The sequence below is a fragment of the Variovorax sp. W1I1 genome (assembly GCF_030815625.1).
GTDB lineage: Bacteria > Pseudomonadota > Gammaproteobacteria > Burkholderiales > Burkholderiaceae_C > Variovorax > Variovorax paradoxus_C.
Map to the genome: position 1 here is coordinate 3,317,645 of NZ_JAUSWZ010000001.1, position 228,135 is coordinate 3,545,779.

Annotated in this window: 195 protein-coding genes, 1 tRNA gene and 1 pseudogene (2 of these 197 only partly in view); 88 read left to right on the top strand and 109 right to left on the bottom strand. The window is 66.9% G+C overall.

The genetic code is table 11. The features are described from left to right. The 6 genes from tolQ to QFZ83_RS15565 form a co-directional block, all read left to right on the top strand. On the top strand, window positions 1–223 hold the end of the coding sequence (gene tolQ / locus QFZ83_RS15540; RefSeq protein WP_013541940.1) for a protein TolQ. It extends 500 nt beyond the left edge of the window; only the last 223 of its 723 coding nucleotides appear in the window; its start codon lies beyond the left edge, outside the window; the stop codon is at window positions 221–223. A gap of 15 nt (window positions 224–238) precedes the next feature. Then, window positions 239–679 carry a biopolymer transporter ExbD gene (locus QFZ83_RS15545; protein ID WP_306876924.1) on the top strand — a complete coding sequence of 147 codons (441 nt, stop codon included), beginning with the start codon at window positions 239–241 and terminating at the stop codon, window positions 677–679. A 3-nt stretch (window positions 680–682) separates the two neighbouring features. Continuing rightward, the gene (locus QFZ83_RS15550; protein ID WP_306876925.1) at window positions 683–1,603 is read left to right on the top strand and encodes a cell envelope integrity protein TolA; all 921 of its coding nucleotides are present in this window, start codon (window positions 683–685) and stop codon (window positions 1,601–1,603) included. 112 nt (window positions 1,604–1,715) lie between these two features. Continuing rightward, window positions 1,716–3,446 (top strand): penicillin-binding protein 2, encoded by a 1,731-nt coding sequence (locus QFZ83_RS15555; RefSeq protein WP_306876926.1) that lies wholly within the window; start codon window positions 1,716–1,718, stop codon window positions 3,444–3,446. Between the two features lie 73 nt (window positions 3,447–3,519). After that, complete coding sequence (locus QFZ83_RS15560; protein WP_306876927.1) at window positions 3,520–4,740, top strand: SprT-like domain-containing protein; 1,221 nt, start codon at window positions 3,520–3,522, stop codon at window positions 4,738–4,740. Further along, a complete protein-coding gene (locus QFZ83_RS15565) occupies window positions 4,737–9,968 on the top strand; it encodes an AAA domain-containing protein (protein WP_307507912.1) in 5,232 nt (1,743 codons plus the stop codon). Before QFZ83_RS15560 ends, QFZ83_RS15565 begins: the two co-directional genes overlap by 4 nt. Here QFZ83_RS15565 and QFZ83_RS15570 read toward each other — a convergent pair. Next, window positions 9,943–10,323, bottom strand: coding sequence for a YgiW/YdeI family stress tolerance OB fold protein (locus tag QFZ83_RS15570; protein ID WP_307507915.1), 381 nt, complete (start codon window positions 10,321–10,323; stop codon window positions 9,943–9,945). The genes QFZ83_RS15565 and QFZ83_RS15570 overlap by 26 nt on opposite strands. A gap of 95 nt (window positions 10,324–10,418) precedes the next feature. Next, window positions 10,419–13,937, bottom strand: a complete 3,519-nt coding sequence (gene dnaE / locus QFZ83_RS15575; protein WP_307507917.1) for a DNA polymerase III subunit alpha — start codon at window positions 13,935–13,937, stop codon at window positions 10,419–10,421. A gap of 124 nt (window positions 13,938–14,061) precedes the next feature. Between dnaE and QFZ83_RS15580 the strand changes: the two genes are divergently transcribed. The 5 genes from QFZ83_RS15580 to QFZ83_RS15600 all read left to right on the top strand — a co-directional run bounded on the left by QFZ83_RS15580 (window position 14,062) and on the right by QFZ83_RS15600 (window position 19,314). Beyond that, window positions 14,062–14,853, top strand: coding sequence for a sulfurtransferase (locus QFZ83_RS15580; RefSeq protein WP_307507919.1), 792 nt, complete (start codon window positions 14,062–14,064; stop codon window positions 14,851–14,853). A 33-nt stretch (window positions 14,854–14,886) separates the two neighbouring features. Beyond that, complete coding sequence (locus tag QFZ83_RS15585; protein ID WP_013541949.1) at window positions 14,887–15,591, top strand: response regulator; 705 nt, start codon at window positions 14,887–14,889, stop codon at window positions 15,589–15,591. Continuing rightward, the gene (locus QFZ83_RS15590; protein WP_307507921.1) at window positions 15,554–17,089 is read left to right on the top strand and encodes a sensor histidine kinase; all 1,536 of its coding nucleotides are present in this window, start codon (window positions 15,554–15,556) and stop codon (window positions 17,087–17,089) included. Before QFZ83_RS15585 ends, QFZ83_RS15590 begins: the two co-directional genes overlap by 38 nt. A gap of 130 nt (window positions 17,090–17,219) precedes the next feature. After that, window positions 17,220–17,741: a tripartite tricarboxylate transporter TctB family protein gene (locus QFZ83_RS15595; RefSeq protein ID WP_307507924.1), complete on the top strand. Its 522-nt coding sequence runs from the start codon at window positions 17,220–17,222 to the stop codon at window positions 17,739–17,741. A 4-nt stretch (window positions 17,742–17,745) separates the two neighbouring features. Beyond that, window positions 17,746–19,314: a tripartite tricarboxylate transporter permease gene (locus tag QFZ83_RS15600; RefSeq protein ID WP_013541952.1), complete on the top strand. Its 1,569-nt coding sequence runs from the start codon at window positions 17,746–17,748 to the stop codon at window positions 19,312–19,314. A 73-nt stretch (window positions 19,315–19,387) separates the two neighbouring features. On the opposite strand, the gene QFZ83_RS15605 is transcribed toward QFZ83_RS15600, so the two are convergent. From QFZ83_RS15605 to QFZ83_RS15625, 5 genes are all read right to left on the bottom strand, one after another. After that, on the bottom strand, window positions 19,388–19,804 hold the full coding sequence (locus QFZ83_RS15605) for a hypothetical protein (RefSeq protein ID WP_307507927.1): 417 nt from the start codon (window positions 19,802–19,804) through the stop codon (window positions 19,388–19,390). 133 nt (window positions 19,805–19,937) lie between these two features. Further along, window positions 19,938–20,870 carry a pirin family protein gene (locus tag QFZ83_RS15610; protein ID WP_307507929.1) on the bottom strand — a complete coding sequence of 311 codons (933 nt, stop codon included), beginning with the start codon at window positions 20,868–20,870 and terminating at the stop codon, window positions 19,938–19,940. Window positions 20,871–20,895: 25 nt separating this feature from the next. Then, a complete protein-coding gene (locus QFZ83_RS15615; protein WP_307507932.1) occupies window positions 20,896–21,447 on the bottom strand; it encodes a flavodoxin family protein in 552 nt (183 codons plus the stop codon). A gap of 36 nt (window positions 21,448–21,483) precedes the next feature. Beyond that, the gene (locus tag QFZ83_RS15620; RefSeq protein WP_307507933.1) at window positions 21,484–21,894 is read right to left on the bottom strand and encodes a DoxX family protein; all 411 of its coding nucleotides are present in this window, start codon (window positions 21,892–21,894) and stop codon (window positions 21,484–21,486) included. An 81-nt stretch (window positions 21,895–21,975) separates the two neighbouring features. Then, entirely contained in the window at window positions 21,976–22,677 is a 702-nt protein-coding gene (locus tag QFZ83_RS15625; RefSeq protein ID WP_013541957.1) for a pirin family protein, read from the bottom strand. 165 nt (window positions 22,678–22,842) lie between these two features. Here QFZ83_RS15625 and QFZ83_RS15630 point away from each other — a divergent pair, with 165 nt between their 5' ends. From QFZ83_RS15630 to trmB, 4 genes are all read left to right on the top strand, one after another. Continuing rightward, complete coding sequence (locus QFZ83_RS15630) at window positions 22,843–23,796, top strand: LysR family transcriptional regulator (protein WP_013541958.1); 954 nt, start codon at window positions 22,843–22,845, stop codon at window positions 23,794–23,796. A gap of 96 nt (window positions 23,797–23,892) precedes the next feature. After that, entirely contained in the window at window positions 23,893–24,975 is a 1,083-nt protein-coding gene (locus tag QFZ83_RS15635; RefSeq protein WP_307507934.1) for an NAD(P)/FAD-dependent oxidoreductase, read from the top strand. 12 nt (window positions 24,976–24,987) lie between these two features. Continuing rightward, window positions 24,988–25,899 (top strand): tRNA glutamyl-Q(34) synthetase GluQRS, encoded by a 912-nt coding sequence (gluQRS, locus tag QFZ83_RS15640; protein ID WP_307507935.1) that lies wholly within the window; start codon window positions 24,988–24,990, stop codon window positions 25,897–25,899. Continuing rightward, window positions 25,899–26,663: a tRNA (guanosine(46)-N7)-methyltransferase TrmB gene (gene trmB / locus QFZ83_RS15645; RefSeq protein WP_307507936.1), complete on the top strand. Its 765-nt coding sequence runs from the start codon at window positions 25,899–25,901 to the stop codon at window positions 26,661–26,663. The genes gluQRS and trmB overlap by 1 nt, the downstream gene beginning before the upstream one ends. Before the next feature lie 9 nt (window positions 26,664–26,672). Here trmB and QFZ83_RS15650 read toward each other — a convergent pair whose 3' ends face one another. Further along, window positions 26,673–27,134, bottom strand: a complete 462-nt coding sequence (locus tag QFZ83_RS15650) for an energy transducer TonB (RefSeq protein WP_306876944.1) — start codon at window positions 27,132–27,134, stop codon at window positions 26,673–26,675. Window positions 27,135–27,218: 84 nt separating this feature from the next. Here QFZ83_RS15650 and QFZ83_RS15655 point away from each other — a divergent pair, with 84 nt between their 5' ends. Further along, complete coding sequence (locus tag QFZ83_RS15655) at window positions 27,219–28,382, top strand: ABC transporter substrate-binding protein (protein ID WP_307507937.1); 1,164 nt, start codon at window positions 27,219–27,221, stop codon at window positions 28,380–28,382. Between the two features lie 6 nt (window positions 28,383–28,388). Here QFZ83_RS15655 and QFZ83_RS15660 read toward each other — a convergent pair whose 3' ends face one another. Then, window positions 28,389–29,111 (bottom strand): Crp/Fnr family transcriptional regulator, encoded by a 723-nt coding sequence (locus tag QFZ83_RS15660; RefSeq protein WP_306876946.1) that lies wholly within the window; start codon window positions 29,109–29,111, stop codon window positions 28,389–28,391. 138 nt (window positions 29,112–29,249) lie between these two features. Here QFZ83_RS15660 and QFZ83_RS15665 point away from each other — a divergent pair, with 138 nt between their 5' ends. The 13 genes from QFZ83_RS15665 to QFZ83_RS15725 all read left to right on the top strand — a co-directional run bounded on the left by QFZ83_RS15665 (window position 29,250) and on the right by QFZ83_RS15725 (window position 43,396). Beyond that, window positions 29,250–29,840 carry an HD domain-containing protein gene (locus QFZ83_RS15665; protein ID WP_013541965.1) on the top strand — a complete coding sequence of 197 codons (591 nt, stop codon included), beginning with the start codon at window positions 29,250–29,252 and terminating at the stop codon, window positions 29,838–29,840. A 24-nt stretch (window positions 29,841–29,864) separates the two neighbouring features. Next, the gene (locus tag QFZ83_RS15670) at window positions 29,865–30,632 is read left to right on the top strand and encodes a class II aldolase/adducin family protein (protein WP_042580147.1); all 768 of its coding nucleotides are present in this window, start codon (window positions 29,865–29,867) and stop codon (window positions 30,630–30,632) included. A gap of 105 nt (window positions 30,633–30,737) precedes the next feature. Then, entirely contained in the window at window positions 30,738–31,616 is an 879-nt protein-coding gene (locus tag QFZ83_RS15675) for a bile acid:sodium symporter family protein (protein WP_307507938.1), read from the top strand. A gap of 7 nt (window positions 31,617–31,623) precedes the next feature. Next, window positions 31,624–32,550 carry a LysR substrate-binding domain-containing protein gene (locus QFZ83_RS15680; RefSeq protein ID WP_307507939.1) on the top strand — a complete coding sequence of 309 codons (927 nt, stop codon included), beginning with the start codon at window positions 31,624–31,626 and terminating at the stop codon, window positions 32,548–32,550. A gap of 76 nt (window positions 32,551–32,626) precedes the next feature. Then, a complete protein-coding gene (tcuA, locus tag QFZ83_RS15685) occupies window positions 32,627–34,063 on the top strand; it encodes an FAD-dependent tricarballylate dehydrogenase TcuA (RefSeq protein WP_307507940.1) in 1,437 nt (478 codons plus the stop codon). Next, window positions 34,047–35,276 carry a tricarballylate utilization 4Fe-4S protein TcuB gene (gene tcuB, locus QFZ83_RS15690; RefSeq protein WP_307507941.1) on the top strand — a complete coding sequence of 410 codons (1,230 nt, stop codon included), beginning with the start codon at window positions 34,047–34,049 and terminating at the stop codon, window positions 35,274–35,276. Before tcuA ends, tcuB begins: the two co-directional genes overlap by 17 nt. A 29-nt stretch (window positions 35,277–35,305) precedes the next feature. Continuing rightward, a complete protein-coding gene (locus QFZ83_RS15695; RefSeq protein WP_307507942.1) occupies window positions 35,306–36,094 on the top strand; it encodes a class II aldolase/adducin family protein in 789 nt (262 codons plus the stop codon). Window positions 36,095–36,130: 36 nt separating this feature from the next. Next, window positions 36,131–37,096, top strand: coding sequence for a tripartite tricarboxylate transporter substrate binding protein (locus QFZ83_RS15700; RefSeq protein ID WP_307507943.1), 966 nt, complete (start codon window positions 36,131–36,133; stop codon window positions 37,094–37,096). 13 nt (window positions 37,097–37,109) lie between these two features. Further along, the gene (locus QFZ83_RS15705) at window positions 37,110–38,009 is read left to right on the top strand and encodes an amidohydrolase (protein WP_307507944.1); all 900 of its coding nucleotides are present in this window, start codon (window positions 37,110–37,112) and stop codon (window positions 38,007–38,009) included. An 86-nt stretch (window positions 38,010–38,095) separates the two neighbouring features. Beyond that, entirely contained in the window at window positions 38,096–39,055 is a 960-nt protein-coding gene (locus QFZ83_RS15710; protein WP_307512723.1) for a tripartite tricarboxylate transporter substrate binding protein, read from the top strand. After that, window positions 39,052–40,011: a D-2-hydroxyacid dehydrogenase gene (locus QFZ83_RS15715; RefSeq protein WP_307507945.1), complete on the top strand. Its 960-nt coding sequence runs from the start codon at window positions 39,052–39,054 to the stop codon at window positions 40,009–40,011. The genes QFZ83_RS15710 and QFZ83_RS15715 overlap by 4 nt, the downstream gene beginning before the upstream one ends. A gap of 42 nt (window positions 40,012–40,053) precedes the next feature. Further along, the gene (locus QFZ83_RS15720) at window positions 40,054–41,028 is read left to right on the top strand and encodes a tripartite tricarboxylate transporter substrate binding protein (protein ID WP_307507946.1); all 975 of its coding nucleotides are present in this window, start codon (window positions 40,054–40,056) and stop codon (window positions 41,026–41,028) included. 85 nt (window positions 41,029–41,113) lie between these two features. Next, window positions 41,114–43,396, top strand: a complete 2,283-nt coding sequence (locus QFZ83_RS15725; protein WP_307507947.1) for a glycoside hydrolase family 3 N-terminal domain-containing protein — start codon at window positions 41,114–41,116, stop codon at window positions 43,394–43,396. Between the two features lie 21 nt (window positions 43,397–43,417). On the opposite strand, the gene QFZ83_RS15730 is transcribed toward QFZ83_RS15725, so the two are convergent. The 7 genes from QFZ83_RS15730 to QFZ83_RS15760 all read right to left on the bottom strand — a co-directional run bounded on the left by QFZ83_RS15730 (window position 43,418) and on the right by QFZ83_RS15760 (window position 51,236). Next, complete coding sequence (locus tag QFZ83_RS15730) at window positions 43,418–43,768, bottom strand: hypothetical protein (RefSeq protein ID WP_307507948.1); 351 nt, start codon at window positions 43,766–43,768, stop codon at window positions 43,418–43,420. 127 nt (window positions 43,769–43,895) lie between these two features. After that, the gene (locus tag QFZ83_RS15735) at window positions 43,896–45,785 is read right to left on the bottom strand and encodes a hypothetical protein (protein WP_307507949.1); all 1,890 of its coding nucleotides are present in this window, start codon (window positions 45,783–45,785) and stop codon (window positions 43,896–43,898) included. A gap of 34 nt (window positions 45,786–45,819) precedes the next feature. After that, window positions 45,820–48,075, bottom strand: coding sequence for a phosphocholine-specific phospholipase C (locus tag QFZ83_RS15740; protein WP_307507950.1), 2,256 nt, complete (start codon window positions 48,073–48,075; stop codon window positions 45,820–45,822). 56 nt (window positions 48,076–48,131) lie between these two features. Then, on the bottom strand, window positions 48,132–48,335 hold the full coding sequence (locus QFZ83_RS15745; protein ID WP_307507951.1) for a hypothetical protein: 204 nt from the start codon (window positions 48,333–48,335) through the stop codon (window positions 48,132–48,134). A gap of 137 nt (window positions 48,336–48,472) precedes the next feature. Further along, window positions 48,473–49,471 (bottom strand): phosphonate ABC transporter, permease protein PhnE, encoded by a 999-nt coding sequence (phnE, locus tag QFZ83_RS15750; protein WP_307507952.1) that lies wholly within the window; start codon window positions 49,469–49,471, stop codon window positions 48,473–48,475. After that, on the bottom strand, window positions 49,468–50,292 hold the full coding sequence (gene phnC / locus QFZ83_RS15755; protein ID WP_307507953.1) for a phosphonate ABC transporter ATP-binding protein: 825 nt from the start codon (window positions 50,290–50,292) through the stop codon (window positions 49,468–49,470). The genes phnE and phnC overlap by 4 nt, the downstream gene beginning before the upstream one ends. Before the next feature lie 8 nt (window positions 50,293–50,300). Continuing rightward, window positions 50,301–51,236: a phosphate/phosphite/phosphonate ABC transporter substrate-binding protein gene (locus tag QFZ83_RS15760; protein ID WP_307507954.1), complete on the bottom strand. Its 936-nt coding sequence runs from the start codon at window positions 51,234–51,236 to the stop codon at window positions 50,301–50,303. Between the two features lie 184 nt (window positions 51,237–51,420). Here QFZ83_RS15760 and QFZ83_RS15765 point away from each other — a divergent pair, with 184 nt between their 5' ends. Next, window positions 51,421–52,293: an HAD-IIA family hydrolase gene (locus QFZ83_RS15765; protein WP_307507955.1), complete on the top strand. Its 873-nt coding sequence runs from the start codon at window positions 51,421–51,423 to the stop codon at window positions 52,291–52,293. On the opposite strand, the gene QFZ83_RS15770 is transcribed toward QFZ83_RS15765, so the two are convergent. From QFZ83_RS15770 to urtA, 9 genes are all read right to left on the bottom strand, one after another. Continuing rightward, window positions 52,230–53,159 (bottom strand): MurR/RpiR family transcriptional regulator, encoded by a 930-nt coding sequence (locus QFZ83_RS15770; protein WP_307507956.1) that lies wholly within the window; start codon window positions 53,157–53,159, stop codon window positions 52,230–52,232. The genes QFZ83_RS15765 and QFZ83_RS15770 overlap by 64 nt on opposite strands. Window positions 53,160–53,292: 133 nt before the next feature. After that, window positions 53,293–53,643 (bottom strand): alpha/beta hydrolase, encoded by a 351-nt coding sequence (locus tag QFZ83_RS15775; RefSeq protein ID WP_307507957.1) that lies wholly within the window; start codon window positions 53,641–53,643, stop codon window positions 53,293–53,295. A gap of 151 nt (window positions 53,644–53,794) precedes the next feature. Beyond that, entirely contained in the window at window positions 53,795–54,139 is a 345-nt protein-coding gene (locus QFZ83_RS15780) for a zinc ribbon domain-containing protein (protein ID WP_307507958.1), read from the bottom strand. Between the two features lie 13 nt (window positions 54,140–54,152). After that, entirely contained in the window at window positions 54,153–55,385 is a 1,233-nt protein-coding gene (fmdA, locus tag QFZ83_RS15785; protein WP_307507960.1) for a formamidase, read from the bottom strand. A 24-nt stretch (window positions 55,386–55,409) separates the two neighbouring features. Beyond that, window positions 55,410–56,099, bottom strand: a complete 690-nt coding sequence (urtE, locus tag QFZ83_RS15790) for an urea ABC transporter ATP-binding subunit UrtE (RefSeq protein WP_257860511.1) — start codon at window positions 56,097–56,099, stop codon at window positions 55,410–55,412. A gap of 15 nt (window positions 56,100–56,114) precedes the next feature. Next, on the bottom strand, window positions 56,115–56,858 hold the full coding sequence (urtD, locus tag QFZ83_RS15795; protein ID WP_013541974.1) for an urea ABC transporter ATP-binding protein UrtD: 744 nt from the start codon (window positions 56,856–56,858) through the stop codon (window positions 56,115–56,117). Between the two features lie 15 nt (window positions 56,859–56,873). Beyond that, window positions 56,874–58,067: an urea ABC transporter permease subunit UrtC gene (urtC, locus tag QFZ83_RS15800; protein WP_307507962.1), complete on the bottom strand. Its 1,194-nt coding sequence runs from the start codon at window positions 58,065–58,067 to the stop codon at window positions 56,874–56,876. A 31-nt stretch (window positions 58,068–58,098) separates the two neighbouring features. Further along, the gene (urtB, locus tag QFZ83_RS15805; RefSeq protein WP_306876953.1) at window positions 58,099–59,013 is read right to left on the bottom strand and encodes an urea ABC transporter permease subunit UrtB; all 915 of its coding nucleotides are present in this window, start codon (window positions 59,011–59,013) and stop codon (window positions 58,099–58,101) included. An 86-nt stretch (window positions 59,014–59,099) separates the two neighbouring features. Beyond that, window positions 59,100–60,374: an urea ABC transporter substrate-binding protein gene (urtA, locus tag QFZ83_RS15810; protein WP_013541977.1), complete on the bottom strand. Its 1,275-nt coding sequence runs from the start codon at window positions 60,372–60,374 to the stop codon at window positions 59,100–59,102. A 251-nt stretch (window positions 60,375–60,625) separates the two neighbouring features. On the opposite strand from urtA, the gene QFZ83_RS15815 reads away from it, so the two are divergent. From QFZ83_RS15815 to QFZ83_RS15825, 3 genes are all read left to right on the top strand, one after another. Then, window positions 60,626–64,024, top strand: a complete 3,399-nt coding sequence (locus tag QFZ83_RS15815; protein WP_307507964.1) for an ATP-binding protein — start codon at window positions 60,626–60,628, stop codon at window positions 64,022–64,024. Beyond that, the gene (locus QFZ83_RS15820; protein ID WP_307507966.1) at window positions 63,996–64,907 is read left to right on the top strand and encodes a response regulator transcription factor; all 912 of its coding nucleotides are present in this window, start codon (window positions 63,996–63,998) and stop codon (window positions 64,905–64,907) included. The genes QFZ83_RS15815 and QFZ83_RS15820 overlap by 29 nt, the downstream gene beginning before the upstream one ends. Before the next feature lie 86 nt (window positions 64,908–64,993). Continuing rightward, window positions 64,994–65,773 carry a TIGR04325 family methyltransferase gene (locus QFZ83_RS15825; RefSeq protein ID WP_307507968.1) on the top strand — a complete coding sequence of 260 codons (780 nt, stop codon included), beginning with the start codon at window positions 64,994–64,996 and terminating at the stop codon, window positions 65,771–65,773. A gap of 33 nt (window positions 65,774–65,806) precedes the next feature. Here QFZ83_RS15825 and QFZ83_RS15830 read toward each other — a convergent pair whose 3' ends face one another. Beyond that, entirely contained in the window at window positions 65,807–66,238 is a 432-nt protein-coding gene (locus QFZ83_RS15830; RefSeq protein WP_257859331.1) for a VOC family protein, read from the bottom strand. 121 nt (window positions 66,239–66,359) lie between these two features. Here QFZ83_RS15830 and QFZ83_RS15835 point away from each other — a divergent pair, with 121 nt between their 5' ends. Continuing rightward, window positions 66,360–67,271: a LysR family transcriptional regulator gene (locus QFZ83_RS15835; protein WP_307507970.1), complete on the top strand. Its 912-nt coding sequence runs from the start codon at window positions 66,360–66,362 to the stop codon at window positions 67,269–67,271. A 100-nt stretch (window positions 67,272–67,371) separates the two neighbouring features. After that, on the top strand, window positions 67,372–68,190 hold the full coding sequence (locus QFZ83_RS15840) for a substrate-binding domain-containing protein (protein ID WP_307507972.1): 819 nt from the start codon (window positions 67,372–67,374) through the stop codon (window positions 68,188–68,190). A 41-nt stretch (window positions 68,191–68,231) separates the two neighbouring features. Here QFZ83_RS15840 and QFZ83_RS15845 read toward each other — a convergent pair whose 3' ends face one another. The 4 genes from QFZ83_RS15845 to QFZ83_RS15860 all read right to left on the bottom strand — a co-directional run bounded on the left by QFZ83_RS15845 (window position 68,232) and on the right by QFZ83_RS15860 (window position 73,919). Continuing rightward, a complete protein-coding gene (locus QFZ83_RS15845) occupies window positions 68,232–70,490 on the bottom strand; it encodes a response regulator (RefSeq protein WP_307507974.1) in 2,259 nt (752 codons plus the stop codon). Further along, on the bottom strand, window positions 70,483–70,941 hold the full coding sequence (locus tag QFZ83_RS15850; protein ID WP_013541985.1) for a response regulator: 459 nt from the start codon (window positions 70,939–70,941) through the stop codon (window positions 70,483–70,485). Before QFZ83_RS15850 ends, QFZ83_RS15845 begins: the two co-directional genes overlap by 8 nt. After that, complete coding sequence (locus QFZ83_RS15855) at window positions 70,934–73,198, bottom strand: ATP-binding protein (protein WP_307507975.1); 2,265 nt, start codon at window positions 73,196–73,198, stop codon at window positions 70,934–70,936. The genes QFZ83_RS15850 and QFZ83_RS15855 overlap by 8 nt, the downstream gene beginning before the upstream one ends. A gap of 106 nt (window positions 73,199–73,304) precedes the next feature. Continuing rightward, window positions 73,305–73,919, bottom strand: a complete 615-nt coding sequence (locus tag QFZ83_RS15860; protein WP_307507977.1) for a biliverdin-producing heme oxygenase — start codon at window positions 73,917–73,919, stop codon at window positions 73,305–73,307. A gap of 204 nt (window positions 73,920–74,123) precedes the next feature. On the opposite strand from QFZ83_RS15860, the gene QFZ83_RS15865 reads away from it, so the two are divergent. Beyond that, a complete protein-coding gene (locus QFZ83_RS15865) occupies window positions 74,124–74,861 on the top strand; it encodes a transporter substrate-binding domain-containing protein (RefSeq protein WP_307507979.1) in 738 nt (245 codons plus the stop codon). 319 nt (window positions 74,862–75,180) lie between these two features. On the opposite strand, the gene QFZ83_RS15870 is transcribed toward QFZ83_RS15865, so the two are convergent. The 22 genes from QFZ83_RS15870 to alaS form a co-directional block, all read right to left on the bottom strand. Continuing rightward, window positions 75,181–75,597 carry a hypothetical protein gene (locus tag QFZ83_RS15870; RefSeq protein ID WP_307507981.1) on the bottom strand — a complete coding sequence of 139 codons (417 nt, stop codon included), beginning with the start codon at window positions 75,595–75,597 and terminating at the stop codon, window positions 75,181–75,183. Between the two features lie 87 nt (window positions 75,598–75,684). Continuing rightward, window positions 75,685–77,904 (bottom strand): M1 family metallopeptidase, encoded by a 2,220-nt coding sequence (locus QFZ83_RS15875; RefSeq protein WP_307507983.1) that lies wholly within the window; start codon window positions 77,902–77,904, stop codon window positions 75,685–75,687. A 686-nt stretch (window positions 77,905–78,590) separates the two neighbouring features. Next, window positions 78,591–79,907: an MFS transporter gene (locus tag QFZ83_RS15880; protein WP_307507984.1), complete on the bottom strand. Its 1,317-nt coding sequence runs from the start codon at window positions 79,905–79,907 to the stop codon at window positions 78,591–78,593. Window positions 79,908–79,943: 36 nt separating this feature from the next. Beyond that, the gene (locus tag QFZ83_RS15885; RefSeq protein WP_307507986.1) at window positions 79,944–81,050 is read right to left on the bottom strand and encodes a porin; all 1,107 of its coding nucleotides are present in this window, start codon (window positions 81,048–81,050) and stop codon (window positions 79,944–79,946) included. Between the two features lie 22 nt (window positions 81,051–81,072). Then, window positions 81,073–82,041: a PDR/VanB family oxidoreductase gene (locus QFZ83_RS15890; protein ID WP_307507987.1), complete on the bottom strand. Its 969-nt coding sequence runs from the start codon at window positions 82,039–82,041 to the stop codon at window positions 81,073–81,075. A 19-nt stretch (window positions 82,042–82,060) separates the two neighbouring features. Continuing rightward, on the bottom strand, window positions 82,061–83,107 hold the full coding sequence (locus tag QFZ83_RS15895) for an aromatic ring-hydroxylating dioxygenase subunit alpha (RefSeq protein WP_307507988.1): 1,047 nt from the start codon (window positions 83,105–83,107) through the stop codon (window positions 82,061–82,063). Between the two features lie 11 nt (window positions 83,108–83,118). Continuing rightward, window positions 83,119–83,340: a recombinase-like helix-turn-helix domain-containing protein gene (locus tag QFZ83_RS15900; RefSeq protein WP_013541995.1), complete on the bottom strand. Its 222-nt coding sequence runs from the start codon at window positions 83,338–83,340 to the stop codon at window positions 83,119–83,121. Window positions 83,341–83,371: 31 nt separating this feature from the next. After that, complete coding sequence (locus QFZ83_RS15905; protein WP_307507989.1) at window positions 83,372–84,541, bottom strand: FAD-dependent monooxygenase; 1,170 nt, start codon at window positions 84,539–84,541, stop codon at window positions 83,372–83,374. Between the two features lie 29 nt (window positions 84,542–84,570). Beyond that, window positions 84,571–85,578: a tripartite tricarboxylate transporter substrate binding protein gene (locus tag QFZ83_RS15910; RefSeq protein ID WP_307507990.1), complete on the bottom strand. Its 1,008-nt coding sequence runs from the start codon at window positions 85,576–85,578 to the stop codon at window positions 84,571–84,573. Further along, window positions 85,575–86,546 (bottom strand): VOC family protein, encoded by a 972-nt coding sequence (locus QFZ83_RS15915; RefSeq protein ID WP_307507991.1) that lies wholly within the window; start codon window positions 86,544–86,546, stop codon window positions 85,575–85,577. The genes QFZ83_RS15910 and QFZ83_RS15915 overlap by 4 nt, the downstream gene beginning before the upstream one ends. A 13-nt stretch (window positions 86,547–86,559) precedes the next feature. Continuing rightward, complete coding sequence (locus QFZ83_RS15920) at window positions 86,560–88,035, bottom strand: aldehyde dehydrogenase (protein ID WP_307507992.1); 1,476 nt, start codon at window positions 88,033–88,035, stop codon at window positions 86,560–86,562. Window positions 88,036–88,045: 10 nt separating this feature from the next. After that, entirely contained in the window at window positions 88,046–88,834 is a 789-nt protein-coding gene (locus QFZ83_RS15925; protein WP_307512725.1) for an aspartate dehydrogenase, read from the bottom strand. Between the two features lie 29 nt (window positions 88,835–88,863). Next, window positions 88,864–90,564, bottom strand: a complete 1,701-nt coding sequence (locus QFZ83_RS15930) for a thiamine pyrophosphate-binding protein (RefSeq protein ID WP_307507994.1) — start codon at window positions 90,562–90,564, stop codon at window positions 88,864–88,866. Then, window positions 90,557–91,393 carry an SDR family oxidoreductase gene (locus QFZ83_RS15935; RefSeq protein ID WP_307512728.1) on the bottom strand — a complete coding sequence of 279 codons (837 nt, stop codon included), beginning with the start codon at window positions 91,391–91,393 and terminating at the stop codon, window positions 90,557–90,559. Before QFZ83_RS15935 ends, QFZ83_RS15930 begins: the two co-directional genes overlap by 8 nt. A gap of 22 nt (window positions 91,394–91,415) precedes the next feature. Then, the gene (locus QFZ83_RS15940; protein ID WP_013542003.1) at window positions 91,416–92,255 is read right to left on the bottom strand and encodes an IclR family transcriptional regulator; all 840 of its coding nucleotides are present in this window, start codon (window positions 92,253–92,255) and stop codon (window positions 91,416–91,418) included. Window positions 92,256–92,295: 40 nt separating this feature from the next. Further along, the gene (locus QFZ83_RS15945; protein WP_307507996.1) at window positions 92,296–93,168 is read right to left on the bottom strand and encodes an alpha/beta fold hydrolase; all 873 of its coding nucleotides are present in this window, start codon (window positions 93,166–93,168) and stop codon (window positions 92,296–92,298) included. Window positions 93,169–93,175: 7 nt separating this feature from the next. Then, on the bottom strand, window positions 93,176–93,724 hold the full coding sequence (locus tag QFZ83_RS15950; RefSeq protein WP_307507998.1) for a cupin domain-containing protein: 549 nt from the start codon (window positions 93,722–93,724) through the stop codon (window positions 93,176–93,178). 33 nt (window positions 93,725–93,757) lie between these two features. Further along, complete coding sequence (locus tag QFZ83_RS15955) at window positions 93,758–94,573, bottom strand: SDR family oxidoreductase (RefSeq protein WP_307508000.1); 816 nt, start codon at window positions 94,571–94,573, stop codon at window positions 93,758–93,760. A 7-nt stretch (window positions 94,574–94,580) separates the two neighbouring features. Then, a complete protein-coding gene (locus QFZ83_RS15960; protein ID WP_307508002.1) occupies window positions 94,581–95,567 on the bottom strand; it encodes a tripartite tricarboxylate transporter substrate binding protein in 987 nt (328 codons plus the stop codon). A 176-nt stretch (window positions 95,568–95,743) separates the two neighbouring features. Continuing rightward, window positions 95,744–97,003 carry a D-amino acid dehydrogenase gene (locus tag QFZ83_RS15965; RefSeq protein WP_306876999.1) on the bottom strand — a complete coding sequence of 420 codons (1,260 nt, stop codon included), beginning with the start codon at window positions 97,001–97,003 and terminating at the stop codon, window positions 95,744–95,746. A 60-nt stretch (window positions 97,004–97,063) separates the two neighbouring features. Next, window positions 97,064–98,104 (bottom strand): 2-dehydropantoate 2-reductase, encoded by a 1,041-nt coding sequence (locus tag QFZ83_RS15970; RefSeq protein ID WP_307508003.1) that lies wholly within the window; start codon window positions 98,102–98,104, stop codon window positions 97,064–97,066. Next, complete coding sequence (gene alaS / locus QFZ83_RS15975; RefSeq protein ID WP_307508005.1) at window positions 98,104–100,728, bottom strand: alanine--tRNA ligase; 2,625 nt, start codon at window positions 100,726–100,728, stop codon at window positions 98,104–98,106. Before alaS ends, QFZ83_RS15970 begins: the two co-directional genes overlap by 1 nt. A gap of 254 nt (window positions 100,729–100,982) precedes the next feature. On the opposite strand from alaS, the gene QFZ83_RS15980 reads away from it, so the two are divergent. The 3 genes from QFZ83_RS15980 to QFZ83_RS15990 all read left to right on the top strand — a co-directional run bounded on the left by QFZ83_RS15980 (window position 100,983) and on the right by QFZ83_RS15990 (window position 105,035). Beyond that, entirely contained in the window at window positions 100,983–101,804 is an 822-nt protein-coding gene (locus QFZ83_RS15980) for a ferritin-like domain-containing protein (protein ID WP_307508006.1), read from the top strand. 160 nt (window positions 101,805–101,964) lie between these two features. Continuing rightward, window positions 101,965–103,467 (top strand): ATPase domain-containing protein, encoded by a 1,503-nt coding sequence (locus tag QFZ83_RS15985; protein WP_307508008.1) that lies wholly within the window; start codon window positions 101,965–101,967, stop codon window positions 103,465–103,467. Further along, entirely contained in the window at window positions 103,464–105,035 is a 1,572-nt protein-coding gene (locus QFZ83_RS15990) for an ATP-binding protein (RefSeq protein WP_307508010.1), read from the top strand. Before QFZ83_RS15985 ends, QFZ83_RS15990 begins: the two co-directional genes overlap by 4 nt. 13 nt (window positions 105,036–105,048) lie before the next feature. Here QFZ83_RS15990 and QFZ83_RS15995 read toward each other — a convergent pair whose 3' ends face one another. Beyond that, a complete protein-coding gene (locus QFZ83_RS15995) occupies window positions 105,049–105,267 on the bottom strand; it encodes a hypothetical protein (protein ID WP_307508012.1) in 219 nt (72 codons plus the stop codon). Window positions 105,268–105,320: 53 nt separating this feature from the next. Here QFZ83_RS15995 and QFZ83_RS16000 point away from each other — a divergent pair, with 53 nt between their 5' ends. Further along, on the top strand, window positions 105,321–105,446 hold the full coding sequence (locus QFZ83_RS16000) for a hypothetical protein (protein ID WP_307508014.1): 126 nt from the start codon (window positions 105,321–105,323) through the stop codon (window positions 105,444–105,446). A gap of 284 nt (window positions 105,447–105,730) precedes the next feature. Here the strand turns inward: QFZ83_RS16000 and QFZ83_RS16005 are convergent, their stop codons facing one another. The 5 genes from QFZ83_RS16005 to QFZ83_RS16025 form a co-directional block, all read right to left on the bottom strand. Then, window positions 105,731–106,015 carry a hypothetical protein gene (locus tag QFZ83_RS16005; RefSeq protein WP_013542019.1) on the bottom strand — a complete coding sequence of 95 codons (285 nt, stop codon included), beginning with the start codon at window positions 106,013–106,015 and terminating at the stop codon, window positions 105,731–105,733. Window positions 106,016–106,524: 509 nt separating this feature from the next. Beyond that, a complete protein-coding gene (locus tag QFZ83_RS16010) occupies window positions 106,525–106,866 on the bottom strand; it encodes a hypothetical protein (protein WP_307508017.1) in 342 nt (113 codons plus the stop codon). Window positions 106,867–107,441: 575 nt separating this feature from the next. Beyond that, complete coding sequence (locus QFZ83_RS16015) at window positions 107,442–108,353, bottom strand: formate dehydrogenase accessory sulfurtransferase FdhD (RefSeq protein ID WP_307508019.1); 912 nt, start codon at window positions 108,351–108,353, stop codon at window positions 107,442–107,444. Window positions 108,354–108,361: 8 nt separating this feature from the next. Beyond that, complete coding sequence (fdhF, locus tag QFZ83_RS16020) at window positions 108,362–111,235, bottom strand: formate dehydrogenase subunit alpha (protein WP_307508020.1); 2,874 nt, start codon at window positions 111,233–111,235, stop codon at window positions 108,362–108,364. Beyond that, window positions 111,236–113,023 (bottom strand): NADH-ubiquinone oxidoreductase-F iron-sulfur binding region domain-containing protein, encoded by a 1,788-nt coding sequence (locus QFZ83_RS16025; protein ID WP_307508021.1) that lies wholly within the window; start codon window positions 113,021–113,023, stop codon window positions 111,236–111,238. A gap of 383 nt (window positions 113,024–113,406) precedes the next feature. Here QFZ83_RS16025 and QFZ83_RS16030 point away from each other — a divergent pair, with 383 nt between their 5' ends. The 14 genes from QFZ83_RS16030 to QFZ83_RS16095 all read left to right on the top strand — a co-directional run bounded on the left by QFZ83_RS16030 (window position 113,407) and on the right by QFZ83_RS16095 (window position 128,972). Further along, window positions 113,407–113,997: a DUF3305 domain-containing protein gene (locus tag QFZ83_RS16030; RefSeq protein WP_307508022.1), complete on the top strand. Its 591-nt coding sequence runs from the start codon at window positions 113,407–113,409 to the stop codon at window positions 113,995–113,997. Next, window positions 113,990–114,634 carry a DUF3306 domain-containing protein gene (locus tag QFZ83_RS16035; RefSeq protein ID WP_307508024.1) on the top strand — a complete coding sequence of 215 codons (645 nt, stop codon included), beginning with the start codon at window positions 113,990–113,992 and terminating at the stop codon, window positions 114,632–114,634. Before QFZ83_RS16030 ends, QFZ83_RS16035 begins: the two co-directional genes overlap by 8 nt. Continuing rightward, window positions 114,594–116,672, top strand: coding sequence for a 4Fe-4S dicluster domain-containing protein (locus QFZ83_RS16040; protein ID WP_306878055.1), 2,079 nt, complete (start codon window positions 114,594–114,596; stop codon window positions 116,670–116,672). The genes QFZ83_RS16035 and QFZ83_RS16040 overlap by 41 nt, the downstream gene beginning before the upstream one ends. Further along, on the top strand, window positions 116,669–117,286 hold the full coding sequence (locus QFZ83_RS16045; RefSeq protein WP_306877018.1) for a molecular chaperone: 618 nt from the start codon (window positions 116,669–116,671) through the stop codon (window positions 117,284–117,286). Before QFZ83_RS16040 ends, QFZ83_RS16045 begins: the two co-directional genes overlap by 4 nt. A gap of 110 nt (window positions 117,287–117,396) precedes the next feature. Continuing rightward, window positions 117,397–117,624 carry a hypothetical protein gene (locus QFZ83_RS16050; protein ID WP_013542028.1) on the top strand — a complete coding sequence of 76 codons (228 nt, stop codon included), beginning with the start codon at window positions 117,397–117,399 and terminating at the stop codon, window positions 117,622–117,624. Between the two features lie 9 nt (window positions 117,625–117,633). Next, the gene (locus tag QFZ83_RS16055) at window positions 117,634–120,621 is read left to right on the top strand and encodes a formate dehydrogenase subunit alpha (RefSeq protein WP_306877020.1); all 2,988 of its coding nucleotides are present in this window, start codon (window positions 117,634–117,636) and stop codon (window positions 120,619–120,621) included. Between the two features lie 9 nt (window positions 120,622–120,630). After that, window positions 120,631–121,251, top strand: a complete 621-nt coding sequence (gene fdh3B, locus QFZ83_RS16060) for a formate dehydrogenase FDH3 subunit beta (protein ID WP_013542030.1) — start codon at window positions 120,631–120,633, stop codon at window positions 121,249–121,251. Then, complete coding sequence (locus QFZ83_RS16065; protein WP_013542031.1) at window positions 121,248–121,499, top strand: hypothetical protein; 252 nt, start codon at window positions 121,248–121,250, stop codon at window positions 121,497–121,499. The genes fdh3B and QFZ83_RS16065 overlap by 4 nt, the downstream gene beginning before the upstream one ends. Window positions 121,500–121,511: 12 nt before the next feature. After that, window positions 121,512–122,792 carry a formate dehydrogenase subunit gamma gene (locus QFZ83_RS16070; protein ID WP_306877023.1) on the top strand — a complete coding sequence of 427 codons (1,281 nt, stop codon included), beginning with the start codon at window positions 121,512–121,514 and terminating at the stop codon, window positions 122,790–122,792. Further along, complete coding sequence (locus tag QFZ83_RS16075) at window positions 122,789–123,184, top strand: hypothetical protein (protein WP_306877024.1); 396 nt, start codon at window positions 122,789–122,791, stop codon at window positions 123,182–123,184. The genes QFZ83_RS16070 and QFZ83_RS16075 overlap by 4 nt, the downstream gene beginning before the upstream one ends. Before the next feature lie 115 nt (window positions 123,185–123,299). Next, window positions 123,300–124,553, top strand: coding sequence for a gephyrin-like molybdotransferase Glp (glp, locus tag QFZ83_RS16080; protein ID WP_306877026.1), 1,254 nt, complete (start codon window positions 123,300–123,302; stop codon window positions 124,551–124,553). Further along, a complete protein-coding gene (locus QFZ83_RS16085; protein WP_306877027.1) occupies window positions 124,544–126,478 on the top strand; it encodes a molybdopterin biosynthesis protein in 1,935 nt (644 codons plus the stop codon). Before glp ends, QFZ83_RS16085 begins: the two co-directional genes overlap by 10 nt. A 38-nt stretch (window positions 126,479–126,516) precedes the next feature. Continuing rightward, window positions 126,517–127,347: a substrate-binding domain-containing protein gene (locus tag QFZ83_RS16090; RefSeq protein WP_306877028.1), complete on the top strand. Its 831-nt coding sequence runs from the start codon at window positions 126,517–126,519 to the stop codon at window positions 127,345–127,347. A 116-nt stretch (window positions 127,348–127,463) separates the two neighbouring features. Continuing rightward, window positions 127,464–128,972, top strand: coding sequence for an ABC transporter permease (locus QFZ83_RS16095; RefSeq protein ID WP_306877029.1), 1,509 nt, complete (start codon window positions 127,464–127,466; stop codon window positions 128,970–128,972). Between the two features lie 283 nt (window positions 128,973–129,255). Here QFZ83_RS16095 and QFZ83_RS16100 read toward each other — a convergent pair whose 3' ends face one another. The 3 genes from QFZ83_RS16100 to QFZ83_RS16110 all read right to left on the bottom strand — a co-directional run bounded on the left by QFZ83_RS16100 (window position 129,256) and on the right by QFZ83_RS16110 (window position 132,388). Beyond that, window positions 129,256–129,708: a helix-turn-helix domain-containing protein gene (locus QFZ83_RS16100; protein ID WP_307508025.1), complete on the bottom strand. Its 453-nt coding sequence runs from the start codon at window positions 129,706–129,708 to the stop codon at window positions 129,256–129,258. A gap of 401 nt (window positions 129,709–130,109) precedes the next feature. Beyond that, window positions 130,110–130,805 (bottom strand): Crp/Fnr family transcriptional regulator, encoded by a 696-nt coding sequence (locus QFZ83_RS16105; RefSeq protein ID WP_306877032.1) that lies wholly within the window; start codon window positions 130,803–130,805, stop codon window positions 130,110–130,112. Between the two features lie 212 nt (window positions 130,806–131,017). Further along, window positions 131,018–132,388: an EAL domain-containing protein gene (locus QFZ83_RS16110; protein WP_306877034.1), complete on the bottom strand. Its 1,371-nt coding sequence runs from the start codon at window positions 132,386–132,388 to the stop codon at window positions 131,018–131,020. 904 nt (window positions 132,389–133,292) lie between these two features. Between QFZ83_RS16110 and QFZ83_RS16115 the strand changes: the two genes are divergently transcribed. Continuing rightward, window positions 133,293–133,952: a Crp/Fnr family transcriptional regulator gene (locus QFZ83_RS16115; protein WP_307508027.1), complete on the top strand. Its 660-nt coding sequence runs from the start codon at window positions 133,293–133,295 to the stop codon at window positions 133,950–133,952. Between the two features lie 220 nt (window positions 133,953–134,172). After that, window positions 134,173–134,544: a hypothetical protein gene (locus tag QFZ83_RS16120; RefSeq protein ID WP_307508029.1), complete on the top strand. Its 372-nt coding sequence runs from the start codon at window positions 134,173–134,175 to the stop codon at window positions 134,542–134,544. 137 nt (window positions 134,545–134,681) lie between these two features. On the opposite strand, the gene QFZ83_RS16125 is transcribed toward QFZ83_RS16120, so the two are convergent. Further along, window positions 134,682–135,806 carry a sensor histidine kinase gene (locus QFZ83_RS16125; RefSeq protein WP_307508031.1) on the bottom strand — a complete coding sequence of 375 codons (1,125 nt, stop codon included), beginning with the start codon at window positions 135,804–135,806 and terminating at the stop codon, window positions 134,682–134,684. Window positions 135,807–136,146: 340 nt separating this feature from the next. Here QFZ83_RS16125 and QFZ83_RS16130 point away from each other — a divergent pair, with 340 nt between their 5' ends. Beyond that, window positions 136,147–136,449 carry a hypothetical protein gene (locus QFZ83_RS16130; protein ID WP_307508033.1) on the top strand — a complete coding sequence of 101 codons (303 nt, stop codon included), beginning with the start codon at window positions 136,147–136,149 and terminating at the stop codon, window positions 136,447–136,449. A gap of 261 nt (window positions 136,450–136,710) precedes the next feature. Here the strand turns inward: QFZ83_RS16130 and QFZ83_RS16135 are convergent, their stop codons facing one another. After that, window positions 136,711–137,112, bottom strand: a complete 402-nt coding sequence (locus tag QFZ83_RS16135) for an HU family DNA-binding protein (protein WP_307508035.1) — start codon at window positions 137,110–137,112, stop codon at window positions 136,711–136,713. Window positions 137,113–137,410: 298 nt separating this feature from the next. Here QFZ83_RS16135 and QFZ83_RS16140 point away from each other — a divergent pair, with 298 nt between their 5' ends. Both QFZ83_RS16140 and QFZ83_RS16145 read left to right on the top strand, forming a co-directional pair. Next, the gene (locus tag QFZ83_RS16140; RefSeq protein WP_013542039.1) at window positions 137,411–137,626 is read left to right on the top strand and encodes a hypothetical protein; all 216 of its coding nucleotides are present in this window, start codon (window positions 137,411–137,413) and stop codon (window positions 137,624–137,626) included. Window positions 137,627–137,891: 265 nt separating this feature from the next. Continuing rightward, complete coding sequence (locus QFZ83_RS16145) at window positions 137,892–139,691, top strand: tannase/feruloyl esterase family alpha/beta hydrolase (protein ID WP_307508037.1); 1,800 nt, start codon at window positions 137,892–137,894, stop codon at window positions 139,689–139,691. On the opposite strand, the gene QFZ83_RS16150 is transcribed toward QFZ83_RS16145, so the two are convergent. Next, window positions 139,692–139,910: a hypothetical protein gene (locus QFZ83_RS16150; protein ID WP_307508039.1), complete on the bottom strand. Its 219-nt coding sequence runs from the start codon at window positions 139,908–139,910 to the stop codon at window positions 139,692–139,694. A 119-nt stretch (window positions 139,911–140,029) separates the two neighbouring features. Between QFZ83_RS16150 and QFZ83_RS16155 the strand changes: the two genes are divergently transcribed. After that, entirely contained in the window at window positions 140,030–140,209 is a 180-nt protein-coding gene (locus tag QFZ83_RS16155) for a hypothetical protein (RefSeq protein ID WP_307508041.1), read from the top strand. Between the two features lie 268 nt (window positions 140,210–140,477). Here QFZ83_RS16155 and QFZ83_RS16160 read toward each other — a convergent pair whose 3' ends face one another. Then, a complete protein-coding gene (locus QFZ83_RS16160) occupies window positions 140,478–141,062 on the bottom strand; it encodes a DUF4142 domain-containing protein (RefSeq protein WP_307508043.1) in 585 nt (194 codons plus the stop codon). Between the two features lie 209 nt (window positions 141,063–141,271). After that, window positions 141,272–141,694, bottom strand: a complete 423-nt coding sequence (locus tag QFZ83_RS16165; protein ID WP_307508044.1) for a BLUF domain-containing protein — start codon at window positions 141,692–141,694, stop codon at window positions 141,272–141,274. A 260-nt stretch (window positions 141,695–141,954) separates the two neighbouring features. Here QFZ83_RS16165 and QFZ83_RS16170 point away from each other — a divergent pair, with 260 nt between their 5' ends. Next, on the top strand, window positions 141,955–142,395 hold the full coding sequence (locus tag QFZ83_RS16170) for a hypothetical protein (protein WP_013542046.1): 441 nt from the start codon (window positions 141,955–141,957) through the stop codon (window positions 142,393–142,395). A gap of 76 nt (window positions 142,396–142,471) precedes the next feature. On the opposite strand, the gene QFZ83_RS16175 is transcribed toward QFZ83_RS16170, so the two are convergent. After that, complete coding sequence (locus tag QFZ83_RS16175; RefSeq protein ID WP_307508046.1) at window positions 142,472–143,470, bottom strand: hypothetical protein; 999 nt, start codon at window positions 143,468–143,470, stop codon at window positions 142,472–142,474. Between the two features lie 382 nt (window positions 143,471–143,852). Here QFZ83_RS16175 and QFZ83_RS16180 point away from each other — a divergent pair, with 382 nt between their 5' ends. Then, window positions 143,853–145,985, top strand: a complete 2,133-nt coding sequence (locus tag QFZ83_RS16180; RefSeq protein WP_307508048.1) for a tetratricopeptide repeat protein — start codon at window positions 143,853–143,855, stop codon at window positions 145,983–145,985. Window positions 145,986–146,085: 100 nt separating this feature from the next. Here the strand turns inward: QFZ83_RS16180 and arr are convergent, their stop codons facing one another. Further along, entirely contained in the window at window positions 146,086–146,481 is a 396-nt protein-coding gene (gene arr, locus QFZ83_RS16185; RefSeq protein WP_307508050.1) for an NAD(+)--rifampin ADP-ribosyltransferase, read from the bottom strand. Between the two features lie 56 nt (window positions 146,482–146,537). Then, window positions 146,538–146,611, bottom strand: a tRNA-Gly gene (locus tag QFZ83_RS16190). A 242-nt stretch (window positions 146,612–146,853) separates the two neighbouring features. On the opposite strand from QFZ83_RS16190, the gene QFZ83_RS16195 reads away from it, so the two are divergent. Genes QFZ83_RS16195 through QFZ83_RS16230 form a run of 8 tightly spaced genes read left to right on the top strand, consistent with a single transcriptional unit; the run spans window position 146,854 to window position 154,052 of the window. Beyond that, window positions 146,854–147,624 carry a GntR family transcriptional regulator gene (locus QFZ83_RS16195; protein WP_307508052.1) on the top strand — a complete coding sequence of 257 codons (771 nt, stop codon included), beginning with the start codon at window positions 146,854–146,856 and terminating at the stop codon, window positions 147,622–147,624. After that, window positions 147,621–149,357 carry a fumarate reductase/succinate dehydrogenase flavoprotein subunit gene (locus tag QFZ83_RS16200; protein WP_307508054.1) on the top strand — a complete coding sequence of 579 codons (1,737 nt, stop codon included), beginning with the start codon at window positions 147,621–147,623 and terminating at the stop codon, window positions 149,355–149,357. Before QFZ83_RS16195 ends, QFZ83_RS16200 begins: the two co-directional genes overlap by 4 nt. Before the next feature lie 25 nt (window positions 149,358–149,382). Next, complete coding sequence (locus tag QFZ83_RS16205) at window positions 149,383–149,616, top strand: ferredoxin family protein (RefSeq protein ID WP_306877062.1); 234 nt, start codon at window positions 149,383–149,385, stop codon at window positions 149,614–149,616. A 36-nt stretch (window positions 149,617–149,652) separates the two neighbouring features. After that, complete coding sequence (locus QFZ83_RS16210; RefSeq protein WP_307508056.1) at window positions 149,653–151,065, top strand: ABC transporter substrate-binding protein; 1,413 nt, start codon at window positions 149,653–149,655, stop codon at window positions 151,063–151,065. A gap of 18 nt (window positions 151,066–151,083) precedes the next feature. Beyond that, a complete protein-coding gene (locus QFZ83_RS16215; protein ID WP_307508058.1) occupies window positions 151,084–151,881 on the top strand; it encodes an ABC transporter permease in 798 nt (265 codons plus the stop codon). Then, a complete protein-coding gene (locus QFZ83_RS16220) occupies window positions 151,878–152,729 on the top strand; it encodes an ABC transporter ATP-binding protein (protein WP_307508060.1) in 852 nt (283 codons plus the stop codon). The genes QFZ83_RS16215 and QFZ83_RS16220 overlap by 4 nt, the downstream gene beginning before the upstream one ends. A 23-nt stretch (window positions 152,730–152,752) precedes the next feature. After that, window positions 152,753–153,754, top strand: a complete 1,002-nt coding sequence (locus QFZ83_RS16225; protein WP_307508061.1) for a HEAT repeat domain-containing protein — start codon at window positions 152,753–152,755, stop codon at window positions 153,752–153,754. Continuing rightward, complete coding sequence (locus QFZ83_RS16230; RefSeq protein WP_307508063.1) at window positions 153,744–154,052, top strand: gamma-butyrobetaine hydroxylase-like domain-containing protein; 309 nt, start codon at window positions 153,744–153,746, stop codon at window positions 154,050–154,052. The genes QFZ83_RS16225 and QFZ83_RS16230 overlap by 11 nt, the downstream gene beginning before the upstream one ends. A gap of 165 nt (window positions 154,053–154,217) precedes the next feature. Here QFZ83_RS16230 and QFZ83_RS16235 read toward each other — a convergent pair whose 3' ends face one another. Further along, entirely contained in the window at window positions 154,218–156,644 is a 2,427-nt protein-coding gene (locus tag QFZ83_RS16235) for a hypothetical protein (RefSeq protein ID WP_307508065.1), read from the bottom strand. Window positions 156,645–157,277: 633 nt separating this feature from the next. Between QFZ83_RS16235 and QFZ83_RS16240 the strand changes: the two genes are divergently transcribed. After that, window positions 157,278–157,577, top strand: coding sequence for a hypothetical protein (locus tag QFZ83_RS16240; RefSeq protein WP_307508067.1), 300 nt, complete (start codon window positions 157,278–157,280; stop codon window positions 157,575–157,577). 55 nt (window positions 157,578–157,632) lie between these two features. Here the strand turns inward: QFZ83_RS16240 and QFZ83_RS16245 are convergent, their stop codons facing one another. The 7 genes from QFZ83_RS16245 to QFZ83_RS16275 form a co-directional block, all read right to left on the bottom strand. Beyond that, complete coding sequence (locus QFZ83_RS16245) at window positions 157,633–159,381, bottom strand: bifunctional protein-serine/threonine kinase/phosphatase (protein ID WP_307508069.1); 1,749 nt, start codon at window positions 159,379–159,381, stop codon at window positions 157,633–157,635. A gap of 25 nt (window positions 159,382–159,406) precedes the next feature. Beyond that, the gene (locus QFZ83_RS16250) at window positions 159,407–160,219 is read right to left on the bottom strand and encodes a formate/nitrite transporter family protein (RefSeq protein WP_306877079.1); all 813 of its coding nucleotides are present in this window, start codon (window positions 160,217–160,219) and stop codon (window positions 159,407–159,409) included. Window positions 160,220–160,279: 60 nt separating this feature from the next. After that, window positions 160,280–160,621 (bottom strand): nitrite reductase small subunit NirD, encoded by a 342-nt coding sequence (gene nirD / locus QFZ83_RS16255; RefSeq protein ID WP_280808060.1) that lies wholly within the window; start codon window positions 160,619–160,621, stop codon window positions 160,280–160,282. Between the two features lie 21 nt (window positions 160,622–160,642). Then, a complete protein-coding gene (nirB, locus tag QFZ83_RS16260; protein ID WP_307508070.1) occupies window positions 160,643–163,171 on the bottom strand; it encodes a nitrite reductase large subunit NirB in 2,529 nt (842 codons plus the stop codon). Window positions 163,172–163,547: 376 nt separating this feature from the next. Further along, window positions 163,548–164,741 (bottom strand): ABC transporter substrate-binding protein, encoded by a 1,194-nt coding sequence (locus QFZ83_RS16265; protein ID WP_307508072.1) that lies wholly within the window; start codon window positions 164,739–164,741, stop codon window positions 163,548–163,550. Window positions 164,742–164,933: 192 nt separating this feature from the next. Further along, the gene (locus QFZ83_RS16270) at window positions 164,934–166,451 is read right to left on the bottom strand and encodes a tripartite tricarboxylate transporter permease (RefSeq protein ID WP_307508073.1); all 1,518 of its coding nucleotides are present in this window, start codon (window positions 166,449–166,451) and stop codon (window positions 164,934–164,936) included. Window positions 166,452–166,470: 19 nt separating this feature from the next. Beyond that, window positions 166,471–166,959: a tripartite tricarboxylate transporter TctB family protein gene (locus QFZ83_RS16275; RefSeq protein WP_307508075.1), complete on the bottom strand. Its 489-nt coding sequence runs from the start codon at window positions 166,957–166,959 to the stop codon at window positions 166,471–166,473. Between the two features lie 288 nt (window positions 166,960–167,247). On the opposite strand from QFZ83_RS16275, the gene QFZ83_RS16280 reads away from it, so the two are divergent. Next, on the top strand, window positions 167,248–167,664 hold the full coding sequence (locus tag QFZ83_RS16280) for a MarR family winged helix-turn-helix transcriptional regulator (protein ID WP_307508077.1): 417 nt from the start codon (window positions 167,248–167,250) through the stop codon (window positions 167,662–167,664). A 62-nt stretch (window positions 167,665–167,726) separates the two neighbouring features. On the opposite strand, the gene QFZ83_RS16285 is transcribed toward QFZ83_RS16280, so the two are convergent. The 10 genes from QFZ83_RS16285 to QFZ83_RS16330 form a co-directional block, all read right to left on the bottom strand. Next, window positions 167,727–168,623 carry an OmpA family protein gene (locus QFZ83_RS16285; RefSeq protein WP_307508079.1) on the bottom strand — a complete coding sequence of 299 codons (897 nt, stop codon included), beginning with the start codon at window positions 168,621–168,623 and terminating at the stop codon, window positions 167,727–167,729. 31 nt (window positions 168,624–168,654) lie between these two features. Further along, window positions 168,655–176,211, bottom strand: a complete 7,557-nt coding sequence (locus tag QFZ83_RS16290; protein ID WP_307508081.1) for an ESPR-type extended signal peptide-containing protein — start codon at window positions 176,209–176,211, stop codon at window positions 168,655–168,657. Window positions 176,212–176,620: 409 nt separating this feature from the next. Next, window positions 176,621–177,472 (bottom strand): alpha/beta fold hydrolase, encoded by an 852-nt coding sequence (locus QFZ83_RS16295; RefSeq protein WP_307508083.1) that lies wholly within the window; start codon window positions 177,470–177,472, stop codon window positions 176,621–176,623. Next, window positions 177,469–178,146 (bottom strand): SDR family oxidoreductase, encoded by a 678-nt coding sequence (locus tag QFZ83_RS16300; protein ID WP_307508085.1) that lies wholly within the window; start codon window positions 178,144–178,146, stop codon window positions 177,469–177,471. Before QFZ83_RS16300 ends, QFZ83_RS16295 begins: the two co-directional genes overlap by 4 nt. Window positions 178,147–178,183: 37 nt before the next feature. Further along, window positions 178,184–179,185: an NADP-dependent oxidoreductase gene (locus QFZ83_RS16305; RefSeq protein WP_307508087.1), complete on the bottom strand. Its 1,002-nt coding sequence runs from the start codon at window positions 179,183–179,185 to the stop codon at window positions 178,184–178,186. Between the two features lie 101 nt (window positions 179,186–179,286). After that, window positions 179,287–179,892: a TetR/AcrR family transcriptional regulator gene (locus tag QFZ83_RS16310; protein WP_373457505.1), complete on the bottom strand. Its 606-nt coding sequence runs from the start codon at window positions 179,890–179,892 to the stop codon at window positions 179,287–179,289. 66 nt (window positions 179,893–179,958) lie between these two features. Continuing rightward, window positions 179,959–180,396: a CBS domain-containing protein gene (locus tag QFZ83_RS16315; protein WP_307508090.1), complete on the bottom strand. Its 438-nt coding sequence runs from the start codon at window positions 180,394–180,396 to the stop codon at window positions 179,959–179,961. A 46-nt stretch (window positions 180,397–180,442) separates the two neighbouring features. Continuing rightward, window positions 180,443–181,498: a 2-oxoacid:ferredoxin oxidoreductase subunit beta gene (locus QFZ83_RS16320; protein WP_013540891.1), complete on the bottom strand. Its 1,056-nt coding sequence runs from the start codon at window positions 181,496–181,498 to the stop codon at window positions 180,443–180,445. Further along, window positions 181,495–183,345 carry a 2-oxoacid:acceptor oxidoreductase subunit alpha gene (locus tag QFZ83_RS16325; protein ID WP_307512730.1) on the bottom strand — a complete coding sequence of 617 codons (1,851 nt, stop codon included), beginning with the start codon at window positions 183,343–183,345 and terminating at the stop codon, window positions 181,495–181,497. The genes QFZ83_RS16320 and QFZ83_RS16325 overlap by 4 nt, the downstream gene beginning before the upstream one ends. Before the next feature lie 160 nt (window positions 183,346–183,505). Further along, window positions 183,506–185,317, bottom strand: coding sequence for an FAD-dependent oxidoreductase (locus QFZ83_RS16330; RefSeq protein ID WP_307508092.1), 1,812 nt, complete (start codon window positions 185,315–185,317; stop codon window positions 183,506–183,508). Window positions 185,318–185,591: 274 nt separating this feature from the next. Here QFZ83_RS16330 and QFZ83_RS16335 point away from each other — a divergent pair, with 274 nt between their 5' ends. Further along, window positions 185,592–187,373 carry a carboxylesterase/lipase family protein gene (locus tag QFZ83_RS16335; RefSeq protein ID WP_307508094.1) on the top strand — a complete coding sequence of 594 codons (1,782 nt, stop codon included), beginning with the start codon at window positions 185,592–185,594 and terminating at the stop codon, window positions 187,371–187,373. Between the two features lie 62 nt (window positions 187,374–187,435). Here the strand turns inward: QFZ83_RS16335 and QFZ83_RS16340 are convergent, their stop codons facing one another. The 4 genes from QFZ83_RS16340 to QFZ83_RS16355 all read right to left on the bottom strand — a co-directional run bounded on the left by QFZ83_RS16340 (window position 187,436) and on the right by QFZ83_RS16355 (window position 191,694). Further along, window positions 187,436–188,431: a tripartite tricarboxylate transporter substrate binding protein gene (locus QFZ83_RS16340; RefSeq protein WP_307508096.1), complete on the bottom strand. Its 996-nt coding sequence runs from the start codon at window positions 188,429–188,431 to the stop codon at window positions 187,436–187,438. A 42-nt stretch (window positions 188,432–188,473) separates the two neighbouring features. Next, a complete protein-coding gene (locus QFZ83_RS16345) occupies window positions 188,474–189,466 on the bottom strand; it encodes a hydroxymethylglutaryl-CoA lyase (protein WP_307508098.1) in 993 nt (330 codons plus the stop codon). Beyond that, window positions 189,463–190,671: a CaiB/BaiF CoA-transferase family protein gene (locus QFZ83_RS16350; protein ID WP_307508100.1), complete on the bottom strand. Its 1,209-nt coding sequence runs from the start codon at window positions 190,669–190,671 to the stop codon at window positions 189,463–189,465. The genes QFZ83_RS16345 and QFZ83_RS16350 overlap by 4 nt, the downstream gene beginning before the upstream one ends. 129 nt (window positions 190,672–190,800) lie before the next feature. After that, a complete protein-coding gene (locus tag QFZ83_RS16355; protein WP_306877104.1) occupies window positions 190,801–191,694 on the bottom strand; it encodes a LysR substrate-binding domain-containing protein in 894 nt (297 codons plus the stop codon). A gap of 86 nt (window positions 191,695–191,780) precedes the next feature. Between QFZ83_RS16355 and QFZ83_RS16360 the strand changes: the two genes are divergently transcribed. Continuing rightward, a complete protein-coding gene (locus QFZ83_RS16360) occupies window positions 191,781–192,065 on the top strand; it encodes a hypothetical protein (RefSeq protein WP_307508102.1) in 285 nt (94 codons plus the stop codon). A gap of 18 nt (window positions 192,066–192,083) precedes the next feature. Here QFZ83_RS16360 and QFZ83_RS16365 read toward each other — a convergent pair whose 3' ends face one another. Further along, window positions 192,084–192,773: a Crp/Fnr family transcriptional regulator gene (locus tag QFZ83_RS16365; protein ID WP_306877107.1), complete on the bottom strand. Its 690-nt coding sequence runs from the start codon at window positions 192,771–192,773 to the stop codon at window positions 192,084–192,086. 220 nt (window positions 192,774–192,993) lie between these two features. Here QFZ83_RS16365 and QFZ83_RS16370 point away from each other — a divergent pair. Continuing rightward, a pseudogene (locus tag QFZ83_RS16370) lies at window positions 192,994–195,159 on the top strand (DUF6351 family protein). On the opposite strand, the gene QFZ83_RS16375 reads toward QFZ83_RS16370, so the two are convergent. Further along, entirely contained in the window at window positions 195,135–196,061 is a 927-nt protein-coding gene (locus tag QFZ83_RS16375; RefSeq protein WP_307508103.1) for a LysR family transcriptional regulator, read from the bottom strand. The pseudogene QFZ83_RS16370 and the gene QFZ83_RS16375 overlap by 25 nt on opposite strands. 104 nt (window positions 196,062–196,165) lie before the next feature. On the opposite strand from QFZ83_RS16375, the gene QFZ83_RS16380 reads away from it, so the two are divergent. From QFZ83_RS16380 to QFZ83_RS16395, 4 genes are all read left to right on the top strand, one after another. Next, the gene (locus QFZ83_RS16380) at window positions 196,166–197,449 is read left to right on the top strand and encodes an SGNH/GDSL hydrolase family protein (protein ID WP_307508105.1); all 1,284 of its coding nucleotides are present in this window, start codon (window positions 196,166–196,168) and stop codon (window positions 197,447–197,449) included. A 78-nt stretch (window positions 197,450–197,527) separates the two neighbouring features. Continuing rightward, complete coding sequence (locus QFZ83_RS16385; protein ID WP_306877111.1) at window positions 197,528–197,764, top strand: hypothetical protein; 237 nt, start codon at window positions 197,528–197,530, stop codon at window positions 197,762–197,764. A 33-nt stretch (window positions 197,765–197,797) separates the two neighbouring features. Beyond that, window positions 197,798–198,403 (top strand): RNA 2',3'-cyclic phosphodiesterase, encoded by a 606-nt coding sequence (gene thpR / locus QFZ83_RS16390; protein WP_307508107.1) that lies wholly within the window; start codon window positions 197,798–197,800, stop codon window positions 198,401–198,403. An 81-nt stretch (window positions 198,404–198,484) separates the two neighbouring features. After that, entirely contained in the window at window positions 198,485–199,498 is a 1,014-nt protein-coding gene (locus tag QFZ83_RS16395) for an aminoglycoside phosphotransferase family protein (protein WP_307508109.1), read from the top strand. A 21-nt stretch (window positions 199,499–199,519) separates the two neighbouring features. Here QFZ83_RS16395 and QFZ83_RS16400 read toward each other — a convergent pair whose 3' ends face one another. From QFZ83_RS16400 to imuA, 4 genes are all read right to left on the bottom strand, one after another. After that, a complete protein-coding gene (locus QFZ83_RS16400; RefSeq protein WP_307508111.1) occupies window positions 199,520–200,482 on the bottom strand; it encodes a hypothetical protein in 963 nt (320 codons plus the stop codon). A 74-nt stretch (window positions 200,483–200,556) separates the two neighbouring features. Next, the gene (locus QFZ83_RS16405) at window positions 200,557–203,913 is read right to left on the bottom strand and encodes an error-prone DNA polymerase (protein ID WP_307508113.1); all 3,357 of its coding nucleotides are present in this window, start codon (window positions 203,911–203,913) and stop codon (window positions 200,557–200,559) included. Then, on the bottom strand, window positions 203,906–205,255 hold the full coding sequence (locus QFZ83_RS16410; RefSeq protein ID WP_307508115.1) for a DNA polymerase Y family protein: 1,350 nt from the start codon (window positions 205,253–205,255) through the stop codon (window positions 203,906–203,908). Before QFZ83_RS16410 ends, QFZ83_RS16405 begins: the two co-directional genes overlap by 8 nt. Further along, entirely contained in the window at window positions 205,224–206,030 is an 807-nt protein-coding gene (imuA, locus tag QFZ83_RS16415; RefSeq protein ID WP_306877119.1) for a translesion DNA synthesis-associated protein ImuA, read from the bottom strand. The genes QFZ83_RS16410 and imuA overlap by 32 nt, the downstream gene beginning before the upstream one ends. Window positions 206,031–206,203: 173 nt before the next feature. Between imuA and QFZ83_RS16420 the strand changes: the two genes are divergently transcribed. Together QFZ83_RS16420 and QFZ83_RS16425 are read left to right on the top strand one after the other, a co-directional pair. Then, window positions 206,204–207,037: a CmcJ/NvfI family oxidoreductase gene (locus QFZ83_RS16420; protein WP_306877121.1), complete on the top strand. Its 834-nt coding sequence runs from the start codon at window positions 206,204–206,206 to the stop codon at window positions 207,035–207,037. After that, window positions 207,034–207,666, top strand: a complete 633-nt coding sequence (locus QFZ83_RS16425) for a 2-hydroxychromene-2-carboxylate isomerase (RefSeq protein ID WP_306877122.1) — start codon at window positions 207,034–207,036, stop codon at window positions 207,664–207,666. The genes QFZ83_RS16420 and QFZ83_RS16425 overlap by 4 nt, the downstream gene beginning before the upstream one ends. Here QFZ83_RS16425 and QFZ83_RS16430 read toward each other — a convergent pair. Further along, on the bottom strand, window positions 207,631–208,566 hold the full coding sequence (locus tag QFZ83_RS16430) for a LysR substrate-binding domain-containing protein (protein ID WP_307512732.1): 936 nt from the start codon (window positions 208,564–208,566) through the stop codon (window positions 207,631–207,633). The two genes, QFZ83_RS16425 and QFZ83_RS16430, sit on opposite strands and share 36 nt — an antisense overlap. Before the next feature lie 117 nt (window positions 208,567–208,683). Between QFZ83_RS16430 and QFZ83_RS16435 the strand changes: the two genes are divergently transcribed. After that, window positions 208,684–209,814: an ABC transporter substrate-binding protein gene (locus QFZ83_RS16435; RefSeq protein WP_307508117.1), complete on the top strand. Its 1,131-nt coding sequence runs from the start codon at window positions 208,684–208,686 to the stop codon at window positions 209,812–209,814. 170 nt (window positions 209,815–209,984) lie between these two features. Further along, the gene (locus QFZ83_RS16440) at window positions 209,985–210,812 is read left to right on the top strand and encodes an aldo/keto reductase (RefSeq protein WP_307508119.1); all 828 of its coding nucleotides are present in this window, start codon (window positions 209,985–209,987) and stop codon (window positions 210,810–210,812) included. Here QFZ83_RS16440 and QFZ83_RS16445 read toward each other — a convergent pair. From QFZ83_RS16445 to QFZ83_RS16475, 7 genes are all read right to left on the bottom strand, one after another. Next, the gene (locus QFZ83_RS16445; RefSeq protein WP_307508121.1) at window positions 210,799–211,770 is read right to left on the bottom strand and encodes a tripartite tricarboxylate transporter substrate binding protein; all 972 of its coding nucleotides are present in this window, start codon (window positions 211,768–211,770) and stop codon (window positions 210,799–210,801) included. The two genes, QFZ83_RS16440 and QFZ83_RS16445, sit on opposite strands and share 14 nt — an antisense overlap. 22 nt (window positions 211,771–211,792) lie before the next feature. After that, window positions 211,793–212,920 carry a porin gene (locus QFZ83_RS16450; RefSeq protein ID WP_307508123.1) on the bottom strand — a complete coding sequence of 376 codons (1,128 nt, stop codon included), beginning with the start codon at window positions 212,918–212,920 and terminating at the stop codon, window positions 211,793–211,795. A 114-nt stretch (window positions 212,921–213,034) separates the two neighbouring features. Beyond that, on the bottom strand, window positions 213,035–214,735 hold the full coding sequence (locus tag QFZ83_RS16455) for a dihydroxy-acid dehydratase (protein ID WP_307508125.1): 1,701 nt from the start codon (window positions 214,733–214,735) through the stop codon (window positions 213,035–213,037). Beyond that, window positions 214,732–215,193, bottom strand: coding sequence for an aconitase X swivel domain-containing protein (locus tag QFZ83_RS16460; protein ID WP_307508127.1), 462 nt, complete (start codon window positions 215,191–215,193; stop codon window positions 214,732–214,734). The genes QFZ83_RS16455 and QFZ83_RS16460 overlap by 4 nt, the downstream gene beginning before the upstream one ends. Beyond that, window positions 215,190–216,485 carry an aconitase X catalytic domain-containing protein gene (locus tag QFZ83_RS16465; protein WP_307508128.1) on the bottom strand — a complete coding sequence of 432 codons (1,296 nt, stop codon included), beginning with the start codon at window positions 216,483–216,485 and terminating at the stop codon, window positions 215,190–215,192. The genes QFZ83_RS16460 and QFZ83_RS16465 overlap by 4 nt, the downstream gene beginning before the upstream one ends. 53 nt (window positions 216,486–216,538) lie before the next feature. Then, window positions 216,539–217,384 carry an IclR family transcriptional regulator gene (locus QFZ83_RS16470; RefSeq protein WP_307508130.1) on the bottom strand — a complete coding sequence of 282 codons (846 nt, stop codon included), beginning with the start codon at window positions 217,382–217,384 and terminating at the stop codon, window positions 216,539–216,541. 82 nt (window positions 217,385–217,466) lie between these two features. Next, entirely contained in the window at window positions 217,467–218,924 is a 1,458-nt protein-coding gene (locus QFZ83_RS16475; protein ID WP_306877133.1) for an FAD-dependent oxidoreductase, read from the bottom strand. A gap of 165 nt (window positions 218,925–219,089) precedes the next feature. On the opposite strand from QFZ83_RS16475, the gene QFZ83_RS16480 reads away from it, so the two are divergent. Both QFZ83_RS16480 and QFZ83_RS16485 read left to right on the top strand, forming a co-directional pair. Continuing rightward, window positions 219,090–220,085: a tripartite tricarboxylate transporter substrate binding protein gene (locus QFZ83_RS16480; RefSeq protein ID WP_307508132.1), complete on the top strand. Its 996-nt coding sequence runs from the start codon at window positions 219,090–219,092 to the stop codon at window positions 220,083–220,085. Beyond that, window positions 220,082–221,086 carry a tripartite tricarboxylate transporter substrate binding protein gene (locus QFZ83_RS16485; protein ID WP_307508134.1) on the top strand — a complete coding sequence of 335 codons (1,005 nt, stop codon included), beginning with the start codon at window positions 220,082–220,084 and terminating at the stop codon, window positions 221,084–221,086. The genes QFZ83_RS16480 and QFZ83_RS16485 overlap by 4 nt, the downstream gene beginning before the upstream one ends. Here QFZ83_RS16485 and QFZ83_RS16490 read toward each other — a convergent pair. Both QFZ83_RS16490 and QFZ83_RS16495 read right to left on the bottom strand, forming a co-directional pair. After that, entirely contained in the window at window positions 221,073–221,957 is an 885-nt protein-coding gene (locus QFZ83_RS16490; protein ID WP_307508136.1) for an alpha/beta fold hydrolase, read from the bottom strand. The genes QFZ83_RS16485 and QFZ83_RS16490 overlap by 14 nt on opposite strands. Then, a complete protein-coding gene (locus tag QFZ83_RS16495) occupies window positions 221,954–222,517 on the bottom strand; it encodes a cytochrome b (protein WP_306877139.1) in 564 nt (187 codons plus the stop codon). Before QFZ83_RS16495 ends, QFZ83_RS16490 begins: the two co-directional genes overlap by 4 nt. Before the next feature lie 160 nt (window positions 222,518–222,677). Between QFZ83_RS16495 and QFZ83_RS16500 the strand changes: the two genes are divergently transcribed. Continuing rightward, complete coding sequence (locus QFZ83_RS16500) at window positions 222,678–224,159, top strand: glycosyltransferase (RefSeq protein ID WP_307508138.1); 1,482 nt, start codon at window positions 222,678–222,680, stop codon at window positions 224,157–224,159. A 49-nt stretch (window positions 224,160–224,208) separates the two neighbouring features. Here QFZ83_RS16500 and QFZ83_RS16505 read toward each other — a convergent pair whose 3' ends face one another. Next, complete coding sequence (locus QFZ83_RS16505; RefSeq protein ID WP_307508140.1) at window positions 224,209–225,042, bottom strand: class III extradiol ring-cleavage dioxygenase; 834 nt, start codon at window positions 225,040–225,042, stop codon at window positions 224,209–224,211. Between the two features lie 100 nt (window positions 225,043–225,142). Here QFZ83_RS16505 and QFZ83_RS16510 point away from each other — a divergent pair, with 100 nt between their 5' ends. Both QFZ83_RS16510 and QFZ83_RS16515 read left to right on the top strand, forming a co-directional pair. Next, the gene (locus tag QFZ83_RS16510; protein WP_307508141.1) at window positions 225,143–226,078 is read left to right on the top strand and encodes a LysR family transcriptional regulator; all 936 of its coding nucleotides are present in this window, start codon (window positions 225,143–225,145) and stop codon (window positions 226,076–226,078) included. A 71-nt stretch (window positions 226,079–226,149) separates the two neighbouring features. After that, window positions 226,150–228,006, top strand: coding sequence for an ABC transporter ATP-binding protein (locus QFZ83_RS16515; protein ID WP_307508143.1), 1,857 nt, complete (start codon window positions 226,150–226,152; stop codon window positions 228,004–228,006). Between the two features lie 13 nt (window positions 228,007–228,019). Here the strand turns inward: QFZ83_RS16515 and QFZ83_RS16520 are convergent, their stop codons facing one another. Further along, a protein-coding gene (locus QFZ83_RS16520; RefSeq protein WP_307512734.1) for a VOC family protein crosses the window boundary here: on the bottom strand, window positions 228,020–228,135 show its end. It continues 313 nt past the right edge of the window; the window shows 116 of its 429 coding nt (coding positions 314–429); its start codon lies off the right edge, out of view; it ends in the stop codon at window positions 228,020–228,022.

The window sequence follows — 228,135 nt, forward strand, 5'->3', positions numbered from 1 at the left end:
CGTGGCGCCCGGCATTGCCGAAGCGCTGGTGGCCACCGCCATCGGCCTCTTCGCCGCGATTCCCGCGGTGGTCGGCTACAACCGCTTCGCCCGCGAGATCGACAAGATCGCCATCGCCCTGGAGACCTACATCGAGGAGTTCTCCAACATCCTGCAGCGCAACCTCTCGGCCAACCCGGGTGCGGCCGCCGCGGCAACCACGGTGGCTCCGGCCAACCGCTGAGCGGAGTCCGAGCGCATGCCCGCCGTTTCATCCCGGGGCCGTGGCCGCCGGACGATCAACGAGATCAACATGGTCCCGTTCATCGACGTGATGCTGGTGCTGCTGATCATCTTCATGGTCACAGCGCCGCTCATCACGCCGAGCGTGATCAACCTGCCCTCGGTCGACCGCGCCAACAAGCAGCCCGACAAGCCCATCGAGATCGTCATCAAGAGCGACGACGAAGTGCAGATCAAGAAGGACCCGTCCACCGGCAACACGGGCAGCACGTCCATCCCCATGACCCAGATCGGCGCTGCCGCTAAGCAGGCGCAGGGCGGCGATGCCCAGCGCCCCGTGGTCATCAGCGCCGACAAGTCGGTGAAGTACGAAACCGTCGTGAAGGCGATGAACCAGCTCAAGCGCAGCGGCATCGATCGCGTGGGCCTGTCGGTCACGACCACGGGCGGCAAATAAGGCATGTCGCTCGCACTGGATCGCCCCGAGTTCGCGCCGCCACCGCAGCGCGGCACGCCGCGCGCCGTCGTGCTCGCCCTCATCGCGCATGCGCTGCTGATCGCGGCGCTGACCTGGGGGGTGCGCTGGCGCAGCGACGCCGACGAAGGCGCCGTCGATGCGGAGCTGTGGTCCTCCACCGTGCAACAGGCCGCGCCGCGCCTGTCCGCACCGGAGGCGCCGACACCCGCTCCCGCGCCGCCGCCGCCCGCTCCCACGCCGCCACCGCCTCCGGCAGCCAAGGCGCCCGAGCCCGCACCCGCGCCGAAGGCCCCTGACATTGCCCTGGAGCGCGAGAAGAAGCTCAAGGAGCAGAAGGAACAGAAAGAGCGCGAGCTCGAGCAGCAGCAACAACAGCAAAAGAAGAAAGAGCTCGAAGCCAAGCAGCGCGCCGAAGACGACGCCCAGCGCAAGAAAGAGCAGCAACAGAAGCTCGCCGAGCAGAAGAAGCAGCAGGAAGCCGAGGCCAAGCAAGCCGAAGCCAAGAAGGCCGAGGCCGCCGCGAAGCAGGCCGCTGCCGATCGCGCCGCCACGCTCAAGCGCATGCAGGGTCTGGCGGGTGCCAGCGGTGCCGACGATTCGAAGGGCACGGCCCTGCGGTCTTCAGGCCCGTCCAGCGGTTATGCCGGACGCATCGCCGCCGCGGTGCGCCCGAACATCACCTTCCCCGATGCCGACACGGTGAACGGCAACCCGGCGGCCGAGTTCGAGGTGAACCTCGCGCCCGACGGCACCATCGTCGGCGTCAAGCTCACGCGCTCCAGCGGACTGCCCGCCTGGGATGAAGCGGCCGAGCGCGGCCTGCGCAAGACCGACAAGCTGCCGCGCGACACCGACGGGCGCATCTTCCCGTCGCTGATCGTCTCGCTCAGGCCCAAGCGCTGATTCGCGCCGGTTCCGGGCGGCCTTTCGCAAGGCCGCCCGGAACTCCGTTGTTGCCGCGCTGTCTACCCGCGCACAACAACAGCCGGGTTCCGTGCCCGCACAAGAGCGCAAGATGAAATCCACCGGTCGCATCCGCTACGGGAGCAGTCCGCTGCTCGCCAGTCCCACCCCCGTCTGGCGCAGCAAGTTCATCGTGGCCAGCATCGCCTTCGGTTTCGTGCTGCTGGCCGGCCGGGCCGCCTACATCCAGGTCTTCAACCACGACTTCTTCCAGCACCAGGGCGAGGTGCGCTACCAGCGCACGCTGGAGCTGCCCGCGAACCGCGGGCGCATCCTCGACCGCAACGGTCTCATCCTCGCCTCCGACATCCCGGCGCCCAGCATCTGGGCCATTCCCGAGGACATCGAGCGCGACGATCCCGCCGTGCAGGCCAAATTGAAGCAGGCGGCCAAGCTGCTCGGCATGCCGCAGAAGGAGTTCGACAAGAAGCTGGAGGACGAGGACAAGAGCTTCGTCTGGATCAAGCGCCAGGTCGACACCGCCGTCGGCAAGCAGATCGCCGAACTCGGCATCAAGGGCATCTACCTGCGCCGCGACTACCGGCGCCAGTACCCCGAGGGCGAGGCGGCCGCGCACCTGGCGGGCTTCACCAATGTCGAGGACACGGGGCAGGAAGGCGTCGAGCTGGCCTTCAACAGCGAGCTGGCCGGCAAGGCGGGCTCGCGCCACGTCATCAAGGACCGCCTGGGCCACATCGTCGAGGACACCGAGGACCAGGTGCCGCCGACCGACGGCCACGACATCCAGTTGAGCATCGACGACCGCGTGCAGTTCGTCGCCTACGAGAAGATCCGCGATGCAGTGGTTGCCAACAAGGCCCGGGCCGGCAGCGTGGTGGTGGTCGATGCGGAAACGGGCGAACTGCTCGCCATGGCCAACTATCCGAGCTACGACCCGAACGACCGCCGCAACCTCACCGGCGAGCAGTTGCGCAACCGCGCGATGACCGACGTGTTCGAGCCGGGCTCGACGATGAAGCCGATCACCATCGCCACCGCGCTGCAGCTCGGGCGCGTGACGCCGCAGACCATCATCGACACCAACCCCGGTCGCATCACCGTCACGGGCGCGACGATCCACGACGACGAGAACTTCGGCGTGCTCACGGTGCAGGGCGTGATTCAGAAATCCAGCAATGTGGGCGCCACCAAGATCTCGCAGCGCATGACGGCGCAGGAGATGTGGAACTCGTTCACCTCGCTGGGCCTCGGCCAGAAGCCGCAGACGCCCTTCCCCGGCGCGGTGACCGGGCGGCTTCGGCCCTGGAAGTCGTGGCGGCCGATCGAGCAGGCCACCATGTCGTACGGCTACGGCCTCTCGGCGTCGCTGTTCCAGATCGCGCACGCGTACACGGCCTTCGCGCACAACGGCGAAGTCATCCCGGTGGGCCTTTTGAAAAGCACGAACACCGAGCCGCCCGGCGTGCAGGTGTTCTCGCCGCAGGTCGCGAGCGAGGTGCGCAAGATGATGCACATGGCCGCCGCGCCCGGCGGCACCGCGCCGCTCGCGCAGACCGATGGCTACTCGGTCGGCGGCAAGACCGGCACCGCGCACAAGCAGGTCGGCAAGGGCTATGCGAGCAACAAGTACCGCGCCTGGTACACCGGCATGTCGCCGATCGACAAGCCCCGCATCATCGTCGCGGTGATGATCGACGAGCCCGGCGCGGGCAAGTACTTCGGCGGGCTGGTCGCGGCGCCGGTGTTCAGCCAGGTGGTGCAGCAGACGCTGCGCATCCTGAACGTGCTGCCCGACCTGCCGGTGGCCTCCATGGCGCACTGATGGCGCATTGATGGCGCGCTGGTTCACCTCGCTCGTTTAGGATCGTCGGCACCTCATTGCCGGCGCTCCTGACATGGTCGATTTCCCTCCTGCCGTTCGCCTCGAAGACCTGACCCCGCTCCCCTACCAGCAGGCCCTGGCCGCCCACTTGCAGGCGAACGAGCCCGAAGTCTGGCGCTGGGCCGCCTCCGCCGAGGCGCGCGAGGAGCACGCCGCGGCGGTGCGCGCCGACCTGCTGCGCAATTCGTACCGGCTCGATGCCGATGCCCACCCCGAGCTGCATGCGCATTGCAACGCGGCGGTGCAGCGCCTGGGCATCACGGCGCGCGTCGCGCTCTACCAGGCGGGCGACGGCACGATGAATGCCACGCTCTACTTCCTGCCCGGCGAGGCGCACATCGTGCTCTCGGGTCCGCTCATGGAGCGACTGCAGGGCGCCGAGCTGCAGGCCGTGCTCGGTCATGAACTGGCGCACTACCTGCTGTGGGAGCGCGACGGCGGCAAGTACCACGTGGTCGACCGCATCCTGCAGGCCGCGGCCGCCGATTCGCGCGCCGACGCGAGCCACCTGCACGCGGCGCGCCGCTACGGCCTCTACACCGAGGCCTTTGCCGACCGCGGCGCCTGCATCGCCTGCGAAGCGCTCGAACCCGCGGTGACTGCGCTGGTCAAGGTGCAGACGGGCCTGAACCAAGTGAACGCCGCGAGCTACCTGCGGCAGGCCGACGAAATCTGCGCCGCGCCCGAGATCCAGACGCGCGGCACCAGCCACCCCGAGGTCTTCGTGCGGGCGCGGGCGCTGCGCCTGTGGACCGAGCGCCAGCCCGAGGCCGACGAATGGCTGGCCGGCGCGCTCGAAGGCCCGCTGGACATCGCCACGCTCGACCTGCTCGGGCAGCAGCGCGCCGATGCGCTGACGCGGGAAACCATCGCTCAGTTGCTGCAGCGGCCCTTCCTTCAGTCCGATTCGCTGCTGGCCCATGCGCGCCGCTTCTTTCCAAACTTCGCACCGCCCTCGGCGCCCTTGCCGCCACCCGCGCCAGTGCCGGCCGGCGTGCACGACTACCTCGCCAGCGTGCTGGTCGATTTCGTCGCGGCAGATCCTGACCTGGACGACATCACGCTTGCCGCAGCGCTCGGCCTCGCCGAAGCGATGGGTTGCGCCACGCAGCTCGAAGAGCGCGTGGTGAAGGACATGCGCTTTCCCAAGCGCAGCCTCACCCGAGTGAAGCGCGATGCGGCCACGCTGCTTGAAAAGGCAGCCGCACAACACAAGCAAGGCGCCTCCGCATGAACGCCACCGTCGCCCCTTTGCTGCAACTGCTGGACACCGCCGACGCCCACGGCGGCCTGCAGACCGACGACGTGCTGAGCCTCGTGCTCCCGCTGCTGCGCGAGGTGTCCGTATTGCACGAGCAAGGCAAGGTCGCCGCGCTCGGCAGCGCCTTCGCCTACCGCGTCGACGACACGCCCGCCCTCGTGCTGGTGCAGCCCGAAGGCGCCGAGCCGCGCCAGAACCGCGACGCCATCGCGCCGCTCGAAGCGCCCGCCGCCTCCGTGCTGCGCGTGGTCGGCGAGCACCGCGTGACGCTCGATGCCGACGAAGGTGTCTCGGTCGAGAACCTCGCGCTCATGGCCGATGCCGCGCCCGACGCCCTGCCGACGCGCCCCGTCTACCTGCCCGGCTACACCGCGTGGGAATTGCGATTCGCACATCACGACGCGCTGACCGACATCCTCTGCCTCGGCCAGGTGCTCGCCAGCCTTTCGTGCGGCCTGGACTTAACCGACAGCGAGGAACTCGGCCGCTTCGTCGCGAATCGCGCCAACCTCTTCGCCCTCAACCGCCGCCTGCACCCGGTGGTGGGCGCGGTGATCGGCGAGATGACCGCGCTCGACCGCCACGAACGCGCGCGCGACCTGCCCTCGGTGATTCGCCGCCTCGAAACCTACCGCGACCAGCCGATGGACCTCGGCCTCGACCGCATCGCGCCCGCAAAAGACGGCGCGGGTCAGCGCCGCCAGGCGATCCGCGTGCACCTGCGCGATCGCCTCTTCGACCTCTCGCGCCGCAACCGCCTGCTGCACTTCAAGCCGAGCCAGACGCATGTGAACCTCACGGTGGCGAGCGTGCCGCTGGTGGTGGACATCAAGAACATTCGCGTCGACCAGCTCTGCGTGTGGGACGGCCGCTTCGCGAGCGACATCGCCACCTGCGACCCGGTGCCGCTCGCACGCTGGCTGCGCTTCGAAGACCAGCCCTACCTGCCCGGCGCGCTCGACCGCATCCTGCAGGAGGCGCGGCGCGACCGCTCCGAATACGGCTTCTCGCAGCTCTCGCTGGTGATCGCGTTCCTGCGCTGGCACAACCTGAAGGAAGGGGAAGCCGAGCGGGCCGAGCGCATCGCCTCGCCGCTCCTCATGCTGTCGGTCGAGCTCACCCGCAAGAAGGGCGTGAAGGACCAGTACCTGCTCGAAGCCGCAGCTAGCGAGGCGCAGGTGAACCCGACGCTCAGGCACCACCTGCGCCAGCTCTACGGCATCGTGCTGCCCGAGAGCATCGACCTGCGCGAAACCACCATCGAGCAGTTCCACGCCCAGCTCGCCGCACAGATCGCGGCGACCGAGCCCGGCGTGCAGCTGCGGCTGGTGAAGCAACCCGAGATCGAGCTGATCCACCAGCGCGCCCGCCAGCGGCTCGAACAGTTCAAGCGGCGCACCCGCGTGCGCAACCCCGGCGCGCAGCCAGTGGCGACGCAGGACTTCAGCTATGCGAAGGACGACTTCCGCCCGCTCGGCCTGCAGCTCTTCCACGCCAAGGTGCGGCCGGTTCCGTTGTCGCTGCGCGATGCGGTCGGCGCACGGCCCTTGCCGCGCGCGCCGCAGATGGCATCGACCACCGCGCAGACCGAGCAGCAGACCTATTCGCTGCACGAGAGCACCGGCAATCCGTATCAGTGGGATGTCGACCTCACCTCGGTGACGCTCGGCAACTTCAACCACCGCAAGATGTCGCTGGTGCGCGACTACTCGGCGCTGAGCGAATCGGAAATCGCGAGCGACGCCTTCGACCGCGTGTTCTCGCTGCAGCCGCGCCAGGTCGATGCCGAGACGCCCGCCGCCCTGCCGCTGGCCGACCAGTGGCCCGTGGTGCAGGCCGATGCCACGCAGACCGCCGCCGTGGCGCTAGCGCGCACCGGCACCAGCTACATCATCCAGGGGCCGCCCGGCACGGGGAAGTCGCAGACCATCACCAACCTCATCGCCGACTACGTGGGGCGCGGGCAGCGCGTGCTGTTCGTCTGCGAGAAGCGCGCCGCCATCGACGTGGTGTTCCATCGCCTCCGGCAGCAGGGACTGGACGAGCTGTGCTGCATGATCCACGACTCGCAGGGCGACAAGAAGGCCTTCGTGCAGAACCTCAAGAAGACCTACGAGCACTGGCTCGCGGCGCCCGAGGAACTGGACGCCGAGACCCGCGAGCGCACGCAGCTCGTCGACACGATGGATGCCGACCTGAAGGCGCTCGAACGCTTCGACGCCGCGATGCGCGAAGTGCCCGAGCACCTGGCCGTGGCGGTACGCACGCTGATGGCGCGGCTGATCGTGCTCAAGCCGCACGATCCCGCTTTGACGCCGTTGCAGGCCGAGGCCCTGCCCGCTTTCGCTGCCTGGCGCAAACATGAGGACCTGGTCGCGCGCCTTCACCTCGCGGTCACGGAAAGCCTGGGCGTGCCGTATCTGTCGGCGCATGCGTTCGCGCAACTCGCGCCCGTGCTGCTGCGCCAGGAGCGGCCCCTCGCACGACTGGTCGAACTCAGTGATCGCGCGGCCGAACAGACCGGTCCGCACCGCGATGCGTTGGCCGACGCCTGGCCGCCGCTGGGCGATGCGCCCACGCTCTGGGGCGATGCGCTGGCCGTGGTGGCCGACGCGCGCCGCGTGGCTGCGCTCGCGGCGCGCGGGCATCTCTCGCTGCTCGACACTGCGCACCCTACGAGCCTCGCGTTCGGCGAGGCGATGGCGCAGCGCCGTGCGCTGCAGCAGGTGCTCAAGGAAGCCCTCGAACGCACCAGCCACTGGCGCGACAAGTTCTCGCAGAGCGACACCGAAGCCGGCCTCGCCCAAGCCAAGGCGCAGCAAAGCTCCTTGCTGCGCTGGCTCCAGCCCTCGTGGTGGCGGCTGTCGGGCGAACTCAAGCGCCGCTACGACTTCGCCAAGCACGCCGTCCGCCCGCAGCCGAGCCAGGTGCTCGAAGAACTGCTGGCCGAGCACACAGCCCGCGCGGCCGTCGGCAAGCAGGCGTCGCAGATCGAGGCGACCTACGGCTGCACCGACCCCGACGACTTCGTGCAGCAGCTTGATGCCCTGCGCCGTGGCGATGCCACCGGCAACGGCGTGCGCGCGGCCTTCCACGCGCACCTGCGCACCGAACCCGGCGCAAGCCGCAACGTCGAACGGCTGGCCGCCCTCGGCGAACGCACCGACGCGCTCGATGCCCTGTGGCGCGACCTGCTCGACGACCCGGCCGCGCAACCGCTGGCTTCCCTCGAAGCACTCGCCCGCACGCTGCGCGAACAGGCCGACACCCTGCCGACCGTGCTGCCGCACCTGCAGGAACTGGCCGATGCCGACCCGGCCCTGGCCAAGGCCCTGCGCACCCTGCCGCTCGCACCCGAGGCCATCGAATACGCCGTCGCGCGCGAAGGCCTGGAGCGCGTCTACCGCACCGAGCGCTGGCTGCCGCGCTTCGACAGCGCCGCGCTCGCGCGCCATGCGCAGCGCCTGGCCGAGGGAGAGCGCAAGCTGCTCGACCGCAACGCCCGCACGCTCGCCGCCGCGGTGCGCCAGCGCTTTCGGGAGCACGTGCGCACCAGCGCCCTCCCCGCGAGCCAGCTCGACGCTGGCGGCAAGCTCTTCAAGAAGAGCTACAACGCGGGCCGGCGCGAACTCGAACACGAGTTCGGCAAGACCATGCGCTACAAGGCGATCCGCGAACTCGCCTCGGGCGAGACCGGGCAGGTGGTGCGCGACATGAAGCCGATCTGGCTCATGAGCCCGCTCTCGGTGTCCGACACGCTGCCGCTCGCGGCCGACCTCTTCGACGTGGTGATCTTCGACGAGGCGAGCCAGATCCCGGTGGAAGAAGCCGTGCCTGCGCTCTACCGTGCGCCGCAGATCATCGTGGTGGGCGACGAGATGCAGCTGCCGCCGACGAGCTTCTTCTCGTCAGGCCGCGACCCCGAGGACGATACCGTCTCGGTCGAGGACGAAGGTGATCGCATCGCCGTGGTGCTCGACGCCGACAGCCTGCTGAACCAGGGCGCGCGCAACCTGCCGGCCACGCTGCTCGCCTGGCACTACCGCAGCCGCTACGAGTCGCTCATCGGCTTTTCGAACGCGGCCTTCTACGCGGGCAACCTCTTCACCATTCCGGACCGGAGCCTGCCTTCGGATGCGCGCGACGAAATCCTCGTGCAGTCGCGCACTCCGACAGAAGCTTCAGTGGCCGCGAATGTCGACGCCCTGCTCTCGCGCGCCATCAGCTTCCACCGCGTGACCGATGCGGTGTACGAGAACCGCATCAACGACGGCGAGGCGCGCCACATCGCACAGTTGGTGCGCAAGCTGCTGAAACGCGAGACCGGGCGCAGCCTGGGCATCGTCGCGTTCTCCGAGGCGCAGCAGACCGAGATCGAGGCCGAGCTCGATGCGCTGGGCGCCATCGACAGCGACTTCGCCGCGCGGCTGGAAGCCGAGTACGTGCGCGAAGAAGACGACCAGTTCTGCGGCCTCTTCATCAAGAACCTGGAGAACGTGCAGGGCGACGAGCGCGACATCATCATCCTGAGCATCTGCTACGGCCCGAACCCCGAGGGCCGCATGCTGATGAACTTCGGCCCGATCAACCAGCGCGGCGGCGAGAAGCGGCTCAACGTGATCTTCAGCCGCGCGCGGCACCATATGGCTGTCGTCTCGACCATTCGCCACGAGGCGATCACCAATGACCACAACGAAGGCGCCGCGGCGCTCAAGCAGTTCCTGCGCTATGCGGAGTGCCTGTCGCGCGGCGATTCGGCGACCGCGCGGCGCGTGCTCGAAAGCATGAACCCGCTCACGCGGTCCAGCGGCGCGCAGCACACGCGTGCGGACGAGGTGACGGCGCAGCTTGCGGCGGCACTGCGTGCGCGCGGCCATGCGGTCGACGAACAGGTGGGTCAATCGCGCTTTCGCTGCGACCTCGCGCTGCGTGCGCCGGAGGCCGGGCACTATGCGCTGGGCATCCTCGTGGACACCGCGACGCACTACGAAAACCGCAACGTGCTGGAGCGCTATGTCTCGCGGCCGCGTGTGCTCGATGCGTTCGGCTGGCAGGTGGTGCAGGTGCTCGCCAAGGACTGGCTGCATGCGCCGGAGGCCGTGCTCGAACAGATCGAGTCGGCGCTCCGGAAAAAAGGCAAGAAGTCAGCGGCGGAAGAACCCGCCGCCGAGGTCATCAGCGCACCAGGCTCAGCCGCTTGACGTCCAGCTCGGCCTTGTTGCCGACGAGATCCTTGTCGAACTCGCCCGTGATCTCGACGCGCACCTTGTCGTCGATCTTCACGCCGGCCGGGAAGTGCTTGGCATCGATCTCGACCTTCATGCGGCCGCTGTCGTCGGCGAAGGTGTAGTGCTCGCCGCCATCGTGCGAGACGATGAAGCCGCGCAGCGTGGCGTGCTGGTCGTCCTTGCCGGTGTCCAGCAGTTGCTTGACCGTCATCGTCGGCACGGTGCTCGGGCCGGCGTATTGGGCGAAGGCAGTGGACATCGCCAGCGACATGCCGAGCGCGAGCGCGGCGGTCTTCAGGGTTTTGGTCTTGGTATGGGTATTGGTCATGGCAATCGTTCCTCCTTGAACGGCTTGGTTGTGAAGAAACAGATGGACGCCAGAGGCGCCCAAATGTTCCACGACCCTCGAAACCCAGGGGCCATTCACTCGTAGACGATCAGCGCCTTGCCCGCCTCCGCCTGCGCCGTCCAGCTCGCGAGCGCGGCATCGGTCGGGAAGAACTTGGCGCGCTCGCCCAACTGCAATTCGACCTGTGCGCCGCCGCGCGCCATCGACAGGCGCACCGGCAGGCCCTGCACCAGGTCACCGACTTCCGTCTGCTCGGTGCGCGGCGGAAAGTCCTTCACCAGCCGCGCGATGTCCGGCGCCTTGCCGTTCACCGCCACGCGCAGGAACTTGCCGAAGCGGCAGCGCGCCGTGGCGAGGTCCCACACCTGCTGCACCTGGAAGCGCGCCTCGAAACCGCCGCGCGCGGGCTGCAGCCGGCCGCTCACGATGACGAGCTCGTCGTCCTTCAGCGTGTTGCGGTTGGCGTTGATGAGCGCCTCGTCGGCCGTGGCGTCGATGGACTCCGACTTGTCGTCGAGCTTGAAGATCGCCAGCCGCCCGCGCTGGCCGTTGATCACGCGGAAATCGCTCACGATGCCCGCGATGACCTGCTGGTCGCGGCTGTCGAGCAGGTCGCCGATCTCGCGCTTGCAGAAGCGCCGCACCTCGTGCGAGACCTCGTCGAACAGATGGCCCGACAGGTAGAAGCCGATGGCGGTTTTTTCGAGCGTCAGCCGCTCCTTCACGCCCCACGGTGTGGCATCGACCAGATCAGGTTCGGCCGTGGCCGAGCCGTGCTCCGCGTCTCCGAAGATGTCGACCTGCGCGGCGTTGGCGGCCGTCGCGCTGGCGAATTCGAAGGCGCGGTCCACCGAGGCGATCAGCGCTGCGCGGTTCTGCTGAATCGCATCGAACGCGCCAGCCTTGATGAGCGCCTCGACCGTGCGCTTGTTGATGCGCTGGCGGTCGATGCGCACGCAGAAATCGAACAGGCTCTTGAACGGCCCGCCCTCTTCGCGCGCCCGCACCACCGCCTCGACCGCGAGCTGGCCCGTGCCCTTGACGGCGCCGAGGCCGTAGCGGATCACCTTGTCGGTGACCGGCTCGAAGCGGTAGTTGCCGCGGTTCACGTCCGGCGGCTCGAAGGTGATGCCGAAGTTCTTCTGGGCGTCTTCGAACAGGAGCTTGAGCTTGTCCGTGTCGTCCATTTCCACGGTCATGTTGGCGCAGAAGAATTCGGCCGTGTAGTGGACCTTGAGCCAGCCCGTGTGATACGCGAGCAGCGAGTACGCAGCTGCGTGCGACTTGTTGAAGCCGTAGCCCGCGAACTTCTCCATCAAGTCGAAGATTTCGTCGGCCTTGTCCTGCGGGATGCCGTGCGTGGCGAGCGCGCCCGCGCGGAATTTCTCGCGGTGCTCGGCCATCTCCTCGAGCTTCTTCTTGCCCATCGCGCGGCGCAGCAAGTCGGCGCCGCCGAGCGAGTAGCCGCCCAGGATCTGCGCGGTCTGCATCACCTGCTCCTGGTAGACCATGATCCCGTAGGTCTCCGAGAGCATCTCGGCCACGGCCGGGTGCGGGTACTCGACCTCTTCGCGGCCGTGCTTGCGCGCCACGAAGCTGGGGATCAGGTCCATCGGGCCCGGACGGTACAGCGCGTTGAGCGCGATCAGGTCTTCCAGGCGCGTGGGGCGCGCGTCTTTCAGCATGCCCTGCATGCCGCGCGATTCGAACTGGAACACCGCTTCCGTCTTGCCTTCGGAGAAGAGCCGGTAAGTGGCCGCGTCCTTGAGCGGAATGTTCTCGAACGCGAAGTTTTCCTGGCCCTTGTGGCGCGCGACGATGAAGTCCTTGGCGATCTCCAGGATGGTGAGCGTGGCCAGACCCAAGAAGTCGAACTTCACGAGGCCGATGGCTTCGACGTCGTCCTTGTCGTACTGGCTCACCGCCGAGTCGCTGCCCGGCTGCTGGTAGAGCGGGCAGAAGTCGGTGAGCTTGCCCGGCGCAATGAGCACGCCGCCCGCGTGCATGCCGATGTTGCGGGTCATGCCTTCGAGCTTCTGCGCGAGCTCGACCAGCATGCGCACTTCTTCTTCCTTCTCGATGCGCTGCGCGAGCTGCGGCTCCATCTCGATGGCGTAGTTGTTCTTGTCGCCCTCGATCTTTTTCTCGGGCGGGTACTGCAGCGTGACCGACATGCCCGGCTTGTTCGGAATCAGCTTGCTGATGCCGTCGCAGAACATGTAGCTCATGTCCAGCACGCGGCCCACGTCGCGGATGGCGGCGCGCGCGGCCATCGTGCCGAAGGTGGCGATCTGGCTCACGGCATTGCGGCCGTACTTGTCCTTCACGTAGTCGATCACGCGGTCCCGGTTGCCCTGGCAGAAGTCGATATCGAAGTCGGGCATCGAGACGCGCTCGGGGTTCAGGAAACGTTCGAACAGCAGCTTGTATTCGAGCGGGTCGAGGTCGGTGATCTTCAGCGCATAGGCCACCAGCGAGCCCGCACCCGAGCCCCGGCCCGGGCCCACGGGACAGCCGTTTTCCTTGGCCCACTTGATGAAGTCGCCCACGATCAGGAAGTAGCCGGGGAAGCCCATGTTCAGGATCGTGTTGATCTCGAACTCCAGGCGCTCCACATAGCGCGGCCGCTCGGCATCGCGCTTGGCCACGTCGGGGTAGAGGTGGGCAAGGCGCACCTCCAGCCCTTCGAACGATTCCTGCCGGAAGAAGTCGTCGATCGGCATGCGCACGCCTTCGCTGACGAAGGGCGTGGGGAAGTCGGGCAGCTGCGGCTTGCCGAGCACCAGCGTCAGGTTGCAGCGCTTGGCGATCTCGACCGTGTTGGCCAGCGCGCTCGGCACATCGGCGAACAGCGCCTGCATCTCGGCGGTCGACTTGAAGTACTGCTCTTCGGTGAACTTGCGCACGCGGCGCGGGTTGCCGAGGATCTCGCCTTCGGAGATGCACACGCGCGCCTCGTGCGCTTCGTAGTCCTGCCGCTCGGCGAACTGCACCGGGTGCGTGGCAACCACCGGCAGCTTCAGCCGGGCCGCGAGCTTCACGGCGGCGATGACATGCGGCTCGTCTTCGGGACGGCCCGCGCGCTGCAGCTCGATGTAGAAGCGATGCGGGAACATGCCGGCCAGCTTCAGCGCCAGCTCGGCCGCGCGCTCGCCCTGGCCTTGCAGCAGCGGCACGCCCAGCGGCCCCGCCTGCGCGCCCGAGAGCGCGATCAGCCCACCCGAAAGCTCTTCGAGCCATTCGAGCTTGCAGGCCGCCTGCGACTGGCCGCGGCCCACGTTCTGCGTCCAGGCCCGTGCCAGCAGTTCGGACAGGCTCAGGTAGCCCTCCATGTTCTGCACCAGCAGCACGAGGCGGGTGAGCACGCCGGGCTCCTTGCCCAGCCCCTCGATGAAGATTTCAGCGCCGATGACGGGCTTGACGCCCTTGCCCCGCCCCTGCTTGTAGAACTTGACCGCCCCGAACAGGTTGTTCAGGTCGGTGATGGCCAGTGCGGGCTGCTTGTCGGCAGCAGCGGCCTTGATGACTTCGTCGATCCGGTTGGTGCCGTCGACGACGGAAAATTCGGTGTGCAGGCGCAGGTGAACAAACATCCCGCCATTGTAGAAACCGGCACCTTCACGATGTGGGTTGGCAATCCCTAAATCGCCCCGCCTGCAAGGGAAAGACCGCGGCGGCCCGCATCCGGCCCGGCGGCGCCACCTAGAATCGCGCCCCGTGCAAGAGATCCTGAACATTGCGGCCTACAAATTCGTGGCCATCCACGACAGCCCCGAGCTGCGTGAAGACCTGCGTGCCCGCACCCAGGCGCTGGGCCTCATGGGCACCATCCTGCTGGCGCCCGAAGGTATCAACCTGTTTCTGGCGGGCGCCGCCGACGCCATCCACACTTTCCTGGCCGACCTGCGCACCGATGCGCGCTTCGCCGACCTCGAAACCAAGGAAAGCTGGTCCGAAACGCAGCCGTTCCGGCGCATGCTGGTGAAGCTCAAGCGCGAGATCATCCGCATGGACCATCCGGCCATTCAGCCGGCCGCCGGCCGCGCACCCGGTGTCGACGCCCTCACCCTCAAGCGCTGGCTCGACCAGGGCCACGACGACGAAGGCCGCGAGATCGCATTGCTCGACACGCGCAACGACTTCGAAGTCGATGAAGGCACCTTCGACGGCGCGATCGACTGGCGCATCACCAAGTTCACCGAATTCCCGCCCGCACTCAAAGCGCACCGCGCCGATTTCGAAGGCAAGACCGTGGTGAGCTTCTGCACCGGAGGCATCCGCTGCGAGAAGGCCGCGATCCTGATGCGCGAAGAAGGCGTGGAGCATGTGCTGCAGCTCGAAGGCGGCATCCTCAAATACTTCGAGGAAGTCGGCGGCGCGCACTACCACGGCGACTGCTTCGTGTTCGACGGCCGGCGCGCCCTGGCGCCCGACCTGAGCGCACGCGCGGCCGATGCCAGCGCGCGTGCGTCGGAAGACATCGACCTGGGCCGCGGCCTGAAGAAATAACCGGCACCAAGCGGCACTCACCGGCAATCCCTCATGCGCATCCTCCTGGTGGAAGACGAACTGGACATGGCCTCGTGGCTCATCCGGGCGTTGACCCAGAGCGGCTTCGTCGCCGACCACGCGCCCGATGCGCGCACCGCCGAAGCTTTCATGGCCGGCACCGAATACGACGCCATCGTCCTGGACCTGCGCCTGCCCGACAAGCACGGCCTGAGTGTGCTGGCCGACATGCGCGATGCCGACGACCGCACGCCGGTGCTCATCCTCACCGCGCAGGGCGCGCTGCAGGACCGGGTGCGTGGCCTCAACCTGGGCGCGGACGATTTCCTCACCAAACCCTTCGAGCTGGTCGAGCTCGAGGCGCGCCTGGCCGCGCTGGTGCGGCGCAGCCGCGGCAAGCAGCATCCACGGCTGCAGTGCGCCTCGCTCTCGTACGACAGCGAGAGCCATGCCTTCACGCTGCGCGGCACGCTGCTGTCGCTCACGCCGCGGGAGCAGGCCGCGCTCACCGCGCTCCTGATGCGCAGCGGCGCGCCGGTCGGCAAGTCGCAGCTCTTCGCGAAGGTGTTCACCAACGACAGCACCGCCGGTCCCGACGCCATCGAGGTGGTGCTGCACCGCCTGCGCCGCAAGCTCGCGGACAGCGACGTGCGCATCGTCACCGTGCGCGGGCTGGGCTACATGCTCGAGGGCATTGCCGATGGACCCGCAGGCTCCGCCCCGCCCACCGCGGTCTGAACCGCAGCGCTTCGGCATCCGCGCGCGCCTGCTCGCGCTGCTGCTGCCAGGCATCGTCGCGTTGCTGGCGCTCGACAGCTGGAACGACTACCGCACGCTCACCGATTCGCTGGTCGTCGCCTACGACCAGAGCCTGCTGGAGCCCGTGCAGGCGCTGGCCAACGGCATCGTGGTCGCGAGCGACGGCAGCGTGCGGGTGCAGGAGGCCTTCTCGGTGCAGGCGATGTTCGAGTCCACGCACCTGCGCTACAAGTACCTGCACGTCGGCGTGCAGCGCATTCCCAAGGGCGGGACGCTCGATCCCAACGCGCCCGAAGAAACGCTCATGGGCGTGCCCGGCCTGCCCCGCCCCGCACAACCGCCGGCCGACGGCACACCGGTGTTCTACGACGCGGTGCACGAGCAGCACCCGGTGCGCGTGGCCGCGCTGCGCCAGACGGTCTACGACAACACCCGATCGGGTGCCGCCGCGTACAGCGTGCTGATCCAGGCCGCCGAGGGCACCGGCCCACGCCTGCAGGCGCAGAACGAATCGCTCAGGCAGGAGCTGCTGCGCGACGCGCGCATGGTGCTGGTGATGGCCGTGCTGGTGTGGCTCGGCGTGGCCTGGACGCTGCGGCCGCTGGAGCGCCTTCGCCGGTCCCTGCGCGAACGCCCGCGCGACGACCTGAACCCGCTCGACGCGAGCGGTGTGCCGCAGGAGGTGGTGCCGCTTGTGGACGCGGTCAACCACCACATCGCGGACCACCGGCGCATGGTGGCGGAGCAGTCGCAGTTTCTGGCCGATGCCTCGCACCAGCTGCGCACGCCGCTGAGCATCCTGTCGATCCAGGCCGGCTACGCGGTGCGCGAGACCGATCCGGCGCGCATGCGCGAATCGCTGCACGCGATCGTCGCGCAGCTCGCGCGCACGCGGCGCCTGAGCGAGCAACTGCTGGCGCTCGCGCATGCCACGACCGAAGAGGAGATCGCTGGCGGCGCCGAGCCCGCCGTGGTCGACCTCAGCGACATCGCGCGCGCCGTGGTGCTGCAGTACCTGCCGCTCGCACGCGAGCACGACCAGGACCTGGGCTGGGTCGATGCGCGCGGCGAACCCGAAGGCGAAGACGAGCCGCCGCCCCTGCCGGTGAAGGCCAACGGCGCCGAACTGCACGAGGTGCTCGCGAACCTCGTGCACAACGCCATCAAGTACACGCCGCGCGGCGGCAACATCACGGTGACCGTGCGGCGCGAGGCCTCGCACGCGCTGGCCGAGGTGTGCGACAGCGGCCCGGGCATCGCGCCCGAGCGGCGCGACAGCGTGTTCGAGCGCTTCCATCGCGACCCGTCCACCGACGCTGCCACAAAGGGCGCGGGCCTCGGTCTCACCATCGCGCGCAGCTATGCGCGGCGCAACGGCGGCGAGATCGAACTCGACAGCGCCGACATGCCGGAGAGCGCCAACGGCGGCGGCCTCCGCGCGATCCTGAAGCTGCCGCTCGCGGCCGGTTCCTCCTAGGGTTTTCGCGGGTAGCGCTGTAAGCAATTACACGTATTTTGAGCTTCGCGAGCCCTCCGAAGCCCTCGTCGAAAGGCGATTGAAAGCCTCGATTCCTAGACTGCGCTCCTTCCAAATCGAAGGAGACTCAATGCACCCGCACGGTGAAGATCCGGCCTCGCACGCGGTTCGGCCCGCCCCCAAATTCAAGAAGGATTACTACGGCGGCGCGTTGCTCGTGGTCATCGGCCTCGCGGCCGTCTATGCCGGTGTCGGTTACCGCGTCGGCGAGCTGGCGCACATGGGACCGGGCTTCTTCCCGGTGGCGCTCGGCGGCCTGCTCGCGCTGACCGGCCTGCTCATTGCCCTGTCCGCGCGCGGCGACAAGCCCTCGAGCGGCGAAGAGGCCGCTTCGCACGGCCATCCGGGCGGCATGCCCGACCTGCGCGGCGGCATCTGCATCATCGTGGGCATCCTGTCGTTCCTGCTGCTGGGCGAATACGGCGGCCTGCTGCCGGCGACCTTCGCCATCGTGTTCATCTCCGCGCTCGGCGACCGCGACAACACGCTGACCGAGGCGCTGCTGTTGGCGCTTGCGATGTGCTTCATCGCGGTGGTGGTGTTCTGGTGGGCGCTGAAGCTGCAGTTGCCGTTGTTCCAGTGGGGAGGCTGAAATCATGATCGGTCAATCGCTCCACGACCTCTGGTTCGGCTTCGGCGTCGCGTTCCAGGGCTCCAATCTCCTGTGGTCGTTCTTCGGCGTGCTGGTGGGCAACCTGATCGGCGTGCTGCCGGGCATGGGCGCGCTGCAGGCCATCTCGATCCTGTTGCCGCTCACCTACGCGATGCACCCGGTGCCCGCGATCCTGATGCTGGCGGGCATCTTCTACGGCTCGCAGTACGGCGGCGCCATCGGCGCCATCCTGATGAACATGCCCTCGCACCCGCCGCACGCGGTGACCTGTCTCGACGGGTATCCGATGACCAAGCAGGGCAAGGGCGGCGTCGCGCTCGGGGTGACGATGATCGCCTCGTTCTTCGCGGCATCGGTCGGCATCATCGTGATGATCTTCGCCTCGCCGCTCCTGGTGCAGATCGCGTTCAAGTTCGGCCCGACCGAGATCTTCTCGATCATGCTGCTGGGCTTGCTCGCAGGATCGACCATGTCGCGCGGTTCGCCGCTCAAGGGCGTGGCGATGACGATCTTCGGCCTGCTGTGCGGCGTGGTCGGCACCGACGTGAACAGCGGCAGCTTCCGATTCGCATTCGGCCTGCCCGAGCTGAGCGACGGCCTGGAACTGGTGGCGATCTCGATGGGCCTCTTCGGCGTGGCCGACTTCCTGCTCAACGTGAACCGCATGAAGGCCATCGGCGACACCGGCACGCTCAAGCTGAGCGACATGCGCCCGAGCAAGGAAGAATTGAAGCGCGCCTTCCCCGCGATGATCCGCGGCACCATCGTCGGCACCGTGTTCGGCGCGATGCCCGGCACCGGCCCGACCATCACCACCTTCATCGCCTACGCGCTGGAGCGCAAGGTGTCGAAGACACCCGACAAGTTCGGCACCGGCATGATCGAAGGCGTGGCCGGCCCCGAGGCCTCGGCGCACTCGAAGACGCAGGTCGACTTCATCCCGACGATGAGCCTGGGCATTCCAGGCGACGCGGTGATGGCGTTGATCCTCGGTGCGCTGCTGATCCAGGGCATCCAGCCCGGCCCGCAGCTCATCACCGAGCATCCGGACATCTTCTGGGGCCTGATCGCCTCGTTCTGGATCGGCAACGTGATCCTGGTGATCCTGAACGTGCCGATGATCGGCGTGTGGGTGAAGCTCCTGAAGGTGCCCTACAAGTACCTGTTCCCTGCCGCGATGTTCTTCATTGCGACGGGCGTGTACAGCACGCAGAACAGCCTGTTCCAGATCTGGGAAGTGCTGGTGTTCGGCATCGTCGGCGCCGTGCTGATGACGCTGGAGTTCTCGGTCGCACCGATCCTGCTGGGCTTCGTGCTCGGACCGATGGTGGAAGAGAACTTCCGCCGCGCGCTGCTGCTCTCGCGCGGCGACATGTCGGTGTTCGTGACGCGGCCGATCAGCGGCACCTTCATCGGACTGTGCGTGCTGCTGCTGGCCGGTGTGGGCTTCTCGGCGTGGCGCGGTCGCGCGGGGCGCAAGGCAGTGATCGAACTGCCGAAGGCGCCCGATGGCGCGCCGCCTGCGGAGGCCATCTCGCTCGGCGGCAAGTAAGCCGCGCGAGGCAATCACCCAAAGCAAAAGGGCCCGATCAGTCGGGCCCTTTTTTCGTTCGAACTTCCGGCTTTTATTTGAGCTTCTGCGCGAACGGCAGCATGCGTTCGCCGTCGGCGTCGGTGAACACCACAGCCGGCGTGAGGCCCACATAGCGCCCACCTTCGTGCGGCCGGGCTTCCACGAGCTGCAGGCCGACGAGCCTGCCGCTCTTCACGTAACGGGTCTCGATGTAGATGCCCGTCTGGCCCTTCTTGTTGATCGGCAGCGCTGCGACGGCAGCGTAGTCGTCGGTCTTGAGCAGGTGGGTGAGCCGGTCCTTCAGGTGGTAGTCGTACCAGGCTTCCTCGAAGACCATCGACTCGCCGGTCTGCACATGCTTGAGCATGACCACCAACTGCCGCTTGAAGAGCTTGAGCTCCTTCATGAGGAACTCGAAAAGATCGCCGTATTCGCCCGGTGCAACCTCGGGGGTTCGGAAAACTGCCATGTGCCTTGCTCCCTTTCTGGGATGTCGTTGGGACGGCGATCCCCTCGATCGCCGTTTGCGGGGCGCAGCTTACTACCCGCGTGTGAAGGTGAGTTCGGGGCGGCGATCACGCCCTGGACAAAGAAAGACCAGATCAAACAGGCGTAGTGCCCGTATCCGGCTCGCGCACGCCAAAGGGCTTGCCCGGCAGCGGAATGAATTCGGTCTCGCCGGGCACATGACCCATGCGTTGTGCGGCCCAATCGGCACCGGCCTCGAGAATGCGTTCGCGCCGGCTCGAAACGAAATTCCAGGTGATGTAGCGCGGACCGTCGAGCGGCGCGCCGCCGATCACCATCAGGCGCACGGCAACATCGGACGTCAGCACCGCGCCTTGCCCGTCGGGCAGCACCGCCATCGTGTGCGCAGGGATCGCTTCGCCGTTGACGCTCGCATCGGCATCGACGGCGTAGATGGCCAGCTCGGGTGCCAGCGCAGGCAACTCGAAGCGGCCACCCGCAGGCAAAGCGATGTCTAGGTAGACCGTCTGCACCAATGTCTTCACCGGCGAGCGTTGGCCGAAGGCCTCGCCCACCAGCACGCGCACTTGGGCGCCCTGCTCCACCACTTCGGGGATGGCGCTGGCCGCCGTGTGCTCGAAGCTCGGCTCGACCTCTTCATGCGCCTGGGGCAAGGCGGCCCAGAGCTGCAGCCCGTGGTTCACGTAGGTGTCGGCCTTCAGGCGCTCGGGCTTGCGTTCGGAGTGCACGATGCCGCGCCCCGAGGTCATCCAGTTGATTGCGCCGGGCAGGATCTCCTGCACGCTGCCGAGGCTGTCGCGATGCATCATCGCGCCCTCGAAAAGATAGGTGACCGTCGCGAGGCCGATGTGCGGATGCGGCCGCACGTCGTGCTCGGTGCCGGGCTTCTCGGTGGCCGGTCCGAAATGGTCGAAGAACACGAAGGGCCCGACCGAGCGGCGCTGCGCGGCGGGCAGGAGGCGCCTCACGTTGAAGCCGCCGCCCAGGTCCTTGTCGTGCGGTTGAAGCAGTTGGGGCAACTGAGTCTGGGCGGTGGTATCGGTCATCGTGGGCTCCGTGGGTGGCTGGGTTTTATCCGCGCGATCTTGCCACTGCGGCAATGCGCTCGCCGAATGCGCGGGCGGTGTCGAAGTCGCCCTTGAACATCTCGGCCGGGCTCGCGTCCGATGGCGACTGCGTCAAAAGGCCGCCGTAGCCGCCCACGTAGTTCATCGACTCGCGCGTGGCGGCCTTGTTGTTGGTCGGAAGGATTCCCATGCTGACCCAGATGCCGCTGTGCTGCATCGCGAGCGTCCACAGGTACGACATGGTCGTGACCTTGTCGCCGTTCATGGTGGCGCTGTTGGTGAAGCCGGCGAAGAGCTTGTCCTTCCAGCCCTGCGTGTACCAGACCTTCGACGACGCATCGGCGAATTTCTTGAACTGCCAGCTCACGCCGCCCATGTAGGTCGGCGAGCCGAAGACGATGGCGTCGGCCGCGGCCAGCGTCTCCCAGCCGCCTTCGGGCAGGTTGCCGTCGGCGTCGATGGCGAGCAATTGCGCGCCGGCGGATTCGGCCACGGCTTGCGCGATGCGTTGGGTGTGGCCGTAACCGGAATGGAAGACGACAACGATGTTTGCCATGTTCGGGTGCTCCTTGTGTTGCGGTTCAGGGGTGGATCAGCGCTTGTCGATGCTGAAACGGCCGGGGCCGAAGGCTGCGAAAGCGAGCAGGCCGCCAGCGATGGCCATGTTCTTGAAGAACTGGATATTTTGGGTCGCGTCAGCCCAGAACTTGTGGAAGAACAGAGCCGTGGCGACCGTGAAGATCGCCATGATCAGCGCCGTCCAGCGCGTCTTGAAGCCCACCAGCAACGCAATGCCCAAGCCTAGTTCAACGATGATCGCGATCGCGGCCCCCACCTCGGGTAGCGGCAGACCCGCTACCTTGGTGATGTAGCCAACCGTGCCCGCGAAGCCCATCAGCTTGCCGAAACCGGCCGGAATGAACAGCGTAGCGATCAGGATTCGGCCAATCAGCGCCAGAGCATCCTGGGCTGCGTTGAAGGGGTGGGTGGTGGTGGTTGCCATGATTGAAAAACTCCTCGGTTGTTGAAATAGAAACGGGACAGGGGAAAACAAAAAGCCGGGCGACAGGCGCCCGGCGGTGGATCAAGCAGTCAGGTCGAACACCAGCACTTCAGCGTCCTTGCCGGCGCCCAGTGTCAATTGCGATTCGCCTTCGAGCATCGCGGCGTCGCCGCCCACGAGTTTCTGGCCGTTCACTTCGAGTTCGCCGCGCACCAGGTGCACGTAGCTCTTGCGCGCCGGGTCGAGCGCCAGGCTGGCCTTCTCTTCACCGTCGAGCAGTCCGGCGAAGAGACGCGCATCGGCATTCACCTTCACCGAACCCTCGCTGCCGTCGGGCGAAGCCACCAGGCGCAGCTTGCCGCGCTTCTCGGCGTCGCTGAACTGCTTCTGCTCGTAGCCGGGTGCGATGCCGCGCACATTGGGCTCGATCCAGATCTGCAGGAAGTGCGTGGTCTCGTCCTTCTTGTGGTTGAACTCGCTGTGCATCACGCCGCGGCCGGCGCTCATGCGCTGGACGTCGCCCGGCGGAATGGATTCGATGTTCCCCATGCTGTCCTTGTGCGCCAGTTCGCCCGAGAGCACGTAGCTGATGATTTCCATGTCCTTGTGGCCGTGGGTGCCGAAGCCGGCGCCCGCCGCCACGCGGTCTTCGTTGATCACCCGCAGGTTGCCGAAGCCCATGTGGGCCGGGTCGTAGTAACCGGCGAAGGAAAAGCTGTGGAACGAGCGCAGCCAGCCATGGTCGGCATAACCGCGTTCCTGTGATTTACGGACTTGCAACATCGTCAAACTCCTTTTGGCCGTTCCCCGTGGGGATGTTCTGGCCTTCTTCGTATGCCGCGCCGGATGCGCAGCGGATGTGAAGAACTTTAGGCCCGTGCCCCCGAGAGAAAAGCGTCGGGTTTTGATGGCATCATTCAAATTTTTTGATCAATCGATGGAGCCGCCATGCCCAGCGCCAGAGACGTACTGACCCCCGACGCGCTTGCCATGCTGCAGACCGTGGCCAACACCGGCAGCTTCGCCGGCGCGGCACGCGCGCTCAACCTCGTGCCGAGCGCGCTGAGCTACCGGGTGCGCCAGATCGAGGACGCGCTCGACGTGCTGCTGTTCGACCGCAGCGCGCGCCAGGCCCGCATCACGGAGGCCGGCGCGGAGTTGCTGCGCGAATCGGCGCGCCTCCTGAACGAGATCGACGCGGTGGCCAATCGCGTGAAGCGCGTGGCCACGGGCTGGGAACCGATGCTGACCATCGCGGTCGACAGCGTCATCGCGCGCGATCCGCTGCTCGACCTGGCCACCGCCTTCTTCGCGCTAGAGCCGCCCACGCGGCTCAAGCTGCGCGACGAAACGCTGCTTGGCACCATCGAGGCGCTGACCAGCGGCGAGGCCGATCTCGCCATCGGCGCGGTGCTCGATGCCGCGAGCCTCGCCTTCACGGCCACCGGCATCCGCAGCCGGCCCATCGGCGAACTGTGCTTCGTGTACGCCGTGGCGCCGCACCATCCGCTCGCGCGCCTGCCCGAGCCGCTGACCGATGAAGTGCTGCGCCAATATCGCGCGGTCGCGGCAGCCGACTCGGTGCGCAGCGGGCCGAGCATGACGGTGAATCTCGTCGGCGGGCAGGACGTGCTCACCGTGCCGAGCATGCAGTTCAAGCTGGCCGCGCAACTGCACGGGCTGGGCGGCGGCTTCCTGCCCGAGCCGATGGCGCGGCCTTACATCGAGGCGGGCCACCTCATCGAGCGCAAGACCGAGCGCACGCCGCCGCTGGGCACCATGCATTGCGCATGGCGCGTGCGCAGCGCGGGCGGGCCGGGGCGTGCGCTCGAATGGTGGCTCGCGCAGTTCGAGCACGAGGCCACGCGGCGCGCGCTGCTCGAGCGGCATCGGGGACGCTGAGGAAACACCTAAGGGTCAGTCCTCCTGCCGCCCTCGCAGACCGAGGTAGAGTGCGGACACATTCATCGTCTCCCTGTCAAAAGAAAAGAGTCCGCCATGACCACTCGTGCAACTGCAAAGCAAGCCGACCGCCACCGAACACCTTCCACCCCCCGCCACTACGCCGTCGTCGGCGCCGGCATCGCCGGGGTAGCCGCTGCACGCACGCTGGTGCAGGCGGGCCACAAGGTCACGCTGTTCGAACGCGAAGCCGCACCCGGTGGCCGCATGGCGAGCATCGACACGACCTTCGGCCGCTTCGACAGCGGCGCGCAGTACTTCACCGTGCGCGATCCGCGCTTTGCGCTGGCACTCGAAGCCACGCCCAGCCTCTGCCGCCCCTGGAGCGCCAACCTCGTGCGCGTGCTCGACGCCCACGGCCGCGTGGCCGAAGCGGCATTGCCGGGCCGCGAGTCGCACTGGGTCGCGCAGCCCGGCATGGACGCGCTGGTCGCCTACTGGGCCGCGCCGCTGGGCGGCAACCTCATCACGAACACGCAGGTCACGCAGATCGAGCCCGATGCGCTCGACCCCAAGCGCTGGCAACTGCGCACCGCGGGCGAAGACGATTCGCAGCATGTGTACTCGGGCTTCGACGCCGTGCTGCTCGCCGTGCCGCCCTCGCGCACCCGCGCGCTGCTGGGCGACGGCAAGCTTTCCGCCGCCATCAGCCAGAAGATCGAGCCGGTGCGCATCGCGCCCTGCTGGACGCTGATGATCGCGTTCCCCCAGGCCAACCAGGCCAACATGTCGCATCTCGGCCCGCAGTGGAATGCGGCGCGCAGCACCCACCACCGCGTGGCATGGCTCGCGCGCGAATCGTCCAAGCCCGGCCGCGAACGCATCGAGCGCTGGACGCTGCAGGCCAGCGCCACCTGGTCGCAGGAACATCTGCGCGACGACGCACCGCGCGTCGAAGCCAAGCTCCTGCGCGCCTTCGCCGAAATCACCGGCATCCACGCCGTGCCCTCGCATGCGCAGACGCGCTGCTGGACCGAAGCGCAGACGCAGGTGCCCGTGGGCAAGACCCACCTCTGGGACGCCAAGGCCCGCATCGGCGTGGCCGGTGACTGGTGCACGGGGCACCGGGTGGAAGACGCGTTCCTCTCGGGCCTGTCGCTGGCGCTCGCAGTCATCTGACACTTCTGCGGGATGCGTGAGACCGGCCGTTTCGCGCCCTCGCCCACCGGCCCACTGCACGCCGGCTCGCTGGTGGCCGCCCTCGCAAGCTGGCTCGACGTGCGTGCGCGCGGCCCGCAGGCGCGCTGGCTGATCCGCATCGAAGACGCCGACACCGAGCGCTGCCTGCCCGGTATGGGCGAGCACATGCTGCGGCAGCTCGCCGATTGCCATCTGCTGCCCGACGAAACGCCCGTGTGGCAGACGCAGCGCACGGCGCTCTACGATGCGGCGCTGCAGCGGTTGCAGGCCCTCGGCCTTGCCTACCCCTGCGGCTGTTCGCGCAAGGACATCGACACCGCGCTCGCCCGGCTCGGCCACCGGCACGAACGGCATGGCGAGCGCGTGTACCCCGGCACCTGCCGCGACGGCCTGCATGGCAAGCCCGCGCGGGCCTGGCGCTTTGCCACTGAAAAGTTCGAATCGGCACAGCCGGGCGAACTGCGCTGGACCGACCGGCGCCTGGGCGCGCAGCACCAGGACGTCAGCCGCGAGGTCGGCGACTTCGTGCTGCGCCGCGCCGATGGCCCCTGGGCCTATCAGCTCGCCGTGGTCGTCGACGACGCCGAACAGGGCGTGACCGACGTGGTGCGCGGCGAGGACCTGGCCGACAACACCGCGCGCCAGATCCTGCTGCAGCGCGCACTCGGCCTGCCGACCCCGAGCTATCTGCACACGCCGCTGGTGCGCGGCGCCGATGGCGACAAGCTCTCCAAACAGAACGGCGCAACGCCCATCGACACCGCGACGCCAGAAGCCGCGCTGGCCGCGCTCGACACGGCCGCGCGCGTGCTCGGCCTCGGCCCCGCCACGGCCGCATCCTGTGCGGCCGCGCTGGCCGGCTGGGTACCCGAATGGCGCGCTCTCTACAATTCGCGGCCGTAATGACCTTTCCCGACACCGTGCCCCACGACCTTCCGCCCAGCGACGACAGCACAGACGACAGTGCCGGCGACAACGACAACAACAAGCCGCACCCGCTGCACCGCCGCCTCAAGAGCTTCGTGAAGCGCGCCGGCCGCACGACCGATGGCCAGGCGCGGGCCTTCTCCGAGCTGGGCCCGCTGTTCCTCATCCCCTACACGCCCGAGCCGCTCGACCTGACGGCGGCTTTCGGCGGCCGCGCTGCGCCCACGGTGCTGGAGATCGGCTTCGGCATGGGCGAGGCCACCGCGCACATCGCCACGGTGCGGCCCGAGACCAATTTCTTCTGCTGCGAGGTGCACGAGCCCGGCGTCGGCGCCCTGCTCAAGCGCATCGGCGAGCAGTCGATCCCGAACATCCGCATCTGCGCGCACGACGCGGTCGACGTGCTCGACCACATGCTGCAGCCCGGCACGCTGGCCGGCGTGCATGTGTTCTTTCCCGACCCGTGGCACAAGAAGCGCCACAACAAGCGCCGGCTGATCCAGCCCGAATTCGTGACCAAGCTCGCGCAGCACCTGCGCCCCGGCGGCTACATCCATTGCGCCACCGACTGGCAGCCCTACGCCGAGCAGATGCTCGAGGTGCTGTCGGCCGAACCGCTCCTGCGCAACACGGCCGAGGCCTATGCGCCGAAGCCGGAATACCGGCCGCTCACCAAGTTCGAGAACCGCGGCATCAAGCTGGGCCACGGCGTGTGGGACCTGGTGTTCGAACGCGCCTGAAGCCCTCGGCTACTCGGCCTGGAAGCGGAACGGCAGCCGCATCCGGGTGCGCACCGGGCGGCCGTCCGCCGATCGTGCCGGATCGAAGCGCCATCCCTTGAGCGCATCGGTCACCGCCTTCGACAGCAGCGGATGCGGCGAGCGTTCGATGCGCACGTCTTCGGGCACGCCTGCTTCACCCACGTAGAAGACGGCGATCACCTGGCCTTCCACGCCCTCGTTCGCCAGCGCGGTCGGATAGTCGGGCAGGCGCCGCTGGCGGATCACCGGATCCTTCTCGATGGCGGGCGCCTGGGGCCGCGTGGCTGCGGTCGGCGGCGCACTGATGACCATGGGCGGCGGCTCCGGCGCGGCGTCCGGCGACGGTGCCGGAACGGGCTGCGCGATTTCCACCACATCGCGCGGCGGCACAGTGCATCCTGCGAGTGCCACGCACAACCCCACACCACCCCAGAGAAAAGCAAGTTTCATAAGGGAATTCTGTAGCAGCCCCGCCTATCGCCTTGGCCTCGATATTGCTACACTTTTTTACTACTGTAAGCAAAGGGTGTCCAGATGAACACGTCACGCAGGGAATGGCTGGGCAAGGCGTATGGCGCGCTGCTGCTGGGAGGCGGTATCGGCATGACCCACGGGGTCTCGGCGCAGACGCGCACGGGCGGCGCAGCGCGCGTCGTGCTGCTCGGGCAATCGGTGCCATTGACGGGCGGCGCCTCCGAGATCGGCAGCGCCTTCGCGGCGGGCAGCCGGCTCGCGGTGAGCGACTTCAACACGCGCAACGCCACCACCGGGCTGCAATTGAAACTCGTGCAACTCGACGACGGCTACGACGCCGCGCGCGCCACCGCCAACGCGCGCACCCTGCTCGGCGCCCAGAAAGCCGACCTGCTCTTCGGCTTCGTCGGCACCGCCAGCAGCGAGGCCGGCGCGAACGTCGCCACGCAACAGGGCAGCCTGCTCTTTGCGCCGTTCGCGGCCTCCGACAACCTGCGCAGCGCCGATCACCCCAATGTGTTCCACGTGCGGCCCGGCATGATCGACGAGGCTCTCAAGATCGTGCGCCAGTGCGCCACCGTGGGGCAGACGCGCGTGGCGCTCGTGGGCGACGACGACGCCATGGGCCGTGCCGGCCTGGCCGCCGTGCAACAGGCCATCGCCGAACTCAAGCTCACGCCGCTGGTCGCGAGCGCGCTGGTGCCTGCGGGCGGCGACAAGCTCGATGCCGCGCTGAAAGACGTGCAGAAGCAGTCGCCCCAGGCGATCGTGCTGGTGTCGCTCTCGGGCACCACCGCCAGCGCCATCCGCAAGCTGCGCAAGAGCGGCTACACGGGCAACTTCATGGCCTTCTCGATCGTGGGCATCGACCCGCTCTACGCGGAGTTGGGCAAGGACATCGGCGGCATCGTCATTTCGCAGGTCGTGCCCTCGCCGCGGCCCTCGGCCATTCCGATCGTCAAGGAGTACCTCGCGGCGGTCGACAACTCCGACCAGACCGCGTCGTACGAAGGCCTCGAGGGCTTCATCGCCGCCAAGGCCGTGGGCGAAGCGGTGCGCCGCGCGGGCCGCGGCTTCAACACCGCGACGCTGCAGCGCACCATGACCGCGATGACCGACTACGACGTCGGCGGCTTTCGCATCAACCTGCGCCCCGGGCTGCGCGACAACGTGCGCAGCATTGACCTGATCAGCATCTCGGCCGACGGGCGGGTCCTGCGCTGAACGGCATCACCCGGTGCTGACCAGCCGCTGCAACGCATCGAGCGACAGCAGCTCGATGCGGCCGTAGCCCAGCGCAATCACGCCCTCGCCCGCCAGCGCGTTGAGCTCTTTCGAAAGCGTCTGGCGCGTCACGCCGAGCATCATGGCCAGCGCCTCTTGCGGCAGTTGCAGGCTGTGCCGCAGGTGCACCGATTGCGTCGCATCGCCGCGCGCGAGCACCAGCAGCCGGTGCGCCACCCGCGCGCGAAGGCTGCGCAAGGTGGCGTCTTCCGCGAGACCGTAGAGCATGCGCACCCGCGCCGCGAGCATCGCGCCGATGGCGTTGGAGAACACCACGTCGCGCATCTGCCGCGCGAAGGCGTCGGGCGGCACCACCAGGAGGTCGAGTGCTTCGAGCGCGGTGGCGTCGTGCGTGCGCGGCGAGCCGTCGATCAGCGTGATCTCGCCGAACCAGTTGCCCGGCTCCAGCACCGCGAGGATGGCCTCGCGCCCGTCCTGGCGCAGCGACGAGATCTTGATCGTGCCCGCCACGAGCCCGTAGAAGCCTCCTCCCGCCGCATGGATCGGATCGCCCTGGCGGAACACCATGGTCCCGCGCCGCACGTGGATGAGCTCGGCCGCGCCCACCAGCGCGTCGCGCTGCGCGCGCGGCATGCTGGTGAACCACGGGTTGCCCTCCAGCGCGGCACGGTGAGGGGCGGAGAGGCGCAGCTTGGTGGAGGGAGGCATCGAAGAAGAAATGACGGACAGGTCCCCCGGGGGACAGGGGTTTACGAGCACCCCGCATTGTCAAATTTTTGACAGTTGAGCGTCAAGTGCAGGTCTACAGTGGCCGCCACCCCACGGACGAACAACGGAGACGACACGATGAATGCAAGGGCACGTTTCACGAGCATGCAAGAGAGCACGCGCGAAGACTGGCAACTGATCGGCGGCGAGTTCATGCAGTTCTCTCGCGGATTGCCGGAGCGCGTGATCAAGCACCTGCAGATCCTCGAAGGCGACTACGGCGGTTTTCCCGTCGACCGCTACACCCACTCGCTGCAGACCGCCACCCGCGCGCTGCGCGACGGACGCGACGAGGAGTACGTGGTGTGCGCGCTGTTGCACGACGTCGGCGACACGCTCGGCAGCTTCAACCACCCCGACATCGCGGCCGCCGTCCTCAAGCCCTTCGTGAGCGAGGCCAACCACTGGATGGTGCAGCACCACGGGATCTTCCAGGGCCACTACTTCTTTCACCACATCGGCCTCGACCGCGACATGCGCGAGAACTTCAGGGACCACCCGCACTACGAGCGCACGGCCGAGTTCTGCGCGCTCTACGACAACCCCGCCTTCGATCCCAAGGCCGAGACCTTGCCGATCAGCGAATTCGAGCCCATGCTGCGCCGGTTGATGGCGCAGCCCAAGCAGAGCATCTACAAGACCGTGCTCAAAGAGCCGGCCACGGCTTGAACCGAACCCAAAGGACACATCCCCATGAACGCAAATTCCCAATCCGAAATCCAGAAGCTCGTCTCCGCCGAAGAGTGGCAACTACGAGTCGACCTCGCCGCCTGCTACCGGCTCGTGGCGCTCTACGGCTGGAGCGACCTCGTGTTCACGCACATCAGCGCGCGCGTGCCCGGCCCGGAACATCACTTCCTCATCAATCCCTACGGCCTGATGTTCGACGAGATCACCGCATCGAGCCTGGTGAAGGTCGACCAGCAGTGCAACAAGATCATCGAGTCGCCCTACCCGGTGAACCCGGCCGGCTTCGTGATCCACAGCGCGGTGCATGCCGCGCGCGAAGACATCCAGTGCGTGCTGCACACCCACACGAAGGCCGGCATCGCGGTGAGCGCGCAGAAGAACGGCGTGCTGCCCATCAGCCAGCAATCGACCTTCGTGCTGGCCTCGCTGGCCTACCACGACTACGAAGGCGTGGCCTTCCGCGACGACGAGAAGCCGCGCCTGCAGGCCGACATGGGCCACGCCAACTTCCTCATGCTGCGCAACCACGGCCTCTTGACCTGCGGCAAGACCATTGCCGATGCGTTTCTTTCGATGTACACCTTCGAGAACACCTGCCAGATCCAGATCGCCGCGCAATCGGGCGGCAGCGAACTCACGCACGTCGACCCGAGGATCATCGATGGCGTGGGTCAGGCGATGAAGGTGCAGAGCGGCGGTCTCGGCGGCATGTTCGTCTGGCCTTCGCTGATCCGCAAACTCGACCGCATCGACGACAGCTACAAACAATAAGACGCGTCGACCCCGGTTTCCACGGCTGCCAGCGCCCGCGCGACGGGTGCGGGCAGCCATTTTTTTAAGCTCGTTCAAGAAAAACGAAAGAGGAGACAACACCCCATGGACACCACGCTCATCGTGACCCGGTTCCTGTTCGGCGCGCTCGCGCTGGTGATGTTCGGGCTGGGGCTGTCGCTCTCGCTGGCCGACTTCCGGCGGCTCTTCAAGCACCCCAAGGCGGTGACCATCGCGCTCCTGCTGCAGGTCATTGGCCTGCCGCTGGCCTGCTACGCGATCATCGTGGGCTTCGGGCTCTCGCCGGTGTTCGCGATCGGCCTCATGCTGCTGGCGGCCTCGCCGGGCGGCATTTCGGCGAACCTCTTCTCGCACCTCTTCGGCGGGAACGTGGCGATGAACATCTCGCTCACTGCGGTGAACACGCTGCTGTCGATCGTCACGCTGCCGCTCATCGCCAACTGGGCGATCGGCCATTTCGCGCAGAGCGGCCAGGTCGTGCCGCTGCAGACGCGCAAGCTGGTGGAGGTGATCGCGATCGTGATGGTGCCGGTGGCCATCGGCATGTTCGTGGCCTCGCGCAAGCCCGGCTTCGCGGCGCGCATGGAGAAGCCCACCAAGATCTTCAGCGCAGTGGTGCTCGCGGTGGTCACGGTGCTCGCGATCGCGAACGAGTGGAAGACCATCACCGCCACCTTCGCGGAGATCGGCATTCCGGTGCTGCTGTTCAACCTGGTGAGCCTGCTCGCGGGCTACTACCTGAGCCGCGCCGCGGGCCTGGACAAGCCGCTCGCCACCGCCATCAGCTACGAGATCGGCATCCACAACTCCACGCTCGCCATCTTCATCGCGGTGAGCGTGCTCGGGAGTTTTCCGCTCGCGCTGCCGGCCGCCATCTACTCGGTGGTGATGTACATCACGGCCCCGCTGTTCGGATGGTTGCTGCTGCGGCGCGGCCAGGCGGCTGTTGTGCCTGCGCGATGATGCGCGCATGGAACTGAGGCAACTGCGCTACTTCGTCAAGGTCTGCGAACTGCGCAGCATGGGCCGCGCGGCCGTGGAGCTGGGCGTGGTCACCTCGGCGCTGAGCCAGCAGATCAGCCGGCTCGAAAGCGAACTCGCCACGCGGCTCCTGCAACGCAGTTCAACGGGCGTCACGCCCACCGATGCGGGACTCGCCTTTCTGCAGCAGGCGCAGCTCACCTTGCGCCATGCCGACGACGCGGTGCGCGCGGCGCAGCAGGCGCGCCTCTCGGGCCACGTGAGCGTGGGCCTCGCGCCCACCACCGCCACCGTGCTGGGCGTGCCGCTGATGCGCGCGATGCAGGAGCGCTACCCCGAGGTGCGGCTGCACATGGTCGAGGCGCTCTCGGGCCACCTCACGACGATGCTGCACGCGCGCCAGCTCGACCTGGCGGTGCTGTTCCAGACCGACACGCCGCGGCGCTGGAGCGTGACCCCGCTGCTCGCCGAAAAGCTCTTCGTGGTCGCCTCGCCCACGCTGGCCGAACGTCCCAAGGGCACCAAGGTGCGCCTCTCGCAATTGGCCGATGTGCCGTTGATCCTGCCGAGCGGCAGCCACGGCCTGCGCGCCACGCTGATGGCGGCCTTCTTGCGGGCACGCGTCACGCCGCGCATCGTGGCCGAGGTCGACGGTCTCGCGCTGCTGATGGACGCGGTGCATGCCGGCTACGGCGCCACCGTGCAGCCCGGCGCGGCCACCGCGCGGCACGACCGCGACGACCTCGAGCTCACGCAGATCAGCGATGCCCACGTCGGCCGCCGCAACCTGCTCGTGAGCCTGTCGGACGACGAGCTCTCGCCCGCCGCGCTGGCCGCGCGCGTCGTGGTCGCCGACACCGCCCGCGCCCTCGTGCGCGAGGGTCGCTGGACAGGCGCGAGTCTTCTCGAAAACTGAACACCCGTTGCCTGTTCAGGCCTTTCGCGTGAAGGCCGCGCTCCCTAAAGTCTCCTGATTCCAAGGAGACCCACGAGTGACAGATGTATTGGTTGTCGGCGGCGGCAATGCCGCGCTATGCGCCGCGCTGATGGCGCGCGAGGCCGGCGCTTCGGTGCTGCTGCTGGAAGCCTCGCCCAAGGAGTGGCGCGGCGGCAATTCGCAGCACACCCGCAACCTGCGCTGCATGCACGACGCGCCGCAGGACGTGCTGATCGATGCCTACCCTGAAGAGGAGTACTGGCAAGACCTCTTGAAGGTGACCGGCGGCCTCACCGACGAGCACCTCGCGCGCCTGGTGATCCGCGCCTCGTCGAGCTGCCGCGACTGGATGCGCAGCCACGGCGTGCACTTCCAGCCGCCGCTGTCGGGTGCGCTGCATGTGGCGCGCACCAACGCCTTCTTCATGGGCGGCGGCAAGGCGCTGGTGAATGCGTATTTCCGCAGCGCCGAGAAGCTGGGCGTGCAGATCCGCTACGACACGCCCGTGGCCTCGGTCGAACTCGACGGCGACCGCTTCGTGGCCGTGCGCACCGAGGCCGGCGAACGCATTGAAGCAAGGAGCTGCGTGCTCGCCTCGGGCGGCTTCGAATCGAACCGCGAATGGCTGCGCGAGGCCTGGGGCCAGAACGAGCGCGGCGAATGGCCGGCCGACAACTTCCTCATCCGCGGCACGCGCTTCAACCAGGGCGTGCTGCTGAAATACATGATCGCCGCGGGCGCCGACAGCATCGGCGATCCGTCGCAGGGCCACATGGTGGCCATCGATGCGCGCGCGCCGCTGTACGACGGCGGCATCTGCACGCGCATCGATTGCGTGTCGCTCGGCGTGGTGGTCAATCGCGAGGCGCAGCGCTTCTACGACGAGGGCGAAGACTTCTGGCCCAAGCGCTATGCGATCTGGGGCCGGCTCGTGGCGCAGCAGCCGGGGCAGATCGCCTGGTCGGTCATCGACCAGAAGGCGGTCGGCCGATTCATGCCGCCGGTGTTCAGCGGCACGCAGGCCAACACGCTGGGCGAACTCGCGCAGAAGATCGGCCTGGACGAAGCGACGTTCGTTCGCACCGTGCAGGACTACAACGCCGCCTGCCGCGTCGGCCGCTTCGACCACACCGCGCTCGACGACTGCCACACCGAAGGCATCGCGCCCGCGAAGACGCACTGGGCGCGCCCGCTGGACACCGCGCCCTTCTACGCCTACCCGGTGCGCCCCGGCATCACCTTCACCTACCTCGGCCTGAAGGTGGACGAGACCGCCGCCGTGCGCTTCGGCGGACGCGCGAGCCCCAACCTGTTCGTGGCCGGCGAAATGATGGCCGGCAACGTGCTGGGCAAGGGCTACACGGCCGGCGTCGGCATGAGCATCGGCACGGCCTTCGGCCGCATCGCCGGCACGCAGGCCGCGAAGGCCGCGCGCGCGGCAAAGAACCTTTCGAAGAACTCCCCGGAGACCGCCCTTGCAGCAGCTCACTGATCTCGTCGCACGCGCCCGTGCGGATGCCGACGGCATCGGCAGCGCTTCGTCGCGCGTGATTCCCATCCGCCCCGCCCTGCCGTTGACCGCCAGCGAGGGCGAGGTCGCGCGCATCCTGCAGATCTGCAACGCCTGCCGCTACTGCGAAGGCTTCTGCGCCGCGTTCCCCGCCATGACGCGCCGGCTCGAATTCGGCAAGGCCGACACGCACTACCTCGCCAACCTCTGCCACAACTGCGGCTCCTGCCTGCACGCCTGCCAGTACGCACCGCCGCACGAGTTCGCGGTGAACGTGCCGCAGGCGATGGCGCAGGTGCGCATGCAGACGTACCACGACTACGCCTGGCCGCCCGCGATGGGGGCGCTCTACAAGAAGGCCGGGCTTACCGTCGCGCTGGCCCTCGCGGGCGGGCTCGCGCTGTTCCTGGTGCTGGCCGTCGCGATGTCGGGCTCGCTGCTGCACGAGCCGCTTGCCGGAAACTTCTACGCGATCTTTCCGCACAACTTCCTCGCGCTGGTGTTCGGCGCGGTGTTCCTCTTCGTGATGTTCGCGCTGGCCATGGGCGTGCGGCGTTTCTGGCGCGAGGTGTCGCCCGCGAACGATCCGGGCAACGCGCCGTCGATGCCCGGCGTGCGTGGCCCGGCCAGCGCCGAAGCCGCGCACGACGCGCTGCGCCTGAAGTACCTGGGCGGCGGCCACGGCGAAGGCTGCAACAACGAGGACGACCGCTTCACGCTCTGGCGCCGGCGCTTCCACCACTTCACCTTCTACGGCTTCATGCTGTGCTTCGCCTCGACCTGCGTGGCGACGCTCTATCACTACCTGTTCAGCCTGCACGCGCCCTATGCGCTCACCAGCCTGCCGGTGCTGCTGGGCACTGCCGGGGGCATCGGCCTCGTGATCGGTCCCATCGGCCTCCTGTGGCTGAACCTTCGGCGCAACGCCGCGCACGGCGACGTCGCGCAGCGGCCGATGGACCGAGGCTTCATCGCGCTGCTGCTGCTCACGAGCATCACCGGCCTCGCGCTCCTCGCATGGCGCGACACGGGCTTCATGGCGCTGCTGCTGGCGGTGCACCTGGGCGTGGTGATGGCGCTCTTCCTCACGCTGCCCTACGGCAAGTTCGCGCACGGCATCTTCCGCTCGGCGGCGCTGCTGAAGTTCGCGATCGAGAAACGCCTGCCCAGCCGCCTGCAGCTCGGCGCCGATTGACTTTCACCGCTATCGAAAGGAAACCAACGATGACGAACCCTGGCGTGCTCCAGATCCCCTCCATGAAAGACAAGTGCTCGCCCGCCGAATGGCAGGCCCGCATCGACCTGGCCGCCTGCTACCGGCTGGTCGACCTGTACGGCATGTCGGACATGATGGCCAACCACATTTCCTCGCACGTGCCGGGCGAGCACGGCGCGTTCCTCATCAACCCCTACGGGATGATGTACGAGGAGATCACCGCGTCCAGCCTCATCAAGGTCGACGCCGATGGCCGCATCCTCTCGTCGCCCGATTTCGGCGAGCTGAACTACGGCATCAACAAGGCCGGCTACGTGATCCACAGCGCGGTGCATGCCGCGCGGCCCGACGTGGCCTGCGTGATCCACACGCACAGCTGGGCGTCGATGGCGGTGTCGTCGCTCGAATGCGGGCTGCTGCCGCTCACCCAGACGGCCATGCGCTTCCTGAAGATCGGCTATCACGACTACCAGGGCGTGGTACTGAACACCGAAGAGCAAGCATCGCTGCTCGCGGACCTCGGCGATGGCGAGGCGGTGATCTTCCGCAACCACGGCGCCCTCGTCGTGGGCCGCAGCGTGGGCGAAGCCTTCAACTGGATGCACCGGCTCGAGCTGGCCTGCCGCGCGCAGATCGGCGCGATGTCGTGCAACACGCCGCTGAAGGCCGTGCCGCAAGAGGTGCTCGAAGAAACCTGGAACAACTACCAGCCCGGCACCCGCCGCCCCTACGGGCTCATGGAATGGCCCGCGCTGCTGCGCAAGCTCGACCGCATGGACCCGAGCTTCCGCGACTGACACGCACACACCGAAGAACAGCAGAGACAACGCCCCATGAAGAGAAGACTCCTCCCCGCCGTGCTCGCGGCGCTCGCGACAGCGTTTGCATTGCCCGCGCTCGCGCAGAAATTTCCGCAAAAGCCGGTCACCCTCGTCGTGCCGTTCGCGCCCGGCGGCAACCTCGATGTCGTCGCGCGCACGCTGGCACCGGCGCTGGGCCAGATCCTCGGCCAGTCGGTGATCGTGGACAACCGCGCGGGGGCCGGCGGTGCCATCGGCGCCTCGTACGTGGCGCGCGCGCAGCCCGACGGCTACACGCTGCTGGTCAGCACGCCGAACGCGCTAGTCGTGCTGCCGCTGATGACGAAGACGAGCTACGCGCTCGACAACTTCGCCCCTATCGGTCTGGCCGCCACCACGCCGCTGGTGATCGCCGTGCGCGGCCAAGGCCCGTACAAGGACATCGACGCCGTGCTCTCGGCCGCGCGCAGCAAGCCGGGCCAGGTCACGGCCGGCCATGCGGGACCGGGCACCACCAACCATGTCGCGCTGCTGCAGCTCGAACAGGCCGGCAAGCTGAGCCTGAACACCGTGCCGTACAAGGGTTCGGCCCCGGCGCTCACCGACCTTCTGGGCGGGCAGATCGACCTTGTGGTGGACCAGCTCACGAGCTCGGCCGCGCACATCCAGTCGGGCATGCTGCGCGTGGTGGCCGTGATGTCGAAGGACCGCGACCCCGCATTGCCGAACGTGCCCACGTTGCGCGAAGCCGGCCTGAAGGATTTCGACGCCACCACCGCGACCGGCCTGCTCGCGCCTGCCGGCACGCCACCGGATGTGATCAACGCGCTCAACGCCGCGCTGCGCAAAGCGCTGGCCGATGAGACGGTCAAGCGCCGCCTGATCTCCGTCGGCAGCCCCGGCCAGGCCTCGTCGCCCGACGAATGGCTCGCGACGCTGAAGAAGGAAGACGCGAACGCGCGGCTTCTCGCCAAGAGCGGCAAGCTCAAGACCGATTGAGGAGGCACGCACCATGACCCGCCCTTGCCTGCCTCCTCACGACGCATTCACGCCCGTGTCCTTCGCGCTGCCGCCCGGCGCGTGCGACAGCCACGCGCATGTCTTCGGCCCCTTCGACCGCTTTCCGCTGGCTGAGGACCGCAGCTACACACCGGGCGAATACCCCGGCGAAGCCTTCATCGCGCACCTCGACCGGCTGGGCCTCTCGCGCGGCGTGCTGGTGACGGGCAGCGCGAGCGGCACCGACAACGGCGCGGTGCTCGCCGCGCTCGCGCAATACCCCGAGCGCCTGCGCGGCATCGCCGTGCCGCAGGCGGACACCAGCGATGCGAAACTCGACCGCTGGCACGCGGCCGGCATCCGCGGCGTTCGCTTCAACCTCTTCAAGCGAGACGGCCATGCCGTGTACCGCAACGGCGTCGGCATCGAGGTGCTGGAAGCGCTGGCGCCGCGCCTCGCCGAGCGCGGCTGGCACGCGCAGATGTGGATCCACGCGCCCGACCTCATCGAACTCGCGCCGCGTTTGCTGCGTCTCGGCCTGCCGCTCGTCATCGACCACATGGGCCGCATGGCGGCGTCGCGCGGCATCGACGACCCGGGCTTTCGCACGCTGTGCCGCCTCGTCGCCGAAGGCAAGGCCTGGACCAAGATTTCGGGCGCCGACCGCAACACCGGCATGGACCTGCCCTACGCCGACATCGATCCCTTCGCCATCGCGCTGCTGCAGGCCAACGCCGAGCGCGTCGTGTGGGGCACCGACTGGCCGCACATCAACTACTTCGAAGCGCAGCAGGTGCCGGACGACGGCGCCCTGGTGAACCTGCTCGCGCGCTGGCTGCCCGACGAGGCGCAGCGCAAGCGCGTGCTGGTCGACAACCCGGCGGCGCTGTACGACTTTCCCCGGCCCAAGTAGAGACAAAGACGACAGACCCAAGGATCAGAAAAATGAAACGAGACAAGCCTTCCTCCTCTTCCTCCGTCCCGCTGCTGCGAAAGCTCATGGGCACGGCCACCGCCGTGCTGCTGGCTGCCGGCCTCGGCTCCGCGCCGCGCGCCGAAGCGCAATCCGCGTATCCCAACAAACCCGTGCGCGTGGTCGTCGCCTTCACCGCGGGCGGCACCACCGACATCCTCGCGCGCGCCGTCACGCAGCAGATGTCCGAGAAGCTGGGCCAGCCCTTCGTCATCGACAACAAGCCCGGCGGCGGCGGCAACATCGGCACCGAGTTCGTGGTGCGCGCACCGGCCGATGGCTACACGCTCATCGTCAACTCGGTCGGCCCGATGGCCGTGAACCAGACGCTCTACAAGAACATGACCTACGACCCGCTCGCCGACCTCGTGCCGGTGGTGCAGATCGCCGACGTGCCCAACGTGCTGGTCGTGAACCCCGAGGTGCCCGCCAAGACGATGGAAGAGTTCATCGCCTACGCGAAGGCCAACCCCAACAAGCTGAACTACGGCTCGACGGGCATCGGCACCTCGTCGCACCTGTCGAGCTACATGCTCAGCAAGCGCATCGGCGCCGAGACGCTGCACGTGCCCTACAAGGGCGCCAACGCGCTGACCGACCTGCTCGCGGGGCGCATCCAGTTCATGTTCGCGACCATTCCTTCCGTCATCTCACACATCCGCGCAGGCAAGCTGCGCGCCATCGCAGTGAGCAGCCTGAAGCGCTCGCGCTCGCTGCCCGACGTGCCGACCGTGGCCGAGAAGGGTTTCGCCGGTTTCTCGGCGGGTTCGTGGTTCGGCTTCTTCGCGCCGAAGGGCACGCCGGCGCCGGTGATCGCGCTGCTCAACAAATCGGTGAACGACGCGCTGCCTTCGCTGGAAGCGCAGATGATCCGCGAGGGCGCCGACCCGGTCGGCGGCACGCCCGAGCAGTTCGGCAAGTTCACGCGGCAGGAGTACGACAAGTGGAAAGTGATCGTGCGCGAGTCGGGCGCGACGGCGGAATGACGGAGCCGCTGCGCATCCTGATGACGCCCTCGGCTGTGCAGCAGGCCGGCACGGGTCTGGCCGATGCGCTCGGCGGGCGCGCGCACATGGTGGTGAACGCCGGAGACGATGCGGACATCGCCTTCGTCTCGCGCGACGTGACCGGCCTCTCGACCAAGCATCAGGTGCTGCCCCACACGCAGCAGTTTCACGACGCCTTGCGCAGCGCACCATCGCTGCGATGGGTGCATGCGCATTCGTCTGGCGCCGACCGGCCCGTGTACGGCGAGCTGCGTGCGCGCGGCGTGGAGGTGACGACTTCGTCGGGCGCCAATGCGGGCGTGGTCGTGCAGACCGCGCTGGCCGGCGTGCTGATGCTGGCGCGGTGCTTTCCTCAGCTGCTCGCGGCGCAACGCGAGAAGACCTGGGCACCGCTCGTGGGCAGCGGCCTGCCGCGCGACCTGGCGGGCCAGACGGCGGTGATCGTCGGCTGGGGCCCGATCGGGCAAGGCCTCGGGGCGTTGCTTTCTGCGCTGGGTCTGCGCGTGGTGGCCGTGCGCACCAGTGCGGGCGCCGACAGCGTGCGCTTCGAAGACATTCACACCGTGCTGCCGCGCGCCGACTGGTTGCTGCTCGCCTGCCCGCTGACCGACCGCACGCGGGGCCTCGTCAATGCTGCGGCGCTCGCATTGCTGCCGCACGGCGCGCGACTCGTGAACGTCTCGCGCGGCGAGGTCGTCGATGAACCTGCGCTCATCGCAGCCCTCCGCAGCGGCGCGCTTTCCGGCGCCTACCTCGACGTGTTCGCTCACGAGCCCCTGCCGGCCGATTCGCCGCTGTGGGACATGCCGAACGTGATCGTCACGCCCCACACCGCCGGCCACTCGGACGGCAACGAGGCGCGGGTCGCCGCGCTCTTCCTGGACAACCTGAAACGCTGGAACGAAGGCCAGCCGCTGCTGAACCGCGTGGCCTGACGCCATCCCCTTCTCAAACAACAACACCAAGACCTCACGACCATGAATCGAAAAAATTTCCTCCACACCGCCGTCGCCGCGCTGATGCTCGCCACGGGCGCGTCTTCGGCACTTGCCGCCGACTGGCCCACGAAACCCATCACCCTCATCGTTCCCTTCGTGGCCGGAGGCACCACCGACATCGTCGCGCGCACCATCGGCCAGAAGCTCTCGGAGGCGCTCAAGCAGCCGGTGATCATCGACAACCGCGGCGGCGCGGGCGGCACAGTGGGCGCGACCATCGCGTCGAAAGCGCCGGCCGATGGCTACACGCTGTTCCTCGCCACCATCGCGCATTCGATCGCGCCGGGCCTCTACAAGAAGCTCGCCTACGACTTCCAGCGCGACTTCGATCCGGTGGCGCTCGCTGCCTCGACGCCCAATGTGCTGATCGTCAACGACAAGGTGCCCGCAAAGACCGTGGCCGAGCTCGTGGCTTACATCAAGGCGAACCCGGGCAAGGTCAACTTCGGCTCGGCCGGCAACGGCAGCACCGAGCACATCTCGGGAGAACTCTTCCGCTCGATGACCAAGACCGACATCGTCCACGTGCCCTACAAGGGCGGCGCGCCGATGATGGCGGACCTCATGGGCGGCCAGATCCAGATGGCCATCGAGACCAGCCCCTCGGCCTCGCCGCACATCAAGGCCGGCAAGGTGCATGCGCTGGCCGTGACGACGAAGACGCGCTCGCCCGCCTACCCCGGCGTGCCGACGCTCGACGAAGCCGGTCTCAAGGGCTACGACATGACAACCTGGTTCGCGTTGATGGCGCCGCACGGCACGCCGCCCGACATCGTGCAGCGCCTGAACACCGAACTCGCCCGCGCGGTGCAGCAGCCCGACGTGGTCAGGCGCTTCGAGGAACAGGGCGTGACGGCCGGGAACATGAAGCCCGCGGAGCTTGCGAAGTTCATCGGCAGCGAGACGACGAAGTGGGTCCAGGTGGCGAAAGAAGCCGGCGCTACCGCCGAGTGATGCCGCAGCGCAAGACATAGCCCTACGGCCTCGACGGAAACCCGCTTGCCGGGGGCGAAGGGCGTTGTCTGCAGAATAGGAGGCCATGCACGTTCGAAAAGCGGCGCTCGCCGCCCTCCTCCTCTCCCTCTCGTCCGGCTTCCTTCCCCCCGCTTCAGCCGCCTCGGTTCCCGATGACCCCGCAGCCTCCGCCGCGGTGGACGCGCGCATCGAATCGCTGATCGCGCGCATGACCGTCGAGGAAAAGTCCGGCCAGCTGAGCCTCTACGGTCCCGCGGACATCGACACCCCCAACAACCCACAGGCGGGCTGGCGCAACGGCCAGCAGGAGACGGCCGACGTGCGCGCCGGCCGCCTCACCGGCCTTTTCAACAACGCGGGCCTCGAAGGCAAGCGGCGGCTGCAGCAGATCGCGGTGCGCGAATCGCGGCTGGGCATTCCACTCATCTTCGGCGCCGACGTGATCCACGGCTTTCGCACGATCTTCCCGATGCCGCTGGCCGAGGCCTCCAGCTGGGAACCCGCGCTGGCCGAACGCACCACGCGTGCGGCGGCGGTCGAGGCCACGGCCGACGGTTTTCGCTGGACCTTCGCACCGATGGTCGACATCGCGCGTGACGCACGCTGGGGCCGCGGCCTCGAAGGCGTCGGCGAAGACCCGTACCTCGCGCGCCAGTTCGCTGCGGCGCGAGTGCGTGGTTTCCAGGGCAGCAGCCTCTCGAACGCCGATTCAATGCTCGCCACACCCAAGCACTTCGCGGCCTACGGCGCGGCGGAAGGCGGGCTGGACTACAACAGCAGCGACATCTCCGAGCGGACGCTGCGCGAGGTCTACCTGCCGCCGTTCCGCGCGGCCATCGATGCGGGCGCGCTCTCGGTCATGAGCGGCTTCAACGAGATCGCAGGCATCCCCTCGACCGCGAACCCCGCGCTGCTCACCGGCGTGCTGCGCGACGAGTGGAAGTTCAAGGGCTTCGTGGTGTCCGACTTCACGGCCGACGAAGAACTCATCGAGCACGGCTACGCCGCCAACGGCCGCGAGGCCGCCAAGATGGCCTTCATGGCCGGCACCGACGTGAGCATGCAGAGCGGGCTCTACATGCGCCACCTGCCCGACCTCGTGGCCTCCGGCGAAGTGCCGATGGCGCGGCTCGACGAGGCGGTGCGCCGCGTGCTGCACGTCAAGCAGAAGCTGGGCCTCTTCGACGACCCGTTCCGCAACCTCGACGGACCGCCAGCCGCGCAGCGCACCGAGAACCCCGAGTTCATCGCGCTCGCCCGCGAGGACGCACGCCGCTCCATCGTCATGCTCAAGAACGAGGCCAAGCTGCTGCCGCTGCCCAAGGCCGGCACGAAGATCGCGCTGATCGGTCCGTTCTCCGAGGGCACGAAGGACCTGATGGGATCGTGGAGCCTGTTCCCGGGCCAGTCGGCGCCGGTGGGCATCGACGAAGGGCTGCGCGCTGCATTGGGACCCGATTCGTCCGTGACGATCGCGCGCGGCTCGAACGTCGAGTCGCCGCTGCCCGGCGGCGTCGAGGCCGCCGTGGCCGCCGCACGCGATGCCGACGTGGTGGTGCTGGCCATCGGCGAAAGCCAGAAGATGTCGGGCGAGTCGCGCTCGCGCAGCGACATCGGCCTGCCACAGCCGCAGCAGGACCTGGCCGAAGCCGTGGCCGCCACCGGCAAGCCGGTGGTCGTGCTCCTGAGCAACGGGCGCGCGATGGCGCTCAAGGGCGCGGTGCGCAATGCGCGCGCCGTCCTCGTGACCTGGTTCCTCGGCGTGCAGACGGGCCACGCCATTGCCGACGTGGTGTTCGGCGACTTCAATCCTTCGGGCCGCCTGCCGGTGAGCTTTCCGCAGACCGCCGGCCAGGTGCCCTACTACTACGCCCACAAGCGCACCGGCCGGCCCTCGCCCGAAGGCGCGCCGGGCACGTCGTTCAAGACGCGCTATGTCGATGCGACGAACGAGGCGCTCTACCCCTTCGGCTTCGGCATCGGCTACGCACCCGTGCGCTACGACAGCGTGGAACTGAGCCAGGACCGCATGACGATGGGCGACACGCTGCGCGTGCGCGCCACCGTCACCAACACCGGCATGCGCGAGGCGGAGGAAGTGGTGCAGCTCTACCTCTCGGAACGCGCCGCGAGCGTGACGCGGCCGGTGCGCGAACTCAAGGGGTTCCAGAAGGTGCGCATCGAGCCGGGCGCGTCCAAAGTGGTCGAGTTCACGCTCACCGCGGCCGACATGGAATTCATCGGCCGCGACATGAAGCCTGTGGTCGAACCGGGTGAGTTCGACCTGTGGGTGGCGCCTTCGGCTGCGAGCGGCATCCGAAAGCGCTTCGTGCTCACCCGCGACTGAGGCGCGAGTGAGCCGGGCGGCTTACTCGCCGCTCGCCGTCGCGGAAGGCAGGTTCGCCGACGCCACCGGCGGCTGCACCTGGGATTCGAGGATCTCGGTCGGGTGCATCGCATTGTTGGCGCGCACCGCCTCGGCCTGGACCTGTGCGCGGTCGGCGCCCGCGACCGGTGCTTGCACCTGCGACTCGAGAACCTCGGTCGCATGGATGCCGGTGTTGGCCTGCATCGCGTCCGTGGCCACCGCATCGCGCGACAGGGTCGAATGGGACATCTGTGGATAGTCCGGATCGGCGAATCCGCTCGCATGCGCGAACGAGGCCAGCAGCACGGCCGGCGCGGCGGCGATGCAGAGGGTTGCGATACGCAATTTCATGGGTGTCTCCTGGAGTGATGGTCTTTTCACTCTAGGACGGCCCACTTACGGGCCGGTGATGACTTGCTTAGACCTGCGTGAGAAGGCGCGCCGGGACGCGCGCGTCTTCTCATCACGCGTTGCGAACTCAGTCGAACACGCCGGTGAACGCGACCCGGCTCACCACGCCCGAACTGGTCACGCCCGCGCCGAACGTGACGCTGTAGCGGCCGTCTTCCGAGGTGCGGCGCAGCGATCCGCCCATCGCGTTCTCGCTGCGGAAGTTGCCCAGGCCCACGGCATAGCTGACCTTGCCGGGCACGACCGGTGCGGACTCCATCGCCGCGACGCCCGCGATGCCCGCATACGCGCGCCGTGCGTTGTCGCCGATCTCGTTCTGCAGGCGCGCGGCCGTCAGATCCGTGTAGGCCTTGCCGAACGGCAGGCCTTGCGCCGCGACGGTGTCGGTGTACGCGTTGGCCGAGGCCACGCCGTTCTGCACCATGCCCTGCACCTGGCCCACGTTGGTCGCGTCGGTCGGTGCGCTGCCGGGCGCCACGCCCGTGAGCTGGCGGTTGCCCAGCGCCACTTCGCCGGCCGACGACTGCAGCCCGGCCATGCCGGGGGCCACATAGTTCGACTGCGCGCCGCGCGTGGTCACGCTGCCCGCGCCGAGCGCCACGCTGTTGGCGTGCTGCACGAGCGCGTTGGCGCCCAGCGCAATGCCCGCATCGGCCCGCGCCTCTGCGCCGCTGCCGACGGCCATCGCGTTGTCGGCGCTGGCGCGCGCCGAGGTGCCGATCGACAGCGTCTGGCTCGCGTTCACGTAGATGCCCGCGTCGTTGCCGATGGCGATGTTGGCGTTGCCGCTCACATGCCGGCCCGCGCCGTTGCCCTGCGCCGTGTTGTCGTTGCCAATCACGCCCTGCCCGGCCGTCGCGCCGAAGGCCTGGTTGCGGTTGCCCTGCACGCCGCCGCCCGCGCCCTGGCCGGTCGCGATGTTGCTGTTGCCCGAGACCTGCGCGCCGGCCATCTGGCCCGTGGCCTGGTTGTTCGAACCCGTGACGCCCGCGCCGGCGCCCGCACCGCTGGAGATGTTGTTGCTGCCGTTCACGTCACGGCCTGCGCTGTTGCCGTAGGCCTGGTTGTTGTTGCCCGTGACGTTGCCGCCGGCGCTGGTGCCGTAGGCCTCGTTGTCGGAGCCGGTCACGTGCTGGCCGGCATTGGAGCCGGTTGCGTCGTTGCGGTTGCCGGTGACGAACTGGCCCGCGGCGTAGCCGTTCGAATTGTTGTAATCGCCGGTGACGTTCTCGCCCGCACTGCGGCCCATGGTCTGGTTCCAGCCGCCGACCACGTTGGTGCCCGCGTAGTAGCCGATGGCCTGGTTGGCGTTCTTGCCCGACACGTTGGTGCCCGCGCCTTCGCCGATGGCCAGGTTCCAGTTGGTGCTGACGTTGTTGCCCGCACCGTTGCCCATCGAGATGTCGTTGCTGCCGGTCACGTTCTTGCCGGCGTTGGTGCCGATGGCCGTGTTCTCGCTGCCCGTGACGTTGCTGCCGGCGCCGTTGCCCATCGCGTTGTTGTTGCTGCCCGCGACGGCCATGCCCGCGTTCGTGCCGGTCGAGTTGTTGTCGGAGCCGGTCACGCCGCTGCCGGCGTGAAAGCCCGTCGCGTTGTTGTGGTTGCCCGTGACGTTGTCGCCGGCACTTCGGCCGAAGGACTGGTTCCAGCCGCCCTTCACGTCGGTACCGGCTTGGAAGCCGATGGCCTGGTTGGCGTTGTCGCCGCTCACGTTGGTGCCCGCGCCGTCGCCGATGGCCAGGTTGTACTTGGTGCTGACGTTGTTGCCGGTGTTGGTGCCGATCGCCTGGTTGTTGGTGCCGGTGACGCCGGTGATGCCGGTGCCGGTGCCGATCCCGAGGTTGGACTTGGCCGGGTCCCAGGTGATGGTCTGGGCATGGCCGAGACCCACACCCGAGCCGAGCGCGACGGCCAGCCCGACCAGGGCTGCGCCGCGCGTTGCGCGCTTGTGTTTCATGCTTCTCCTCTTTGTTATCGTTGAAGGTGCGCGTTCAGGCGGCCGACAGATGCAGTGCCATCGCCGGATCGCTCACGCTCGGCTTGCCCGTTTCGACGCGGCCCGAGAAGCGGCGCTCGAAGTTGTCGGCGGTCACGGTGAAGTCGTACCAGTGGCCGCTGTTCTCCAGGTTCCAGTGCAGGAGGCTGGTGGCGCCCGCGGCCACGTCGAGCGACCAGGGACCGTCGGTGCGGTAGGCATTGGCCTTGACCGACACCGTGCCGGCGCCCGTGCCGGTGTTGTGCACCTTCACGTAGACCTGGCCGGCGGCCGGGTCGTAGCAGACCTGCACTTCGGGCTTGAAGGCCGCGGTGTCGGTGGCCAGCGCGTCGCCCTTGAAGGTGCGCACGAAGCCGTTGCTGCTGTACACCCACAGCTCGTACTTGCCGCTGTCGGTGGCGCCGGCGTTCCAGTAGTCGGTCAGTTGCTTGCCGGCCTCGACCGTGTAGCGGCGCGGGATGCGGTCCAGGTGCAGCTTGTCGTAGACGTGGAACACCGCGCCCTGGTTGCCGGTATTGCTGAAGATCAGTGACACGAGACCGCGCGGCTCGATGCGCGCGCTGGTGTGCAGTTCGTAGGGCAGCGCGCGCGAGAAGCGCGTGCCGGTTTCCTGGTACAGCGGCTGCGGGGTGGCGGGGGCCTTGGTCACGGCGCCCGTGTTGCCCAGCAGCTTCTGCGCCGCATTGACCGCGGGATAGCCGCTCGTGTCGGGCAGCTTGGGAACGACCGGATCGTTCGGGCTCACGAAATCGAAGCACGAGGTGAGATCGCCGCAGACCGCACGATGCCATGGGCTGATCGCGTCGATCGTGATGCCGAAGCGCTGCTCCAGGAAGCGGCCCATCGAGGTGTGGTCGAACACCTGCGAATTGACCCAGCCGCCCTTGCTCCACGGCGAGACCACGTACATCGGCACGCGCGAGCTCAGGCCCCAGGGGCGCGTCTTGCCGCTGGTGGTGTCGGCCGCGTTCAGGTAGCTGCCCACGGAGGCGTCGAAGTATTCGCCGTCCAGCGGCACGGTGGACTTGCCCATCAGTTCGCCGTTGGCGTCGTACGAGGGCACCGCGGGCATTGCCAGGTGGTCGAAGAAGCCGTCGTTCTCGTCGAAGGTGACGAAGAGCGCGGTCTTGCTCCAGACCGCGAGGTTCGAGGTCAGCGCGGTCAGCACATCGGAGATGAAGTCGGCCGCGCCGGCCACGCCTTCGCTGCTGCCCGGATGCTCGGCCAGCGCCTGCGTGGGCAGCACCCACGAGACCTGCGGCAGGGTGTCGTTCATCACGTCCTGCTTGAGCTGGGCGAGGAAGTTCGTGGCGCCGTCGGCCGTCGCGGGTCCGCCCGTGAGGCCGTGCTCATAGACCGGCGAGCCCGGCTGCGCGGTGCGGAAGCTCTCGAAGGCCAGGCAGCCGTTCATGGCGCCCGTCCAGTTGTTGTTCATGTTCTGGTAGATGTGCCAGGTGATGCCGGCCTTCTGCAGCACGTCGGGCAGCGTGTCCCACTTGAACGAGTTGTTGACGTACTTGTAGTTGTAGGCACCCGTCGCATCGGTCTGGCCCGTACCGTCGGTCTTCTGTGCCCGTCCCGCAACCCAGTTGGAAGGGCTGGGCCAGCAGCGCGAGTTCACCGGTTCGGAATCGGTGTCCGTGCTGTTGATGCCCTTCTTGCGCAGTTCCGGGTTGAAGTTGGAACCCGACCAGAACACGATGCGGTTCGGGTCGGTGCCGGTGAGGATGGAGCAGTGGTAGCCGTCGCAGATCGTGAAGGCATCGGCCAGCGCGAACTGGAACGGAATGTCTTCGCGGAGGTAATAGCCCATCGTCGCCTGGTTCTTGAACTGGATCCAGCGGTCCATCTTTCCCTGGTTCCATGCGCCCTGCATGTCGGGGAAGTTGTGCGGCGTGCCCGAGCCGATCAGCGCATTGGCGATCGTGGAGTCACGGCGGAACGGCTGGATGTCAGGGCCGTCGACGACGGTGTTGGGCTGGAAGAAAACCGGCTTGCCGTTGGCCAGCGGAATCGGGAAGCGGTCGCCGAAGCCGCGCACGCCGCGCAGGGTGCCGAAGTAGTGGTCGAAGCTGCGGTTCTCCTGCATCAGGATCACGATGTGCTTGATGTCCTTGATGGTGCCGGTGTCGACGACGGCCTCGACGGCGAGCGCCTTGCGGATCACGGGCGGCAGCATCGTCATGGCCGAGGCGGCGCCGATGGCGCCGGCCGACTTGCGGAAGAAATCGCGACGGTTGGGGGTGTTCATGGGTGGTCTTTCAACGCGAGAAATTTGGGGGGCTGATCGGTTGTCGATGGGTGCTGTCAGGGCGCGCACTTCAGGGCAGGCTGCTGGGGCTGGTCGCCGCCGGGTTGCTGCGGGCCGCTGCCGGCGGGCGGGGTCTGGCCCGGCGGGAGGATGGGCAGGCCGCCACTGCCGCCGCCACCACCACCGCCGCAGGCGGCGAGGCCAAGGCACAAGACGAGACCCGCCGCAGCGAGGCCGTACCGGGAAGAAGCTGATTTCATGAGGTGTCCTTTGGAGTCGGTTGGGCGTGAGGGAGAAAGCAAAAAAGCGAAATCGGAGGCAAAGCCGCTCCCCTGCGGGCCCGCGAAGGGCTCGCACCGGAGTCGGAAGAAAGTCGGGGAGTGGGTGGGGCTAGCGCTCAGGCATAGCGGCTGCGCAGGCGGGCTGCGACCCTGTCGAGCACGAGGACCGTCAGAAAGATCGCGATCAGGATCGTTCCGACGTGCGCATAGTTGTACATGTCGTAGCGGCCCTTCAGTTCCTGGCCGATGCCGCCCGCGCCCACCAGGCCCACCACGGTGGCCATGCGCACGTTGCGGTCGAGCACGTAGAGCGTGTAGGCAATGAACTGCGGCATCACCTGCGGCAGCACCGCGAAGCGCATCACCTTCAACTTGTTCGCACCGATGGCACGCAGGGCCTCCTGCGGCTTGTCGTCGGCGGTCTCGATGTCTTCGGCGTAGAACTTGCCGAGAAATCCCGCCGAGTGCAGCGCGAGGGCCAGCACGCCGGCGATGGGGCCGAAGCCGTAGGCCAGCACCAGGAAGAGCGCGCTCACCAGCTCGGGCACCGCGCGGAACATGCCCACCACGCTGCGCGCCAGCGTGTAGACGGCGCCGTTGGGCGTGTAGTTCTTCGCGCTGCACCAGGCGAGCGGCGCGCTCAGCACGATGGCCAGCAGCGTGGCCCAGATGGCGATCTCGAAGGTCTCGAGCATCTTCACCGCCACATGCCAGAGATAGCCGAAGGGCTCGACCAGCACCTCGCGCCGGTCGACCTCCTCTTCCATCTGCAGCGTCTGCGGATTGAGCTTGGGCTGGCGCGATTCCTCGGTCTCGACGTGCGAGAACCAGGGCAGCTGGTTGCGGTCGAAGCCCTCGATGCGTGCGACCTCGGTGCGCTCCGAGACCTGCGGCGGAAAGAGCGAGCGCGCGATGGTGCCCAGGCCCGAGAGCACCTGCGACTGGTCGCGCAGGCCCACGGCGGCGAGCACGCCTTCGCCGGTGAGCAAGAGCATGCGGCCCATCTCCACACGCTGGCCGGCGAAGAAGCCGGCGACGAGCACGATGAACAGCACGACGAGGCTGCGGGTGCCGAAGGGGCGCGGCAGTTCCCAAGCGGATGCGGGTCTTGTCATTGCGCCATCTCCAGCAGTCCCGCATGGCCGGTGTGCAGCGGGAGCACGGCCTCGGGTTCGGTCAGTGGACCTTGCGGTTGCGAAGCAGTCGCGGGCCGGCCGTAGATCGCATCGAAGACCTTGGGATCGAAAGCTTCGGGCGCGCCGTCGAACACCACCGCGCCGTGGCGCAGCGCCACGATGCGGTCGGCGAACTCGCAGGCCAGCTCGATCTGGTGCAGGCTGCAAAGCACCGTGGTGCCGCGCTCGCGCGCCTCGCGCCGCAAGAGCGAAAGCACGTCGTGGCTGGTCTGCGGATCGAGGCTCGCCACCGGCTCGTCGGCGAGCACCAGCGGCGGATCGAGCATGAAGGCGCGCGCGATGCCCACGCGCTGCTGCTGGCCGCCCGAGAGTTCGCTCACGCGGCGCAGCAGGTGCTGCTCCTGCAGCCCGACCGATTCGATCAGCGCGCAGGCCTTGGCGCGCTGCGCGTCAGTGAACAGGCCCAGCAGCGCGCGCCACGTCGGCATTGCGGGCAGCGCGCCGGCCAGCACGTTCTCGGCGACGGTGGAGCGCAGCACGAGGTTGAACTGCTGGTGGATCATGCCGATGCGCGGCCGGACGCGGGCCAGCGCCGCCGCCACGATCGGCACGCCTTCGACCTGCACCGCGCCCTGCGTGGGCTTGACCAGTCCGTTGGCCATGCGCAGCAGCGTCGACTTGCCCGCGCCCGAGGAGCCCAGCACCACGCAGAACTGGCCGGCCGGCACCTGCAGCGAAACGCCGTCGAGCGCGCGCGTGCCGTCGGCATAGCGCATGGCGACCGAATCGAAGTTCAGCATGGCCGTGCTCAACGCTCCGCGGCCTTGGCGAGGATGCGGCCCTTGAGCTCGTCGGTCAGCAGGCCGAGCTTCTCGGCGGCGACGTTGAACTCGTCTTCCGAGAACTTCGTGTCGTAGCCATCGATCTTGCCGCCGCCGTAGCCGCGGATCATGTCGGGCGTGATGCCGGGGGCCTTGTTCACCGTCTGGAAGGCGTCCTTCAGCTTGGTTTTCAGCGGCTCGGGCAGCTTCGAATTGAGCGCGAGCGGCGGGTACGGAATGGCGATGCTCTTCGCGATGACCTTCACCGTCTTCGGATCGACGGCGCCCTGCTTCACGGCCTTCTCGTACGAGTCGAACGAGAGCGAGGCCACGTCGACCTGGTCCTGCACCAGCGCGGCCAAGCTGCTTGCGTGGCTGCCGGTCATGCGGATGGCCGAGAGGTCCTTGGCGGGGTCCATGCCAGCGTCCATGAGCATTGCAACCTGGAAGGTGAAGCTCGACGCCGAGTTGACGTCGCCGAAAGCCACGCGCTTGCCCTTCACGTCCTTGATGGCGGCGATGGGCGCATTGGCCTTGGCGAACATGCCGGCGTAGTACACCGAGGCGCCCTTCTCCACGCCGACCGCCAGCAATTGCGCGCAGCCGCGCTTGTGGGCCTGTACATAAGACACGGGCCCGAAGAAAGCGATGTCGGCGAGCTGGTTGCACATGCCCTCGACCACGGCGCCGTACGACTGGCCGACCTTCAGGTCGAAGTTCAGGCCCGTGGTGCGGGTGATGGCATTGAAGACGGGCGCGTAGTCGGCCTTGGTGCCCGACTCGGTGCCGCCGTCGGCGGGAATCAGCAGCACGCGCAGCGGATGCTCGCGCGAGCCGTCGGCCACGGATTGCGCATGCGCCGGCAGGGAAAGCGCAGCGGACAGCGAGAAGACTGCGGCCGCGACGGCGAGGAGCTTTTTCATGATCGGTTCCTTGGTTTCGGATCGGGATAGCGAGCGGGTTCATCGCTCGGATGCCGTTGAGCTTAGAAACCAAAGATGACAAGAAAATGAAATTAGCTCAATTCAAAATCTCAAAAACACTGAGCAATGTTCAATAGAATCCGCTGCCATGGCCGAGATACCGGTCGGCCGACACCGGAGATCCATGAGCACGAATTTCAAGACAGCAACGGCAACGGCAACGGCAACAGCGAAAGGCGAATGGCTCACCCAGGCCCGCCACCTGCTCGTCGACCTCGACGGCACGCTGGTGCGCCAGCAGGAAGCGATCGACGGCGCGGCCGAACTGCTTGCGCACTTTCACGACCGCTACGCCATCGTTTCGAACAACTCCACGCACACGGCCCAGGGCCTTGCGCAGCGCCTGCGCCGGCTGGGCCTGCGCGTGCCGCCCGGGCGCATCGTGCTGGCCGGCGAGCTGGCGGTGCGGCAGCTCGCGCAGCAGCACCCGGGCGCGCGCGTGCTGCTGATCGGCAGCATCGCGCTGCAGCGCTTTGCGCGTGCCGAGGGCTGCGACCTCGTGCAGGCGGATGCCGACTTCGTGCTGCTCGCGCTCGACATGCATTTCAGCCACGCACGCCTGGCCGCCGTCGCGAACGAACTGCTGCGCGGCGCCAGGCTGATGGTGACCAATGCCGACGCCACGCACCCCGGCCCGCAAGGCCGCGTGGTGCCCGAGACAGGCTCGCTGCTCGCAGCGGTGATCGCCGCGAGCGGCGTGCAGCCGTGGCGCGTGATCGGCAAGCCCGCGCCGCTGCTGTTCGAGGAAGGCCTTCGCCGCCTGGGCGCCGAACCGGCGTCCACCGTCGTCATCGGCGACAACCCGCTCACCGATGCGGAAGGCGCCGCGCGGCTGAGCATCGGCTGCCTGCTGGTGGGTCAGGCGCCGGGTGCCGTCGCGCCCACCGTGGCCGGGTTGTTCAGGCCCTCGGCACCTGCGCAGGAAGACGCGCCTCAGTACCTCTTGAGCGAGAGCACGTCGAAGGTCTGGCGCAACGTGCGCACCGAGGTGTCGTAGTCCGAGAGCGCGAGGCAGGCGATCAGCACATCGATGATCGCCAGCTGCGCGAGCCGGCTGGTCATCGCCTCGGTGCGAAAGCTGGTTTCGCGCGCCATGGTGAACAGCACCACGTCGGCAAAGGCCTGGAGCGGCGACTTGCCGAAGTTGGTGATGCACACCGTCGAGGCGCCCGCCTCCTTGGCCAGCCGCGTGGCCGTGACCGTCTCGTGCGTGCTGCCCGAGTGCGAAATGGTGAGCACCGCCACCTTCGGATCGGTGAGCGAAGCGCTGATGGCCTGCACGTGCGAGTCGACCACCACCTTCGCGTTCAGGCCGATGCGCAGCATGCGGTAGTGGGCGTCTTCGGCGATGGTGGCGGAGCTGCCGATGCCGTAGATCTCGATGCGCTCGGCCGCGCGAAACAGCTTGACCGCGCGCTCCAGCGCCTTCGCGTCGAGCGTGGCCTGCGTGTCGCGCAGCGTCTGCACATTGCTCTGGAAGATCTTGCGGATCACCGCGTCGGCCTTGTCCTGCGGATCGAGGTCTTCATGGATGAACTGCACCGGCTGCACGACCTCCTGTGCGAGCGCGATCTTGATCTGCTGGAAGCCGGTGGCGCCGAGGTTCTTGCACAGGCCCACGATGCTGCCTTCACTGGAGCCGGTGCGCTCGGCCACCTCGCTCACCGACATGTGGACCACCTCGCGCGGGTTCTTCACGATGAAGTCGGCAATGCGCTGGCCCACGGGGCCGAGCGACGACCACAGCGTCTCGATGCGCGCGAGCACCGCCGAAGGCGGCACGTCCGGCATGGCCGGGGGCGGTGCGGCGGCCTTGATGCCGGGGGATCGGGTCGTGCCGGGGCTGCTGCTGTTGCGCTTCATGGGGGGCGAGCTTAACTGCCCGTGATGGCGGTTCTGCGCACGATGGCGCTGCACGCGCAAAAACGGGAAAACGGGCCGCGGGGCCCGTTCGTCGTCATGGCAGGGACCGCACAGGACGGTCCGCCTTTCGTTCTCAGAGGCCGGCTTGGCGCGTGAACGACACGCTGGGCTTCTTGTAGGCAGAAGGCACTTCGTCGCGGTAGAAGGCGCGGCGGTCGAGGCTCGCGAACGGATCGTGGGCCTTGGCAACGGCTTCGGCCTGGATGGTCGCGCGGTTCGCGGTCGAGGTGAAGGGTTGCGCACCGGCGGTGGCACCTTCGCCGTATTCGTTGCCGGCGCGTGCGGCGGCAACGGCTTGCGAAGCGACTTCCGCACGCGACACCGACGAGTTCACGGTGTGCACGCCGTCATAGGTTTCTGCTTGCGCACCGGCGGCAGCCAGGAGCGAGAGGGCAGCAGCAGCGAGGATCTTCGAGGCATTCATTTCAATCTCCTTCAAACGGTTGGTTGGTGAGGAGAAGTTTGATCCTGAAGCCCTTCAAAAAACCGCGGCAAAAAGAATCGCGGCGTTCACAAGATTGAAACAATCGTGAATTGCTCCAGCTTGCTACACGGCCGCGCCCTTGCGTGCAGCATCAATGCGAAATCATCCAGGGCCGCTTCGATGGCGCCGACTTCGCACCGCTCGGCGCGGTCACCGTCGCGCTGCGGCGGGACGACCCCGAGCAGCAGCCGCAACCCGCGGGATGCTTGAAGCGCGCGTAGTCGCGGGAGCTCCCGGGCTCGTGCCGCGCGCGCTCGTTGGTTTCCATGGCACTGCGTGTGCCCGAAGCCATCAACGCGAGCCGCGGTGCGGCCGAAAGTACACGCGGAGAAGCGCATCCGCAGTCGGGGCACGCGGCCGGTTCGTCGCGCTGGCCCGAAGGCCGCAGCGCATCGAAGCCGCCGCATTGCCCGCAGGCGTAGTCGTAGGTCGGCATGGCTGGTTTCTCTTCAGCGCAGGTCGTGCGACAGCGGCATGTCGATGCTGCCGTCGATCATCTTCACCGGACCCGAGGCGTTCGGGTTGATGTCGAAGTCGAAGATGCCCGTGGGCAGCCACAGCGTGGCGCACGAGTTCGGCACATCGACCACACCGCTGATGTGGCCTTGCACCGGTGCCGTACCGAGAATCGAATAAGCCTGCGCGCCCGAGTAGCCGAACTTCTTCAGGTACTCGATGGCGTTCAGGCACGCCTGGCGATAGGCCACGTTCACGTCGAGGTAATGCTGCTTGCCGCTCTCGTCGACCGAGATGCCTTCGAAGATCAGGTAGTCGTTGTACTGCGGCGTGATCGGGCTGGGCTTGAAGATGGGGTTCTTGATGCCGTACTTGGCCATGCCGCCCTTGATGAGCGTGACCTTCATGTGCACCCAGCCCGCCATTTCGATGGCGCCGCAGAAGGTGATTTCGCCGTCGCCCTGGCTGAAGTGCAGGTCGCCCACGCTCAGGCCCGCGCCATCGACGTACACGGGAAAGAACACCTTCGAGCCGCGCGACAAATCCTTGATGTCGCAGTTGCCGCCGTGCTCGCGCGGCGGCACGGTGCGGGCGCCTTCCGCTGCCGCCTTGTCGCGGGCTTCACCGGTCATCTTTCCCATGTGGGCGGTGCCGGCGAACGGCGGATTGGCGAGGCCGGGCACGCGGTCCGGATCGGTGGCGATGAGCTTGCCTTCGCGCTCGTTCCACATGTCGAGCATCGGCTTGTCGGGCAGGCAGCCGATGAGGCCGGGGTGGATCAGTCCCGCGAAGTTCACGCCCGGAATGTGGCGCGAGCTCGTGAACATGCCCTTGAAGTCCCAGATCGATTTCTGCGCTTCGGGAAAGTGATCGGTAAGGAAGCCGCCGCCGTTCTTCTTCGAGAAGAAACCGTTGAAGCCCCAGAGGCTGTCCTGCTTGGCGCCGATGTCCAAGAGGTCGACCACCAGCAGGTCGCCGGGCTCCGCACCCTTCACGCCCACCGGGCCTGAAAGATAGTGCACTGTGCTCAGGTCGATGTCGCGCACGTCGTCGGCGCTGTCGTTGTTCTTGATGAAACCGCCGGTCCAGTCGAAGGTCTCCAGGATGAAGTCGTCGCCCGGGTTGACCCAGCAGGCCATCGGAATGTCCGGGTGCCAGCGGTTGTGGATGTTCTCGTTCTCCGTGGGCGATTTGGTCAGGTCGACCTTGATCAGCGTGTCCGTCATTTGCAGTGGCTCCTGGGGTTGTGGTTAGACAGAGAGATAGGCTTTGATGTGATCGACATCGGTCTTGTCGCGCGCGGTCTCGTGCACGAGGCGGCCGCCTTCGATGACGAAGAGCCGGTCGGCCACGTCCATCGCGAAACTCAGCACCTGCTCGGACACGACGATGGTGATGCCGCGCAGCTTGCGAATCTCGTTCAGCGCCTTGGCGATGTCCTTGATGATCGAAGGCTGGATGCCTTCGGTGGGCTCGTCGAGCAGCAGCACCTTGGGGTCGGTGACGAGCGCGCGCGCAATCGCAAGCTGCTGTTGCTGACCACCCGAGAGGTTGCCGCCCTTGCGGCGCTTCATGTCCCAAAGCACGGGGAAGAGCGCGTAGATCTCTTCGGGAATGCGTCTGGTCTTGGAGTTCTCCAGGCCGGTCTGGATGTTCTCTTCCACCGTCAGCGTCGGGAAGATCATCCGGCCCTGCGGCACGTAGGCGATGCCCTTGGCCACGCGCCTGAAGCTCTCGTCGCGCGACACGTCCTGGCCCGCCACTTCGATGCGTCCGCTCTTGATGGGCAGCACGCCCATGAGGCTCTTGAACAGCGTGGTCTTGCCCATGCCGTTGCGGCCCATGATCGCGACGGTTTCGTTGGCATGTCCCACGAACGAGATGCCGTGCAGCGCCTCGCTCTGGCCGTAGGCGGTATGCAGGTCGTCGACCTTCAGCATGATGTTGCTCATGGTTCAGTGCCCCAGATAAACGTCGATGACCTTCGGGTCCGCCTGCACCTTCTCCATCGGCCCTTCGGCGAGGATCTTTCCCTGGTGCATCACGGTGACCTTGTGCGCGATCTGCTTGACGAAGGCCATGTCGTGCTCGATGACGATCACCGCGCGGTTCTGGCAGATGCGCTTGAGCAGGTCGGCGGTGAGTTCGCGTTCGCGCGCACTCATGCCGGCGATGGGCTCGTCGAGCATCAGGAGCTCGGGCTCCTGCATCAGCAACATGCCGATCTCCAGCCACTGCTTCTGGCCGTGGCTCAGAAGGCCAGCTTCGGTGCGCAGCTTGTCGGCAAGGCCGATGTCTTCGGCCACGGCCTGCACCTTGGCCTTGACCTCGTCGTCGCACTTGAACGCCAGCGCGCCGAACACCGAGCGGCCTTTCGGAAAGGACACCTCGAGGTTCTGGAACACGCTCAGGTTCTCGTAGATCGACGGCGTCTGGAACTTGCGGCCGATGCCCAGCCGCACGCGCTTGTGCTCGGCCATCTTCGTGAGCTCGGTGTTCTTGAACTTGATGCTGCCGCCGCTCGCGCGCGTCTTGCCGCAGATCAGGTCGAGCAGCGTGGTCTTGCCGGCGCCGTTGGGGCCGATGATCACGCGCAGTTCGTTCTTGTCGATGTAGAGCGTCAGGTCGTCGATGGCCTTGAAGCCGTCGAAGGAGACGGTGAGGTCTTCCACGGCGAGCGCGAAGTCGGTGTTGCTCATGAGGGTGTTCCGGGTTCAGGCGCGTTGGCTGCCGACACCTTCGGGCAGGTGGGGTTCGGGCGATACGACGGGTGCCGCGGGCGTCATCGGCATGGCGGGCGGCGGCTGCACCGCGGCCTCGCGCAGCGCCTGGCGGCGGCCCTTCCACCAGGGCTTGATCTTTTCGTCCCACAGGCCCGCGAGCCCCATCGGGAACGCCATCGTCACGCCGATGAAAAGCCCGGCCATCAGGAAGAGCCACAGGTCCGGAAAACTCTCGGAGAACAGCGTCTTGCCCGCATTCACCAGCAGCGCGCCGTACACCGCGCCCACCAGGCTCATGCGTCCGCCGACCGCGCAGAAGATCACCATCTCGATGGACGGCAAGATGCCAACGAAGCTCGGCGACATGAAGCCCACCTGCAGCGCGAACATCGCGCCGCCGATGCCCGAGAGCCCGGCCGCGAGGCAGAAGATGAAGACCTTGAAGTTCGACACGTCGTAGCCCGAGAAGCGCACGCGGTCTTCCTTGTCCCGCATCGCGAGCAGCAGCGTGCCGAGCTTGCTGGTCTGGATGAAGCGGCACAGGAGGATGCTCGCGACCAGGAGGCCGACGCACACGTAGTAGAGGATGTACTTGGCGCCGTCGGTGCGCGTGTCCCAGCCCAGCATGGTCTTCAGGTCGGTCATGCCATTGACGCCGCCCGTGTAGCCCTGCTGGCCGATGATGAGCACGGTGCAGATCAGCGCCACCGCCTGCGTGATGATCGCGAAGTACACGCCGCCCACGCGACGCTTGAACATCGCGAAGCTCACGAGCCACGCCAGCGCCATCGGTGCGAGCACCACCAGCGCGAGGCTCAGCGGCAGGCTCTTGAACGGCAGCCAGAGCGTGGGGAGTTCGGTGATCTGGTTCCAGTCCATGAAGTCCGGAATGCCGGGAGTCGACTGGATCTTGGTGGTGATCGGGTCGGAGGCTTCGAGCTTCAAAAACATCGCCATCGCATAGCCGCCGATGCCGAAGAACACGCCCTGCCCCAGGCTCAGCACGCCGCCGTAGCCCCACACCATGACGAGCCCCACGGCGACGAAGGCGTAGGTGAGGTACTTGCCCACGAGGTTCAAGCGAAAGATGTCGAGCGAGAGGGGCAGCACGACCGCCAGCAGCAGCACCAGCAGCAGGAGGCTGCCCAGCTGGTAGCGCAGGATCGAGGCCTTGATGAAATTCATCGGAACGTTCTCCAGGAAGAAATCGGGTTCATCAGCGGCGGACCTTGACGGCGAACAAGCCCTGCGGCCGCATCATCAGGATCAGCACGATCAAAGAGAGCGTCAGCACCTTGGCCATCGAGCCGGTCATGAAGAACTCCGAGATCGACTGCGTCTGCGCAATGCCGAAGGCCGAGACCACGGTGCCCAAGAGGCTCGCGGCGCCGCCGAAGGTGACGACCAGGAATGCATCGACGATGTAGAGCGAGCCCGAGGTCGGCCCGGTCGATCCGATGGTGGTGAAGGCCGCGCCCGCCATGCCGGCAATGCCGCAGCCGATGGCGAAGGTCAGGCGGTCGGTCTTCTTCGTGTCGATGCCGGTGGCATTGGCCATCGTGCGGTTGGCCACGGTGGCGCGCACGCGCAGGCCCCAGCGGCTCTTGTGCAGCGCGATGAGCACGCCGCAGGTGACCAGCCCGGTGAGTGCGAGCACGAAGAGGCCGTTGATCGGAATGTCCAGGCCTTCATGCGGCGTCCACGAGCCCATGATCCATTCCGGCAGCGTCGGGCTCACTTCCTTCGGGCCGATGAAGGTGCGGAAAATCTGCTGCAGCCCCAGGCTCACGCCCCAGGTGGCGAGCAGCGTGTCGAGCGGGCGCTTGTAGAGGTGGCGAATCAGCACCCACTCCACGATCCAGCCGACGATGAAGGCGAACACGAACGCCAGGCCGATGGCGATCGGAAAGTAATACGGCATGAACGCGGGCGCCATGCTTTCGGTGACGCGCGCGGCCAGGTAGATCGAGTAGGCGCCGATGGTCATGAACTCGCCATGCGCCATGTTGATGACGCCCATCTGGCCGAAGATGATCGCGAGGCCCAGGCCCATGAGCAGCAGCACCGCGAAGAGGCTCAGCCCCGCGAAGCCCTGCATGAGGCCGATGTTCATCATGTCCGACAGAGTCATGGCGGAAGTTCCGGAGAGTTGGATTTGCTCCCTCTCCCGCACGCGGGAGAGGGTTGGGGTGAGGGCCGACGGCCTTCTTGCGCTGTTTACTGGTAGCCCTTGGGGAACGGATCGGGCTTGATCAGTTCAGCCGATTCGGCAACCACCTTGAACGTCCCGTCGAGCTGCCCCTGACCGATGCGCGCCTTGCTCCACAGGTGGTGGTTCGCATCCAGCTTCACGTAGCCCTCGGGTGCCGTCTTCAGCTCGATGCCCGGCGAACCCGCCACGACCTTGTCGACATCGAAGCTGCCCGCCTTCTCCACCGCGGCCTTCCACAGCCACGGCCCGAGGTAGCCCGCCTGCGTCACGTCACCGATCACCGCGTCCTTGCCGTACTTGGCCTTGAAGGCGGCCACGAACTTCTTGTTGTTCTCGTTGTCGAGCGACTGGAAGTACTTCATCGACGAGTAGAAGCCCGCGAAGTTCTCGCCGCCCACGCCGGTCATTTCGTCTTCGGTCACGGCCAGCGTCAGCAGGAACTGCTTGTCGCCGGTGATGCCCGCGGCCTTCAGCTGCTTGTAGAAGGCCACGTTCGAGCCACCCACCACGGCAGCGAAGATGCAGTCGGGTTTGGCGACCTTGATCTTGTTGATGAGCGAGTTGAAGTTGGTGTGGCCCAGCGGGTAGTACTCCTCGCCCTTGACCGACCCCTTCTGAAAATTCTCGATGTGCTTGCGCGCGATCTTCATCGAGGTGCGCGGCCAGATGTAGTCGGAGCCGACGAGGAAGAAGGTCTTGGCCTTCTTCTCCTTCGCGCCCCAGTCCAGGCCCCAGATGATCTGCTGCGTGGCCTCTTGCCCCGTGTAGATCACGTTCTTGCTCTGCTCCAGGCCTTCGTAGAAGGTCGGGTAGTAAAGGAGGCCGTTTTCCTTCTCGAACACCGGCAGCACGGCCTTGCGCGAGGCGCTGGTCCAGCAGCCGAACACTGCCGCGCAGTGGTCGTTGACCAGCAGCTTCTTCGACTTCTCGGCGAAGGTGGGCCAGTCGGAGGCGCCGTCTTCCTTGATGACCTTGATCTTGCGGCCCAGGATGCCGCCCATGGCGTTGATCTGGTCGATGGCGAGCTGCTCGGCCTGGATGGAACCGGTCTCCGAAATGGCCATGGTGCCGGTGGACGAATGCAGCTGGCCCACCGTGACTTCGGTGTCGGTCACCGCGAGCTTGGTCGTGTTGACCTTGGCGGTGGGGAACTGCGACTGGCCGAAGCTCAGGCCGCTCAGGCCCATCACGGGCAACGCTGCGGCGCCCTGCAGCAGGCGTCGGCGGCGCAGGGCCATGGCGTCGAGGGCATCGAAGGAGGGATCGGAATCACGCGGCATCAGGAACTCCAGGCAGGTTGAGAAGCAGGTTGGGAAGGGTGAGCCGCGCACCATCGCAGTGCATCGGACGGTGCCCCGAGCACCATGGCTGGTACTTTAGAAATCAGTTCCTCTCCGGCGAATACGTCATTCAACGTAGCGGCGGGAACCCGCCCTGCCCGCAGACTCGCAAGCCGGCCACCGGTGGAAGAAGGCACAGGGAGCGCTTCTTGCTGTACCTGCCCATGCCACCGCCGCCGCGAGAACCCGCCATGACATCCGTCTCCGGACAGAAGATCTTTCGCATCCGCCGCGACTACAACGCCTGGGTCGCGAACGAGACGCTGGAGGACTACGCGCTGCGCTACACGCCGCGCAGCTTTCGCAAGTGGTCCGAATTCCGGGTGGCCAACGCGGCGTTCGGCGCCACTTCGTTCCTGGCGCTGGAGGCGATCGGCGGGGCGATCGCGCTGAGCTACGGGTTCTCGAATGCGCTGTGGGCGATCCTGGTGGTGGGGCTCATCACCTTCCTCACCGGCCTGCCGATTTCCTACTACGCGGCCCGGCACGGCGTGGACATGGACCTGCTCACCCGCGGCGCGGGCTTCGGCTACCTGGGCTCCACGCTCACCTCGCTGATCTACGCGAGCTTCACCTTCATCTTCTTCGCGCTGGAGGCGGCCATCCTCGCGCTGGCGCTGCAGATGTACCTCGACTGGCCGCTGTGGCTGCTGTACCTCGTGTCGTCGATCGTGATCATTCCGCTGGTGGCGCGCGGCATCACGCTCATCTCGGGGCTGCAGCTGTGGACGCAGCCGATCTGGATCGTGCTTTTCGTCTGCCCCTTCATCGCGGTGATGGTGAAGAAGCCCGAGCTGTACGCCGACTTCACCGGCCTCGTGGGCCGCACCTCCGACAGCAGCGGTTTCGATCCGCTGATGTTCGGCGCGGCCGCCACCGTGGCCTTCTCGCTCGTGGTGCAGATCGGCGAGCAGGTCGACTACCTGCGCTTCCTGCCCGAGAAGACCGCCGCCAACCGCGTCCGCTGGTGGACCGCGGTGCTGGTCGCGGGGCCGGGCTGGATCGTGCCGGGCATGCTCAAGATGATGGGCGGCGCCTTTCTCGCGTTCCTCGCGCTGCAGCACGAGATACCGGCCGCGCATGCGATCGAGCCGACGCAGATGTACCTCACCGGCTTCTCGTATGTGCTGCGCGATCCGGCGTGGATCCTCGGCGTGACGGTGCTCTTCGTCGTCGTCTCGCAGATGAAGATCAACCTCACGAACGCCTATGCGGGGTCGCTCGCGTGGTCGAACTTCTTCGCGCGGCTCACGCATAGCCACCCGGGTCGCGTGGTGTGGCTGGTGTTCAACGTGGCCATCGCAATCCTGCTGATGGCGCTCGGCGTGTTCGCCGCGCTGGAGCATGTGCTGGGCTTCTACAGCAACATCGCCATCGCATGGGTCGGCGCGCTGGTGGCCGACCTCGTCATCAACAAGCCGCTGGGCTGGAGCCCGAAGACCATCGAGTTCAAGCGCGCGCACCTGTACGACATCAACCCCGTGGGCCTCGTCGCGATGCTGATCGCGGCCGCGCTTGCGATGCTGGCGTACTCGGGCGCGCTGGGCCAATGGGCGAAGGCCTTCTCGCCCTTCATCGCGCTGGCGACGGCGATGGCAGTGTCCCCGCTGCTCGCGTGGAAGACGCGCGGCCGCTACTACCTCGCGCGCACCGACATCGACCGATGGGCGCCCGGCCAGAGCGTGAAGTGCTCGGTGTGCGACAACAGCTTCGAATCGGAAGACATGGCGCACTGCCCGGCCTACAGCGCGCCGATCTGCTCGCTGTGCTGCACGCTCGAATCGCGTTGCCACGACCGCTGCAAGACCGACTCGCGCGCCGCCGAGCAGATGAGCGGCTGGCTGCAGGCGCTGCTGCCGCCGGCGCTCTCAGCGCGGCTCAACTTCCGCGTGGCGCACTACCTGCTGGTCGCCACCTCGCTGATCGCGCTGCTGGCCACGGTGGTCGGCGTGGTCTATGCGCAGGAGGCCATCGCGGGCACGAGCGATCCGACCTTGTCCACGGCTTTTCTGAAAGTGTTCGCGCTGCTCTCGGTCGTGGCCGCGGTGGCCGCATGGTGGGTGGTGCTGGGCAGCGAGAGCCGGCAGATGGCGCAGGAGGAATCGAACCGCCACAACAACCTGCTCGCGCTGGAAATCGAAGCTCACCGCCGCACCGACGCCGCATTGCAGACCGCCAAGGAAGCGGCCGAGGCGGCCAACCAGGCCAAGACGCGCTACGTGGCCGGCATGACGCACGAGCTGCGCACGCCGCTCAACAGCATCCTGGGCTACTCGCAGATCCTGCTCAAGGGCGATGCGGCCGCACCGCCGCGCGAGGCGGTGCAGACCATCCACCGCAGCGGCGAACACATGCTCGGCCTCATCGACGGCCTGCTCGACCTCGCGCGCATCGAGGCCGGCCGCCTGCAGCTCGAACCGGCGCCGCTCGCGCTGCCGGCTTTTCTCGACCAGTTGGAGCACATGGTGCGGCCGCAGGCGGAGAACAAGGGCCTGGCCTTCGTCTTCACGCACGCGGGGCAGTTGCCGGCCTGGGTGCATGCCGATGCCAAGTGGCTGCGGCAGATCCTCATCAACCTGCTGACGAACGCGGTGCGCTTCACCGACAGCGGCACGGTCACGCTGCATGTGGACGCGCGGCGCGAGGTGCTGCGCTTCGATGTGGTCGACACCGGCATCGGCGTCGCGCCGCAGGACCACCTGCGCATCTTCGAGCCCTTCGAGCGCGGGGCCGCCGGGCGCCGGCGCGGCGAGCCGGGCACGGGGCTGGGCCTCACGATCACCGCGCTGCTGACCTCGCTGATGGGCGGCGAGCTGGTGCTGGCGCAGACCTCGCCCGCGGGCAGCACCTTCAGCGTGCGCGTGTACCTGCGCGAGGTGGCCGACCCGGGCCCGCAAGCCAGGGGCGGCGCGCTGCGGCAACCGGTGTCGGGCTACATCGGCGCGCGCCGCACACTGCTGGTGGTGGACGACCAGCCCGTGCAGCGCCAGATGCTCGCCGGCATGCTGATGCCGCTGGGTTTCGAGGTGCGCGAAGCCGCGAGCGGCACCGAGTGCCTGGACAGCCTGCGCGAAGAGCTGCCCTCGGCGATCCTGCTCGACCTCACGATGGACGACATGGACGGCTGGCAGACCGCCACCTCGGTGCGCGCCTCGGGCTTCAAGGACATCCCGATCATCATCGTCTCGGCCAACATGTTCGAGAACCAGACCGAGCGCCTGAACGCCGCGGGCTGCCAGGCCTTCGTCGGCAAGCCGGTGATCGAATCGGAACTCATCGCCACGCTGGAGCGGCACCTGGGCCTTGAATGGCTGACGGCCAGCGACGCGATGCCGCCCGCAAGCGAAGAAGACAGCGCGGCGCGCCCGCCGCAGCTCGTGCTCTCGGAAGACGACCGCGCCGAGCTGATGCGCCTCGTGCAGATGGGCCATGTGCGCGGCCTGCAGACCGTGCTCGACCGGCTCGCCGCCGCATCGCCCGCCGCGGCCGCCACCTGCACCTGGCTGCGCGGCATGGTCACCCGTTTCGAACTCGACAACCTCCGCAACGCACTGGCAGAAGATGCAGACACTCCCCTTGCCCAGCCATGAATCCGAACGCCCCGTGGTGCTGGTGGTGGACGACGCCCCCAGCAGCCTGGGCATGCTGTGCGACACGCTGGAAGCCAGCGGCTACACCGTGCTGGTCGCGGCCGATGGCGAAGCCGCGCTGCAGCGGCTCGAACTCGTGGTGCCCGATGCGATATTGCTCGACGGCCTGATGCCTGGCCTCTCGGGTTTCGAGACCTGCCGGCGCATCAAGGCCAATCCGGCGTGGGCGCACATCCCCGTGCTGTTCATGACGGGCCTTTCGGAAACCTCGCACGTGGTCGAAGGCTTTGAATGCGGCGGCGTCGACTACGTGGTGAAGCCGATCCGCGCGCAAGAGGTGCTGGCGCGCCTGCACACGCACGCGCGCAATGCCCGCATCACCCGCATGGCGCGCGACGCGGTGGACGTGGCCGGCATGGGCGTGGTGTTCGTGGACACGCGCGGGCGCATCGCGTGGCGTTCGCCGCAAGCGGCGCTGTGGCTGCACGCGCTCGAAGATCCGGTGTCGCCGGGGCTGCTGCCGCGGTCGCTCGAAGCGGCGCTCGTGGCGGGCGCGGCGATCGTCATCGGCACCGCGACGGGCATGCGGCTGTCGGTGCGCAACCTGGGCGCGGCGGCGCTCGGCGAAACCATGCTGCTGTTCGCGATGCAGCGCGACGGCACCGCTGGCGCTTCGTCGGCGCGGCTGGCCGAAGCGGCGCTCACACCGCGCGAGACCGAGGTGCTGTCGTGGCTCGCCAAGGGCAAGACCAACCGCGACATCGGCGAGATCCTGGGCACCAGTCCGCGCACGGTGAACAAGCACCTGGAGCACATCTTCGAGAAGCTCGGCGTGGAGACGCGCGCGGCGGCCGCGGCGCTCGCGAGCGGGCAGCTCGCTTAGGAGGGGTGGGTACCTACCCCCGGGTTTTCCGGTCATTGAATGCACCCGTGTTGCTCTGCAGAATGAATGCATCACCGGAGAAAAAAATGCTCTCGAAACTGCGGCCGTTTTCCTCCCCTTCCCTTTCCCCCGAAGATGCCTATCGGCAGAAGTTTCTCGACAACACCGACGAGAACCTCTTCATGGGCTCGTTCGAGAGCTTCGCCGCAGCCGAAGCCAACGCGCCGCCTTCCAAGGCCGTGGGCTACGACCATGCCGAAGCGGCCGGCCTCTACAGCCCGCAGATCTACTTCTACGACTACCCGGGCCTGTTCTGGCTGGGACGCTCGATCGATGCAGGCCTCACGCGCGTGTTCGATCTCGGCGGTCACATCGGCATCAAGTACTACGCGTTCCGCCGCGTGCTGAGCTACCCCGACAGCCTGCGCTGGACCGTGTGCGACGTGCCCAGCGTCATCGAGCAAGGCCGCGCCACGGCCGCGCAGCGCGAGGTGATCGGCCAGCTCGCCTTCACCACCGATTACCGCGACGCCAGCGGCTGCGATGTGCTGTATGCCTCGGGCAGCCTGCAGTACCTGCCGGTGCGCATCGACGGCATCCTTTCGTCGCTGGCCGCGAAGCCGCGACGCATCGTGCTGAACACGACGGCCGTGCACCCCGAACGCACGCTCTACACGCTCAACAGCATCGGCGTGGCCGTATGCCCCTACCGCATCGAGCACCACGAGGGGCTGCTCGCGACGCTGACGCAGGCGGGCTACAAGCGGCGCGACGTGTGGCGCAACGAAGGCAAGCCGATCGAGGTGCCCTTTGTGAGCGGCGGCGATCTGCCCTATTACGCAGGGTGCTGTTTCGACCTGGCCTGAGGCGCATTCGGCAAACGAGGGAGGCGATGCACCTCAGACCGCGAACAGCGAATCCAGGTTCGCGAACGACTTCATCTCGATCGCATTGCCCGAGGGGTCGAGAAAGAACATCGTCGCCTGCTCGCCCGGCTCGCCCTTGAAGCGGATGTAGGGCTCGATCACGAACTTCGTGCCGCGGGCGACGAGCTTGTCGGCCATGGCCTGCCATTTGTCCATCGGCAGGATCGCGCCGAAGTGGCGCACCGGCACGTCGTGGCCGTCCACCGCGCTCAGGGCCTTGTGGCCGCACTCGTCGGGCGCGAGGTGCGCCACGATCTGGTGCCCGTAGAAATCGAAATCCACCCACTGCGGCGCACTGCGCCCTTCCGGACATCCGAGCAGCTCGCCGTAGAACGCGCGGGCCTCGGCGATGTCGCGAACGGGGAAAGCCAGGTGAAAAGGGATGCGTGTGTCGTGGGTGCTCATGGGATTCGCCGCATTGGCGCTCAGTGGAAGAGGTCGAAATACCCGGACTTTAGGGAACGAGCCTCATAGGCGAAAGCGATATATTTCTTCGCTGAGTCCCGATAATTTTGATGAGTCAGACATGATCAACGAACTCCAGACCTTCATCACCGTCTGCCGCCACGGCACCTTTGCGGCAGCGGGCGAACGTATCGGCCTCACGCAATCGGCGGTCAGCAGCCAGATCAAGCGGCTCGAAGAGAGCCTCGGCTTCGCGCTCTTCGACAGGACGGGACGCTCCGCCACCTTGAATGCCGCAGGAGAGACGACGCTGGCGCGCGCCGAGGAAATCTGCGCCCTCTATGCCAAGCTCGGCGACGTGCCTGACGATGCCGCGAACCGCGGGCTGCTGCGCATCGGCGCCATCGCCTCGGCGCAGCCGACGCTGGTGGCGCGAGCGCTCGCCCGGCTGCGGCAGAGCCTGCCGCTGCTGCGGGTGCATGTTTCGCCCGGCGTGTCGATGCGGCTGATGGACGACCTCGATGCGGGCAGCATCGATGCGGCGGTGATCATCCGGCCCCCCTTCGGCCTCCTTCCCGAACTGGCGTGGCAGCCGCTGGTGCAGGAACCTTACGTGCTGATCGTGCCGGCGGGCACGCCCGCAAGGAAGGATTGGCGCACCCTGCTGCAGGAGCAACCGTTCCTGCGCTACGACCGCGCCTCGTTCGGCGGGCGGATGGTCGAGCGCTTCCTTCGGCGCGAAGGACTGCAGGTCAGCGACTCCGTCGAGGTGGACGAGATTCCTGCCCTCATCCACCTCGCGGCAAAAGGGCTGGGCGTCGGCCTCGTTCCGTTGGTCGAGGCGCACCTGCCGCTGCCGCCCGGCGTTCGCGCACTGCCGCTCGGCGAGCACACATTCCATCGCGAAGTCGGCCTGCTCCAGCGCAAGCCGCGAGCCGGGTCGCCGGTGGTCGCGCAGTTGGCGCAGTGCCTGGAAGAAGCGGTGAAAGTGCCCCGGGCGAGAAGATCTGGAAGGCCCGCCACTCGGTATTAACCATTAATGCGATGAAGGCTGGCTGACAGCCCCGGCTTCTACGATGGCAACTGCGGGCAGCACGGCACCGGGCTGCCGCCCTCTTTTTCCAGGAGACATCGTGAAGCCCCTTTCCCCTCTCTTCTCTCTCACCCGCCGCGCCGCGCTTCCACTCGTCGCGGCCCTCGTTCTCGCCGGCTGCGGCACTGTCCGCAACAACAAGCCAGCCACCGACGACATCCACGTCATGACCTCCGGCGGCTTCACCGCTGCCTACAACGACCTGCGCCCCGAGTTCGAGCGCAGCAGCGGACGCTCGGTGAAGACGGCGTACGGCGCCTCGATGGGGAACGCGCAAGACTCGATCCCGAGCCGCCTTGCGCGCAACGAGCCGGTCGACGTGGTGATCCTCGCGCGCCCCGCCCTCGACGACCTCGTCGCCAAGGGCAAGGTGGTGCCGGGCAGCCAGGTCGACCTCGTGCGCTCGGCCATCGGCTTCGCGGTGCGCAAGGGCGCGCCCAGGCCGGACATCAGCACCGTCGATGCGCTCAAGCGCACGCTGATCGCGGCGCCGTCGATCGCCTACTCGGCAAGCGCGAGCGGCACCTATTACGAGACCGAACTGCTCAAGAAGCTCGGCATCGAAGACCAGGTCAAACCCAAGAGCAAGCGCATCCTGAGCGAGCGCGTCGGCACCATCGTCGCGCGCGGCGATGCGGCGCTCGGCCTGCAGCAGGTGAGCGAGCTGCTGCCGATCGCCGGCATCGACTACATCGGCCCGTTGCCCGCCGAGGTGCAGCAGAACACAGTGTTCTCGGCCGGCATCGCCACCGGGTCGAAACAGCCGGATGCGGCGCGGCAGTTGATCCGCTACCTGAACTCGTCGGCCGCCGCGCCCACCATCGCCAAGACCGGCCTGGAGCCGCTCACGGCGCGCTGACCCTGCCGCCGGCGGCGCTCGCTCACTAGCTAGCTAGCTAGCTAGCGCGACTCGATCAGCGCCTTCACCCGCCGCGCGAGCACATCCATCTCGAACGGCTTGGTCATCACATGCATGCCGCGGTCGAGATGGCCGTGGCTCAGCACCGCGTTCTCCGCGTAGCCGGTGATGAACAGCACCTTGAGTCCCGGCCGCGCGGTGCGCGCCGCGTCGGCGACCTGCCGGCCGTTCATGCCGCCGGGCAGACCCACGTCGCTCACCAGCAGGTCGATGCGCTGGCGCGGCGACTGCAGGATGCGCAGCGCGCCCGCGCCGTCGGCGGCCTCCAGCGTGGCGTAGCCGAGGCCCCGCATCACCTCCACGATGATCATGCGCAGCGCGGGCTCGTCGTCCACCACCAGCACCGTGTCACCCTGGTCGGCGCGCGGGGCCAGCGTGGCTTCCACCGGTTCGCTCGCGGCCTCTTCCTGCTCGTCGTGGCGCGGCAGGTAGAGGCTGACCGACGTGCCCTTGCCCAGCTCCGAATAGATGCGCACCTGTCCGCCCGACTGCTTGGCGAAGCCGTAGATCATCGACAGGCCCAGGCCCGTGCCCATGCCGATCGGCTTGGTCGTGAAGAAGGGATCGAAGGCCCGCGCCACCACCTCGGGTGTCATGCCCACGCCGTTGTCGCTGACGGTGAGCGACACGTACTGGCCGGTGGGCATGTCGCGCTCCTGCGCGGTGCGCACATCGACCCAGCGGTTGGCGGTCTCGATCACCAGCTTGCCGCCCTCGGGCATGGCGTCGCGCGCGTTGATGCACAGGTTGAGCAGCGCGTTCTCGAGTTGGCTCGGATCGGCATGCACGTTCCACAGGCCCACCGCCGCGACCACCTCGAGCGAAATCTGCGGGCCGAGCGTGCGGCGCAGCAGCTCTTCCATGTCGGAGACCAGCCGGTTGGCATTGAGCGGCTTGGGCTCCAGCGTCTGGCGCCGCGAGAACGCGAGCAGCCGGTGCGTGAGCGCCGCCGCGCGCTTGACCGCGCCCTGCGCCACGCCGATGTAGCGCTCCATCTCGGCGGGCTTGCCGTCGAGCCCGCGCCGGCGCATGAGCTCCAGGCTGCCGCTGATGGCGGCCAACAGGTTGTTGAAGTCGTGCGCGAGCCCGCCGGTGAGCTGGCCCACGGCCTCCAGCTTCTGGCTCTGGCGCAGTTGCTCGCGCGCGGCCTCCAGTTCGGCGGCGCGCTCCTCGACCTGCCGCTCCAGCGACTCGGCAAAGGCCTGCAGTTCGATCTGCGCCTCGCGCCGCGCGATGGCCGAGCGCACCCGGTCGCCGGTCTCGCGCACGAAGTCGAGTTCGTCGCGCGTCCACTCGCGCGCCTGCCCATGGTTGAGGTACAGCAGCCCCACCAGCCCGCCGCGCTCGGTGAGCGGCATGTTGACCACCGCGCGCGCAGTGATGGCGTCCAGCGCATCGGCGTTGTCGCGGGTGCGCGGGTCGAGCCGCGCATCGGCGAAGGCCACCGTCACGCCGCGCAGCAGGTCCTCGATGTAGGAGCCGTAGTCGCGAAAGTGCAGCAGCCCCGCGAGGCTGGCGACGCCGGGCGCGGTCCAGTCGCGGTCGATCGAGATCGTCTCGGCCGCCTTGTCCACCAGCCCGTAGCCCGCGCGGTCCACGCCCAGCCGCTGGCCCAGCATGGCCGAGGCCACGTAGGCGATCTCGGCGGGGTCGTCGATGTCGCGGATGCGGTCGCCCAGTTCCATGAGCGCAAGCCGCCGCGACTCCGCCTCGCGGAAAGTCTCGTTGGCCACCTGCAACTGGAACTCGGCCACGCGCTTGGCGCGCCGGTCGGCCGCCTCCTGCAGGGCGCGCTCCAGCACCACCGGCAGCCGCGCGAGGCGCCCCTTGCTCACATAGTCGGTCGCGCCGCGCTTGAGCAGTTCGACCGCGTTGTCCTCGCCGATGACGCCCGAGACGAAGACGAAGGGCGTCTCGGGCGCCACGCGCTGCGCGATCGCGAGCGCCTCCGCGCCGGAGAAGCCGGGCAGTTCGTAGTCCGACAGGATCAGCGCATGGCTGCGCTCGCCCAGCGCCGCGACGAAGCCGCGCTCGTCGCGCACCACATGCGTCCGCGCCTGCGGCAGCGCGGCGGAAAGGGCCTCGCCCAGGAGTTCGACGTCGAAACGCGAGTCCTCCAGGATCAGAACGTCGATCGGTACGGGCGCCGCGGCGCCGGCTGCATCCGGGGCGTTCACCGCGTCCGCCATGTTCGCCATGTCCATATCGTCCAGCACGCTCGCGACGCCCGGCTTATTCATGTCGGCGCGTCGCCTTCAAGGAACCGGGCGGCGGCTCGTTGAGCACCGCCCAGAAGACGCCCAGCTCGGCGATGGCCGAGACGAACTGGTCGAACGCCACCGGCTTCACCACGTAGGCGTTCACGCCCAGCTCGTAGCTGCGCAGCACGTCCGACTCTTCCTGTGAGGAGGTGAGCATGACCACCGGAATGCTGCGCAGCGCCGCGTCGGCGCGCACCGCCTGCAGCACCTCCAGCCCGGTCACCTTGGGCAGCTTCAGGTCCAGCAGGATCACGGCCGGGTTGCCCTCGGAGCGCGCGGCGTGCTCGCCCTCGCGCCGCAGGTAGTCGAGCGCTTGCGCGCCGTCGCGCAGCACGATGACATCGTTCGCGAGCTGGCTGCGCTCCAGCGCGATGAGGGTGAGTTCCAGGTCTCGCTTGTCGTCCTCGACGAGCAGGATCGGCTTAAGCATGTTTTCCTCCGTTGTCTGGCGGCGTGCCCACCGCGTGTTCATTGCCCGGTTCCCGGTTCGGCAGGATGAAGCCGAAGGTCGCGCCCTCGCCCATCGCGCCCTTGGCCCAGACCGTCCCGCCATGGCGCTCGACGATCCGCTTCACGTTGGCCAGGCCGATGCCCGTGCCTTCGAATTCCTCGGCCTGGTGCAGCCGCTGGAACACGCCGAACAGCTTGTCGACGTACTTCATCTGGAAGCCCACGCCGTTGTCCTCGACCTCCAGCCCGCTGCCCAGGTCGCTGCGGATCGCGCGCACCGCAATGCGCTGCGGATCGCGGGTGCGCGAGTACTTCACCGCATTGGCCAGCAGGTTGCGAACGGCCACCTGCAGCAGCAGCGGATCGGCGTAGAGCGTCGGCAGTCCGGGGTCGACTTGCCACTCGATGCGGCGCGCCGGCTCCAGCCGCGCCAGTTCGCGCACCAGGCCTTCGACCAGCGATTCGGTGTCGACCATGCGCTGCTTCAGCGCGGCGCGGCCCATGCGCGAAAAATCGAGCAGCGCATCGACCATCTGACCCGCGAAGGCGGCCGCGTCCTTGACGTGGCCGAGATAGCGGTGCGCGCGTTCGCTCAGCTGCTTGCCTTCGGTCTGCGCGACGAGATCGACATACCCGGCGATGTGCCGCATCGGCGCGCGCAGGTCGTGCGAGACGGTGTACGAAAAGGCTTCGAGTTCCTTGTTGACGCGGCCGAGCTCGGTGGCCACGGCCGCCAGTTCTTCCGCGCGGCGCAGCACCACGCCGATGAGCGCCTGGCGCAGTTCCACCGCCGCGCCCACTTCGGCCGGCGTCCAGGCCGCCGACCGGCCGCGCACCTCCTCGACCCAACTGGAGAAGCTGATGCGCGGGTGGATGCGCCCGCTGGCCGCGGCCTTGGGCTTCTTCGGATCGCCAGCCCACTGGATCGTCTGCACGATCTCGGGCCGGAACCACAGGATGAGGTGCCGGTGCACCTGCGAGATCGAGATCGCGAGCACGCCGGCCGCCACCTCGCGGAACTCGTTCGCGGGTGCGAAGTGCGCGGGCAGCTCGCTGCTCTCGTAGACCTCGGTGCCGAGCCCGGCGATCCAGCTCGCCAGCTCCTGCACCTGCGCGCGCGCGGGCACGTCGCCCACGCTCCAGACCTCGTCGTCCAGCACCACGGCCGCGCCGGTGGCGCGTGCCAGCCGCAGCATGAGCGACGACTCCGCCACCAGCCGCTGCAGCGTTGCGTCGCTGTCCGCGAGGTGCGAGACGATCTGCAGCGTGAGCTGGCGCAGCTCCAGCCGCTCGGCCACCGCGACGTTGCTCTCCTTCGACTGGATCTGCAGCGACAGCAGTTGCCCCAGGTGCTCGCACGCCAGGCGGGTGCCGGGGTCCAGAAAGCGCGGCTGGTGGTCGTGGCACGAGATCAGCCCCCACAGCCGCCCGTCGATCACGATCGACACCGACATGGACGCGAGCGTGCCCATGTTGCGCATGTACTCGAGGTGGATGGGCGACACGCTGCGCAACTGCGCCTGCGAGAGGTCGAGGTCGGCCGCGGTGAGCGCCGGGTCGGCGGCACGCAGCGGCACCGGCGTGTAGGTGGCATCGGCGATCAGCCGGAAGTGGTTGACCAGGTACAGCGCACGTGCCTGCTGCGGAATGTCGGAAGCCGGAAAGCGGTGGCCGGTGTAGCTGTCGTAGCCGGGGTCGGCCTCCTCGGCCAGCACCTCGCCATGGCCGGCCGCATCGAAGCGGTAGATCAGGCACCGGCCGAAGCCGGTCAGGCGCTTCATCTCGGCCGCGGTCAGCTGCGTGAGCTGCTCGAGCGTTCCCGCTTCCTGCAGCTTCGGCAGGAAGACGCGCCCGAGCGAGTAGATCGGCGCCTCGTTGCCGGCGGCGGGCAACGCGGCCTCGAACTCGGCGAAGAGATGGCGGTCGCTGCGGTGCGCGGCCACGTCGAGGGTCTCTCCCGCCACGCGCAGCGCGCCGAGCGACACGGGCGTCGCGCCCGGCTCGAGCGCGGGCAGCACCAGCCCGCGAAGGACCTGCTGCGCGGCATCGAGTTGGCCGTCGGGCCAGTTGTCGCTCCAGGCGACGAGGTCGAGGGAATCGGGTTCCAGCACCAGCATCCGGCCGTGCGGCTGGATCGATCCGGGAACGCGGATGGGCTCGAGGTCGCAGGACGACAGGTCGACCTCGGGCGGCCGCAAGGCGTGGGGGGTGGGGGTGGTCGCGTGAGGCTGGGGCACGTTCAATCGGCGCGTGCGGCGGCGCGCTGGGTCCGGGAAAAGAATCTGAAGAAACGGGTGGCGGGGATCATGCCTCGGCGTCCTCTGGGATCTCGTCGGCCGTTTCCTACAAGCCCTGCAATCCGAAGCGGGGCATGAGGCTGCGAAAACCCGCGACCGCACCGCGGCGGGCCGCGTCGATGGCCAACGGGTCCGCCAGCGCGGCACCGAGCTGGGCGACGAATTCCTTCCATTGCGCCGCAAGCCCGCCGGGCGCATCCACCGGCTGGAAGTACCGCAGCGGATGCGGTGCGAGGCGCGCACCGAGCCGCTTGTGCATCGCCATGCCGCCGAGCTGGGAGCCTTCGAGCACATAGGCCAGGCCCCAGGCGAAGGCGGGGTCGCGTACGGCTTCCTCGGCCAGCCGGGGGGTCGTGTCCAAAGCGCTCTCTTGCTCGCTGGTGTTCGATGCCCCGAGATCGTCGAGATCGAGCACCAACGCAGCGAGCCGCCGGTCGGTGCGCCGGGCGATGCGTTCGAGGCCCGGCACGCCGGAGGCTGCGAGCGCATCGCGCACCGCCTGCAACCAGGGCCGAAGGGCGCGCAGGTGCCCCGCATAGTCGGCCAGCGATGCATCGTCCCGCGCGATCGGCAGGCGGCTGTCCAGCGCCTCGTGCAGCGCGTGGGTGGCGGTGCGCAGCGGGCGAAGGACGTCGGCGATATCGGGCGGGTTGGTCGTCATGAAGCAGGCGAAACGGCAAGTCGGAGGGACCGAGGCGGATGCTCGATCCGGGGTAGACCGAGCCTACGCAATTGCCGCGCGGCGCCGGTGGGCGCGCTTCCCTTTCTCCAGTAGGAAATCCGGCCGGGCCCCACGTAAACTGGCCGCCGCCTCTGCCTCGCCCTCCTCCCCTTTCCTCCGACTTTTCCTGGAAGAACGCACGCCATGACCCAGCCCCAGCCTTCCCCCGCCCTTGTCTCCGCCTTCGCGCCCAGCGGCACGCTGCGCGCGTCCATCAACCTCGGCAATCCGATCCTCGCCAACAAAGACGCCGCGAGCGGCGAGCCGGTGGGCGTATCGATCGATCTCGCACGCGAGTTCGCGCGCCGGCTCGGCGTGAGTGTCGAACTCGTGGTGTTCGAGAAGGCTGCGGCCTCGGTCGATGCGGTGAAGAACGAGAAGGCCGACATCGGCTTCTTCGCCGTCGACCCGGCCCGCAGCGAAGGCCTGCGCTTCACCGCGCCCTATGTGCTGATCGAGGGCAGCTACCTCGTGCCCGAATCGTCCGCGCTGACCGACAACGCGCAGGTCGATGCGCCGGGCCACCGCATCTCGGTCGGCTCGGGCAGCGCCTACGACCTGTTCCTCACGCGCGAAATCAAGCAGGCCGAGATCGTGCGGCTGCAAGGCGCCGGGCCCGCACTGGCTGCAGTGCGGTCAGGTGAAGTCGAAGTGGCGGCCGGCATTCGCCAACTGCTCGAAGGCGAAGCGGCACGCGCACCGGGCGTGCGTGTGCTGCCGGGGCGCTTCATGGTGATCCAGCAAGCCATGGGCACCCCGGCGAGCCGCGGCGCCGCGGCGCAGGCGCTGCTTGCGGCGTTTGTCGAGGAGATGAAGGCAAGCGGGTTTGTGGCCGATGCGCTCAAGCGCCACCGGATCGAAGGTGCGATCGTCGCGCCATAGTTTTGCGGGCGACTGTCCGGGTTCAGGGGCGTGTGTTCAGGGCGGGTGCACAGGCCACCGGGTACTCCCCTCCGCGAATGTCCCCCGGGGCTGCGCCCCTCCTCCTTGATTTCGCTGCGGGGAGCACCCGATGCCCTGCGCACTTGGACGCGCTGCTGGTGTACGGCTGATCAACGACTGCTCTGAAAAAGAGCACGCCGATGGGGTGCCTTGCGCAGCGAAATCAAGGAGGAGGCCGCAGGCCGGGGGACATTCGCGGAGCAAGGTACCCCGTCGGCGTGATCGCCGCCCTGAACTGACCGAACCAAAGCGCAAGCCGTCAGAGCTTGAACGCTTCCACCGGCCCCTGCGAATAGAACAGGAAGTACCCGGTCTCCGTCCTGAAGCTGTTCTTCTGCCACCCCGGCGGCACCTTGAAGATCGCGAGTTGGTCGCTCGACACGCCGACGAACTTCGTGTTCTCGCTGTCGGTGGTGATCTTGGTCCAGCGCTCGCGCGTCACCGGCTGCATCTGCATCTTGGGTTCGCTCCACTCGGGCGTGCGCACCTTGTCGCGCATGATGTAGCGGTCGCCCCGGCGCTCGATCTTCACGACTTCCTTGAGCGCGCCGTTCTTCTTGATGGCGTAGACGCCGACCAGCTCGGCCTCGGGTCCGCCGCCCGCGCCGCAGCCGGCCAGCAGCGAGACGCAGGCGCCCGCCACGATGTACTTGAACAGGTTTTTCATGATGGTCATGGTGTGAGGCATGAGCCGCCGGACGCGCCCGAAAAGGTGCGCCCGGCTGGCTTCACGCGTGGGTCAGATGTGAATCACGAGGCTCGGTCAGCGCTTGTCGTTCTCGCGCAGCTTCAGACTGCCCTGGAAGCGCAGTGCATGCGGGTACTCTTCCTTCTCGCCCGCATCCACCGCCGCCATCTTCTGCTGGCTCAGGTCCGTCTTGGCGAGCAGCGGCGCCGGCAGGTTCAGCACGCCCTTGATCTGGTCGTACTGCGCCTGCGTGATGCGGCCCACGCTCAGCAGGCGGAACGCGTCGCGCTCGATGTTCAGCAAGAGCGGCTTGTTGGCCGCGAAGTTCTGCACCTTGGCCAAGAGGTCGCTCCACGACTGCGCGCTGTAGTTGCTCACGTAGTAGTCCTGTCCGGTCGGCCCGGCCAGCACCGCCGTGCAACCCGGCAGCTCGAGCTGCACCGCGTTGTTGGACATCACGAAGGTCTTGCGCTGCTCCATCGAATTGCCATACGCCAGCGTGACGGGGATGGTCCACGTCGAGGCCGGGAACTGGTTCTGGTTGGGGAACGATTCCTGGCTGATGTTCACGTAGGTGCGGTCGCCGGCGCATTGCGCGTCCACCGTCAGGAGCGGAATCCCCGTCTGGCGGATGAGGCTGTCGCCGATGTCGCTCACCTTCTTGTCGGTGACCTTCTCCAGCGAACTCCAGAGGCGCGACGGCGTGACGTTGCCGTACGCGTAGTCCTTCAGGTAGATCTGCAGGCCCTTCTGCATCGCCTCTTCGCCTATGTAGTTCTGGATAGTCTCCAGCACATGGCTGCCCTTGTTGTAGACGAAGATCGACGGGCTGATGAAGCCGAAGGAGCCCGCATCGTTCAGGTTGCGCTGCACCGGAACGGCGGTGTTCTTCAGGTCGGCCACGATCACGTTGTGCTTGTCCAGCACGTAGTCCGAGAAGCTGTAGTACTCGGGGTGGAACTTGATGGTGGTGCGCCTTTCGAACCAGCGCGCGAACGATTCGTTGAGCCACACGTTGTCCCACCAGTCGAGCGTGACCAGGTCACCGAACCACTGGTGCGCCACTTCGTGCGTTACCACAGTCACCGAGTACAGCGTGGGCTTGTCGCCCGGCTTGGTCAGCACCGAATCGGCAAACTCGAAGATGGAGCCCCAGTTCTCCATGCCGCCGAAGCCGGTGTTCGGCTTGTTGTTGTAGCTGTCGTTGGCAGCGACCGTGTCGAACTTCTTGAAGGGCAGCGGGATGCCGGTGTACTTGTAGTAGTAGTCCATCGACACCTTGGTCCACTCCATCGCGAACTTGGCCCAGTCGGAGCGGCCCGGCGGCGTGAACCAGCGAAGCGGCATGTCGCTGCCATCGAGCGGATTCTTGAAGGTGTCGGCCAGGATGTCGAACTTGCCGCCGCCGAAGAAGGTGAGATACATCGGCATCGAAGGCGTCTTCTCGAACGACACCTGCTGGTAGCCGTCGGGCAGCTTCACCGCCGACTTCTGCGCGCCGTTCGAGACCGTCTTCCAGTCGCCTGGCACTTCGGCCGAGATCTCGAAGGTGTGGCGGAAGGCCGGCTCGTCCCAGCCCGGGAACCACTGCCGCGCATAGTTGGTTTCGCCCTGCGTCACGATGGCATCGCTGCTCACCCCTTCGGGCGTGGAGAGGCCCACCTTGAAGATGCCGGTGGCGGCCGAGCAGAACGGGTTGCGCGCCATTTCGGCGGGTGGGCAGTACTCCGCATCGGAGAACTGGATCTTGCCGTCCCATTCCATGTGCAGCAGGTACTTGCCCTTGGCGATCTGGCCGTCGTTCAAACGCAGCTGCACGAAGTCGCCGAGCGTCTGAGGCGTGGGGATCAGCGGGATCGCCTCGCCCGGGTTCGACACCTTGCGCAGCGTGGTGCGGCCCTTGGCGAAGTTGAGGTTGTGTGCAGCGACCACGATCGCATCGACGGGCTTGAGCACTTCGATCTCCACGTCGCCGCGGCCCACGAACGTCTTGAGCGCCGCATCGGGACGGAACCACAGCTTGTAGTTGCTCGGCCAGACGGTGTCGGGCAATTCCATCGGCTTGGCGGACTTGTCGACCGCGGACACGGCGGCCGGTGCCGGCAGGCCGTCGTCCGGTGTCTTGCCTGCGCTGTCGGATGCCGGGCCGGAGGTGATCGGGCCCGACAGGCCGACACCCGAACCGCCACCGAACGAAGGGCCGCTGTCTCCGCCACCGCCGCAAGCCGTGAGAACGGCAAGGGTCACTGCGGTGATGGCAAGATGATTCACGAGGGAGTAGTTGAGTTTTTTCATGATCGCCTTTTGGTAAGGACATTTGCGCTGTCCTTGCATGCATCGGCGGGTAGCCGGTGATGCGCGGAGACGCGCGGTGATGGAAGAACGACTGACGCTGCGAACAGGCAGCACCGCACCCTCCCGGCGAACGACACGTTCGTCAGGACAAAACGGAACCACCGGAATTTTTCTTAAGTCGATGTGCTGCGTACAAGCGAATGCACGTGCGACACCAAGCCACGCTGCAAGCTATGCAGGCGGCCCGAGGATGCGGGGGGTGATGGCTTCCATTCCCGTCGGATCGCGGGTGGATGGGATGCGGGGGGAGCGGGCCTTAAGGCTTCTGTGTGCCTTAGTACCCGTGCATCGACGCTGGCCGTTCATGCGCAGCAGAAACGACACGCGTTGTGCTCGTCAGGATCAGAATTCTTGCGGCTCTTGTCGTTGATATCACGCGCATTCCCTCGTCCATTGAATGCGCTCAGTTGTAGCTGATCGAATGCGACAGCTCAACGACTCGCGGAACTTTTCGCTCTCAAAATGTTCGCGCCCGATAGGACGAATGGAGTCACCGCATTCAATGCGTGTCGTGCAATACGAAGTTGGTTTCGCAGATGCGGCACAAGCGCGGCGCGCGTACGAAAACTCGTAGTCATCGAGTGTGACGATGCAGCCACACTCCCGGCCTCAAGGCGATACAGGCGCTACAAAACCTGTGAATGCGCAGCGCTGGACGCCACGCGCGTGCGTTCGCGCAACCACAGCACGAAGCCGCAGCCGAACACGATGACCTGCGTACCTATCAGCAGCGCGAAACCTGCGAAGAAGCCCGATGCGGATGCAGCCGACGCAGTGGCTGTGCCCGATGCGGAAGAGCCATGCGACACCGCGCTGATCACGCCGCCCATCAACGCCGGCATGAAGCCCGCCACGAGGCTCCCTGCCCCGTTGGTCACGCCGAAGGCGCTCGCGGTGTGCTCGGGGCGCGAGCAGTATTGAATGGTGCTCGGGATCGCCGGGCTCTGCAGTCCCCAGAAGAAGTTGGCCGCAACGAGGCAGCACGCCGCCGCGTACGGATCGTGCGCGTTGATGGCCATCAGCACCGACAGCGCCACGCCCGCGCTCGCCCCCATGAAGATGAAGGGCACGTGTTCGCGTTCGATCTTGTCGATGACAACGCCGCTCACGAGCACGGCGAGCACCGTCGCGTATTGCGGCAACGAAGCGAGCCAGCCCATCTCGCGCAGCGAGAAGCCGCGCGCTTCATGCAGGTAGGTCGGCAACCAGTTGCTGCTGCCCCAGAGGTAAGCCAGCGCCGCCGATGTGAGCAAGGTGATGAGGAACAGGTGCCGCGTGTGGAGCGCGCCTTTCACGATCGCACCTACGCGCGCCATCGCCTCGCGGAGCGACGAAGGCCGCGCCGCGTCTTCCTTGCCGGGCGGCATGCGAACGAAAGCAAGCACCAGCGGAATGCCGAGCGCGATGTTCATGATGCCCAGCACATGGAACGAGGTGTCCCACTGGAACTGCGCGAGCAGGTAGCCCACCAGCGGATAGCCGACAGCCAGCCCGATGCCCGTGCCCATGTTCACCAGCGCGTTGGGCTTGCCGTTTTCGTGGCTCTGGAAGTGCGCCTTGATGTACGACGAAGCAAGCGAGAACAGCGGCCCCTCCGACACGCCCAGCAGCACGCGCGAAGCCAGCAGCAGGCCGTAGCTGTTGAACATCGGCGAGGCCCAGGTCACCACGCCCCACAGGATCAATCCGTAGATCAGGCTGCGCCGCACGCCGAAGAGCGCCGAGCAGAACGGTGTGAGCACGAAGGCCGACACGCCGTAGCCGAGCATGAACGCCGTCGCCAGCAGGCCCTGGCTCACGCGGTCGTTCGCCGCGAGGCCCACGTGGTTCAGGAACGCGGCGTCGGTGATCAGCACCGCGATGTTGATGCGGTCCACGTACGAGATCGCAACGATGGCGAACAGGGTGGCGACGCCGTACCAACGAAGGTGTTTGCTCTGCATGGGTGTTTGTTCGTGTTTGCTGCGACGTGCGTGCGCCTAGAACATGTGGCGCATGCCGAACTCGGTGCCGGTGGACGCTCGGTTCGGCGCGGTGATCGCGCCCGAGAGCGCTTGCGCGGCACCGTTGCTGTTGCTGATGCGTGCGATGGTCGCGTACAGCGCGGTGCGCTTCGAGAGGTTGTGCACGTAGCCGATGGCCAGCTTCGACGAGGTCGGCTTCAGCGCCGCGCCCGCGGGCTCCAGCCGGTAGCGCGCGTACGAAGCCTTGATCTCGCCGACGCCGATGGGCAGCTGGAAGCCGATGAGCGCGCCCTTCGCGTCGGTCGTGCCCTTCGACTCGGTGTACAGCTCGCTCGTGAGCTTCAGGTTCATGAGCGACGGACCGAAGGTGTAGGCCGCGCCGAGGTTGGTCACGCGCAGGTCGCCGCTGGCATAGCGCGTCTTGCCGGTGGCCAGTGCGATGTTGAGGCCGCCGTTCTGGTAGCCGAAGCGCAGGCCCGTGTGGTTGCCATCGCGCTTGTTCGACACCCGCGTGCCCGGCAGCACCGAGTTCGAATCGTTCTCGCCCATCGCGTACATCACCTGCCCGTAGAAGCCGCCGAGCGAGGCCGGCAGCAGGTAGCCGATGCTGTTCGATGCACGCGTGCCCGTCGGCGCGACGAGGCCGCCGAGGCCCGAGAAATAGATCTGGTTGGCACCGATGCCGCCGCCCGTGCCGAAGGGATCGAAGATGGCGGTGTTCCAGAACGCGGGCACGTAGTCGCGGCCCAGGCGCACTTCGCCGAACGAGCCGGCAAGGCTCACGGTCGAGCGGCGGTTGAAGCTCAGCACGCCCGCAGTGCCGTTGCCGCTCGCCTGGTTGTTCGAGTTCGAGGGAAAGCCCAGCGCGCTGTCGTTCTGCAGGCCCATCTCGAGCCAGAAGTTGGCCGAGTAGCCGCCGCCCAGGTCTTCGGTGCCGCGAAAGCCGAGGCGGCTGAACATGTTGCCGCTGTTGGAAAGCTGCGTCTTGTGGGCCGATCCGTCGCCGCTGCCGCGCGTGTAGGTGACGGCTGCATCGACCACGCCGAAGAGCGTGAGGGAAGATTGGGCCAGCGCTCCGCCAGCCGTGCTGGCCGCAGCCAGCGCGATCAAGTAGTTTTTCAAGGGATGTCTCGGTTGGTTTTTCTCAGATGTCCAGCACCAGCCGCTCGCCCTTGCAGCGAGAGACGCAGATCATCATGGTCTTGTTGGACGCACGTTCGATCTTGGTGAGGATGCCGTCGTGGTGCTCGACTTCGCCTTCGAGAACCGCTGTTTCGCAGGCGCCGCAGACGCCTTCCTTGCAACTGTGATCGGGGTTGAGTCCGGCGTCGATGAGGCTGTCGAGGATCGACTTGCCGGCCGGCACCTCCACGCTCTTGCCGCTCTTCGCGCACTGCACCACGCAGCCTTGCGTCGCGCTCGGCGCCTCCACATGCACGGCGGCGAAACGCTCGATGTGCGCGTTGGCATAGCCCAGTTGTTCGCAACTCTTCTCGAACGCATCGAGCATCGGCGTCGGGCCGCAGCAGTAGTAGTGGCTCGCGGCGCCCTTGCCCGCCAGCAGCTTCGCGAGGTCGGGCGGTGCGCCCTTCTCGTCGTCGAAGTGCCAGGTGAGCGGGATCGCCTTCTCTGTCGCGAGCGCCTCGATGGCTTCGCAGAACGCGGACTCCTTGCGGGTGCGTGCGCAGTACAGCAGTTCCACCGGCTGGCCGATGGCCGCGAGCCGCTGCAGCATGCACCAGATGGGCGTCACGCCGATGCCGCCGGCCACAAGCACCGAGCGCTCGGCGTCCTCTTGCAGCTTGAAGTTGTTGCGCGGCGCCGAGATCGGCAGCGTCATGCCCACGCGCAGCTGCTGATGCACATAGCGCGAGCCGCCGCGGCTCTTGCGGTCGTTGAGCACGCCGACCACGTAGCGCTGACGGTCGCTGGCCGGATTGCACAGCGAGTAGCTGCGCACCAGCCCGTTGGGCAGATGCAGGTCGATGTGGGAGCCGGCTTCGAAGGCCGGAAAGTCCACGGCGGGCGTGGGCGGCCGGAACTCGACACTGACGATGCCGTCGGCCTCGTAGCGCATCGTGTGCACGAGGGCGTTCAGCGTGGGAGAAGACATGGGCGTGCTCGCTTCCCGGTCAGGCCGTCGCGGCTTCGGTGGCTTCGGCCAACTGCGCTACGGCGAGGTTGCGCATGTGGCGGCGGAGGCGAACGATGCCCAGGTCGTGCTGGTACAGGTTCTCGTGCTGGTTGGCGTCGGGCTCCATCTCCTCGAGCATCACGCGGTCCTGCTCCAGCACATGCCAGTGGCGCGCCTCCAGGCGGTTCTTGTAGAGGAAGCGCCAGGTGTCGCGCTCCCAGCCCTTCGCGAGCTTGCGCACGCGCCAGAAGAAGGTGGCCGTCATGCCATTGGCCATGGGCGAGAACGCGCCGATGATGATGAAGTTGCCGCCGGGGCCGCCGGTCTTCGGGTACGGGATCTCCAGCCGCATCCAGTGGATGCCGGTGTCGGCCCATTCGGTCCAGTCGAAGTTGACGTTGCGCTGGCCTTCCTTCTCGAACACGAAGCCGATGTCGGTCTGGCGAATGCCGAACTTCGCCGACGAATCGCCCTCGGCCATCGAGTGCGACTGCTTGTGCAGGTAGGTGCCGTGCATCGGGTCCATCACGTTGTCGAGCACGTAACGGTAGTCGCCCTTCCACTCGGTGTAGCAGAGGAAGGACGCGTACTCGGCCTCGTCGGTGAGCTGTTCGGGCAGCACCAGCGGCGGCGGAATGTCGACCGACTCCTTTGAGTTATAGAGGAACACGGCACCGGCGCGCTCCTGCACATGGAAGTGGCGCGTGGCTTGCGAGCCTTCGAGCTTGCAGCCGGGGCTGCCGGGCACGCGCGTGACGACGCCGTCATGGCGCACCTCGACGCCGTGGTACGGGCACGAGAGGCGGTCGCCCAGGATCACGCCCTGCGACAGCGGCGCGCCGCGGTGCGGGCAGCGGTCTTCCAGCGCATGCAGCACACCTTCGCCGTCACGCCACAGGGCAATCTTGCGGCCGAGGCGGCGCAGGGAAATGGGGTTCTCCTTGATGAAGTGCGAGGGACAGATCGGGTACCAGAGGTCTTTCAGGCCGATCTCGAGCAGGTGGTCGACCGGGTCGGCGGGAACGGGAGTGATGGCGATGGTCATGGGGGTTCCTCTCAGGCAGCGAGCGCGGCCATTTCCTTGCGGTACAGCGCTTCGGTCCAGGGCTGGCCACCGGGGGTGGCGAGGCCGCTGTCGTTCAGGCGCTGCACGAGGCCGCCCAGGTCGTGAATGCCATCGGCGAAGGCGCGTTCGATCACGTCGCCCAGCAGGTCTTCGTAAGTGGTGGCGGGGCGCTGACGCGCCTGGTGCGGTTGGAGATAGCGGTCTTGTTGCATCGTGGGCCTCCGGGGGTGAGGTGAAATGAAATCAGGCGGTGGCTGTCGCTGCTGCGACGGCAGGCGCGCCGAGCGGCACTGCCCAGGCGTCGTAGCCGTAGACCCAGTCCGCATTGCCGCCTTCGCGCAGCCAGTTGTTGCCGCGCGAGCCGAGCTGCACCTGGCTGGCGCGCTCGATGCGGGCTTTCTCGTAGCTCTTCAGCGCCTCGGCCGCATCGGACATCGACACGCCTTCGAGGTGGCGCGAGAGCACCACGGCGTCTTCGATCGCCATGCCCGCGCCCTGCGCCATGAACGGCAGCATCGGGTGCGCCGCGTCGCCCAGCAGCGCCATGCGGCCCTCGGCCCATGCGGGCATCGGGTCGCGTTCGTACAGCGCGGTCTTGAGCACCGTGTCGCAGGCATCGAGCAAGGCGCGCGCCTCGGGGTGATAGGCCACGTACTGTTCGCGCAGCTCGTCGACGCTGCCGGGCGCGGTCCACGATTCGAGGTGCCAGGTGTCCTGCGGCGTGGTCGCGAAGATGAAGATGTCCTTGCCGCGGTTCAGCGGGAAGGTGACGATCTGGCTCTGCGGATTCGGGCCCCACCACTTGGTGAATGCGCCGAGGTTCGGCACGCCGGCCACGCGCTCGGCGGGCACGACGGCGCGGTAGGCGACGATGCCGGTGAAGCGCGGGCTCTCCGCGCCGAACATCGCGGTGCGCACGCACGAGTGAATGCCATCTGCGCCGAGCAGCACGCCGACGCGGGCGCTCGTGCCGTCGGTGAACGAGAGGGTGACGCCCTCTTCGTCCGCAGCGATCTTCTCGGCGCGCTTGCCTAGAGCGACACGCTCGGCCGGGAACATGTCGGCCAATGCGGCCAGCAGGTCGGCGCGGTGGATGGTGAGCTGCGGTGCGCCATAACGTTCTTCCGCCGAATCGGCCATCTCCAGCCGCGAGGTTTCTTCGCCGGTGTCGTAGGTGCGGCTGATGCGGTGCGACGGGCGCGCCGCCGTCACGCGGGCTGCTTCACCAACGCCCAGCCCGTCGAGCGCGCGCACCGCGTTGGGCGTGAGGTTGATGTCCGCACCTACGCGGGCGAATTGCTTCGCCTGCTCGAACACGACCACGTCGTGCCCGGCGCGCCGCAGCGCGATGGCAGCCACCAGGCCGCCGATGCCGGCACCGACGATGCCGATGGTGGATTCGCTTGTCTTCATGATGTCTCTGCCTGGTTCTTGCTTGCGGCTCACTCGGCCACGATGTTGCGGGCCTTGATGATTCGGGCCCACACGGCTGTTTCTTCGCGGATGTGCGCAGCGAATTCGGAGGGCTTCATCGCCGCATCCGTCATGCCCTGCACCTTCAGGCGCTCGCGCACATCGGGCTGGGCGAGCATCTGCGCCGCGTCCTTCGCGAGCTGCTCGACCACGGCGGGCGGCGTGCCCTTGGGTGCCAGCAATCCGTACCACGAGGTCACGGTCACGCCCTGGATGCCCTGCTCCGCCAGCGTCGGGATGTCAGGCGCCGCCGCGCTGCGCTTGGCCTCGGTCACGCCCAGCGCGATGAGCTTGCCGTTCTTGATGAAGGGCATGGTCGCGGGCAGGTTGCTGAACATCAGCGGCACCGAGCCGCCGAGCACGTCGTTGAGCGCGGGCGCCGTGCCCTTGTAGGGCACGTGCAGCAGGTCGATGCCGGCCTGCTGCTTGAAGAGTTCGCCCGCCAGGTGCAGGCCGCTGCCCACGCCGGGCGACGCATACGACAGCGTGTTGGGCTTGGCCTTGGCCATCGCGACCAGTTCCTTCGCGCTCTTGATGCCCGACGACGGCGCTGCCACCAGCACGTTGGGCGCCTTGGCGAGCATGGTGACGGGCACGAAGTCTTTCTCGATATCGAACGGGAAGTTCGGCATCAGCGTCGGGTTGATCGTGAGATTGCCCGCCGGCACCACCAGCAGCGTGTGGCCGTCGCCCTTCGCGCGCTTGGCCTTGTCGATGCCGATGTTGCCGGCCGCGCCCACGAGGTTCTCGACCACGGCGGCTTGGCCGTAGCGCTTGGCAAGGTCGTCGGAGAGCACACGCGCCAGCGTGTCGACCGGCCCGCCGGGCGGGAACGGCGAGACGATGGTGAAGCGCTCGCTGGAGAGCTGCTTCTGTGCGTCGCCCTGCGCATGCACCGGCATGACAACAGCGGCCAATGCGGCGAACAGAAGGGAGATGGAAAAACGTCGTTGCATGGTGATGATCGAGTCAGTCATTTCTTCTCGGTGAGGAAAGCGCCCTTCGGGCCTTCCGCGTTCTTCTGGCGGCGCGTGTGGCCGTCGAGGCCGCCATCGACCGCCCATTCGGCGAACACCGTCGGGCCGGGCTCGAACTCGCGCGGCTGCCAATCGGCGGTGAGCTGGTCTTCATCGGCGTAGTACTCGATGAGTCCACCGGCCGGGTTCTTGAAGTACCAGAAGTAGGCCGACGACACCGGATGCCGCCCCGGGCCGAGCTGCGTCTCCCAGCCGCGGCGCGAGAAATGCAGGCCGCCGCCGAACACTTCGTGGATGTCGCGCACGGTGAAGGCCACGTGGTTCAGGCCGCGCTTGCCCGAGGGGATCTGCAGCAGGAACAGGTCGTGGTGGCCGCCCTCGGCCGCGCAGCGCATGAAGGCGCCGCGGTTCGGGTAGCTGTCGGACGAGACGAAGCCGAAGCGATCCGCGTAGAACGCACTGGTGCTCACCACATCGCTCACGAAGAACACGACGTGGCCGACTTCGATGGGCGTCGCGCGCTCGTAGATCGGCGCGGGCTGGTTCACGCGCAGCTTGGCGTTCCAGGTGTTCATCGCGCCGCAGTCGACTTCCACCGCGTGCTTGCGGCTGACCTGCAGGCGCACGGCGAGGCCGTTGGGGTCGATGCAGCCGATGCGGCGCGCGCCATCGACGGTGGCGTCGAAGAACGCCGGGTCTTTCGAGATGGCGGCGGCGTAGCGGTCGAGGTCCGCGTCGCTTTCGACGCCCCACACCACTTCGCGCAGCGTCGGGCCTTCTTCCATCGCGGGCGGCAGATTCGCCTTGTCCAACGCCGCAACGACAACCTTGCAGCCGTTGAGGCACTCGAAGACGAGTTCGTCAGCCGCTTCCGACTTCAGGGTGAGCCCCCAGTCCTCGAAGAACTGGCGGCAGGTGGGGAGGTCGTCCGCCCCGTAGGTGATCTGGTCGATGCCTAGAACGCTCATGGCCGTGTCCTCTTCAGTTCGCCCATGGGAGCGGCTGGTCGTTGGTGCCCCAGTACATGCTCTTCTGCTCCATGTACTGGAAGATGCCTTCGCGGCCCTTCTCGCGGCCGAGGCCGCTGTCGCGCCAGCCGCCGAACGGCGTCGACACGGAGAACTGCTTGTAGGTGTTGACCCAGACCGTGCCGGCCTGCACCGCGCGGCCGAGCTTCCAGGCGCGCTTGAAATCGCGGCTCCACACGCCTGCGGCCAGTGCGTAGACGCTGTCGTTGGCCTGCGCGATCAGCGATTCCTCGTCGTCGAAAGGCATCGCGACGAGCACCGGGCCGAAGATCTCTTCCTGGCTGATGCGCGCGCTGTTGTCCAGCCCTTCGATGATGGTCGGCTTGTAGAAGTAGCCGCTGTCGTAGCCGGCGCCGTGCGGGCGCACGCCGCCCGTGCGGATACGGCCGCCTTCGGACACGCCGAGGTCCACATAGCGTTCGATGCCTTCCCGGTGCTTGGCCGTGATGAGCGGGCCCATCTGCGTCTGCTCCGACGCCGGGTCGCCCACGCGCAGCGCATTGGCGCCTTCGGCCAGCCGCGTGAGGAACTCGTCGTAGATGCTGCGCGCGACGAACAGGCGCGAGCCCGCGATGCACGACTCGCCCGACGAACTGAAGATGCCGTAGAGCACGCCGTTCACCGCGTGGTCGAGGTCCGCGTCGTCGAGCACCATCGTGGGCGACTTGCCACCCAGCTCCAGCGACACCGGCATCATCTTGTCGGCCGCGATGTGGGCGATGTGCTTGCCGGTGGTAGTGCCGCCGGTGAACGACACGCGCTTGACCAATGGATGCTTCGTGATCGCGTCGCCGATGACCGAACCCTTGCCCGGCAGCACGCTCACGATGCCCTTCGGCACGCCGGCCGCTTCGCAGATGCGCGCCAGTTCCAGCGCCATCAGCGGCGTGACTTCGGCGGGCTTCACGACCACCGCGTTGCCGGCGGCGAGCGCCGGCGCGAGCTTCTGCGCTTCGCTCGCGATGGGCGAGTTCCACGGCGTGATGGCGGCGACCACGCCCATCGGCTCGTGCACGCTCATCGTGACGAAGGCACCGCGCGACGGGGTGATGGTTTCTTCGAGCGTCTCCAGCGCCGCCGCGAAGAACTGGAAGGTTCCCGCAGCGCTCGCCACGAGGTTGCGCGTTTCATTGATCGGCTTGCCGTTGTCCAGGCGCTGCTTCTGCGCGAGCGATTCGCTCTCTTCGCGGATCAACTGCGCCACACGGTGCAGCACCGCGGCGCGCTCGTGCGGCAGGCGCTGCGCCCAGCCGCTGGTGCGGAAGGCGTGGTCGGCGCGGGTGATCGCCTCCTCCACGTCGGCGAGGCTCGCGGCCTTCAGGCGCGCGATCGGCTCGCCGGTGGCGGGGTACAGGCTTTCATACACGTCGCCGCCGCCAAGGCGCCATTCGCCGGCAATGCAGATCGGGAGAAGTTCGGAGGAAATCATGGGGAGCAATTCAGATGGCGAGGGGTGCGACGCGGTTGCGCAGCGCGCGCACCGCGCTGTACACGGTCAGCGCCGATGTCTTGGGGTTGGCCGCGAGCGGCTTGTTGCGCATGGTCAGCTCGAAGCTGCCGAAGGCGCCCTCGGCTTCGACGGTGTGCACGTTCTCGGCGGTGGCGGGGTCGGCGATGAGGCGCACCAAGGTCTTGTCGAGGCCTAGGCCCGCGAGCGAGACCGTGGCCGCGACGTTGGCGTTCTTCGGGTAGAGCAAGGCGGCTTCGCGCGCGCTGCCTTCGAAGATCACCGTAGCTTCTGTCAGCGCATCGAGGTCACGGCCCTGCTCGGCCGGCGTGCCCTTCCAGGCCTTCGGGGGCTTCCGGCCGGTGTAGCGCACGCTGTCGAGCCCACCGATGCGGGCCGCGGCGAGCGCATCGATCGCGCCGATGGCGCCGGGAATCAGTTGCACCTGCGTGCGGCCGGCGATGGCGGCGGCTTCGAGCTTTTCAGCGAGGCCAGCAGCCGACAACGCGCCGACCGAGGCGACCACGCAGGGCGTGCCGCGCGCGAGCGCCGGCAGCACATGCTCTTCGATGGCTGCGTGTCCGGCCGTCTCGACCACGAGGTCGATGCCGGCGACCGGCACCATGCTCGCCACCTGTACGTCCGGCACCGCCTTCTGAGCGACGGCCATGCCTTCGGCGGGCACGACGACGACCGTCACCCGCAGGGCCGGATCGTCCCGCAAGAGCTCGAGCACCGCGGTGCCGATGGCGCCGCAGCCGATGAGTGCGATGCGCGTGATGGTGGTCATGGGCGTGGCTCCGTTTGCTCTCACTGGGCCGTGCCGAGCGCGGGAATCTGCGTGACCGTGTTGGTCGGCGGGCCGGCGAAGCTGGTCTTGAAGCCGCCGATCGACAGCATGTCGATCTCCAGCAGGAAGGGGCCGTCGGTGGAAAGCGCTTCGTCAAGGCGCGCCGGCAGGTCGGCCAGGTCCTTCACTCGGGCGTGCGGCAGCGCGATGGACTTGCACAGCAAGTCGTAGTCGGGCGTGTGCAGCTCGGCGTAGCACTGGCGACCGCCGTACTGCGCATCCTGGATGTTCTTGATGACGCCGTAGCTCTTGTCGTTCATGAGCACGATCACCATCGGTGCCTTCTCCTGCACCATGCAGGCCAGTTCGCCCAGGTTCAGGATGAAGCCGCCGTCGCCGGCCAGGCAGAAGGTCTTGCGGCCCGAGCCGGTGACGGCCGCGCCGATGGCCGCGCCGATCGCCATCGGCATGCCCTGCCCGATGCCGCCGCCCGTGGCGTGCACGCCGGCGCTCGGTTCGAAGATGCGCAGCTCGCGGTTGCCCCAGGTGCTGTTGGAGACAGTGACGTCGCGCACCCAGTTGAACTGGCGACCCGCCACCGACTGCAGCCGGCGCACGAGTTCAGCGTACGGACCGAGGCCGTCGCGCAGCGTGGCCACCGCCTGGTCGTGCGCGGCGCGCAGGTCGACCAGCAGTTGCGGATCGGCCTTGTAGCCGGTGGCTTCGAGGCGGTCGGCCAGGCCTTCGAGGGCCAGGGCCGAATCGCCCCAGACGAAAGCTTCCGAGGCATAGCAGCGGCCTTCGGCGGCGGCATCGGCGTCGATGCGGTACAGCGGGCGCGGCAGCTTCAGTTCGTACTTGAGCGTCTCGTTGCCGCGCAGGCGCGAGCCGACCACGAGCATCGCGTCGCAGGTTTGATAGAACGCCTCGACCGGCTTCTGGATGTTGTAGGCGCCGAGAGAGCCAGCGTCGTCTTCAGGCACGGTGCCGCGGCCCTGCGTGGTGGTGACCACGCCGAAGCCCAGCTTCTGCAGGCGCTGGATCGCAGCGCGGGCATGGCGCGCACCGCCGCCGACCCACAGCAACGGGCGCTTCGCTGATTTGAGGCGTGCGGCCAGCGCATCGAGACCGGCTGCCGAGGGCACAGGGCGCTCGATGGGCAGCGGCGAGAGGTCGGCCGGCATGGTGGTGAGGGCCGACTGGATGTCGATCGGAATCTCAACGCTCACCGGGCCGGTCGGTGCCGTCAGCGCGAGCTGCACTGCGCGCTTGAGCGTGCCGAGCACCGTCTCCACGCTGCGCACCCGCAGCGCGGCCTTCGACACCGCCTTGAGCATCGTGAGCTGGTCGGGCGCCTCGTGGATGTACGACATGCCCTTGTCCAGGTACGGCGTCTCGATCTGCCCGGTGATGTGCAAGAGCGGCGCACCGGCGGTCAGCGCCTCGACCAGGCTGCCCGCGATGTTGCCCGCGGCCGGGCCGGTGCTGGTGATGCACACGCCCAGGCTCGCGGTGGAGCGCGCATAGGCGTCGGCCATGTTGCCCGCGCCCGCCTCGCCGCGCGAGGAGACGAAGCGGATGGTGCCGCGCTGCGCGAACGCATCGAGGATCGGCATGTTGTGGATCGAGATCACGCCGAAGGCCGCCTTGACGCCGCACTGTTCGAGAAAGGCCGCGACGACTGCGCCGACCGTGACCATGTTGTTGTTGGGTTTATGCATGGCGCGAATGGCCTCCGGAGATATCGATGTGGCTGCCCGTCGTGTACGACGCGAGGGGCGAAGCGAGGAAAAGGATCGCGCGTGCGGCTTCGGTCGGAAGCCCCAGGCGACCCAGCGGGATGTGTTTGGTCTTCGCGAGCTGGGTGCTCCAGGCGGCCCAGTCCTCGGACTTGTCTTCGCGCGCCTCGAAGCGGCGGCGCCACTGGCCGGACTCGACGAGGCCGATCAGGATGCCGTTGACGCGCACGCCCTGCGGCGCGAACTCGGTGGCCATCGAACGCACGAGGTTCAACAGGCCCGCGCGTGCGGCCGAGGTGGCGACCATGTGCGGCTCGGGCTGGCGTGCCAGCAGCGAGTTGGCGCAGACGATGGCGGCATCGCCCAGCACGGCGCGCTGCGCGGCGAGCTGCGGCAGGAAGGCGCGCGTGGGATGGATGACGGAGAAGAACTTCAGGTGCAGTTCTTCCATCCACGCCGCGTCGGCGGTATCGGCGAAGGTGGAGACCCGCCCCTGCCCCGCGTTGTTGACGAGCATCGAGGCCGGGCCGAGCGCTGCTTCGCTGGCGGCGGCGAAGGCTTTCACCGCGGCGCCATCGAGCACGTCGCAAGATTGGGCGAAGAGCTTTGCGTTGGGGAACTGCGCGCGGAGGCCGGCCACCGCACCATCGAGCCGCTCGGCGTTGCGGCCGCACAGCGCGACGGCGGCGCCGCTCGCAAGCAGCAACTCGACGGTCGCGAGGCCGATGCCCGAGGAACCGCCCGTGACCACCGCCACGCGGCCCGCCAACGCATCGGCGGCGAAGAAATGGGAAGGTGCCTGCATCGTCATGTCCGTCACGTCCGTCATGTCGTCACGCGCTGCGAAGCGGCACCACCTTGTTGCTGCGCGCAGGCGAGTAGTTCAAGAGGCCCGAGATCTCCTCCGCGGTGCTGCGCACGCGCAGCACCATCTCGTCCATGCGGTTCTCCTCGATGTGGCCCGAGGTGATGGTTGCGCCCAGGGCAGCAACGATGTGGCCGCTGTGATCCCGCACCGGCGCGGCGATGCTGGAGATGTTCGATTCGAAGAAACCTTCGCCCAGCACATAGCCGCGCGTGCGGTCGGCCTGCACCATGTCGAAGAGTTCGTTCACCGTCTTGGGCGTGCTCGGCGAGAAGGTCTCCAGCTTGTCCTCGGGGTAGAGCGCGCGAAGTTGCGGCAGCGTGAGGTCTTCGAGCAGCACGCGGCCCAGCACCGTGGCGTGCGCCGGCAGGCGGGTGCCCACGGTGACCGAACTGGCGAAGGGCGTGGGCGGCGCGACCTTGGCGACGTAGACGATCGAACGCCCGTCGCGCACCACCAGGTTGCAGGGCGTGCGCAGTTCGTCGCACAGGCGGTTGAGCAGCGGCGTGCCGAGCTGCGTGAGCTCCAGCGAGGCGAGGTATTCAAAGCCCAGGCGCAGCACCGCAAGCCCGAGGCGGTAATCGCGCCCGCCCTCGGCACGCTCCAGGAAGCCCATGTTCTCCAGCGTGGTGAGCAGGCGGAACACGGTCGAGCGCGGCAGGTCGAAGCGGCGCGCCAGCTCGGGTGCGGAGAGCGTGCGGTTCTCGCGGCTGAATTCGCACAGCACGCGCAGGCCGCGTTCGAGCGCAGGCACGTTGTAGCGGTCTGCGCCCTCTTCCATCGCTTCGCTGTTGTCGTTGGTGGTCATGTGTTCGTTGGTCCATTGGGTTGTTCTGCGGCGGTCCGCATCAGGCGGCGAGTGCCTCGCGCAGCAGCGCGGCGACGGCCTCGGGCCGCTCCACATAGCTGGCGTGCCCGGCACCGTCGATGGCTTCGAGCGTCACCCCGCAGCCGCGCGCAACTTCGGCGCAGGCTTCGGGCGTGGTGACGACATCGAGCGTGCCACAGGCCACGCGCACCGGCATGGCGGGCGGCAGGTCGGCCAGCAGGTCGCCGTTGCACAGCAACTCAACGGCCTGGCGGTAGCCGCCGTCGTTCAGGCGGGCCATATTCCAGCGCACCCACTGGCGAGCGAGTTCGCTCGCGCCGTCGGAAACGAGGCGGCCCGCGCGTTTCGACGCCATGCCGGCGATGCCGAGTTCGTCGAGCGTGGCGAGGCGTTCGGCGCGCACCCTGGCGCGGGCTTCGGCGCGCGACGGTGCGCCGTAGCCGGCGGCCGGGCTGATGAGCACGAGGCGGCGGATGCGCGAAGCAATTGCCGAATCCTTCCGCGCGGCCGACGCCGCGGTGAGCGCGCCGAGCGAGTGGCCGACGAGCACGCACGATTGAATGTCGAGCGCATCGAGCAAGGCATGCAGGCGTTCCGCGTAGTCCGCTGCGGAGGGTGCGGCAGGCGCGAGCGGCGTCGATACACCGTAGCCCGGCGCATCCCATGCAATCACACGGGCCTGCGGAGCCAGCAGCAAAGCGACGTTGAGCCACGAGGCCGCGCCCGAGCCGATGCCGTGCAGGCACACGAGGGCCGGCCCCGTGCCGTGCTCGCGCACCGACACCACCGCGCCACCGCCGACCGGCACGTCGCGTGCGGGAAAGCGGGCGTCGAGCAGCGCCAGCTCGGAAGCGGGCAGCGTCAATGCATCGATGACCATCGCGTCGCTCATCCGGTCCTCAGCGCTTGATCTTCGCCAGCGGGTGATCGGCCGGGTACGTCGGCGTGATCGGCTTCTTCGCGCCGAGCATCACGCACATCAGCGCGTCTTCGTCGCCGATGTTGATCTCCTCGCGGTACACGCCGGGCGGCACCGAGATCAGATCGCGGTCGGTCATGATGGTTTCGAAGCGCTCGCCGTCCTTCTCGATCACGACCTTGAGCTTGCCGCGGATGAGGAAGAACACTTCCTCCACGTCGGTGTGCAGGTGCGGCGGGCCTTCGTGGCCGGCCGGGATCACCATGGTCGAGAAGGTGAAGTGCTCCGAAGGTACGGTGTTCACATCCTTCGCGACACCGGTGCCGCCGGTGCCCACGTAGCGCATCTGCGCGCGGCGGTATTTCGGGTCGAAGTCGGCCTGGAACTTCAGCGCGTCCCAGTCGTACTTGCGGGTTTCGTAGCGCGCGATGCGGGTGTTCATCCACTCGGCGAGGCTCGTGCCTTCGGGCTGCGCCAGCGTCGTGCCAGCGGCCTCGTTGATCTTCTGTTGTTCGGACAAATCGCTCATGGGTTTACTCCTTCGTCGGAAAAATTCGTTCAGTCAGTGCATCGCAAAGCCGCCGTTGACGGCCAGCAACTGGCCCGTCACGAAGCGCGAGAGGCCGGACAACAGGTACAGCGTGGCGCCGCAAACGTCGGCGGCCTGTTGCTCCCGCGGGATCGCGCGGCCTTCGAAGTATTTCTGGTGGCGCGCCATCGGCACGTACTCGGTCGCCTCGACCAGCGTGAGCCCCGGCGCCACCGCGTTGACGGTGATGTTGTCGCCGCCCCATTCGCGCGCCAGCGAGCGCGTCATCGAGATGACGGCGCCCTTGCTCGATGCGTAGGCCAGCAGGTTGGGCGCGCCCCAGAGGGCGGTGTCGGAGGCGAGATTGACGACCGCGCCACGGCCGCTTGCAGCGAGCGCGCTGCGGCAGGCGCGGCCCATGAGCCAGGTGCCGCGCACGTTGACGTTCATCACGCGGTCCCACATGTCGATCTCGAGCTGGTGCGCATCGCGGCCGCCCGAGTTGGTGATGGCGGCGTTGTTGACCAGGCCGTCGAGCCCGCCGAGCAGGCGGATCGCTTCGCCGGCGCAGGCATCGATGGAAGCCGGTTCCGACAGGTCGACGGTGAGCGCATGCGCCTTGTGGCCCGCATCGCGCAGCGCCTTCGCTTCGGTCTCGGCAAGCTCGCCGAGGATGTCGGCCAGCACCACGCTCGCACCCGCCGCGGCGATGCACTGCGCGAACGCGAGGCCCAGGCCGCGCGCGCCGCCGGTCACCAGCACGCGGCGGCCGGCCAGCAGGTTCGCGGGCAGTTCGGCCAAGAGCGACTGCAGGCTCGACGGATCGGGAATGGCTTTGAGTTCGGTCATGGCGTGTTCAGTCGGCCTGGATGCCGAGCTCCTTGATGACCTTGCCGAAGCGCGCGTAGTCGGCCGCATTCGTCTTGCCGAGCACGTCGGCATCGCCGCCCACCGGCGTGGTGCCGAGCACGGCCATGCGCGCGACGATGTCGGGCATCTTGAGGATGTCGTTGAAGTGGCCGTTGAGCGTCTTCACGATCTCGGGCGGCAGGTTGCGCGGGCCCCAGAGGCCGTTCCAGGCGACCACCTCGACGTCCTTGTAGCCCAGCTCGGCGAGCGTCGGCACAGTGGGCGCGAGCGGCGAGCGCTGGCTCGAGGCCACGGCCAGCGGCTTCAACTTGCCGTTGGCGAAGTACGGCGCTACAGGGCCGAGCGTGATGAAGGTGACGGGCACATGGCCGCCCAGCACATCGTTGACCGCGGGCGCCACGCCCTTGTAGGGCACGTGCGCGAGGTTCGCACCCGAGGCGCGGGCGAACATCTCGCCCAGGATGTGCATCGGCGAGCCGCTGCCCGGGCTCGCATACGAGAGCGACTTGCCGGTGCCCTTGGCCGCGGCGACCGCGTCTTTCGCCGTGGCGAAACCGCTGCCGGCGCTCGCCACGAGGAACAGCGGCAGGCTGCCGGTCTGCACGATCGGCGTGAAGCCGTTGAGCACGTCGTAGCCCGCGGCGCCGTTGGTCTTGAGCACCAACTGCGCGATCGAGAAGGTGCTGGGCGCGAGCAGCAGCGTGTAGCCGTCGGCCGGCGCCTTCGACACGTAGCTGCTGCCGATGATGCCGCTGGCACCCGGGCCGTTGTCCACCACCACCGGCTGCCCCACCCGCGCCGAGAGCTTCTCGGCGTAGAGCCGCGCCAGCGCGTCGGTGTCGCCGCCGGCCGGATAGGCGACCACCAGCGTGATCGGCTTTGCCGGGTAGTTCTGTGCCCAGGCAAGACCGGTGGCGCAAACACCGGCCATGGAAATGGCGGCTGCGATGGCAAGTCGGCGAGTGTGTTTCATGGGTCCGTCGTGGTTCGCGTTTGTTTCATTAGAGAAACAGCGATTTATTAATGGAACGCACGAAGGATAAACACGAAGACAACTTCGTGACTAAGTAGAAACCCTAGATGTCGCAACCCAACGTAAACAGGGCGGGCCTTTCGGACCGCCCTGCTCGGAGATGGGGAGCGCGCCTGCTAGCCGCCGTAGCGCGCCACGGTCAGGCCTTCCATGTCGATCTCGGGCGCCTTGCCTGCGACCAGATCAGCCATCACGCGGCCGGTGCCGGCCGCCATGGTCCAGCCGAGCGTGCCGTGGCCGGTGCTCAGCATCAGGTTGGGAATGCGCGTGGCGCCGATGACCGGCGTGCCGTCGGGCGTCATCGGGCGCAGGCCCGTCCAGAAGGAGGCATCGCGCACGTTGCCGCCCTTGGGAAAGAGATCGGTCACGACGTGTTCGAGCGTGTCGCGCCGACGCGGGTTGAGCGCGAGGTCGAAGCCCGAGAGCTGCGCCGTGCCGCCCACGCGGATGCGGTCGCCCAGGCGGGTGACGGCCACCTTGAAGGTCTCGTCCATCACGGTGGATTCGGGTGCGCCGCCCGCATCGGCGATCGGCACGGTGATCGAGAAGCCCTTGACCGGGTACACCGGCAGGTCGATGCCCAGCGGCTTGACCAGCGCGGGCGAGTAGCTGCCTAGCGCGACCACGTAGCGGTCGGCGGTGAAGCTGCCCTGGTCGGTGCGCACCGCGGTCACGCCCTTGGCACGGTCGTGTTCGATCGCTTGGATGTTCACGCCGAAGCGAAAGGTCACGCCTTCAGCTTCCGCCAGCTTCGCGAGCGCCTGCGTGAACTTGAAGCAGTCGCCGGTCTCGTCACCCGGCAGGCGCAGCCCGCCGACGAACTTCTCCTTCACCGCTGCGAGCGCGGGCTCGTAGGGCAGGCAGCCGTCGCGGTCGAGCACCTGGTAGGGGACGCCGGAGGCCTTGAGCACTTCGACATCTTTCGCGGTGCCGTCGAGTTGCTGCTGCGTGCGAAAGAGCTGCAGCGTGCCCTGCATGCGCTCGTCGTACTGGATGCCCGTATCGGCGCGCAGCGCCTTCAGGCAATCGCGGCTGTATTCGGCCAGCCGCACCATGCGGCCCTTGTTGAGTTCGTAGCGCGCCTGCGTGCAGTTGCGCAGCATCGAGAGGCCCCAGCGCCACATCGCCGGATCCAGCATGGGCTTCACGACCAGCGGGCTGTGCTGCATCAGCATCCACTTGATGGCCTTGACCGGAACGCCGGGCCCGGCCCAGGGCGCCGAGTAGCCGGGCGAGACCTCGCCCGCGTTGCCGAAGCTGGTTTCGAGCGCAGGCGCCGGTTGGCGCTCCAGCACCGTCACCTCATGGCCGGCGCGTGCCAGGTAGTACGCCACCGAGGTGCCGATGACACCGCTGCCGAGAATCAGGACCTGCATGAGAACCCCCTCTTTCTTGTAGGCCTAGCGCCGCAAGAGCCCGAGGGTACAGGCTAAGCGCTACAGGCCGAGAGCGTCTTGCAATCGCCGTGCCGGCCAGCGTTCTGGCTGCTTCGGCCAGGCTTCGAGCAGCGCGACCATGCGCGCATTGCGCGGGGCGCTCAGGCCGTGTTCCTGCGCGAGGCGCACGACCTCGCCGCTGAGCGCATCGATCTCGGTGCGGCGGCCGAGCGCCAGGTCGTCGGCCATGCTGGAACGCGCCTTGGCATCGATGCGCAGCATGCGCGCCGCGACGATGCGAAACAGCCAGTCGGGCAGGCGCAGCAGGCTCGAAAGCCGTTGCGCCGGTACGGCTGCCACCTGCGCGGGCGTGATGCCGCTTACGCCGAGCACACCCAAGGTTTCGTCGATGAGCGCGGCGAAGCACCGGCGGTAGCCTCGGTGCATCAGCTCCTCGCGCAGCGGCAGGCCCGAGAGCGCGTTGACCGGGTTGTTGAGATTCAGCAGCAGCTTGCCCCACTGCACCGGCAGCAAGTCTTGGTGCAGGTCGAGCGGCACACCGGCGCGTTCAAACACCGGCAGCCAGGGGCGCAGCGCCACGTCGTCCTTCGCGGCGAGCTGCCCGGGTGTGCCGCGATGGAAGGCGCCCTCGCCGATCTCGGCCACGTTGTACGGCACCATGCCCGGCAGCACGTTGAGCGACGGGCCGGCGTGCGATGCCGCCGCACTGTTGGAGATTCCGTTCTGCAGCGAGACGACCGTGGTGCCCGCAGGCAGCGCGAAGGCCAGTTCGCCCGCCGCCTCGGCGGTGGCGCCGCTCTTCACGCAGAGCAGCACCAGCGCGGGCTTTGCGCCGACAGGCACCTGCTCGCACAGGCGCAGCGCCGAAGGCTGGATGTGGTGCTTCGCGCCGTCGAGGTCGCTGAGCGAGAGGCCGTGGTCCGCGAGCTTCTTGAGCACGCGGGGCCGTCCGACGAAAGTGACGGGCACGCCCGCCGCGGCGAGCCGGCCGCCGATGTAGCAGCCGATGGTGCCCGCGCCCATCACAAGCACCTCGCCGGGTGGCGCGCCAGACTCCTTGCCGGGCAGCGCCTCTGTCATCAGACGCGTTCCGAGACCCAGCCCTGAACCGACTTCAGCGCGGCAGGCACGCCCGCCGCATCGGTGCCGCCGGCCATGGCCATGTCGGCCTTGCCGCCGCCCTTGCCGCCGACCTGTTGCGCCACGAAGTTGACCAGCTCGCCGGCCTTGGCCTTGCCCACGGTGTCGGCGGTGACGCCGGCCGCGATCTGCACCTTGTCGCCGTCGACGGCGGCCAGCACGATGATGGCGGTCTTGAGCTTGTCTTTCAGCTTGTCCATGGTGTCGCGCAGCGTCTTGGCGTCGGCGCCGTCGAGCTTGGCCGCGAGCACCTTGATGCCGTTGATGTCGACCGCTTGCGCGATGAGTTCGTCGCCCTTGGACGACGCGAGCTTGCCCTTGAGCGAACCCACTTCGCGCTCCAGCGCCCTCACCTGCTCCAGCACCTGCGAAAGGCGCCCCTGCAGCTCGGCAGCCGGCGACTTGAGCGTGGCGGCCACGCTCTGCACGGTCGATTCGAGGTCCTGGAGGTAGGTGAGCGCGTTGGCGCCCGTGACCGCCTCGATGCGGCGCACGCCGGCAGCCACGCCGCCTTCGCTCACGATCTTGAAGAGGCCGATGTCGCCGGTGCGGCCGACGTGCGTGCCGCCGCAGAGTTCGCGACTCGTGCCGATGTCCAGCACGCGCACGGTCTCGCCGTACTTCTCGCCGAACAGCATCATCGCGCCGGTCTTCTGGGCCGATTCCATGTCCATCACGCGCGCCTCTGTGGCGACGTTGGAAAGGATCTCGGCATTCACGCGCTTCTCGATCTCCAGGATCTGGTCGCGCGTGACGGGTGCGTTGTGTGCGAAGTCGAAGCGCGTCTTGTCGGCATCGACCAGCGAACCCTTCTGCTGCACGTGGTCGCCGAGCACTTCGCGCAGGGCCTTGTGCATCAGGTGAGTGACCGAGTGGTTGCGCATGGTCGCGTTGCGGCGCGCGCCGTCGACCGCGGCCTTCACCGCGTCACCGACCTTGAGCGTGCCCTGGGTCTGCGTGCCGTGGTGGCCGAACACGTCGGCCTTGATCTTCTGCGTGTCTTCCACGCCGAACTGCACGCCTTCGGCGCTGAGCACGCCCTGGTCGCCGACCTGGCCGCCGCTCTCCGAATAGAAGGGCGTGGTGTCGAGCACGACGATGCCGGGTTGGCCTTCCTTCAGTTCGTTGACGGCAGCGCCTTCGAAGTACAGCGCGACGACCTTGGCGCTTTCCTCGAGATGTTCGTAGCCGGTGAAGGTGTTGCCCGCGCCGGTGTATTCGACTTTGCGCTTCTGCTGGAAAGTACTTCCACCCCGGCCCTTCTCCTTCTGCGCTTCCATTTCCGCCCAGAAGCCGGCCTCGTCGACCGCAACTTCCCGTTCACGACAAACGTCTTGCGTCAGATCGAGCGGAAAACCGAAGGTGTCATGCAGTGTGAAAGCCACCTTTCCCGGCAACGTTTTCACGCCTTCTTGCAATTCGCCTTCGAGGATGGCCATGCCGTTGGCAATGGTCCGGAAGAAGCCTTCTTCTTCGACCTTCAACGTCTCGGTGATTTTTTTCTCGTCGGCCACGAGCTTGGGATACGCATCGCCCATGAGCTTCACGAGGTCGGGCACGAGCTTGTGGAAGAACGGCTTCTTCTGGCCCAGCTTGTAGCCGTGGCGAATCGCGCGGCGCACGATGCGGCGCTGCACGTAGCCGCGGCCTTCGTTCGAAGGGATCACGCCGTCGGACACCAGGAACGAGGTGGCGCGGATGTGGTCGGCGATCACGCGCAGGGAGTTGTTGCCCAGGTCCTTCTCGCCCGTTTCGCGAGCGGCGGCCTTGATGAGCGCGTCGAAGATGTCGATCTCGTAGTTGCTGTGCACGTGCTGCAGGATCGCGGCCAGGCGCTCCAGGCCCATGCCGGTGTCGACGCAAGGCGCGGGCAGCTTCTTGACCGAGCCGTCGGGCTGCATGTCGAACTGCATGAACACGTTGTTCCAGATCTCGATGTAGCGGTCGCCGTCTTCATCGGGGCTGCCGGGCGGGCCGCCGGGGATCTCGGGGCCGTGGTCGAAGAAGATTTCGGAGCACGGACCGCAGGGGCCCGTGTCGGCCATCATCCAGAAGTTGTCGGACATGTAGCGGCCGCCCTTGTTGTCGCCGATGCGCACGACGCGCTCGGGCGGCAGGCCGATTTCCTTGGTCCAGATGTCGTAGGCCTCGTCGTCCTCGATGTAGACGGTGGCCCAGAGTTTTTCGGCCGGGAGCTTGTAGACCTTGGTCAGCAGCTCGAAGGCCCAGGTGAGCGATTCGCGCTTGAAGTAGTCGCCGAAGCTCCAGTTGCCCAGCATCTCGAAGAAGGTGTGGTGGCGCGCGGTGTAGCCCACGTTCTCGAGATCGTTGTGCTTGCCGCCGGCGCGAAGGCACGCCTGGACCGAGGCGGCGCGCACGTAGTTGCGCTTGTCTTCGCCGAGGAACACGTCCTTGAACTGGACCATGCCCGAGTTGGTGAACATGAGGGTCGGGTCGTTGCCCGGCACCAGCGAGCTCGAAGGCACCACGGTGTGGCCCTTGGAGGCGAAGAAATCGAGAAAGGTCTTGCGGATGTCCGCGACCGTGAATGTGGGCTGGCTCATCTTTGGATTTCGTCTTCTGTCGAGGGCGGCCTGGCGATGGCGACCTCTCGTCGAAACCACTGCGTTGAACCGACCTAACTGCTTGATTTGCTTGAACAAACGATTATAGGTTTGCCCATGGCGCCCGGGCGTGGCCGGGGCCAAGGGCGCGATCGGGACGCCGCGGCTAATATGCGCCCTGGCGCCCGCGCGACCGAACCAAACGCAGCGAGCCCCGTCCTATTCATATGCACAACATGAATCAAGGAGTCCGCATGCCAGGTCTTGAGGCCGAACACTGGAAGATCGAGGACCTCGATTTCTCTCGCATCGCACTCGACAAGGTGCGCCTGGACGAGAACCTTTTCTACCTCGTGACCTCCGCCTCGTTCATCGAAAGCGGCTCGGACCTGTACACGCACAACCTGGTCGATTTTTTCCGCGGCGACGACGAAGTCACCGACTGGCTCTCCAACTACTGGGAACCCGAGGAGCTGCAGCACGGCCAGGCCCTGCGCGCCTATGTGCGCCACGTGTGGCCCGAATTCGAGTGGGACACGGCCTACCGCGGCTTTCTGGAGGAATACGCGACCTACTGCAAGGTCGAGCTCCTGGCCCCGACCCGCGCTCTCGAGATGACTGCGCGCTGCGTGGTCGAGACCGGCACCGCCACCTATTACCGCGCCATGGCCCGGGCCACCGACGAGCCGGTGCTGAGCGACCTGGCCACCCGCATCGCGACCGACGAAGTCAACCACTACAAGCACTTCTACCGGTTCTTCCGCCGCTACCGGGAGCAGGAAAAGCTCAGCCGTTTCCGCGTGATCGGCACCATCGGCCGGCGCACGCTGGAGCTCAAGAGCGAAGACGCCGACTGCGCCATCCGCCACGTCGTGAAGGCCCGGGCGCCCCATCGCGCCGACGACACGGCCTATGTGCAGCAGCTGAGCGCGCGCATGAACAGCACCATCCGCACCAACCTGAGCGCAGGCAGCACGCTCAAGATGCTGATGCGGCCCCTGGAGTTGCCCGCCGGGGTGCAGACGGTGATCCAGTACCCGATCAAGCAGTTCATGCAGCACGTGTTCCTGCGCTAGCCGCCTCGGAACCCTTCACCCCCCATCTTCCCCTGGGCATCACGGGAAAAATCGGTCCCCGCCGACAAGGGATGGGCCGTTTTCCCGGCCTTGTCCTGCATGGGTTTTTCGTGCTCGCATGATTGAATTTGGTATCCGAATCATTCATGGAGCAACCACGATGGAGGCCAAGGCATCACGCCTCGGGGGACGGAAAAGCGGCCTGCTGGGCATCGGCGTGCCAGGTTTGGACGACGTGCTGGGCGGGGGCATCGAGCCCAACCGCCTCTACCTGGTGGAGGGAACGCCGGGCGCCGGCAAGACGACCATCGCCCTGCAGTTCCTGCTCGAGGGTGCCAGGGCGGGCGAGTCGGTCCTGTACGTCACGCTCTCGGAAACCGCGAGCGAACTGGGCGGCGTGGCCAGCTCCCACGGCTGGGATCTGTCCGGCATTCATGTGCGCGAGATGCTTCCCGCGCAGGACAGCCTCCATCCCGAAGAGCAGTACACGATGTTCCATCCCTCGGAGGTGGAACTGAGCGAAACGACGCTGCGCATCCTCAGCGACGTCGACACGCTCAAGCCCTCGCGCATCGTGTTCGACTCGCTGTCGGAGTTGCGGCTGCTGTCGGGCACGTCGCTGCGGTACCGCCGGCAGATCCTCGCGCTCAAGCAGTTCTTCGCGGGCCGGCAATGCACCGTGCTGCTGCTGGACGACATGACCGCCACCGAGCACGACCTGCAGGTCCAGAGCATCGCGCATGCCGTGCTGCGGCTCGAGCAGCTCAACTCCGACTACGGCTCGGCGCGACGCCGCCTGCTGGTGGTCAAGTACCGTGGGCAGGCCTATCGCGGCGGCTTCCACGACTACAAGATCCATCGCGGGGGCCTGCAGGTGTTTCCACGGCTCGTGGCGTCCGAACACGCGACCAACGGACCGCTGGTCAAGATGCCCAGCGGCATCGCGGAACTGGACGATCTGCTGGGAGGCGGCCTCGAGAAGGGAACGAGCACCCTGTTCGTCGGGGCGCCGGGCACGGGCAAATCGTCGGTGGCCGTGCAGTTTGCCGTTGCCGCCGCCCGGCGCGGCGAATGCGCCGCGCTCTTCATCTTCGACGAGAGCGTCAATACGCTGCGCACGCGCTGCGCCGGCCTGGGAATGGACCTGGAGCCGTACATCGCGTCGGGCCACCTGCGCATCAAGCAGGTCGACCCCGCCGAGCTTTCGCCAGGCGAGCTGGTCCACGAGATCCGCCTGGCCGTGACCGAGCATGCCGCGACGGTCATCGTCATCGACAGCCTGAACGGCTATCTCAACGCCATGCCCGACGAGCGCTTTCTGATCGTCCAGTTGCATGAACTGCTCACCTACCTCGGGCAGGCCGGCGTGGCCACGCTGCTGGTCGGCGCGCAGCACGGGCTGATCGGCATGCAGATGCAGACACCGGTCGATGCCAGCTACCTGGCGGATGCGGTCGTCCTGCTGCGCTACTTCGAGTTCGAGGGCGAGGTCCGGCAGGCCATCTCGGTGCTGAAGAAACGCGGCGGCGCGCACGAGCGGACCATTCGCGACTTCTCGATGACCAGCAGCGGGTTGCATGTGGGCGAGCCCCTGCGCCACTTCCGGGGCATCCTGAGCGGCATTCCGGTGCCTATCGATGGCGTCACCGCCACCCCGCCGTGACGACGAACGCGACGGCCTCCACCATCACGCAAGAAGACACGCAACTGCGCGTCCTGCTCAGGACGGCAACTTCGAGGGACGCCGTGATGGCGACGGCCGTGCTCGAACGCGCCGGCATCGCCACCCGGGTCTGCGCCACGCTGCTGGAGCTGGTGCTGGAAATCGGCCGGGGTGCGGGCGCCATCCTGGTGTCCGAGGAAATGCTGTCGGGCGACGACGCCGCCGCCCTGTCGGACGCGGTGTCGATGCAGCCGCCCTGGTCGGACCTGCCGGTGCTGGTGCTTGCCCGCCAGGGCGCCGATTCGCGCGCCATCGCCGTGGCCATGGAAGGCATGGCCAACGTCACGGTGCTGGAGCGGCCGATACGTGTGGCGGCGCTGGTCAGCGCACTGCGAAGCGCCCTGCGGGCCCGGCGGCGCCAGTACGAGCTGCGCCGCATCCTCGATGACCTGAGCGAAGCCGACAAGCGCAAGACCGAGTTCCTCGCCACGCTGGCGCACGAGCTTCGCAACCCGATGGCGCCGCTGAGCACGGCGCTGGCCATCCTCACGCGCAAGCCGCTTACGCCCGAGGCCGCACTGCCCTACTACCAGCTCATGGGCCGCCAGATCGACCACATGGTGCGCCTGGTGAACGACCTGATGGAGGTTTCGCGCATCACCCGCGGGAAGATCGAACTCCAGCTCGGCGAGTTGAAGATCGACCAGGTGATCCGCGATGCGGTGGAACTCAGCCGCCCGCTGATGGACGCCGGCCGCCATCGGCTGGAGGTGCATGCAGCGGATGCTCCGCTGGCCGTCCAAGGCGACGGCGTGCGACTCACGCAGGTGTTCTCGAACCTCCTGAACAACGCGGCCAAGTACACACCCGAAGGCGGACGGATCGACGTGTTCGTCGAGCGCGACGGCACGAATGCGGTGGTTCGCATCCGCGACAACGGTGCCGGCCTCCCGCGGGACATGCTGGCGTCGATCTTCGACATGTTCGTGCAAGTGAGCGGCACGGCCAGGGCCGCCCAGGGCGGCCTGGGCATCGGGCTCACGCTGGTGAAGAGCCTGGTGGAACTGCATGGCGGTACGGTCAGCGCAAAGAGCGAGGGCCTCGGCCAGGGCAGCGAGTTCGTGGTGACGCTGCCATTGGCGATCGCGCACGACGCGGGCGCCGGGAAGCGCGCGGCACCCTCGACCGAGGCGGCCATCGCGCGGCACGACATCCTGGTGGTCGACGACAACCGGGACGCGGCGGAGTCGCTGGCGGCGCTGCTGGGCCTCCTCGGGGCGCGCACGGCGGTGGCGTTCAGTGGCGCCGAAGCACTGAAGATCGCAGAAAGTTTTCGTCCTTCGCTGGCGATCCTGGACATCGGCATGCCCGGAATGGACGGCTGCGAACTGGCCCGCAGGCTTCGGGCCGACCCGGCGCGCAGCGGGCTGACGCTGATCGCCCTCACGGGCTGGGGCCAGCCGGACGACAGGGTGCGCATTGCCCAGGCCGGCTTCGACCATCACCTGCTGAAACCCGTCGACATGGAAGAGCTGTCGATGGCGCTGCGACGGCTGGCGCAGCGCTAGCTGAAGGGTCGCTTCAAGCGCCGCTGAACCGGCGCAGCGCGCGGTGGCCGAGCCGGGTGAGTTCGGTCACCGTTGCCACCGGCACGCCGGCCTCGGCGGACCGCTTCGATGGAAGCACCGCCTTGACGCAGCCCTCCATCAGCAGGGCCTGTACGGCGGCAATACCTTGCGCGCCCGCGACGGTGGCGGGCAATCGCTGCGTGGAGAGGTAGTGCAACAACGTGTGGCGCATCTTCTTGAATCCCTGGACGCTTGATGGAGATGCGGAGCGCGGAGAAAGAAATCTTGACGACCTTCAGCCTCGAGGAACCGCTCGATGAGCGGGTGCAAAAGCAGATGCAGAAGCGACCTCTACCAACGCCGGAAGACCGTCAAGATTCAGTATCGTTCTCCAACCTTAAGCCGGGCTGAAGACCGGCTGTGCGTCATCGCAATCAAGGTAACTAGGTTAGTGATGCGACCGGTCTCCCGCCAGTGCCGAAAGTCATCTGCATCTGCATCCGGCAGCCTTCCTGATCGAGCCTCTTACAGATGCTGCGCGACGATCACCACTGCCCCGGCCAGCGAGATGGCTCCACCAATGACTTTTCTCAACGTCTTCATGCGACTCTCCAACAGCGAAGTGAGTCGTCATGGTGCCGCGTCTGCACCTGCCGCGGGTTTGACAATATTCATCCCCGGGATAGGGACGGCCCTCAGGTCGCGGAGGTCAAGCCCGGCTTGCGGTTGCCATCCAGCGAATACAGCTGGGGCCGGTCCTCCGCGAGGACGTCGGCGGGTCCCTGCTCCGCGCCGCGCGGCTGCCTATAGAGCTCGCTCTCGAGCCGCCTCACACGCTCTGCGTACATTCGCGCCAATGCGCTGTGATGCTCCGCCGCAGCCTGGTGTTCGATGCGGGCCATCTGTGCTTCCTCGAGCAATGCCGACGCCCTTTTGAGGTATGCGGTGTGGCTCGGACGAAACAAGAAGTCGAAGGTCATTTCATGCTCCTTGCCGCAAAAAGTGCGGTGAAGAGATGTTCCTCCCGCGAGCACCATGACGTCTGTCAGAGCGCACCTACCCCGGTTTCTGCAACCACTTTTTACCTAGCACATGGCCATGTCAGGTTTTCCATTTCCAATGGGGACAATGTTGTGGAAAACCATGTGTGAAGAGTTCAGGATCGTTGCCTGGCGTGGCCTGCAACACGGTGCCTGCAAAAGCAGCAGCAGGCGAAAAATATTTGGATGCGCCGCAGATTTCGTTCTTTGCCGGGCACAAAAGCGCCATCTGCTACAATCCGCCTCCGCCCGGACTTGCTCTGGGTGTTGCCTGGCCAGGCAAGCCGAGTCTCACACCGGCGCGTCGAAAGTCACTCCGACGAAAAAAATAACAGGTGGCTTCCGCAATTGAACATTTGCCGTAACCGTGGACCGCGTGAGAGTTCACGACCACATTCTCAAAAAAAAGCCCGCCTCGTGCGGGCTTTTTCATGGCCGAACGATTCGGGCTAGCCCGGGATTTCGCTCTCGAGTTCCCGCTCCGTCCCGCGCGGAAGCTCGGCCAGGAACGTCGACACGATGATGGCCGCGGCCCGATCCACCTCGAGCACATCGGTGATCCCGAACTTGAGCGAAGCCGTCTTGCCCGTGGAGCCGAGCGGCCTGCGCAACTCCAGAAGAACCTCGGCCGCCAGTTCACGATCGGTGCGCGCGCGGCCGTCCGGCCGCATCACCCACCGGTCGACCTGGTCGACCGGCATGCCGCGAAAAACTCCCACGACGGGGAAATACTGGAACCGCTCTTCATCGAGCCGGATCGGAATGCTGAAGCGGCACACGAATGTGTCCACCTCAGGTGACAGTTCATTCATAACTCCCATGAGACACCTCTTTTTGTTGCAAAGAGTGTGCTGCAGCGATCCGCACATTGGGAATGTGTCGGCCTGCGACATAAGGCACAAAGACACAATTACACAAACTTGATGGCCAAAAAATGGCATTAATTCACAGCCGTTAGGAAAGCGAAGCCCAAAAAAAACCCAGCACGCGGCTGGGTTGAATCTCTTCAAGTGCTGTCACACACAGAGAACTCGCAGTTCGAAGCGAGTCCGCAAAATCTAGGGCTTCGCACAAGCCGCCTTTGTCAGACGAGACCGACACTTCAGACTCATCTCCCATCCGAGTGGCTTTCGCGCCTGCCAAATACTTCACGTTTTTAGGTGTGTCCTACGCGAACAGCCTATTTTTGGCTTACAGCCGATAACAACTGCGCCACCGACGATCGAGGGGCTGTCACGCAACAGGGCCGCATAGAAGAAGAGCTCTCTGTTTCGTCCTTAGAGCGCCCTCAAAGGGCTCCTCGAACCCGCTTCGGCGGGTATTTTTTTTGCCCGTCAGATCCGTCCGATCTTCGTCCTGCCCGAACCTAGTCGGCGGCAAGGGCCTGCGCCGGCGCGTAGGGCATCGGATCGGCATCGAAGCGCTCGAATCCGCAGTAGCAGAGAAAGTGGCGACCGGCGGCGCGCCCGAACAGCGTCATGCCGAGCTTCCCTGCCAGCTCGTGCCCCATCGCGGTGACGCCGTTGCGCGAGACGATGATCGGCACGCCCATGTGAGCCGACTTCATCACCATCTCGCTCGTCAGGCGCCCCGTTGTGTAGAAGACCTTGTCTCCGCCGTCGATGCCATGGACCGCCATCCACCCGGCGATGGAGTCGATGGCGTTGTGACGCCCGACGTCTTCCACGAACACCAGCATCTCGGTTCCGCTGAAGAGCGCGCAACCGTGCACCGACCCTGCCTGCCGATGCACGCTGTTGCGCGATTTCATCAGTTCGAGAATGCGCAGCAGCGTGTCCTGCGCGATGCGCGCCGACTGCGACGTCGGCAGCTGGACGGCGCCGATCTGGGCCATTGCATCGCCGAAAACGGTGCCCTGCCCGCAGCCGGTGGTCACGACCCGGCGCGCGGTCTTCTCTGCGAGGCCGTCGATGCCGCGATGCGTCTTCACGGCCGCGGCGTCCACGCTCCAGTCGACATCGATGCTCTCGACGTCGCTCGCATGGCGGATCAGGTCCTGGTTGAGCAGATAGCCCAGCACCAGCAAGCCGGGCGCGGCGCCCAGGGTCATCAGCGTCACGAGTTCGCGCTTGTCCACGAAGACCGTCAACGGCCGCTCCGCCGGAATATCGATGTCGCGGCGTTCTCCGTGCTGATCGACGATCTCGATGCGGCGCAAGAGCGTGCCGCGCACCTGATTCAGCCGAGGCGCGTCGGCACGCCGGGGCAACTGGACCGCGTCGAAAGCCAGCGGCTCTTCGTCTTCAAATGTGGGCATGCGAAATCCTACGCCACCGCGGGTTCCGCCTCCGTGCTTTCGCGGCCGTAGCCCGTTGTCGGCGCCGGGGTTCCCCCCGCCGTGATGGCCACCGCGCAGTACTTGAATTCTGGAATCTTGCCGAACGGATCGAGCGCCGCATTCGTCAGCAGATTGGCGGCCGCTTCGTAATAGGCGAACGGAATGAACACCGCTCCCGTCGGTGTGCCGTCGTCGCGTCGCACGCTCAGCGCGACCTCGCCACGACGAGACTTCACGGTGATCACGTCGCCCGCTTCGACACCCAGCTTGCGCAGATCGCCACCGTTCATCGATGCAGTGGCAATCGGTTCGATCGCATCGAGCACGCTGGCCCGCCGCGTCATGCTGCCGGTGTGCCAATGCTCCAGCTGGCGGCCGGTGATCAGGACGAAGGGAAATGCCGCGTCGGGCCGCTCATTGGCAGGAATGATGTCCGCCGGCACCAGCTTGACGCGGCCGTCCTTCGTCGCGAACGTGTCGATGAACACGGTGGGTTGCCCTGGATCGTCCTCGGACAAGCAGGGGTAGGTCACGCTCTGCTCGCGTTCGACGCGTTCCCATGTAACGCCTTCGATGACGGCATGCATCGCCTGGCGCATTTCTTCGTAGACCGCCGCGACGCCGCACTCGGGACCTTCGTAGTTCCACGACAAGCCCAGGCGCTCCGCGATCTGCTGAATGATCCACAGGTCGGGCTTGGCATCGCCAGGCGGATTCAGTGCGCGGCGGCCCATCTGGATCATGCGATCCGTGTTCGTGACGGTCCCGGTCTTTTCCGGCCATGCGCTCGCCGGCAGCACGACATCGGCATACCAGGCGGTCTCGGTCATGAAGATGTCCTGGACTACCAGATGATCGAGCGAGGTCAGCGCATGGCGTGCATGGTTCAAGTCCGGGTCGCTCATCGCGGGGTTCTCGCCCATGATGTACATGCCGCGGACCTTGTGCGGATCGCTGTCCGGCGCAAGCGCCTTGTGCATGATCTCCACGACGGTGTAGCCGGGCTTGTCGTCCAGCGGCGCGTCCCAGAAATTTTCGAACCACGCGTGCACGCCCGGATCGTCCACACGCTGATAGTTCGGCAGCATCATGGGGATCAGGCCCGCGTCGCTCGCGCCCTGCACGTTGTTCTGTCCGCGCAGCGGGTGCAATCCGCTGCCGGGCTTGCCGATCTGCCCCGTGACACTCACGAGCGCGATCAGGCAACGCGCGTTGTCGGTGCCATGCACGTGCTGGCTGATGCCCATGCCCCACAGGATCATCGAGCCCTTGCTCGTCGCGAACTCGCGCGCGACCTCGCGAATCGTCTCGGCCGGAATGCCGCAGATCGGCGCCATCGCTTCCGCGGAATACCCCTGCACATTGGCCTTCAGCGCCTCGTAGTTGCTTGCGCGACGGGTCAGGAAATCGGCATCGACCAGGCCTTCGTCGATCACGGTGTGGATCAGCGCATTGAGCAGCGCCACGTCGGTGTCGGCGCGGAACTGCAGCGTGCGCCAGGCATGCCGGCCGATGTCCGTCACCCGCGGATCGGCAAGCACGATCTTCGTGCCGCGCTTTGCGGCGTTCTTCATCCATGTCGCGGCGACCGGGTGATTGGCCGTCGGGTTCGATCCGATCACCAGGATCAGCCCCGCGTGCTCGACGTCGCTGACCTGGTTGCTCACCGCGCCGGAGCCGACGCCTTCGAGCAGTGCCGCGACGCTGGAGGCGTGGCACAGGCGCGTGCAGTGATCGACGTTGTTGCTGCCGAAGCCGGTGCGCACCAGCTTCTGGAACAGATAGGCCTCTTCGTTGCTTCCCTTGGCCGATCCGAAGCCGGCCAGGGCCTTGAGACCATGCGTGTCGCGCAAGGACTTGAGCTTGCTGCCCGCCAGGTCGAGCGCCTCTTCCCAGGTCGCCTCGCGGAACACCTTGCTCCAGTCGGCCGGGTCACCGATCGCATCGGGGTCCTTGGGCACGCCGGCTCTGCGGATCAGCGGCTTGGTCAGCCGTTGCGGATGGTGTGCGTAGTCGAAGCCGAAGCGCCCCTTGACGCACAGGCGGTTGTGGTTCGCCGGACCATCGCGGCCGTCGACGCTCACGATGACCTCGTCCTTCACGTTGTAGGTCAGCAGGCAGCCGACGCCGCAGAACGGGCACACCGAGTCGACCTTGCGGTCCACCTCCTGGGCACCGATGTGGCTTTTGGGCATGAGTGCACCGGTCGGGCAGGCCTGGACGCATTCGCCGCAGGCCACGCAGGTGCTGTCGCCCATGCCGTCCTGCAGGTCGAACACGATCGCGCTGTCGTGGCCGCGAAAGGCGTAGCCGATCACGTCGTTGACCTGCTCCTCGCGGCACGCGCGCACACAGCGGTTGCATTGGATGCAGGCGTCGAGATTGACGGCCATGGCCGGGTGCGACAGGTCGGGCGCGGGTTGCGTCCGGCTGATGGCCGCCAGCGCGGGGCGGACTTCGACATCCATGCGCGATGCCCACTCGCTCAGCTCGCCATGCTGCAGCGTCTCGTCGTTGCCGATCCACTTGTGGCCCTTCTGCGGCATGTCCGACAGCAGCATTTCGAGCACCATCTTCTGGCTCTTGAGGGCGCGCTCGCTTTTCGCCTGCACCTTCATGCCCGCGACGGGCGCGCGGCAGCAGCTCGGCGCCAGGGTGCGCTCGCCATCGATCTCGACCATGCAGGAGCGGCAATTGCCGTCCGCCCGATAACCCGGCGTGTAGCAAAGCCGCGGAATCTCGACGCCGTGCCGATCCGCCACCTGCAGGATCGTTTCGCCCTCGTAGCCCTGGACCGGCTTACCGTCGAGTTCGAACTCGACGACGGCGGGCGTCAGGAGGGTTCCTTCGCGTGCATTCATTCAAAGCACCTCGTGGGGGAAATATTTCTGGACGCAGCGAACCGGATTCGGTGCCGCCTGACCGAGCCCGCAGATGGACGCGTCGACCATGACCTGGTTCAGGTCCTCCAGCGTGGCATGGTCCCAATTGGGTTCCGCCATCAACTGGGCCGCCTTGCCGGTACCGACACGGCACGGCGTGCACTGGCCGCAACTCTCGTGCTCGAAGAAATGCATCATGTTCAGCGCGGCGTCGCGGGCCCGGTCCTTCTGGCTCAGCACGATGACGGCGGCCGAGCCGATGAAGCAGCCGTGCGGCTGCAGCGTGTCGAAATCGAGCGGAATGTCGCTCATGCTCGCTGGCAGGATGCCGCCCGACGCTCCGCCGGGCAGGTAGGCATACAGGTCGTGCCCCGGGAGCATTCCGCCGCAGAACTCGTCCACCAATTCGCGCAATGTGATGCCTGCCGGCGCCAGCTTGACGCCAGGCTCCCGCACCCGGCCGCTCACGCTGAACGACCGGAGGCCGTGGCGTCCGTTGCGGCCGAAATCGCTGAACCATGCCGCACCACGCTCGACGATGTCGCGCACCCAATAGAGGGTCTCGAAGTTGTGTTCGAGCGTCGGCCGGCCGAACAACCCGATCTGCGCGATGTAGGGCGGCCGCATGCGTGGCTCGCCCCGCTTGCCTTCGATGCTCTCGATCATCGCGGACTCCTCGCCGCAGATGTACGCGCCCGCGCCACGCCGAAGCTCGATGCGCGGCAACGCACAAGGCGGATTTGCCTGCAGCAGTGCGAGTTCGCGTTCGAGGATCGCGCGGCAGCCGTGGTACTCGTCGCGCAAATAGACATAGCAGGCGTCGATGCCGACCACTGTGGCGGCGATCAGCAGTCCTTCGAGGAATCGATGAGGGTCACGCTCCAGATAGGTTCGATCCTTGAACGTCCCGGGCTCGCCTTCATCGATGTTGACGGCCATCAGGCGCGGCGCCAATTGCTGCCGCACGATGCCCCACTTGCGCCCCGCGGGAAAGCCCGCGCCGCCAAGGCCGCGCAGGCCGGAATCGGTCATTGTTTTCAGTACGTCGTCTGCCGGCCAGGCGCCGGAGGCCACCGCGGCCGCGAGCTGATAACCACCGCGCGCTCTGTATGCCTGATAGCCGACATAGGCAGGTGCCGTTTCTTCTGGCGATGAGGTGATCGACACCGGTCCCGCCGCTGCGGCATCGAATGTCCCGTCGTCGGTAGGCAACCCGTGCGCCCTCGCGTCCTGATCGACTGCTGCCTTGACATTGGCCGCCGTGGCCCTGACCACGGGGGCCTGGCCGATCACCGCCACCGGCGCCTGCTCGCAGCGCCCGACACAAGGTGCCGCGATCACCCGCACGTCGGCGCCGAGAATTGCCGGCAGGCGCTGCAAGAGATCGCGGGCACCCGCCAGTTCGCACGAGAGCCCGTCGCAGACGCGCACGGTCAGCGCGGCGGGCTGGTCGTCGCCGCGAAGCACTTCGAAGTGGTGGTAGAAGGTCGCCACTTCGAAGACCTCGGCCATCGGCAGATTCATTTCCCGAGCGAGCGCAACGAGATGCCGGTCGTGCAGGCATTGCCACTCGTCGTTGAGGCGGTGCAGATGCTCGATCAGCAGGTCTCGCCTGTGCGGCCCGGGTCCGAGCAGCGCCTGGACCTCTTCGAGTGCCACGTGGTCGGGTTGGCGTCCCTTGAGCTTGCCCTTGCGGCGTATCTGACCGCGGAGTTCGTCCAATGTGGCTAGTCGCACCGGTTCAGGTGCGCGCATGGCTGTGGTCATGGCATCGGCGAAGCGATCAGGCCTCGCAGCAGTGGGTGGGGTTAAAGGTATGTGGGATCAACATGACGCCAGCGGCGGCACATTCCGTGTGTCGGGCGCGGACAAGTCCTGCTTGGCCACCCGGTTGAGTGACGATGCTGATGGGCGCCCGAGGCCAGGTCATTGATCGTGGTCAACTTATTGCAGCACGGCGATCGGGCGAAACCCGAAGCTCGCCATGCTGCGGAGTTGCCTCGGCGTTTGCCCATGCGACTCCTTATTTGCGCGGCATGCTACCCCATGTATTCTTGTGGCGTATCGACGAGACGGCGGCTGTACTTCCGTCGCGCGGGCACCCCCAACTGTCCCTGAGCATCGCTGAAGCATCGACTATCGTTCGCCCCATGCCCTCCTCGGAAACCCCTGCGATCTCCGCCTCCGGCCGCCCGACGCTCGATGTCGCGGTCGTCATGCGCCGCGAGCGGCTGCACGGCCCGTCCAGCCACTGGCAACCCTGGCGTTGGACGCTCGACAGCGTGATGCCCGACGAGCCCGGTTTCGGCACCGAGCCGCGCTTGCTGCACGACGACGAAGGCGAGCAACGCTGGTTGCATCCGGGCTTGAAGGTCGAACTGTTCCGCGACGAGGCCGAGGGCTACCACCTCAACGCGACCACGCCGACGCCCTGTTGGTTCGTGCTCTGGCGCATGGACGAGGAGGCGACGCTCGGACCCGAGCCGATTCCGCGTCCGGTCGTGGTGACGCTCAGCTACTACGAGGCCGGGCGCTGGCTCGACGCGCAGGAAACCGTCGAGCAGGTGCCGGCGCCTACGGAAGTGATCGATTGGGCACGCGCTTTCGTGGACGAGCACTACGTGATCGAGCCGAAGCGACGTCGTCGGCCCGAGAGTTTCCGGTCGCTGGTCGATCGTTTCGGCAATGCCGCGAGCGTGACGACCGAGAAGAAGCGCGGGCGGGGAGCCGGGGATGTCTGAGGGCTTTCTCGGACGGTGGTCACGGCGCAAGCAGGAGGCGCGCGACGAAGTGCCGGTGGTGCCCGCAGAAGAAAAGATGCCGCCTTCCGTCGCACTCGCTCCGGCGTCGGACGCCGAGCCCGCGCAGCAAGTAACGGAACAGGCCGCTCCTCCCGCCCTCCCCCCGGAGAACGATCCGGAGCAAGCCGCACAGCCGCTGACGCTCGCGGATGTCGACGGACTGGGCATCGAATCGGACTACAAGCCTTTCCTGGCCAAGGAGGTCGCGCCGGAGGTCAAGAACGCGGCCTTCCGCAAGCTCTTCTCCGATCCGCATTTCAATGTGATGGACGGTCTCGACACCTACGTCGACGACTATTCCAAGCCCACGCCGATGCCCGACAGCGTGTTGCGCCAGATGGCGAGCGCCAAATTCCTGAAGCTCTTCGACGAGGAGCCCGAGCGCATTCCCCCTGAAACCCCCAAAGCCATGGGGGCGGAGGACGTGGCACAGTCCAACGATTCCGGAGATCTTCCCAGCCCGCCGGTTGCCGATGCGCAACCAGCCAGCCAAGAAAACGATGACCACCACGCTGATCTGCGACTGCAACCAGACGATGCCGCTCGAGCCGAAGACACTCGGCGCGGCACTGGCTGAATCCCTTCCCCTGCATTCGGCGCTCTGCCGCCGCGAAGCCGCTTCCTTCCAGCGCGCCATCCAGTCCGGAGACGAAGTGGTCGTCGCCTGTACCCAGGAAAAGCGGCTGTTCGGCGAACTCGCCACGCAGACGCCCGCTGCGACCTCCCCGATCCGCTTCGTCAACATCCGCGAGACAGGCGGATGGAGCCGCGACGCGAAAAGCGCGATGCCCAAGATCGCAGCGCTCCTGGCCGCGGCCAGCCTGCCCGAGCCCGAACCGGTCTCGACCGTGAGCTACAACAGCCAGGGCCGGCTGCTGATCATCGGGCCTCTCGACGAGGCCGAGCGCGCTGCGGCCTTGGTCGGCGACACGCTCGACGTGACCCTCATGGCACAGGGTCCGGGCGCACTCGGCGGCACACAGGAGCGCCGCTGGCCGGTGATCGCGGGCCGCATCGATTCGCTCGCAGGCTGGCTGGGCGCCTTCACGCTCCGCTGGACGCGCGACAACGCGATCGACCTCGACCTGTGCACGCGCTGCAATGCCTGCATCGCAGCCTGCCCCGAACAGGCGATCGGCCTGGATTACCAGATCGACAACGCCCGCTGCACGTCGCACCGCGATTGCGAGCGCGCCTGCACCGTGGCCGGTGCGATCAATTTCGCGCGCGAGCCTCAGGTGCTCGACGCCGCGTTCGACCTGGTGCTCGATCTCGGCGCCTCGCCGCGCATCGATTGGCATGCGCCGCCCCAGGGCTACTTCCACCTGCCGGGCGGCGTCGCGCATGCCGACGGCCTCCAGACGCTGCTGCGCGTGCGCGAACTGGTCGGGGAGTTCGAAAAGCCCAAGTTCTTCGACTACAAGCAGAGCCTCTGCGCGCACAGCCGCAACGAGGTGGTCGGCTGCAATGCCTGCGTCGAGGTGTGTTCGGCCCACGCCATTGCCAGCGACAGGCAGCGCCAGCGCATCGTGGTCAATCCGAACCTGTGCGTCGGCTGCGGCGCGTGCACGACGGTCTGCCCGACAGGCGCGCTGGGCTACACGTACCCCCGTGCTCCCGATCAAGGACTCAAGCTGCGCAAGCTGCTCACCACCTATGCCGCCGCGGGCGGCCGCGATGCCGCGCTGCTGCTGCACAGCCAGGAAGGCGGCCAGGCGCTGGTCGAGCAACTCGGACGGCAGGCGCAACTGGGCAAGGCGCAAGGCGTGCCGGCCCGGGTCATTCCGGTGGGACTCTTTCACGCGGCGAGCACCGGCATCGATCTGTGGCTCAGTGCGATCGCCTTCGGTGCTTCGCAGGTGGTGGTGCTTTGTACCCGCGAGGAAGCGCCGCAGTACCTGGCAGCGCTCAAGAAGCAGATGGAGATCGCCCAGGCGCTGTTGCTGGGCCTGGGCTACACCGGAACCCACTTCCGCGTGATCGAGGCCGATTCGGCGGCGGTGCTGGATGCCGCGCTTGCCGGCTTGCGCACGACGACACAGCAAGTGCCTGCAGCCCCGGCCCGTTTCGCAATCGGCGCGGTCAAGCGCGACAGGCTCGAGATGGCGCTCGACCATTTGATGGGTGCGGCCCCTGCCCTTCAGGCGCCTGCCGATGCGCCATTGGCCTTCGACCTGCCTCCAGGCTCACCCTTGGGTGCCATCGCAGTCGACAAGGAAAAGTGCACGCTGTGCCTGGCCTGTGTCAGTGCCTGCCCGTCCGGCGCGCTGCTGGACAGCCAGAGCGCGCCGCAGTTGCGCTTCATCGAGAAGAACTGCGTTCAATGCGGCTTGTGCGAGATCACCTGCCCCGAGGATGCCGTCTCGCTCGTGCCACGCCTGCTGGCTTCGCCCGAACGCAAGCAGCAGGTGCTTCTCAACGAGGCAAAGCCCTGGGCATGCATCCGCTGCAGCAAGCCCTTCGGCACGCAGAAGGCGATCGAGGCCATGCTCGGCAAGCTGGCGGGTCACGCGATGTTCCAGGGGGAAGCGCTGGAGCGCCTCAAGATGTGCAGCGACTGCCGGGTCATCGACCTCTACAGTGCCACCAACGAAGTGAAGATCGCCCCGCTATGAGTGAGACCTTTCCCGCGTCCTCCGCGCTCGACGAGGAAGTGGCACGCGCCGAGCTCTACGGCCTGCTGGCGCGCCTTTGGTACGCAGCACCCGATGCCGGGCTGCTGGAGGCTTTCCAGGTTGCGCCGACCGAGGCTCCGGCCGCGGGCGCCTTTTTAGAGGAGCCGTGGCGCCAACTGGTCGGCATCGCGCGCGACACCAGCGCAGCCGCCACGCACGACGAGTACGACGCGCTCTTCGGCGGCATCGGCAAGCCCGATATCTTCCTTTTCGGCTCGCATTACCTGAGCGGCTTTCTCAACGACAAGCCGCTCGTGCAACTGCGTCACGACCTCGACCGGCTGGGTCTTGCGCGCACCGAGGCCACCTACGAAACCGAGGACCACATCGCCTGCCTGTTCGAGGTGATGCGCTACCTGATCGCCGGCGACGACGTGGCCGTCGCCAACCTTACACAACAACAGGCTATTTTCTCGAAGCACATCCAGCCCTTCTTGCCCGCGTTGTGCGACGCTGTCGCCCAGCATCCCAAGGCCCGGTTCTATGCAGCGCTCGCGGTCTTCACACGCGCGTTCGGCGAGGTCGAGGCACAGGCTTTCGACATGATGGCCTGATGGCCTGATGGAAGGGGAAACCGGGTTGCCCGTGAAGTGTTGCTGGTCTAGTATCCAAAAGCACTCACGTATTTCATGACGTGTCACGCCTAGCCACTCCTGGAGCCAATATGCAGGACAGCCAAAAAGACACCGGCCTCAAGCCGGCCTCCCGTCGGGGATTCTTCCTAGGCGCCGCCACCGCCGGCGTCGCCGCAGCAGCCGTCACGGCGCTGCCGAAAATTGTCGAGGCGCCCGTCGCCACCGCCGCTCCCTCCTTGCCGCCTGCGCCCGAAAACGGCGGTGGCTATTCCCTGAGCGAGCACGTCAAGCGCTACTACAAGACCGCTTCAGCCTGAGGAGTCCCCGTGCTTCTGACAAGAAAATCCCCGGGCAGCGCGAGTCAACGTGACTCCGACCCGTCCACCGCCACTTCACCCTTCGTCCACAGCCTGCGGCGCGGCCTTGCGAATGCACTGCCGACGATGGACCGGCGTGCCTTCCTGCGGCGCTCCGGCCTCGGTGTCGGTGTGGGCCTTGCTGCCAGCCAGCTCACCCTGATCCAGAAGGCTCGGGCGGCCGACGGCAGACCCGTCGCCATCGGCGCCGGCAAGATCGAGGTGAAGCGCACCGTGTGTTCGCACTGCTCGGTGGGCTGCGCCTCCGATGCGGTGGTCGAGAACGGTGTGTGGGTGCGGCAAGAGCCGGTGTTCGACTCGCCCATCAACCTTGGCGCCCACTGCGCCAAGGGCGCCGCGCTGCGCGAACACGGCCATGGCGAATACCGCCTTCGCTATCCGATGAAGCTCGTGAACGGCAAGTACGAGCGAATCAGCTGGGACACTGCGCTCGACGAAATCACCGCCAAGCTCAAGGAGCTCACCAAGGCCAGCGGTCCCGATGCGATCTACTGGATCGGCTCGAGCAAGCACAGCAACGAGCAGTCGTACCTGCTGCGCAAGTTCGTGAGCTTCTTCGGCAGCAACAACTGCGACCACCAGGCGCGCATCTGCCACTCGACCACGGTCGCGGGCGTGGCGAACACATGGGGCTACGGCGCCATGACCAATTCGTACAACGACATGCGCAATGCGAAGGTCGCGATGTACATCGGCTCGAACGCCGCCGAAGCGCACCCGGTGAGCATGCTGCACATGCTGCATGCGAAGGAAAACGGCTGCAAGATGATCGTGGTCGACCCGCGCTTCACCCGCACGGCGGCCAAGGCCCACGAGTACGTGCGCATCCGCTCGGGCTCGGACATCGCGTTCCTGTTCGGCATCCTGCACCACATCTTCAAGAACGGCTGGGAAGACAAGCGCTACATCAACGACCGCGTCTACGGCATGGACGAGGTGCGCGCGGACGTGATGAGCAAGTGGACGCCCGACAAGGTCGAAGAGGCCTGCGGCGTCAGCGAGGCCCAGGTGCTGAAGGTCGCCACGATGCTCAACGAGAACCGGCCGGGCACCGTGGTCTGGTGCATGGGCCAGACGCAGCACACCATCGGCAATGCGATCGTGCGAGCTTCCTGCATCCTGCAACTGGCGCTCGGCAACGTCGGCAAGTCGGGCGGCGGCACCAACATCTTCCGCGGCCACGACAACGTGCAAGGCGCGACCGACGTCGGCCCCAACCCCGATTCGCTGCCCGGCTACTACGGCCTGGTCGAAGGTTCTTGGAAGCACTTCGCCGCGACATGGGGCGTGGACTTCGAATGGATCAAGGGCCGCTTCGCATCGCCCGCGATGATGAGCAAGCCCGGCATCACGGTGTCGCGCTGGATCGACGGCGTGCTCGAGAAGAACGAGCTGATCGACCAGGACTCGAACCTGCGCGGCGTCTTCTATTGGGGCCACGCGCCCAACTCGCAGACGCGCGGTCTCGAGATGAAGCGGGCCATGGACAAGCTGGACCTGCTGGTGGTGGTCGACCCGTATCCCTCTGCGACTGCCGCCATGGCCGCCATGCCGGGGCGACCCGAGGACGTGAACGCGAATCGCGCGGTCTACCTGCTGCCGGCCTGCACGCAGTTCGAGACCAGCGGGTCGGTGACGGCGTCGAACCGGTCGATCCAGTGGCGCGAGAAAGTGATCGAGCCGCTTTGGGAAAGCCGCAGCGACCACATGATCATGCAGCAGTTCGCCGACCGCCTGGGCTTCGGCAAGGAGCTCAGCAAGAACTACAAGATGCAGAAGGTCAAGGGCATGGACGAGCCCGTGCCCGACGACATCCTGCGCGAGATCAACAAGTCGTGCTGGGCCGTCGGCTACACGGGCCAGAGCCCGGAACGGCTGCAGGCGCACATGCGCAACATGGCCGCCTTCGACGTGCGCACGCTCAAGGCCAAGGGCTCGGTGAAGGACAAGGTCAACGGCTACGACATGACGGGCGATTACTTCGGATTGCCCTGGCCCTGCTACGGCACACCCGAGCTCAAGCACCCGGGCTCGCCGAATCTCTACGACCCCTCCAAGCATGTGATGGACGGCGGCGGCAACTTCCGCGCGAACTTCGGTGTCGAGCGCAACGGCAAGAACCTGCTGGCCGAAGACGGCTCGCATTCGCTGGGCGCGGACATCACCACCGGCTACCCCGAGCTCGACCACCTGCTGCTCAAGAAGCTCGGCTGGTGGGACGAACTGACCGACGCCGAGAAGCCCAAGGCCGAAGGCAAGAACTGGAAGACCGACAGCTCGGGCGGCATGATCCGCGTGTTCATGAAGAACCACGGCTGCCATCCGTTCGGCAATGCCAAGGCGCGGGCCGTGGTGTGGAATTTTCCGGATGGCATTCCGCAGCACCGCGAACCGCTCTACGGCACGCGGCCCGACCTGGCGGTGAAGTATCCGACGCACGACGACAAGATGGCCTTCTGGCGCATGCCCACGCTCTACAAGAGCGTCCAGCAGAAGAACATCGCCGACAAGATCGCCGAAAAATTCCCGTACATCATGACCTCGGGCCGCCTCGTGGAGTACGAGGGCGGTGGCGAAGAAACGCGCTCCAATCCCTGGCTCGCCGAGCTGCAGCAGGAGATGTTCGTCGAGATCAATCCGAAGGTGGCGGCCGAGAAGAACATCCGCAACGGCGAGCGCGCCTGGGTCCACACGCCCACCGGCGCCAAGCTCAACGTGCAGGCCCTGGTGACCGAGCGCGTGGGGCCCGACACGGTGTTCATGCCCTTCCACTTCTCGGGCCACTGGCAGGGGGCGGACATGCTCGCCTACTACCCGAAGGGCGCGGCGCCCATCGTGCGCGGCGAGGCCATCAACACCGGCACCACCTACGGCTACGACAGCGTCACCATGATGCAAGAGACCAAGACCACGGTCTGCAACATCGAGAAGGCATAAGGAAATCCCATGGCAAGAATGAAGTTCGTCTGCGATTCCGAACGCTGCATCGAGTGCAACGGCTGTGTCACGGCCTGCAAGAACGAGAACGAGGTGCCATGGGGCGTGAACCGGCGCCGCGTGGTCACGCTCAACGACGGCCTGCCGGGCGAGAAGTCGATCTCGGTGGCCTGCATGCATTGCTCCGACGCGCCCTGCATGGCGGTGTGCCCCGTGCAGTGTTTCTATCGCACCGACGAAGGCGTGGTGCTGCACGACAAGGACGTGTGCATCGGCTGCGGCTACTGCTCGTACGCCTGCCCGTTCGGCGCACCGCAGTTCCCCTCGCAAGGCACCTTCGGCGCGCGCGGCAAGATGGACAAGTGCACCTTCTGCGCCGGCGGCCCCGAGGCCAACGGCTCCGAAGCCGAGTTCGAGAAGTACGGCCGCAACCGCCTGGCCGAAGGCAAGCTGCCGGCTTGCGCCGAGATGTGCTCGACCAAGGCACTGCTGGCCGGCGATGGCGACGTGGTGGCCGACATCTTCCGCACCCGCGTCGTGCATCGCGGCACCGGCGCCGAGGTCTGGGGCTGGGGCACGGCCTACGGTTCGCAGCAGGCCGGCACGCCGCCCACCGGAGACAAGAAGTGAGACGCGCGGCCCTGACCCTCTTGGCACTCGCGTCGGGCGCCTTGCTGCTTGCGGCCTGCACCGAGAAGCCGCAGACGAACGCGGAGGGCGTCAAGCACGATGCGGTGCCCTGGAGCGGCACCGGCACGCAGGCCAACACCGGCACCGTCTTCACCGCGCCCGGCTGGAAGGTGGGCGACAAGACGGCGTGGGAGCAGCAGATCAAGCTCCGCTCCAACGGCCAGAACGAATACACCCGAGAAAACTGAGCCGGAGGCCGCATGAGCGTCGTCACCCTTCGCACCAGGCAAGCCTTCAATGCGCTGTTGGCAACCGCGCTGCTGAGCTGCGCGGCGGGCGCGTTGGCCCAGGCCGGCAACCCGGCAACTGGCGGTGTAGACGCCGCAGCGCCAACCCCCTCTTCTTCGTCCCCCGCGGCTGCGCCTGCTGCCACGACAGCCGCACCGGCAACGCAAGCAGCGGGCGGCATCCGCAGCCAGAACATCTTCGACGTGAAGCCCGAGGCGAGCGCCGACCCGAACTACCTCAACCAGACCAACGGCGAGCGCAACAAGGTCCAGCCCGGCAACAACGCGCCGATGTGGCGCCAGGTGAGCGGCGGCGTCACCGGCTACAGCAGCCTGCCCGTGAGCGAGGCGCCGGAGGCCGGCAACCTGATCCAGGGCTTCGTGCAGTACCCGGGTTCGCGCTTCACCAATGCCGGCGAGGCATGGCGCCAGGTGCGCAACAACTGGATCATTCCGTACGGCGCGGCGCTGCTCTTCATCACCTTGCTGGCGCTGGCGATCTTCTATTTCACGCGCGGACCGATCCGCCTGCACGGCACCGAGACCGGCCGCAAGATCGAACGCTTCACGCCCTTCGAGCGCGCCACGCACTGGTCGAACGCCATCGCCTTCGTCACGCTTGCGCTCTCGGGCATCGTGATGGCCTTCGGCAAGTTCTTCCTGCTGCCGGTGCTGGGCAGCGCGCTCTTCGGCTACCTGGCCTACGTGCTCAAGACCGTGCACAACTTCGTCGGGCCGCTGTTCGTGGTGACCACGCTGTTCATGATCTTCACCTTCATCCGCAGCAACTGGCCGGGCAAGGAAGACTTCACCTGGCTGCGGCACGGCGGCGGCCTCTTCGGCGGCAAGGAGCCGGCGTCGCACCGCTTCAATGCCGGCGAGAAGCTGGTGTTCTGGGGCGGCGTGCTGTTTCTCGGCAGCATCGTCATCGCCTCGGGGCTGTTCCTGGACAAGCTCCTGCCCGGCTTCGTCTACACGCGCGGCGAGATGCAGGTCGCGCACATGGTGCATGCGGTGGCCACGCTCTTCATGATGGCGATGATCATGGGCCACATCTACATCGGCACGCTCGGCATGACGGGCGCCTACAAGGCGATGCGCGAAGGCTACGTCGACGAGACCTGGGCCCGCGAGCATCACCGGCTCTGGTACGACGACATCGAGGCGGGCAAGATCCCGGCGCAGCGCTCGTCGCCGCCCGAGGCACCACCCGAGCCCGCACGGCCGGCGACCGCGCAAGGAACCTCTGCATGAAGCACACGCTGACCCTTCTCTGCGCGCTGGCGCTCCCGCTGGCTGCACCGTCCGCCTTCGCCAAGCTGCCGGCACCCTCGCCCGAAGCGCAGGCCAAGGCCGCCGACACCGCAGCCCGGACCGCGTGGAACACCAAGACCGACGCCTACCTGCTCTGCAAGGCGCAGGACCAGGTCGCGGCCAAGTACCGCGCCAGCGCCCAGGCCGCAGGCAAGCCGGCGCCCGCGGCAATGGCGACGCCGCCTTGCGTGGACCCGGGCCCTTACGCCGCGGCGCCGACCGAGACCAAGCCCATCGAGGCATCGGGCGCGCATTCGCCGGCTCCCACGGCGGCGGCACCGCCCAGCACGAACCAGACCTCGGCACAGACGAATCCCGCACCGAAGAAGTAAGCCGGCGGCAGGTGCCGTTGGCTGCCTCAGTCACCTCGGGCGGGTGGCTGGCAGGCGATGGGCCGGGCGCGATGCGCGTCGAGGCCGGCGACCTCCAACTTTCTATACTGGCCCGATGCCCACACCCGAACGAACCGTCTCGACAGATGTGCGTATGCGCGGCTTCAGCAAGCGCGCCGAGGTGCCCGCCGCCCTCGCGTGGATCGATGCCCATGCGGCGCTGCTGCCCGGCGAATCCGTGGCGGTCGACGAGGCCGCGGGACGCGTGCTCCTGCATGAGGTGATCGCGCCCATCGCGGTGCCCGAGTTCGATCGCGCGGCCATGGACGGCTATGCGCTGCGCGGCGGCGAGACCACCGGTGCCGGCGAATACAACCCGCTGGAATTCCCGGTCGTGGGCCATGCCTGGCCGGGCCGGCCTTTCGAAGGCGAAGTGCCCGCGGGCGCCGCCATTCGCATCATGACCGGGGCGCCGGTGCCATCGGGATTGGACGCGGTGGTGCCCGCCGAATACGCAAGCGAGCAGGATGGCCGGCTTGCCATCACGCGCGCCGTCGCTCCGGGCCAGCATGTGGGCCATGTCGGCGAAGACATCGCGAGCGGCAGCACGCCCCTCGCCGCAGGCCGCCGGCTTCGCCCGCAGGATGCGGGACTGGCGGCTTCGCTCGGCCTCGCGCAACTGCAGGTGTTGCGCCAGCCGCGCGTGCGGCTGCTCGTCACCGGCAACGAAGTGCGGGCGCCCGGCACGCCCAAGGGACCCTTCGAGATCTACGACGCCAACTCCGTGACCTTGCGCGGCCTGGTCGCGCGCGACGGCGGGCTGCTCGAATCGCACCAGCGCCTGGGCGACGATCCCGAGGTCATCTCGGAAGCGCTCGCGGCGCCCGGCGCCGACGTGGTGCTCGTCTCCGGCGGCTCCAGCGTGGGCGCCGAGGACCATGCGCCGCGCCTCTTGGCCGAACGCGGCGAGCTGGCCATCCACGGCATCGCGATGCGGCCTTCCAGCCCGGCCGGCATGGGCCGCATCGGCGACACGCTGGTCTTCCTGTTGCCGGGCAATCCGGTCTCCTGCCTCTGCGCCTACGACTTCTTCGCGGGCCGCGCAATCCGCCTGCTCGGCGGCCGGCCCGCCGACTGGCCCTATCCCCGCACGCGTGCGACCGTCGCGCGCAAGATCGTCTCGCAAGTCGGACGCGTCGACTACGTGCGCGTGAAGATCGGCCCGGAGGGCGTGGAGCCGCTCGCGCTCTCGGGTGCGTCCGTGCTGAGTTCCACCACGCGGGCCGACGGCTTCGTGGTCGCCCCCGCCGAAAGTGAAGGCTTCGGGGCGGGAACCGAAGTCACTGTCCATCTCTACGAATGCCCGTGAAACCCCAATCTCAATTTCTCGATGTCGTGACGCGCGACGAGGCCGAGCGCCGTTTTCGCGAACACCTGAACCTCGCGCCGCTGGGCCGCGAGACCGTGCCGCTGCACGCGGCGCTGGGCCGCGTGCTCGCCGAGGACGTGGCCGCGCCCATCGACGTGCCCGGCTTCGACCGCTCCAACGTCGATGGCTTCGCAGTGCAGGCCGCCGACACCTGGGGCGCGATGGAAGAACAGTCGCGCTCGCTGGCCCTCGTCGGCGAGACGCTCGCGCCCGGCATCGTGCCCCGGCGCGAAGTGGCGCACGGCCAGGCGACCGCCATCGCCACCGGCGGCATGCTGCCGCGCGGCGCCGATGCGGTGGTGATGGTGGAGCACACCGATGCCGAGGACGGCCAGGTGCAGATCCGCCGCGCGGCCGTCGAGGGCGAGAACGTCAGCTACGCCGGCACCGACATCGCACGCGGCGAAACCGTGCTGCGCGCCGGCCAGCCGCTGAGCTCGCGGGAGATCGGCGTGCTCGCGGCCCTCGGCCTGGCCGAGGTCGGCGTGTACCGCAAACCGCGCGTGGCCATCTTCTCCACCGGCAACGAAATCGTCGCGCCCGGTGCGCCGCTGCCCACCGGCGCGGTGTACGACTCCAACGCCGCCATCATCGGCGCCGCGGTCGAGGAACTGGGCGGGCTGCCGGTGCGGCTGGGCGTGATTCCGGACGACGAGGCCCTGCTGTCGGCCGCGCTCGCGCGAGGTTTGGAATGCGATGCCGTGGTCTTCTCGGGCGGCACGTCCAAGGGCGAAGGCGACCTTTCATACCGCGTGGTGGCCGCGCTCGGCGACCCGGGCATCGTGGCGCACGGCGTGGCGCTCAAGCCCGGCAAGCCGGTGTGCCTGGCGGTTACGGGCGGCAAGCCGGTCGTGATCCTGCCGGGCTTTCCGACCTCGGCGGTCTTCACCTTTCACGAGTTCCTCGCGCCCGTGATCCGCGCCTTCGCAGGCCAGCCGCCCGAGCGGCGCGAGCACATCGCGGCCACGCTGCCCATGCGCGTGAACTCCGAGCGCGGCCGCACCGAATATCTGCTGGTGGGCTTGGTGCCCACCGAGCAGGGCGTGGCCGCCTACCCGATGGGCAAGGGCTCGGGCTCTGTCACCACGTTCAGCAGCGCCGATGGCTTCATCACCATCGGCCAGCACACCGAGATCGTCGATGCCGGCGCGCCGGTGCAGGTGCAGCTGCTGGGCCAGGGGCTGGACCCGGCCGACCTGATCTTCATCGGCAGCCATTGCGTCGGCCTCGATTGGCTGACCGGCGAACTGATGCGCCAGGGCATCCGCATCAAGGCCATGAACGTGGGCAGCACCGGCGGGCTGATGGCCGCGCGGCGGGGCGAATGCGATGTGGCGGGCATCCACCTGATGGACCCGGCAACGGGCGTCTACAACCTGCCGCTGCTCACGCCGGGGCTCGATCTGATTCCGGGGTACGGCCGCATGCAGGGCATCGTCTACCGCCCGGGCGATGCGCGCTTCGAGGGACTCGACGCCGCCGCGGCCATCGCGGCCGCGACCACGCAGCCCGGCTGCACCATGGTCAACCGCAATGCCGGCAGCGGCACGCGCATCCTCATCGACCGCCTGCTCGGCAGCACCAAGCCGCCCGGCTACGGCGTGCAGACCAAGTCGCACAACGCGGTGGCGGTGGCCGTGGCGCAAGAGCGCGCCGACTGGGGCCTGGCCATCGACACGGTCGCGCGGCAATACGGCCTCGGCTTCATTCCGGTGCAGGAAGAGCGCTACGACTTCGTGGTGCCCAAGGCGCGGCGCGACCGCGCGCCCGTGCAGGCGTTCGTTGCGTTGCTGCAATCGGCCGCGGCGCGCGAGGCGCTGCGTGGCTTGGGCTTTCGCACTGACGACGCAGCCGCCGCTTCCTGACACCCGATGCATTTCCACCTCTTGAGGACCACCCCCCGATGACCTCCCGCAGACGCTCCACCCTCCTCGCCCTCGCCGGTGTTCTTGCCGGCGCCCTCTTCGCACCGCTCGCGCAGGCACAGGACAAGTTCATCGTCCTGGCGTCCACCACCTCGACGGAGCAGTCCGGGCTCTTCAAGCACCTGCTGCCGCTGTTCACGCAGGCCTCGGGCATCGAGGTGCGCGTGGTGGCCGTGGGCACGGGCCAGGCGCTGGACATGGGGCGCCGCGGCGATGCCGATGCGCTGTTCGTGCACGACCAGCCGGCCGAGGAGAAGTTCGTCGCCGAAGGCTTCGGGCTTCCGCGCCGCGCGGTCATGTACAACGACTTCGTGCTGATCGGGCCGAAAGCCGACCCGGCCGGCGTGCGCGGCAACGACATCGCGGCGGCACTCAAGCGGCTGGGTGCCGCGGGCAGCGGCTTCGTCTCGCGCGGCGACAAGAGCGGCACCCATTCGGCCGAGCTGCGCCAGTGGAAGCTGGCCGGCATCGACCTTGCGGCCGCCAAGCCCGCTGGCTACAAGGAGTGCGGCTGCGGCATGGGCCAGGCGCTCAACATCGCTGCGTCCACCAATGCCTATGTGCTGTCCGACCGCGGCACCTGGCTCAACTTCAAGAACCGCGGCGACCTGCGCATCGTGGTCGAGGGCGACAAGCAACTGTTCAACCAGTACGGCGTGATCGTCGTGAACCCGGCCAAGCATCCGCACGTCAAGAAGGAACTGGCGCAGGCTTTCTCCGACTGGGTGGTGTCACGCGACGGGCAAGCCGCGATCGCCTCGTACAAGATCGGTGGCGAGCAGCTCTTCTTCCCGAACGCGAACCTGTGAACGGCGGCGGTCTGGCCCGGGTGATTCCGGGCGCCGTGCCGGCCGGCTACGGCTCCGGCTTCCCATTGCTCGCCGCGTGACCATCGCGTCGCGCTTCCGGTAACAGCCGTCCTTCGATGAACACCATGACCGAAGGCTGGGCGCTGGCCTGGCAACTCATCCGCCACGCCGACCCCGAACTCGTGCACATCACGGCGCTCTCGCTGCAGGTGAGCGCGACGGCTTGCGCGATCGGTGCGCTGTTCGGCCTGCTGCTGGGCGCGTGGCTGGCGGTCGCGCGATTCCCGGGGCATGTGCTGGCCGTCTGGCTGGTGAACACGCTGCTCGCGCTGCCCGCCGTGGTGGTCGGCCTCCTGGTGTACCTGCTCCTCTCGCGCTCGGGGCCGCTGGGCGAACTGGGAATCCTCTTCACGCCGACGGCGATGGTGGTGGCGCAGAGCGTGCTCGTCACGCCGCTCATCGCCGCCCTGTCGCGCCGGCTCGTGATGGCGGCGCTGGCCGATGGCGGCGACCAGTTGCGCTCGCTGGGCGCCGGGCCGCTCACCACTTCGCTGCTGATGCTGGTGCACGACCGGATGGGCGTGACCACCGTATTGCTCACCGCCTTCGCGCGCGCCATTGCAGAAGTGGGGGCCGTGATGATCGTGGGCGGCAACATCGCCGGCGTCACGCGCGTGATGACCACCACCATCGCGCTGGAGACCAGCAAGGGCGACCTGGCGCTGGCGTTGGCGCTGGGCCTCGTGCTGCTGGCTGTGGTCGGCGCAATCAACGGTGCGATCGGGCTGCTCCAGTGGCTCGCGACCCGCCCGCTGAATGCCGCGCAGGCGAAGCCGCATGCCGCGGCGGCTAAGCCCGGCCTCCGCGCGCCCGTGGTCACCGAAGCGACCGAGCCCGCCGAGGGGACGCCGTTGATCCTGGCCGACAAGGCCACGGTGCGCTTCGGTGCGCTCGTCGCGCTGGACAACGCAACGCTGACCCTGCGCCGCGGCGATCGGCTCGTCCTCGTCGGCGCCAACGGCTCGGGCAAGACCACGCTGCTGCGGCTGCTGCACGGCCTCCTGTCCTGCGAAGGCCGCTGCGAGCGCCTGCCGCTGCAACCCGAAGGCCGCCTACCGCGCGCGGCCATGCTGTTCCAGCGCCCTTTTCTTCTGAGCCTTTCGGTGGAGCGCAATGTGCGGGTCGGCCTCTGGCTGGCCGGCGTGCCGGCGACCGAACGCGGGGTGCGCTGCCGCGAGGCGCTCGCGCGCGTGGGCTTGCTGGAACTTGCGGCGCGGTCCGCCCGTTCGCTCTCGGGCGGACAGCAGCAGCGGCTGGGCCTTGCCCGCGCCTGGGCGCTGCAGCCGGACATCCTGTTCCTTGACGAGCCGACCGCGAGCCTGGACCCCGGCGCCAAGAACGAGATCGAGGCCCTCATCCAAGAAGTCGCCAGCAGCGGAGTGACCATCGTGATGAGCACCCACAACCTCGGACAGGCCAAGCGCCTGGCCACGCGCGTGGCCTGTCTGCACGCGGGGCGGATCGTCGTCGAGCGTCCGGTTGCGCACTTCTTCGATGCAGAGGATTTGCCTGCCGAAGCCGAGCAGTTCCTCCAGGGGGAACTGGGCTGGCACCTGCGGCCGTAGGTTGCGAGCCAGAGATTCCGGCCCGCGTGTGGACGGTGCCGGGGTCGCGCATGAAGCCCATCGGCGAGATGTGCAGTCATAGGGCACAGATTCCATGCCGCGCGCATCGAAGTTCTGCAGCGGTGCCGCCGGCTGGCGCAGCGCCGCGAAGCCGGTGCCCTGGAAAGGATCGTCCACCGGGACCGCGCCCAGCGACTTCAATTTCTCCGCGCCCGTGCGTACCTGTATTTGTCTTCCTAGCGCGGCTGCCAATATGACCAAGCGATGCGCTCAAACAGAAGATTCAAGTGGATCTCGAAGACGAAGCGCAACAGCAGCTTTCACCGGTCAACCACATATAGATTCCGACACGTTCCTCATGCGTTATCTGCCTGCACCGAGAAGCTACTTCCTCGATCTTGGACAGCACCTCACCGATGGGGGGATGTACTTTCCTCTCCATCGGAGGAATGGGCCATTCGGAGCCGGTGCCCACGGCCAGCCAACGGGGATCGACCTCGAAGTAATCAGCGATGGCAAACAGGCATGTCGATTCGACGCCCTTGTTTCGCCCCGAAAGCCAGTGCGTGATCGCAGGTCGGGTGACGCCGCAATGACGTGCCAATTCGGCTTTGCATCCGCGGCCTTTGGCTGCGACGAGCTGGTTCAAGCGTTCCGAGAAGCCGCCGCCCAGCGCCATCGCGTCGGCTTCCGAAGCGCCCCCCATATCAATCCCCTCGAGACGCACTGGCGCCATCCCGGATCACACGTGCGCGATCGACGAAACGCCTGGAAAGAAGCTGTGGTCTCTGGCAATTTGCGCAGAGATACAAGCGCATTCCGGGCAGCAGACGCATCCACATCCTTCGATGTATGCGTGACAGCTTCCTCGCTTGGCACTGGCAACGAAAGAACAGGTGGATCATGAGGAACCGTTGATTGCTCGGGTCGGCCGGGATGGAATGAGTTGATCCGGTACCGGATTTACTGAAGGACAGCGCACGCGCAATCTCCAACCGAATATTTTGCTTTCGCCTGTTCGCGCTCACGCGACCTATTGCGCATCGAAAGTGACCCGCATCACTATTCATCGGAGATCGATTCGTTGGGGTACGCGACCACGCATGAAGCCCTCGCTGCATGGAAGAGGCAGACATCTCAGTTGTCCGATCCAAAAGAATCCGGGAGAGGCGGCGGCACCCGCTGCCGGTAGTCTTCTTTTGACAGCTCGTTCTCTGCGGGCAGCAGGTTGCCGATGTCTGTCGAGCCGAAATCCGAAGGAACATGAATGCCCTCCCCGTCCCGCCTTACCAAGCCGCGGCTTTCCATATCGCGCATGGTTTTGTTGACCACTTCACGTGAGAGACCCGAATAGGAGGCGATCACCGCCTGTGTGATGCGCTTGTCGTACCCGCCTGAACCGACGGGTGCAAGCTGCGTCAACTCATGAAGCACACGGCCCACCAACGCCTCCGCGGACAGCGAGGAGACGCGTCGCAGTTGCCTGCGCAGCAGGCCCGTGCGCCGTAGCGTGAGATCGACCAGGCCGAGCGCCATCTCGGGGTGCTTCGCGCAAAGCTCGCGCACCGCTGCGACCGGGACAAGGTACACCGACGATGGCAGAGCGGCGATGAGGGTGGACGCGGCTTGGTAGCGATCTTCGGTGAGCAAGGGTCCATGAAAAATGTCGCCACGTCGGATGAAGTCGGTCGTGACGTCGGCGTTGCCGGCATTGCCGCGTGCCACGACACGCAGCAACCCGCCGGTGACGCAGTACATGCGATCCGTCCATTCGTCGGACTCGATCACCAGGTCGTTGCGCCGGTAAGACCGAAACTCGCTGCGCTGGATCAAGGCCGTTCGGTCTGCCGTGCTCAAGCTGCTAAGAAGCGGGTGCAGATACATTTTTGGAAGTGCTGCATGCCCCCGGGCGAGTGATCGCAGATGACGAAGCTGCCGCTCGTCCCGCATATTTCCAGGCGTTCATGAAGACACTTGAACGCTGGCCTTCGTCAGATGAAGAGACGTGATTCGATCGAGCGGCGACCAGAGGATGCATCAACCCCTCATCGCGTTTCAGCGCGATACGTCGCCTTGGTTACGTCGAGGCTGCGCTGGATCGAACTCATCGGCGGTGCAAGTCTCGGGGGCTCTTCGGTACCGCGCAGGTGATGGCCCTGAACCCATTGCACACCGGCGTCGAGTGCGACGCCCAGGTCATCTTCGCGCTCAACGCCGTCGGCGACGACGTACACCGCCAAGTGGCCGCAAAGCGTCAGCATGTCGCGAAGACACTCACCGCCGAATTCGCTTTCCCGTGCCCGCCGAAGGAACGATGCCTCGAGTTTGATGATGTCGGGACGGCAGGCCTGGGCTGCCGCAAGATTGCCGCGCCCGGCACCGAAATCCTTGATGGCGATCCGGCAGCCAAACGACCGGAGCCTGGCGCAGAAGTCCCGGACCGCCTGCATGCTCGAGAACGCCATCGAATCGGAAATCTCCACTGTCAGGCGGGACGCCAGTTCGGGTGAAGACTTCAAAGTCGACAGAACGGACGCCCACCAGTGGTCGATTCGCGCGCTTTGTACAAAGAGACTTACCCCGAGCTGCACCAAGGGCTGATCTCTCAATGCGTCGATGACCTGTCGTACCACCAGACTGTCGAATGCGCGAGTCAGACCAAGGCGCTGCAAGCACGGCAGGAACACCTCCGGCGTGAGCGATGTCTGCCGATCTGGGGACACCAACACGTCCGGGCGTGCTTCCCAGTAAAGCATCGACGCCGAAGCGTAGGCGTTGATGATTGGTCGCCATGCAAAAGTGAGACGCCCGGCATGGATCGCTTCACTCAGTCGTACGGCCACGTCCATGTCGGCACGATAGTTCTGTCGCCACCCCTCGGTGGGCTTCTCATGTGCATCGGGAAAGGGCTGGGCGGTCCAAAGCGTGAGCGCGATCTCCGAATCGCCCATTTGGTCCGGTGCTTGCACATCGATCCAGTTCACATGCAATCGCGCCAGTGCCGTGGTCCCTCTGGCGGATATGGGCTCGCCTCCGAGCGCCAAGAGCAGCGATTCGAGTTGCTCACTGGCGGACGGCTCGGAAGCGGAGCCATCGTCTTGCGCGAAGAAATCATTGCTCCACAACAAAAAGCAGTCATCGCGCAGGCATGCAAGGTCGGCTTTGACCGATGTCAGGAAACGAGCGCAAAGCCGCTGCCTGATCTCACGGCTCACGCTCCTCGCGAAATCCGGGTCATAGGCTTCGGCGAGTTGCGGAAGGTTTTCGATAAGAACGAAGGCGCAGGCTCGCCGTATGGGCACACGGGGTTGGGGCTGCGAGACTTTCCGCAAGGAGCAATTCCTTGGCGCCTGAGTCGGCACGGTCGACATGCGCGACCGAAAGGGCATATCGGCGATCTGCGGAAGAGCGGACATTGGATCCTCGATGGACGAATTTTTCAGAGCTGGAAAACGCGTACTTCAATTAATGGTCTCCGCCCGCCAAATCGGGTGAACGAAGGTCGCGGCCTGATCAGACGCGGACGTACGTACCTGCACCCTTGGTCCCCGCGCGACGGTTCGCGGCCTGAATTGCCCAAGGAAGGCACACGCACAACCGACGAAGGGTTCTGTCCGCACGAAATCCGAATCAGAAGGGCGCCATGGGGCTGCCCTTCGAACTGGCAGCACAGCCGATCCACGGAAAAAGTTCTTCAGCGAGGCCCCTGCAGCCTTCGTGGTCGATGAAAGCTGGCTCCAAGGACCTTCACCCGGCGAATTCCGTAAGCAACTGATAACAAATTGATACTACGGATATCAGTGGGCTTTCGCATTCACTTTTGATTCATGAATGTGTCCCAGCTCACAACTCAACGCGATGAGCATGAGCTTTCCCATCGCGTGATGGGCCGCCGCAGCACCTGACGGTCACGCAACTGATCAGGTTGCGCAGGTGTCCGCAAACCGGACGTCCAGCGTCCCGGGATCATCCAGCGGCACGCCATCGGCGCGCGCAAGTCCTTGATTTCAAAGGATTCATGAGTTGGCACGTTGCGTGAGATGTCTTTGGCATCCATCACCAAAGGGGCCACCAATTACATCCGCCCTCACCTTCTTCGCGACCGCGGGCCTGTCGGCGGGAAGCACCGCCTTGGTGCGCCGAGGTGCAGCCGCAGCCGGCCGAGCCGATGCCTCCGCCGCTGTCTGAAGCCCGCGGCGCGGCGGGCTATCGCACCACCTGCGGCTGCCGCATCCCCTTTTCACTCGAGCCGATCGTCGGAAACCACTGCAGTCCCGTGGGCCGCGCAGACCGGGTCGATCCCGATTTTTGCTGACGCCCATGTCTTTGCACAGCCTCCTCAAACGCCTCCCGTTGTCCGAGCGCGAATTCCTGGTCGGTCGCAGCGAGCTCAGGACATATCGGCGCGGCGAGACTCTGTACGCAAAGGGTGAGCGGAGCGGCCAGATCTGCCTGGTGGCGACCGGCCTGCTTCGCGTGGTGGTCGATGACGATGTCACGACCGACTTCGTTCGCGAAGGAGATTTCTGCCTGAACCTCGAGATGAGCGAGGCGGCGCTCCATGCAAGGGCCACTCTCGTCGCAGCCCTGCCCGCTTCCGTCTATTTCATCCCGGCGAAGGACATCTGGGCAATTTGCAGAAGACATCCCTCGGTGGCGTCCGAATTTCTCAGGCTCGTCATGAACCGCATCGCAAAACTGCGCGTCCATTTGCAGCGCATCTCGTCACTTTCGTCGGAGCCGCTGATCACCTGCGTTCTTCATGAACTCACCTCTTTGGCACCGGCTCGCAAAGGAGGCTATGACAAGAGGATCTCGCAGGAAGTGATTGCCTCGTATGCGGCGCTTTCGCGCGAAATCGTCAACAGGACCATGCGAAGCCTGGAGCTGCGCGGATTGCTTTGGAAAGACGATCACGCTGTATATCTGCGAATGGATGCCAGCAATGCGCCGCGCTCATCGCTGCCCGGCGATTCCTGAGATACGGGGGTCAACGTCGGAGCAGTTCAAGGCGAGAGGATCAGGTCGTCCGTCGTCGAGTTTCCGGCAGGCATCGCAGCGACCGCTCGGGATGTGTGTCCTGCATCACAAGTGCATTAAGAAACAGCGCAGTGTTCGACCCAGGCGCCGTGTTCAAAATTTATAGTCGGTTCTTATGCCTTTTGTTCTCATTGCGCCAAAACGCATCTAGATCGCTTCCATGCAGATAAGCAGCTCCGGACGGCAAGGCCGGTCGATGGGTGTATCGACCGAATACGAAGCCGCTTGGTCGTCGCGTTCGTCGGACGACGACACGGTGCCCTGTCGATTCAACCTGCACTTTCAGACTGGCGAGAAATATCGCGCGGCCTTCCCGGTAAGTGCATTGTTCCGCGTTGCATCTCGCTCGGAAGTGAATCACTGGCTATTGGAAAGCAGTCCGTCCTTCAGGACCGACCGAGATCTCGTCCTGCGATACACGATCGATCTTCGCCGGGAAAACGGATCTCGATTGCGCTTGGAGGACATCGTCGACGACGCTCGAGCAGCCGCCATGATCGCGGCGGTGTTCCTTCAGAACTTGAGAGACTAGATAGACGCTCGGCTCCGCTGGTTGCACGGGACGGCGCTGAGCACGGCAAGTCGAACAACCGCTTCGGCCTCGAGAACTACTTTGACGGAAGCGCTCCCAACGCTGTCATCGGCAGCGGCCTCAACCGGTGAGCTGTGTCACCTTCCGGGAAGCGGCGCCACCTCGCGTGGCAACACCAGCTCGAAGGTCGTGCCCGCCGCTGAACTGGCGCATTGGATCTGGCCACCATGCGCCGTGGCAATCTGTTGGACGATGAAAAGCCCAAGGCCAAGACTCGTTCGGCTCTCGGAAAGATGGGCCGCAGTGCCCCGCTGAAGGGCCTGGAACAACTTGGGAATTTCCGAGGAGGGAATCTCCTTCCCCGTATTCGCCACTTTCAGAAGCACCGTGTCGACGGTGTCCGTCAATGTCACGGAGATGGGGCCGTCGTCTCCGTACGTGGCCGCGTTGTTCACCAGGTTTCCCAGCGCCTCGCGCACGGCCGACGCGTCGAACAAGCCTTCCGTATCCCCTTCCACCGAGAAATCGATGCGAGCGTGCGGCAGGGCTGCGCGCAACAGTTCGATCTCTGCGGCGCATTCCTTGCCGAGGTCGGTGAGTCCCCGGTGAATGCTCATGCCACCACCCAACGCGGACCGGTTGTACTGCAGCAAGGTGTCCAACAGCGACGACATCCGCCGCCCACTGCGTATCAGCACTCCCACTTCGGACAGCGGCGAGTCCTTGGTTTTCCGCGAGATGAGCTCGGCGGTGAGCAGGATCGCGTTCAACGGCCCCCGCAGGTCATGTCCGAGTACGCCCAGGAAGACGTTCCTGAGCTGGTCGGTTTCCGCAGAGAAGAATTCGACCGACTCCGCGACGGCCTGGTCGATGGCTTCGTTGAACCTGATGACTTCGCTCACGGAGATCGCAACAGGCTCCTCCTCCGACCACAACCTGAGCACCCCTGCTCGGAGAGCGCGGTATTCGGCAACGAGCTGAGCCATCTGAAGCCCGCTTCTCGCTCTCAGGCGCCCATGCGTTTGAGCGGCCGAATCCGCGGTGCCTGTCGCCGCTGCTCCTTGGCCGAGCGACTTGGCATGCGCTTCGCCCGGAGACTGTCTGTTTTCCAGGTCGAGGACGATCGCCTGGAGGATCTTCGGAATGTGATCCCTGAGGGTCGATTCCGATTCATGCGCAAGGGGGGCCAAGGTGCGCGCGTATTGCGCCGCCTGCGCGACGATCGTGTCGCTATGAACCTTGATGAACTCGGCCAGACGCATGGGTGCCTTCGATTGCAGTGACGAACCAGATGACCGAAAGCCGTTCGACCGGAGGTCTTCGCAGATGCTTCGCATGCCGCGTCAAAGACCGCGTGGTCCGGCCGGACTGCCGCGCGGACAAACGGCGGAGATAGCGGTCAAGCCGAGCGCGTTGCATTTTGCCTGCATCCTTGCGTCGACAACCACTTCCTTTCGCTGTGAGTCGAGTCCTCCGCGAGCCGGCCGCATGGCATTGCGGCCGGAAGTTTCCCGCGCCGCGGCCGAATGCAGCATCATGCGAGCGCGCATTCAAGTCCTTGAGCCCCGATTCGGGACCGCTTGCAATGGACAAGGTGACGTGATGAAAGTCGGAACCGCTTTCGAGGTGGCTGCAATTGGCGCAGTGCCCAGCCGCAATCAATGGCAGATGCGAATGTTTGGTGGACCGATCTACAGCGGTGGCGTGAGCTTTTCCGCGGATGTGCTGTGGGGTTCGGTCCTTTTGTGCAGACTGGTCTACGCAGGGCCGGCACGAACGGTGGCCGAGGCGCATGCCGCGCTGGCCGCGCGCGGGCTCATCTGGATCGCGGGTTACGAGTCGCGGCCTGGCGGTGCCATGCCGACGTGGACCGCGCCCGAACCTGTCTGCCCGTCGCTCGGCTGAGCTTCGCGCAGAAGCCGAACACATCGCGTACTCGACGCGAACTGCGGTCTTCTTTGCAAGGTTGCGTTTCCTTCGAAGCTGTCCGCCGCGGCGACCTGTCGCATGCCTACGCAACGTGGGAGCGTGTTGCCCAAGGCAGGAAATCCCTTGCTGGACGCGGCACGCGCCTCGATAAAGTCGCCGCCGGGCACGAGGAAAGAGCCCGCAAAGCAAAGCGGCCCCGAAGGGCCGCCCGCTCGCTTGCGCATTGCTGCGCGATGCTTACTTCTTCTTTGCAGCAGCCTTCTTTGCCGCGGCCTTCTTGGGAGCAGGCTTGGCCGCCGCTATCTTGTCAGCCTTGCGCTTGGCAGCCTTCGGGTCCACTGCTGCCTTGAACGCAGCGCCGGGCACGAACTTCGGCACCTTCTGCGCCGCGATCTTGATCGCGGTGCCGGCCTGCGGATTGAAGCCGGTGCGGGCCGCACGCGCGACCTGCTTGAAGGTGCCGAAGCCGACGATCTGCACGGGATCGCCCTTTTTCACTGCGGCGACGATCGCGCTGGTGACGGTCTCGAGGATGCGCGCGGCTTCTGCCTTGCTGACGGTGTGGGTGGTGGCGATTTTTTCGACGAGTTCGATGCGGTTCACTGTTGATTTTTTCCTATGACGAGAGATCAGGCTCATGGCCTGTGCACACCGCAGGCGGATGTCCGCGGCAGGCGGGCGGCAGTGTAGCCGCACACGCAGCGTAGGACAGGTACGGGCAGCAGAGGTCGCGTTTGGCGGGTAGCGACAGTCTTCACCGATGTGGAAAGTGCTTGGGCGTTGCGAGAGCTTCGCCGCGTCGGACGGCCACCGGGGGCCACGCGACCGTGAACATGAATTTGGCCGCCGAGCGCTGGCGAAGCGATGATGACGTCCATCTGCGGCGCGTCCGCATGCACTGCAACCACGTCTTACAGGACACCCGGGACCCGAAACCATGAACATGAAGTTGATCCGGACGATTCTGGAGATTGCGGCAATGCCGCTGTTCGCTGTCGCGCTGTTCGCGGCAGGACTCATCGCGGCCTTTGCGCACCTGCTGGCCCTGCCCGGTCTTTATCTCTGGGAGAGATACCAGGAGAACAAGCCCTTGTCGCCAGGACGCCCGAGCGCCGGCGCGTCGAAGTCGCCACGAGGAGAAAAACAACGTTGACTTCTGCAAACGAATTTGCCGGAGCGTGGGCCGCGTAAGAGTTCACGACCATTTTCCGAAGCCCTCCTCGTGAGGGCTTTTTCATGGACTCACGGCTGGTCGACTGACGCCGACCTTCCCTGACGCGCGCCCTTTAGCGAACACCTCCGCGAACACAAACCCGCGCGGCATTCGGGTTTTTCCTCGTTTTTTGGTTATGTTTGAAAACTATATTGGTTATCTTCAATAACCGTAAAACCGGCAATAGCCGTCCCAGGAGACAAGCATGGATCGCATCGTGTCATCGTCATGGCGCACGGCATGGGCCGTCGTGGGTACGGCCGTTTTGCTCGGAGGGTGCGGCGGAGGCGGCAGGGGAAGCTCAGGATTTTTTCCAATCTTTCCTGTCGCACCGAATACCTCGACGCCGCCCGCGGTCACGCCGCCGGTCGTAACGCCGCCCGCAACTTCCTCGGAGGCTCGTCCCGGCACGCTGAAGTCGTGCACCGACCTTGCAAGCCAGGCGGCGTTCAGCGGCACGGTCTACACCAGCGTGACCTCGGTGGCCGCAGGCGCACTCACGGTCGCCGGCGTGAGCACACTGACGCCGGCGCATTGCCTGGTTCAGGGAAAGATGAACGAACGCACCAGCAGCGTCGACGGCCGGGTCTACGCCATCGGCTTTGAAATGCGTCTGCCTGTCGACTGGAACGGACGCTTCTTCTACCAGGCCAACGGCGGGCTCGACGGCAGCGTGGTTCCGGCAACGGGCGGCGTTGGCGGTGGCGCGCCCACCACCACCGCGCTGAACATGGGCTTCGCGGTGATCAGTTCCGACGCGGGGCACTCCGGCTCGCAGATTCCGTTCTTCGGCATCGATCCCCAGGCTCGCCTGGACTACGGCTACAACGCCGTGGCGCAACTGACGCCGATGGCCAAGAACCTGATCGCCAAGGCCTACGGCCGCGGGGCGGACCGCTCCTATTTCGGCGGTTGCTCCAACGGCGGGCGCCACGCGATGGTGGCCGCCGCGCGTTCTGCCAACGAATACGACGGCATCCTGGCCGGCGACCCGGGCTTCAATCTGCCGAAGGCGGCAGTCGCGCAGCTCTACGGCGTTCAGCAATACGTGCAGGTCACCACGGCCAATACGCCTGCCGGCAAACCAGATCTGCAGACCGCCTTCACGCAAGCCGAGATGGACACGGTCGCCAGCGCGGTGCTGTCGAAGTGCGATGCGCTCGATGGCGCCACCGACGGCCTCGTCGCGAACGTGCAGGCCTGCAAGGCCGCCTTCACGCTGGCCACCGATGTGCCCACGTGCGGCGGCGCCCGCACCGGCTCCTGCCTCACGGCCACGCAGAAGACCGTGCTGGACAACGTGTTCACCGGTGCGCGCAACACCGCGGGCACCGCGCTCTACAGCAGCTTCCCCTACGACGCGGGCATCAACCGCGCCGACTGGCGGCAATGGAAGTTTTCCAATTCGCAGAGCCTGGACACCGCCGCGGTCGGCTTCGTGTTCAGTGCGCCGCCGCTGGGCCCGAGCCGCCCGCCGGGCATCGACTTCGCGCTGGGCTTCAGCATGGACGCCGACGCACCGGGCATCTTCGCGACCACCGCGCTCTACACCGAGTCGGCCATGTCCTTCATGACGCCGCCGAACCCGGCCAACCTCGCCACGCTGCGCGATCGCGGCAGCAAGCTCATGGTCTACCACGGCACCAGCGATGCGGTGTTCTCGTCGGACGACACCACGCGCTGGTACGACGCCCTGCGCGCGGCGAACGGCGGCGATGCCTCCGGCTTCGCGCGCTTCTTCCCGGTGCCGGGCATGAACCACTGCGCAGGAGGTGCAGCGACGGACCAGTTCGACATGCTGACGCCGCTGGTGGCGTGGGTAGAAAAGGGCAAGGCGCCCGATTCGGTCGCCGCCGCCGCGCGCGGGGCGGGCGCCAACGTGGTCAACGCGGAGTTGCCCGCCGCCTGGTCGGCGACCCGGACGCGGCCGCTGTGCCCCTACCCCAAGGTGACGACCTACGTGAGCGGCGACGTCGAGCTGGCCTCCAGCTTTGCTTGCAAATAATCAACCACCAGAACCGTCTCCCGCGCCTCTTGAATTCGAAGAGTGCCCCGACTCTTTATCGTCGCGGGCGATCCGCCTTTCCTGCGCTTCGTCTCGGCGGGCAAGTTCGCGCCTTGCCGTTTCTTCGCCCGCACCCTCCTCGTCGACGACATCGCGCCGAGCGTCCGGATCGGCGACCAGGACGGGCCGGTTCTGAGGTGGCTTCACATAGTCGGTCATGTACGTTGCTCCTTCGATTTCGCTCGAAGGATCGGCGCTCGCGGACCGGCGGTGCTGTAGGAGCGGACCGCTGAAGCGCGACGCAAGATTCCGATGCCCCGCATCGATTGCAAGCGGACATGGAGCACCGCCAGATCGATGAATTGCGCAAGCTCGCGGACGCGGCCCGGCAGGCGGTGCAAAAGATTGCGGAGGCGGAAGGCCTCGACTTCGTGGTGCACGACGCCGTGTTCGTCCAACCGCCGCACGACATCACGCAGCGCGTGCTGATGTTGATGCGCCAGCAGGCCCACCGCTGACGGGTTTCAGGCGCCGCCGATGTTGACCGTGACCGTGCCGCGGCCTTCGCACTCCGGGCATTCGCGCGGGCCGTCACGGCCAGTGCCATGGCAGCGCGGGCAGGTGTCCTCGCCGGTGCCCGGTGCCCGGTGCGCCGGGTGGCGCCTCGTCGCCGGGCGCCATGGGTGCCGCGGGCTCGGTCGGGGCACGACCCGCGCGGGGGCCGCCGGCCGGTTGATCGTTCGCACCCGGCGATGTGTTTTTCCGGTTCATGGCGCAGCCCCGGTGTCAACGCGTGGTGGCCGCGAGCGAGCGCGCCGCATCGAGGTGCGAGCGCAGCACCGGCAGCGTCTTCTGTGCGAAGGCGCGCAACTCCGGGTCGGCGACTTCGCGGCTGGCCCGGTCGAACACCACGATGTCGGCCTCGTGGTCCTCGATGCCCACGGTCTGGATGTACATGCGGTCGAACTGCCTGGCGGGGACCGACGACAGCCGGTCGAGCTTCACGCGCTTGTCACGCGGAATCATGTCGGGAGGCCTGATGCCCTTGGCGCGCAGCAAGGCGATCAGTTCGTTGTTGGCGCGCGTGTGGTGGTCCACCAGCATCCGGGCGTAGTCCTGCACCGGGCCGCTGTTGGCGCGGTTCATCGCAAGCCGCGACACCTGCACCTCGTACATGCCGTTGCCGCCGGCGATCGCTGCGAACTGCGCGGGCTGCATGCTGCGCACGCCAGTGCCCATTCTTCCCGCCGCCGTGGCGGCCGATCCGCCGCGCGTGGCGGTGCCGGGTTGCTGCGATGTGCAGCCCGCGGTAACGGCCGCCAGCGCGAGCGAAACCGCCAGGACGCGCCCCAGCCTCTCGAATATCTTCATGACGCCTCCTTCGGATGTTGCGCAGGTACTTTGCGTGCGCCCGGCCGCGCGCCTGTAGGACCGCGGCGCGTCCGCATGCGCGAACTGCAGCGCGCATACAGCGTTGGCGGTGCGGGCAAGCACCTCCCGCTCCAGGATCGCCGGTTCACCGACACGCACCGGCCCAATTGCGGAAGCCGCCTTTCGCCTTTCTTGCGGGGCTTCCGTCCTCAGAGGGACACCCAGTTCGGCGTGGCGGCGAGCGCGCGAAAGAAAGCAGCAGCATGGTCCGGCGCAATGTCACGCGGCGTGGAGCCCGGCGGTCGCAGGCCATGCAAGCCCATGATGGCCTTGATGCGCTCGTCCCACGCCAGAAGCGCCATCGACCACTCCGGAAATTCCCGCACCGCGATGAAGGTCCTGTCGAGCACCACCGGCGCGCGATGCCGTGCATCGACCTCGATCCTCGCGTAGAGCGCTTCCACGGCGCACTCGTCGCCCTCGAGGTATTGCATGTAGACGCCATCGAGAAGGCACAGCGCACCCGTGATGCCGGCCTTGGGGTTGCCGATGCGTGAGGCAGTGAGGATGGCCCGCAGGTTCGTCGAATTCGCATCGACGGCTCTGCTGCCGTAGATGAGCCGCTTGAGCATCCGCAAATGCTAGCGCTGCGCGACCCGTTTCGCAGGGGTTCGGCAGATGTCAACGCGCTCGTGCGGCACGGCGATTGCAGGTTTGCAGAAGAAAGCGAAAGTACTGCGGTACTCAATCGGCCATTGCCCTCCAGCCCCGGCGTTCACCTCATCGGGAGCGCGAACGACCGCCGCTTGCGCCCTGCTCCTACGCAGCAAAAATGTCGGCGCGGTACCTTAGGCCGCTTCGAAACCGCTACCGGCCGATGCGGCCACGACCCATGAATCTTCACCGTTACCTTCTGATCGCCGGCGCCGTTGCGCTCGGTGCCTGCGCCAGCAACGCACCCACTTCCACCGCGAACTCGGGCGTCGACAACCAGCCCGATCCCACCATCCTGCTCGTTCCGCTGCGCGTCGAGGACCCGCGGCTGGCCTCGGGCTGCTGGGCACAGTTCTATTCGAAGCGCGACTTCCAGGGCGACGTGGCCACCCTCGTCGGCCCGGCCCAGGTCCAGAGCATGGACAAGGGCACCGCGCGCCAGCTCAAGCGCGACATCGACAGCGTGAGCATCGGCCCGCGCGCGACGCTGGAGGTGTACGAACACGCCATGTTCAAGGACCGCACCGTGCGCTTCGAACCCAACAGCCGCGAGGGCGGCCTGGTCCGCAAGCTCGGCTTCGGCGGCCGCATCGAGGCGTTGAAGCTGTCCTGCTCCTGACCCTTTGGCGCGGAGCGCCGGCGTGGCACGGCAACGTGCCACGCCGGCGGGACTCAAAAGTCCGACGCGCCCATCCCTACCCGGCGCGCGCTCTCTCTTCCTCGACAAGCGCCTTCGCCTGCAGCCTCATGCCCTCGTAGCGCTGCGATTTCTCCAGGCACTTCGCTTGCGCGGTGGGGCTGCTGCACTTCACTCTTCCGGCCCCCCGCCCCGTGAACTCGAACCATTGCGAAGCCGGGTCGCCGATCAGGCGTTTGCCGGTGTAATGCAATAAAACCTCCGGGTGATTCGAGCGAATGACGTCATCCGAAAGACGCGCGCGCGGATCGTCGGCGGGGAGCGGAATCTCCGAACGCGCCACCGTCTCGCACGGGCCCCAACCCACGCCTTCGACGCCGCCCAGTGCTTCTTCCAGCAACGCGTATTCGTCCGTCGCGAGATAGCTCCTGTGGACGCGCAGCCTCTTGAGCTGGCGCAGGTGAACCGCGGGGAGCATGGCCGGATACGGCGCCCGGCATTTGACCTGCCACAGCGCAAGCACCTCCAATTGCGGCAGCCCACGAAGGAACTCGAAATCGTCGATCGGCTGCTCCCAATCCGTCGTGCCGTAGACCGCAAGGTACTTGAGACTTGTCGAGGCCGCCACGCCGCTGAAGCTCGACACCCTGCGCAGGTTTTCCATGTGCAAAGCGCGAAGGTTCGGCAGCGCACCCACCGGCGACAAATCGCTGAAGCCGGAGACGTACTCCAGCACGAGCTCTTCCAGCGCGTGCATCGGGCGGATGAAAGCGAGGGTCTGCGGCCGCGCATGGGTGATGCGCAGGCGCTGGATCGAAGGGATCGCGCCGATGGCCTCCAGTTGCTCCGTCGTGGGCTCGTGCAGCGTCAACTCGACGAGGTTCGGAAATGCGAGAACGCGCCGCCAGTTCTCGTCGTGCTTGCCCATTGTCAATATCGTGACCTCAGCGCTTTTCTCGGGCACGTCGTCGATGCGGTGCGCGTAGCGTTCCCTGTTCGGAACGATCGTCCAGTAGCTGCCATCGCGATCCAGAAAATCGCCGAAGTGATGTTGCACGTTGCTTCCTCCGGGGGGGTGTCTGCATTCGATTCGCCGCGGCTCGCGATCGCGAGCGATGCCGCTGATACCGCTGCTGGAGACCGGACTGCGCGGCGAAAAAACCGGGTGATTCTGCCAGCGCCAGGTGACGCAGATATCTGTGCGCGGGCGGATGTCGGCAGCTCGCGCCGACAAAGCGCCAATCAATCTCAACCGAGGGGGAGGTCGATGTGGGAGGGGCGGGTTCCGCATGCAGCACGCTTGCCCACTGAGTTTTCGTAGCTTGTGGCGAATCTCGGTGCGGGGCTACGATCCGCGCTTTGGCCCAGGGGGTGGAACGATGAACGATCCGACACGCAGTCGTACGCGGCGAGCGCTTGCCATGTGGTCTCCATCGCGTGTGCCGCGCTTCGCCGCAGTCCTCGCCTTGGGCTGCACGAGCCTGTTGCCGACGGCGCCCGCCACGGCGCAGTCGGGCAACGCCTCCCCGGCTGCCGCGGCCGGCAGCAGTGCCGTGGAGGTGGTTTCGGTGTCCTCGACTTTCGGTGGTGTGGTCGTCGCTCCGGCTCTGGTTGCGACGCCGTGCCACCGCATGGGCGCGTCGGCACCGCCCTTCAGCGTGCGGCAGGGCCAGAACCAATTCCCCGCTGAATTGATCGCCGCCGACGAGGACCGCAATGTCTGCCTGTTGCAGGCGCGCGGCCTGAATGCGCCGGCCGCGCAGATGGGACGAACCCGCGACAGCTCGACATTGGGCAGCGTACATGCGATGTCCTTGCAGGAGGGCCTGCTGCGCCGCATCGACTTGCACGTTCCTTACCTCGGCAAGGTGGTGGATGGCCTGTACCTCGGGGTGGCGCAGCCCCTGGTCGCCCCGCCCGCCCCGTTGCGCGACGGTGTCGGCATCTACAACGAACAGGGGCAGTTGCTCGCGATGGTGGTCATGGAGAGCGCCGATGCCAACGCACTGAGCATGGCGCTCCCGGTCGAATGGATCGGGTCCGTGCTCGAGCGCAAGCCGCGCGCGCCGGCGTCGCTGGGGACGACGGCCTGGATGAATCAGGCCCGGATCTTCGATGCCAAGGGGGACGCCGCCGGACTGCTCGAAAACAACCTGCGTTGGGCCGAGGCGCAACCCCGCAGTGCCTGGGCCTGGAACAACCTTGGCAATGCGCACATGAGCAGCGGCGGGAAAGACCGCACCACCAAGGCCGTCGAGGCCTATCTGAAGGCCGTCGAGCTGGACCCGCAGCTCGCGCCGGCGTGGAACAACCTCGGCAACGTCTACAGCGAAACCCGCCGCTCGCCCTTGGCAATCGAGGCCTACCAGACAGCCACCCGCGTCGACCCCGGCTACGGCATCGCTTGGCGAAACCTTGGCGAGCTGTACCGCAAGAACGGGCAGCAGGATCGCGCGATCGATGCGCTCAAGCAGGCTGCCAAGGCGGGCACGGGCGGCGAACGCGCCATCGCGCTCAATGGCCTGGCGTTCATCTACGGCGAGGGGCCGCAGGCGATCCAGGCGCTGCAAGAAGCGGTGACGGCCGAGCCGCGCTTCGGTCTGGGGTGGAAGAACCTGGGCATCGCTTGGGAAAGAACAGGCGACCGGCAAAGAGCCATCAAGGCCTACGAGATCGCATTGCGGATCGATCCGCGCGACGGCGTCGCCTGGACGCGGCTGGGAGATGCATACACCTGGACCAAGCAGCCGGACGCGGCCTTGCAGGCCTACCGTGCGGCGACCGCGCTCGAGCCGGGCAACGGCGCGGCCTGGAAGTGGCAAGGCGTGCAGTACCTGGAGCGCAAGGACTACAAGCAAGCCATTCCCGCACTCACCGAGGCGCTCAAGAACGGGGAGTCGAACGCGTTCGTCTACGAGGAGCTCGGAAAGGCCTTCCAGGAGAACGGCCAGGCCTCGAAGGCCGAAGAGAGCTTCCTGAAGGCCATCGAACTGGCGCCGCTGAACGCCATGCCGAGCATGCGGCTGAGCGAGCTCTATCGAAAGCTCGGTCGCCCGGACGAAAGTCTCAGGCTCGCGGAAAGCGCAGTGAAGCTGGCCCCCACGGACGCCCGCGCGTGGGACCTGCTTGGCACGGTTCGAAGCGGCAAGGGACAGCTCCAGGAAGCCATCCAGGCCTATCAGCGCGCAGTGGCGCTCGATCCGAAAATGCCCACCGCATGGATCAACCTCGGCCTGCACCTCAACGCCGCGCAACAGATCCCCCAGGCCAAGGAGGCGCTGACGCAGGCGCTTCGCATCGAGCCGGACAACCGCGCGGCGCTCATCAACATGGGGGTCTCGCACATCCGCAGCGGAGAGCCCGCCGCGGCCGTTTCGATCTTCGAGCGGCTTGACGTGGCCAAGCCGTCGGATCCTCTGGTCCTTGCGAACCTGTGCGCTGCCTATAAGCGCGCGGGGCGCATCGACGACGCCATCAAGGCCTATGGACGCCTCCACGCACTGGATCGCAACATGGCCGGCAAGGTGTACGAGCAAGAACTCAAGGGCCTTGCTGCGGCGATCCAGTCGTAGGTTTCCTGCGCCATCGCACGCGCTGCCATGGGCTCGATCGCCCATGCTGTTCGACGAGGTCTTCCAGCAACTCGTTATCCAGCGCGGCGGCAGGCCGGATTCAGTTGATGATCTCTCCCATGCCTGTGCGCACGCGCTCTTTGAGCTGCCGGATGTACTCCGCATCGAAGAGCTCCCAGGTCTCCAGTTCGCCGACGATCCGAAGCGGCTCCCGACTGCGGTACGAACGTGTGGGATTGCCCGGAAACTTCTTGTCGGTGACGTTGGGGTCGTCCTCGAAGGCACCCGTGGGTTCGACGATGTAGACGCGGCCACGGCCGTCGCCCTTGGCCATTTCGGCGGCGAGGCCGGCGCCCTTTGGCAAGGCGGTGAAGTAGATGTGGTTCATCACGACGCGGCCGTCGTAGTTGGAGCGGAAGCCTGCGGTGAGCAGGTCGCCCACCTGGAGGTCCGCTCGCGTGCCGTGGAAGTAAGGACCGGTGTCCAGGACAGTCATCGCACGTCGCTCCTCTGCGGTAAGAAAAGGCCGCGGAGTTTACTAGGGGCGTTTACTGGAGCGGGTGAAGGGAATCGAACCCTCGTATGAAGCTTGGGAAGCTGCCGTTCTGCCATTGAACTACACCCGCATCTGCAACCCGTTGATTCCACGGGTTGTCGGCCAGCGCCGGATTCTACAGATGAACGAACAGCGCCCCGCATCGGGCGCCTGTCAGACGACCTGGGCGCCTCAGCCGGCTCGCACCGCTCTCCCCGCTCCACTTCAACCCAGCAATTTCCAAATATCGAAGCACGTTTTCGTTCTTTAACGAAAGAAGCACCGCTGACTAGCATCCGACCCTGTTTCAACTGGTCATAACAAGTCAGCCTCATGTCTTCTGCCCCGGCGCTCGAGCCCATCGCCTTTTCTCCCGTTCCGCTCTACACCCAGGTGCGCGAAACGCTGCGCGAACGCATCCTCGACGGCACCTACGCGCCGCACGCGCAATTGCCCTCCGAGAGCGAAATGGTCGCGCTCTTCAAGGTCAGCCGCATCACCGTGCGGCAGGCGCTCAGCGACCTGCAGCGCGAGAACCTGATCTTCAAGATCCCGGGCAAGGGCACGTTCGTTGCCAAGCCCAAGGCGTTCCAGCAGCTCGGGCAGCTCGAAGGTTTTGCCGAATCGATGGGCCGCATGGGCTACGAGATTCGCAACCAGGTCACGAGCCACAAGACCGTGCCCGCCTCGCCGCGCGTGGCGCAGCGCCTGGGCCTGGCCGAGGGCACGCCGGTCGCGCAGATCAAGCGTGTGCGGCATCTGAACCGCGCCCCGGTGTCCTATGAAGTGACCTACCTGCCCCACGCCATCGGCGAGCGATTGCGGCAGGCGGACCTCGCGGGGCGCGACATCTTCCTCATCCTGGAAAACGACTACGGCATCGCGCTCGGCCACGCCGACCTGCAGATCGACGCGATGCTCGCCGACGAATTGCTCGCACGTTCGCTGGACGTTCCCGAAGGCACCGCGGTGCTGCGCGTGGAGCGCCTCACCCACACGGCCGACGGCGCGCCGCTCGATTTCGAAGACCTCTATTTCCGCGGCGATGCGTTCCAGCACCGGCTTCGCATCGCCCGCAGCCATCCCACGAAGGACATCCCATGAACATCATCACCCGCACGGTCGACGTGCTGGTCATCGGCGGCGGCACGGCCGGGCCGATGGCGGCCGTCAAGGCGAAGGAAGCCAACCCCAAGCTCGAAGTGCTGCTGCTGGAGAAAGCCAACGTCAAGCGCAGCGGCGCCATCTCGATGGGGATGGACGGGCTGAACAACGCGGTCGTGCCCGGCTTCGCCACGCCCGAGCAGTACGTCAAGGAAATCACCACCGCCAACGACGGCATCGTCAACCAGAAGACGGTGATGGCCTATGCGCGCAACAGCTATTCGATGATCGAGGAGCTCGACCGCTGGGGCGTGAAGTTCGAGAAGGACGAGACCGGCGACTACGCGATGCGCAAGGTCCACCACATGGGCACCTACGTGCTGCCGATGCCCGAGGGCCACAACATCAAGAACGTGCTGTATCGGCGTTTGAAGCGCACGCGTGTGGAGATGTCGCAGCGCCTGGTCGTCACGCGCCTGCTGACTGCCGCCGATGGAAGCGTCGCGGGCGCGATGGCCTTCGACTGCCGCACGGCCGAGTTCCATGTGATCCGCGCGAAGTCGGTGGTGCTCGCCACGGGCGCAGCCGGACGGCTCGGCCTGCCCGCTTCCGGCTACCTCTTCGGCACCTACGAGAACCCGACCAACGCGGGCGATGGCTACAGCATGGCGTACCACGCGGGCGCGGAGCTCTCGGGCATCGAGTGCTTCCAGATCAACCCGCTCATCAAGGACTACAACGGCCCCGCCTGCGCCTACGTGACCGGCCCCTTCGGCGGCCACACCACCAACAACAAGGGCGAGCGCTTCATCGAGTGCGACTACTGGAGCGGCCAGATGATGATGGAGTTCTACAACGAGCTGCAGGGCGGCAACGGCCCGGTGTTCCTCAAACTGAGCCACCTGGCCGAGGAGACCATCGCCACCATCGAGCAGATCCTGCACACCAACGAGCGCCCGAGTCGCGGGCGCTTTCATGCAGGGCGCGGCACCGACTACCGCGAACAGATGGTGGAGATGCACATCTCCGAGATCGGCTTGTGCAGCGGCCACTCGGCTTCGGGCGTGTGGGTGGACGAGCATGCGCGCACGACGGTGCCGGGCCTGCACGCCGCGGGCGATCTGGCCTGCGTGCCGCACAACTACATGCTCGGCGCGTTCGTCTACGGCCGCCTCGCGGGAGAAAGCGCCGCGCGGCATTGCGCGGAAACCGAGCTGCCCGCGCTCGATGAAGAACAGGTCGCACGCGAGCACGCCCGTGTCAGCGCGCCGCTCCTTCGCACCGGCGGCCTGCCGCCCGCGCAGGTCGAATACAAGCTGCGCCGCATGGTCAACGACTACCTGCAGCCGCCCAAGGTCACGCGCAAGATGGAGATCGGCCTCTCGCGCTTCGAGCAGATCCACGAAGACCTCGAACAGCTCGCCGCGCCCGGCCCGCACGAGCTGATGCGCGCGATGGAAGTGCACGCCATCCGCGACTGCGCCGAGATGGCCGCGCGCGCCTCGCTCTACCGCACCGAAAGCCGCTGGGGCCTCTATCACCACCGCGTGGACTTTCCCGAGCGCAACGACCGCGACTGGTTCTGCCACACGCAGTTGCAGAAGCAAGGCGATGCGATGGTGAGCTTCAAGCGCCCGGTCGATCCGTACATCGTGCCGCTCGATGCGCACGAGATGTCGGCCTACCAGCACCTGCGCGTGCCGGCAGCCGTACGCGAGCCCGTCGCGGCCTGACACCCACGAAGAACGAGAACCCCACATGCCCATCGCCCTCACTCCCACCAGCGTGCCCGTGCGCATCGACGACGACAAGTGCATCGCCCACAAGGGCTGCACCGTCTGCGTGGACGTGTGCCCGCTCGACGTGCTCGCCATCGACCTCAGCAAAGGCAAGGCCTACATGAAGTTCGACGAGTGCTGGTACTGCATGCCTTGCGAGAAGGACTGCCCCACGGGCGCAGTCACCGTCGACATCCCCTACCTGCTGCGCTGATCCGCGGCCGTTGAATTTCAAACCGGAGCAACCACGATGAAGACCCAGAGAACCTTGGCGCTGTGGAGCGCGACCTTCGGCCTGATGCTGACCCTTCCCGCTGTGCAGGCCGAGACCATCCGCATCGCCATCGGCACGCAGGACACCACGATCAACTGCGCCACCGGCGGCCTGCTGATCCGCGAACTCAAGCTGCTCGACAAATACCTGCCGCGCACCGGCAAGTACAAGGACGCGCAATACCAGATCGAGTGGAAGAACTTCACCTCCGGCGCGCCGCTCACCAACGAGATGGTCGCGGGCAAGCTCGACCTCGGCTCGATGGCCGACTTTCCGGGCAGCTTCAACGGTGCGGCCTTCCAGAAGGCGGGGCGCAAGAGCATCTTCATCACCGTGCTCTCGGGCAGCACCACCGGCAGCGGCAACGGCATCGTGGTGCCGAAGGACTCGAAAGTGCAGTCGATCGCCGAACTCAAGGGAAAGACCATCTCGGTGCCCTTCGCCTCCACCTCGCACGGCATGCTGCTGCGCGCGATCCAAGCGCAAGGCTGGGACCCGCTGAAGGACGTGAACATCACGACCCAGGCGCCCGAAGTGGCCGGCCCGGCGCTGCAGGCCGGCAAGGTCGAGGCGCATGCGGACTTCGTGCCCTTCGCCGAGCTGTTCCCGTACCGCGGCTTCGCCCGCAAGATCTACGACGGCTCGCAAGCGAATGCGCCCACCTTCCACGGCAGCCTGGTCGACGAGGAGTATGCGAAGAAGTACCCCGAGGTCGTTACCGCGTACCTGCGCGCCGCGCTCGAAGCCGACCGCCTCGTCGCCGCCGAACCCGAGAAATACAGCGAGCTGATCGCCAAGGTCACGAGCATCGAGGCGGAGGTCAACTACCTCTTCCACGGCCCGCTCGGCCTGCAGACGCGCGACCTGAGCTGGAAGCCCGAGTACCGCCAGGCGGTGAAGACATCGCTCGACACGCTGCGCCTCTTGAAGCGCACCGACAACGACATCGACGCCAATGCCTTCGTGCAAGACGGCTACATCCGCACCGCCTTCAAGGAGGCGGGCCTCGACTACGACAAGCAACTGAAGAACTACGCCCGCGCCCCGCTCGTCGCGAAAGATGCAGCGACCGGCAAGCCCATCACCGACGTGAGCCGCGTGGCCCAGGTCTGGGTGACCGGCGAGCCGCTGGTGCGCCACTACGCCTCGCCCGAGAACGCGTTCGCCGACCTGCAGAAGCTGGAGAAGGCCGGCAAGAAGGCGCGCGTGGTCTATGCGCAGGACCGCAACAGCGGCAACAAGCTGCTGGCGGCCGATGCGTGGTTCGTGCTCGGCGCCAAGGGCGAGGTCGATGCCTTCCTGCTCAAGGACCAGGCCGAGGGCTGGGCCGCGAAGAACGGCGGCAAGGTGGCGGACTTCGCCGCCGCGCGCGCCGCGCTGGCCGGCTGACGTTCCTCCAGCTTCACCATGGCCAGCCTCTTCAACGGCAACCTGCCGCGCGCCACATGGCGCATCGGCGCCCTGCTCCTGTGCGTGCTCGCATGGCACCTCGCCACGCGCGAACGCATGAACCTGGGCTTCATCACCTTCCAGAACGTGCCGCCGCCGCGCGAGGTGGCCGAATCGGCGTGGTCGCTGGTTCAGTCGCCGCTGGTGCTGCAGCATCTGTCGGCGAGCTTGCGCCGCGTGTTCATCGGCTTCGGCCTCGCGGCCATTGCGGGCGTGGCATTGGGCCTCGCGATCGGCCGCGCCCGCTGGGCCGAAGACACGCTGCTGCCGCCGCTCGAAGTGCTGCGCCCCATCCCCGCCGTGGCGTGGATTCCGCTCGCCATCCTGATGTTTCCGTCCTCGGAAGCGTCGATGGTCTTCATCACCTTCATCGGCGCGCTCTTTCCCGTGCTGCTCAACACCGTGCACGGCGTGGAGGCGGTGGATGCGCGCCTCGTCGCTTCGGCGCGCAGCCTGGGCGCGGGCCGCCTCGCAGTGTTCCGCGAAGTGATCCTGCCGGGCGCGCTGCCGAGCGTCGTCACCGGTCTTGCCATCGGCATGGGCACCGCGTGGTTCTGCCTCGTCACGGCCGAGATGATCTCGGGCCAGTTCGGCATCGGCTACTACACGTGGATGTCGTACACGATCCAGAACTACGCGGACATCGTGGTCGGCATGCTCTTCATCGGCGTGCTCGGCATGGGCAGCAGCGCGCTCGTGCGCCGGATCGGCCAGTCGCTGATGCCCTGGCGCGCGGTGCAGGAGAAACGCGCATGAAGGCCGACGTGCAAACCGGCCGCATCGCCATCGACGACCTGCGCGTGCGCCTCGGCCAGGGCGCGCAGGCCTTCGATGCGGTGCAGGACATCACGCTGCATGTGGAGCCCGGCGAATTCGTCTGCCTGCTCGGCCCTTCGGGCTGCGGCAAGTCGACGCTGCTGGGCGCGCTCGCCGGCCACCTGACGCCTGCGGGTGGCGTGATCCACGTGGACGGCGAGCCCGTTCGCGGACCGCATCCCGACCGCGGCCTCGTGTTCCAGCACCACACGCTCTTCCCCTGGAAGAAGGTGCTCGACAACGTCGCCTTCGGCCTGAAGATGCAGGGCGTCGGCCGCCGCGAGCGCCATGCGCGGGCGCACGAAATGCTGCGGCTCGTGGGCCTGGACGACTTCGCCGGCTTCTACCCCTCGCAGCTTTCGGGCGGCATGCAGCAGCGCGCCGAAATCGCGCGGGTGCTCATCAACCATCCGCGCGTGATGCTGATGGACGAGCCCTTCGGCGCGCTCGATGCGCAGACGCGGCTGATGATGCAGCGCCAGCTGCTCGACGCCTGGGCGCGCGTGCGCACCACCATCGTCTTCATCACCCACGACATCGACGAGGCGCTGTTCCTCGGCGACCGCGTGCTCGTGATGGGGCCGCGGCCGGGCCGCATCGTCGCCGAGTTCGCGCTCGACTTTCCCCGGCCGCGCGATCCGTCGCTGGTCACTTCTTCCGAATTCACCGCGCTCAAGCGGCGCTGCCTGCAGCTGCTGCATCCGCATGCGGGCGCCAGCAAACCGCTGGAACGCCTCACGCCGCTCGGCGCCGCCCCCACCGCTGCGCAACTGCGCTTTGCCATCTAGAAAAACAAACAAACAAACAAAGAATGACTTCCTCGCTCCTCGACGACCCCGAACTGCAGGCCATTGCCGAACGCCTGGCCTCCCCCGATGCCGAAGTGCGCCGCATCGCCGTGATGGACCTGGGCGACCTGTCCGACGAGGCGCACACGCCGCTGCTGGTCGCGGCCCTGCGCGACGACACGCCCGCCGTGCGCGCCGCCGCGGCGCTGGCGCTCGAAACCATGGAGAACCAGTCCGCCGTCGAAGGGCTGGCGGTGGCGCTCGACGACGCCGATGCACAAGTGCGCGAAGCCGCTGCCCACAGCCTGGCCGAACTGAAGGAACCCGCATCGGCCGCCTGGCTGCTGCCGCATGCGGGCACCGGCCCCGCGCGGGTGCGCGCCGCCGTGCTGCGTGCGCTGCGCGAACTGCGCGTGCCGGCCAGCGCCGGCCCCGCGCTGGCGGTGCTGCAGGAGCCACGCGCCGCGCAAGACTCCGCCGACGCCATCGCCCTGCGCCGCGAAGCCATCGGCGTGCTCGGCTACCTGAAACATGCGCCCGCGCTGCCTGCGCTGGCCGGCCTTGCCGCCTCCGACCCGGTGGACGAAGTGCGCCGCGCGGCTGTGGGCGCGCTGGCCTTTGCGGCGGGCGATGCCGATGCGCGCGTCGCGCTGGAAACCGCGCTGCGCGATGCGAGCTGGCAGGTGCGCGAAGAAGCGGCCACCGCACTCGGCAAGCTGCAGCAACCCGCCGCGACCGCTGCGTTGTTAGTGGCACTGGACGACGACTACTGGCAGGTGCGCCTGCGTGCGGCCCGCAGCCTGGGGCGGCTGCGCAGCGCCGAGAGCGTCACGCCGCTGCTCGTGGCGTTGGGCCACAGCATCAGCAACCTGCGCAAGGAAGCCGCGCTGGCGCTGGGCGACATCGGCGATGCAGGGGCGCTGCCCGCACTCGAACTTGCCGCGGACGACCCTGATCCCGAAGTGCGCAAATCGGCCCGGCTGGCCATCGTTCAGATCGGCAACAAGGCGGCCCATGGCGCCTGAGTCCATCGTCGATCACCGCGCGCGGGCCGCGCTGGAGTTTTGCTGGGGCGATGGGGAGCGGTATCTGGCTACGTACCAGTTGCTGCGGGCCAGTTGTCCTTGTGCGGATTGCAAGGTGCTGCGGGCGGCTGGGGGCGATGGCATTGCGGGTGACGACGTGCAACTCGCGGACATACAGCCGGTTGGGGCCTATGGCGTGCAGTTCGTGTTTAGCGATGGGCACGACCGGGGGATTTTTCCTTGGGTTTTTCTGAAAGAAATTTTAGAAAAACGTGTGAGAGCAGCAATCGCTCCTTGACCAAATCGTAGCTTTCTGGCCCATGGGCGAAGTTTTGAATGCCTGGCGTCGGCCATTCAGCGATTATGAAATGGCTCAATATATTGGGCTATTCCAGGCACTGAAATTAACGCCTGACATGGCGAAAATCGTGGCGAGATAAAAATCGTCGCCCGCATGGAATGCTCATTGATTTTTACTTGCGCTGGCAATGACGCGTACTTTCTGAGATTCCCAGTCGACAAACATTGCAGGCACAAACTCATATTCTGGCGGCAAATCGTAATACGCTATTTCCCTTTGCTCCTCTTGACTTAAATAACTTAAAAAGAGGTCCATTTTATCCAGCCTGAGTTTTACTCGATCAAACCTTCGACCATCTCGAAAAAGCTGCACCTCCCCATTTGCCAGATTAACAAGAGCGTTGCAGTGACTCTCGGATCTCATTCCACTGTCTGTGCAAATCAAATCGATATACGTGAAGGCCTTATATAGCTCGTCTAGAGCAAATTGTCCAAAAGAAGTTATTCGCAATGCATCTATTTCGTCGGCAAAGGAATCGTGACGCGTAGAAGATTCTATTAAATTGGATGCAAGCAACCTGTCTATCCAATAGCGAAAGTCTCCGTCGAAGCCAAATACGTCGGCAAAAAATCCGCGTAGCTCAGGCATCGGTATGAAGGCAGGCGAGAGCGGATCCTGGGCAACGGAAAGACGCTTGAGAATTCGCAATCCGGTGAAATGAGAGCCACCTTCGTTGGTACGGATTTGAAAAAGGTTGGGGATTTTACTGTTTTTTTCGTCGTAAAAAAGACGAGTTGGAGTCATCAGCGGCTTAATGACTTGATGAATCAACAAAGTCCAGCGCCCGCCCGACTGAGCCATTTCCTGCGCATTGGTATAGCCAGAAAGAATCAAATCGCCAAAAAGATCAAGCGCGAGACGAATATTGCCATGCGCAGATGCGGTGATAAATTGATTTAATGGTGAGGGCGGGCTGCGCGAAAAATCATTTCGAAATACACGAAAGAACGAAGCGACGCTTTCAAGCGAGCCCTCCTCTACATTAAGTACGCTATCGCGCAACAACTCCAATACGTAATTAATTCTTTTCCCAAAAACCTCATCAGGTGTAGGCGAGCTAATATGGAAGGCACTATTCTGATACGCATCGAGAAATCCGCGGATTTTTGACGCATAAAATCTTTCTTCCCGCATCGAGATAAGAACTACACAACCCAGAGCTTCGATAATTTCGGCAGCAAGGGAAAAGGTGTAGTCCTGAAGTTCGTTATCCAACTGATCGGTGTTGTCAACCGCGACAATTACGCCCTTGTTGTTATTCCTATGCCATGCGACTAGACGCTGAGCAACATATTTATCGTCGCTTTTCCACTCTTTAAGCAATTGATTCAAGGTCAGATTATATGCTTCTGATTCCTTGTTAAGTCCCGCCAAGGACTGCTTTTCCGCCACATCAAATTTATCGGAAAAAAGTCGTAAAAGCTGCGCTCGATCAGCAATCAACAGACGATCCGAGTCCAATTGATCAATCAAAGACTCCCACAGAGATTTTCTTACTGAAATAGCATCCTTGGGCGCCGAAAGCATGTCTATCACGACTGGGACACAATACTTTTTCAAGTAAGGGGGCGGACGAAAATAAAGAACTTTCTTTATGAATGTGGACTTTCCCGCCCCCTTGCCTCCGAACAATATGACTATGTCTCCTTTGTGACCCTGTCGCATGCCATTAACAAGTCGATTTGCAAATGCTCCTCCCGATTCCGCGTCTTCAGTTTCATTAACGCCGTAGTTTTTCATAAATGGCGAAACTGAATCTCGAATTAGAGTCCGTACGCCCGACACATTCTTATCGTGCGCTCGCTCATGAACGTAGCATTTATCGACGAATTCAGAATTGTCCACGTCAATCGGCCCAAAGTACCGCAAGACGATTCCTCTGATTTGACGAGCTAGCGAGTTTGCGTTGATTGTTTGGTTGAAGGAGACTATCCGCTCTTTCGGGAAAAACACCTCGCCGCTATCAGGTGTGCTTCCTTCAAATGCCCGCTGTAGGCTGTGATTTTCAATAACAGATATATATCCAAGAAGATCTGTTGCCTCAATGAAATTGGAGTCAAACCAGGAAATCTCTGAAATTACTATCGCAGAAAGCTCTTTCCAAGCCTTTCCTTTTTGAAACGCTTTAAAAATTATAAATTGAAGCCCATTTGTAACGACCCCATACTCGCATCCCTCATCAGCACAATATCGCTGCGCCTGAATTATTGCCGCCTTAGCTGTTGCCGAGGTTAAGAGTGTTTTAGTTTTTACTGTTCTGAAAGGTTTTTTGTAATTGAAATTAGGCGGCAGATCGAAGTAGACACCAGTCCTTTTTGCTTCGACAATAATAGCCGGCCGCCCTGATGCGCGATTTAGATGATAGTCAGCGTAACCGTCAATTGAATTTTGCTCCATCCTGAATGACGAAATAGGCCATCCGAGAACTTCGCGAAATATTCTGTCAATGATTTGAAATCGCGTGTCTGCTTCATTCAAATTGACAGATTTTGCGAAAGAAACAATTTCAGCGGCAGCGGCGTGTGACATTAAGAAACCTCCGAATGCGAGCATAACAATATGCGCGGCGTATAGCGGCCTTTGCGAACCGCACCCGTGCATCGCCAAACGCCCATCCGGCGGGGCATCGACATCGTCACCGGAGCCGCTGTGCTAGCGCAAAGAACTTCACTCTGGCGCGAGTTGCCACGAGTCTGGCGCGCTTTTCGCCATGGAAGCGGGGCTTGGTCGCACGGCTCGATGGCCACGCATACCCGCCCGGCGAACAGACGTCGAGCTTGCTCGTGGCCCGCAGCCGCGGGTTGCGAAACGAGACGCTGAAGCTTTTGCGGCGTCCGCTTGATTCGATCGATCTTCCATGCCGAACATCACGCGAGCTGCAAAGCCACAAATATCCGCGTAGCTATACTCCGCCCCGTCACGTCAAAAACAGGCGTGATCGGGATTGGACTCCCGCTGAAATCACTGCGACGAAAGCCGCAGCTACCGCAAGGACTGCGGCTTTCTCATTCGTGCAACCTTTTTAGGCGGCTCGATGGGCGGGCGCAAGCCCGGCCGGTTTCACGCAAGTGGTTTCCCGGTAGTCCAACCCGTCGAGCCGCCGCCCTCGATTGGACTCGGGTGCGTCGGTTTCAGTAAACCGAAACCCCTTGGAGGCCATCAATGGCTCACGTTCCCCCGTCCCCCGAACCCTTCGACACCAACAGCGCCGCATTGCTCGCGCTGCGGGCCTGCGACGACATCGACAGCCTGCATGGCGTGCGGCTCGCCTATGCGTGCATCGAGAAGCTCGTCGATCCGCAGCTTGCGAGCGACTCGGAAGATGTCTACCCCATCCGCACCGAACTGAGCGCGCTGATGCGGCTGGTGAACGAGGAATTGCAGCGCCGCATCGAGACGACAGAGGCCACGATGCAGTCGCTGCGTCTGGCGGTGGACAAAGTCAGCGCGGCGCCGTGCTGAGGTCTTCGATCGCCGGCTTGGCGCCGCTGCGATCCGTGCGCTGAACCCCGCAACCTCAACGCCCCAGGACCAACACCCCGAGCAGCACCGCCGACACGATGGCCAGCAACGCCGTGGTCGCCTGCCAGAAGCGCACGGGGTGCCGCTCGATCAGCGGTGGCATGCGCGCACGCAGAAACTCCTGCCCGGGCGCGCGGAGGTCGTGCGCAAGCTCCGACACGGCCTCCTGGCGCTTCAGCGGATTCGGATTCAGCGCCTTCTGCAGCACCGCATCGACCCACTCGGGCAGGTCGGGCCGCAGGTGGCGCACCGGCACATAACGCAGCCGATTCACATCGGCGGGCGATCGAACCCGCGAGACCTGCAGCCCGTACGGCAACTGGCCCGTGAGCATCTGGTAGACGATCACCGCCATCGAGAACAGGTCGGACCGCGCACTGCCGCCATGGCCGGTGAAGTACTCGGGCGCCGTGTACTGCAGCGTGCCCGTGATCGCGAGCGGCCTGCCCTCGCCTGCGCCATCGGCGAGCCCCGCCACATGCGTCGTCGCGAGGTCGATGATCCGCACGGTGCCGGTGCGGTCGATCATCACGTTCTCGGGGCGCATGTCTTGGTGCAGCATCTCCTTGCCGTGCAGCGCCTGCAGCCCACTCGCCAGTTGCTCGGCGATGCGGCGCACGCTGTCGAGCGACGGCTTGGGGTTGTCGACCATCCATTGCGCGAGCGTCTGGCCATCGACGTATTCCATGGCGACGTACAGGTGGCCGCGCGCGCGCTCGATGGCGCTCGCCTTGAGCACATGCACGTTGTCGATGCGCCGCGCCACCCACTCTTCCAGCACGAAGCGGTCGAGGTACTCCGGGTCGTCGCGCAGATCGACCGAGGGCAGCTTCAGCACCACCTGCTGCCCGCTCGCGTCGTCCACCGCCAGGTGCACGTGGCTGCGCGAGCTCACATGGAGTTCGCGCACGAGGGTGAAGCCTTCGAAGCGGGTGCGGGGCGCGAGCGGCGGCGCGATGGCGAGGCCTTCGCGCTGCAGGGGCAGCGGTGCGGCGTCGGCCGGCGGCAGTTCGTCGATGCGCACGAGCTGCACCGTGCAGTCGTCGTCGCTGCCGCGGGCCTGCGCGGCCTCGGCGAGCAGGCGCGCGGCAGCGTCGTAATCGTCGCCGCATCGCGCGATCGCGTCGTGCACGGCGGCGGCATCGAGGTGCGTGTAAGCGCCGTCTGTGGCCAGCAGGTAGACCTCGCCCACTTCCGCCTCCCAGCAGCGGTAGTCGATCTCCACGTTCGGCCCCGCGCCGAGCGCGCGTCCGAGGTACGACTCGACCGAGGACAGATGTACGCGGTGGTCTTCAGTGAGTTGCTCCAGGCCGTTCGTATGCAGGCGATGGATGCGCGCATCGCCCACGTGCAGCATGTGCACGTCGCGCCCTTTGAACACGAGCGCGCTGAAGGTGCAGACGTAGCCGCTGTCCTTGTCGAAGCGCGCGTCGCTGCGCATCGTCTGCGCGTGCAGCCACGAGTTCGTGGCGCTCAGCACGCGCTGGGCTGCGCGGCGCACCGACCACGCATCGGAGGTCGCGTAGTAGTCGTCCAGAAAGCCCCGCACCGCCGCCGCGCTCGCCACCTGGCTCACGCGGCTGGAGCCGATGCCGTCGGCCAGCGCCACCGCGATGCCCTTAGACATGCGCAGCGTTCCCTCGGGCAGCATCGCGCCGTGAAAGTCCTGGTTGACTGCGCCTGGCTTGGCCAGCGAGTGCTGGCCGAGCGTCACGCGTAGGGCCTTCTGCGTGGGCATCAGCATCGAGACGATGGATGCGTGAGGGGTATCAGCTGGTCTTGCGCTTGGGCGCGGTCTTGTAGTGCGTCGAGTACAGCGTCAGCCCCACGAAGGTCAGGCCGCCCACGAGGTTGCCGATGACGGTGGGAATCTCGTTCCAGATCAGGTAGTCCATCAGCGTGAACTTGCCGCCCAGCAAGAGGCCGGTGGGGAACAGGAACATGTTGACGATCGAGTGTTCGAAGCCCATGTAGAAGAACACCATCACCGGCATCCACATGCCGATGGCCTTGCCCGACACGGTGGTGGACATCATGGCCGCGACCACGCCGGTGGAGACCATCCAGTTGCACATCACGCCGCGGATGAACAGCGTCAGCATGCCGGCGGCGCCGTGCGCGGCATAGCCGACGGTGCGGCCTTCGCCGATGTGGCCGAGCTTCTCGCCGATGGCGTTGGGCGCCTCGCTGAAGCCGAAGGTGAAGATGATCGCCATGAACACCGCCACCGTGAGCGCGCCCGCGAAGTTGCCGACGAACACCAGGCTCCAGTTGCGCATGACGCCGCCCCAGGTGGCGCCGGGGCGCTTGTCGAGCACCGCAAGCGGCGCGAGCGTGAACACGCCGGTCAAGAGGTCGAAGCCCAGCAGGTACAGCATGATGAAACCGACCGGGAACAGCATCGCGCCCACCAGCGCGTTGCCGGTGTTCACGGTGATCGAGACGGCAAAGGCCGCGGCGAGCGCCAGGATGGCGCCGGCCATGTAGGAGCGGATGAGCGTGTCGCGGGTGGACATCAGCAGCTTGGATTCGCCGGCATCGACCATCTTGGTCACGAACTCGGCGGGGGCTAGGTAGGCCATCGGGATTCCTTGAAGAAGCGAAAAAGCAGAGAAAAGATTGAAGCGTCGAAGGTGCGCGGCTCAGCCCAGCGCGACCAGCACGCGGCCTTCATCCACGCGCACCGCATGGGCCCGCACCGAGTACTCGGGCGCCTCCAGGCACTCGCCGCTGCGCAGGTCGAAGTGGTTCTTGTAGAGCGGCGAGGCGACGACGATGCGGTCGCCCAGGCTCCCCACGAGGCCGCGTGAGAGCACGCTGGCACCGGCCTTCGGGTCGACGTTGTCGATGGCGTACAGGGCCTGCTCCCGGCCCACGCTGAAGATCGCGACATGCACGCCGTCGACCAGCGCGCAGACGCCGGTGTCGGGAAGGATGTCGGTGGCCGCGCAGACGGCGGTCCATTGGAGGGTGTCGGTGGTCATCGTGAAAGTCCTCGGTTTTCGTCAGACGGTTTCGGCGTCGGCTTCGGTGCTGCGCTCTTCGGCGCGGGCCGGGCGGATCTGGCCGCGCTCCTTCACGAACACGATGTGCTCGTCGGGCTTCTCGCTGTTGACGAAGGAGCGGAAGCGCTGGCGCACGGCGGGGTCGTTCACCGCGGTCTTCCACTCGCACTGGTAGGTGTCGACCACGTTCTGCATCTGCACTTCGAGTTCGCCGGCGATGCCGAGGGTGTCTTGCAGCAGCACGCCCTTGAGGTAGTCGAGCCCGCCTTCGAGGTTCTCGCGCCAGGTGCTGGTGCGCTGCAGGCGGTCGGCCGTGCGCACGTAGAACATCAGGAAGCGGTCGATCAGCTGGATCAGCTGGGCCTTGCTGAGGTCGGAGGCGAACAGCTCGGCGTGGCGCGGCTTCATGCCGCCGTTGCCGCAAACGTAGAGGTTCCAGCCCTTCTCGGTGGCGATGATGCCGACGTCCTTGCCCTGCGCCTCGGCGCATTCGCGGGTGCAGCCGGACACGCCGAACTTGATCTTGTGCGGCGCACGCAGGCCCTTGTAGCGGTTCTCCAATTCGACGGCCAGGCCCACGCTGTCGTCCACGCCGTAGCGGCACCAGGTCGAGCCCACGCAGCTCTTCACCGTGCGCAGCGACTTGCCGTAGGCATGGCCCGACTCGAAGCCGGCGGCGATGAGTTCTTCCCAGATCGATGGAAGCTGCTCGACGCGCGCGCCGAACATGTCCACGCGGGCACCGCCGGTGACCTTGGTGTAGAGGCCGTACTTCTTGGCGACCTGTCCCACGGCGATGAGCCCGTCGGGCGTGACCTCGCCGCCCGGCATGCGCGGCACGACCGAATAGGTGCCGTCCTTCTGGATGTTGCCGAGGAAGTAGTCGTTGCTGTCCTGCAGGCTCGCGAGGTTCTTCTTGAGCACGAACTCGTTCCAGCACGAGGCGAAGATGCTGGCCGCCGTGGGCTTGCAGATGTCGCAGCCCAGGCCCTTGCCGTGCTTGGCGAGCAGGTCGTCGAAGCTGCGGATCTCGCCCACGCGGATCAGGTGATAGAGCTCCTGGCGCGAGTACGCGAAGTGTTCGCACAGGTGGTTGTTGACGGCCATGCCGCGCTTGGCCATCTCCACCTTCATCACCTGCCCCACCAGTGCCACGCAGCCGCCGCAGGTGGCGCCGGCCTTGGTGCAGGCCTTCATTTCGGCGACGGTGCAGGCGCCCTCGCCCACGGCCGCGCAGATCTGGCCTTTGGTCACGTTGTTGCAGGAGCAGATCTGGGCCGTGTCGGGCAATGCATCCACGCCGAGGCCGGGGCGCGCCTTGCCGTCGCTCGAGGGCAGGATCAGGAACTCGGGGTCCGCCGGCAGCGCGATGCCGTTGAGCGCCATCTGCAGCAGCGTGCCGTACTCGGCCGCATCGCCGACCAACACCGCGCCCAGCAGCTGCTTGCCGTCTTCGCTCACCACGATCTTCTTGTAGATCTGCTTGTGCTCGTTGATGTACTGGTAGGCGCGCGAGTGCGGCGTCTTGCCGTGTGCGTCGCCGATGCTGGCCACGTCCACACCCATGAGCTTGAGCTTGGTGCTCATGTCCGCGCCGATGAAGGCGGCGTCCTGCTGGCCGGCGATGTGTTTCGCGGCGACGCGTGCCATGTCGTAGCCGGGCGCGACGAGGCCGAAGGTCTGCTCGTTCCACGAGGCGCACTCGCCGATGGCGTAGACGTTGTGGTCGCTGGTGCGGCAGTGGCTGTCGATCGCCACGCCGCCGCGCGGGCCGATGGCCAGCACCGACTGGCGGGCCAGCTCATCGCGCGGACGGATGCCGGCGGAGAACACGATCATGTCGGTCTCCAGGTAGGTGCCGTCGGCGAACACCATGCGGTGCCGCGCGGCGGCGCCGTCGGTGATTTCCACCGTGTTGCGGCCCGTGTGCACATGCAGGCCCAGCGCCTCGATGCTGCTGCGCAGCGCGCGGCCGCCGCCTTCGTCGACCTGCACGGCCATGAGGCGCGGGGCGAACTCGACCACGTGCGTCTCCAGGCCCATGTCGCGCAGCGCCTTGGCGCATTCCAGGCCCAGCAGGCCGCCGCCGACGACCACGCCGCTCTTGGAGCGCGCGCCGCATTCCTTCATCGCCTCCAGGTCTTCGATGGTGCGGTAGACGAAGCAGTTGGGGCGGTCTCGCCCGGGCACGGCCGGCACGAAGGGCGAAGAGCCGGTGGCCAGCACGAGCTTGTCGTAGGCAACCACTTCGCCGTCGGCCGTGGTGAGCGTGTTGTTGCGGCGCTCGATGGCCACGGCCTTGGCCGCAAGGCGCAGCGTGAAGCCGCTGCGTTCGAAAAAGCCGGGCTCCACCAGCGAAAGGTCTTCGGCGGTCTTGCCCGCGAAGAACTCGGAGAGATGCACCCGGTCGTAGGCCGCACGGGGCTCTTCGCAGAACACCGTGACCTCTGCGTCGGCAACGCCGAGTTCGTGGAGTTGCTCTAGAAACTTGTGGCCCACCATGCCGTGGCCAATGACTGCGATTTTCATGTCGGATCCTGCGTGCAGCCGGCCATGCGTCAGTCCGCCGCAGACCCCGTCGGAAAGACGGCAGTCAGGGCGAGCCCCCGCAAGGGACGGATGCGAATCGGGTTGGAACGGACGTACTGCCGGCCTTGGTTGAACAAAGGCTTGCAGTGCGCTCGGGTCCGCCGTCGTTAGCGGAGGCACTGTGAGTGCCGCGGCGGCGTTGCCGCGGAACAGTGCAAGACCCTGCGCAACATCCGTGCCAGGCGATTCAGCCTGCGGTCAGGCCCCCAGCCCTTGGGGTCGCACCAAATACGGCGCCCGCGCGGGCATGGCGCGCGGCCGCGTGCGCCGTTGTGGCGCATGCGTCGTCCCGTTTGGTGCAGGGAGGTGCGGGCGCTCAGCGCAGGTAGCGCCCGCCCGGCGCCACCATCACCAGCTCGACGAAGTGCGATCCGTGGTGGTTCTCGGGGCTGTAGTCGACCGTGTAGCCGCCGATGTCGGCCATGCGCATGCCCTCCATCGCCGCGACGAGCTTCTGGGGTGTCACACCCCTGCCCGCGCGCTTGAGGCCCTCCAGCAGCACGGTGAGGTTCAGGTAGCCGAAGAAGTGGTCGTAGTCCACCGGGAGGTCAGCCGCTGCCATGGCCGCGTGGTAGCTGCGCGTGAGCGTGCTCGTGGCGCGGAAGGGGTACGGCACGATCTGCGCGACGGCCAGGCCCCGGGCGTCGTCGCCGAGCGCCTCGATCAGCGGGCGCGAGTTGGCGATGCTCACGCAGTAGATGGGCGCGGCGATCTTCTGCCGCGCCGCCTTGACGAACGGCACCATCGACGGCCCGAAGGACATGAAGATCAGCGCCCGCGGCTTGGCCGCCGCCAGCGTGGCGACGGCGGCGGGCGCATCGCTGCCGCTGACTTCGAGCGGCACCTTGGCCACCAGCGTCGCGCCGAGTTCCTTGCAGGTTTCCTCGACCACCGGCGCCATGAGCTGCCCGAACGGGCTGTTCTGGTAGACAAGGCCGATCTCCGCCTGGTGCAGCGTGACGAGGTTGCGCACCATCTGCACCACCTCGTCGCGGTAGCTCGCCATGGTCGTGAAGAAGTACGGGTTGTGCTTGGCGCGCAGCACCGGCGAGCCGCTGTACACGCCCACGAGCGGCACCTTTTTCTCCACGAGCAGCGGCAGCACCGCGCCCGCGCCGGCGGTGTTGGTGAGGCCGAAGAGCGCGACCACGTCGGGGCGCGCGAGCAGTTCCTTCGCGTTCGACACCGTCTTCTGCGCGTCGTAGGCGTCGTCCAGCGTGACCAGGCTCACGCGCCGGCCCTCGACGCCGCCCTTGCGGTTGAACTCCTCCAGCGCCATCTCCTGGCCGCGCAGCACCGCCCGCAGCGTGGGCGCGAGCGGGCCGCTCAGGTGGGCGCTCTGGCCGATGACGATGTCGCCGCCGGGTTTGGCGGCCGCCGTCGCTGCGGTGGTGGTGGTGGTGGTGGTCGTGGCAGCGAAGGCGGGCCGGGCCGCAACGCCAACCGCGGCGCAGGCCATGGCAACGGCCGCTCGGCGCCGGGTGATCGGACGCACGGGTTCCTGGATCATGAATGTCTCCTCGTTCTTGTTGAAGGCGCCGGATGCTGCGGCCCTTGCGAGGTCTGACGATGTCCTTTGGGTGACAACGCGCCTATAAAAGTCAACTGCGTTGTCATCCTGTTCACTGCCCCGCCAACCGGCGTGCCGCCGATCGTAAAAACTGAGGGTTGCACCTCTTGATCGGCCGGGGCGGCTTATCTATTAGGTCTCCTCCACGAACGCCTCTTCGCGCTTGGACCGGATGGACGGCAGCAGCACGATCAGCATCAGCAGCACCGCCGCGATCAGCAGCCCCGCCGAGATCGGCCGCGAGACGAACACGCTCCAGTCGCCGCGCGACAGCAGGAGCGCGCGGCGCAGGTTCTCTTCCATCATCGGCCCGAGGATCAGGCCCAGCAGCAGCGGCGCGGGCTCGCATCCGAGCTTGATGAAGGTGTAGCCCACGACACCGAAGATCGCCACCAGCCAGATGTCGAACACGTTGTTGTTGGTCGAGTACACGCCGATGGCGCAGAACAGCACGATGGCCGGAAAGAGCCACTTGTAGGGAATGGTCAGCAGCTTGATCCACAGGCCGATGAGCGGCAGGTTCAGGATCACCAGCATCAGGTTGCCGATCCACATCGAGGCGATCAGGCCCCAGAAGAGCTCGGGGTTGCTGGTCATCACCTGCGGGCCGGGCTGGATGTTGTGGATGGTCATGGCGCCGACCATCAGCGCCATCACCGGGTTGGGCGGAATGCCCAGCGTGAGCATCGGGATGAAGGAGGTCTGCGCGCCCGCGTTGTTGGCCGCCTCGGGCCCGGCCACGCCGCGGATGTTGCCCTTGCCGAAGGCCACCTCGCCGGGCTTGAGCTGGATCTTCTTCTCGAGCGTGTAGGCCGCAAAGGCCGACAGCAGCGCGCCGCCGCCCGGCAGGATGCCCAGCGACGAACCGAGCGCCGTGCCGCGCAGCACCGCGGGGAACATGCGCTTGAAATCCTGCTTCGTCGGGAACAGGCCCGAGACCTTGGCGGTGAACACCTCGCGCTCGTCTTCCGGGCGGGCGAGGTTGGCGATGATCTCGCCGTAGCCGAACACGCCCATGGCTATGGCGATGAAGCCCAGGCCGTCGGTGAGTTCCGGAATGTCGAAGCTGTAGCGCGCCACGCCCGAGTTGACGTCGGTGCCCACCAGGCCCAGCAGCAGCCCGACCATGATCATGCAGATCGCCTTGAGCAGCGAGCCCGAGGCCAGCACCACCGCGCCGATGAGGCCGAGGATCATCAGCGAGAAGTATTCGGCCGGGCCGAACTTGAAGGCGATCTCGGTCAGCGGCGGTGCGAAGGCGGCCAGGATGAGCGTGCCCACGCAGCCCGCGAAGAACGAGCCCAGCCCCGCGGCCGCGAGCGCTGGCCCGCCCCGGCCCTGCTTGGCCATCTGGTGCCCGTCGATCACCGTGACCACGGACGACGACTCGCCCGGCAGGTTGACCAGAATGGCCGTCGTCGAGCCGCCGTACTGCGAGCCGTAGTAGATGCCCGCCAGCATGATGAGCGCTGCCACCGGCGGCAGCGCATAGGTGGCCGGCAGCAGCATCGCGATGGTGGCCGTGGGACCGATGCCCGGCAGCACGCCGATGAGCGTGCCCAAGAGGCAGCCGATGAAGGCGTAGAGGATGTTCTGCAGCGACACCGCCGTGGCGAAGCCGAGCGAGAGATGGTCGATGAGTTCGGTCATGCGTGTGGTGCTCCCCGGCTCAACCGCTGATGAAGGTGGGCCACACCTGGAACTGCAGCTTCAGTCCCACGATGAAGGTGAGGTAGCTGCCGATGGCGAGCACCGTCGCGAGGATCAGCGAGAGCTTCATCGAGAAGTTCGCGCCGGCCATGCAGGCGACCACCACGAGCGCGTAGATCGCGGCGATAAGGCCCATGGCGGGCAGCCCGATGCTGCGCAGGCCCGCGAGCAGGACGCCGAACAAGAGGTTGGCGCCGATGATGAAACCCAGCGGCTTCCAAGCGATCTTTCCGATCGGGTCGCCGTCGGCGGTCTTGACCGTGAACGCACTGGAGATCACCACCAGCCCCAGCACCGCGAGCAGCGTGCCGATGATCAACGGGAAGTAGCCAGGGCCCATGCGCGCCGCGCTGCCCACGTTGTAGTTGGTGGCGCCGAGGGCGAAGGCCGCACCGACGCAGGTGAACATGACGCCCGAGAAGAAGGTCTTCTGGCTCTTGATCTGCATAAGCAATCTCTCTCTCGAATGGGAATGGGAAAGGAAGAAAAAAGGCAGGAAAGGAAAAGGCAGGAACAGCAACATCGCGGCCCGCGCGGTGGCTCGAAGAGCGGCACGGCCCCAAGGGAATGCACATGGCAGGCGAAGGCCGGCGCGGTATCGCCGGTTCGCCAGTCAGGCTGCGGACAGGTACGTCATGTTATGAGGTTTATTACGTCACATCGTGAGTAATAACCCTCTGAAACATGGGCCCTCGCTGCTACATTGCCTTCCGTTCGCACATCACTTGGAAATGCAATGGCCAGCCAGCGCAAAAGCATCGGAAAGCAGCACTTCGAGGCGCTCTCCGATTTCAGATTCAGACTTCGCAGCTTCCTGCGCTTCAGCGAAGACGCCGCGCGGGAGGAAGGCATCACGGTGCTGCAGTACCAGCTGATGCTTCACACGCAGGGATTTGCGGGCCGCGAATGGGCCACGGTCAGCGAGATCGCCGAGCGCCTGCAGGCCCAGCCGCACGGCGTGGTCGCGCTCGTGTCGCGCTGCGAGGAAGCAGGCTTGGTCAAGCGCAAGCCCAGCAGCACCGACCGGCGACAGGTCGAGGTGCACCTGCTGCCCGCGGGGCGCAAGAAACTGGAGACGCTGGCGGCCCTGCACAAGGATCAGGTGGCCAAGCTCGCGGAAGTCGTGGCGCTGGTGAACAAGGACGGCGGCTAGCAGGAAAAGAAGAAGGCGACGGACCGGCCCTTCTCAAAGAACGCGGCCCGTCGCGAAGGCAATCAACGCCCGGTCGAGACTTCGATATCGACGCGCCGGTTCGGCGCCAGGCAATCGATCAGTGCCGCGCGGCTGGCCTGCGCGCATTGCACCTTCGGCTCCGATTCGCCCCTGCCCTGCACCTGCACGCTCTGCGCCGGCACGCCGGCCTGCACGAGGTAGTCGCGCACGGTCGTTGCGCGCGCCAGCGAGAGCGCCTGGTTATAGGTTTCGCTGCCGAGCCGGTCGGTATGACCGGTCACCCGGACCGCTTCCACCGGCCTTGGGCTGGCCTTGATGTCGCTCGCCAGCGCATCGAGCCTGCGCCGGCCGTCAGGCAACAGATCGGCCAACGAGCGTCCATCGAAGCGGAAGAGCCCATCGGCACCGAGCGTCGTCGTTCTTGCGGGCGCCGGCGCAGGCTGGATGACCGCGACGGGCCGCGCTGCCGCGGGCGGCGGCTTGAGCAGGTCGGCGCAGCCCGGTCCCTTCCAGTACGTGCCGTTGACCAGCACGTCCGCATTGAAGCGCACCATGTACTGGCAGGTGATGTATTCAGGCCCAGCGCCGGTGCGGAAGTGAAAGATGTAGTTCCACTCGCGCACCCCGGCCAGCCCTTCGCTGAAGTGCGGAAAGCCCAGCAGTTCGCGCACCTGGTCCTTGCCCATGCCGGTGCGCATGGTGCGCAGGGCTTCCAGGTTCGGGAAGGCGCCCTGCTGCCATGTAGCCGAACCGGGTGCGGGAAAGTCCTCGTCTTTCGGCGGCGCCGGGTTCTCCGAAGCGGCGCGGGCCTGCATTTCGGGCGTGATGGTGTAGCTCGTCGCGCAGCCGCCGGCCAGCAGTGCGGCAAGGCAGAGCGCGGCGAGTGGCACGGTGCGCATCGCGACGGAGGTCCTGGCTTGAGAAAGCTTGTTGTTCATGGTGATGTCGTCCAGTTCTTCTCGATGGCGATCAGTTGAAGACCCATTCCGCGCCGACGGTCGCGCCCACCCCGGCACGGCTGGTCGCCACGCCGCCTGTGATGCTCCAGGCGTTGTTCTCGGCGGTGCGCCGGAAGCTGATGCCCACCGCGTTCTCGCCCTTGAACGAACCCGCGCCGATGCGCATCACCGTCTTGCCCGGCACGTAGCTGCCCGGCATCTGCAGCGCCATGGCCGCGGCCACGCCGGCATAGGCGTTCTTCTCGACGCCGTCGATGCGGTCGTTGACCGCGTTGATGCGGTTGTTCAGGCCGCCGCCGAGCGCGTTCAACTGGTTGACGTTGACCGCGTCGGTGCCCGCCACGCCCGGCGCCACGTTGTGCACCGTGACCGGGCCGGTGGCATTGCTGCCGCCCATGCTCACGCTGTTGTAGTTGACAGAGCCATCGGGGTTGCTGTCGTACTTGACCGTCGACTGGTCGATCGCCGCCACCGTGCCCTGCACGCCCCGCAGCTGCGAGACGTTGACTGCGTCGCTGTCGGCCGTGCCCGCGGCCACGCCGGTGATCTGGCGGAACTGGCCGCTCGCCGCATTGCCCACCGAAACGGCCGCCAGCGTGCTGGTGGTCGCGCCGATGGCGATGCGTTGCGCGTCGGTCGCCGTCGGCGGCACGTAGCCCGCCACGCCCGCGGCCGTCGAGGCCACCGAGCCCGCGCCCAATGCCACGCCCCCCGCCTGCGTCACGCTGCTGCCCGCGCCCATCGCCACGCCCTGGACGCCGGCCGCCGAAGCGCCCGTGCCCATCGCGATCGAATCGGCCAGGTGCGACGTTGCGCCCTGCCCGACCGCAATGCCGCCCGGTGCGCTCTGCTGCACCACGGCCCCGTTGCCGATGCCCACGCCGTTGTTGCCGTTGACCACCGTCTGCGGCCCGACCGCCACCGACTCCGCGCCGACCGCGAGCGAATCCGCCGCGCTGGAGTTGGCATGGAAGTACTTGATCGGCGTGACGACGAAGGACTGCAATGCACCGCTGAGCTGCCGCACCGTGACCGCATCCTGCGCCTGCGTGCCGTCCGCCACGTTGGTGATCTGGCGGTAGGTGGTGGCGCTGCCCACCGACACCGCGCCCAGCAGCGTGCGGTCGGCGGTGTTGAACGGGATCAGCGCGCTGCCAGCGGGGATGTTGCCGCTGCTGCTTGCAATCGCCCGGTCGGACACCGCGCCAGAGCCGATGGCCACGGCGCCGTTGACGGTCGCGCTGGCGTCCTTGCCCGATGCGATGGCGTCGGTCCCCGTGGCACCGAGGTTGTCCTCGTTGCCGCCGCCGGTCGAGTTGACGCTGTAGTACCTGATCTTGTTGGCCGTGACCGTGGTGCTCAGGTTCTCGATCGACTGGTTGGTGGCGAAGAGCTGCGAGCCGTTGATCGCGTCGGTCGAGCTGCCGGAGATCCGGCCGGCCGCCACATTGGTGAGCGTGCGTTCGCCACCCACCGTGCCGACGCTGACCGTGCCGATCGGCGAGACGCCCTGGAAGTTGTAGGTCGTGCCGTTGATCGTCGTGCTCGATGTGCCCACCGCGGTCGCCGTGACTGAACCTGCACCGAGCGCCACACTGTTGGCGGTGCCGGCTGTCGCACCCAGGCCCATCGCGACGCTGGAGTTACCTGCGGCGGTCGCGTTCTTGCCGGATGCGATGGCGTCGGTGCCCGTGGCGCCGAGGTTGTCCTCGTTGCCGCCGCCCGTGGAGTTGACGCTGTAGTACTTGGTCTTGTTGGTGGTGACCGTGGTGCTCAGGTCCTCGATCGACTGGTTGGTGGCGAAGAGCTGCGAGCCGTTGATCGCGTCGGTCGAGTTGCCGGCGATCCGGCCCGCCGCGACGTTCGTGATCGTGCGCTCCGCGCCCCCCGAACCGACGCTGACCGTACCCACCGGGGCGACGCCCTGGAAGTTGTAGGTCACGCCGTTGATCGTCGTGCTGGCGGTTCCGACTGCCGTGGCTGTGGACGAGCCCGCACCCAGCGCCACGCTGTTGGCCGTGCCGGCCGTCGCGCCCAGGCCGATGGCCACCGCCGAAGCACCGGCCGCGGTCGCGTTCTTGCCCGATGCGATGGCATCGGCACCGGTCGCACCGTCGTTGGCTTCGTTGCCACCACCTGTCGAATTGACGCTGTAGTACTTGGTCTTGCTGCCGGCCACTGTCGTGTTCAGCTGGTCGATATTCACGCCGTCGGTGCCTGCCACGCCGGGTGCCACGTTGGTGATCACCTTGCTGCCCGCATCGATGCCGGTCACGGTCACGCTCGGACCGCCCACGATGGTCAGGCCACCGTTGTCGATCTTGGTGTTGCCCGTGGTCACGGAGTTGAAGACCGGATCGGCTACCACATCGACCTTGATCTGGTTGCCCGTGCGCGTGACGGTCGTATTGCTGCCGTCAGCGAAGTCCGCAGTCCCGCCCGGGGCGATGTTCTGCGGCGTCGCTTCGCCATTGGCGCTCAGGTTCCAGCCTTTGCCTGCCGTCGTCGCGACGTCGGCGATCGCCTGGTTGGTGGCGTACAGCTGCGAGCCGTTGATCGCGTCGGTCGAACTGCCGGAGATCCGGCCGGCAGCGACGTTCGTGATCGTGCGTTCGCCGCCCACCGAGCCGACGCTGACCGTACCCACCGGCGCCACGCCCTGGAAGTTGTAGACCGTGCCGTTGATCGTCGTGCTCGCGGTTCCCACCGGCGTTGCCGTGACCGAACCCGAACCCAGTGCCACGCTGTTGGCCGTTCCCGCTGTAGCACCCAGGCCCATCGCGACGCTGGATGCGCCCGCGGCCGTAGCGTTCTTGCCGGAAGCGATGGCGTCGGCGCCGGTCGCGCCGTCGTTGGCTTCGTTGCCGCCGCCGGTCGAGTTGACGCTGTAGTACTTGGTCTTGCTGCCGGCCACCGTGGTGTTCAACTGGTCGATGTTCACGCCGTCGGTGCCTGCCACGCCGGGCGCCACGTTGGTGATCTGCGTACCGCCGGCGTTGATGCCGGTGGTCGTCACGCTCGGCCCACCCACGATGGTCAGGCCGCTGTTATCGATCTTGGTGTTGCCCGTGGTCATCGAGTTGAAGGTTGGATCGGCCACCACGTCGACCCGGATCTGGTTGCCCGTGCGCGTGACCGTCGTGTTGCTGCCGTCAGCGAAGTCCGCAGTCCCGCCCGGGGCGATGTTCTGCGGCGTCGCCTCGCCGTTGGCGCTCAGGTTCCACCCCTTGCCCGCCGTCGTTGCCACATCGGTGATGGCCGCGTTGGTGGCGAACAGTTGCGAGCCGTTGATGGCGTCAGTTGAGTTGCCGGCAATCCGACCGGCGGCCACGTTGGTGATCGTGCGCTCGGCGCCTCCTGCGCCAACACTCACCGTGCCCACCGGTGTAGCGCCCTGGAAGTTGTAGACCGTGCCGTTGATCGTTGTACTGGCGGTTCCCACCGGCGTTGCCGTGACCGAACCCGCGCCCAGCGCAACGCTGTTGGCCGTGCCCGCTGTCGCACCCAGACCCATGGCAACACTGGAAGCACCTGCAGCCGTAGCCCCCTTGCCCGATGCGATCGCATCGGCCCCGGTCGCACCGTCGTTGGCTTCGTTGCCGCCGCCGGTCGAGTTGACGCTGTAGTACTTGGTCTTGCTGCCGGCCACTGTCGTGTTCAGTTGGTCGATATTCACGCCGTCGGTGCCTGCCACGCCGGGTGCCACGTTGGTGATCACCTTGCTTCCTGCGTCGATGCCGGTCACGGTCACGCTCGGGCCACCGACGATCGTCAGGCCGCCGTTGTCGATCTTCGTGTTGCCTGTGGTCACGGAGTTGAAGATCGGATCGGCGACGACATCGACCTTGATCTGGTTGCCCGTGCGTGTGACGGTCGTGTTGCTGCCGTCAGCGAAGTCCGCAGTCCCGCCCGGGGCGATGTTCTGCGGTGTCGCTTCGCCATTGGCGCTCAGGTTCCAGCCTTTGCCCGCTGTCGTCGCGACGTCGGCGATCGACTGGTTGGTGGCGAACAACTGCGAACCGTTGATGGCGTCGGTCGAGGTGCCGGAGATCCGGCCGGCCGCGACGTTGGTGATCGTGCGCTCGGCGCCTCCTGCGCCCACGCTGACCGTGCCCACAGGCGCAATGCCCTGGAAGTTGTACGTTGTGCCGTTGATCGTCGTGCTGGCAGTTCCCACCGGCGTTGCTGTGACTGAACCCGCGCCCAGCGCAACGCTGTTGGCCGTGCCCGCTGTCGCACCCAAGCCCATGGCGACGCTGGATGCGCCCGCGGCCGTGGCACCCTTGCCCGATGCGATGGCATCGGTGCCGGTCGCGCCGTCGTTGGCTTCGTTGCCACCGCCTGTGGAGTTGACGCTGTAGTACTTGGTCTTGCTGCCAGCCACCGTGGTGTTCAACTGGTCGATGTTCACGCCGTCGGTGCCTGCAACGCCGGGTGCCACGTTGGTGATCACCTTGCTGCCTGCGTCGATGCCGTTCACAGTCACGCTCGGGCCGCCAACGATGGTGAGCCCGGCGTTGTCGATCTTCGTGTTGCCTGTGGTGACCGAGTTGAAGATCGGATCGGCAGACACGTCGACCCGGATCTGATTGCCCGTGCGCGTGACGGTCGTGTTGCTGCCGTTGGCGAAGTCAGCCGTCCCACCCGGAGCAATGTTCTGCGGCGTCGCCTCGCCGTTGGCGCTCAGGTTCCACCCCTTGCCCGCTGTCGTTGCCACATCGTCGATGGCCGAGTTGGTCGCGAACAACTGCGAGCCATTGATCGCATCCGTCGACGTCCCGGAAATCCGGCCAGCCGCCACATTGGTGATCGTGCGTTCCGCACCTCCTGCGCCAACACTCACCGTGCCCACCGGTGTAGCGCCCTGGAAGTTGTAGACCGTGCCGTTGATCGTCGTGCTCGCGGTTCCCACCGGCGTTGCCGTGACCGAACCCGAGCCCAGTGCCACGCTGTTGGCCGTGCCCGCCGTGGCACCCAGGCCCATGGCCACGCTGGAGTTACCCGCAGCCGTGGCGTCCTTGCCCGAAGCGATGGCATCGGTGCCAGTGGCCCCGTTGTTGGTTTCGTTGCCGCCCCCCGCGGAGTTGACGCTGTAGTACTTGGTCTTGCTGCCGGCCACCGTGGTGTTCAGCTGGTCGACATTCACGCCATCGGTGCCCGCAACGCCAGGTGCCACATTCGTGATCTGCGTACCGCCGGCGTTGATGCCGGTGGTCGTCACGCTCGGACCGCCCACGATGGTCAGACCGTTGTTGTCGATCTTCGTGTTGCCGGTCGTCACGGAGTTGAAGATCGGATCTGCAGACACATCGACCCGGATCTGGTTGCCCGTGCGCGTGACCGTCGTGTTGCTGCCGTTGGCAAAGTCCGCCGTCCCGCCCGGGGCAATGTTCTGCGGCGTGGCTTCGCCGTTGGCGCTCAGGTTCCAACCCTTGCCCGCCGTCGTTGCCACGTCCTCGATGGCCGAGTTGGTCGCGAACAACTGCGAGCCGTTGATCGCATCCGTCGACGTCCCGGAAATCCGGCCGGCCGCCACGTTGGTGATCGTGCGCTCCGCCCCTCCCGCGCCCACGCTCACCGTGCTCGTCGGCGCAACGCCCTGGAAGTTGTAGGCCTTGCCGTTGATCGTCGCGCTCGGCGTGCCGACCGCCGCGGCCGTGACCGAACCGGAGCCCAGTGCGACATCCCTCGCGTTGTTGGCCACTGCCGTATCGCCGAACGCCACCGCCCCCGCGGCCAGCGCCTTGCTCGTGCTGCCGATCGCCACGCTGCCCTGGCCCACCACCGTGTTCTGGAAGCCGATGCCGACCGCGCCCTGCGCCGCCGTGCCGGGGACGCTCACGTCCTGTCCACCGCCGCCGACCTTGTTGGTATTGCCCATTGCCACCGCGCCGTTGCCGGTGGCGGTGTTGTCCTTGCCGCTCGCGACCGCGCCATCGCCGGTGGCGGTGTTCGGATCGCCGATGGCCACCGCGCCGTTGCCGTTCGCGACGTTGCCCGAGCCGATGGCCACCGCCTTGCCACCGGTGGCGGTGGAACCGTTGCCGATGGAGACGGCATCGGCGGAATTGGCGACCGCGTTGGTGCCCATCGCGATCGCGTTGAGCGCCGAAGCCTTGGCGCTGTTGCCGATCGCGACCGCCTGGGCGGCGGAGGCACTGGCGAGCGCGCCCACGGCGGTCGCGTTCTGGCCGCCTGCCGCCGTGCCGAAGCCCAGCGCGGTGGATCGCGTGAGCGTCGCCGCGGCGTTGTTGCCCACCGCGACCGCGCCGTCGGCTGCGGCGCTGGCGCCCGACCCCGCCGCGACCGAGCCGATGCCGGACGACACCGCCTGGTTGCCCATGGCCAGCGAGAAATCCGCCGACGCGTTGGACAGGTTGCCGAACGCGGCCGAGCTGGTTCCTGCAGCGTTGGCCCGGGTGCCGATGGCTGCGGCATCGGCGCCGCTTGCGCTGACGCCCCAACCGCCGGCAAACGCCCGGCCACCGCTGGCGCTCGAGCTGACGCCGAGCGCCGTGGAGTTTCCTCCCGACGCCTTGGCAAAGGTGCCCAAGGCGCTGTCCCCGGCCCCGGTGGCCGTGGCGGAGGCGCCCAGCGCGACCGTATTGATGTTGCCCGCAACCGTACCGGTTCCCAGCGCCATGGCCGAGGTGGCCGATGCCGCGGCGTTCGGGCCGACAGCCACCGAGCTCGCCCCGGTCGCCTTGCTCTGGAAGCCGACGGCGGTGGCGTTGCCGTTCGACGCGGTCACGTCCGTGCCGATGGCAATCGCGCCGACGCCCGTGGCTCCGGTTCCCGCCGCGGTGCGGGAGCCGATGTAGACCGAATTCAACTTGCTCGCGACCGACTGGAAGCCGACGGCAATGGCGTTCTGCGCGCTCGCGGCGGCGTTATTGCCCTGCGCCACGGTGTCCAGGGCGGACGCAGCGGCTTGGTATCCGAGCGCGAGGCTGCGCAATCCGGTCGCCGCTGCGCCTGCGCCGACGGCAACGGCGTTGTCGCCACTGGAGAGAGAAAAACTGCCCGCGGCAATGGCGTTGCCGCCGCTCGCGGTCACGTCCGTGCCGATACCGATGGCGCCCCCGGCCAACGCGCCTGTCGTGGGACCCGTGCGCGCGCCCAGGTAGATGGAGTTGACGCCGGCGGTATACGCCTGGAAGCCCAGGGAGATGGCGTTCTGCGCGGCGCTGTGGGCGTTGTAGCCGACCGCGAGGCCGCCGAGCACATCGCTGGCGGCGAGCGAACCCAGCGCGGTGGCGCCGATGCCCGATGCCCTGGAGTTCAGGCCCATGCACGAGGCGGTGCCGTTGTACGCGTTGTAGGGCGCTCCGCTGCAATCCACCGCCTGTGCCTCGGCGAAAGACGTCCACCCGACGGCGCTGAGGGCGACCAGCGCAGTCGCGAGTCCCGCTCGCAGCCGCCGCGCCGGACGCGCTGCGAGCAGGCCCCCTGCCGCGGACAGCGCCACGTGACTGCCGCCGCGTTTTCCGCGGGCGTGGGAAACCTCCGATGCCGCAACCCAGGCACCAAGGGACTCGTTCCAGAGCGAGCGGTAAGTTCTATTCATGGGATCCATCCATCCATTGAAAAACTATTGAATGGCAGTCGCCATTCCGCTCCCTGGGCATTTTTTTGAAATTACGTTTTGAAATTAATCTTAATAAATGAATGGGTCTGCGCAATGGGGCATGTCGCATTTTGGAGTCATCTTGTCGAATTGATTTGAATTTTCAATCGACCCAGAAACGCGAATAGTAATATTAAGTTACTAACTGAATAAAACTCTTACCACACTCATTGATCGACTTCAATGTAATTATTATTTCTAATCAGTATTCGTATATCGACTGATATCAAAAACATGATCCCTCAGAGGAGGAGCGCTCATCTCAGGCGTCCGCCAATTACCCTCGATGTGAAAATCGTATTTATTCGGCGGCAAATAAATATCAATGAATGCACACCACCCAACTCAATTAATGGGAAAGAAACGCGAGCGCCCGCTGCACGAAGTCGGCGTGAAACTGGAATACCGCCCCATGCCCCGAGTCCGGATAAATCACAAGTTCGCTGTTTGGCAGGCGCCTTGCCAATTCATGCGTATTGCTGCTTGGGACCATTCGATCGCTGTCGCCATTGGCAACCAGCACCGGCTGCTGGACTTTCGATAAATCCGCGGGTTTTCCATTACCCCACCGGCGCAGGGCTTTCAATTGCGCCTGCAGCGCCGCCACCGTGATGGCCTTGTCGCGGTTGTCCGAACGCTCCGCCAGGCGCTGGAGAAACGCCTTGCCCGCGCGGATGCCCTCGGGCGTGCGGGTGAAGAACAGGAACTGCTTGGGGTCCTGTCCGGTGAGCAAGCCCCTGAGCATGTCGAAATACGTCACCCGGGCCACCTTGGCGATGCCTTCGCCGCCCGCGGGCCCCGTTCCCGTGAGGATCATCCGGCGCACGAGTTGCGGCGCCATGCGCACGATGTCCTGGGCCACCATCCCGCCCATCGAGAACCCGAAGAGGTCGACCGGCCCGAGCCCCAGGGCCTGGATGAAAGTGATCGCGTCGCGGGCCATGTCTTCTATCGACGCCGCCGGGGCGCCGCTCGATGCGCCCACGCCCCGGTTGTCGAAAGCAATCACGCGGTGCCGTGCTGCGAAGCCGTCGACGACGCGCGGGTCCCAGTTGTCCAGCACGGCGGCCAGGTGGATGAGGAACACCACCGGCGGACCTGGGTTCTGCGTGCCCAGCTCGCGGTAGGCGAACCGCACGCCACCTGCAGTGATCGTGCGCGTCGACACGTTCGTCCAGGTCACCGGTAGCTCCTGCTTCATGACGCCACCAATCCGCGCTTGACCTGCTGCGTGATCTCGTCGGCCAGCACTTCGTCCTGGCCGGCTTCGAGCCCGTCGAGCGCACGCCGGACGATGTCCTCGGGGCTGGTCTTGGGCACGTCGAAGCTGCTGGTCATGTCGGTGTCGACGTAAGCCATGTGCAGCCCCAGCACCTGGGTCTTCTGCGGCGCGAGTTCGCTGCGCAGCGCGTTGGTGAGCGACCAGGCCGCGGACTTGCTCGCCGAATACGCGGCCAGATCGCCGCCGTTCACCCACGAGGCGACCGACAGCACATTGAGCAACCCGCCGCCGCCATTGGCCGCGAGCGCCGGCGCAAAGGCCTTGCTCATGCGCAGCACGGCGAAGAAGTTGGTCTCGAAGATGCGTCGCGCAACCTCTTCGCTGTCCGGCGCGAGAAAACCTCCGGCCTGCGCGATGCCGGCGTTGTTGATGACCAGCGTCACGTCGGAGGCGAGTGCCGCGGCGGCAGCCACCTCATCTGGCTTGTTGACGTCGAGCCGCAGCGGCTCGGCGCCGGCTTGCGTGATGGTGGCGGGGTCGCGTGCACCGGCGTAGACCTTGCGGGCGCCGCGGGCGAGCAATTCGCGCGTGAATGCGAGGCCGATGCCGCGGTTGGCACCGGTGACGAGGACGACTGCGTTTTCGATCTTCATGGGATATCTCCAGGGGGTTGCGGGTTGAAAAACAGGTTCACTTGAGCTTGATGACGACCTTGCCCTTGGCACGGCCGGCTTCGACATAGGCGAGCGCTTCGTTGGTCGAAGCGAACGGAAAGACGCGATCGATCACCGGCCGGATGGCGCCGGCCTCGATGAGCCGGGTGATCTCGCGCAGCTGGCCGCCGTCCGCCCGCATGAAGAGGAACGAATAGCCCACGCCGCGGGCGCGCGCACGGCGCCGGATGCCGGCGCTCAGCAGCCGCATGACCAGCCGTACGAAACCCGGTGCCGCGATCGACTTGCCGAATTCGGGATCGGGCGGCCCGGAGATGGAGATGAGCTTTCCGCCGCGCTGGAGCACGCGCAGGGATTTCTCGAGCGTCTTGCCGTCCTGGCTGTTCAGCACGACGTCGCAGCCGCGGAGGATGTCTTCGAAATCCTGCTTGCGGTAATCGACGACGACGTCCGCGCCCAGGCGCTTGACGAACTCGACGTTGGACGTGCCCGTCGTGGTGGCGACGGTGGCGCCCAGGTGCTTCGCGAGCTGGATCGCAAAGGTTCCCACGCCGCCGGAACCGGCCTGGATGAAGACCTGCTGCCCCTTCTTGAGCCCTGCCTTCTCCACCAGCGCCTGCCATGCGGTGAGGCCGACCAGCGGGATGGAGGCGGCCTCCTCCATCGTGAGGTTCGCGGGCTTGAGCGCGAGCGAGGCTTCCTTCACCGGCACGAACTCCGCGAAGGTGCCGATGCGGAAATCGTCGGTCCGCGCATAGACCTCGTCGCCCACCTTGAACTGCCGCACCTGCGGCCCGGTCTTGACCACGACGCCGGCCACGTCGTGACCCAGCACGAGCGGCAGGCGGTACGGCAGGATGAGCTTGAACTCGCCGTCCCTGATCTTGGCGTCCAGCAGGTTCACGCCCGCGGCGTGGACCTCGACCAGGACCTCGTCGTCGCGCAGGCTGGGCATCGGCATGTCCGCCGATCGCAGCGTGCCTTTCTTGCCGTATCGGTCGAGAACAAAGGCCTTCATGGTGTTTTTTCCTTGGGGTTGGCGGGAGCAAAAATCGAATTTGGCATGATGATCATCATATTCAAGAACGAACGAGTGGGCGGCATTCGTCGGGGGTGAAATCAGGCGTCGGCGGGAAGCAGGCGCTGGAGGGCGGTCTCGAGCAGGCGCTCGGACAGCGCGGGCTCGTTGACCGCGCGGGCCAGCGTCAAGGCGCCGACCATGGTGGCGATCGCCACGAGCGCCTGCTCGTGGGCGGAGGGCTGTCCCCAATCGGGCAACTGGCGGGCGACCAGGTCGACCATCGCCTTGATGTGCCGGGTCGTCGCGCTGCGCACTTCGGGCGCCTGCCGCGGGGTTTCCGAGCCCAGCGCGGCCAGGGGGCAGCCGATGTCCGGATGCTCCAGGTGCTCTTTCGAGAGATAGGCGCGAAGCATGCGTTCGAGGGCCTTGCCGGTGGGCACGCTGGCTGCGGCGTCTGTTGCCGCGACGGCCGCCTCCGCGCACGCACGAACGGCGGCCTCCGCCAGCATGGCTTCGCGCGACGGGAAGTGGGCGTAGAACGCGCCGTGCGTCAGGCCCGCCTCTTTCATGATGTCGGCGACGCCGGTGCCGTCGTAGCCGCTGCGGCGAATGGCCTTGGCGGCCACGGCCACGATGCGTTCGTGCGAAGCCTCCTTGGCGGCTGTCCTGGCGTTGATTTTTGCGTTTGACATGACGCGCATCATATCAAACGAGCCAAACACGCGCAAGGCAGCCGCCGGCTGCCCCTTCTCACCCCTCACCCCTCACCCTCACCCCAGCGCGTCGTTCACCTGCTCGTTGAATTCCGTCTGGCTGAGCGCCGTGCCGATTTCCCGCGGCAGCGCATCGCGCACCGAGAACACGCCCAGGATCTTCGCCCCCGCCACCAGCGGCAGGTGGCGAAACCCGCGCTCCAGCATCAGCACGACCGCATCGGACACCAGCGTCTCCGGCGGCACGCAGATCGGGTTGGGCGTCATCACCTCGCGCACCGGCGTGCGGTCGGGGTCGAGCCCCTTGGCGAGCACGCGGGTCATGAGGTCGCGCTCGGTGAGGATGCCCAGCAGCGTGTCGGGCAGCTCCATCACGAGCACGCTGCCGCAGTTGGCGCGCGTCATCACGCAGGCGGCGTCGCGCACGCTGGCCTGCGGTCCCAGGCTGATGACGTGCTTGCGCGTGACGGATTGGAAAACGGTGCGCTCGGCCATGGTGCGCCCTCCAGAAGTTGAGGAAGTCGGTGCCGCCCGCGCCTCTTCAGCGCAAGGAGGCGTTCAGCTTTTCCAGCGCGGTCGCGCCGGGGCACAGCGCGTCGGCTTCCAGCGTGTTGAGCGGGCGCTCGCAGGTGTTGAGCGCCGTGTGCAGGTCGGTGGCGAGCGGGTCGACGTAGAGCAGCCCGGTCACCACCTCCCCCATCTCGTGATGGCGCTGCATGTAGGCCATCGCGGCGTAGCGGTCGCCGGGGTTGTAGTCGGGGTGCAGGCTGCGCAGGCGCAGCAGCGTGCCGTCGTGCTGCCGCACATCCATCACCTCGCCCGGGCCGATGTCGGCGGTGATTTCCTCGCGCCCGCTGATGAAGTCGATGCGGCTCACCGCCTCGTTGTGCTCGCGCACATAGTCGTAGCTCTTGGTGCTGCCCGGGTGGTTGTTGAAGGCGACGCACGGGCTGATCACGTCGATGAAGGCCGAGCCGCCGTGGCTGATCGCGCCCTTGATGAGCGGCACCAGCTGCGCCTTGTTGCCCGAGAAGCCGCGCCCCACGTAACTCGCGCCCAGTTGCAGCGCGAGTGCCACCAGGTCCACCGGGCTGTCGGTGTTGACCACGCCCTTCTTGCTCTTGGAGCCCTGGTCGGCCGTGGCCGAGAACTGGCCCTTGGTGAGGCCGTAGACGCCGTTGTTCTCCACGATGTAGGCCATGCGCACGCCGCGCCGCATCGCGTGCGCGAACTGGCCGAGGCCGATGGAGGCCGAATCGCCGTCGCCCGAAACGCCCAGGTACAGCAGGTCGCGGTTGGCCAGGTTGGCGCCGGTCAGCACGCTGGGCATGCGGCCGTGCACGGTGTTGAAGCCGTGCGAGGCCCCGAGAAAATAGTCGGGCGTCTTCGAGCTGCAGCCGATGCCCGAGAGCTTGGCGACGCGGTGCGGCTCGATGTCCAGCTCCCAGCAGGCTTCGATGATCGCGGCGGAAATCGAGTCGTGGCCGCAGCCTGCGCACAACGTGGAGATCTTGCCTTCGTAGTCGCGCCGCTTGTAGCCGACCTTGTTGGTGGCCAGCGTCGGGTGGTGCAGCCGTGGCTTGGCGAGGTAGGTCATGCGGACTCCTTCATGCCGGCGGCGGAGGCCGGCTGCGTCTTTCGCACATGCGCGGCGATGGCTTGGCCGATGAAGCGCGCGGTGATCGGCGTGCCGTCGAAATGCAGCACGCGCACCAGCCGGGCGGGGTCGAACTCCAGCTCGTTGACCAGCAGGCTGCGCATCTGCGCATCGCGGTTCTGCTCGACCACGAACACCTGCCGGTGCGCGGCCAGAAACTGCGACACGCTCTCGGGAAACGGAAACGCGCGCAGCCGCATCGCATCGAGATGGATGCCCTCTTCTTCCAGCGCCTCGAGCGCCTCGTGCATCGAGGGGCTGGTCGATCCGAAATAGATCACGCCGAGGTCGGTCTTCTCTGCAGCAGGCCGCAACACCGGCTGCGGCACCAGCGTGGCCGCGGTCGCGAACTTCTTCAGGAGCCGCTCGACGTTGTAGATGTAGTCCGGCCCGCGCTCCGAATACCGCGCATAGGCATCGCGCGTGGTGCCGCGGGTGAAGTAGCTGCCCTTGGTCGGGTGCGTGCCCGGCAGCGTGCGCCAGGGAACGCCGTCGCCGTCCACGTCCTTGTAGCGCCCGAAGTCGCGGCCCGCCTCCAGCTCTTCGGCGGTCATGACCTTGCCGCGGTCGTAGGCCTTGGCGTCGTCCCATTCGAAGGGCTCGCACAGGCGCTGGTTCATGCCGATGTCCAGGTCTGTCATGAGGAACACCGGCGTCTGCAGCCGGTCGGCCAGGTCGAGCGCAGCGGCGGCGTGCTCGAAGCACTCGTGCGGGTCTTCGGGGAACAGCAGCACATGCTTGGTGTCGCCATGCGAGGCGTAGGCGCAGGAGAGGATGTCGGCCTGCTGCGTGCGCGTCGGCATGCCCGTCGAGGGGCCGCCGCGCTGCACGTTGATGAGCGTGACCGGAATCTCCGCGAAGTACGCAAGGCCGATGAACTCGGTCATCAGCGAAATGCCCGGCCCCGAGGTCGGCGTGAAGGCGCGCGCGCCGTTCCATCCGGCACCGACCACCATGCCGATCGAGGCGAGCTCGTCTTCGGCCTGCACGATGGCGAAGCGATGCTGGCCGGTGGCCGGGTCCACGCGGAACTTGGTGCAGTACTTCTGGAAGGCCTCGGCTACCGAGGACGAGGGCGTGATCGGATACCAGGCCGCGACCGTCGCGCCGCCGTACACGCAGCCCAGCGCCGCGGCGCTGTTGCCGTCCACGAAGATGCGGTTGCCCACGCGATCGGCGCGCCGCACCTGGATGCCCAGCGGTTCGCGCAGATGCTCGCGTGCGAAGTCGCAGCCCAGGTGCAGCGCCTGCACGTTGGAGGCCAGCAGCTTTTCCTTGCCCTTGTATTGCTCGCCGAAGAGCTTCTCGACCACCTCGGGCTCGATGCCCAGCAGGATGGCGAGCGCGCCGACGTACACGATGTTCTTGAACAACTGCCGCTGGCGCGGGTCCTGATAGACCGCGTTGCAGATCTCGGTGAGCGGCATGCCGATCACGCGGATGTCGTCGCGGAACTTCGAGGGCGGCAGCGGCCGCGTGCTGTCGTAGAAGAGGTAGCCGCCGGGCGCCAGCTCGGCCAGGTCGGCGTCCCAGGTCTGCGGGTTCATCGCCACCATCATGTCGGTGCCGCCGCGCCGCCCGAGGTGGCCGGCTTCGGTCACGCGCACCTCGTACCAGGTCGGCAGGCCCTGGATGTTGCTCGGGAAGATGTTGCGCGGACTCACCGGCACGCCCATGCGGAGGATCGCCTTGGCGAACAGCTCGTTGGCCGAGGCCGAACCCGAGCCGTTGACGTTGGCGAACTTGATGACGAAATCGTTGATGCCTTCGATCTGCGGGATGTTCATACCGCTCATGGAGTCACCTCCGTGCGCATGTTGCTCCCTCTCCCCTCGGGGAGAGGGCGGGGGTGAGGGCCTGCGGCGATGGCAGAGGCGGCGCGCGCGCGAAGGCCCATGCCCTCACCCCAACCCTCTCCCCAAGGGGAGAGGGAGCAAGAGCGGGTGCTCATGCCGCCACCTCCTGGCCTTGCCCCTGCCCCGCCGGCGTCATCTTCAACAGGAACTTTTGCATGTCCCACGCGCCGGTCGGGCAGCGCTCGGCGCACAGGCCGCAGTGCAGGCAGACGTCTTCGTCCTTCACCATCACGCGGCCCGTCTTCAGGCCGCCGGACACGTACAGGTCCTGCGTCAGGTTCAACGCCGGCGCCTTGAGGTGGGGCCGCAGCTCGGCTTCGTCGGCGTTCTCGACGAAGTTGATGCAGTCCATCGGACAGATGTCCACGCAGGCATCGCATTCGATGCAGGCCGCCTCGGTGAACACGGTCTGCACATCGCAGTTCAGGCAGCGCTCGGCCTCCTTGAAAGCGGTGGCCGCATCGAAGCCCAGCTCCACCTCCACACGGATGCTCGCGAGCGCCGTCTCGGCCTTGGCCCACGGCACCTTGTAGCGCAGGTCGTTGGAGGTGTCGTTGTCGTAGCTCCACTCGTGGATGCCCATCTTCTGCGACACCAGGTTCGTCATCGGCGCGGGGCGCTCGTACACGGGTTCGGCGCGCAGCAGCTTGTCGATCGACACGGCCGCCTCATGGCCATGGGCCACGGCCGTGATGATGTTCTTCGGCCCGAAAGCTGCATCGCCGCCGAAGAACACGTTGGGCACGGTCGACTGAAAGGTGTTCTTGTCGAGCGTGGGCAGCCCCCACTTGTCGAAGGCAATGCCGCTGTCGCGCTCGATCCATGGGAAGGCGTTTTCCTGGCCCACCGCAACCAGCACCTCGTCGCATTCGAAGAAAGCGTCCGGCTCGCCGGTGGGCACCAGCGAGCGGTGGCCCTTGTCGTCGTATTCGGCGCGGACCACCTCGAAGGTCATGCCCTTGAGCTGGCCCTGGTCATGCACGAAGGCCTTGGGCACGTGGAAGTTGACGATCGGAATGCCCTCGTGCTGCGCGTCTTCCTTCTCCCAGGGCGAGGCCTTCATCTCCTCGAAGCCGCTGCGCACGATGACCTTCACGTCGGTACCGCCCAGGCGACGCGCCGAACGGCAGCAGTCCATGGCAGTGTTGCCGCCGCCCAGCACGATCACGCGCCGGCCGATGCTCGTGATGTGGCCGAAGGACACGGAGTTGAGCCAGTCGATGCCGATGTGGATGCTGGCCGCCGCTTCCCTGCGCCCGGGCACGTCGAGGTCGCGTCCGCGCGGTGCGCCGCAGCCGACGAAGATCGCATCCCACCCCTCGGCCATCAGCGCCTTCATCGAGTCGATGCGCTCGCCGCCGCGGAACTCGACGCCCAGGTCGAGCACATAGCCGGTCTCTTCGTCGATCACCGATTCGGGCAGCCGGAAGCGCGGGATCTGCGTGCGGATGAAACCGCCGGCCTTGGCCTCGCCGTCGAACACCGTCACCTCGTAGCCGAGCGGCGCAAGGTCGCGCGCGACGGTGAGCGAGGCCGGCCCCGCGCCGATGCAGGCGACGCGCTTGCCGTTCTTCGCCTCGGGCTTGGGCATGCGCTCGCGCACGTCTTCCTTCATGTCGGCCGCCACGCGCTTGAGCCTGCAGATCGCCACCGGCTCGGGCGCGCTGGCGTTGCTTTCCTCCACCCGTCCGCGCCGGCAGGCCGGCTCGCAGGGACGGTCGCACGTTCGCCCGAGGATGCCCGGGAAGACGTTGGAGGCCCAGTTGATCATGTACGCATCGCCGTAGCGGCGCTGCGCAATCATGCGGATGTATTCAGGGACGGGCGTGTGCGCCGGACAGGCGTACTGGCAATCGACGACCTTGTGGAAATAGGCCGGGTTGGCAATGTCGGTTCGCTGCAATGCGTTTCTCCTGACAGTCGCCCTGGCCCCGAAGGGGCCGGCTTGTGGGGTTTGGCGCAGTATGCGCCGCACAGGCGGCTGCACCGCCTTGGTGAAATCCCGCAGCAGCGCTCACATAGAACCAGCCCGAACGATGTGCGCGCGCCACATTGGAATCGGCTTGCGCCCTGCCCAGACTGTGGTCGCCCACCGGGCCTGCATGCAGGCCGGCGGGTCAAAGACGGCCGGCAGCCTGCCTGGCGGCCATGACAACAGAGAAAAACGGAGACTCCACATGATTCGCCACTTGCGCGCCGGCACCGCCTGCGCCGTCCTTGCCCTGCTGCAGCTGAGCGCCTGCGGCGGCGGGGGAAGCAACAACCCCGTGTTCACGCCCTTCCCCCCGCCCACGGCGACCGCCCCGCCGCCCGCCGAACCGCCCCCGGCCGCGGCCTCGCCGCTGCAGCGCACCACCATCTACGGCAGCGTGCTGGGCACCGACGATTCCGCGACGAACGGCACCTACAACTGGAAGGGCGTGCCCTTCGCCAAGCCGCCGGTCGGTGCGCTGCGCTGGAAGGCACCGGTCGATCCGGAGCCCTGGGGCACGGTCAAGACGACGCAGAAGCTCGGCAACGCCTGCGTGCAGACCGGCCGTCTCTACGGCCCGGGCCAGAACAACCAGTACGACGCGACCATCGGCACCTCCATCGGCAAGACCACCGGCGCCGAGGACTGCCTGTATCTCAACATCTGGACGCCCTCGACAGCCAAGGCGACCGACAAACTGCCCGTCATCGTCTTCGTCTACGGCGGCAGCAACATCACCGGCTACACGGGCGATCCGGTGTACGACGGCGCCGCGCTCGCGAAGAAGGCCAATGCGGTCGTGGTCACGGTGAACTACCGCCTCGGCATCATGGGTTTCCTCGCCTCGCCGCAGCTCAAGACGGGCGCCGATGCGAACGACGACTCCGGCAACTACGCGATCCTGGACCTCATCAAGGGGATGAAGTTCGTCAACGCGAACATCGCGAACTTCGGCGGCGACCCAGCCAACGTCACGCTGATGGGCCAGTCGGCCGGCGCCGTCAACATCTACGCGCTGATGGTTTCGCCGCTGGTGGCCAACGCCAAGCCGGCGCTGTTCCAGCGGCTGGTTCCGCTGAGCGGCGGCGTAGCGACCGCCACGACCAAGCCGAACCAGGTCAACGCACTGTTGAGCGCCCTGCTCGTGGCCGACGGCACCGTGGCGGACGACGCGGCCGCGGCGACCTACATCGCCAGGCAGAGCAACGCCGATCTGGCCGCGTACCTCCGGTCCAAGAGCGCGGACACCTTGCTGCAGACGGTGCTCAAGAAGCTGGTGCCGCTGGGCCTCTCGGCCTCCAACCCGCTGAACGACGGCACGGTGGTTCCGGTCGATCCGATCGCGGCGATCAACGCGGGGCAGTTCCTGAAGGTGCCGGTGCTGGCCGGCTACACGCGCGACGAGACCAAGCTCTTCCCACAGAACCTGGCCACCTCGCCCGCGTTCGGCGGGATCAGCGGCCGGCTCCTGGACGACCCGACGGTGTTCTCGATGGCCTACAGCTACGACCCGAACGCCGCGCCGACCACCTCGCTGGAGCAATGGATTCCCGGCCAGTACCTGCCCGTCACGACGCCGGTCACCGGCTTCAACGCCCGGACCGACCTGTACAACCAGTACTTCTTCATCGCGCTGCGCAAGCAGATCTTTCCGGTGCTGCAGGCGCAGAACGTGCCGCTGTGGTGGTACCAGTTCAACTGGGACAAGTCGCCGGCGCCGTTCAACGACATCTTCGGCGCCGCGCACACCTTCGACCTGCCCTTCGTGTTCGGCAACTTCGGCCCCTCGCTCTATTCGAAGTTCGCGAACTCGAAGGCGAACGAGCCGGGCCGGCTGGAGCTCTCGGACGCGATGATGAAGAGCCTTGCGGCGTTCGCCCGCGGCGGAGACCCGAACAACGCGGCACTGGGTGTCAACTGGCCGCAGTACCCGTCGATGCTGAACTTCGATGCTTCGTTGACAGCCAAGGCGATCACGGTGCAGTAGTCAGGACGCGCACGACGGCCGCGATGCGGATGCGGATGCGGATACCGGACCTTGGTGCCAGGTCACTCCGCCTCGATCTTCGCGGCCTCCACCACCTTGCCCCAGCGCACGAACTCGGCCTTGCTGAACTCATCGAGTTGCTTGGCGTTCATGTAGTCGGCCGTCGCGCCGAGCTCGGCCGCCTTCTGCTGGAACGCAGGCGTCGCCACGATCTTCGAGATCTCGGCGTTGAGCCGGTCGATGACCGGCTGCGGCGTCTTGGCCGGTGCAAACACCGCGAACCACGAGGTCGCATCGAGGTTCGGCAAGCCGACCTCGGCAGCCGTCGGAACGCCCGGCAGCGACGCCACCCGCGTCTTGCCGGTCACTGCGATGGCGCGCAGCTTGCCCGACTGGATGAAGGGCATGAAGGGCGGCGGCGTGCCGAAGGTCATGTCGACCTGGCCGCCCAGCAGGTCCTGCAGCGCCGGGCCCGTGCCCTTGTAGGGAATGTGCGTGATGCGGATGCCGGCCTGCTGCTCGAGCATGGCGCCGGTCACGTGCTGCAACGAGCCGGGGCCCGACGATGCGAAGGTGAGCTTGCCCGGGTGCGCCTTGGCGTAGGCGATCAGCTCGGCCATGGTCTTGACCGGCACGTCCGCGCGCACCACCACCACCTGCGGTGCGCTCAGCACGTTGGCCACCGCGCGCAGGTCTTCGGGCGCCCATTGCTTCTGCTTGACCACATGCGGGGAGATGACGTGGTAGCCCGAGTACTGCATCAGCAGCGTCTGCCCATCGGGCTCGGCGCGCTTGACCTGCACCGCGGCGATGACGCCGCTCGCGCCCGACTTGTTGTCCACGATGACCGAATGGCCCAGCGCCTTGCCGAGCGGATCGGCCAGCATGCGCCCCGCGATGTCGGTGGTGCCGCCGGCCGCGGCGCCTACGACCATCGTGACGGGGCGCGTGGGGTAGGTCTGCGCGAAGGCGCTGCTGCTGCCGATCAACGCTGCGAAAGCGGTCAGCGCGCAGAGGCTGCGGCGTACCGGCGATGAGGGATTCGGTTGCTGTCTCATGTCTTTGTCTCCTGGTTTTCTGTGAAATTGAAATCGATGGAATCAATGCTCGCGCGCCAGGGCCCGCGCCCGCGTGGCCTCGAAATCGGCCGGTGCCGGATGCAGGTCGAGCCGGCGCCCGGCCTTCGCGATCTGGCTCGGCGTGTCGTGCCCGATGAGCGCCGGCAGCCGGCGCGCGGCGGCCGTCAGCGCCTGCATGTCGATGCCGGTGTCGTAGCCCATGAGTTCCAGCGCATGCGCGATGTCCTCGCTGCACACGTTGCCCGAGGCGCCCGGCGCATAGGGGCAGCCGCCGATGCCGCCGATCGAGGCGTCGAAGCAGCGCGCGCCCGCGTCGATGGACGCGAGCACGTTCGCGAGGCCCATGCCGCGCGTGTTGTGGAAATGCAGGGTCAGGTCGGTGGCGGGCCAGCGCGCGATGAACTCGCGCACCATGCCCGCGACCTGCCCCGGGTAGGCCATGCCCGTGGTGTCGCACAGCGTGATGCCGGTCGCGCCGATCTCGTCGATGAAGCGCCCGCACCATGCGAGCACATCGCTCTCGGCGAGGTCGCCTTCGATCGGGCAGCCGAAGCTGCACGACAGCGACACATTCACCGCCACCCCGGCCTGCCGCGCGAGCGACGCCACTTCGGCAAGGCCGCGCAGCGACTGCTCGCGCGTCATGCGCAGGTTGGCGAGGTTATGGCTCTCGCTGGCCGACATGACGAGGTTCATCTCGTTGGCCTGTGCATCGATGGCGCGCTCGGCGCCGCGCACGTTGGGCACCAGCGCGCTGTAGACCACGCCCGGCACGCGCTCGATCTCGCGCAGCACGATCTCGGCGTCGGACAGCGCGGGAATCGCCTTCGGCGACACGAAGGCCGTGACCTCGATCTTCGCCATGCCCGCGCGCGAGAGCGCGTTGACCAGTTCGATCTTGTCCTCGGTCGGCACGAAGGCCGCTTCGGCCTGCAGGCCGTCGCGCGTGCCGACCTCGTACATCCTGATGCGCCGCGAGGCGCCGTTCCAGACTGCGTTGTCCGCGTTGTTCATGCAACCACCTTTCTGCCGCGCAAGGCGGCGATGTCATCGGCGGTGAAGCCGAGTTCGTCGAGCACCGAATCCGTGTCGTCGCCGAGGCCGGGCGCCGAGGAGCGCACCGTGCCCGGCGTGCCCATGAGCTTGGGCACCACGCCGGGCACCTCGATGTCGTGGCCGTCGCGCGTGCGTTGCTGCAGCAGCATGTCGCGCGCGCGGTAGTGCGGGTCTTCGCAGATGTCCCTGGCGGTGTAGACCTTGCCGGCGGGCACGCGCGCCGCGCCGAGCACTTCGAGCACCTCGGCCACGGAGCGCACCAGCGTCCAGGCCTCGATGGCGCGGTCGAGTTCATCCACGCGCGCCACCCGGCCCGCGTTGTCGGCGAGCGCCGCATCGGCGCCGAGGTCGTCGCGCTCGATGGTCTGCATCAGCCGTTTGAAGATGCTGTCGCCGTTGCCCGCGATCAGCACGAAGCCGTCGCTGCAGCGGTAGGCGTTCGACGGCGCGATGCCGGGCAGCGCGCTTCCCGCGGGCTCGCGCACGGCACCGAAGGCGCTGTACTCGGGCACCAGGCTTTCCATGACGTTGAACACCGCCTCGTTGAGCGCAACGTCGATCACTTGGCCCTTGCCGCCATTCACCTTGCGGTGATAGAGCGCCGTGAGCACGCCGATGGTGCCGTGCAGCGCGGCCAGCGTGTCGCCGATGGAAATGCCGCAGCGCACCGGCACATTCCCCGGCTCGCCTGTGAGGTGGCGCAGCCCGCCCATCGCCTCGCCAATGACGCCGAAGCCCGGCAGGTCGCGGTAGGGGCCGGTCTGCCCGTAGCCAGAGATGCGCAGCATCACGAGGCCGGGGTTGAGTGCCGAGAGCACGTCGTAGCCCATGCCCCAGCCTTCGAGCGTGCCGGGGCGGAAGTTCTCGATCAGCACATCGGCCTCGGCGATGAGCTTGCGCGCGATGTCCTGGCCTTCGGTGCTGCGCAGGTCCAGCGCGATGGAGCGCTTGTTGCGCGACTGCACCTGCCACCAGACCGAGGTGCCCTCCTGGATCAGCCGCCAGTTGCGCAGCGGGTCTCCGCTGCCGGGTGGTTCGATCTTGACGACATCGGCGCCGAATTCGCCGAGCGTCTTGCCCGCGAAGGGACCGGCGATGAGCTGGCCCATCTCGATGACGCGCACGCCTTGCAAGGCGCTGGGGGTGGGGAGCGTGGAAGCCATGTGTTGTTGTCTCCGAGGGGATGCAGGCGGGGTGCTGCATCCGATGCCCGGATGCTGGGCAGCCGGCTTCGAAGAAGGAACGACAAAGGCGCGCACCCAGCTTTCGCGGATCGCGAAAGCTGGAAGGGGTTAACCCGCGCAGAGGTGATCGATGAGGGTTCGCACGTGGCGCGGCACCGCGCCCGCATCGCGCAGGCCGATCACGAGATGCCGGCGGGTCCATTCGTCCTCCAGCGTGATCTCGCGCAGGTTCATCGAACGCAGGTGCGGCTGGATCGCCTCGCGCGGCAGCACCGCCACGCCCATGCCCGCGGCGACCATCTGGCACATCGCATCGAAGCTGCGCACCTGGATGCGCAGCTTGAGCCGCCGCCCCAGCGTTTCGCTGGCCGCCTGCAGGCGCTGCGCGAGCGAGGTGGCGCCCGAGAGGGTCACGAAGTCGAAGTCGCAGGCCTCTTCGAAACGCACGCTCTTGCGGCGCGCGAGCGGATGGCCGCGCGGCACCACCAGCACCAGGCGGTCTTCTCGGTAGTTCACGATGTCCAGGCCCAGCGTGGGCGTGCGGTCGGCAAAGATGCCGACGTCGGCGCGGCCGTCGAGCACGGCAAGCACGATCTCGCTGCTGTTCTGCTCTTCGAGCTCGATGCGGATGCCGGGGTTGGCCGCCACGAAGCTCGCGAGCTCGCGCGGCAGGAACTGCGTCACGGCCGAGGTGTTGACCCAGAGCCGGACGACGCCGAGCACGCCCGACGCGTAGTCGGACAGGTCGGCCGCGAGCTGGTCGACGTCGTTCAGAATGCGCTGCGCATGCCGGTGCAGCGCGTCGCCCGCGACGGTGAGCGTGACGCCGCGCGAATGGCGCTCGAAGAGTTCGGTGCCGACCGCGGCTTCGAGATCGGAGATGCGCTTGCTCGCCGCGCCCACCGCCAGGTGCGCAAGCTCGGCGCCCTTGCTGATGCTGCCGGTGCGCACCACGAGGTTGAAGAGCGAGAGCGAGACGAGGTCGAGGCGATGCAGGTTCACGGCGCGGCGGGGCTGGGTCGAAAGGAATGGCCGCGATTGTGCGCGCCGTCACGTGCGGTCATGGTCATCACGTAGCATCGCGCCCCATGAGCTACACCGTGACCCTGATCGATTTTCCCGACGCGCCGAGCGACGTCATCGCCACCGCGGAGACCCGCTTTCGCCGCGAACTCGACAAGCTGCTGGGCGACGAGGTCGAGCCGGCGCTGAAGGCATTCGAGAACGCCAGCGAATCCAGCGCCGACGAACTCACCAAGGACGAAATCGCGCTGGCCGCGCGCTGGGCCAAGGCCTACGACGCGGCGAAGACGGCGGGATTTCGCGCGCTGGGCGAGGCGGACGAGGCGTACTTCGAAGTCCGCGCCGAGTGATGCTGCGCTGACACCGATTCAGGCGCACCGCACGGGCGGCGCGCCGGTGTCGTTGGCCTTGTAGTTGACCAGCCCGCCCAGGTCGAGCACGGTCAATCCCCGCTTCTCCAGGCGGATGAGTTGCAGTGCCTGCAGGCGCTGCAGCGCCACGTTCACACGCTGCCGCGACACGTTCGCCAGCAGCCCGATCTCGACCTGCCCCACTTCCAGGAAGCGCGGGGCGTCCGGATACAGGTCGGGGTTGAAAAGACTCGCCAGGCAATTCGCGACACGCGCATCGGTGTCGAGCAGCCGCTCGTGTTCCAGCGCGCCGATGAACAGGCTCAGCCGCGCGTTCAGCAGGTCCTGCAGGTAGTGGTTGAACGGCACGCTGGTGCCGCGCAGCCATTCGAAGGTGCGGCGCGGCATCAGCGCCACCCGCGTGGGACGCAGCGCAAACACGTCGTAGCGGCGCGCCTCGTGCTTGAAGAGCGAGCCCTCGCCGAACCACACGCCGTGCGAGACGCCGGTGAGCGTGGAGACGCGCCCCTCTTCGGACGCCACCGACATCTTGGCAAAGCCGTCGATGAGCCCCATCCAGTGCTCGACCCGTTGCCCGGCCCGCGCGATGCAGGCGCCGCGCGCGAACTGCCGCTCCTGCATGCTGCCCAGCACGTGCTCGAGGTCGGCGGGCGAAAGACCTGCGGCCCATCGCGACCTGCGCACCATGTCTTCCATCGGTTGCGCATTCGAGGCCGGTGCGGAATCAGGGATTACCTCTAGCGATTGGCGCCTCATGTGTCGTCGCGACGACCGCAGCGTGGAACGTCCATCCTTAATCTTCCAGAACACATAACAGAAGGAGACTTCCATGCTCGCTACACCTCGCCGCCCGCACAAGCGGGTTTCTCCGTGGCCCCGTGTCCAGGTTGCCGCCGCAGGCATCGCGATGGCCGGCGCACTGCTCGTTGCAGGTTGCGGCGGAGGGTCCGACGGCGGCTCGGTGTTTCCGTTCATTCCGGGCGTGAGCCCCCCGCCCGCGGCACAGACGCCGGCCGCGTTCCAGGTCAAGACGCTCTCCTCCGCGCCCGACATGATCAGCGGCGGCGACACACTGGTCGAAATCACCGCGCCCGTGGGCGTTGCGCTCGACAAGGTGCGCGTGAGCCTGAACGGAAAAGACGTGACCTCGCAGGTGCCGGTGGTCAACAGCACGACACGCGTGCTGCGCGGCCTCGTCACCGGCCTCACGACCGATGCGGCCAGCACCACGGGCAGCGTCAACACGCTGGTGGTGAGCAACGCCGATGTTGCAGCGCAGCGCACCGAGGCCAAGCTGGTCAACTACCCGATCACCGGGCCGATCCTCTCGGGCCCGCACATCTCGCCGTACGAATGCCGCACGGTGCAGAACGGCCTGGGCGCGGCGCTCGACGCCAACTGCTCGGCCACGACGCAGGTGGTCTAGTACTACCGCACCAAGACCAACACCTTCAAGCCGCTGGCGGACCCTACCGGCCCGCGCCCGGCCGACCTCGCCGAGACCACCACAAACGACGGCGTCACCGTGCCCTATATCGTGCGCGTGGAGTCGGGCACGATCAACCGCGGCGTGTACCGGCTCGCGGTGCTCGACAACCCGGCGAAGGATTCGCCCGCGGTCTGGAAGCCCGGCAAGGGATGGAACAAGAAGCTCGTCGCCTACTTCGACTGCTGCGGCTCGGCCCAGTACAACCAGGGCGTTCACCCCATCGAGTCGATCCTCGGTGACGTCGGCCACATCCAGCTCTCGCGCGGCTTTGCGTTCATGAATTCGACCGAGCTCTGGAACAACCAGCACGCCAACCCGCACCTGCAGGGCGAGACGCTGATGATGATGAAGGAGCACGTCATCGAGGAATTCGGCGAGGTGCCCAAGTGGACCGCCGGCTTCGGCGGCTCGGGCGGCGCGATCCAGCAGTACCTGATCGCTCAGCTCTACCCGGGCCTGCTCGACGGCATCCAGCCGATCGTGTCGTTCCCCGAGACGCTGATGCCCGAGGTGATGGAGTGCCGCCTCCTGAACAACGTCTACAAGCTCGACACCACCACCTGGACGACGGCCAAGCAGAACGCGGTGAACGGCTTCAACACCAACACCTGCCTGTCATGGGACGCGGCCTTCGCGAGCATCATCAAGTCGGACAACGCGGCGGGCTGCGGGTTCACCGACCCGGCCAATGTGGCGAACATCTTCAACCGCGCGACCAATCCGACGGGCATCCGCTGCGACCTCTTCCAGACCAACGTGAACCTGCTGGGCAAGCGGCCCGGCACGCAGGAAGCCCGCCGGCCGCTCGACAACATCGGCCTGCAGTACGGCCTGGCGGCGCTGAACAGCGGCGCGATCTCGGTGAAGGAATTCCTCGACCTGAACGAGAAAGTCGGCGGCTTCGATGGCGACGGCAACACGCAGGCCGCACGCTCCGAAGCCGATTCCGATGCGCTCAAGCTCACCTATGCCGGCGGCTTCAAGAACAGCTTCAGGGGGCCGGGCCTTGCGAACATTCCGATCATCACGCAGCGCGGCAACGCCGATGCGGTGGGCGATATCCACGACACGACGCAAGACCTGATCATCCGGGCTCGCCTGCAGCGTGCCAACGGCCGCAGCGACAACCAGATCATCTGGACGCTGGGTTCTACCTCGGGCTACGACTACATGAGCGGCTCCATCGACCTCATGAACAAGTGGCTGGACAACATAGCCGCCGACCCGGCGCTCGCCTCGACCGACAAGGTGGTGCGCAACAAGCCCGCAGGCGCCAACGACGCCTGCTGGAACAAGACCGGAACGCGCATCGACGAGCCCGCATCGATGGACCCGGCAGCCAGTTGCAATGCGGTGTACCCGCGCTTCACCACGCCGCGCCTCGTGGCCGGCTCGCCGATGGTGAACGATGTGCTCAAGTGCCAGCTCAAGCCGGTCAACGCGGCCGACTATTCGGTGACGATTGCCGGCGCCGACCTCGCACGGCTGCAGACGATCTTCCCGAGCGGCGTGTGCGACTGGAACAAGCCCGGCGCGGGCCAGGAGCCGCTGCGCGGCACCTACCTGCGCTTGCCGCTCAACTGAGTCGGCTTGCGCAGAGCCCCTGGCAGTTGCGCCACGCGCTCTGCCAGGAAGTCCACCAGCACGCGCACGCGCAGCGGCTGGTGGCGGCGCGGGGCATAGAGCAGGTGCACCTCCTGCGCCGGCCCCGTGTGGCGCGCGAGCACGCGCACCAGGCTGCCATCGGCCAGATGGCCGGCCACCATCCATGTCGGTTGCAGAGAGATGCCGGCGCCGCCGAGCACGCTGTCGAGCATGGCCACCGCGTTGTTCACGCGCAAGCGGCTGCGCACCGGCACGGTCACGGCGCCTTCCGGGCCCTGCAGCAGGACGCCATCGTCGCCGGCTGCGTAGCGGATGTAGTCGTGCGAGAGCAGGTCCTTCGGGTTGCGAGGCTTGCCGCGCGCGGCGATGTAGTCGGGTGATGCAACGAGCACGCGGGGCCATGAGCCGAGATGCTTCGCAACAAGGTCCGGCGGCAGCGCGCCGCCCACGCGCAGCGAAACGTCGATGCGCTCCTCGCGCGGATCGACGAAGCGGTCGTCGAGCACCAGTTCGAGTTCGATGTCGGGGTAGAGCCGCAGGAACTCCATCGCCATCGCGTTGAGGTGCCGCTGCCCCATGGTGACCGGCGCGCTCACACGCAGCAGGCCTTGCGGCTGCTGCACCTGCTCGCGCGCATTGGCGACGGCATCGCCGTAATCCTCCAGTACGCGACGGGCGCGCTCGTGAAAGCGCTGCCCTTCTTCGGTGAGGCTCAAGCCAGTGGCGCCGCGTCGCATCAGACGCACACCCAGCGACCGCTCCAGCCCCGCGACCAGCTTGCTGATGGTGGGCTGCGTGGTGTCGAGCGCGCGGGCGGCGCCCGAGAGGCTGCCGAGTTCGACGCTGTGCACGAAGGCCGAGAGCGCGCGCAAGGTGTCCATGGTGTATTCGATTCAGGAATGCGTTGGATGCAATTTTGCCATCTACCCATCCGAACTTGCATGGAAGAAAGTCAGGCCCTCGCTTCACTTTCAAGGACACGAACATGCATGCATCCACCTTCGGATCGATCCTCAAGCACGGCGCCGCGGCGCTGACCCTCGCGGGCATCACCGCCGTATCGGCGGCGCAGACTGCGCCGCCGATACGCACGTACTGGAGCCCCAGCTGGATGGCCAGCACCCAGCCGATCTGGGGCGGCGACTTCGTGCTGCCGAGCGGCCTGCCCTTCCAGTTCAACCGGCAGACCATTCGCCAGGTGGCGCGGCTGAGCATCGGCGGCGCGAAGCTGCGCGTGGTGATCAGCAACGAAGGCGGCACGGCGCCGCTGTACATCGGCGCGGCGCGCGTGGCGCGGCACAGCGAAGGGTCGGCCATCGTTGACGGCACGGACCGCGCCGTGCGCTTCGGCGGACTGGCCGAGGTGACCGTGCCGCCCGGCGCACGTCTTGTCAGCGATCCGGTCGACCTGCCGCTGCCCGCGCTCAGCGAGGTCGCTGTGTCGCTCTATCTGCCGAAGCCCAGCCAGCCTGCGGGCTTTCATTTCGATGCGCGCGAGACGGCGTACGTCGCAGGCGGCGACCTGACCGGCGCCGTGCAGTTGCCCGCAACAGCATCGCAATGGAGCACGCGCGTCTACGTCAGCGGCCTCATCGTCGAAACGCCCGCGCCACCGGCCACCGTCGTCGCGCTGGGCGATTCGATCACCGACGGCAACGGTTCCACGCCCGGCGCCAACACGCGCTGGCCCGATGCGCTGGCCGAGCGCCTGGCGCCGCGCGGCGTCGGCGTGCTGAACGCCGGCATCTCCGGCGGCCGGTTGATGAAGGACGGCATGGGCCACGCCGCCCTCGAACGCGCCGGGCGCGACGCATTCGCGCAGCCGGGCGTGCGCGCCGTGATCGTGCTGCTGGGTACCAACGACATCGGCTGGCCCGGCGGCCCCTTCGCGCCGCAGGAGCCGGCGGTGCGGGCGGAAGAACTGATCCAGGGGTTTCGCCAGCTGATCGCGCTGGCCCACGCCCACAACGTGCGCATCGTGGCCGGCACGATCACGCCCAACGAACGCGGGCTGGAAGGCACGGCACTCGAAGGCCACCACTCCCCCGGGAAGGACAAGGTGCGCCAGGAAGTGAACCGCTGGATCCGCGACAGCGGCGCGTTCGGCGCGGTGGTCGATTTCGACGCGCTGCTGCGCGATCCGGCGCGGCCGATCCGCCTGAAGGCGGCGATGGATTCGGGCGACCATTTGCATCCGGGCGACGCTGGCTACAAGGCGATGGCGGCGGCCATCGACCTCGACGCGCTGCTCGGCAGCGACCCCCGATAGGCTGCAAATATACTGTACATAGATACAGTGTTTTCTCTAGAATAGATCGTCTCCAAGAGCAACATTCGAGGCGACTCCATGACCACCGCCAATCCGCCTGCGCCCTCCGCGCAGGTTCTTTTTTTCTCCTCTTCTCTCGCCCGACGGCACCCGATGCAGCCGCGCCAACGTGCAGGCCGCATCTCGACCTGGCCCTTCCGCGTGGTCCGGGAACAGGGCCTCGGTGACAGCAGCAATGAAATGGATGACGTCCGCGTTCAGGCGGCGCGCGTCATCCGGACGACGGCCGCGCATTGGTGGCCGTCGGAGACCTGAACCCGCCTTTCATCTTTTTCCAGGAGAACTGAAATGGACGATTTCAACCGTGGCGACCATCTTCCGGACGACCCGGAACCCGACTGGGACTCCGCCCCTTTCGAGCGGCAACGGCACCTGCTCATCGCGCTCTTTCCCGAGCCCGAGGTGCAGGCAGCCATCGAAACCCACCGCAAGGACTGGATCTGGCCCAAGGGCCACTACTTTCCGCGCAGCCCACGGCTGCACCTGACGCTCCACTGCTTCAGCGACCAGCCCAAGGCTGTCGAAAAGCGCCTCTGCGAAGCGCTCGCCCAGGTCCGCGTGCAGCCCATGAATCTCGTGCTGGACAGCTCACGCACATGGCGCAACGACATCGCGGTGCTGCAGCCCGCCGAGCACGGCGCTTTGCGCACGCTGCATGCGGACATCGGCCGTGCGGTACGGCAGGCGGGCATTTCCACGGAAACGCCGACCTTCACGCCGCACATCACCATCGCTCGGCGAACCGAAGGCGCGGCCTATCCGATGAGCTTGCCGCCGATCCCGTGGCGCGTGAGGAAATTCCTGCTCGTGCGCTCGTTCACTTCGCATCCGGTCGAGCACCAGGTGCTGGCCACCTACGAAGCTGACGAAGACAACGAAGACGACGACGTCTGACACAGGGAAGTCAGCTTTCGTGGCCTTATCGGGTGAGACAATTTTCGGTGCCCATCGAACGAACGCCCCTCACACCCCTGCATGCTGACACCACCCGATATCGCCCACGACGCCATTCACAAGTGCCTCGCCGAAACCTACGGCCTCCAGGCGACAGACGCTGAATTCCTTCCGCTGGGCGCTGACGTTCACTCCGCGGTCTTCCGTGTACAGGCGAACGACGGCACGGCGTATTTCCTGAAGCTGCGCAGCGGCGATTTCGACAAGACGGCCGTTGCCGTGCCGGCCTTTCTCCATCACGACAAAGGCATCGCCGCGGTGATGGCGCCGTTGCCGACAACGGACCGTCAACTCAGCGTGCAGCGCTACGGCTTCGACTGGATGCTCTATCCCTTCTTCGAAGGCCTGAACGGATTCGAACGCGCCCTGACAACCGCGCAGTGGACCGCTCTCGGCGCGGCACTCGCCGCCATTCATCGCACCGAGTTGCCGCCCGCACTGCTCGCAAGCATCCCCAAGGAAACCTACGCGCACCGCTGGCGCGAAGGCGTCAGGCGCTACCAGCGCCGCTTCATCAACGGCTTCGTGGGCGACGCCATCGTCCAGCGGTTCCATGCCTTCTGGGAACAGCACGACGAGGAGATCGACACGCTGGTCTATCGCAGCGAGCAGCTCGCGTCGATCCTGCTGGAGAAGGCATTGCCTCAGGTCGTATGCCATGCCGACATCCACGCGGGCAATGTGCTGCTGGGCGATGACGACCGACTGGTCATCGTCGACTGGGACACGCTCGTTCTCGCGCCCAAGGAGCGCGACCTGATGTTCATCGGCGGCGGCGTCGGCCACGTCTGGAACCAGCCGGAGGAAGAAGCGCAGTTTTATCAAGGCTACGGCGCCGCGGAGATCGATGCAGTCGCCCTCGCCTACTACCGCCACGAGCGCATCGTGCGCGACATCCTCGAGATCAGCGACCAAGTGTTCGATGCGTCGGCAAGCACCGAAGACCGCGAAGAAGCCATGCGCCAGATGGCGAGCCAGTTCCAGCCCGGCGACGTGGTCGCCATTGCGCACCAGAGCTACGAAGCGGTCACCTGATCGCGCTGGCGGGCTGATCCGCTAGATCAGCATGTCCTGCACATCCTCGTCGAAGCCCGAAATCGGCTGCGCCTTGGCCAGCGCCAGCCAGACTGCGAACGGCATGCGCTCGATGGGCCGGTGCACCGCGGCGCGCGCCACCACGAGGCGCTCGCCTTCGAGCACCAGCACGCCGCACTCGGCGGGAACTTCCTCGGGCGTGGCGATGCAGCGGCCGCGCGCGTCGTTGCCCAGCACGTACCAGCACTCGCCGCCCAGGTCGAGGTAGGCCGCGCGCTTGTCGGGCTTGCGCAGGTCGCCCAGCAGGTCGGCGCGGCTGACCTTCACCTCGTGGACGATGGGGTGCGCATAGGCCTCGACGCTGGTGTTGCGAATCGAAAACACATCGGGCCGCGCCATGCACCAGCGCGGCTTGCCGCCCTCTTCCAGTGCCGGCAGGCGCGCGCGCAGGCCGAGGCCGCGCCATGCGATGCGCCCACCGCGCGTCATCTCGCGCGCCACGCGTTCGACCAGCGCCTCGTGCGGCGTCAGCGCCGCGCGGTTGATGGTGAGCGTGGTCGCGATGCGGGCGATGCCGGCGTCGGTCACGCGCAAGGTCTCGTGGCCATGCGATGTGCGCACGCGTTCGAGGAATCCGCCGGCCAGCAGCTCGACCTCGATGGCGTCGCAGCACGGCCAGCCGGCCGAGCGGTAGATCTCGCGCAGGCGCCGCGCGTGCAGCTTGCCGAAGGGCACCGTGGCGGTCGCGTCTGCCGTTTCGGCCACTGCCGTTGCCGTTGCCGTCGCACCTGCGGTCTGCATCGGCGGCGGCTCGACCACCGGCGGTGGAAATCCCGGGTCGGTGACCGGCGGGACGACTGGCGGCGGATCGCCTTCGGGTGGTGGCGGGGGCGGTGGCTGCGGCACCGGATTCGGCACGTCCGGCGCGGGCGGCGGCGGACCGATCGGCGTGGCAACGAGGGGGTCGAGTGCGAGTGCGGACATGGGGAACAGGTTAGCGAAAAGTCATGGGGCGCGCGAGGCGTGGAACGATCGGTTTCATTCGCGAATGGACGCGATCAATGGAAATCCCGGCTGGTGTTGCTCTGCGCGAGCCGACCCATGAGCGGCGTCAGATCCTTGAAGCCGGTGGCGACCAGGTGTTGCACCTTGCCGCCGCTGTCGTCGTCGCGCTGCCAGGTGCCCTGCACCGCGAGCAGGTGCGATTTCAAAAGCGGCTCGCGCCACGCATCGATGACGTGGCTCCAGACGATCACGTTGACGTTGCCGGTCTCGTCCTCCAGCGTGACGAAGATGGTGCCGTTGGCCGTTCCGGGCCGCTGCCGGCCTTTCACGATGCCGCAGGCGCGCACGGTGCGGCCGGTGGGCTGCGCGCGCAGCTCCTCGGCGCTCATGAGCTTCATGCGCGAAAGGCGCGGGCGCAGCAGCGCAAGCGGATGGCGGCGCAGCGTGAGGCCGAGCGATGCGTAGTCGCCGACGATCTCCTCGCCCTCGGGCGCCGCGGGCAGCAGCAGCACCTGCTCGTTGATCGGCACGCCCTTGAGCAAGGCCGGCGAGCGGCGCTGCGCCGTGGCGTCCCACACCTGCTGGCGGCGATGGCCCGAGAGCGACATCAGCGCATCGGCCGCGGCGAGCGCGGCCATGTCCTTGCCGTCGAGTTCGGCGCGCAGGGCGAGGTCTTCGGTGCTGGTGAAGGGCGATTGAGCGCGCGCTTTCAACAGGCGTTCGACGCCTTCCTTGGAGAGGCCTGAAATGCGGTTCAGCCCGAGCCGCACCGCAGGCTGGTTCTCGTTGCCCAGGCGCTCGGCATAGCGCGCGTCGGTGCTTGACGGCATGCGCGGCGCATCGGGCGCGCGGGCTTCGAGCGTGGTGTCGAAATCGCTGTGCGTGACATCGACCGGGCGAACCTCGACGCCGTGCCTGCGCGCGTCCTGCACGAGTTGCGAGGGGCTGTAGAAGCCCATGGGTTGGGAGTCGAGCAATGCGGCGAGGAAGCAGGCGGGTTCGTAGTTCTTGAGCCAGCTGCTCACGGTGACCAGCAGCGCGAAACTCGCGGCGTGGCTCTCTGGGAAACCGTAGTCGCCGAAGCCGAGGATCTGTTTGAAGATGGCTTCGGCGAACTCCCTCGGGTAGTCGTTGTCCACCATCCCATCCACGAGCTTCGCGTGAAACTTGTCGAGGCCGCCCTTGCGCTTCCACGCCGCCATGGCACGGCGCAACTGGTCGGCTTCGTCGGCGCTGAACTTGGCCGCGATCATGGCGATCTGCATCACCTGCTCCTGGAAGATCGGAATGCCCAGCGTGCGTTCCAAGGCAGGCTTCAGTTCGTCTTTTTCATAGAGGATCGGCAAGCCCTTGCGCACCCGCTCGCGCTGCTTGAGGTACGGATGCACCATGCCGCCCTGAATGGGCCCGGGCCGCACGATCGCCACCTCGATCACCAGGTCTTCGTAACAGCGCGGCTTCAGGCGCGGCAGCATCGACATCTGCGCCCGGCTCTCGATCTGGAAGACGCCCACCGTGTCGGCGTCGCAGATCATCTCGAACACCTTCTGGTCGTCGTGGGGAACATCGTGCATCTGCACCATCGAGCCCCGCCAGCGGTTCATGTGATCGAGCCCGCGGCGAATGGCGCTCAGCATGCCGAGCGCGAGCACATCCACCTTGAGCATTCCCATGGCTTCGAGGTCGTCCTTTTCCCACTGGATGACGGAGCGGTCTTTCATCGACGCCTTCTCGACCGGCACCAGCCGCGTGAGCTTGGTGTGGGTGAGCACGAAACCGCCGACGTGCTGGCTCAGGTGGCGCGGAAAGCCCTTGAGCCGCTGCGTCAGCTCGATCCACTGGACGAGCTTGAATTCGTCCTCCTTCACGCCGACGCGCGCGCACGCGGCATTCAACTGTTCGCCGAGCACGGCATCGTCGAACCAGTAGTGGTCCTTGGCGAATTCATCGACCAATCGCTCGTCGATGCCGATGGCCTTGCCCACGTCGCGCAACGCACTGCGCGAGCGATAGCAGATGACGACGGCGGCGATGGCGGCCCGTTCGCGGCCGTATTTCTCGTAGATGTACTGGATGACTTCTTCGCGGCGCTGGTGTTCGAAATCGACGTCGATGTCGGGCGGCTCGTGACGATGGCGACTCAGGAAGCGCTCGAACAGCAGGTGGCTTTTTTCGGGGGAGATCGCGGTGATCCCGAGGCAATAGCAGACGACGGAATTGGCCGACGACCCGCGCCCCTGGCAAAGAATTTTTTTCGAGCGCGCAAAGCTCACGATGTTCTCCACGGTGAGAAAGAACATTTCGTATTCGAGCTCGCGGATCAGATCCAGCTCTTTGTGCAGCTGCGCCCGCACCGCATCGGGAATGCCGCCTGAATATCGCTCCTGCGCCCCCGCCCATGTCTTGCGCGCCAGCGTCTGCGTCGCCGTCTCGTTGCTGCCCAACATTTCCAGCGGGTACTTGTAGTTGTCGCGAATGACCTTCGGATCGAACCTGCACCGCTCTGCCACCACCAGCGTGTTCGCCAGCATTTCGGGCAGATAAAGCTCCGCCAGCCGAACCCGCTGCCGCAGATGCCGCTCCGCATTCGACTGCAGCGCAAAGCCGCACTCGGCCACGGTCTTGCCTTCGCGCACGGCCGTCAGCACGTCGTGCAATGGCTTGCGGCTGCGCGCATGCATGTGCACATCGCCGGCCGCCACGAGCGGCACGCCGGTCTGCTCGCTCGCCTGCATCAGCGTGACGAACCAGAGGTCGTCGTCCAGCTCGTTGAGCATTTCCACGGCCAGCCAGAGGTTGCCTGCATACAGCGCCTTGGCGGCCAGCAGGTCTTCGTGCAGCGTGGCGACATCCACTGCGCCGCCGGGCTCGCGATGCGGCACGAAGAGCACCTGGCAGTTCTGCAGCGAAGCCACATCGCTGTCCTCCCAGCTCACGCGGTACTCGCCCTTGGGCAGTTCGGTGTTGCGCGCGGCGGTGATGAACTCGCAGAGGTTGCCCCAGCCCTCGGTGTCGTTCGCGATCACCACAAGCTTGAAGCGCTCGAAGCGGAACTCGCTGCCGAACAGCAGGCGAAACGTGAGGTTGCGCGGAATCGGCGGTTCTTCGGGATTCTCGCGTTCGTATTCGTCGAGCGTGTGCTCCATGTCGCGCCTGCAGACGTATGCCCGCACGATGCCGGCCACCGAGCATTCGTCGGTGATCGCCAACGCTGCATACCCCAGCTGGTAGGCGCGCTCGACCACTTCTTCCGGCGTCGACGCGCCGCGCTGAAAGCTGAAGTTCGTGAGGCAGTGCAGCTCGGCATAGTCCGGCAACGCCGCCACGGTGTGCTTGCGCAACGGCACCGGCAGCGCATGCACCTTGGCAGGCTGGCGCTTGCGCTCTTCCTTGGCACTCAGGTCAGGCATAGAACCCCTGCAGGTACCAGCGCACTTCGCCTGAAGAAAACAGCGCCGAGTGCCGCTCGCGAAAGATCCACACCAGCCCAGCTTCAGGGCTTTCGGCCACGTAGTAGTCGCGCATCGCCGGCTGGCCGCCGTCTTCCTTGCCGCCCCACCAGCCGGCCTCGACGCGCTGCGGGCCGATCAGCTTGCTCAGCGGGCCGCGGTAGCACGGGCGCTCGCCGTCCATCTCGAGCAACACGGGTTCGGGCAGCAGCCACGGCGGATAGATCGCATCGGGCTGCGAGGCTGCGGCTTTCGCTTCCTTGCGCGCCTTGCCGGGCGCGGCCTTGTCTTTCTGCAGCGCGGGCCGCCATGCCTGCTTGCGCTCGGGCCGGTGATCGGCCTCGGCGCAGGGCACCACCACCTGGTGCGCGCCGAGCCGCACGCTGAGCCGCTCGACCATCTCGTGCAGCTTGTCGCCCTTGCGGTTGTCTTCGGGCAGAAAACTCGTGCTGGCGCCGGCCCACGGATCGGTTTCTAGCGTGCGGAGCTTGAGCCAGCTCGCGGGCGCCGCAAGCGTGGTGAGGGCGAGCTTTTCGGACAGCAGGCGGCGCAGGTGCGCGAGGTCCTGCGTGGGCTCGGCCGTGCGCACGGTGACCTGCTGGTGCGGCGGCAGGTTCACGCCGTTGAAACGCTTGAGGTCGAGCGTCCACTGCAGCTCGAGCGCGCGAGCGCCACGCTGGCGGGCGCGCAGCCAGATCTGCAGCGCCGAAAGCAAACGGTTGGCTGCCCACATGAGTTCGGGCGCGGTCTCGGCGAGCGCGGGCAGCTCCAGCTTCTGTTCGAACACATCGGGCAGCGTGAGCCAGTCGTGGCCCTCGGGGCGCAGGCCCCAGGCGGTGTCGAGGGCTTTGCGCAGCTCGGTGCCGAAGCGCCGCGTGAGGCCGCCGCGCGGCAAGGCGGCCACCTCGCCCCAGGTGCGGCAGCCCAGGCGCGCGAGCAGGTCGAGGTGCGGGCGGGCGGCGGTGAGCGTGTCCAGCGGCAGGCCGGCCGGCATGTCCTTCGGGCGCTCTTCCTGCCGTTCGAACAGCCGCAGCCGTGCGAGCGCGATCAGGCTCGTGGCGCCCTGCGCGCCGAGCATGCGCACATCGGGCGCGGGGTTCGCGGCGACCAGTTGCCGCATCAGTTGCAGCCGCCCGCCCCACAGGCGCTCGCAGGCCGAGACTTCGAGCATGAGCGCCTCGTCTTGCCAGGCGACGTGCGGCGTGTATTCCAGCGCCCACCAGCCCAGCGCTTCGGGCGTGGGCAACTGCGGTGCGTCGGGCGCGTCGGAGTCAAGCGACCACCGCAATGCGATCCAGTGCATTGGGGCCTCCTTTCCACGCGTCGATGCGGACCACGGTCGCGGACGTTGCCGTGTCGCCAACCGGCACCGTGCCTTGCTGCTGCAGGCGCAGCTTGCGGCGCAGCCGGGCGGCGGCCAGCAGCGCCGTCATGCGCTCGTTGCGCGCCGGCAGCATCACCGGCGCGGCCAGCGGCGGACCGCGGCGCTTGAGGATGTGCAACTCGATCTGCGAAGAATCCGCGGCGCAGCTTTCCACCTGAAGACGAAGCCGTGCGGGCGAAGCGCCCCGCGCGGCCGACTCGGGCCGGCACACGAAGAGCATCACGTCGTGCTGCGCGGCCGCCAGCTGCAGCCGCCGCAATTCGCCCACCCGCGCCTGCGGCAGCCACGCCAGCACGGTGGCCACGTCCGCGCAGCGCAGCGCCTGCTCGCAGGCCCACAGGCGCGCGGGCGGCGCATCGCTCTTGATCCACATCAGCGCCTCCACCGGCAGCCCCTGCGCCGCGAGCGACGGCCCGCAGGGCTCGTAAGGCGCGCCGATCAGCACGACCGGCCCGCCGCGCGCCTCCACCGCCTGCGCCAGCGCGGGCAGCAGCAGCCGCCAGACATGCGCTTCGGGCGCGCTTTGCAGCAGCTCCGTCATCGCGCCGACCGGCCAGCCGCCGCCGGGCAGCTCGGCGTCGAGCGCGGCGTGGCCGGTCGCGACGACCTGCGCGTCGGCCAGGCCGAGTTCGTCGGCATGCCAGACGCCACGGCCCGCGGCGGCGGAAAAGGAGTCGAGGAAAGGAAGGCCCATGATGCAACTGTTAACTGTATTTTTATACAGTATTTCATGGCTCGCAAGAAGGAAGAAGGCTTTCTTCGCAACAGGCTTTCTCATATTCCTTTGGCTCATGCCAAGGCGCGCAGAAGTCGTTTGAGCCGGCGCCGCGCTTTCGCTCCAATGCCCCTCAGACCAAGGAGCCCCGCATGAACCACCCCACCGTCACCGCCGGCCTGAACTACCTGCAGCCTTCCGCCCTGCGCCCCTTCAGCTACACCTTTGCGCCGCCGCCCGGCACGCCCTGGGAAAGCGGCAGCTACGAGCTGCGCCCCATGCCGATCGCGGATGCCCGCAGAGCCGCGACGCCGACCGACATCGAGCGCGAAGGCTTCGTGCTGCGCGATGCGCCCACGGCCGTCTCCGACTTCCTCGACGACGCCGAGGTCACCGCCATCTACCACCGCGAGGTGGCCGAACTGGCGCTCGCGGTCACGGGCGGCACGCGGGCCCATGTGTTCGATCACCTGGTGCGCCAGCGCGAGGCCGACCGCACCGCCTTGAGCTTCGGCCGCCGCGCCACCAACGGCAAGGCCGCCGCCAACGGCCGCATCCACAACGACTACACCGAGGACTCCGGCCGCCGCCGGCTCGGCATGGTGCTGACCGACCCCGACGAAGCGGCGGCCGTGCGGCGCTACTGCATCGTCAACATCTGGCGCTCGATCAAGGGGCCGGTGCTCGACACGCCGCTGGCCGTCTGCGATGCGCGTTCGGTGATGGCGAATGACCTGGTGAATGCCGAGGTCCGTTATCCGCGCCGCACCGGCGAGATCTACCTGGCCACGCATTCGCCCGCACACCGCTGGTCTTACTTTTCGGCGATGGACCGGCACGAGGCGCTGATCTTCAAGCAGTACGACTCGCAACTGGGCGGCGTCTCGCGCTTCACGCCGCACGCGGCCTTCGACCACCCCGATGCGCCGGCCGACGCGCCGCTGCGCGAGAGCATCGAGGCCCGCTGCCTGGTGGTGTTCGAATGACTCCGCGCGACCTCCCTGTGCTGGACTTCTGGTTCGATTTCGGCAGCAACTACAGCTACCTGAGCGCGATGCGCATCGAGGACGAAGCGGCCCGCCAACACGTCCGCATCCGCTGGCAGCCCTTTCTGCTCGGGCCGATCTTCCGGTCCTTCGGCTGGTCGTCGTCGCCCTTCGTGCTGCAGAAGGAAAAGGGCGACTACACCTGGAAGGACATGGCCCGCCAGTGCCGCAAATACGGCCTGCCGTGGCGGCAGCCCACGCAGTTTCCGAGGGCGGCCGTGCTGCCGCTTCGCATCGCGCTGGTCGGCGCGGCGCAGCCTTGGATGGGCGAGTTCTGCCGGCGCACGATGGCCATGAACTTCGCCGAAGACCGCGACATCGATTCGCCGCAGGCGATGCGCGACCTGCTGGCCTCGCTCGATCTTCCGGCGCACCGGATCATCGAAGAAGCGCTGTCCGATGCGAACAAGGCGCGGCTGCGGCGCCAGACGGAGATCGCGGTCGAGAAAGGCATCTTCGGAGCGCCTACATTTTTCGCCGGCGACGAAATGTTCTGGGGCAACGACCGCCTCGACGAGGCGATGGCCTTCTGCTCAGAGACCGGTGCCGGTATCCACGGCCTCGCGTGACTGCCGCGCCTCGGCCACCAGCCAGGCGGCCACATGACGCACCTCTTCGCGCGGTTCGTCCTCGGCCTGGATCAGCCAGTACGCATGCCCCGAGGCCTGCGCGGGCACGGGCGAATCCACGCGCACCAGGCGCCTTTCGTCGAGCAGCGGCTGGATCAGTTCGAGCCGCCCCAGCGCCACGCCCTGCCCGGCCAGCGCGGCCTGGATCAACTGGTCGTACTGGTTGAAGTGCAGCACGGCCTGCGGTTTCGCATCGGCCCAGCCGACCGAGGCCAGCCACCCATTCCATTGCAGCCACGGATGCTGCGGATCATCGAAGTCGAGCAGGCACAGGCGCGAGACGGCCCCGGCCGCGCGCAACATCTTCAGGCCCAGCGAGGGATGCGCCACCGGCGCCACCGTTTCCCCGAAAAGCCGCAATGCGCCCGCCGGTGCCAGCGCAGGCGTGGTGTAGCGGATCGCAAGGTCGATGCCCTCGTTGCGCAGGTCGGCGAGCCGGTTGTTGGCTGAGACGCGCACGTCCACGCCCGGATGCAGCTTCTGCACCCGGCTGAGGCGCGGCAACAGCCAGAGCCCGGTCATGCCGATGCTGGCGCTGAGCGTCATGGGGCGCTGCTCGCCCGCCTGGCGGATGCCGCCCATCACGTCCTGCAGTTGCTGCACCGCGCCGTCGGCGCTGCGAAAGAGCCGCTCGCCCTCGGCGGTGAAAGAGATCGAACGGTGGCCGCGCACCAGCAGCTTCACGCCCAGTTGCCCCTCGAGCGCATGAACCTGCTTGCTGACCGCCGACTGGGTGAGGCACAGGTCCTCGGCCGCGAGCGAGATGCTCATGCGCCGCCCCACGGCTACAAAACCCCGCACCAGGTCCAGCGAAGACAGTCGGAGGAGCGAGAGTGGCATTCCCATGGCGAATATGAGGTGGGATTTTGCCGTTGCACCGATCACGTCGCAACTTGGGGCGATTGGTCCCAAAGCTCTTGCACCGCCTTAAGATCGATTCGTTAACCATTTGTGACCATGACACACAAAAAGATTCAACTCCTGACCTCGGCCTTTGCCGCCTTCGTTCTCGGACTGTCTGCTTCGGCGCATGCACAGACCGGCAAACCCCTGTTGATCGGCCAGACCTACGTGCAGACCGGCCCGCTCGCATCGCTCTCGACCGAGCCGCTGATCGGCATCCGTGCCATGTTCACCACGCTGAACGCAAACGGCGGCATCAACGGCCGGCCGGTCGAACTGCGCCAGCTCGACGACGCCTACGACCCCGCCAAGGGCGCCGAGAACGTCAAGACCTTCGCCAAGGACGGCGCCATCGGCGTGCTGATGCCCATCGGCACCTCGTCGGCAGTGGGTGCGATCAAGGCGGCCAACGAACTGAAGATCCCGGTCGTCGGCGCCTACACAGGCGCGGGCCCGGTCGTGAAATTCACCGACTACAGCTTCCCGGTGCGCATCAGCTTCGACGAGGAATACAGCCGCATCGTGAACCACCTGTTCACCATCGGCCTCTCGCGCATCGCCTTCGCGCACAACGACAACCCGGGCGCGCGCTCGGCGATGGAAAGCACGCAGAAGTTCATTGCCGAACGCGGCGACAAGATGGTCGGCAGCGTGGCGATCAAGAACGACGGTTCCGACGCGGCCGAGCGCGCCGCCGAACTGGCCAAGCTCAAGCCCAAGGCGGTGGTGCTGTCGGCCACCAACGACGTGGCGGCCAAGTTCATCACGGCGTACCGCGCGGCGGGCGGCGAGACGGCCTTCTATTCGTTCTCTTTCCTCAACGGCCAGAAGCTCTTCCAGGACATCAAGAAGGACGCGGCCGGCGTCGTCATCTCGCAGGTCGTGCCCTACCCGTGGAACAGCGCAATGCCCGTCATCGCCGAGTACCAGGCGGCGATGAAGAAGATCGGTGTGAACGAATTCGGCTACGCGAGCCTGGAGGGCTACGTCGCGGCCAAGGTCATGGTCGAGGGCCTGAAGCGCGCGGGCGCGAACCCCACGCCCGAGTCGCTGCAGAAGGGCCTGGAGTCGTTCAAGACGCTGGACATCGGCGGCATCGCCGTGTCGTACCGCCCCGGCGAGCACCGCGGGCTGACCTTCTCCGAGCTGTCGATGCTCAAGGCCGACGGGCGCTACCTGCGCTGAGGGCTTCCGGTCCAACGCCTGTCGGGCGCAGAATTTCGTTCGTGACGCCTCGCACGAACGCACCCCAGCTTCCCGCGCTCACGCGCGCCCGACTGCTTCGCCTGAGTGCGGCCCTGTGCGCGGGCGCCGCGCTCCCCTCCTTCGCCCAGCAGCAACCAGGCAGGCCCGCGATGCAGATGACCACCCGCCCCATTCCCTCCACGAAGGAAGCCCTGCCGGTCGTCGGCTGCGGCACCTGGATCGGCTTCGACCAGCGCCCCGGCACCGACGAGTACAAGCGCCTGCCCGGCGTCCTCGAAGCGCTCTTCGCAGCCGGCGGCACGCTGATCGACAGCTCGCCGATGTACGGCCGCTCCGAGGAAACGACCGGCGAACTTCTGGCTGCCGCCAAGCCACGCACCAAGCCCTTCCTCGCCACCAAGGTCTGGACCTCGGGCCGCGAGGCCGGCATTGCGCAGATGGAGCAATCGTTCGCGCGGCTGCGCACCAAACAGATCGACCTGATGCAGGTGCACAACCTCGTCGACTGGCGCACCCACCTCGCCACCCTGCGCGGCTGGAAGGAGCAAGGCCGCGTGCGCTACATCGGCATCACGCACTACACCGCCTCGGCCTACGACGAGGTCGAGGCCGTGCTGCGCGCCGAGAAGCTCGACTTCCTGCAGATCAACTATTCGCTCGACGCGCGCGAGGCCGAAGAGCGCCTGCTGCCGCTCGCGGCCGAGCGCGGCGTGGCGGTGATCGTCAACATGCCCTTCGGCGGCGGCGGCTTGCTGCGCCGTCTGCGCGACAAGCCGCTGCCCGCCTGGGCCGGCGAGATCGGCTGCACGAGCTGGGCGCAGGTGCTGCTGAAGTTCGTGCTGAGCCATCCGGCCGTGACCTGCACGATCCCCGGCACGAGCCGCGCCGAGCACATGGCCGACAACGCCGCGGCCGGCGCGGGCAGCTTCCCCGATGCGGCCTTCTGGCGCCGCGAAGCCGCCGCTATTCGAACTTGACGTTGTGCTCCCGCACCGTCGCGCCGAAGGCGTCGTACTGCGTGCGGAAGAACTCGGTGAACTTCGCCGGGCTCATGCCGTAGCCCTCGAAACCCTGCTGCACCAGCTGCGCATGCACGTCGGGCCGCTTGAGCGTGTTCTGCAGTTCCTGCGAGAGCCTGTCGGTGATCGCCTGCGGCAGCCCCGGCGGCCCGAAGAAGCCGGCCCATGGCGTGATCGTGAGCTTGCCCAGCCCCAGCTCACCGCCCGTCGGCACATCGGGCAGCAAACCGCTGCGCTGCGGCAGCAGCGTGACCAGCGCGCGGATGCGCCCCTCCTTCACGAAGCCCGGCGCCAGCGTGCCGGTGGTGAACATCATGTGGATCTGCCCACCCAGCAGGTCTGTCATGGCCTGCATGTCGCCCTTGTAGCGCGCGTTGACCACCTTGCGGTCACCCAGCAGCTGCAGCATTGCCAACTCAGAAGCGCTGTTGCTCGATGCGGAGTTGTAGGCGCCGGGCTTGGCCGCCACCATCGCAAGCAGCTCGTTCACGCTTTTGGCGGGCAGGCTCGACGGCACCACGAGGAACATCGAAAACTGTCCCGCCGAGCTGATCGGCGTGAAGGCCTTGAACGGGTCGTAGGGCGAGGTCGGCCGCAGTGTGGGCGCCGCCACCATCGCGGTGTTGGTGCCCATCAGCAGCGTGTAGCCGTCGGGCTTGGCCGATGAGGTGGCCTGCGCCGCGAGCACGCCGTCGGCGCCCGGGCGGTTCTCCACGATCACCTGCTGGCCGAGCTGCTTGGACAAGCCCTCCGCGATGATCCGCGTGAGCGAATCGGCGCCGCCGCCGGGCGCGAAGCCGACGATCAGCCGCAGCGGTTTGTTCGGATAGGCATCGGCGCCCCAGGCCGCCGTGCCGGGCAGCACCGTCGTTGTGAGGGCGGCAACGGCCGCAAGGGCCAGGTCTCTGCGTCGCATGAAAGGCTCCTTTCAAAAGAGATCAGAAGAGGTGCCGCACACCGAACTCCCACCCCGAAGAGCGCTTGCCGCCCGCGGGCGCGACGCCGCCGCTCACCACGTAGCGCGCCTGCCCGCTGTTCATCAGCCGCGCGTAGGTGCCGTAGAGCGCGGTGCGCTTGGAGAGGTTGTGCACATAGCCGATGCCGAACTGGCGCGCGTCGTCGCGGTTGCGCGGCATGCCGTTGGCGTTGCGCAGGCTCTCGTCGCTGCGGTCGTCCAGGTACGCGTAACTCACGCGGATGCGGCCGACCTCGAAGGCCGGGATGTGCGCGCCGATCTCGGCGGTGTTCTTGCGCACCGTGCCGGCCGCGAGCTTGACCGTCACCTTGTTGTAGAGCGCGAAGAACTTCGCAAAGCCCGCGTCCCAGGTGCCGCCGATGTTGGCGTGCGTGTAGTTGCCGATGGTGGAGGTGGCGTTGAAGTGCGAGCGCGTCACGGCCGCCGCGATGTCGAACGCACCCGAGGCGAAACCGAAGCGTGCGCCGCCGAAGTTGCCGTCGTCGCGGTTCGGCGCGATGGAGTCGTTCTCTCCCGTACCGATCATCGCCATGCCGTAGAAGCCGCCCAGCTTGGCCGGCAGCCAGTAGCTCACCGTGTTGCTGCCGGTGATGGCCGTGGGCAGCGGCCCGGTGCCCGCGCCCGCGAAGGTGAGGTTGCCCGCGCGCGCCACGCCGTTGGCGTTGAAGGGGTCGAAGTAGATGCTGTTGTAGTGCGTGGGAATGAAGTCGTGGCCCAGCCGCACTTCGCCCAGCGAATCGTGCGAGAGGCTCACGAAGGACATGCGGTCGAAGCTGATCGGCCCCGCCGCGCCCGCGCCGCTCGTCTGGTTGTTGGTGTTGCTCGGCCTGCCCGTGCCCAGGTCGGGGTTCAGGCTGCCTTCGAGCCAGAACCCTGCGCGCAGGCCCCCGCCCAAATCCTCGGATCCGCGAAAGCCGATGCGGCTGGTCGAGAGCCCGCCGTTCGACAGCGCCTTGACCGAACCGCCGCCCTCGCCTTTCGTGTACTGCACGCCCAGGTCCATCACGCCGAACAGCGTGACGCTGGATTGCGCCTGCGCCGCGCCGCTGCTGGCGAGGCCGATGGCCGAACACATCAAAAGTCTCTTCATGGTTTCTTGTCTCCTGCTCTTTTCTTGGTTGAAAACTTGGGTCGCGCGCAGGGCTGCGCCACCGGGTGCGCACGGGGGTGCGCACCGGTTGGCGAAGCCGGGGGTGAAAAAGGTCTAGCTGGCGGGCAGCGGGCGCTCGGTGCGCACGAGCACGGCCCCCTTGGACAGCGGACTCACGTTGCGCCGGTACTGCTGCAGCCAGCCGGTGTCGAAGGCCGGCGGCGGCGCCTGCCAGTCGGCGCGGCGGGCGGCAAGCTCTTCATCGGTCAATACGATGTCGAGGCGGCGCGCGTCCAGGTCGATGGTGATCACGTCGCCATCGCGCACCAGGCCGAGCGGCCCGCCCAGCGCGGCTTCCGGCGAAACCTCGGCCACCACGAGCCCCTTGCAGACCAGGCCCGACAGATGCCCGTCGGTCAGCAGCGCGACCTGGTCGCCCAGGCCCGCGCCATCGACCGCGAAGACCACGCGCGACGCGCCGCCGCCCATGGCCGGTCCGCCGCACGCACCGGCGCCGCGCATCACGACCACCTGGCCGGGAACGATCTCGTGGTTCTTCAGCGCGGCGATGGCCGCATCGGAAGTCCAGAAGCACACGGCCGGGCCGGTGAAGCGTCGCACCTTGCGCTCGGCGATGCCGGTCTTGATGAGGCCCGACTCGGGCGCGAGGTTGCCGCGCAGCAGCACGATGGCCGGCAGCGGCGCGACCGGGCGGTCGATGGGGCGGATCACTTCGGCGTCCATCACTTCGGCATCGCGCAGGTTGTCCGCGACGGTGCCGCCCGTGACCGTGAGCGCGCCCGTGTCGAGCAGCGGCGCGAGTTGCTTCATCAGCGCACGGCAACCGCCCGCCGCTTCGAAGGCCTCGATCGAATGCTCGCCGATGGGCCGCACGCCGGCCAGCACCGGCGTCGTGGGGCCGAGGCTTTCGAAAAGGCCGTACACATCGACGCCGCACTCGCCTTCGGTCGCCACTGCCTGCAGGTGCTTGGCCGTGTTGAGCGAACCGCCGATGGACAGCACCGCGCGCACCGCGTTGGCAAAGGCGCCGGGCGAGAGGATGTCGCGCGGCTTCAGGTCGTCCAGCACCATCTGCACGATGCGCGTGCCGGCCGCGCGCACGTCGGCCATCATCTTCGGGCTCAGCGCGGCCACCGGTGCGCTGCCGGGCAAGGCCATGCCGAGCGCCTCGCAGACGATGTGCATCGAGTTCGCCGTGCCCAGGCCCGAGCACACGCCCGGCCCGCGGATCGCCTCGCGGCTCATGCCCACGAGTTCTTCGACCGGCAGGTTGCCCGTCACGGCGTGCATCGCGCCGATGAACACCTCCTCGATGTCCATGTGCTTGCCGCGGTACTCGCCGCTCGGCTGGTAGCCGCAGGGCACGAGCAGCGCCGGAATGTTGAGCCGCGCCGCCGCCATGAGTTGCCCCGGCACCGTCTTGTCGCAGGAGGTGAGGCAGACCATGCCGTCGAGCTGCGCGCCTTCGACGGCCACCTCGATGTCATTGGTCACGAGGTCGCGCGCGCCCAGCATGTAGGCGCCGCGTGCGCCCGCGCCGGTGATGAAGTCGCTGGGCGCCGCGGTGCGGATCTCGAACGGCACGCCGCCCGCCGCGCGGATCGCGGTCTTGATTTCCGCCGCCACCTTGTCCAGGTGGCTGAAGCACGCGGCCAGTTCCGAGGAGCTGTTGACGATGGCGATCTTGGGCTTCTCGCAATCCTCTTCCGGAATGCCGAGTGCGCGCCAGTGCGCGTTGCGCACCGACCAGAGGTAGGAGCCGCGCGGGAAGTTGCTGCGCAATGGGCGGGTCATGAGCGGTCTCCGGTTCTGTTGTTCTTCTTGGTGATCTCGATCACGCCGCGGTCGGCGTCCACACGCACCCAGTCGCCGGTCTCGATGCAGGCGAGCGGGTCGCGCTCGAAGTCGGTCATCGAGGGCGAGTGCGTGACCACGGCGCCCAGCGCCATCTTGGTCGTCATCTCGTTGAAGAGGAACGCGGCGGGCGCCGAGTTCATGAGCCGCGTCATGTGGAACATCGCCGACCAGCCCGACGAGCCCTTGGCACCCGGGAACACCAGCACCTTGCCCGCAAAGCTCTGGCCGCGCAGTTCGTGCCGCGTTTCGATGACGGTGCCGGTGCGCGGATCGATGCCGCCCCAGCCCGAGATGCGGTCGCGCGTGACCAGCGCCTCGCCCTCCGCAACACCTCCCACGACCTTGCGGCCGCGGATGACGATGGTGTTTGCTTCAGTCATGACTGCATCGCTCATGCGTAGCCTCCGTTCCAGCGGCCGGTGCAGGCCGCATCGATGCACTCGGCCGTGCTGCCGAACCACGCCTGCACGCCGAGGATCGCGGGCAGGTAGTGCGCCTGCTTGGCGGAATCGAGCGCCACCGTCTTCGTGCCCTTGGGCACGGCGCGGCTCATCGCCGAGCAGCTGTCGGTCATGAGGATGCCGCCCGCGTCTTCGATGATCTTGGTGTAGCCGTTGCGGTCGGCCAGCGACTTGATGGCGCGCGGCGTGAAGATCCACAGCTCGCAATCGGGGTGGACCTTGCGTCCCTCAATGAGCTGCGCGGCCTCCCAGATCTGCTCGATGGTGTAGTGCGGGCAGCCCAGCATCACGTACTGCACTTCCGCGTCCTTGCCGGTGACGTTGATCTTCTCGTAGGTGGCGCGGCGCTCGGCCTCGCCGTAGCGCAGCACCTCGACGGGCGCCCTGCCGCCGAGCGCCTGTTCCAGCGTCAGCGCCTCGGGCGTGACGCCGGCAATGTGATACATCTCCACGCCGCCCGAGGACGACGCGGCCGCGCCGAAGTGCTTGAGCCGCGGCAGGTTCGGCACACGGCCGATGCCGCGCTTGCTGTGCACCACCGGCACGCGCTCCTGCACGTGCTCGCCGATGTAGTAGCCGAGCAGGCCCCAGTCCTGCACCGACTCGACTTCGATGTCGAGCTCGACCACATGGGTCGCGCGGCGGTTCTCGTCGAGGTGATAGCCCCAGTACGGAATGCGCCCGGTGAGCATCGCCGCGCCCGTGCTCTCGCGGCCTTCGGTGTTGGTGCGCGCGCCGAGCACCGAATTGCAATACACCACCGCCGACGATTCCATCCATGCGCAGTGCTCGCCGCGCGTCGGGATGTTGCCGACCTGGTAGGGCGTGCAGGTGTTCATGATCTGCGCGCCCAGGCCAGCCGCATGGCGCTCGCTGCGGTTGTAGAACTGCACGATCTCCTCGCTCACGCCCATGCGCTCGGGCTGGCCGGGGTCGAAGCCCAACTGCAGGTGGCTGGTGAAGACCTTGAACTTGGGGATCTCGACCGTCTCCTGGCTGTCGAGGCTGAATTCGGAGAACACCGCGTCCATGCCGCCGCCCTTGGCGAGCGCGAAGTCGCGCTGGAAGGGCGTGGTCGAGGTGATGGTGGCGCAGACGTTGCGCGTCTCGACCAGTCGCTCGGCGCCGAGGGCTTCGCCGTAGCGCATCAGGAGGTCCATCGCCTTCTGCACGGCCGGTCCGTCGCGGCCGTCGTACATGGCTTTTTCTTCGTTGCTCAGGTGCATGACCTGTGTCTCCGTTCTTCTGTCGTCGTGGGGAATGAACCCCGGCCGGGTTGCTAACCCGGCAAGGGCGTGGGCACGTGCCCGCCGATGTCGCGCGCGATGGTGAGCGCGATGTCGTGCAGGCGCGGTGCGAGTTCGTTGCGCAATCTGTCTTCGGTGAACACGAAGGCGGCGCCGCCGCCGTTGAGCGCCATCACCTCGCCGTCGGGGCCGATGAGCGGCACCGACACCGAGTTGATCTCGCGGTGGAATTCGCCGAGCGAGAGGCAGTAGCCGAGCCGCCGGGCCTCGCCGATGGCGCGCGTCATGGGCGCGGCAATGCCGTCCCATTCGGGGCCGCGCAGGAGGCGCATCGAATCGACCAGTTGGTTGCGCTGCACGTCGGGCAGCGCCGAAAGGTACGCGCGGCCGAGCGCCGAGTTCGGCAGCGGTGCACGCGAACCCACATCGAGCCGCGCAGACAGCATCGACGAGCGCGGCCGGCAGGCTTCGATCAGCACCATTTCCATGCCGTCGCGCACCGCGAGGTAGACGGACGCGCCCACCTCCTCGGCCATCGCCTGCATGCTGGGACGGGCGGCGGCGCGCACATCGAGGCTGCCGAGGAACACGCGCGAGAGCGACACCACGCCCGGCCCGAGCATGAAGCGGTCGGGCGCCTGCGCGGGCTTGAGCATGCCCAGCGACAGCAGCGTCGCGACCAGCCGGTTGACCGTGGGGCGCGGAATGCCGGTGATGCGCGCCACGTCGGCGTGGCCGAGCACCGGACGCTCTTCGCTGAAGCAGCGCAGCACCGAGATGCCGCGCTCCAGCGCGCTCACGGTGTCGGAGCGCTCGCCGCGCGCATCTGCGGTCGCATCGGCGGAGGAAAGAGAGCTGTCGTTTTTGTCGTTGGACATGGAGGGACCCTTTGAACGCTTTGCAAGACTGTGCAATGTAGAGGCTTGCGAAAGCGGATCGGCCGGGTTCATGGCGAAGGGATCAAACGCTGGCCTCGGCCGCGACGGATGCCGCGCCCTGCCCGGCTGCTTCGCCGCCGGCACGCAGGTACACGCCCTGCGCCAGCAATTCGGACTGCAGCGCGCCGACATCGATGAAGCGCGGCGCGATGCCGCCGCGCGACGCCAGCGCGGCCGCCACGCCCGCCGCCTGTCCGGTGATCCAGCACTGCGGAATCTCGCGCATGAAGCCGTGCGAATTGCGGTCGCACGAGATGTGGCGCCCGCAGGCCAGCAGGCCGTCGAGCTGCTGCGGCACCAGCGCGCCATAAGGAATGGAGATGTTCGGGAATTTCGGCGACACCGCGGGCGACACGCCGATCTCGTCCGCGAGCGCCACGCCGTCGGGCCACTGGCTGCGCAGCACCGCACCCACGCCCGAGAGGCGCCGCGCATGGCGCACGCCGATCTGCGGCGCGCTCAGCATCAAGTAGGCGTCCTCGAAGCCGGGCGCATGCGCCTTGAAGTAATCCAGGTGCGCGGCCATGGCGCGGTGCGAACGCACTTCCACGGCCGTGAGGTCGTCCACGTCGAGCGCCGAATAGCCCGACTGGCGCGGCCCCATGAAGAGCGCCACGTCGTTGCGCCACGAGACGAAGGGGCGCTCGAACAGCCCGCACACCTCGCGCCCGCGCGCCATGAAGGCGGTGAACGCCTCGGGCTGGCCGGCCTTGAATTCGATCCAGCGGTTCATGTCCACGCCGCCGAAGAGCCAGGAGGTGTTCATGCAGTGATGCACATCGGCCTCTTCGATGTCGTTCACGTAGGCGGCGCCGGCGCGGGCGAACAGGTCGCCGTCGCCGGTGGCGTCGACCACCACGTCGGCCATGATGGCCATACGGCCTTCCTTGCTCTCGAAGACCACGCCCTTCACGGCGCCGTCCTGCACGATCGGAATGGCGGCCCACGAGTGGTAGATGAGCTTGACCTTGCGCTCCAGCACGATCTCTTGCGAGAGCAGCTTCAGGCGCTCGGGGTCGATGGTGGGCGACCAGGTGACGACGCCGTGATACGCGGCCGTGCGCTGCGACCAGTGCGCGGCCTTGGCTGTGTCCTGCGAGCCCCAGTCTTCGCGCTGCGGGCCGGCGATGGCGTCGGCGGGCAGGCGATCGAACAGTTCTTCGGCGAAGCCGCGGATCACCAGCTTGCCTTCCCAGTCGGTCATGCGGTCGATCCAGATCACGAGGCCGCCGGTCGACAAGCCACCCAGGTGGTTGTAGCGCTCGAGCAGCGCCACGTCGGCGCCCGCGCGGGCCGCCGCTGCCGCGGCCGCGGTGCCCGAAGGCCCGCCGCCGACCACCAGCACGCCGCAGCGGTGATAGACCGGAATGTTCTTGCCGGGCTCGGCCCAGCTGCCGTGGTCAGGGCGCTTGACGCGGCTGTCGCGGTCGAAGATGTCGGAGGACAGGATGCGCTCGTCGGTGCGGACGACAGTTTTCATGGATGAATATCTTGGATGGGCTGTTTCGTCGTATTTTGATTTCAATGTTCATTTTGTCAAACACAAAAGACCAGAAACGCCGTTTGTTCGGGGTATTCCCTAGTTAATCTGGATTTTTATGATTTTCTAAATCAATATAAGAAGAACATTCCAACGGAGACATCGATGAAGAAACACAACGGCAGCCGCCGTGCATTCGGCGCGGCCCTCAGCGCCGCGGCCCTGCTGGGCCTGGCGCCGCTGGCCATGGCGCAGGACTTTCCCTCGCGCAGCAAACCGATCCGCATCGTCGTGGGCTTCACCGCCGGCGGCGGCACCGACGCGCAGGCGCGCATCGTGGCGCAGAAGCTCGGCGAGGTGCTGGGCACCAGCGTGATCGTGGACAACCGCCCCGGCGCGAGCACCATGCTCGCGGCCAACGAGGTGTCGCGCGCGCTGCCCGACGGCTACACGCTGCTCTACGCGCCCTCTTCCACGATGGCGCAGAACCCGCACACCTTCGCGCAGGTGCCCTACAACCCGTTCAAGGACTTCACCGCCATCTCGATGGGCGGGCGCGGGCCGCTGGTGCTGTCGGTCAGCACCACGGTGCCCGCCAACAACGTGAAGGAACTCGTGGCCTACGTGAAGGCGAATCCCGGCAAGGTGAGCTACGCCTCGTTCGGCGCGGGCACCTCCTCGCACATCTACGGCGAAGCCTTCGTGAAGAAGACCGGCGTCGACGCGGTGCACATCCCCTACAAGGGCGGCTCGGACGCGGCGAAAGACCTGATCGGCGGCCGCGTGCAGTACATGTTCGACTCGGCCTCCTCGGCCGTCATCACCTCGGCCTCGGGCAAGGTGAAGATCCTGGCGATCGCGTCGAACGCGCGCATCTCGGCGCTGCCCGACGTGCCCACCTTCGCCGAGCAGGGCATCACGGGCCTGGACCTGCCGAGTTGGCTCGGCTTCTACGGGCCGGCGCACATGCCGGCGCCGGTGGTCGCCAAGCTCAACGCCGCGCTCACGCAGGTGCTGGCGATGCCACAGGTGCGCGAGTTCTATCGCACGGGCGGCTACGAAGCGGGCGCGACGACGCCGGAAGAATTCGCCGGCATCACGCGTTCGACCTACGACCGCTGGGGCGCGATGGTGCAGCAGGTAGGTTTGGCCAAGCAATGAGCCCTTCGTCTTTCATCACCCGACGCCGCGTGACCACGTGGCTCGCTCTGGGCGCGGCCGCCCTGCCGCTGCCTTCATTCGCAGCCTCGCCCGCGGCCTTTCCGGAAAAGGGCCGCAGCATCCGCATCGTGCTCGGACTCGCGGCGGGCGGTGCCTCCGATGCGCAGGCGCGTTTCGTCGCCAACAAGCTCGGCGAGGTGCTGCAGACGCCCGTCATCGTGGAGAACCGGCCGGGCGCGAGCTTCATCCTCGCGACCGAGGAAGTGATCCGCGCGGTGCCCGACGGCTACACCTTCATGTACGCGCCCTCTTCCGTGGTCGCGCAGAACCCGCAGACGCTGGCGCAGGTGCGCTACGACCCGGTCAAGGACCTGACGCCCATCTCGCTCGGCGCGCGCGGCCCGCTGGTGCTGACGGTGCACACGAGTGTGCCGGCGCGCAACGTGCAGGAGCTCGTCGCGTACATCAAGGCCAACCCGGGGAAGATGAGCTACGCCTCTTTCGGCACCGGCACCTCGTCGCACATCTACGGCGAAGCCTTTGCGCGGCAGGCCGGCCTCGACGTCGTGCACGTGCCCTACAAGGGCGGCGCCGATGCGGCGAAGGACTTTCTCGCGGGCCGCGTGCAGTACTACTTCGACGCGGCGCCCAACGCCATCCAGAACACGGCCACCGGCAAGGTGCGCATGCTGGCGGTGGCGGCGCCCAAGCGAAGCGCGATGCTCCCCGACGTGCCCACGATGACCGAGCAAGGCGTGAGTGGCGTCGACATGGCGAGCTGGCTCGGCTTCTACGGACCGGCGCGCATGCCGGCGCCGGTGGTCGCCAAGCTCAACGCCGCCTTAGCGCAGGTGCTGGCGATGCCGGCCACGCGCGACTTCTTCCGCCAGGGTGCGTACGAAGCTGAATCGTCGACCCCGCAGCAGCTGGCCGACTTGACGCGCACAACTTACGACCAGTGGGCCGAGACCATCCGCAAGCTCGGTCTCACGAAGCAGTAACGAGCCGCGGCGACGTTCGGCCGAAGAACTTCAAGAGCCGCGCGTTGGTCTCGGCGGCGCGCTCGTACTGCACCCAGTGCCCCGCGCCGTCGATGACCACGCCTTCGCGATTCGGTCCTTCGCTCGCGAGCTGCGCGACCAGCGGACGCGGATCGGCCGTGACGTCGTACTCGCCCCAGAGCAGCAGCGTCGGCAGGCCCAGCGTGTCGAGCGCCTTGCGAAGGCCGCCGGCTTGCGACACCTCCTTGCTGCGAAAGCGCGTGCCGTGGCAGGAGATGTCGTGGATCTCGAAGGCCAGCGGATCGATGGCCGCGGTGTCGTGCAGCATCAGCGCGCCGAGGTTGTGCAAGAGCGCGGCGCGCTCGGCCTCGCGGTCGGGCGCGGCGCGCCAGTTGATCATCTGCGCCGTCATGCGGCGCAGCGTGCCGTGGCCGCCGCTGCCCAGCAGCGCGAGCTTGCGCACCGCGCCGCGTTGCACCGCAAAGCGCGCGGCGGTGAGGCCGCCGAAAGAGAAGCCGCCCAGGTCGATGGGCGTGCCCGCGCCGATGAGCGCATCGAGCGTGCCGCCGAGTGCGTTCAGCAAGGGCAACAACGAGTCTTCGCCGGGCGCCACGCGCGGCAGCGCATCGGAGTCATGGAAGCCCGGCATGTCGGGCAGGAGCAGCGTGCGTTCGGCCGAGAGCGCTTCGGCATTGCGCAGCCAGTGCATCCAGCTGCCGTGGCCGCCGTGCAGCAGAACAATGGGCGGTTTCGTCGTGTCGGTGCCGAAGCGCCGCCACCGCACGCGTATGCCTTCGTGCACGGGGTCGTGATGGGTGGAGAGTGCGTCGATGCTTGCAATGCGCTCGGCGGGGGTCTGGGTATCGGTCATGGGAGCATCCGCTGGAGTTCGGCTTCGCCGTCGAAGAACTGGTGCTTCAGCGCGCCCAGCACATGCAGGGCGAAAAGCACATAGAACACGTAGCCGGCCCAGGTGTGCACGCCGCCCAGCACCGTGTGCCAGGTTTCCTTCAGTACCGGCTCGATGCCCGAGATCCATCCGATGCGCGGCCATTCGAAGAGGCCGAAGAGCTGCATGGGGTGCGTGGCCGCGTCTTTCCAGGCCGAATCGTGCATCCAGCCCGACAGCGGCAGCAGGATCATCAAGAGGTAGAGCACGCCGTGCGCGGCATGCGCGCCGAAGCGCTCGATGCGCCCGTAGGAGCCGGGCATGGCCGGCGGCCGGTGCGTCGCACGCCACAGGAGTCGCAGGATCACCAGCCCCAGCACCGTGATGCCAGTCGACTTGTGGGTGTCGATGGCCGGGCGCACCCACTCGTCGGGGTAGTAATTCACCAGCAGGATCAGCGCGATGTTCAGCGCCATGAGCAGCGCGATCGCCCAGTGCAGCACGATGGCGGTGCGGGTGTAGCGGTTTTCTTGTTTGGGCATGCGGGGAATTTTCGGGGCTGGGCGCACTCAGTCTTCGGCACGCCCGATTGTCCCGGCATTGCGCTGGACCTTCCCGTCTCCTTGAAACCACTGGTCGGGTTCTTGCGTATCCGGTTCGCCGCCGACCACGCTCGGCCTCGTCAGTTTTCCCGGCTTTGTCTTGAACGATTCACTCCAACGCGCCTTCGAGGCCGCATCGCCGCGGCTTTCCCCGCCCGCCACGCCGCTGCGAAGCTGGCTGATCCATGGCGGCGTGCTAGTGCTCTGGGCACTGCTGTTCGCGATGGCGTTTCGCATCGGCAACGTGCGGGCCTGGTCGGTGGGCGTGGCCTATGTGCTGTACGACACCGTGCTGCTGCTGTTCGTGGGCTGGAAGACCTTGCCCATCCTGCAGTCGCTGCGGCCGCCCGCCGCTGCCGAAGCCACCGGAGGCGACGCGCGCCGCACCACGCTGGGCGTGATCGTCGCCTCGCACAATGAGGCCGCGGTGCTGCCGGTCACGCTCGCCGCGCTGCTCGGGCAGGACGACCGGCCCGACCGCATCGTGATCGCGGACGACGGCTCCACCGACGCCACTGGCGAGCTGCTCGCCACACGCTACGGCCTCGCGGCGCCCGCGCCGGGCGGGCTGAGCGAGGCGAGCACCCTGCACCCGGGCCTTTACTGGCTGCGCTTGCCCCATGGCGGCAAGGCGGTGGCGCTCAATGCGGCCATGCTGTGCATCGACACCGACACCGTGCTCACCGTGGACGGCGACACGCTGCTCGACAAGGGGGCCATCGGCGCGGTGCGCCGCGCATTCGCCGCCGAGCCGAACCTGGTGGCCGCCACCGGCGTCATCACGCCCGTGTGCAGCCGCACGCTGGCCGGGCGCTGCTTCCAGTGGTTCCAGACCTACGAGTACATCCGCAACTTTCTCTCGCGCTATGCGTGGATGCGGGTCAACGGGCTGCTCTTGATCTCGGGCGCCTTCGCCGGCTTCCGGCTCGACGCGGTGCGCGCGGTGGGCGGCTTCGACACCGACTGCCTGGTCGAAGACTACGAACTCATCCACCGGCTGCACCGCCATGCCCAGGCGCACGGCCTTGCATGGACGGTGCGCGTGCTCGGCGACGCGCAGGCCCACACCGATGCGCCGAGCAGCACCGGGGCGTTCCTGCGGCAGCGCCGCCGCTGGTTCGGCGGCTTTTTGCAAACGCAGTACTGGTACCGCGCGATGGTGGGCGACCGGCGCTACGGCTGGCTGGGCACGCTGATGCTGCCGGTCAAAGCCGTCGATACGCTGCAGCCGCTCTACGGGCTGGCCGCCTTCGGGCTCTTGCTGGTGTACCTGGTGCGCGGCGACTTCGGCGTGCTCGCGCCGGTGGCGGGAGTGATCGGCGCGAAGATCGTGCTCGATCTGGCCTTCCACTTGTGGTCGGTGCACCTGTACCGGCGCTGGATCGGCCGTCCCGGCGAAGCCCACATGGCCCAGGCCCTCCTGGCCGCGCTGGTGGAGCCCTTCACCTTCCAGATCCTGCGGCACACCGGCGCCGCGTGGGGCTGGTGGACCTTCCTGACCGGCCGCGGCACCTGGGGGAAGCAGACCCGCGTCGGGCTGGTCGATGCCGAGGGAGCCGGGCGCCACGAGCCCCGGCCTTGATTTCCCCGGCAATCCTTCTCGCCCGGGCGACGCGAGTTCTCGCGTTCCCTCAGACCGCGCCGAAGCGATAGCTCGACACCACGAGCCCGCCCATGAAGGCGTCCTCGTGATACACGCGCTCGCCGGCGTCGCCCTCGGCCGCTCCGACCGCGACCATCAGCGGAATCAGGTGCTCCTCGCGCGGATGCGCCATGCGCGCGGCGGGTGCCGCTTCCCAGTTCTGCAGATGCGCGGCGCGTTCGGCCGGCGCGCCCTTCACCACCGCCGCATCGAGCCAGTCGTCGAAGGCCTTCGACACGCCATGCGCCTGCGGGCCGAAGTTGCGCAGGTTGTGATAGCTCAAGCCGCTGCCGACGATCAGCACGTCTTCGTCGCGCAGTGGTGCGAGCGCGCGGCCCAGCGCGAGGTGTTCGGCCGGATCGAGCCCGCGCCGCAGGGACAGCTGCACCACCGGCACGTCGGCCTTCGGATAGATCGCGGCCATCGGCGAGAACATGCCGTGGTCGTAGCCGCGCTCGGGGTCGATCTGCACCGGCAGGCCGGCCGCGGCGATGAGCGACTGCACCCGCTGCGCAAGCTCGGGAGAGCCGGGCGCGTCGTAGCGCACTTCGTAGGTGTGGGGCGGGAAGCCGCCGTAGTCGTAAATCATGGGCGGCTTCGGGTTGCCCTGCACCGTGAAAGCCGGTGCCTCCCAGTGCGCCGACACCATGAGGATGGTCTTGGGCGTGCGGCCGATCTGGCGCGGCATGTTGGCGAGCGAGGCGGCGAGCTGGTCGTAGGTGGCGCCCATCTCCTTCTTCATCCAGGGCCACGGACCGCCGCCGTGGGAGATGAAGTACGTCGGGAGGCGCGAGGTGGGCGATGTGGTGTTGCCGTGGGTCAAGTCAATGCTCCTTCAAAGCGTTGGATCGACTGTAGACATTTCCTCCAAGGAAATCGACCAGCTACGATGCATCGAATCATTTCTCCACAGGAAACCATCGATGGACCGCATGACCAGCCTGCGCGTGTTCCGCGAGGTCGTCGAGGCCGGCAGTTTCACGGCCGCCGCCGGGCGGCTCGCGATGTCGCCACCCATGGCGAGCAAGCACGTGGCACAGCTCGAGAAGTCGCTCGGCGCGCGCCTCCTGCACCGCTCCAGCCGCCACCTGAGCCTGACCGAGGCCGGCACCGCCTGGTACGAGCAGAGCCGCCGCGCGCTCGACCTGCTCGATGCAGCCGAAGCCGCCATCGGCCAGACCAGCGAGGCGCCGCGCGGCCAGCTCAAGGTAAGCGCGCCGGTGTGGTGTGCCACGCCGCGTTTCGCGCGCGTGCTCGCCGACTACCGCGAGCGCTTTCCGGAAGTGCTGGTCGACATGCACCTGGAGAACCGCAAGGTCGATCTCGCGGCCGACGGCTACGACCTCGCGTTGCGCGCCACGCAGGAGCCCTCGCCCGCGTTGATCGCGCGGCCGCTGTGCCGCGTGCCCTTTCACCTCGCGGGCACGCCCGATTACCTGAAGCGCATGGGCGGCTGCCCCGCGCTGCCGGCCGACCTGTCGCGGCTCGGCGCGATCGTGCCGAGCTATGTGAACCTGGACAACCTCGCGCTCAAGGGGCCGGGCGGGCGGATGCTGCCGCTGCGCCTCACGCCGGCGATGCGCTCGGACGACACCACCCTCACGCTGCACGCGGTGCATGCGGGGATGGGCATCGCGTTCATGCCGCTGTGGCTCATCGACGACGACCTCGCCGAGGGTCGCCTCGTGCGGCTGCTGCCGGACTACGAGGCCCAGCCCGTCACGCTCTTCGCCGTGTACACCAGCCGGCAGTACATGGCGCCCAAGCTGCGTACTTTCATCGACTTCCTGGGCGAACGGCTCGGTGCACTGGAACCAAAGGCCACGCCGCAGATCGCCACCAAGCCGCGCAAGAGATAGCCAACGCACCTTTTCAGGGCAAGGTCATGCCGGCGCGGCTAAAGTCCACGGCTCTCTGGGAGATCGTGTCCTTGTTCCGCTTCTTCGAAAAACTCCTTCACCCCTACCCCGCCGCCGAACCGCCATTGCCGCCGCAAGGCTTCTTCGCCTTCCTGTGGGCCTGCACGCATGGCGTGCGCGGCAAGATCGCCGCGATGGCGGTGCTCACGGCCGTCATGTCGATCTTCGAGGCGGCGCTGTTCGCCATCCTCGGGCGCGTGGTCGACTGGCTCGGCGGCCAGGTGCCGTCGCGGCTGTGGGCCGAGCGCGGCGATGCGCTGATGTGGATGGCCGCGGTGCTGGTGGTCAGCATCTTGGTGGTCGCGCTGCAGACCATCGTGAAGCACCAGACGCTGGCGGTGAACCTGCCGATGCGCCTGCGCTGGAACTTCCACCGGCTGATGCTGGGCCAGAGCATGGCCTTCTACCAGGACGAGTTCGCGGGCCGCATCACGGCCAAGGTGATGCAGACCGCGCTCGCGGTGCGCGACACCATCTTCGTGCTGGCCGACGTGCTGGTGGCCATGGGCGTGTATGTCGCGACCATGATCATCCTGGTGGGCGTGCTCGATGCGCAGCTGGTGTGGCCCTTCGTCATCTGGCTCGCGCTCTACATCGGCGCGCTCGCGTATTTCGTGCCGCGCCTGGGCAAAGTCGGCAAGGCGCAGGCCGATGCGCGCGCGCTCATGACCGGCCGCGTGACCGACGCCTACACCAACATCGCGACGGTCAAGCTGTTCTCTTACACACAGCGCGAAGCGGGCTTCGCGCGCGATGCGATGCGCGAATTCATGAAGACCGGCTACGGCCAGATGCGCCTGGTGAGCGCCTTCGAAATCGTCAACCACACGCTGAGCATGGGCCTCACGGCCGGCATGGCGGGCACGGCCCTCTGGCTCTGGTCGCACGGCACGGTCGGCGTAGGCGCGGTGGCCGCGGCCACCGCGATGGCACTGCGGCTGCAGGGCATGTCGCACTGGATCATGTGGGAGATGACCAGCCTGTTCGAGAACATCGGCACGGTGCAGGACGGCATGAAGACGCTGTCGCGCCCGCGCACCGTGCTGGATGCGGCAGACGCCTCGGTGCTCGAGGTGCCGCGCGGCGAAGTGCGCTTCGAGAACGCGAGCTTCCGCTACGCCGATGCGGGCCGCCGCGTCATCGACAGCCTGAACCTCACGGTGAAACCCGGCGAGAAGATCGGCCTGGTCGGCCGTTCGGGTGCCGGCAAGTCGACGCTGGTGAACCTGCTGCTGCGCTTTCACGACCTGGAGAGCGGCCGCATCCTCATCGACGGGCAGGACATCGCGCACGTCACGCAGGATTCGCTGCGCAGCCACATCGGCATGGTCACGCAGGACACCTCGCTGATGCACCGCTCGGTGGCCGACAACATCGCCTACGGCCGGCCCGATGCGGCGCATGCGCAGATCGAGGCAGCGGCCAAACGCGCCGAGGCGCACGACTTCATCCAGACGCTGGGCGATGCGAGCGGCCGGCGCGGCTACGAGGCGCACGTGGGCGAGCGCGGCGTGAAGCTCTCTGGCGGCCAGCGGCAACGCGTGGCCATCGCGCGCGTGATGCTGAAGGACGCGCCGATCCTCTTGCTCGACGAGGCGACCAGCGCGCTCGACTCCGAAGTGGAAGCAGCCATCCAGCAAAGCCTCTACACGCTGATGGAAGGCAAGACCGTGATTGCGATCGCGCACCGGCTCTCGACCATCGCGGCGATGGACCGGCTGATCGTGCTCGACGAAGGCCGCGTGGTGGAAGAAGGCGACCACCGCACGCTGATGGCGCAGGGTGGTTTGTATGCGCGGCTGTGGGCGCACCAGAGCGGCGGGTTCCTGGGCGATTCGCTCGAGGAAGACGAGGCGCTCAGGGCCTGATCGCGGATCGCACTCAGGTCGGCAAGGCGCCGGCCTCGTACTGCGCCGCGAACTCCCCGCTCGGCGGGATCGGCTTGATGATGTCGATCAGCACCCCGTTCGGATCGCGCGTGATGAAGTGCCGCTGGC

Excerpts from the sequence above, each read along its gene's own strand:
- QFZ83_RS15545 (WP_306876924.1), top strand. The coding sequence starts at position 239 with ATGCCCGCCGTTTCATCCCGGGGCCGTGGCCGCCGGACGATCAACGAG.
- QFZ83_RS15550 (WP_306876925.1), top strand. The coding sequence starts at position 683 with ATGTCGCTCGCACTGGATCGCCCCGAGTTCGCGCCGCCACCGCAGCGC.
- QFZ83_RS15555 (WP_306876926.1), top strand. The coding sequence starts at position 1,716 with ATGAAATCCACCGGTCGCATCCGCTACGGGAGCAGTCCGCTGCTCGCC.
- QFZ83_RS15560 (WP_306876927.1), top strand. The coding sequence starts at position 3,520 with ATGGTCGATTTCCCTCCTGCCGTTCGCCTCGAAGACCTGACCCCGCTC.
- QFZ83_RS15565 (WP_307507912.1), top strand. The coding sequence starts at position 4,737 with ATGAACGCCACCGTCGCCCCTTTGCTGCAACTGCTGGACACCGCCGAC.
- QFZ83_RS15570 (WP_307507915.1), bottom strand. The coding sequence starts at position 10,323 with ATGACCAATACCCATACCAAGACCAAAACCCTGAAGACCGCCGCGCTC.
- dnaE (WP_307507917.1), bottom strand. The coding sequence starts at position 13,937 with ATGTTTGTTCACCTGCGCCTGCACACCGAATTTTCCGTCGTCGACGGC.
- QFZ83_RS15585 (WP_013541949.1), top strand. The coding sequence starts at position 14,887 with ATGCGCATCCTCCTGGTGGAAGACGAACTGGACATGGCCTCGTGGCTC.
- QFZ83_RS15590 (WP_307507921.1), top strand. The coding sequence starts at position 15,554 with ATGGACCCGCAGGCTCCGCCCCGCCCACCGCGGTCTGAACCGCAGCGC.
- QFZ83_RS15595 (WP_307507924.1), top strand. The coding sequence starts at position 17,220 with ATGCACCCGCACGGTGAAGATCCGGCCTCGCACGCGGTTCGGCCCGCC.
- QFZ83_RS15600 (WP_013541952.1), top strand. The coding sequence starts at position 17,746 with ATGATCGGTCAATCGCTCCACGACCTCTGGTTCGGCTTCGGCGTCGCG.
- QFZ83_RS15605 (WP_307507927.1), bottom strand. The coding sequence starts at position 19,804 with ATGGCAGTTTTCCGAACCCCCGAGGTTGCACCGGGCGAATACGGCGAT.
- QFZ83_RS15610 (WP_307507929.1), bottom strand. The coding sequence starts at position 20,870 with ATGACCGATACCACCGCCCAGACTCAGTTGCCCCAACTGCTTCAACCG.
- QFZ83_RS15615 (WP_307507932.1), bottom strand. The coding sequence starts at position 21,447 with ATGGCAAACATCGTTGTCGTCTTCCATTCCGGTTACGGCCACACCCAA.
- QFZ83_RS15620 (WP_307507933.1), bottom strand. The coding sequence starts at position 21,894 with ATGGCAACCACCACCACCCACCCCTTCAACGCAGCCCAGGATGCTCTG.
- QFZ83_RS15625 (WP_013541957.1), bottom strand. The coding sequence starts at position 22,677 with ATGTTGCAAGTCCGTAAATCACAGGAACGCGGTTATGCCGACCATGGC.
- QFZ83_RS15630 (WP_013541958.1), top strand. The coding sequence starts at position 22,843 with ATGCCCAGCGCCAGAGACGTACTGACCCCCGACGCGCTTGCCATGCTG.
- QFZ83_RS15635 (WP_307507934.1), top strand. The coding sequence starts at position 23,893 with ATGACCACTCGTGCAACTGCAAAGCAAGCCGACCGCCACCGAACACCT.
- gluQRS (WP_307507935.1), top strand. The coding sequence starts at position 24,988 with ATGCGTGAGACCGGCCGTTTCGCGCCCTCGCCCACCGGCCCACTGCAC.
- trmB (WP_307507936.1), top strand. The coding sequence starts at position 25,899 with ATGACCTTTCCCGACACCGTGCCCCACGACCTTCCGCCCAGCGACGAC.
- QFZ83_RS15650 (WP_306876944.1), bottom strand. The coding sequence starts at position 27,134 with ATGAAACTTGCTTTTCTCTGGGGTGGTGTGGGGTTGTGCGTGGCACTC.
- QFZ83_RS15655 (WP_307507937.1), top strand. The coding sequence starts at position 27,219 with ATGAACACGTCACGCAGGGAATGGCTGGGCAAGGCGTATGGCGCGCTG.
- QFZ83_RS15660 (WP_306876946.1), bottom strand. The coding sequence starts at position 29,111 with ATGCCTCCCTCCACCAAGCTGCGCCTCTCCGCCCCTCACCGTGCCGCG.
- QFZ83_RS15665 (WP_013541965.1), top strand. The coding sequence starts at position 29,250 with ATGAATGCAAGGGCACGTTTCACGAGCATGCAAGAGAGCACGCGCGAA.
- QFZ83_RS15670 (WP_042580147.1), top strand. The coding sequence starts at position 29,865 with ATGAACGCAAATTCCCAATCCGAAATCCAGAAGCTCGTCTCCGCCGAA.
- QFZ83_RS15675 (WP_307507938.1), top strand. The coding sequence starts at position 30,738 with ATGGACACCACGCTCATCGTGACCCGGTTCCTGTTCGGCGCGCTCGCG.
- QFZ83_RS15680 (WP_307507939.1), top strand. The coding sequence starts at position 31,624 with ATGGAACTGAGGCAACTGCGCTACTTCGTCAAGGTCTGCGAACTGCGC.
- QFZ83_RS15695 (WP_307507942.1), top strand. The coding sequence starts at position 35,306 with ATGACGAACCCTGGCGTGCTCCAGATCCCCTCCATGAAAGACAAGTGC.
- QFZ83_RS15700 (WP_307507943.1), top strand. The coding sequence starts at position 36,131 with ATGAAGAGAAGACTCCTCCCCGCCGTGCTCGCGGCGCTCGCGACAGCG.
- QFZ83_RS15705 (WP_307507944.1), top strand. The coding sequence starts at position 37,110 with ATGACCCGCCCTTGCCTGCCTCCTCACGACGCATTCACGCCCGTGTCC.
- QFZ83_RS15710 (WP_307512723.1), top strand. The coding sequence starts at position 38,096 with ATGGGCACGGCCACCGCCGTGCTGCTGGCTGCCGGCCTCGGCTCCGCG.
- QFZ83_RS15715 (WP_307507945.1), top strand. The coding sequence starts at position 39,052 with ATGACGGAGCCGCTGCGCATCCTGATGACGCCCTCGGCTGTGCAGCAG.
- QFZ83_RS15720 (WP_307507946.1), top strand. The coding sequence starts at position 40,054 with ATGAATCGAAAAAATTTCCTCCACACCGCCGTCGCCGCGCTGATGCTC.
- QFZ83_RS15725 (WP_307507947.1), top strand. The coding sequence starts at position 41,114 with ATGCACGTTCGAAAAGCGGCGCTCGCCGCCCTCCTCCTCTCCCTCTCG.
- QFZ83_RS15730 (WP_307507948.1), bottom strand. The coding sequence starts at position 43,768 with ATGAAATTGCGTATCGCAACCCTCTGCATCGCCGCCGCGCCGGCCGTG.
- QFZ83_RS15735 (WP_307507949.1), bottom strand. The coding sequence starts at position 45,785 with ATGAAACACAAGCGCGCAACGCGCGGCGCAGCCCTGGTCGGGCTGGCC.
- QFZ83_RS15740 (WP_307507950.1), bottom strand. The coding sequence starts at position 48,075 with ATGAACACCCCCAACCGTCGCGATTTCTTCCGCAAGTCGGCCGGCGCC.
- QFZ83_RS15745 (WP_307507951.1), bottom strand. The coding sequence starts at position 48,335 with ATGAAATCAGCTTCTTCCCGGTACGGCCTCGCTGCGGCGGGTCTCGTC.
- phnE (WP_307507952.1), bottom strand. The coding sequence starts at position 49,471 with ATGACAAGACCCGCATCCGCTTGGGAACTGCCGCGCCCCTTCGGCACC.
- phnC (WP_307507953.1), bottom strand. The coding sequence starts at position 50,292 with ATGCTGAACTTCGATTCGGTCGCCATGCGCTATGCCGACGGCACGCGC.
- QFZ83_RS15760 (WP_307507954.1), bottom strand. The coding sequence starts at position 51,236 with ATGAAAAAGCTCCTCGCCGTCGCGGCCGCAGTCTTCTCGCTGTCCGCT.
- QFZ83_RS15765 (WP_307507955.1), top strand. The coding sequence starts at position 51,421 with ATGAGCACGAATTTCAAGACAGCAACGGCAACGGCAACGGCAACAGCG.
- QFZ83_RS15770 (WP_307507956.1), bottom strand. The coding sequence starts at position 53,159 with ATGAAGCGCAACAGCAGCAGCCCCGGCACGACCCGATCCCCCGGCATC.
- QFZ83_RS15775 (WP_307507957.1), bottom strand. The coding sequence starts at position 53,643 with ATGAATGCCTCGAAGATCCTCGCTGCTGCTGCCCTCTCGCTCCTGGCT.
- QFZ83_RS15780 (WP_307507958.1), bottom strand. The coding sequence starts at position 54,139 with ATGCCGACCTACGACTACGCCTGCGGGCAATGCGGCGGCTTCGATGCG.
- fmdA (WP_307507960.1), bottom strand. The coding sequence starts at position 55,385 with ATGACGGACACGCTGATCAAGGTCGACCTGACCAAATCGCCCACGGAG.
- urtE (WP_257860511.1), bottom strand. The coding sequence starts at position 56,099 with ATGCTGAAGGTCGACGACCTGCATACCGCCTACGGCCAGAGCGAGGCG.
- urtD (WP_013541974.1), bottom strand. The coding sequence starts at position 56,858 with ATGAGCAACACCGACTTCGCGCTCGCCGTGGAAGACCTCACCGTCTCC.
- urtC (WP_307507962.1), bottom strand. The coding sequence starts at position 58,067 with ATGAATTTCATCAAGGCCTCGATCCTGCGCTACCAGCTGGGCAGCCTC.
- urtB (WP_306876953.1), bottom strand. The coding sequence starts at position 59,013 with ATGACTCTGTCGGACATGATGAACATCGGCCTCATGCAGGGCTTCGCG.
- urtA (WP_013541977.1), bottom strand. The coding sequence starts at position 60,374 with ATGCCGCGTGATTCCGATCCCTCCTTCGATGCCCTCGACGCCATGGCC.
- QFZ83_RS15815 (WP_307507964.1), top strand. The coding sequence starts at position 60,626 with ATGACATCCGTCTCCGGACAGAAGATCTTTCGCATCCGCCGCGACTAC.
- QFZ83_RS15820 (WP_307507966.1), top strand. The coding sequence starts at position 63,996 with ATGCAGACACTCCCCTTGCCCAGCCATGAATCCGAACGCCCCGTGGTG.
- QFZ83_RS15825 (WP_307507968.1), top strand. The coding sequence starts at position 64,994 with ATGCTCTCGAAACTGCGGCCGTTTTCCTCCCCTTCCCTTTCCCCCGAA.
- QFZ83_RS15830 (WP_257859331.1), bottom strand. The coding sequence starts at position 66,238 with ATGAGCACCCACGACACACGCATCCCTTTTCACCTGGCTTTCCCCGTT.
- QFZ83_RS15835 (WP_307507970.1), top strand. The coding sequence starts at position 66,360 with ATGATCAACGAACTCCAGACCTTCATCACCGTCTGCCGCCACGGCACC.
- QFZ83_RS15845 (WP_307507974.1), bottom strand. The coding sequence starts at position 70,490 with ATGAATAAGCCGGGCGTCGCGAGCGTGCTGGACGATATGGACATGGCG.
- QFZ83_RS15850 (WP_013541985.1), bottom strand. The coding sequence starts at position 70,941 with ATGCTTAAGCCGATCCTGCTCGTCGAGGACGACAAGCGAGACCTGGAA.
- QFZ83_RS15860 (WP_307507977.1), bottom strand. The coding sequence starts at position 73,919 with ATGACGACCAACCCGCCCGATATCGCCGACGTCCTTCGCCCGCTGCGC.
- QFZ83_RS15865 (WP_307507979.1), top strand. The coding sequence starts at position 74,124 with ATGACCCAGCCCCAGCCTTCCCCCGCCCTTGTCTCCGCCTTCGCGCCC.
- QFZ83_RS15870 (WP_307507981.1), bottom strand. The coding sequence starts at position 75,597 with ATGACCATCATGAAAAACCTGTTCAAGTACATCGTGGCGGGCGCCTGC.
- QFZ83_RS15875 (WP_307507983.1), bottom strand. The coding sequence starts at position 77,904 with ATGAAAAAACTCAACTACTCCCTCGTGAATCATCTTGCCATCACCGCA.
- QFZ83_RS15880 (WP_307507984.1), bottom strand. The coding sequence starts at position 79,907 with ATGCAGAGCAAACACCTTCGTTGGTACGGCGTCGCCACCCTGTTCGCC.
- QFZ83_RS15890 (WP_307507987.1), bottom strand. The coding sequence starts at position 82,041 with ATGTCTTCTCCCACGCTGAACGCCCTCGTGCACACGATGCGCTACGAG.
- QFZ83_RS15895 (WP_307507988.1), bottom strand. The coding sequence starts at position 83,107 with ATGACCATCGCCATCACTCCCGTTCCCGCCGACCCGGTCGACCACCTG.
- QFZ83_RS15900 (WP_013541995.1), bottom strand. The coding sequence starts at position 83,340 with ATGCAACAAGACCGCTATCTCCAACCGCACCAGGCGCGTCAGCGCCCC.
- QFZ83_RS15905 (WP_307507989.1), bottom strand. The coding sequence starts at position 84,541 with ATGAAGACAAGCGAATCCACCATCGGCATCGTCGGTGCCGGCATCGGC.
- QFZ83_RS15910 (WP_307507990.1), bottom strand. The coding sequence starts at position 85,578 with ATGACTGACTCGATCATCACCATGCAACGACGTTTTTCCATCTCCCTT.
- QFZ83_RS15915 (WP_307507991.1), bottom strand. The coding sequence starts at position 86,546 with ATGAGCGTTCTAGGCATCGACCAGATCACCTACGGGGCGGACGACCTC.
- QFZ83_RS15920 (WP_307507992.1), bottom strand. The coding sequence starts at position 88,035 with ATGATTTCCTCCGAACTTCTCCCGATCTGCATTGCCGGCGAATGGCGC.
- QFZ83_RS15930 (WP_307507994.1), bottom strand. The coding sequence starts at position 90,564 with ATGCATAAACCCAACAACAACATGGTCACGGTCGGCGCAGTCGTCGCG.
- QFZ83_RS15935 (WP_307512728.1), bottom strand. The coding sequence starts at position 91,393 with ATGACGATGCAGGCACCTTCCCATTTCTTCGCCGCCGATGCGTTGGCG.
- QFZ83_RS15940 (WP_013542003.1), bottom strand. The coding sequence starts at position 92,255 with ATGACCACCAACGACAACAGCGAAGCGATGGAAGAGGGCGCAGACCGC.
- QFZ83_RS15945 (WP_307507996.1), bottom strand. The coding sequence starts at position 93,168 with ATGAGCGACGCGATGGTCATCGATGCATTGACGCTGCCCGCTTCCGAG.
- QFZ83_RS15950 (WP_307507998.1), bottom strand. The coding sequence starts at position 93,724 with ATGAGCGATTTGTCCGAACAACAGAAGATCAACGAGGCCGCTGGCACG.
- QFZ83_RS15955 (WP_307508000.1), bottom strand. The coding sequence starts at position 94,573 with ATGACCGAACTCAAAGCCATTCCCGATCCGTCGAGCCTGCAGTCGCTC.
- QFZ83_RS15960 (WP_307508002.1), bottom strand. The coding sequence starts at position 95,567 with ATGAAACACACTCGCCGACTTGCCATCGCAGCCGCCATTTCCATGGCC.
- QFZ83_RS15965 (WP_306876999.1), bottom strand. The coding sequence starts at position 97,003 with ATGCAGGTCCTGATTCTCGGCAGCGGTGTCATCGGCACCTCGGTGGCG.
- QFZ83_RS15970 (WP_307508003.1), bottom strand. The coding sequence starts at position 98,104 with ATGACAGAGGCGCTGCCCGGCAAGGAGTCTGGCGCGCCACCCGGCGAG.
- alaS (WP_307508005.1), bottom strand. The coding sequence starts at position 100,728 with ATGAGCCAGCCCACATTCACGGTCGCGGACATCCGCAAGACCTTTCTC.
- QFZ83_RS15980 (WP_307508006.1), top strand. The coding sequence starts at position 100,983 with ATGCCAGGTCTTGAGGCCGAACACTGGAAGATCGAGGACCTCGATTTC.
- QFZ83_RS15985 (WP_307508008.1), top strand. The coding sequence starts at position 101,965 with ATGGAGGCCAAGGCATCACGCCTCGGGGGACGGAAAAGCGGCCTGCTG.
- QFZ83_RS15995 (WP_307508012.1), bottom strand. The coding sequence starts at position 105,267 with ATGCGCCACACGTTGTTGCACTACCTCTCCACGCAGCGATTGCCCGCC.
- QFZ83_RS16005 (WP_013542019.1), bottom strand. The coding sequence starts at position 106,015 with ATGACCTTCGACTTCTTGTTTCGTCCGAGCCACACCGCATACCTCAAA.
- QFZ83_RS16015 (WP_307508019.1), bottom strand. The coding sequence starts at position 108,353 with ATGCCCACATTTGAAGACGAAGAGCCGCTGGCTTTCGACGCGGTCCAG.
- fdhF (WP_307508020.1), bottom strand. The coding sequence starts at position 111,235 with ATGAATGCACGCGAAGGAACCCTCCTGACGCCCGCCGTCGTCGAGTTC.
- QFZ83_RS16025 (WP_307508021.1), bottom strand. The coding sequence starts at position 113,023 with ATGACCACAGCCATGCGCGCACCTGAACCGGTGCGACTAGCCACATTG.
- QFZ83_RS16030 (WP_307508022.1), top strand. The coding sequence starts at position 113,407 with ATGCCCTCCTCGGAAACCCCTGCGATCTCCGCCTCCGGCCGCCCGACG.
- QFZ83_RS16035 (WP_307508024.1), top strand. The coding sequence starts at position 113,990 with ATGTCTGAGGGCTTTCTCGGACGGTGGTCACGGCGCAAGCAGGAGGCG.
- QFZ83_RS16040 (WP_306878055.1), top strand. The coding sequence starts at position 114,594 with ATGCCGCTCGAGCCGAAGACACTCGGCGCGGCACTGGCTGAATCCCTT.
- QFZ83_RS16045 (WP_306877018.1), top strand. The coding sequence starts at position 116,669 with ATGAGTGAGACCTTTCCCGCGTCCTCCGCGCTCGACGAGGAAGTGGCA.
- QFZ83_RS16050 (WP_013542028.1), top strand. The coding sequence starts at position 117,397 with ATGCAGGACAGCCAAAAAGACACCGGCCTCAAGCCGGCCTCCCGTCGG.
- fdh3B (WP_013542030.1), top strand. The coding sequence starts at position 120,631 with ATGGCAAGAATGAAGTTCGTCTGCGATTCCGAACGCTGCATCGAGTGC.
- QFZ83_RS16070 (WP_306877023.1), top strand. The coding sequence starts at position 121,512 with ATGAGCGTCGTCACCCTTCGCACCAGGCAAGCCTTCAATGCGCTGTTG.
- QFZ83_RS16075 (WP_306877024.1), top strand. The coding sequence starts at position 122,789 with ATGAAGCACACGCTGACCCTTCTCTGCGCGCTGGCGCTCCCGCTGGCT.
- glp (WP_306877026.1), top strand. The coding sequence starts at position 123,300 with ATGCCCACACCCGAACGAACCGTCTCGACAGATGTGCGTATGCGCGGC.
- QFZ83_RS16085 (WP_306877027.1), top strand. The coding sequence starts at position 124,544 with ATGCCCGTGAAACCCCAATCTCAATTTCTCGATGTCGTGACGCGCGAC.
- QFZ83_RS16090 (WP_306877028.1), top strand. The coding sequence starts at position 126,517 with ATGACCTCCCGCAGACGCTCCACCCTCCTCGCCCTCGCCGGTGTTCTT.
- QFZ83_RS16095 (WP_306877029.1), top strand. The coding sequence starts at position 127,464 with ATGAACACCATGACCGAAGGCTGGGCGCTGGCCTGGCAACTCATCCGC.
- QFZ83_RS16100 (WP_307508025.1), bottom strand. The coding sequence starts at position 129,708 with ATGGCGCCAGTGCGTCTCGAGGGGATTGATATGGGGGGCGCTTCGGAA.
- QFZ83_RS16110 (WP_306877034.1), bottom strand. The coding sequence starts at position 132,388 with ATGTCCGCTCTTCCGCAGATCGCCGATATGCCCTTTCGGTCGCGCATG.
- QFZ83_RS16115 (WP_307508027.1), top strand. The coding sequence starts at position 133,293 with ATGTCTTTGCACAGCCTCCTCAAACGCCTCCCGTTGTCCGAGCGCGAA.
- QFZ83_RS16120 (WP_307508029.1), top strand. The coding sequence starts at position 134,173 with ATGCAGATAAGCAGCTCCGGACGGCAAGGCCGGTCGATGGGTGTATCG.
- QFZ83_RS16125 (WP_307508031.1), bottom strand. The coding sequence starts at position 135,806 with ATGCGTCTGGCCGAGTTCATCAAGGTTCATAGCGACACGATCGTCGCG.
- QFZ83_RS16130 (WP_307508033.1), top strand. The coding sequence starts at position 136,147 with ATGAAAGTCGGAACCGCTTTCGAGGTGGCTGCAATTGGCGCAGTGCCC.
- QFZ83_RS16135 (WP_307508035.1), bottom strand. The coding sequence starts at position 137,112 with ATGAGCCTGATCTCTCGTCATAGGAAAAAATCAACAGTGAACCGCATC.
- QFZ83_RS16140 (WP_013542039.1), top strand. The coding sequence starts at position 137,411 with ATGAACATGAAGTTGATCCGGACGATTCTGGAGATTGCGGCAATGCCG.
- QFZ83_RS16145 (WP_307508037.1), top strand. The coding sequence starts at position 137,892 with ATGGATCGCATCGTGTCATCGTCATGGCGCACGGCATGGGCCGTCGTG.
- QFZ83_RS16150 (WP_307508039.1), bottom strand. The coding sequence starts at position 139,910 with ATGACCGACTATGTGAAGCCACCTCAGAACCGGCCCGTCCTGGTCGCC.
- QFZ83_RS16155 (WP_307508041.1), top strand. The coding sequence starts at position 140,030 with ATGGAGCACCGCCAGATCGATGAATTGCGCAAGCTCGCGGACGCGGCC.
- QFZ83_RS16160 (WP_307508043.1), bottom strand. The coding sequence starts at position 141,062 with ATGAAGATATTCGAGAGGCTGGGGCGCGTCCTGGCGGTTTCGCTCGCG.
- QFZ83_RS16165 (WP_307508044.1), bottom strand. The coding sequence starts at position 141,694 with ATGCTCAAGCGGCTCATCTACGGCAGCAGAGCCGTCGATGCGAATTCG.
- QFZ83_RS16170 (WP_013542046.1), top strand. The coding sequence starts at position 141,955 with ATGAATCTTCACCGTTACCTTCTGATCGCCGGCGCCGTTGCGCTCGGT.
- arr (WP_307508050.1), bottom strand. The coding sequence starts at position 146,481 with ATGACTGTCCTGGACACCGGTCCTTACTTCCACGGCACGCGAGCGGAC.
- QFZ83_RS16195 (WP_307508052.1), top strand. The coding sequence starts at position 146,854 with ATGTCTTCTGCCCCGGCGCTCGAGCCCATCGCCTTTTCTCCCGTTCCG.
- QFZ83_RS16200 (WP_307508054.1), top strand. The coding sequence starts at position 147,621 with ATGAACATCATCACCCGCACGGTCGACGTGCTGGTCATCGGCGGCGGC.
- QFZ83_RS16205 (WP_306877062.1), top strand. The coding sequence starts at position 149,383 with ATGCCCATCGCCCTCACTCCCACCAGCGTGCCCGTGCGCATCGACGAC.
- QFZ83_RS16210 (WP_307508056.1), top strand. The coding sequence starts at position 149,653 with ATGAAGACCCAGAGAACCTTGGCGCTGTGGAGCGCGACCTTCGGCCTG.
- QFZ83_RS16215 (WP_307508058.1), top strand. The coding sequence starts at position 151,084 with ATGGCCAGCCTCTTCAACGGCAACCTGCCGCGCGCCACATGGCGCATC.
- QFZ83_RS16220 (WP_307508060.1), top strand. The coding sequence starts at position 151,878 with ATGAAGGCCGACGTGCAAACCGGCCGCATCGCCATCGACGACCTGCGC.
- QFZ83_RS16225 (WP_307508061.1), top strand. The coding sequence starts at position 152,753 with ATGACTTCCTCGCTCCTCGACGACCCCGAACTGCAGGCCATTGCCGAA.
- QFZ83_RS16230 (WP_307508063.1), top strand. The coding sequence starts at position 153,744 with ATGGCGCCTGAGTCCATCGTCGATCACCGCGCGCGGGCCGCGCTGGAG.
- QFZ83_RS16235 (WP_307508065.1), bottom strand. The coding sequence starts at position 156,644 with ATGTCACACGCCGCTGCCGCTGAAATTGTTTCTTTCGCAAAATCTGTC.
- QFZ83_RS16240 (WP_307508067.1), top strand. The coding sequence starts at position 157,278 with ATGGCTCACGTTCCCCCGTCCCCCGAACCCTTCGACACCAACAGCGCC.
- QFZ83_RS16245 (WP_307508069.1), bottom strand. The coding sequence starts at position 159,381 with ATGCTGATGCCCACGCAGAAGGCCCTACGCGTGACGCTCGGCCAGCAC.
- QFZ83_RS16250 (WP_306877079.1), bottom strand. The coding sequence starts at position 160,219 with ATGGCCTACCTAGCCCCCGCCGAGTTCGTGACCAAGATGGTCGATGCC.
- nirD (WP_280808060.1), bottom strand. The coding sequence starts at position 160,621 with ATGACCACCGACACCCTCCAATGGACCGCCGTCTGCGCGGCCACCGAC.
- nirB (WP_307508070.1), bottom strand. The coding sequence starts at position 163,171 with ATGAAAATCGCAGTCATTGGCCACGGCATGGTGGGCCACAAGTTTCTA.
- QFZ83_RS16265 (WP_307508072.1), bottom strand. The coding sequence starts at position 164,741 with ATGATCCAGGAACCCGTGCGTCCGATCACCCGGCGCCGAGCGGCCGTT.
- QFZ83_RS16270 (WP_307508073.1), bottom strand. The coding sequence starts at position 166,451 with ATGACCGAACTCATCGACCATCTCTCGCTCGGCTTCGCCACGGCGGTG.
- QFZ83_RS16275 (WP_307508075.1), bottom strand. The coding sequence starts at position 166,959 with ATGCAGATCAAGAGCCAGAAGACCTTCTTCTCGGGCGTCATGTTCACC.
- QFZ83_RS16280 (WP_307508077.1), top strand. The coding sequence starts at position 167,248 with ATGGCCAGCCAGCGCAAAAGCATCGGAAAGCAGCACTTCGAGGCGCTC.
- QFZ83_RS16285 (WP_307508079.1), bottom strand. The coding sequence starts at position 168,623 with ATGAACAACAAGCTTTCTCAAGCCAGGACCTCCGTCGCGATGCGCACC.
- QFZ83_RS16290 (WP_307508081.1), bottom strand. The coding sequence starts at position 176,211 with ATGAATAGAACTTACCGCTCGCTCTGGAACGAGTCCCTTGGTGCCTGG.
- QFZ83_RS16295 (WP_307508083.1), bottom strand. The coding sequence starts at position 177,472 with ATGAAGCAGGAGCTACCGGTGACCTGGACGAACGTGTCGACGCGCACG.
- QFZ83_RS16300 (WP_307508085.1), bottom strand. The coding sequence starts at position 178,146 with ATGAAGATCGAAAACGCAGTCGTCCTCGTCACCGGTGCCAACCGCGGC.
- QFZ83_RS16305 (WP_307508087.1), bottom strand. The coding sequence starts at position 179,185 with ATGAAGGCCTTTGTTCTCGACCGATACGGCAAGAAAGGCACGCTGCGA.
- QFZ83_RS16310 (WP_373457505.1), bottom strand. The coding sequence starts at position 179,892 with ATGATGCGCGTCATGTCAAACGCAAAAATCAACGCCAGGACAGCCGCC.
- QFZ83_RS16315 (WP_307508090.1), bottom strand. The coding sequence starts at position 180,396 with ATGGCCGAGCGCACCGTTTTCCAATCCGTCACGCGCAAGCACGTCATC.
- QFZ83_RS16320 (WP_013540891.1), bottom strand. The coding sequence starts at position 181,498 with ATGACCTACCTCGCCAAGCCACGGCTGCACCACCCGACGCTGGCCACC.
- QFZ83_RS16325 (WP_307512730.1), bottom strand. The coding sequence starts at position 183,345 with ATGAACATCCCGCAGATCGAAGGCATCAACGATTTCGTCATCAAGTTC.
- QFZ83_RS16335 (WP_307508094.1), top strand. The coding sequence starts at position 185,592 with ATGATTCGCCACTTGCGCGCCGGCACCGCCTGCGCCGTCCTTGCCCTG.
- QFZ83_RS16340 (WP_307508096.1), bottom strand. The coding sequence starts at position 188,431 with ATGAGACAGCAACCGAATCCCTCATCGCCGGTACGCCGCAGCCTCTGC.
- QFZ83_RS16345 (WP_307508098.1), bottom strand. The coding sequence starts at position 189,466 with ATGAACAACGCGGACAACGCAGTCTGGAACGGCGCCTCGCGGCGCATC.
- QFZ83_RS16350 (WP_307508100.1), bottom strand. The coding sequence starts at position 190,671 with ATGGCTTCCACGCTCCCCACCCCCAGCGCCTTGCAAGGCGTGCGCGTC.
- QFZ83_RS16360 (WP_307508102.1), top strand. The coding sequence starts at position 191,781 with ATGAGCTACACCGTGACCCTGATCGATTTTCCCGACGCGCCGAGCGAC.
- QFZ83_RS16365 (WP_306877107.1), bottom strand. The coding sequence starts at position 192,773 with ATGGTGCGCAGGTCGCGATGGGCCGCAGGTCTTTCGCCCGCCGACCTC.
- QFZ83_RS16375 (WP_307508103.1), bottom strand. The coding sequence starts at position 196,061 with ATGGACACCTTGCGCGCGCTCTCGGCCTTCGTGCACAGCGTCGAACTC.
- QFZ83_RS16380 (WP_307508105.1), top strand. The coding sequence starts at position 196,166 with ATGCATGCATCCACCTTCGGATCGATCCTCAAGCACGGCGCCGCGGCG.
- QFZ83_RS16385 (WP_306877111.1), top strand. The coding sequence starts at position 197,528 with ATGACCACCGCCAATCCGCCTGCGCCCTCCGCGCAGGTTCTTTTTTTC.
- thpR (WP_307508107.1), top strand. The coding sequence starts at position 197,798 with ATGGACGATTTCAACCGTGGCGACCATCTTCCGGACGACCCGGAACCC.
- QFZ83_RS16395 (WP_307508109.1), top strand. The coding sequence starts at position 198,485 with ATGCTGACACCACCCGATATCGCCCACGACGCCATTCACAAGTGCCTC.
- QFZ83_RS16400 (WP_307508111.1), bottom strand. The coding sequence starts at position 200,482 with ATGTCCGCACTCGCACTCGACCCCCTCGTTGCCACGCCGATCGGTCCG.
- QFZ83_RS16405 (WP_307508113.1), bottom strand. The coding sequence starts at position 203,913 with ATGCCTGACCTGAGTGCCAAGGAAGAGCGCAAGCGCCAGCCTGCCAAG.
- QFZ83_RS16410 (WP_307508115.1), bottom strand. The coding sequence starts at position 205,255 with ATGCACTGGATCGCATTGCGGTGGTCGCTTGACTCCGACGCGCCCGAC.
- imuA (WP_306877119.1), bottom strand. The coding sequence starts at position 206,030 with ATGGGCCTTCCTTTCCTCGACTCCTTTTCCGCCGCCGCGGGCCGTGGC.
- QFZ83_RS16420 (WP_306877121.1), top strand. The coding sequence starts at position 206,204 with ATGAACCACCCCACCGTCACCGCCGGCCTGAACTACCTGCAGCCTTCC.
- QFZ83_RS16425 (WP_306877122.1), top strand. The coding sequence starts at position 207,034 with ATGACTCCGCGCGACCTCCCTGTGCTGGACTTCTGGTTCGATTTCGGC.
- QFZ83_RS16430 (WP_307512732.1), bottom strand. The coding sequence starts at position 208,566 with ATGCCACTCTCGCTCCTCCGACTGTCTTCGCTGGACCTGGTGCGGGGT.
- QFZ83_RS16435 (WP_307508117.1), top strand. The coding sequence starts at position 208,684 with ATGACACACAAAAAGATTCAACTCCTGACCTCGGCCTTTGCCGCCTTC.
- QFZ83_RS16440 (WP_307508119.1), top strand. The coding sequence starts at position 209,985 with ATGCAGATGACCACCCGCCCCATTCCCTCCACGAAGGAAGCCCTGCCG.
- QFZ83_RS16445 (WP_307508121.1), bottom strand. The coding sequence starts at position 211,770 with ATGCGACGCAGAGACCTGGCCCTTGCGGCCGTTGCCGCCCTCACAACG.
- QFZ83_RS16450 (WP_307508123.1), bottom strand. The coding sequence starts at position 212,920 with ATGAAGAGACTTTTGATGTGTTCGGCCATCGGCCTCGCCAGCAGCGGC.
- QFZ83_RS16455 (WP_307508125.1), bottom strand. The coding sequence starts at position 214,735 with ATGACCCGCCCATTGCGCAGCAACTTCCCGCGCGGCTCCTACCTCTGG.
- QFZ83_RS16460 (WP_307508127.1), bottom strand. The coding sequence starts at position 215,193 with ATGAGCGATGCAGTCATGACTGAAGCAAACACCATCGTCATCCGCGGC.
- QFZ83_RS16465 (WP_307508128.1), bottom strand. The coding sequence starts at position 216,485 with ATGCACCTGAGCAACGAAGAAAAAGCCATGTACGACGGCCGCGACGGA.
- QFZ83_RS16470 (WP_307508130.1), bottom strand. The coding sequence starts at position 217,384 with ATGTCCAACGACAAAAACGACAGCTCTCTTTCCTCCGCCGATGCGACC.
- QFZ83_RS16475 (WP_306877133.1), bottom strand. The coding sequence starts at position 218,924 with ATGAAAACTGTCGTCCGCACCGACGAGCGCATCCTGTCCTCCGACATC.
- QFZ83_RS16480 (WP_307508132.1), top strand. The coding sequence starts at position 219,090 with ATGAAGAAACACAACGGCAGCCGCCGTGCATTCGGCGCGGCCCTCAGC.
- QFZ83_RS16485 (WP_307508134.1), top strand. The coding sequence starts at position 220,082 with ATGAGCCCTTCGTCTTTCATCACCCGACGCCGCGTGACCACGTGGCTC.
- QFZ83_RS16490 (WP_307508136.1), bottom strand. The coding sequence starts at position 221,957 with ATGACCGATACCCAGACCCCCGCCGAGCGCATTGCAAGCATCGACGCA.
- QFZ83_RS16495 (WP_306877139.1), bottom strand. The coding sequence starts at position 222,517 with ATGCCCAAACAAGAAAACCGCTACACCCGCACCGCCATCGTGCTGCAC.
- QFZ83_RS16510 (WP_307508141.1), top strand. The coding sequence starts at position 225,143 with ATGGACCGCATGACCAGCCTGCGCGTGTTCCGCGAGGTCGTCGAGGCC.